The sequence below is a fragment of the Pseudomonas sp. Z4-20 genome (assembly GCF_051131955.1).
GTDB classification, from domain to species: domain Bacteria; phylum Pseudomonadota; class Gammaproteobacteria; order Pseudomonadales; family Pseudomonadaceae; genus Aquipseudomonas; species Aquipseudomonas marvdashtae.
On record NZ_CP071641.1, the window covers coordinates 2397169 to 2627854 of the forward strand.

Annotated in this window: 172 protein-coding genes and 5 pseudogenes (2 of these 177 running past the window's edge); 119 read left to right on the forward strand and 58 right to left on the reverse strand. The window is 60.7% G+C overall.

From position 1 onward, the window contains the following. The 4 genes and pseudogenes from J3P82_RS11160 to J3P82_RS11175 form a co-directional block, all read left to right on the forward strand. Nucleotides 1–3433 carry the 3' end of a filamentous hemagglutinin N-terminal domain-containing protein gene (locus J3P82_RS11160; protein WP_434563059.1) on the forward strand. It extends 9674 nt beyond the left edge of the window, so the window shows 3433 of its 13107 coding nt (coding positions 9675–13107); the start codon falls outside the window, past its left edge; it ends in the stop codon at nucleotides 3431–3433. Further along, nucleotides 3430–3741: a hypothetical protein gene (locus J3P82_RS11165; RefSeq protein WP_434563061.1), complete on the forward strand. Its 312-nt coding sequence runs from the start codon at nucleotides 3430–3432 to the stop codon at nucleotides 3739–3741. Before J3P82_RS11160 ends, J3P82_RS11165 begins: the two co-directional genes overlap by 4 nt. A gap of 1025 nt (nucleotides 3742–4766) precedes the next feature. Beyond that, nucleotides 4767–5012, forward strand: coding sequence for a hypothetical protein (locus J3P82_RS11170; RefSeq protein ID WP_434563063.1), 246 nt, complete (start codon nucleotides 4767–4769; stop codon nucleotides 5010–5012). A 461-nt stretch (nucleotides 5013–5473) separates the two neighbouring features. Further along, nucleotides 5474–5740, forward strand: a pseudogene (locus tag J3P82_RS11175) (Arm DNA-binding domain-containing protein); the annotation flags it as partial. A 145-nt stretch (nucleotides 5741–5885) separates the two neighbouring features. Here J3P82_RS11175 and J3P82_RS11180 read toward each other — a convergent pair. Beyond that, nucleotides 5886–9116, reverse strand: coding sequence for a DEAD/DEAH box helicase (locus J3P82_RS11180; RefSeq protein WP_434563065.1), 3231 nt, complete (start codon nucleotides 9114–9116; stop codon nucleotides 5886–5888). A gap of 50 nt (nucleotides 9117–9166) precedes the next feature. On the opposite strand from J3P82_RS11180, the gene J3P82_RS11185 reads away from it, so the two are divergent. From J3P82_RS11185 to J3P82_RS11215, 7 genes are all read left to right on the forward strand, one after another. Continuing rightward, a complete protein-coding gene (locus J3P82_RS11185) occupies nucleotides 9167–9427 on the forward strand; it encodes a hypothetical protein (protein ID WP_258637267.1) in 261 nt (86 codons plus the stop codon). A gap of 662 nt (nucleotides 9428–10089) precedes the next feature. Next, the gene (locus J3P82_RS11190; RefSeq protein WP_258637268.1) at nucleotides 10090–11508 is read left to right on the forward strand and encodes a TolC family outer membrane protein; all 1419 of its coding nucleotides are present in this window, start codon (nucleotides 10090–10092) and stop codon (nucleotides 11506–11508) included. 54 nt (nucleotides 11509–11562) lie between these two features. Further along, nucleotides 11563–13707: a type I secretion system permease/ATPase gene (locus J3P82_RS11195; RefSeq protein ID WP_434563067.1), complete on the forward strand. Its 2145-nt coding sequence runs from the start codon at nucleotides 11563–11565 to the stop codon at nucleotides 13705–13707. Nucleotides 13708–13712: 5 nt separating this feature from the next. Continuing rightward, nucleotides 13713–15137, forward strand: coding sequence for an HlyD family type I secretion periplasmic adaptor subunit (locus tag J3P82_RS11200; protein ID WP_258637271.1), 1425 nt, complete (start codon nucleotides 13713–13715; stop codon nucleotides 15135–15137). A 26-nt stretch (nucleotides 15138–15163) separates the two neighbouring features. Then, entirely contained in the window at nucleotides 15164–15550 is a 387-nt protein-coding gene (locus J3P82_RS11205) for a hypothetical protein (RefSeq protein ID WP_258637273.1), read from the forward strand. 46 nt (nucleotides 15551–15596) lie between these two features. Then, a complete protein-coding gene (locus J3P82_RS11210; RefSeq protein WP_258637275.1) occupies nucleotides 15597–16277 on the forward strand; it encodes a hypothetical protein in 681 nt (226 codons plus the stop codon). 13 nt (nucleotides 16278–16290) lie between these two features. Then, on the forward strand, nucleotides 16291–23667 hold the full coding sequence (locus J3P82_RS11215) for a S8 family serine peptidase (protein WP_309475921.1): 7377 nt from the start codon (nucleotides 16291–16293) through the stop codon (nucleotides 23665–23667). 688 nt (nucleotides 23668–24355) lie between these two features. Here the strand turns inward: J3P82_RS11215 and J3P82_RS11220 are convergent. Together J3P82_RS11220 and J3P82_RS11225 are read right to left on the reverse strand one after the other, a co-directional pair. Beyond that, nucleotides 24356–24967 carry a transferase gene (locus tag J3P82_RS11220; protein ID WP_434563069.1) on the reverse strand — a complete coding sequence of 204 codons (612 nt, stop codon included), beginning with the start codon at nucleotides 24965–24967 and terminating at the stop codon, nucleotides 24356–24358. Nucleotides 24968–25095: 128 nt separating this feature from the next. Next, nucleotides 25096–25998 carry a bestrophin family protein gene (locus tag J3P82_RS11225; protein ID WP_434563071.1) on the reverse strand — a complete coding sequence of 301 codons (903 nt, stop codon included), beginning with the start codon at nucleotides 25996–25998 and terminating at the stop codon, nucleotides 25096–25098. A gap of 265 nt (nucleotides 25999–26263) precedes the next feature. On the opposite strand from J3P82_RS11225, the gene J3P82_RS11230 reads away from it, so the two are divergent. The 4 genes from J3P82_RS11230 to J3P82_RS11245 all read left to right on the forward strand — a co-directional run bounded on the left by J3P82_RS11230 (nucleotide 26264) and on the right by J3P82_RS11245 (nucleotide 30561). Further along, nucleotides 26264–28252, forward strand: a complete 1989-nt coding sequence (locus J3P82_RS11230) for a M10 family metallopeptidase C-terminal domain-containing protein (protein ID WP_434563073.1) — start codon at nucleotides 26264–26266, stop codon at nucleotides 28250–28252. A 265-nt stretch (nucleotides 28253–28517) separates the two neighbouring features. Beyond that, entirely contained in the window at nucleotides 28518–28691 is a 174-nt protein-coding gene (locus tag J3P82_RS11235) for a hypothetical protein (RefSeq protein ID WP_434563075.1), read from the forward strand. Between the two features lie 64 nt (nucleotides 28692–28755). Then, nucleotides 28756–30000, forward strand: coding sequence for a serine hydrolase domain-containing protein (locus J3P82_RS11240; protein ID WP_434563077.1), 1245 nt, complete (start codon nucleotides 28756–28758; stop codon nucleotides 29998–30000). 48 nt (nucleotides 30001–30048) lie between these two features. Beyond that, complete coding sequence (locus tag J3P82_RS11245) at nucleotides 30049–30561, forward strand: MarR family winged helix-turn-helix transcriptional regulator (RefSeq protein WP_434563079.1); 513 nt, start codon at nucleotides 30049–30051, stop codon at nucleotides 30559–30561. A 41-nt stretch (nucleotides 30562–30602) separates the two neighbouring features. Here J3P82_RS11245 and J3P82_RS11250 read toward each other — a convergent pair whose 3' ends face one another. After that, nucleotides 30603–31121 (reverse strand): YkgB family protein, encoded by a 519-nt coding sequence (locus J3P82_RS11250; protein WP_434563081.1) that lies wholly within the window; start codon nucleotides 31119–31121, stop codon nucleotides 30603–30605. 220 nt (nucleotides 31122–31341) lie between these two features. On the opposite strand from J3P82_RS11250, the gene J3P82_RS11255 reads away from it, so the two are divergent. Next, nucleotides 31342–32337 carry an MBL fold metallo-hydrolase gene (locus J3P82_RS11255; RefSeq protein WP_434563083.1) on the forward strand — a complete coding sequence of 332 codons (996 nt, stop codon included), beginning with the start codon at nucleotides 31342–31344 and terminating at the stop codon, nucleotides 32335–32337. Here J3P82_RS11255 and J3P82_RS11260 read toward each other — a convergent pair. After that, nucleotides 32334–33296: an AraC family transcriptional regulator gene (locus J3P82_RS11260; RefSeq protein ID WP_434563085.1), complete on the reverse strand. Its 963-nt coding sequence runs from the start codon at nucleotides 33294–33296 to the stop codon at nucleotides 32334–32336. The two genes, J3P82_RS11255 and J3P82_RS11260, sit on opposite strands and share 4 nt — an antisense overlap. Nucleotides 33297–33396: 100 nt before the next feature. Here J3P82_RS11260 and J3P82_RS11265 point away from each other — a divergent pair, with 100 nt between their 5' ends. The 6 genes from J3P82_RS11265 (at nucleotide 33397) to J3P82_RS11290 (ending at nucleotide 40382) form a co-directional block, all read left to right on the forward strand. Further along, nucleotides 33397–34647 carry an MFS transporter gene (locus J3P82_RS11265; RefSeq protein ID WP_434563087.1) on the forward strand — a complete coding sequence of 417 codons (1251 nt, stop codon included), beginning with the start codon at nucleotides 33397–33399 and terminating at the stop codon, nucleotides 34645–34647. A gap of 49 nt (nucleotides 34648–34696) precedes the next feature. Then, nucleotides 34697–36022 (forward strand): MFS transporter, encoded by a 1326-nt coding sequence (locus J3P82_RS11270; protein ID WP_434563089.1) that lies wholly within the window; start codon nucleotides 34697–34699, stop codon nucleotides 36020–36022. 52 nt (nucleotides 36023–36074) lie between these two features. Beyond that, a complete protein-coding gene (locus tag J3P82_RS11275; protein ID WP_434563091.1) occupies nucleotides 36075–37727 on the forward strand; it encodes a N,N-dimethylformamidase beta subunit family domain-containing protein in 1653 nt (550 codons plus the stop codon). Nucleotides 37728–37839: 112 nt separating this feature from the next. Continuing rightward, nucleotides 37840–39480: a RopAA-2 gene (locus tag J3P82_RS11280; RefSeq protein ID WP_434563093.1), complete on the forward strand. Its 1641-nt coding sequence runs from the start codon at nucleotides 37840–37842 to the stop codon at nucleotides 39478–39480. A gap of 114 nt (nucleotides 39481–39594) precedes the next feature. Further along, a complete protein-coding gene (locus J3P82_RS11285; protein WP_434563094.1) occupies nucleotides 39595–39945 on the forward strand; it encodes a hypothetical protein in 351 nt (116 codons plus the stop codon). Nucleotides 39946–40082: 137 nt separating this feature from the next. Continuing rightward, the gene (locus J3P82_RS11290) at nucleotides 40083–40382 is read left to right on the forward strand and encodes a hypothetical protein (RefSeq protein WP_434563096.1); all 300 of its coding nucleotides are present in this window, start codon (nucleotides 40083–40085) and stop codon (nucleotides 40380–40382) included. 10 nt (nucleotides 40383–40392) lie between these two features. On the opposite strand, the gene J3P82_RS11295 is transcribed toward J3P82_RS11290, so the two are convergent. Further along, the gene (locus J3P82_RS11295) at nucleotides 40393–41169 is read right to left on the reverse strand and encodes an SDR family oxidoreductase (RefSeq protein WP_434563098.1); all 777 of its coding nucleotides are present in this window, start codon (nucleotides 41167–41169) and stop codon (nucleotides 40393–40395) included. A 116-nt stretch (nucleotides 41170–41285) separates the two neighbouring features. Here J3P82_RS11295 and J3P82_RS11300 point away from each other — a divergent pair, with 116 nt between their 5' ends. After that, entirely contained in the window at nucleotides 41286–42212 is a 927-nt protein-coding gene (locus tag J3P82_RS11300) for a LysR substrate-binding domain-containing protein (protein ID WP_434563787.1), read from the forward strand. A gap of 3 nt (nucleotides 42213–42215) precedes the next feature. Here J3P82_RS11300 and J3P82_RS11305 read toward each other — a convergent pair whose 3' ends face one another. Beyond that, nucleotides 42216–43847, reverse strand: a complete 1632-nt coding sequence (locus J3P82_RS11305) for a GMC family oxidoreductase (RefSeq protein WP_434563100.1) — start codon at nucleotides 43845–43847, stop codon at nucleotides 42216–42218. 91 nt (nucleotides 43848–43938) lie between these two features. Beyond that, nucleotides 43939–44700 (reverse strand): alpha/beta hydrolase, encoded by a 762-nt coding sequence (locus J3P82_RS11310; protein ID WP_434563102.1) that lies wholly within the window; start codon nucleotides 44698–44700, stop codon nucleotides 43939–43941. A 114-nt stretch (nucleotides 44701–44814) separates the two neighbouring features. Between J3P82_RS11310 and J3P82_RS11315 the strand changes: the two genes are divergently transcribed. Together J3P82_RS11315 and J3P82_RS11320 are read left to right on the forward strand one after the other, a co-directional pair. Then, nucleotides 44815–46248 (forward strand): HD domain-containing phosphohydrolase, encoded by a 1434-nt coding sequence (locus tag J3P82_RS11315; protein ID WP_434563104.1) that lies wholly within the window; start codon nucleotides 44815–44817, stop codon nucleotides 46246–46248. A gap of 100 nt (nucleotides 46249–46348) precedes the next feature. Continuing rightward, nucleotides 46349–47671, forward strand: a complete 1323-nt coding sequence (locus J3P82_RS11320; RefSeq protein ID WP_434563106.1) for an APC family permease — start codon at nucleotides 46349–46351, stop codon at nucleotides 47669–47671. On the opposite strand, the gene J3P82_RS11325 is transcribed toward J3P82_RS11320, so the two are convergent. From J3P82_RS11325 to J3P82_RS11335, 3 genes are all read right to left on the reverse strand, one after another. Continuing rightward, a complete protein-coding gene (locus J3P82_RS11325; RefSeq protein WP_434563108.1) occupies nucleotides 47668–48708 on the reverse strand; it encodes a DUF2955 domain-containing protein in 1041 nt (346 codons plus the stop codon). The genes J3P82_RS11320 and J3P82_RS11325 overlap by 4 nt on opposite strands. Next, nucleotides 48698–49819 (reverse strand): HlyD family secretion protein, encoded by a 1122-nt coding sequence (locus J3P82_RS11330; protein ID WP_434563109.1) that lies wholly within the window; start codon nucleotides 49817–49819, stop codon nucleotides 48698–48700. Before J3P82_RS11330 ends, J3P82_RS11325 begins: the two co-directional genes overlap by 11 nt. Nucleotides 49820–49889: 70 nt before the next feature. After that, nucleotides 49890–50414: a transporter suffix domain-containing protein gene (locus J3P82_RS11335; protein ID WP_434563111.1), complete on the reverse strand. Its 525-nt coding sequence runs from the start codon at nucleotides 50412–50414 to the stop codon at nucleotides 49890–49892. 221 nt (nucleotides 50415–50635) lie between these two features. Between J3P82_RS11335 and J3P82_RS11340 the strand changes: the two are divergent. The 4 pseudogenes from J3P82_RS11340 to J3P82_RS11355 form a co-directional block, all read left to right on the forward strand. Next, nucleotides 50636–50923, forward strand: a pseudogene (locus J3P82_RS11340) (ABC transporter substrate-binding protein); the annotation flags it as partial. A gap of 130 nt (nucleotides 50924–51053) precedes the next feature. Continuing rightward, a pseudogene (locus J3P82_RS11345) lies at nucleotides 51054–51395 on the forward strand (sensor histidine kinase); the annotation flags it as partial. After that, nucleotides 51387–51992, forward strand: a pseudogene (locus tag J3P82_RS11350) (ATP-binding response regulator); the annotation flags it as partial. The pseudogenes J3P82_RS11345 and J3P82_RS11350, both read left to right, overlap by 9 nt. 567 nt (nucleotides 51993–52559) lie before the next feature. Continuing rightward, nucleotides 52560–52853: pseudogene (locus J3P82_RS11355) on the forward strand (ATP-binding protein); the annotation flags it as partial. A gap of 142 nt (nucleotides 52854–52995) precedes the next feature. Here J3P82_RS11355 and J3P82_RS11360 read toward each other — a convergent pair. After that, the gene (locus J3P82_RS11360) at nucleotides 52996–56397 is read right to left on the reverse strand and encodes a type III effector HrpK domain-containing protein (RefSeq protein ID WP_434563113.1); all 3402 of its coding nucleotides are present in this window, start codon (nucleotides 56395–56397) and stop codon (nucleotides 52996–52998) included. A gap of 724 nt (nucleotides 56398–57121) precedes the next feature. On the opposite strand from J3P82_RS11360, the gene J3P82_RS11365 reads away from it, so the two are divergent. The 7 genes from J3P82_RS11365 to J3P82_RS11395 all read left to right on the forward strand — a co-directional run bounded on the left by J3P82_RS11365 (nucleotide 57122) and on the right by J3P82_RS11395 (nucleotide 62934). Further along, complete coding sequence (locus J3P82_RS11365) at nucleotides 57122–57286, forward strand: hypothetical protein (protein WP_162835389.1); 165 nt, start codon at nucleotides 57122–57124, stop codon at nucleotides 57284–57286. A 119-nt stretch (nucleotides 57287–57405) separates the two neighbouring features. After that, nucleotides 57406–58350, forward strand: a complete 945-nt coding sequence (locus J3P82_RS11370) for a SctD/MshK family protein (protein WP_434563115.1) — start codon at nucleotides 57406–57408, stop codon at nucleotides 58348–58350. After that, complete coding sequence (locus tag J3P82_RS11375; RefSeq protein WP_434563117.1) at nucleotides 58347–58706, forward strand: hypothetical protein; 360 nt, start codon at nucleotides 58347–58349, stop codon at nucleotides 58704–58706. The genes J3P82_RS11370 and J3P82_RS11375 overlap by 4 nt, the downstream gene beginning before the upstream one ends. Next, a complete protein-coding gene (locus J3P82_RS11380; protein ID WP_434563119.1) occupies nucleotides 58706–59056 on the forward strand; it encodes a tetratricopeptide repeat protein in 351 nt (116 codons plus the stop codon). The genes J3P82_RS11375 and J3P82_RS11380 overlap by 1 nt, the downstream gene beginning before the upstream one ends. Beyond that, the gene (gene sctV, locus J3P82_RS11385) at nucleotides 59056–61197 is read left to right on the forward strand and encodes a type III secretion system export apparatus subunit SctV (RefSeq protein WP_434563789.1); all 2142 of its coding nucleotides are present in this window, start codon (nucleotides 59056–59058) and stop codon (nucleotides 61195–61197) included. Before J3P82_RS11380 ends, sctV begins: the two co-directional genes overlap by 1 nt. Then, on the forward strand, nucleotides 61194–62513 hold the full coding sequence (locus J3P82_RS11390) for a type II and III secretion system protein family protein (RefSeq protein ID WP_434563120.1): 1320 nt from the start codon (nucleotides 61194–61196) through the stop codon (nucleotides 62511–62513). The genes sctV and J3P82_RS11390 overlap by 4 nt, the downstream gene beginning before the upstream one ends. A gap of 13 nt (nucleotides 62514–62526) precedes the next feature. Then, a complete protein-coding gene (locus tag J3P82_RS11395; protein ID WP_434563122.1) occupies nucleotides 62527–62934 on the forward strand; it encodes a hypothetical protein in 408 nt (135 codons plus the stop codon). An 11-nt stretch (nucleotides 62935–62945) separates the two neighbouring features. On the opposite strand, the gene J3P82_RS11400 is transcribed toward J3P82_RS11395, so the two are convergent. Further along, nucleotides 62946–63722, reverse strand: coding sequence for a tetratricopeptide repeat protein (locus J3P82_RS11400; RefSeq protein ID WP_434563124.1), 777 nt, complete (start codon nucleotides 63720–63722; stop codon nucleotides 62946–62948). Between the two features lie 175 nt (nucleotides 63723–63897). On the opposite strand from J3P82_RS11400, the gene J3P82_RS11405 reads away from it, so the two are divergent. Genes J3P82_RS11405 through J3P82_RS11465 form a run of 13 tightly spaced genes read left to right on the forward strand, consistent with a single transcriptional unit; the run spans nucleotide 63898 to nucleotide 72908 of the window. Continuing rightward, nucleotides 63898–64503: a type III secretion protein gene (locus tag J3P82_RS11405; RefSeq protein ID WP_434563126.1), complete on the forward strand. Its 606-nt coding sequence runs from the start codon at nucleotides 63898–63900 to the stop codon at nucleotides 64501–64503. A 53-nt stretch (nucleotides 64504–64556) separates the two neighbouring features. Further along, nucleotides 64557–64775 carry a hypothetical protein gene (locus J3P82_RS11410; RefSeq protein ID WP_434563128.1) on the forward strand — a complete coding sequence of 73 codons (219 nt, stop codon included), beginning with the start codon at nucleotides 64557–64559 and terminating at the stop codon, nucleotides 64773–64775. A gap of 9 nt (nucleotides 64776–64784) precedes the next feature. After that, nucleotides 64785–65225, forward strand: coding sequence for a hypothetical protein (locus J3P82_RS11415; RefSeq protein WP_434563130.1), 441 nt, complete (start codon nucleotides 64785–64787; stop codon nucleotides 65223–65225). A 3-nt stretch (nucleotides 65226–65228) separates the two neighbouring features. Next, complete coding sequence (gene sctJ, locus J3P82_RS11420; RefSeq protein ID WP_434563131.1) at nucleotides 65229–66011, forward strand: type III secretion system inner membrane ring lipoprotein SctJ; 783 nt, start codon at nucleotides 65229–65231, stop codon at nucleotides 66009–66011. Then, the gene (locus J3P82_RS11425) at nucleotides 66008–66643 is read left to right on the forward strand and encodes a type III secretion protein (protein WP_434563133.1); all 636 of its coding nucleotides are present in this window, start codon (nucleotides 66008–66010) and stop codon (nucleotides 66641–66643) included. Before sctJ ends, J3P82_RS11425 begins: the two co-directional genes overlap by 4 nt. Then, entirely contained in the window at nucleotides 66640–67233 is a 594-nt protein-coding gene (gene sctL / locus J3P82_RS11430; RefSeq protein ID WP_434563135.1) for a type III secretion system stator protein SctL, read from the forward strand. The genes J3P82_RS11425 and sctL overlap by 4 nt, the downstream gene beginning before the upstream one ends. Then, the gene (locus J3P82_RS11435) at nucleotides 67230–68558 is read left to right on the forward strand and encodes a FliI/YscN family ATPase (RefSeq protein ID WP_434563137.1); all 1329 of its coding nucleotides are present in this window, start codon (nucleotides 67230–67232) and stop codon (nucleotides 68556–68558) included. Before sctL ends, J3P82_RS11435 begins: the two co-directional genes overlap by 4 nt. A 13-nt stretch (nucleotides 68559–68571) precedes the next feature. Continuing rightward, nucleotides 68572–69045 carry a hypothetical protein gene (locus J3P82_RS11440; RefSeq protein ID WP_434563139.1) on the forward strand — a complete coding sequence of 158 codons (474 nt, stop codon included), beginning with the start codon at nucleotides 68572–68574 and terminating at the stop codon, nucleotides 69043–69045. Then, nucleotides 69042–70094 carry a type III secretion system cytoplasmic ring protein SctQ gene (gene sctQ, locus J3P82_RS11445; RefSeq protein ID WP_434563141.1) on the forward strand — a complete coding sequence of 351 codons (1053 nt, stop codon included), beginning with the start codon at nucleotides 69042–69044 and terminating at the stop codon, nucleotides 70092–70094. The genes J3P82_RS11440 and sctQ overlap by 4 nt, the downstream gene beginning before the upstream one ends. After that, nucleotides 70091–70744 carry a type III secretion system export apparatus subunit SctR gene (gene sctR / locus J3P82_RS11450; protein WP_186642427.1) on the forward strand — a complete coding sequence of 218 codons (654 nt, stop codon included), beginning with the start codon at nucleotides 70091–70093 and terminating at the stop codon, nucleotides 70742–70744. Before sctQ ends, sctR begins: the two co-directional genes overlap by 4 nt. Nucleotides 70745–70748: 4 nt before the next feature. Continuing rightward, nucleotides 70749–71018, forward strand: coding sequence for an EscS/YscS/HrcS family type III secretion system export apparatus protein (locus tag J3P82_RS11455; protein ID WP_048726514.1), 270 nt, complete (start codon nucleotides 70749–70751; stop codon nucleotides 71016–71018). Nucleotides 71019–71024: 6 nt separating this feature from the next. Beyond that, nucleotides 71025–71837, forward strand: coding sequence for a type III secretion system export apparatus subunit SctT (gene sctT, locus J3P82_RS11460; RefSeq protein WP_434563143.1), 813 nt, complete (start codon nucleotides 71025–71027; stop codon nucleotides 71835–71837). Between the two features lie 24 nt (nucleotides 71838–71861). After that, nucleotides 71862–72908 (forward strand): EscU/YscU/HrcU family type III secretion system export apparatus switch protein, encoded by a 1047-nt coding sequence (locus J3P82_RS11465; RefSeq protein ID WP_434563145.1) that lies wholly within the window; start codon nucleotides 71862–71864, stop codon nucleotides 72906–72908. A 4-nt stretch (nucleotides 72909–72912) separates the two neighbouring features. On the opposite strand, the gene J3P82_RS11470 is transcribed toward J3P82_RS11465, so the two are convergent. Then, on the reverse strand, nucleotides 72913–75684 hold the full coding sequence (locus tag J3P82_RS11470) for an ATP-binding protein (protein ID WP_434563147.1): 2772 nt from the start codon (nucleotides 75682–75684) through the stop codon (nucleotides 72913–72915). Between the two features lie 341 nt (nucleotides 75685–76025). Between J3P82_RS11470 and J3P82_RS11475 the strand changes: the two genes are divergently transcribed. Then, nucleotides 76026–77036: a chemotaxis protein CheB gene (locus J3P82_RS11475; RefSeq protein WP_434563149.1), complete on the forward strand. Its 1011-nt coding sequence runs from the start codon at nucleotides 76026–76028 to the stop codon at nucleotides 77034–77036. A gap of 17 nt (nucleotides 77037–77053) precedes the next feature. On the opposite strand, the gene J3P82_RS11480 is transcribed toward J3P82_RS11475, so the two are convergent. The 3 genes from J3P82_RS11480 to J3P82_RS11490 form a co-directional block, all read right to left on the reverse strand. After that, nucleotides 77054–78442, reverse strand: a complete 1389-nt coding sequence (locus tag J3P82_RS11480; protein ID WP_434563151.1) for a tripartite tricarboxylate transporter permease — start codon at nucleotides 78440–78442, stop codon at nucleotides 77054–77056. Further along, complete coding sequence (locus tag J3P82_RS11485) at nucleotides 78439–78912, reverse strand: hypothetical protein (RefSeq protein WP_434563153.1); 474 nt, start codon at nucleotides 78910–78912, stop codon at nucleotides 78439–78441. The genes J3P82_RS11480 and J3P82_RS11485 overlap by 4 nt, the downstream gene beginning before the upstream one ends. Nucleotides 78913–79000: 88 nt before the next feature. Further along, nucleotides 79001–80290 (reverse strand): hydroxymethylglutaryl-CoA reductase, degradative, encoded by a 1290-nt coding sequence (locus J3P82_RS11490; RefSeq protein WP_434563155.1) that lies wholly within the window; start codon nucleotides 80288–80290, stop codon nucleotides 79001–79003. Nucleotides 80291–80427: 137 nt separating this feature from the next. Between J3P82_RS11490 and J3P82_RS11495 the strand changes: the two genes are divergently transcribed. The 3 genes from J3P82_RS11495 (at nucleotide 80428) to J3P82_RS11505 (ending at nucleotide 83395) form a co-directional block, all read left to right on the forward strand. Further along, entirely contained in the window at nucleotides 80428–81804 is a 1377-nt protein-coding gene (locus tag J3P82_RS11495; RefSeq protein WP_434563157.1) for a PLP-dependent aminotransferase family protein, read from the forward strand. Nucleotides 81805–81989: 185 nt separating this feature from the next. After that, nucleotides 81990–82427 carry a DoxX family protein gene (locus J3P82_RS11500; protein WP_434563159.1) on the forward strand — a complete coding sequence of 146 codons (438 nt, stop codon included), beginning with the start codon at nucleotides 81990–81992 and terminating at the stop codon, nucleotides 82425–82427. Between the two features lie 44 nt (nucleotides 82428–82471). Next, on the forward strand, nucleotides 82472–83395 hold the full coding sequence (locus J3P82_RS11505) for an NADP-dependent oxidoreductase (RefSeq protein WP_434563161.1): 924 nt from the start codon (nucleotides 82472–82474) through the stop codon (nucleotides 83393–83395). A 45-nt stretch (nucleotides 83396–83440) separates the two neighbouring features. On the opposite strand, the gene J3P82_RS11510 is transcribed toward J3P82_RS11505, so the two are convergent. From J3P82_RS11510 to J3P82_RS11520, 3 genes are all read right to left on the reverse strand, one after another. Next, the gene (locus J3P82_RS11510) at nucleotides 83441–84373 is read right to left on the reverse strand and encodes a helix-turn-helix domain-containing protein (protein ID WP_434563163.1); all 933 of its coding nucleotides are present in this window, start codon (nucleotides 84371–84373) and stop codon (nucleotides 83441–83443) included. Then, entirely contained in the window at nucleotides 84360–85295 is a 936-nt protein-coding gene (locus tag J3P82_RS11515) for a LysR family transcriptional regulator (protein WP_434563165.1), read from the reverse strand. Before J3P82_RS11515 ends, J3P82_RS11510 begins: the two co-directional genes overlap by 14 nt. Before the next feature lie 106 nt (nucleotides 85296–85401). Continuing rightward, nucleotides 85402–86508 (reverse strand): NAD(P)/FAD-dependent oxidoreductase, encoded by a 1107-nt coding sequence (locus J3P82_RS11520; RefSeq protein ID WP_434563167.1) that lies wholly within the window; start codon nucleotides 86506–86508, stop codon nucleotides 85402–85404. Nucleotides 86509–86687: 179 nt separating this feature from the next. On the opposite strand from J3P82_RS11520, the gene J3P82_RS11525 reads away from it, so the two are divergent. Beyond that, nucleotides 86688–87113 (forward strand): VOC family protein, encoded by a 426-nt coding sequence (locus J3P82_RS11525; protein WP_434563169.1) that lies wholly within the window; start codon nucleotides 86688–86690, stop codon nucleotides 87111–87113. Between the two features lie 48 nt (nucleotides 87114–87161). On the opposite strand, the gene J3P82_RS11530 is transcribed toward J3P82_RS11525, so the two are convergent. From J3P82_RS11530 to J3P82_RS11550, 5 genes are all read right to left on the reverse strand, one after another. Then, complete coding sequence (locus J3P82_RS11530) at nucleotides 87162–88037, reverse strand: LysR family transcriptional regulator (protein ID WP_434563171.1); 876 nt, start codon at nucleotides 88035–88037, stop codon at nucleotides 87162–87164. Nucleotides 88038–88182: 145 nt separating this feature from the next. Continuing rightward, nucleotides 88183–88905, reverse strand: a complete 723-nt coding sequence (locus J3P82_RS11535; RefSeq protein ID WP_434563173.1) for an anti-sigma factor — start codon at nucleotides 88903–88905, stop codon at nucleotides 88183–88185. Beyond that, nucleotides 88902–89456, reverse strand: a complete 555-nt coding sequence (locus tag J3P82_RS11540) for a sigma-70 family RNA polymerase sigma factor (RefSeq protein ID WP_434563175.1) — start codon at nucleotides 89454–89456, stop codon at nucleotides 88902–88904. The genes J3P82_RS11535 and J3P82_RS11540 overlap by 4 nt, the downstream gene beginning before the upstream one ends. A gap of 110 nt (nucleotides 89457–89566) precedes the next feature. Next, nucleotides 89567–90109 carry a DUF3455 domain-containing protein gene (locus J3P82_RS11545; RefSeq protein ID WP_434563177.1) on the reverse strand — a complete coding sequence of 181 codons (543 nt, stop codon included), beginning with the start codon at nucleotides 90107–90109 and terminating at the stop codon, nucleotides 89567–89569. 183 nt (nucleotides 90110–90292) lie between these two features. Then, nucleotides 90293–91189 (reverse strand): alpha/beta fold hydrolase, encoded by an 897-nt coding sequence (locus tag J3P82_RS11550; protein WP_434563179.1) that lies wholly within the window; start codon nucleotides 91187–91189, stop codon nucleotides 90293–90295. A gap of 319 nt (nucleotides 91190–91508) precedes the next feature. On the opposite strand from J3P82_RS11550, the gene J3P82_RS11555 reads away from it, so the two are divergent. Together J3P82_RS11555 and aldA are read left to right on the forward strand one after the other, a co-directional pair. After that, the gene (locus tag J3P82_RS11555; protein WP_434563181.1) at nucleotides 91509–93686 is read left to right on the forward strand and encodes a PQQ-dependent dehydrogenase, methanol/ethanol family; all 2178 of its coding nucleotides are present in this window, start codon (nucleotides 91509–91511) and stop codon (nucleotides 93684–93686) included. A 63-nt stretch (nucleotides 93687–93749) separates the two neighbouring features. Next, on the forward strand, nucleotides 93750–95186 hold the full coding sequence (aldA, locus tag J3P82_RS11560; RefSeq protein WP_434563183.1) for an aldehyde dehydrogenase: 1437 nt from the start codon (nucleotides 93750–93752) through the stop codon (nucleotides 95184–95186). A 105-nt stretch (nucleotides 95187–95291) separates the two neighbouring features. Here the strand turns inward: aldA and J3P82_RS11565 are convergent, their stop codons facing one another. The 7 genes from J3P82_RS11565 to J3P82_RS11595 all read right to left on the reverse strand — a co-directional run bounded on the left by J3P82_RS11565 (nucleotide 95292) and on the right by J3P82_RS11595 (nucleotide 102754). Then, on the reverse strand, nucleotides 95292–96227 hold the full coding sequence (locus tag J3P82_RS11565; RefSeq protein WP_434557345.1) for an IS110 family transposase: 936 nt from the start codon (nucleotides 96225–96227) through the stop codon (nucleotides 95292–95294). A 358-nt stretch (nucleotides 96228–96585) separates the two neighbouring features. Continuing rightward, a complete protein-coding gene (locus tag J3P82_RS11570; RefSeq protein WP_434563185.1) occupies nucleotides 96586–98529 on the reverse strand; it encodes a sigma-54-dependent Fis family transcriptional regulator in 1944 nt (647 codons plus the stop codon). A 109-nt stretch (nucleotides 98530–98638) separates the two neighbouring features. Beyond that, nucleotides 98639–99340: a histidine ABC transporter permease HisM gene (gene hisM, locus J3P82_RS11575; protein ID WP_434563187.1), complete on the reverse strand. Its 702-nt coding sequence runs from the start codon at nucleotides 99338–99340 to the stop codon at nucleotides 98639–98641. Continuing rightward, on the reverse strand, nucleotides 99337–100026 hold the full coding sequence (locus J3P82_RS11580) for an ABC transporter permease (RefSeq protein WP_186631500.1): 690 nt from the start codon (nucleotides 100024–100026) through the stop codon (nucleotides 99337–99339). Before J3P82_RS11580 ends, hisM begins: the two co-directional genes overlap by 4 nt. Before the next feature lie 24 nt (nucleotides 100027–100050). Beyond that, nucleotides 100051–100821, reverse strand: coding sequence for an ABC transporter substrate-binding protein (locus tag J3P82_RS11585; protein ID WP_186631503.1), 771 nt, complete (start codon nucleotides 100819–100821; stop codon nucleotides 100051–100053). Between the two features lie 62 nt (nucleotides 100822–100883). After that, nucleotides 100884–101738 (reverse strand): PfkB family carbohydrate kinase, encoded by an 855-nt coding sequence (locus tag J3P82_RS11590; RefSeq protein ID WP_186631506.1) that lies wholly within the window; start codon nucleotides 101736–101738, stop codon nucleotides 100884–100886. A gap of 2 nt (nucleotides 101739–101740) precedes the next feature. Next, on the reverse strand, nucleotides 101741–102754 hold the full coding sequence (locus J3P82_RS11595; protein ID WP_434563188.1) for an SIS domain-containing protein: 1014 nt from the start codon (nucleotides 102752–102754) through the stop codon (nucleotides 101741–101743). 249 nt (nucleotides 102755–103003) lie between these two features. Between J3P82_RS11595 and J3P82_RS11600 the strand changes: the two genes are divergently transcribed. After that, nucleotides 103004–103798 (forward strand): GntR family transcriptional regulator, encoded by a 795-nt coding sequence (locus tag J3P82_RS11600; protein ID WP_434563190.1) that lies wholly within the window; start codon nucleotides 103004–103006, stop codon nucleotides 103796–103798. Between the two features lie 44 nt (nucleotides 103799–103842). Here J3P82_RS11600 and J3P82_RS11605 read toward each other — a convergent pair whose 3' ends face one another. After that, complete coding sequence (locus J3P82_RS11605) at nucleotides 103843–104730, reverse strand: LysR substrate-binding domain-containing protein (protein WP_186631515.1); 888 nt, start codon at nucleotides 104728–104730, stop codon at nucleotides 103843–103845. A 221-nt stretch (nucleotides 104731–104951) separates the two neighbouring features. Between J3P82_RS11605 and J3P82_RS11610 the strand changes: the two genes are divergently transcribed. The 9 genes from J3P82_RS11610 to J3P82_RS11650 all read left to right on the forward strand — a co-directional run bounded on the left by J3P82_RS11610 (nucleotide 104952) and on the right by J3P82_RS11650 (nucleotide 113221). Next, nucleotides 104952–106028 carry an ABC transporter substrate-binding protein gene (locus J3P82_RS11610; protein ID WP_434563192.1) on the forward strand — a complete coding sequence of 359 codons (1077 nt, stop codon included), beginning with the start codon at nucleotides 104952–104954 and terminating at the stop codon, nucleotides 106026–106028. Between the two features lie 67 nt (nucleotides 106029–106095). Then, entirely contained in the window at nucleotides 106096–107169 is a 1074-nt protein-coding gene (locus tag J3P82_RS11615; RefSeq protein WP_186642459.1) for an ABC transporter ATP-binding protein, read from the forward strand. Next, on the forward strand, nucleotides 107156–108028 hold the full coding sequence (locus J3P82_RS11620) for an ABC transporter permease (protein WP_186631524.1): 873 nt from the start codon (nucleotides 107156–107158) through the stop codon (nucleotides 108026–108028). Before J3P82_RS11615 ends, J3P82_RS11620 begins: the two co-directional genes overlap by 14 nt. Before the next feature lie 6 nt (nucleotides 108029–108034). After that, nucleotides 108035–108832 carry an ABC transporter permease gene (locus J3P82_RS11625; RefSeq protein ID WP_186631527.1) on the forward strand — a complete coding sequence of 266 codons (798 nt, stop codon included), beginning with the start codon at nucleotides 108035–108037 and terminating at the stop codon, nucleotides 108830–108832. Continuing rightward, nucleotides 108829–109971 (forward strand): NAD(P)/FAD-dependent oxidoreductase, encoded by a 1143-nt coding sequence (locus J3P82_RS11630; protein WP_186631530.1) that lies wholly within the window; start codon nucleotides 108829–108831, stop codon nucleotides 109969–109971. Before J3P82_RS11625 ends, J3P82_RS11630 begins: the two co-directional genes overlap by 4 nt. Then, nucleotides 109961–110314 (forward strand): (2Fe-2S)-binding protein, encoded by a 354-nt coding sequence (locus J3P82_RS11635; protein ID WP_186631533.1) that lies wholly within the window; start codon nucleotides 109961–109963, stop codon nucleotides 110312–110314. Before J3P82_RS11630 ends, J3P82_RS11635 begins: the two co-directional genes overlap by 11 nt. Next, nucleotides 110311–111687, forward strand: coding sequence for an FAD-dependent oxidoreductase (locus tag J3P82_RS11640; protein WP_434563194.1), 1377 nt, complete (start codon nucleotides 110311–110313; stop codon nucleotides 111685–111687). The genes J3P82_RS11635 and J3P82_RS11640 overlap by 4 nt, the downstream gene beginning before the upstream one ends. Then, on the forward strand, nucleotides 111680–112858 hold the full coding sequence (locus tag J3P82_RS11645) for an NAD(P)/FAD-dependent oxidoreductase (protein ID WP_434563196.1): 1179 nt from the start codon (nucleotides 111680–111682) through the stop codon (nucleotides 112856–112858). The genes J3P82_RS11640 and J3P82_RS11645 overlap by 8 nt, the downstream gene beginning before the upstream one ends. 9 nt (nucleotides 112859–112867) lie before the next feature. Continuing rightward, nucleotides 112868–113221 carry a RidA family protein gene (locus tag J3P82_RS11650; protein WP_186631541.1) on the forward strand — a complete coding sequence of 118 codons (354 nt, stop codon included), beginning with the start codon at nucleotides 112868–112870 and terminating at the stop codon, nucleotides 113219–113221. A gap of 19 nt (nucleotides 113222–113240) precedes the next feature. On the opposite strand, the gene J3P82_RS11655 is transcribed toward J3P82_RS11650, so the two are convergent. Beyond that, a complete protein-coding gene (locus J3P82_RS11655) occupies nucleotides 113241–114143 on the reverse strand; it encodes a LysR substrate-binding domain-containing protein (protein ID WP_186631544.1) in 903 nt (300 codons plus the stop codon). A 241-nt stretch (nucleotides 114144–114384) separates the two neighbouring features. Between J3P82_RS11655 and J3P82_RS11660 the strand changes: the two genes are divergently transcribed. Genes J3P82_RS11660 through J3P82_RS11685 form a run of 6 tightly spaced genes read left to right on the forward strand, consistent with a single transcriptional unit; the run spans nucleotide 114385 to nucleotide 119608 of the window. After that, on the forward strand, nucleotides 114385–115230 hold the full coding sequence (locus tag J3P82_RS11660; protein WP_186642465.1) for a transporter substrate-binding domain-containing protein: 846 nt from the start codon (nucleotides 114385–114387) through the stop codon (nucleotides 115228–115230). Between the two features lie 13 nt (nucleotides 115231–115243). Beyond that, nucleotides 115244–115906 carry an amino acid ABC transporter permease gene (locus tag J3P82_RS11665; RefSeq protein WP_186631550.1) on the forward strand — a complete coding sequence of 221 codons (663 nt, stop codon included), beginning with the start codon at nucleotides 115244–115246 and terminating at the stop codon, nucleotides 115904–115906. A gap of 7 nt (nucleotides 115907–115913) precedes the next feature. Continuing rightward, nucleotides 115914–116633 carry an amino acid ABC transporter permease gene (locus J3P82_RS11670; RefSeq protein ID WP_186608853.1) on the forward strand — a complete coding sequence of 240 codons (720 nt, stop codon included), beginning with the start codon at nucleotides 115914–115916 and terminating at the stop codon, nucleotides 116631–116633. Continuing rightward, complete coding sequence (gene argH, locus J3P82_RS11675) at nucleotides 116603–118105, forward strand: argininosuccinate lyase (RefSeq protein WP_434563198.1); 1503 nt, start codon at nucleotides 116603–116605, stop codon at nucleotides 118103–118105. Before J3P82_RS11670 ends, argH begins: the two co-directional genes overlap by 31 nt. Next, a complete protein-coding gene (locus tag J3P82_RS11680) occupies nucleotides 118102–118842 on the forward strand; it encodes an amino acid ABC transporter ATP-binding protein (protein WP_275970778.1) in 741 nt (246 codons plus the stop codon). The genes argH and J3P82_RS11680 overlap by 4 nt, the downstream gene beginning before the upstream one ends. A 19-nt stretch (nucleotides 118843–118861) precedes the next feature. Beyond that, on the forward strand, nucleotides 118862–119608 hold the full coding sequence (locus J3P82_RS11685) for an amino acid ABC transporter ATP-binding protein (protein ID WP_434563200.1): 747 nt from the start codon (nucleotides 118862–118864) through the stop codon (nucleotides 119606–119608). 105 nt (nucleotides 119609–119713) lie between these two features. Here the strand turns inward: J3P82_RS11685 and J3P82_RS11690 are convergent, their stop codons facing one another. After that, complete coding sequence (locus J3P82_RS11690; protein WP_434563202.1) at nucleotides 119714–120106, reverse strand: ester cyclase; 393 nt, start codon at nucleotides 120104–120106, stop codon at nucleotides 119714–119716. A 455-nt stretch (nucleotides 120107–120561) separates the two neighbouring features. Here J3P82_RS11690 and J3P82_RS11695 point away from each other — a divergent pair, with 455 nt between their 5' ends. The 4 genes from J3P82_RS11695 (at nucleotide 120562) to J3P82_RS11710 (ending at nucleotide 123578) form a co-directional block, all read left to right on the forward strand. Beyond that, a complete protein-coding gene (locus J3P82_RS11695) occupies nucleotides 120562–121563 on the forward strand; it encodes a substrate-binding domain-containing protein (protein WP_434563791.1) in 1002 nt (333 codons plus the stop codon). A 164-nt stretch (nucleotides 121564–121727) separates the two neighbouring features. Continuing rightward, the gene (locus tag J3P82_RS11700) at nucleotides 121728–122153 is read left to right on the forward strand and encodes a YciI family protein (RefSeq protein WP_434563204.1); all 426 of its coding nucleotides are present in this window, start codon (nucleotides 121728–121730) and stop codon (nucleotides 122151–122153) included. 23 nt (nucleotides 122154–122176) lie between these two features. Continuing rightward, entirely contained in the window at nucleotides 122177–122584 is a 408-nt protein-coding gene (locus tag J3P82_RS11705; RefSeq protein WP_434563206.1) for a VOC family protein, read from the forward strand. A gap of 91 nt (nucleotides 122585–122675) precedes the next feature. Continuing rightward, nucleotides 122676–123578, forward strand: coding sequence for a LysR substrate-binding domain-containing protein (locus J3P82_RS11710; RefSeq protein ID WP_434563793.1), 903 nt, complete (start codon nucleotides 122676–122678; stop codon nucleotides 123576–123578). 41 nt (nucleotides 123579–123619) lie between these two features. On the opposite strand, the gene J3P82_RS11715 is transcribed toward J3P82_RS11710, so the two are convergent. Continuing rightward, nucleotides 123620–125191 (reverse strand): TerC family protein, encoded by a 1572-nt coding sequence (locus J3P82_RS11715; protein WP_434563208.1) that lies wholly within the window; start codon nucleotides 125189–125191, stop codon nucleotides 123620–123622. A gap of 298 nt (nucleotides 125192–125489) precedes the next feature. Further along, nucleotides 125490–126359 (reverse strand): SDR family oxidoreductase, encoded by an 870-nt coding sequence (locus J3P82_RS11720; RefSeq protein ID WP_434563210.1) that lies wholly within the window; start codon nucleotides 126357–126359, stop codon nucleotides 125490–125492. 118 nt (nucleotides 126360–126477) lie between these two features. Here J3P82_RS11720 and J3P82_RS11725 point away from each other — a divergent pair, with 118 nt between their 5' ends. The 4 genes from J3P82_RS11725 to J3P82_RS11740 all read left to right on the forward strand — a co-directional run bounded on the left by J3P82_RS11725 (nucleotide 126478) and on the right by J3P82_RS11740 (nucleotide 131290). Then, complete coding sequence (locus tag J3P82_RS11725) at nucleotides 126478–127353, forward strand: LysR family transcriptional regulator (protein ID WP_434563212.1); 876 nt, start codon at nucleotides 126478–126480, stop codon at nucleotides 127351–127353. Between the two features lie 640 nt (nucleotides 127354–127993). Continuing rightward, nucleotides 127994–129535 carry an acyclic terpene utilization AtuA family protein gene (locus J3P82_RS11730; RefSeq protein ID WP_434563214.1) on the forward strand — a complete coding sequence of 514 codons (1542 nt, stop codon included), beginning with the start codon at nucleotides 127994–127996 and terminating at the stop codon, nucleotides 129533–129535. Next, nucleotides 129532–129840 carry a DUF4387 domain-containing protein gene (locus J3P82_RS11735; RefSeq protein ID WP_434563215.1) on the forward strand — a complete coding sequence of 103 codons (309 nt, stop codon included), beginning with the start codon at nucleotides 129532–129534 and terminating at the stop codon, nucleotides 129838–129840. The genes J3P82_RS11730 and J3P82_RS11735 overlap by 4 nt, the downstream gene beginning before the upstream one ends. A 76-nt stretch (nucleotides 129841–129916) precedes the next feature. After that, nucleotides 129917–131290 (forward strand): MmgE/PrpD family protein, encoded by a 1374-nt coding sequence (locus tag J3P82_RS11740; protein WP_434563217.1) that lies wholly within the window; start codon nucleotides 129917–129919, stop codon nucleotides 131288–131290. 24 nt (nucleotides 131291–131314) lie between these two features. Here the strand turns inward: J3P82_RS11740 and J3P82_RS11745 are convergent, their stop codons facing one another. Continuing rightward, nucleotides 131315–132520 carry a citrate synthase gene (locus J3P82_RS11745; protein WP_434563219.1) on the reverse strand — a complete coding sequence of 402 codons (1206 nt, stop codon included), beginning with the start codon at nucleotides 132518–132520 and terminating at the stop codon, nucleotides 131315–131317. A 269-nt stretch (nucleotides 132521–132789) separates the two neighbouring features. On the opposite strand from J3P82_RS11745, the gene J3P82_RS11750 reads away from it, so the two are divergent. The 6 genes from J3P82_RS11750 (at nucleotide 132790) to treS (ending at nucleotide 141042) form a co-directional block, all read left to right on the forward strand. Then, complete coding sequence (locus J3P82_RS11750; protein WP_434563795.1) at nucleotides 132790–134079, forward strand: CitMHS family transporter; 1290 nt, start codon at nucleotides 132790–132792, stop codon at nucleotides 134077–134079. A gap of 85 nt (nucleotides 134080–134164) precedes the next feature. After that, nucleotides 134165–135562, forward strand: coding sequence for an OprD family outer membrane porin (locus J3P82_RS11755; RefSeq protein ID WP_434563221.1), 1398 nt, complete (start codon nucleotides 134165–134167; stop codon nucleotides 135560–135562). 30 nt (nucleotides 135563–135592) lie between these two features. Further along, entirely contained in the window at nucleotides 135593–136600 is a 1008-nt protein-coding gene (locus tag J3P82_RS11760; RefSeq protein ID WP_434563223.1) for a phosphoglycerate dehydrogenase, read from the forward strand. Then, nucleotides 136597–137580, forward strand: coding sequence for an alpha/beta hydrolase fold domain-containing protein (locus J3P82_RS11765; protein WP_434563225.1), 984 nt, complete (start codon nucleotides 136597–136599; stop codon nucleotides 137578–137580). The genes J3P82_RS11760 and J3P82_RS11765 overlap by 4 nt, the downstream gene beginning before the upstream one ends. Then, nucleotides 137577–138845, forward strand: coding sequence for an alpha/beta fold hydrolase (locus J3P82_RS11770; protein ID WP_434563227.1), 1269 nt, complete (start codon nucleotides 137577–137579; stop codon nucleotides 138843–138845). The genes J3P82_RS11765 and J3P82_RS11770 overlap by 4 nt, the downstream gene beginning before the upstream one ends. 130 nt (nucleotides 138846–138975) lie before the next feature. Next, nucleotides 138976–141042 (forward strand): maltose alpha-D-glucosyltransferase, encoded by a 2067-nt coding sequence (treS, locus tag J3P82_RS11775; RefSeq protein WP_434563231.1) that lies wholly within the window; start codon nucleotides 138976–138978, stop codon nucleotides 141040–141042. A 17-nt stretch (nucleotides 141043–141059) separates the two neighbouring features. On the opposite strand, the gene J3P82_RS11780 is transcribed toward treS, so the two are convergent. From J3P82_RS11780 to J3P82_RS11795, 4 genes are all read right to left on the reverse strand, one after another. After that, on the reverse strand, nucleotides 141060–141590 hold the full coding sequence (locus J3P82_RS11780) for a cupin (protein ID WP_434563233.1): 531 nt from the start codon (nucleotides 141588–141590) through the stop codon (nucleotides 141060–141062). Between the two features lie 81 nt (nucleotides 141591–141671). Then, complete coding sequence (locus J3P82_RS11785) at nucleotides 141672–142406, reverse strand: substrate-binding periplasmic protein (RefSeq protein WP_434563235.1); 735 nt, start codon at nucleotides 142404–142406, stop codon at nucleotides 141672–141674. Nucleotides 142407–142430: 24 nt separating this feature from the next. Continuing rightward, entirely contained in the window at nucleotides 142431–143774 is a 1344-nt protein-coding gene (locus J3P82_RS11790; RefSeq protein WP_434563237.1) for a GGDEF domain-containing protein, read from the reverse strand. Between the two features lies 1 nt (nucleotide 143775). Further along, entirely contained in the window at nucleotides 143776–144543 is a 768-nt protein-coding gene (locus J3P82_RS11795) for a substrate-binding periplasmic protein (protein ID WP_434563239.1), read from the reverse strand. Nucleotides 144544–144775: 232 nt separating this feature from the next. Between J3P82_RS11795 and J3P82_RS11800 the strand changes: the two genes are divergently transcribed. Next, nucleotides 144776–146512 carry an OPT family oligopeptide transporter gene (locus J3P82_RS11800; RefSeq protein WP_434563241.1) on the forward strand — a complete coding sequence of 579 codons (1737 nt, stop codon included), beginning with the start codon at nucleotides 144776–144778 and terminating at the stop codon, nucleotides 146510–146512. A gap of 60 nt (nucleotides 146513–146572) precedes the next feature. Here the strand turns inward: J3P82_RS11800 and J3P82_RS11805 are convergent, their stop codons facing one another. Next, nucleotides 146573–148357 (reverse strand): IlvD/Edd family dehydratase, encoded by a 1785-nt coding sequence (locus J3P82_RS11805; protein ID WP_434563243.1) that lies wholly within the window; start codon nucleotides 148355–148357, stop codon nucleotides 146573–146575. Nucleotides 148358–148404: 47 nt separating this feature from the next. Next, the gene (locus tag J3P82_RS11810) at nucleotides 148405–149586 is read right to left on the reverse strand and encodes a fumarylacetoacetate hydrolase family protein (protein ID WP_434563245.1); all 1182 of its coding nucleotides are present in this window, start codon (nucleotides 149584–149586) and stop codon (nucleotides 148405–148407) included. Between the two features lie 113 nt (nucleotides 149587–149699). Between J3P82_RS11810 and J3P82_RS11815 the strand changes: the two genes are divergently transcribed. The 6 genes from J3P82_RS11815 to J3P82_RS11840 all read left to right on the forward strand — a co-directional run bounded on the left by J3P82_RS11815 (nucleotide 149700) and on the right by J3P82_RS11840 (nucleotide 155769). Beyond that, nucleotides 149700–150638 carry a LysR family transcriptional regulator gene (locus J3P82_RS11815; protein ID WP_434563247.1) on the forward strand — a complete coding sequence of 313 codons (939 nt, stop codon included), beginning with the start codon at nucleotides 149700–149702 and terminating at the stop codon, nucleotides 150636–150638. A gap of 190 nt (nucleotides 150639–150828) precedes the next feature. Continuing rightward, entirely contained in the window at nucleotides 150829–152211 is a 1383-nt protein-coding gene (locus tag J3P82_RS11820) for an MFS transporter (RefSeq protein ID WP_434563249.1), read from the forward strand. Further along, entirely contained in the window at nucleotides 152208–152948 is a 741-nt protein-coding gene (locus J3P82_RS11825; RefSeq protein ID WP_434563251.1) for an SDR family oxidoreductase, read from the forward strand. The genes J3P82_RS11820 and J3P82_RS11825 overlap by 4 nt, the downstream gene beginning before the upstream one ends. 31 nt (nucleotides 152949–152979) lie before the next feature. Continuing rightward, a complete protein-coding gene (locus J3P82_RS11830; protein ID WP_434563253.1) occupies nucleotides 152980–153828 on the forward strand; it encodes an ureidoglycolate lyase in 849 nt (282 codons plus the stop codon). A 152-nt stretch (nucleotides 153829–153980) separates the two neighbouring features. Continuing rightward, a complete protein-coding gene (locus J3P82_RS11835; RefSeq protein WP_434563255.1) occupies nucleotides 153981–154853 on the forward strand; it encodes a hypothetical protein in 873 nt (290 codons plus the stop codon). Next, nucleotides 154846–155769 (forward strand): hypothetical protein, encoded by a 924-nt coding sequence (locus J3P82_RS11840; RefSeq protein ID WP_434563257.1) that lies wholly within the window; start codon nucleotides 154846–154848, stop codon nucleotides 155767–155769. Before J3P82_RS11835 ends, J3P82_RS11840 begins: the two co-directional genes overlap by 8 nt. Nucleotides 155770–155839: 70 nt before the next feature. On the opposite strand, the gene J3P82_RS11845 is transcribed toward J3P82_RS11840, so the two are convergent. From J3P82_RS11845 to kdgR, 3 genes are read right to left on the reverse strand one after another with little or no spacing between them, the layout of a single operon-like run. Further along, a complete protein-coding gene (locus tag J3P82_RS11845) occupies nucleotides 155840–158935 on the reverse strand; it encodes a multidrug efflux RND transporter permease subunit (protein ID WP_434563259.1) in 3096 nt (1031 codons plus the stop codon). Nucleotides 158936–158938: 3 nt separating this feature from the next. Then, nucleotides 158939–160357 (reverse strand): efflux RND transporter periplasmic adaptor subunit, encoded by a 1419-nt coding sequence (locus J3P82_RS11850; protein WP_434563261.1) that lies wholly within the window; start codon nucleotides 160355–160357, stop codon nucleotides 158939–158941. Beyond that, the gene (gene kdgR, locus J3P82_RS11855) at nucleotides 160255–161040 is read right to left on the reverse strand and encodes a DNA-binding transcriptional regulator KdgR (protein ID WP_434563263.1); all 786 of its coding nucleotides are present in this window, start codon (nucleotides 161038–161040) and stop codon (nucleotides 160255–160257) included. The genes J3P82_RS11850 and kdgR overlap by 103 nt, the downstream gene beginning before the upstream one ends. A 152-nt stretch (nucleotides 161041–161192) precedes the next feature. Here kdgR and J3P82_RS11860 point away from each other — a divergent pair, with 152 nt between their 5' ends. The 6 genes from J3P82_RS11860 (at nucleotide 161193) to uxuA (ending at nucleotide 168525) form a co-directional block, all read left to right on the forward strand. Then, nucleotides 161193–162194, forward strand: coding sequence for a sugar kinase (locus tag J3P82_RS11860; protein ID WP_434563265.1), 1002 nt, complete (start codon nucleotides 161193–161195; stop codon nucleotides 162192–162194). Between the two features lie 4 nt (nucleotides 162195–162198). Further along, nucleotides 162199–163410, forward strand: coding sequence for a D-mannonate dehydratase ManD (manD, locus tag J3P82_RS11865; protein WP_434563267.1), 1212 nt, complete (start codon nucleotides 162199–162201; stop codon nucleotides 163408–163410). A 53-nt stretch (nucleotides 163411–163463) separates the two neighbouring features. After that, on the forward strand, nucleotides 163464–164495 hold the full coding sequence (locus J3P82_RS11870; RefSeq protein WP_434563269.1) for a Zn-dependent oxidoreductase: 1032 nt from the start codon (nucleotides 163464–163466) through the stop codon (nucleotides 164493–164495). A 77-nt stretch (nucleotides 164496–164572) separates the two neighbouring features. Next, nucleotides 164573–165862 carry an MFS transporter gene (locus tag J3P82_RS11875; protein WP_434563271.1) on the forward strand — a complete coding sequence of 430 codons (1290 nt, stop codon included), beginning with the start codon at nucleotides 164573–164575 and terminating at the stop codon, nucleotides 165860–165862. A gap of 13 nt (nucleotides 165863–165875) precedes the next feature. After that, nucleotides 165876–167333 (forward strand): mannitol dehydrogenase family protein, encoded by a 1458-nt coding sequence (locus J3P82_RS11880; RefSeq protein WP_434563273.1) that lies wholly within the window; start codon nucleotides 165876–165878, stop codon nucleotides 167331–167333. A 16-nt stretch (nucleotides 167334–167349) separates the two neighbouring features. After that, on the forward strand, nucleotides 167350–168525 hold the full coding sequence (uxuA, locus tag J3P82_RS11885) for a mannonate dehydratase (protein ID WP_434563275.1): 1176 nt from the start codon (nucleotides 167350–167352) through the stop codon (nucleotides 168523–168525). Between the two features lie 237 nt (nucleotides 168526–168762). Here uxuA and J3P82_RS11890 read toward each other — a convergent pair whose 3' ends face one another. The 3 genes from J3P82_RS11890 to J3P82_RS11900 all read right to left on the reverse strand — a co-directional run bounded on the left by J3P82_RS11890 (nucleotide 168763) and on the right by J3P82_RS11900 (nucleotide 171684). After that, entirely contained in the window at nucleotides 168763–169716 is a 954-nt protein-coding gene (locus J3P82_RS11890; RefSeq protein ID WP_434563277.1) for a sensor domain-containing diguanylate cyclase, read from the reverse strand. Between the two features lie 4 nt (nucleotides 169717–169720). After that, nucleotides 169721–170680: a response regulator gene (locus J3P82_RS11895; RefSeq protein WP_434563797.1), complete on the reverse strand. Its 960-nt coding sequence runs from the start codon at nucleotides 170678–170680 to the stop codon at nucleotides 169721–169723. A 191-nt stretch (nucleotides 170681–170871) separates the two neighbouring features. Beyond that, nucleotides 170872–171684 (reverse strand): helix-turn-helix transcriptional regulator, encoded by an 813-nt coding sequence (locus J3P82_RS11900; RefSeq protein ID WP_434563279.1) that lies wholly within the window; start codon nucleotides 171682–171684, stop codon nucleotides 170872–170874. A 105-nt stretch (nucleotides 171685–171789) separates the two neighbouring features. Between J3P82_RS11900 and J3P82_RS11905 the strand changes: the two genes are divergently transcribed. Beyond that, nucleotides 171790–172746, forward strand: coding sequence for a threonine dehydratase (locus J3P82_RS11905; protein ID WP_434563281.1), 957 nt, complete (start codon nucleotides 171790–171792; stop codon nucleotides 172744–172746). 65 nt (nucleotides 172747–172811) lie between these two features. Continuing rightward, nucleotides 172812–173432, forward strand: a complete 621-nt coding sequence (locus J3P82_RS11910) for a TetR/AcrR family transcriptional regulator (RefSeq protein WP_434563283.1) — start codon at nucleotides 172812–172814, stop codon at nucleotides 173430–173432. Between the two features lie 53 nt (nucleotides 173433–173485). Here J3P82_RS11910 and J3P82_RS11915 read toward each other — a convergent pair whose 3' ends face one another. Further along, nucleotides 173486–174961, reverse strand: a complete 1476-nt coding sequence (locus tag J3P82_RS11915; RefSeq protein WP_434563285.1) for an efflux transporter outer membrane subunit — start codon at nucleotides 174959–174961, stop codon at nucleotides 173486–173488. 220 nt (nucleotides 174962–175181) lie between these two features. On the opposite strand from J3P82_RS11915, the gene J3P82_RS11920 reads away from it, so the two are divergent. From J3P82_RS11920 to fabF, 3 genes are read left to right on the forward strand one after another with little or no spacing between them, the layout of a single operon-like run. Further along, complete coding sequence (locus J3P82_RS11920; RefSeq protein ID WP_434563287.1) at nucleotides 175182–176291, forward strand: efflux RND transporter periplasmic adaptor subunit; 1110 nt, start codon at nucleotides 175182–175184, stop codon at nucleotides 176289–176291. After that, on the forward strand, nucleotides 176288–179350 hold the full coding sequence (locus tag J3P82_RS11925) for an efflux RND transporter permease subunit (RefSeq protein WP_434563289.1): 3063 nt from the start codon (nucleotides 176288–176290) through the stop codon (nucleotides 179348–179350). Before J3P82_RS11920 ends, J3P82_RS11925 begins: the two co-directional genes overlap by 4 nt. After that, entirely contained in the window at nucleotides 179347–180633 is a 1287-nt protein-coding gene (gene fabF, locus J3P82_RS11930; protein WP_434563291.1) for a beta-ketoacyl-ACP synthase II, read from the forward strand. Before J3P82_RS11925 ends, fabF begins: the two co-directional genes overlap by 4 nt. A gap of 6 nt (nucleotides 180634–180639) precedes the next feature. On the opposite strand, the gene J3P82_RS11935 is transcribed toward fabF, so the two are convergent. Next, the gene (locus J3P82_RS11935; protein WP_434563293.1) at nucleotides 180640–181854 is read right to left on the reverse strand and encodes a multidrug effflux MFS transporter; all 1215 of its coding nucleotides are present in this window, start codon (nucleotides 181852–181854) and stop codon (nucleotides 180640–180642) included. Nucleotides 181855–182048: 194 nt separating this feature from the next. After that, nucleotides 182049–184262, reverse strand: a complete 2214-nt coding sequence (locus J3P82_RS11940) for a TonB-dependent siderophore receptor (RefSeq protein ID WP_434563295.1) — start codon at nucleotides 184260–184262, stop codon at nucleotides 182049–182051. Nucleotides 184263–184552: 290 nt separating this feature from the next. Between J3P82_RS11940 and J3P82_RS11945 the strand changes: the two genes are divergently transcribed. The 10 genes from J3P82_RS11945 to J3P82_RS11990 all read left to right on the forward strand — a co-directional run bounded on the left by J3P82_RS11945 (nucleotide 184553) and on the right by J3P82_RS11990 (nucleotide 218326). After that, nucleotides 184553–185356 carry an ABC transporter ATP-binding protein gene (locus J3P82_RS11945; RefSeq protein ID WP_434563297.1) on the forward strand — a complete coding sequence of 268 codons (804 nt, stop codon included), beginning with the start codon at nucleotides 184553–184555 and terminating at the stop codon, nucleotides 185354–185356. Then, nucleotides 185353–186336, forward strand: a complete 984-nt coding sequence (locus J3P82_RS11950; protein WP_434563299.1) for a FecCD family ABC transporter permease — start codon at nucleotides 185353–185355, stop codon at nucleotides 186334–186336. Before J3P82_RS11945 ends, J3P82_RS11950 begins: the two co-directional genes overlap by 4 nt. Then, nucleotides 186333–187382 (forward strand): FecCD family ABC transporter permease, encoded by a 1050-nt coding sequence (locus J3P82_RS11955; protein WP_186610585.1) that lies wholly within the window; start codon nucleotides 186333–186335, stop codon nucleotides 187380–187382. The genes J3P82_RS11950 and J3P82_RS11955 overlap by 4 nt, the downstream gene beginning before the upstream one ends. A gap of 42 nt (nucleotides 187383–187424) precedes the next feature. Further along, nucleotides 187425–188369, forward strand: a complete 945-nt coding sequence (locus J3P82_RS11960; RefSeq protein ID WP_434563301.1) for an ABC transporter substrate-binding protein — start codon at nucleotides 187425–187427, stop codon at nucleotides 188367–188369. Between the two features lie 158 nt (nucleotides 188370–188527). Further along, on the forward strand, nucleotides 188528–189481 hold the full coding sequence (locus tag J3P82_RS11965) for a TauD/TfdA family dioxygenase (RefSeq protein WP_434563799.1): 954 nt from the start codon (nucleotides 188528–188530) through the stop codon (nucleotides 189479–189481). Between the two features lie 66 nt (nucleotides 189482–189547). Next, complete coding sequence (locus J3P82_RS11970) at nucleotides 189548–194353, forward strand: condensation domain-containing protein (protein ID WP_434563303.1); 4806 nt, start codon at nucleotides 189548–189550, stop codon at nucleotides 194351–194353. 45 nt (nucleotides 194354–194398) lie between these two features. Continuing rightward, nucleotides 194399–203863 carry an amino acid adenylation domain-containing protein gene (locus tag J3P82_RS11975; protein WP_434563305.1) on the forward strand — a complete coding sequence of 3155 codons (9465 nt, stop codon included), beginning with the start codon at nucleotides 194399–194401 and terminating at the stop codon, nucleotides 203861–203863. Nucleotides 203864–203874: 11 nt separating this feature from the next. Beyond that, nucleotides 203875–212907 (forward strand): amino acid adenylation domain-containing protein, encoded by a 9033-nt coding sequence (locus J3P82_RS11980; protein WP_434563307.1) that lies wholly within the window; start codon nucleotides 203875–203877, stop codon nucleotides 212905–212907. Further along, nucleotides 212904–216686: a non-ribosomal peptide synthetase gene (locus J3P82_RS11985; RefSeq protein WP_434563309.1), complete on the forward strand. Its 3783-nt coding sequence runs from the start codon at nucleotides 212904–212906 to the stop codon at nucleotides 216684–216686. The genes J3P82_RS11980 and J3P82_RS11985 overlap by 4 nt, the downstream gene beginning before the upstream one ends. Continuing rightward, nucleotides 216683–218326: a cyclic peptide export ABC transporter gene (locus J3P82_RS11990; RefSeq protein WP_434563311.1), complete on the forward strand. Its 1644-nt coding sequence runs from the start codon at nucleotides 216683–216685 to the stop codon at nucleotides 218324–218326. Before J3P82_RS11985 ends, J3P82_RS11990 begins: the two co-directional genes overlap by 4 nt. Before the next feature lie 10 nt (nucleotides 218327–218336). Here J3P82_RS11990 and fhuF read toward each other — a convergent pair whose 3' ends face one another. Beyond that, on the reverse strand, nucleotides 218337–219074 hold the full coding sequence (gene fhuF, locus J3P82_RS11995; protein ID WP_434563313.1) for a siderophore-iron reductase FhuF: 738 nt from the start codon (nucleotides 219072–219074) through the stop codon (nucleotides 218337–218339). A gap of 199 nt (nucleotides 219075–219273) precedes the next feature. Between fhuF and J3P82_RS12000 the strand changes: the two genes are divergently transcribed. Both J3P82_RS12000 and J3P82_RS12005 read left to right on the forward strand, forming a co-directional pair. Next, nucleotides 219274–219489, forward strand: coding sequence for an MbtH family protein (locus tag J3P82_RS12000; protein ID WP_186610593.1), 216 nt, complete (start codon nucleotides 219274–219276; stop codon nucleotides 219487–219489). Nucleotides 219490–219524: 35 nt separating this feature from the next. Then, the gene (locus tag J3P82_RS12005; RefSeq protein WP_434563315.1) at nucleotides 219525–220955 is read left to right on the forward strand and encodes a diaminobutyrate--2-oxoglutarate transaminase; all 1431 of its coding nucleotides are present in this window, start codon (nucleotides 219525–219527) and stop codon (nucleotides 220953–220955) included. Nucleotides 220956–221057: 102 nt separating this feature from the next. On the opposite strand, the gene J3P82_RS12010 is transcribed toward J3P82_RS12005, so the two are convergent. Further along, on the reverse strand, nucleotides 221058–222371 hold the full coding sequence (locus J3P82_RS12010) for an SDR family oxidoreductase (protein WP_434563317.1): 1314 nt from the start codon (nucleotides 222369–222371) through the stop codon (nucleotides 221058–221060). A 150-nt stretch (nucleotides 222372–222521) separates the two neighbouring features. Between J3P82_RS12010 and treA the strand changes: the two genes are divergently transcribed. Both treA and J3P82_RS12020 read left to right on the forward strand, forming a co-directional pair. Next, nucleotides 222522–224126 (forward strand): alpha,alpha-trehalase TreA, encoded by a 1605-nt coding sequence (gene treA / locus J3P82_RS12015; protein ID WP_434563319.1) that lies wholly within the window; start codon nucleotides 222522–222524, stop codon nucleotides 224124–224126. Between the two features lie 61 nt (nucleotides 224127–224187). After that, nucleotides 224188–225138: a LysR substrate-binding domain-containing protein gene (locus tag J3P82_RS12020; protein WP_434563321.1), complete on the forward strand. Its 951-nt coding sequence runs from the start codon at nucleotides 224188–224190 to the stop codon at nucleotides 225136–225138. On the opposite strand, the gene J3P82_RS12025 is transcribed toward J3P82_RS12020, so the two are convergent. Continuing rightward, the gene (locus J3P82_RS12025) at nucleotides 225083–225532 is read right to left on the reverse strand and encodes an Lrp/AsnC family transcriptional regulator (RefSeq protein WP_434563322.1); all 450 of its coding nucleotides are present in this window, start codon (nucleotides 225530–225532) and stop codon (nucleotides 225083–225085) included. The genes J3P82_RS12020 and J3P82_RS12025 overlap by 56 nt on opposite strands. A 133-nt stretch (nucleotides 225533–225665) precedes the next feature. Here J3P82_RS12025 and J3P82_RS12030 point away from each other — a divergent pair, with 133 nt between their 5' ends. Next, nucleotides 225666–226559, forward strand: coding sequence for a DMT family transporter (locus tag J3P82_RS12030; protein ID WP_434563324.1), 894 nt, complete (start codon nucleotides 225666–225668; stop codon nucleotides 226557–226559). A 13-nt stretch (nucleotides 226560–226572) separates the two neighbouring features. Here J3P82_RS12030 and J3P82_RS12035 read toward each other — a convergent pair whose 3' ends face one another. Both J3P82_RS12035 and J3P82_RS12040 read right to left on the reverse strand, forming a co-directional pair. Then, nucleotides 226573–228198, reverse strand: coding sequence for an NADP-dependent glyceraldehyde-3-phosphate dehydrogenase (locus tag J3P82_RS12035; RefSeq protein ID WP_434563326.1), 1626 nt, complete (start codon nucleotides 228196–228198; stop codon nucleotides 226573–226575). 159 nt (nucleotides 228199–228357) lie between these two features. After that, nucleotides 228358–230686: the 3' portion of an autotransporter outer membrane beta-barrel domain-containing protein gene (locus J3P82_RS12040; protein WP_434563328.1), read on the reverse strand. The gene runs 92 nt beyond the window's last position; 2329 of the gene's 2421 nt are visible here — the last part of the coding sequence; the start codon falls outside the window, past its right edge — the gene reads right to left on this strand; the stop codon is at nucleotides 228358–228360.

Below are 230686 nucleotides of genomic sequence, written 5' to 3' on the forward strand. Positions count from 1 at the left end.
CGTGGGCGGATCGAACCTTGCGGGCCAACCTGCTGTAGTCGGCGTACTCCCTGCCTCTCAGCTGTCAACCACGGTCCCATCGACCGTTCTCGCACAAATGACCACGCCAGGTAGCCAGACGATTACCCGCGTCCAAGGTTTGCCGAGCAACGCCAACCAATCCAAGCCACAAAAATACCTTATCGAAACCAACCCGGTGCTGACAGAGCTCAAGCAGTTCATGAGCTCGGATTATTTGCTGGCGAACCTGGGCTACAACCCGGATGACAGCGCCAAACGCTTGGGGGACGGGTTGTATGAGCAACGACTGATCCAGCAGGCCGTCCTGGCTCGCACCGGTCAGCGTTACATCGACGGTCAGACGACAGACGAAGGCTTATTCAAATACCTGATGAACAACGCCGTAGCCAGCAAGGACGCGTTGAACCTGAGCCTGGGCGTCACGCTAACCGCCGAGCAGGTCGCGGCGCTGACCCATGACATCGTCTGGCTTGAGGAGCATGAGGTCAATGGCGAGAAGGTGCTGGTGCCAGTGCTCTACCTGGCGAACGCCAATCAGCGCTTGGCCGCAAATGGAGCCCTGATCCAGGGCAAGGATGTTTCGCTGATTGCCGGCAAGGACCTGACCAACTCAGGTACCTTGCGTGCGACCGAAAATCTGGCCGCTATTGCCGGCACCGATCTGGTCAACAGCGGTTTGATTCAGGCGGGCAATCGCCTCGACCTCTTGGCTGGTAACGACCTGGTAAACAAGGCGGGAGGGATTATCTCCGGGCGCGATGTCAGCCTCACCGCATTGAAGGGCGACGTCATCAATGAACGCAGCGTCCATACCTATGACTCTGAGGTAGGCCGCTGGGATCAGCATCGGGAGTTTCTCGACAGCGCGGGTCGGATCGAAGCTGCGAATGACCTGACAATCAAGGCAGGGCGCGATGTCGCCAACATCGGCAGTACCTTGCAAGCCGGTCGAGATATGTCTATCAGCGCCGGTCGGGATGTCATCATTACCTCAGCCACCGAGCACAACACCGAGGAAAAAGGCAAAAACGACACTAAGGAGCAAATCACTCAATTTGAGTCACGCCTCATCGCGGGGCGCGACATATCGATCGACACCGGTCGTGACCTTACCATCGTAGCCAGCCAGCTCGAGGCCAAGCGTGACATCGCTATGGCTGCGGTGGAAAACATCACCGTGAGTTCGGCGGCGGACGAAGCACACTCTTTCTACAAGACTAAAAAGGTCACTGATCAGAAAGATCATGTCAGTCAGGTGCAAAGCTCGATCTCTGCCGGTGAATATGTAGGTCTCACTGCAGGTAAGGACTTGGCGCTCATTTCGAGTCGAATTACGGCGGGGGATGAGGCGTATCTGGTGGCTGGTGGAGATTTGGGGTTACTGGCTGCGCAGGACAGTGACTACTCGCTTTATAGCCGGAAAAGTAAAAGCAGTTTAGGTACGCGCACCAAGCGAGACGAGATTACCAAGGTCGTCCATGTCGGTAGTGAAATCAGCACAGGCGGTGATCTCACCTTGATTAGCAAAGGCGATCAAAGCTACCAGGTGGCCAAGCTGGAAAGTGGAAATGATTTGCTATTGAAAAGTGGCGGTTCGGTGACCTTCGAAGGTGTGAAGGACTTGGATCAAGAGAGTCACGAAAAGAGCAGCACCAGCCTTGCTTGGAATTCAATGAAGGGCAAAGGGCACACCGACGAGACGCTACGCCAGAGTCAACTCACGGCGAAAGGCCAGGTGGTAATCGATGCAGTAGACGGGCTCAAGATCGATATCAAACATATCGACCAGAAATCAGTTACCCAAACCATCGACGCAATGGTTAAGGCCGACCCGCAATTAGCTTGGCTCAAGGAGGCTGAAAAGCGTGGGGATGTTGATTGGCGGAAAGTGAAAGAGGTACACGAATCCTTCAAATACAGCAACTCCAGCCTTGGGGCGGGGGCGATGCTCGTCATCGTTATCGTCGTCACGGTGCTGACGGCCGGCGCTGCCAGCGCGGCGGTGGGAACAGCGGCAAGCGCGACGGCGGGCTCCGGAACTGTAATGGCTGCAGCAACTACCGCAGAAGCGATAGCCGCAGGCGCCCAGGCAGTCGCAGCTGGCTGGGGCAACATAATGGTCTCGACAGCGCTTACTTCGGTGGCAAGCACTGGTGCGGTGAGTCTGTTTAATAATCAGGGAGATCTGGGAGGCACATTAAAGGATACGTTCAGCAACGACAGCCTAAAAAACGCAGCCATAGGCGGTTTAACTGCCGGGGCGATCAGTTACGTAGACAGCAATTGGTTTCAGGCGCCCAATGGTGCTACCAATGGTGGCTCAACGGTTACAAGCGCTGGTCCGATCCAAAACCCTGGCTATTCAAAAGACATGCTCAGTTGGGCCAATGCCCAACAAACGCTCCTTCGCAGCGGGACGCATGCTTTGATAAACAGCGGTGTTACGACTGCTATCAATGGGGGGAGCTTCGGGAAGAACCTTGGTGGCGCTCTCTTTGGGGAAGGGCTTGATCTAGCCGCTGCGGCGGGTAACAAAGGCATCGGGGATCTCGCAGCAAAACTGAAGGTAAGCCCGGGAAGCGCACAGGCAATGTTCCTTCATGCTGCATTGGGAGGGTTGATTTCTGTTGCCAGTGGGGAGAGTTTTACCAGTGGAGCCATCGCTGGCGGTGTAGCAGAAGGCTTGACTCCGGTGGCAAATGAGATCCTAGCCCAGCATGTGAGTGAATATTTCAATGCCAATGATCTGAGCGAGCAAGGAAGCCAGGCGAAGATTACCACCGCACAGATTATTGGATTACTCTCGGCAGCAATGGCGGGAGGTAACCCAGGTACAGGAAGCTTGATTGGCGGGGCTGGAGAGAAATATAACTCCCAAGGCCACTATGACGATGACGATTCAGATGGGGCAATGGCCAGTGATGCCTCCGGTGCGGCGGAGGAGCTGAAGGATGAACTGGATGTTTTCAACGATCACGCTTCGAATGGGGGAGTAGATCTTCTCAGCCCGATACCCGGAAATGGTCTGCCGATTGTTGGTGGAACAGGAGGGAGCGGTAGCGGTGCAAAAGGAACTCTTACACCTAAAGATTTTCCAGAGGTGGCTGGAAAAATCAGTCAAAAGCAGCTTAGACATATCGCAGGGAGACCTGAACTTGAAGCTAGAGGAGGGGGAGGATACTTGAATAGTGTTGATGATGCTCAACGAGTGCTAGATGCTTACCGTATAGGAAACGTCACGATTTTAGGTAAAAATGCTCAAGGGTTTCCCATTGTTAAATTTGAAGGTGTAACGGGGACAAATGTTAATGCTGGTGTTGGTATAGCCGGTCAGCCAACCAATATTTTTATCATCAAAGGTACAAAGAGTCCGAGTATCGTTCCAACTAACCCAAACTGGAGTAAAAAATGAATACTGCAGATGAGCTAAAAGCTTGGAATCATCAGGTTTTAATGCTGATCCAGGCAATGTTGGGGGCAGTCACTCCGAACTTTAGGATGGTGGTTTTGTCTCGCGAAGGTGAGGAGTGGGTGATAAGTTTTTATTTCGAGAAGGATGTGGGGGACGACATTGAAGAGGTAGAGGACATAATATGCCAATACACCGCCTATCAAGACTCTAATTTGAAATGCAGACGGGAGGTTATAATAAGCAGAGAAAAGCTACCTAGTCTATCGCAAGCTGATAGGGTTGTTTATCGTCGAAAGGAGTATTGTTAAATGACCTGGATTTCCTTCTATAGCTGACAGGGGCAACGAAAATTGATAATCAATCTACAAGCCTGATCCTATAGTGCATGGTTAAGCGCCAAAATTTGGACTGTTTCAATGCCCAATAGTAATCAAGCATATGTATGTCCGGTATGCGGATATCCTGATCTTAATGAGCCGGTGTATGACAGTTTTGGCTGTGCCTCGTACAATATTTGCCCATGCTGCGGGACGGAATTTGGATATGATGACTCGACAGTCGCTCATTCCGATTTGCGCGAAAAGTGGGTTTCTAAGGGGATGCAATGGTGGAGTAAGCATCAGCTCAAGCCTAATGATTGGGATCCGGCCAGGCAGCTAAAAAATAATTAGATGCTTTGTTTATTGGTGCAAAAGGAGAATGGAAGTGGGGAAAATTCAAGGGGATTCGGAATGGCCACTCCGTTTATAAGCAATAGTGTTGTTCTTCTATCTATCTCTTACTGTGCCAATACGCACGAGATCAACTACGTTTTTTTGGTTGATCGCATTGAGATAAGGCAGGGAGGAGAGTTGCATGAGGCTGCTGGTATAAAAGGCATTAAGTGTAGCGTTGAGTTGGAGCGGTTTTTATTGGCGCTAATGCCGTTTGATCGAAGCGTATCGAAAAAACTTTGTTGTATGTCTTGGGCTTGCGCCGAAGGTGAGAGAGTTGATCTTCCAGTCCCTCTGCTACTGTTGGGTTTTAAACCTTAGGTGTACCTTGGTGAGGTGTAATATTGTTTTTCGAACGACTTCTTATTGCCGATATTCGCGTGCTCAACTACATTGGGTGGTGGTATCGGAAAAAACCAATGAGTTAGTTGTAAGAAGCTTTTGGTATGAAAAGACTTAAGCGTAGGGCGAGTTGGATCAGTTTGTATTGGGCCTGCTGCCGGTTGATCGAGGTGTGTCGAAAAAAACAATCTATTATAGCTTGGGCATTACAGGGCAAAAAAATGACCATTGACCTTCCAACCCCTCTTGTAGCGTTGGATTAAGACGTAACGACTCTCATGAAAATGCCTCTCTACACTTTTCTACGGACCAAGCAGCTTCAGTTGACCGAAGATAGACGACAGATTGCGCTCAGCGCATCTATAGACGATGGCGGATACGTAGATGCGGAGGCCACGGAGCGGTTGTTCGATGCGATTAAAGCGAAGGGTGTGCCGGTCGCGAAAAGCGAAGGCCTGATAACGCCACCTGCTGCACCGGTGCCGATGATTATTCCTATCGTCATGCCCAAGTCATATCGGTGAAAAGGGCGGTTTCGCTGAGAAGGGGAGCGATGTTGAGTTAAGAAGGAGACCATTTGAGCGGAAATACTCAGCTGGATACCAATGGCTCTTTATTACCTTGTACGGGGTTCACTTTTTAGCTCTTGATACCTACCGGGAACAAGTCCAGAATTAAGTCTTTTCCTGCCTCGGCAAGAAGAGAAACCCCTTAAATTTCAATGAGTCGGACACCAGATACGAGTCTCGTTTCCCGCTCCAATTATTTTGCTATAGACTTCCATTGAAGTATGTAGAGATCAAAAAAAGAGGCTTAGGTCTCTTTTTTGGTTCCAGTAAAGTCTATTCTGTTACATTGGCATCCGCGATTTTTTAGTACACTTTTTAGTACATCAATTCGACGCTTGGTAAATCAGTTTTTAGAGCTGCTTGGCCCTCTGAAAACCGTACAACACTCCTTCATTCTTATGAGTGGAGTTAGTACGATGGTCCTTACCATTACGGCGGTCCGACACGCCAAGCCTCGCACCAAAAACTACACCCTTCCTGATTTTGATGGTCTTGCGCTTTTCGTGAATACGAGGGGCACCAAGAGCTGGCACTTCCGTTTTTCTTGGGCGGGCAAACAGCCTCGTATTTCGCTCGGTACTTATCCTGAAATAGGTCTACGCGATGCTCGCGTTCTGCGTGATATCGCCAGGGCGCTGGTCGCGAAGGGTATCGATCCCCGCGATCAGCGACGCCTTGAGCGCAATGCCAAGCTGTTGGCCCGGGAAAAGCACCTTATTAGGTCGATGTGATGCAGATCTTCAGTCCTAGGGAGCAGTGTTGTTTGGACGTAGAACCAGTGGCTTCTTGAATCGTCAGGCCGCCTCGAATACTGAAGGCGGCCTTTTGTCATGCGGATGTATCGGCAGTCATCTGGGGATGGGCGGGCAGCAGGTCCATGACGTTGCAGAAGAGATTACGCTGCCTCCAGTCATTGCGATCACCGATCACATACAGCCGACGCTTGGCTCGGGTGGCGGCGACGTTGAGGAGGTTGGGTTGAGAAACTACCCAATTGCGAGCACCGGCGTTTTCGCTGTTACCGCCCAAGACGAGGATGATGACTGCGGCTTCCTTGCCCTGCATGGTGTGGATGGTGCCTCGTACGATCTTCTCGGGGAGGCGGTCCTTGAGCTGGTTGCGCACGTCCTGAAAAGGTGTGATGACGGCGATACTTTCGGGTGGTACGCCGTCGGCATCTAGCAACGCGAGCAGATGTTCGAGGGCGTGCCCTTCGTTGTCGATCCAATTGCCGGAGGAGCGACCGCTCGCGTGCACCCAGCCGGTGGGTAGGCGGGCTGGCGTCTCCTTAGCTGGGGACGGGGCAATGGTGCCGTAGACCATTGCGCCATCGTAGGCGATGCGGTTGGCCAGGTCGAACATTGGCTTGTCGCAGCGCCGGTGCACCACCAGCGGCAGGCCGACCCAGCATTTTTGGCCTTGTGGGCCGGCCATGCGACCCCAAGGGGTGGCATGGTCGGCAAGGGTTTGGGCGGACTGACGGTTGGGCAGCCAGTGGGCGTCTACCTGATAGCGGGTGCGCATGTGCTCAAGCACGGCGTCGGAGACGGTGACGATGGGCTCCAATTGCAGCGGATCACCGACCAGTACGGCACGGCGCGCGCGCCATAGCGCGCCCACCGCAGCCTGCGGGGTGGCCTGGCCAGCTTCGTCCACCAGCAACCAGCCGATCTCGCCGCAACCGAGGCTACCGAAGGAGCGGGCGAACGAGGCAAAGGTGCTACTGAGCACCGGCACCACCATGAACAGCGATGCCCAGGCCGAGCGCATCACGGCTTGGGACACGCCACGATAACGGCTTCCAGTCAGCAGGCTGGTGATGAAGGCCAAGTTATTGCCCAGGCGCGAGGCTTCGATCTGGAAGAAGGCACGGTGTAGCTTGAGCGCTTCGATGAACACTTTTGACCGAGCCTGGCGCCAGCCTTCGAGGATCCAGGGTTCGAGCAGTTCGATGTCGCTGCCTCTGCCGAGCCGGCCTTGCGTGAGCCAAATCAGCAGGTGTTCGGCCTGGCCGGCCTGGGCAACGCTGCGAGCCTTGTCGATTTGCAGGGTGGCGTGGCGTATGGCTTCGTTAATCTCCTGTTCGTCCGTGGCCAATTGTCGATTGAGTTGGCTGAGCTGGGCGCTGAGTCGCTGCAGTTGGCGTTGGACGCTGTCGAAGGCCTCACGGGCCAGGGCATGGGCGCCGTCGAGCAGGCGTTGCCGGGCGGACCAAGTGCGATGAGCACCCCATAGGCTGAACAGGTTGACGAGCAGGGCGGGCTTTTGAACAAGGTGCGCTTCGAGGGCTTGGAGTTCACGCTGCAGTTGCTCACGGGCGGGCGTGAGCTGCCGGGTTTCAAGCGTGGTTTGTTCCTCGTCGAGGCTGTGGCGCTGCGTCAGACGGATCTGACGCTCCTGTTCCTTCTGCCTGATCCGCGCCTTGGCACTGATCACGGCCTGGATCCGTTCCAGGATGTCGCTGACCTGAGCACGCAGCGCCTGTTCGGCGTCCTTGGCGGCTTGGTACTGTTTGACGGCGGCGCGCCAGAGGGTAGCTTTTTCGGCGGGCGCGAGCAGCTTCATCTGCTGCGCCTGCTCGTTCAGCCACTCACGCATGCCTTTGGGCGCCGGCTCGTTGTCTGCTTCCGGGTTGTCGAGCATGGGCTCACCGGTGTAGAGGTCTTCGTCCGGGGTTTGGCTGTCGAGAGGTTCCAGGTCTAGAGGCGCAGGCTCGTTTTCTGACTTCGTCGCTTTAGAAGGACGTTTGCCATAGAAGAAGCGTTCGACAAACTGGGTGCGCTTGGATTTGCTGCCCAACGCTGCAGAGATCAGGCCCCAGGCAGGCTTGCCGCTGGTAAGCCCGGCGAGCTCGCTGAAATATTCGGCATTGGGCAACCAGGACGGGTCGATTTTGTCGCGCTGGGGTAACTCGAGAGTTACGTTCTCGACGGCACCGTTGTTGGAGGAGGCTACCACCATCTCGAAGCCGAACAGGCGCGGGTCAAGTTGATAAGCATAGCGCTCGCGTCCGCCATCGTTGGCAGATTCGCGGCCATTCTGGACGAAGGCCTCCGAGGCCCTGCTCAGCGAAGCCAACACATCGGCTCGCTGCGTCACCACGGCGGCGATCAGGTCGCGCAGCAGGGTTGTCTTCCCGGTGCCTGGCGGGCCGTTGACGCCCATCACGCCGGTGTCGTTGCCCAAAGTCTGCAGCAGACTGTTGACCGCCAGTTGCTGGGAGTGCACCAGGCCCAGGTGCCGTTCGGCAGGCCAGCAACCGACGGCGTAGCGCGAGGGGGCGAGGCGATCGATTAGCGCAAGGTCCGCGCGGGGCTGGTCGAGATGCAGCCGCTGGCTGGAGTCGTGCAGGCTCAGATAGCGGGCTAGCGGTTCACTGGTCTTGCCGTGGGCCAGGGCATCGGCCACGTCGGCCAAGTCGCTGAGCAGGAAACTGTTGAGCGGATCGTCTTCCTGTTCGGGCTTGTCCGGATTGATCGGCGCCGAGCGGAAGCGATGCATGCGCGGCTTGTCGCCGAACAACGCATCGAGCCCAAGGGTCTGGCGGATAAGCTCGGTCATGCTTGCCAGGTCGGCAGCCATGACCACGCCCCCAAGCAGGCTGTTGGCCTGTTCGCGAAGGAACTCCTGGGTTTCGTCGAAGCCTCGAGTCCAATCCTTATGGTTGATGGCGCAGCCGACAAACCACGCCTCGCTAGACAGCACCAGGCTGTCGATCACCATCATGCCCTGGCCGTTGAATTTCAATGCGAACAGGGCTGACTGTCGACGCTGCGGCTCCTTGTAGCCTTGGTCTGCGCCATAGAGCGCCTCCAACTGGCGGGATACATCCAGATTGTCGTAGATGTGTGCGTAGAGCGTGTGGCTCCATGCTCGTTTGTCGGGCAGGGGCCGCCTGCTCAGGGGGTTGGCTGGCATCCATGGCAGAATCTGGGCTGAGGCGGGGATGTCTTGGAAATAGGGCTGATAGTTGCTGTCGCGCTTCTTCAGCTTGGGAACCGCCTGAGGTTGCAGTAGCTCGACGGCGTGCCAATAGCGCACGATGTTTTGCGGATTCATTGACGTCCTTGAAGTGCTGGTTTGGATTCCTGATGGGAAGGATATCAGGCATGGAGCATCGCTTCCTCGTGCGGCGCGCGGAAGCGCTGCTGACCGTGGGCCAGACCGTCAATCTCATGTCTGATTCGGACAGTTACGATGGCTCGATCCAGACAAACGTTACTGCCCAATCTGCTTACCGCAACATCCGTCAGGCAAGTCGAATTTGTTTGGAGCACTCGCCGCTGGGACTCCGGTCACCACAGAAAGCGAGTTCGATTCAGAACTCGGTAGCGGGCAGATCACCCAGCGTATGGTCGCCCAAGGCGTGAGGCTCAGTTTGGCGATCATCACTGTCGAGCCTACACCTGAAGGCAGCGCTGAAATAAAGCTTTACACCCTTAAAGGTTGGAGTTCGATTGGGGTTAAGGCGCCTACGTTGGACAGGCTTCGTTCGTGGATCAAAGGCGATCAATCCTCGCTAAGCACCTTTACTTTTCACCGCCAATTTTGGGTTATGACTTGCAGATCGAAATCGGCCGGCAACGTTATCTGGAGGAGCGCTGTCACCTTCTCATCATGCTGACCAAGTCCCGGGAGGAGGCAAGGGATTTGGAGCGACCTAAAGAGAAGAGCGGGGACTATCGATTTGGAGGAAGGGTTAAGGCTGAGCCTTAGTGCCATCAGCTACCTCAGCTTTCGGCATCTCTTTGTGTCCATCGTGCTCGGTATACCCCCATCAAAACCCCAGAGCCGCTTCAATTGCCAGAGTCTCCCTGTAAGCTCGATTTATGAAGCTTGGCTGTTCCTTTTTCGGTCAGGTCGTTGCACTGCTCTCGCCCAGGCGGGCGGAGATGTGGGCAGGCAGGTCAAGTCAACAAAGAAACCTTTGATATTGTTGCACTAAACGTAAGCTCCATATATTTTGTGCGCCCTGGATTGGGACGGTGATCTTTTGTAGGACTACTGTCGGTGTCGTCAAAAGGATTTGTTTATGTACCGTACCCGAGGCGTGTTTCTTCTCGCCTGCTTGCTACCTTTCTTTTTGCAGGCTGCGCCCATGGAAGGGCGAGCTGACTTGATGGGCGTTTATCGCCAGGCTGTCTTGCATGATTCAGACCTTGCCGCCGCCCGCGCTGACTTTGCCGCCCGGCAGGAGTCGGTGCCGCAAGCCCGAGCCAATCTGTTACCCGTCATTACTGCTGGCACTACGGTGGAGTCCACTCGCTTAAATCGTGCCCAGCCTGAGCTGCTGCGTGAGCGCAGTGGAACTACTGTGCAGGCCAACCTTAAACAGCCAGTATTCAATGCAGCTTTTTGGTTTGAGCTCAAAGCAGCGGAGGCGAGTACCGCACAGGCGGCGCTGGAGCTGTCCGCCAAAGAGCAAGAGCTTATTCTCAAAACGGCTGAAGCCTATTTTGAAACACTGCGCGCGACCGACGAACAGGCGGCTTCTGTCGCGGAAGAGGTCGCGCTCAAGCAGCAGCTTGATCAAGCGCAAGCGCGACTAAAGGGTGGGCTGGCGAGTATTACGGATGTCCTGGATGCCGAGTCGGCTTACGACAACGCTTTTGCCAATCGCAAATTGGCCCGGCGAAAAGTAGACGATGCTTTTGAGCAGTTGATCCGCCTGACCAATATGAACTACGCGAGCATCGAGGGGATGCGGCATCAACTGCCAGTGTCTGCACCGGTGCCCAATGACACCCAATCTTGGGTCGACGCAGCGGTTGGACAAAACTTGACGCTATTGGCGAGCAACTATGCCGTGCGGGCAGCGGAGCAAAGCCTGAACCAGCGCAAAGCAGGACATGCGCCCACCGTGGACGCTGTCGCCTCGTATCGCCGCGGAGACAACGATAGCTTTGGCTACAGCAATCCCAGTGATTTTGGTCTGGATGGTTATCGCAGCCAAGTCGCTCAAAGCAGTGTAGCGCTGGAAATGACGCTTCCCATTTTCAGTGGTGGTCGCACCCATTCGCAGTCACGTGAGGCGTATGACCGGCTGACACAAAGCGAGGAACTGAGGGAAAGTCAGCGTCGAGAGGTCGTGCTCGATGCACGTAACTTTTTCCGTGCGGTCAACTCCGACATTGAGCAGATCAAAGCTCGCAAACAAACCATCATCTCCAGCCAGCGTTCGCTCAAAGCGTCTAAAGTCGGTGCCGATGTCGGAACGCGCAATACGGTCGATGTCCTCAATGCTCAGCGTCAGTTGTTCAAGGCGGTACGCGATTACAACAACGCGCGGTATGACTACATTCTCAATAATCTGCGATTGAAAGGGGTCGCAGGCACCTTGCGTGCTGAGGACCTCCTGGAACTGGCCGGTTACCTGAAAGCGGACTATGAGCCGCAACGTGATTTTCTTCCTCCCGAACTGATACAAGCCTCAGCGTCAGGTGGATCTTAGACGTCCATAACGTCATTCAACTCAGCTCATTAATGCCATTGCACGGAAGCGCTTATGCAACAACAAGGGACAGAGCCGGCTAACCAGACAGCCGTGCTTGATACGGGGCTGGCGTGTCTCGCCATGCTGGCGCGCTTTCATAACGTTGCGGTTTCTCCGGAACAGCTTTCCCACGAGTATGTCGAAGACGAACAGCTGTTCGCAAAGGCTGAGATACTTATGGCTGCCCGCCAATTGGACCTGAAGGCCAAGGCGGTTCGCACTACTTTCGAGCGGCTGGATAGAACACCATTGCCCGCCATCGCGTGTGCAAACGATGGCAGCTTTTTTATCATTGCCCGTCTTGATCAAAACAACATCCTGATTCACGATCCAAAATCCCAACGGCCGGAATTGATCAACTCGCAGCAACTTCGATCACGTTGGGGGGGCGAATTGGTGTTGTTACGCTCCCAATCCTCAGTGGCCGCTGAGCTATCCAAGTTCGACTTCACATGGTTTATCCCGGCCATCGTCAAGTATCGAAAACTGCTCGGCGAAGTGTTGCTAGTGTCTTTTGTCCTGCAGATATTTTCGTTGCTGACGCCCTTGTTCTTTCAGGTGGTGATGGACAAGGTGCTGGTTCATCACGGCCTTACGACGCTGGATGTGATCGCCATCGGCCTGTTGGGCATTATGCTGTTCGAGACGGTTTTGAGTGGATTGCGCAGCTACGTATTTGCCCACACCGCCAGTCGCATTGATGTCGAGCTGGGCTCGAAATTGTTTCGGCACTTGGTGACGCTGCCGCTTTCGTATTTCCAGGCGCGCAGGGTGGGGGATTCGGTCGCGCGGGTCCGTGAGCTTGAAAATATCCGCAGCTTCCTGACCGGCAACACTATTACGCTGGTGCTGGATGTCTTGTTTTCTGTGGTGTTTATCGCGGTGATGTTTTTCTACAGCGGCTGGCTGACCCTGGTGGTGCTGCTGTCCTTGCCTCTGTATATCGTGGTTTCGCTGCTGATCACCCCAATGTTACGCGCCCGGCTGAATGAAAGTTTTGTACGTGGCGCTGAAAACCAGGCGTTCCTGGTCGAGACGGTCAACGGTATCGACACGCTCAAATCCATGGCCGTTGAACCGCAGATAACGCGCAGATGGGATAACCAGTTGGCGGCCTATGTCAGCGCGAGTTTCAAGACGCAAACCCTGTCGACCATTGCCAACGAAAGTGTTTCTCTGATTGGCAAACTCGTCACCGTCGCAACGCTATGGCTGGGCGCGCGATTGGTGATCGACGGTCAACTTTCGGTGGGTCAGTTGATCGCATTCAATATGCTGGCGGGGCGTGTGGCGCAACCGATCATGCGCCTGGCTCAGTTGTGGACCAATTTCCAGCAGACCGGTGTTTCTGTCCAACGCCTTGGCGACATTCTCAACACGCGTACTGAATTGTCCCAGGCGACTAGGAGCGCGTTGCCGGCCCTCAAGGGCCGCGTCGAGTTTGACCAAGTGCACTTCCGCTATCGTCCGGACGGTTCAGAAGTCCTGCGCAGCGTCAGTCTAGTCATCGGGGCTGGAGAGGTTATCGGCGTCGTGGGGCGCTCCGGCTCGGGCAAAAGCACCCTTACGCGCCTGTTACAGCGTCTATATGTTCCGGAGCGAGGGCGTGTAATGGTGGACGGCATGGATTTGGCCCTCGCCGATGTCTCTTCGTTACGTCGACAGATCGGTGTGGTCCTTCAGGACAACATGCTGTTCAACCGTAGTGTCCGAGAAAATATCGCGTTGACTGATCCCGGTGCGCCGCTTGAGGCCGTTATGCAGGCCGCAAAAATGGCGGGTGCACACGATTTTATCCTGGAGCTGCCCGAAGGGTATGACACGGTCGTTGGGGAACATGGCGCTTCGTTGTCGGGCGGACAGCGTCAGCGCGTGGCGATCGCAAGGGCGCTGATCGGGAACCCCAGAATTCTGATATTCGACGAGGCCACCAGCGCATTGGACTATGAGTCGGAGCGCGTCATCCAACACAACATGCAGGCCATCTGCAAGGGACGAACCGTGATCATCATTGCACATCGGTTGTCCGCTGTTCGCGATGCCCATCGTATCGTGGTGATGGATCGCGGGCAGGTCGTCGAACAGGGCACTCACAGCGAACTCCTGACTCACCAAGCGGGGCACTACTCTCGCCTTCACCGTTTGCAGCAGGGATAGTGCCCATGAGCGAACCTTCAGCAACACATGAGCTGGTGCAGCGGTATCGGCTCGCCTGGCGCCGGGCCTGGCGCCAGCGTAAACAGCTTGATGCACCTTCGCGCCTGGCTCATGAGGTGCAGTTTTTGCCGGCCGCATTGGCCTTGCAGGACCAGCCCAGCCATCCGGCGCCGCGTTACATTCAATGGGTCATCATGTTCTTCGCGGTGCTGGCGTTGGCATGGGCCTGCCTTGGGGAAATCGAAGTCGTGGCGACGGCACGGGGAAAAGTTGTCGCCAGCGGCAAGAGCAAGACCATACAGCCGAGCGAAGTGGCGGTAGTCAAGGCAATACATGTTTATGACGGTCAGTCGGTCAAGGCCGGTGATGTTCTGGTGGAGTTGGATACTAGTGCGTCCGGTGCTGACGTAAAACGTTTTAGAAGCGACGTGCTGGCCGCGCAGGTTGATAGCGCGCGTGCCAGCGCCATGCTTGAGTCCATTCGTAGCGGCAAGGAGCCAGGATCCCTGGCGGGCTACATGCTGGAGGCCGAGCCGCAACAGGTCCTGGCAGCGCAACGCTGGCTGAATGGGCAATACCTGGAGATGCGCAGCTCCCTGGATCAAGTCGATGCCGAAGTCGAACAGCGTACTGCCGAGATTCAATCAGCCAATGCCATTGTCAGTTCTTTACAACAGTCAATTCCGATCACGCGGCGCCTGGCTGAAGACTACAAAATGTTGCTCGATCAGCAATACGTCCCACGCCACGCCTACCTGGAGAAGCAACAGGCGCTGCTGGACCAAAATCGCGATATGGCCGTGCAGCAGGCACGTGTGATCGAACTCAATGCCAGCCGCAAGGAAGCCGAACGGCGCCGTCAGAGCATCCTGGCTCAAACCCGTCGTGCGATGCTCGATCTGCAACAGCAATCCGAACAGAAAGCCGCATCGCTTACCCAAGAGCTGCGCAAAGCTGAACAGCGCGATCATTTGATGAGCCTCACCGCCCCCGTCGACGGTACGGTTCAGCAGTTGGCTATTCATACTGTCGGCGGGGTGGTCACGGCCGCACAGCCCCTAATGGTCGTGGTGCCGAGTGATCAGCCTGTCGAAGTCGAGGCCATGCTGGAAAACAAGGACGTTGGCTTCGTGCGCGCCGGACAAAGTGTGACAGTCAAGGTGGAAACCTTCACCTTCACTAAATATGGAACGGTCGAGGGTGAAGTCATCAGCGTGTCCAACGACGCGATTGAAGACGAAAAGTTGGGGCCGATCTACAGCAGCCGGGTCCGCCTGCTGACTGATTCTATTCAAGTCAGAGGCCAACGAGTGCCGTTGTCTCCTGGGATGGCTGTCACAGTAGAAATCAAGACCGATCGACGCAAAGTCATCGATTACTTCCTAAGTCCGCTGCAGCAGTACGCCGATGAAAGTCTACGAGAGCGGTAAAAACAAACGTCCACAAGGGAAACTCAATGAGCGAAATTAAAGCGTTCTTATACGGACTGTACGACGTCGTGATTTTTCCGTGTTGGATAGCATTGTTCATATGTTTGATAAAGATGAACAAGCGCTTCGCCGGCCCTCTGTTTGTCTGGGGTTGCAGCGTCCCTGTCACGCTTTATTGCTACATCGTTTACATCATGGATGGCGACCGGCCTTGGGTTCATTGGTCGGTGGTGGCGCTCGACTTTCTTGCGTTTTCCCAGTTGGGTTGGTTAGGGGCACTCCTGATGGTCGGCGGATATCTGGCCAAAAACGACGGCTTTAAAAAAGTGGCAGTCTGGACCTCGGCGATTTCCGTCGCAGCGCATGGCTTTTTTCTTATCGTTGGGCTGGTATGGAACGCGCTATCGGCATAGACGATAGGCATTCAGTGGTTGAACGTTCTATTTGCTGGAGTGTGATGTGCACGGGACGAAAAAAATATACTGGCTCACGGCGTTTTGCACGCTAGTGGCCGTACTGATGGGTTGCCGCTTCTGGCTGATTTCCGAGTCGCAAAAAGTGCATTGGGTTGTCGAACTCGTCGGCGGTGCAGAAAACCTGCGTGCGTCAGAGGCTTCCTTGTCGGAAAGCGATGCGCTTTACATAAAGTCGCTGTACCTGTCGCCAGATGAACAGATGTACAACCGCATCCGAGCGTTGAACCTTTGCCAGGACATGAACGACGCGTGCGTGACCACCAGTTTGACCGTCGCCAATTTTCTGATGATCAATACCGCTGATGTGCAGGCCGCGAGAAATACCGTTGAGCAGTATGCACGTTACAACGTTCTGCAAGCGCAGCCTTGCCCAGCCAAATATGAAACATCCGTGGTTATCAAGAATAACGAGTATCTCTCTACGTTGCCGATGGCGGATGCAAAGCGTTTTGCCGAACAGCAATTGGAAAAAATTGAAGCATCAGGCGGACTGGTTTTCTCGTTAAGAACCCCTGAGTGTCATCGTTATTTTGCAGCGCACCCATCGATGGCTAGAGGTTATCTGGCGCACATGGCGCTGCTGGTCAGGGCGGCTCAAGGAAAAAGGTCGGCGGCGTGGTTGTATTTGTTATCCCGTCCGGGCGTTTACGCAATCATCAAGTAAGAAGGAGCTTTAAATGGCACAAGGTGCACAGCAGGCAGCAAGTGGAGCGGCGCAAACGCTTCCAGAAGCACTGGATGAGTTGAGCAAGACTAAGGACCAGTTGAACAAAGCGCTGGAAGCGACGGGAGTTGCGGATAAGGTTTCACGCTACAACACCTTGGTCGACTTGACCACATCCATGGGGTTGATCGCCTACATATTCGATGACAAATACAACGGTTCCAGCACCGAAACGGATGTTCATATTCTGGAAGCCTTCAAGTTGCTGAAAATTCCAGGCATCACGGGGGTCCAGGACAAGACAGTGGATAAAGGCATCAGCGGCCTTCAATACGTTCTGGAATTTACCGGAGAGGGTAAAGACAATGACGTGGCGTTGGGCGGGCTTCTATATGCACTGGCCTTATTCAGTAAAAGCACCAAGGAGTCACGTGATCGCGAATATGGCCAGTCGCCCTCGCTGAACGCATGGTATGACGCGCTGGGTAACGTCACGAAGTTTATCGATGACACTGTTGCATCATTTGATTTCGACTCGTCCACGATTCCCGGATCGAATTTTTCCAGCCCAGCCGCGCGTTCAGCTGTAGAAAGCGCGATGGCCAGTCGTATGGACGAATTTTTCTTTGGCATTCCCGCCAGCGCGAGTGCCTTTGATCTGCATGTCAATAGTTCTGGTGAAATTATACGCAAGAGCGCGACAGATCATGACGTTGCCGCCGCGCAAGTCACCAACGGCCTAGTCACCAGTGGAGGCGGCTGGAACCTGAACTACGACCCCAACAAGCTCAACCTGAATCAATATCAGGGTAACTGGGTCAACAATACCTTTACCGCCGCCGCTACCCAGATACTGGCGGACGGTTACCGCCCAGGCAACGTCAATACCGCTAAGGATGTATTCGATTTCAGCTTGCGCAACGCCAGCCAAAGCCTGACCTACGGCAGCACCTTGGCGGCACTGTTGAACTCCGGTGACGCGCGTGCGCGTTTGACACTTCCGACCGATCCATTGCTGCTGGACTTGAACGGCGACGGTGTGCGCTTGACGGATTACCTGAGCGCGCCGGTGTTTTTCGACGCCGATAATGACGGGGGCAGCCTCGAAGAAACCGGCTGGGTTAACCCAGAGGACGGCATTGTAGTCCTTGATGCCAATGCCAACGGTAAGATCGATAACATCAGCGAGACCCTGTCCGAATACTTCGGCGGCAAGGCGGGCACCAACGGTGAAGCCGGACAGAAGCGCTTCGCCAACGGTTTTGCCGCATTGGCCAGCCTCGATAGCAATGCCGATGGTGTATTCGATGTACGGGACTCGTCCTGGTCAAGCGTGAAGGTCTGGGTCGATGGCAATCACGACGGTAAGAGCTGGAATGACATAAATGGCAACGGCTCACTCGACGCCGGCGAAGCAAGCGAACTCAAGTCCTTCAGCGACCTGGGGATCACCCGGATCAACCTGGATAACCAAGCTCAAAGTGGCGAAGTCAGGGATGGCAACGAAGTGCTGGCCCACGGCACTTTCGTGCAGAATGGCCTGACGAGGGAAGCCATTGCAGCCAACTTCCTGGCCAACCCCAACGGACATACGTTTACCTCTACCGCGGCCGGCACGGTCGTATCGACTCAGGGTTCGGGCCAAGTCGCGGCCGTCAAAGGGTATGTGTCGTCTTCGACCACGGGTGAAACCATCGACGTGGCGCAAAAAGGTGTCGCCAACGCGACAGGCGGGTTGGGCAACGATGTGCTCCAAGGCGATGCCCAGACCAACTGGCTGGCCGGCGGTCAGGGCAGCGATACCTTCTATGGCGGTGCAGGCGACGATGTGCTGCTGGTCGACGGCGATGATCTGTCGACTAACGTCCATGGTGGCGACGGCACTGATATTGTCCAAGTCATTGGCGAAAAGGGTGTCAGCCTCAACTTGGCTGACGCCAGCATAGAAATCGCTCAGGGCGGTCGTGGCGATGATGCATTCATTGGCGGCGGCAACAGCACCGTCTACATGCGTGGTGGTGATGGTGACGACGTGCTGGTTGGCGGTTCTGCCAACGATGCGCTCTCCGGCGAGAACGGCGATGACACTTTGTTTGGTGGTGCAGGCAACGATGTGTTGCGTGGTCATCGCGGCGCTGATCGGATTGACGGCGGGTCTGGGAATGACTTGATCGATGGCGGCCAGGACGATGACAATCTGAGCGGCGGAGTCGGTGACGACATTCTGTTAGGCGGTGCCGGTGATGATCGAATCGACGGTGGCGAGGGTACCGATGTCCTCGAGCTGTCCGGCGACTTCGCCGACTATCGGATTACCCGTGCTGCAGACGGCGTTTGGATCAGCGATACCGTTACAGGACGCGACGGGACCGACTTCCTGAAGAGCGTCGAGAAGGCCAGTTTCAAAAATCTCAAGCTGGTGGAGATTCCGACAGACACCAGCGCGGGCATGGAAAATCCTTTGTTGGTCAAGGATGTGCTGAGCCAGAATAAGGCCGGTGCCAGTTTTGATCGCACGCGGGCGCACCTGATCGGTCAAGAGCAATTGCTGCGCAACGACCTGGACTGGCAACACGACACCTTGCACATCACCGGCCTGTTCGATGTGGTGGGCGGGACTGCGAGCCTCACCCAGGCCGGCGATGTGCTTTTTACTCCTGATGCTACGTTTACCGGGATCATGGGCTTCAAGTACACCGTGGCCGATGCCAAAGGTAATGAGGCTAGCGACATTGTCGACATGGCCACGGGCGAAAGCGCGACTATGCGCGCCGCTGTCTACCTCAGGACGGCGGACCTGCCCAGTGATCCGTTGGTTACCGATCAATGGTATCTCTCCCAGGCGAACATCCTGCCGGTCTGGAAGGACTACACGGGCAGAGGCGTCAAGATCGCCCAGATCGAGACCAACAGTCCGTTTGGAACCACCAAGGAAGTGCTCGACTATCGTCATGCCGACTTGAAAGACAATATCGACGAAGACTGGTTGGCCAATGCAACGCCGGGACAACTGGCGGGAGAAGGCAGCGAGGGCAAGTTCAGCGAGCATGCCACATTGGTCGCGGGTGTGATGGTCGCCGCGCGCAACGGCGAGGGCAGTGTAGGGGTAGCATACGATGCCACCGTTGCCGGTTATTGGATCAATAAAGACGACTTCAGCAACATGTCACGCATGCGTGAATATGATGTGGTGAACCACAGCTGGGGCAGTGAGTCACACTTTGATTTGAGGTTCTCGCCGGCCACATTAGGGGAGATGCCCGCAGCGTACCGTGAGGCCATTGGGCTGGGGCGCGATGGCTTGGGCACCGTCATTGTGACCGCGGGTGGTAATGATCGTGACAAGGGTGGCAACACCAATTATTCCAATCCCAGCAACACCCGCAGCAGCATCGTGGTGGGCGCTATCAACGCCACCTCCGATCTGGGTGCGTTGCAGGCGGGGGGCAAGCCCTTCTCCAACCCTGGCGCCAGTATCCTGGTTAGCGCACCAGGCTCCAACGTAACGTCTACCTCGCGCTTGGTGCAGAACGATAACGGCTCCACGTTTGGTAGTGATAACGGAGTGTCCCAAGGCACCAGCTTTGCCGCACCTATCGTGTCGGGCATTGTCGCACTGATGCTCGAAGCCAACCCGGAGCTGGGCTACCGCGACGTACAGCAGATCCTTGCGCTGTCAGCACGCAAGGTGGCGGATGCGGGAACCGTCTGGCAGGACAATGGTAGCCAGAAATGGAACGGCGGTGGTATGCACGTCAGCCATGACTACGGTTACGGCGAGGTCGATGCCCGCGCTGCCGTGCGCCTGGCGGAAACCTGGCATACCCAGCAGGTACTGACCAATGAGTTCAGCCTGTACAAGCCTTTGGAGTCTGGCGTACTCAATCTGGCAATTACCGATGGCCAGCAAGCCGGGATAAGCCATTCGTTGACGCTGGGGAACGTGGCCATCTCGGCGGAACATGTTGAAATCAAAGTCAACCTCACCCACGACAATCCGGGTGACCTGATCCTCAAGCTCATCTCGCCATCGGGTACTGAATCGATCCTGATGAATCGTCCGGGCAAGGCGCCGGGTAGCGCTGCGAATGATCGTGGGGACGCTGATTTTTCCGGTGAAAAAACGTTGGACTATGTTTTCTCTACCGCGTTGTTGCGTGGTGAGGCCGTACAGGGTGAATGGACGCTGAAAGTCATAGACAGCGTGACCGGGGCGACCGGTACCCTAAACAGCTGGAGCATGAATGTGTGGGGGGCTATCGACACGCACGATGATCAATATGTCTATACGGACGAGTATGCGCAGTTGGGGGTATCCGGCACCCGTGGAACGCTCAACGACACCAATGGCGGTAAAGATACGATCAACGCAGCAGCGATAGGTCAGAAAAGCTATATCAACCTGTCGAAAGGCGAAGCGACTCTCGCCGGCACGCACCTGACCATTCAGAACCCCGAGCAGATCGAGAACGCCATCGGTGGTGAGTTTGCCGATGAACTTCATGGCAATAACGCCAGCAACATGTTGGTCGGCGGCAGTGGCGATGATGTGCTGTATGGCGGCGCCGGCCGCGATTTACTTTTGGGTGGGAAGGGGAACAATACCCTGGCAGGCGGGGCCGATCTCGATTATTTCGTGATCGAGCGCGCCAACGGTTCCATCCAGACCATCACTGATTTCATGGTTGGCACCGATAAACTGGTGCTGTCTGGCTTCTCTGACTTCGGTCACGGGCTGATCAATACCACTCAACAAGGCGCGGATGCGGTGATCAGCTTGTCTGGTGTGCAGTCTATTCGGCTGAAGAATGTCGACGCAGCGCAAGTGAACGCCGAAGATTTCTTGATCCTGGATACCGCAATGAGCTTGGCCGAACTCACCAAGTACGGCGCTTATGGCTTCGGCGTCAATAGTCGTGAAATACGTCTGGCTGACTCTGTCCAGGGTGAAGACTATTCCGCCCTCTCAGGTGGGCAGCGGGTGTTTGGCGGCACTGGCGCCGATATCATTCGTGGCGGCAGTGGTGCCGACGTGTTGGTTGGCGACAATACAACCGGCGGTACGCGAGGCTCCAACGATTTCATCGAAGGCGGTGCCGGTAATGATGTAGTTCGCGGCGGTGCGGGCAACGATGTACTGCGCGGAGGCTTGGGCCAGGACTATGTCAGCGGTGACGCGGGGGATGACGTCATCTATCTGGAAGGCGATCAGGGCAGTTTCGAGCTGGGCGGCTGGACCTCGCCTATCATCACTTGGGACGGAGCCCGACTGACCGGGGCTGCCGTCGCGGGCGGCGCTGGGAATGATCGTTTTGTCGTCGAAAAGACCTCAGGGCTTCCCATCGATCTGTTAGGTAATCTGATTGAGGATTTTGAGTTTTCCAATCCCAACGAAAAAATCGACCTTTCGCAGATTAATTCCGTGGGCTCGATGGCAGATCTTGCATTCAGCGAATTGACCGTAAACGGCCAACATTATTTGCGCGTGATGCTGGGGGGAACAGGTGCTTCGTTTATTACCCTCAAGGGCGTGACTTCGTCTCAACTGTCGCCTGGTAACTTTATTTTTGGCAGCGGTTCCGGTGGCACTTCCTCGGTTCCCGCTACAGGCGGCATCATTGCAGGCAAGGAGCTGCACATGACTGTCACGAACCCGACCCCATTGAAGCCGCTGATTGACCGCGAACTCACTGGCGAACTGGTCGCCGTACCACAACCGGTGCTGGGTGGCAGTGATACGGTACTTCCAGAGTTTGACCTCGGAATTATCTATTGGGCAAACGCCACCGGCGAACGCGTGGCGGGCACTTTGGGCACCGATACACTTTACGGAGGAGAGGGAAATGACGTCCTCAGGGGCGAGAACGACTTGAGTGACACGGCAGTTGGCAGTGCAGACAGGCTGTTTGGGGGAGCAGGCCACGATGTTGTTTACGGCGGCGCTGGTGATGACGTCTTGTGGGGCAACAATGGGATGGATTATCTCAACGGTGGTGCAGGAAACGACACGCTGTATATCGAAGGTGATCGGGGAGACAACTACACCGGTGAACTGGACTTCGAACTGCCACTAATCACCGTGGAGGGGGTTGTACTGACTGGGGCGGCTGTAGCTGGTGGCGCGGGTAGCGATCGATTCATCGTCGACGATTCCTCCACGGACGGGCTGGTGGGCGGCCTGATCGAAGACTTCGAAGTTACGAACCCCAGCGAAAAAATCGATTTGTCAGAGTTTAGTTCTTTACGCTCGTTTGCGGAGCTGAATTTCAGCGACCTGATGGTAAACGGACAGCAATACCTCCGGGTCTGGCTGGGCCCCGTGGGAGAAGATAATTCATACATCACTCTTAAAGGGGTCACAGCGGATCAGCTGAGCGCGGACAGTTTTATCTTCGCCGAACGCGCCTATAGCGACCCCTACATCTTTCGCGATGGCGACGGGACGCTGGTGGGCAACGCTGGCGGCAATACGCTTGCAGGATGGGATGGGAAAGGGATTCTGGAAGGACGCAGCGGAGACGATACCTATATCGTCGATGATGCAGGTGACATTGTCCGAGAGGTCAGTGGCGGAGGTTACGACCGCGTAGAGTCTTACATCAGCTACGTCTTGCCTGACGAAGTCGAGGAGCTGGTACTGGAATCCGGCACGAACGGCACGGGCAATGCATTGGCAAATCGACTGGTGGGCAACGCACTTGCCAATATCCTGGACGGTGGCGCTGGGTCCGATGTCATGGTCGGTGGAAAGGGTAACGACACCTACATCGTCGATGAGGGAGCGGACCGCATTGTGGAGCTGTCAGGTGAGGGTATCGACACGGTCAAGGCTTCTGTCTCCTTTACCTTGTCTCCCGATCTGGAAAATCTGATTCTCACGGGCACTGCCAACATCAACGCCACCGGTAACGCCGCGAATAATCAGCTAACGGGCAACGGGGGCAATAACCGCCTGGATGGCGGGATGGGCAATGACTGGCTGAGCGGCGGCGCGGGCAACGACCTTTACCAATTTGATCGCAACGGAGGCCAGGACGTCATTGATGACTTTGACTCTGCGGCGAATACCGATGTGCTGCAATTCGGTAGCGGAATTTCCGCTGATCAGCTGTGGTTTCGTAAAAACGGCATGGACCTAGAGGTTAGTATCATCGGCACGGCAGACAAGGTGACGATTTCCAAATGGTCATCCTCGGATCAGGCTGGTACGCAAAAGGCTCAGCATGTCGAACAGTTCCGAACCGCCGATGGCAAAGTCCTGCTGGACAATCAGGTCGACCAACTGGTCGGAGCAATGGCCGCGTTTGCACCACCGGCAGCGGGGCAAACGTCACTGCCGAACAATTACAAAGAGGCGTTGGATACTGTGATTGCCAGCAACTGGCAGTAACGGGAGGGGGGCCATATTCGGAGGTATGGCTCTCTTAAGCAATTTCGATGGCATCAATTAGCTGAGTACTCTCAGACTTGATCTGACAGTCACCGGATTTTCGGTCGTGGGCTGTCAGGTCAAATTTGTGGGACCTGAAACCGTCGGATACTGACTATTCGAATAGCTCTGCTATTTCGTGGCTATTGATACACCCCCGAAGATAAGTCCAGAATCAAGTCTTTTCCTGCTTCGGCAAGAAAAGAAACCCCTTAGATTTCAATGGGTCGGACGCCAGATGCGAATCTCGTTTCCCGCTCCAAGATTCAGAAAAAAGCCACTCAGATGAATGGCTTTTTTTGTGCCTTGGATTTCCTAATATCAATGGTTGTATGGCGATCGTCTGTGTTGTTTCTGCACTTACCCTACTGCTTGTGCCTCGAAAGAACACGCCGGCTTGAGGTTCGAGGTCTTCGCATTGGTCGCTTTCGTAGTATTGGACGAGTCTAGGCTTAGTGGATTTCCGCAGAACGGACGGATGCGCTAGAGACTAAAGTGTCGTTTTGATAGCTTCGTGGCCCGAATACCTATCCTTTAGGTACGTTCCGTTAGACGGGCAAGGAAGCACATGCGAGCACTACTGAAATACAGGACACGAGTCGGTACGTTTAGATGAACAGCTAGATCAGTTGGGGGAGGAGCGTTCAAATTAATCGGCGGCGAACTGGTCGATCAACCCAAGACGAGGAACATATGTTTTTGGCCGCAATAAAGCGCCTGGAGCGATCACTGCGTTTGCGCCAATCTTGCAGCCATCACCCACCAGCGCTCCGAATTTGCTGACTCCTGTCTCGATCACATAATCTTCATGGCGGATTTTTATATCAGCCCCGTTCAGTTCGTTACGATAATTTGCGATGATCGCACCGGCTTCAACATTTACAGACTCGCCAATCAATGAGTCACCAACGAAATTGAAGTGTGCAAGCTTACTGCCATCCAGCATGAAGGTGCTTTTCAGCTCACAGCTGGGGCCAACAATGCAGTTTCTCCCGAGATACACACCTCCACGAAGGTAAGCGCCCGCGGCTACGAAACAGCCCTCGCCGACGATCACTGCGCCCTTCAGTACGGCTCCTTGCTCAATGACGGCGGTTTCATGAACAGCAATATCGCCTTGACGCCGGTATCCCGCGCCAAGCGCTTCAAGCAATGCCAGGATCCGATTCTCGCAATCCTGAGTCACCGCCCAAGGGGCAGCAGAGCCCATGCCCAGCAATGGCCATTGCGCGATGTAATCGTCGACTTTTGGTGATTTCATAAAAGATCTTCCGAAAAAGTGAGCTTGGTTATGCCTGCCTTGCACCCATTGAGCGTTATCACGCAGATGTTGCGCCGGCGTTTTGATTCATTCGGGAGCCTTCACAAGCACTGCCGGTTCCCTATTGCTCAAGCGTGCTCTTTAAGCCCGCGCACATCACCCAAGGAATCGCGCTGCATCGACTGCAGGTTCTTTTCGATGGTTTCGCACAGCGCTTCCATCTGAATCTGATGTTCGCTGTGGCGAAACGGGCTCTGCAGATCGGTGCCGATGCGCTCGATTGCCAGCAGCATAAACCCAACCACGGTCGAAGCCAGCGGCGTGAACCAGCCCAGGGATTCCTCCAGTCCAACCGGCACAATCAGGCAGAACAGCGAGATAAACAGCCGTGGAAAATACACATAAGGGTAGGGCAGCGGCGTATTCGCGATCCGCTCCATGCCGCCCTGGCTGTTGGACAGGTCCACCAGCGTCGACTCAAGACGCGCCAGGCGAATACTGTCCAGATGCCCGGCCTGGTATTCCCGCGCGAGCAAAGTCGCCGAGCCGGTGAGGATATCGTTGGCAAAGTTATTGGTTGTGCCACTGCGGGCAAACTCTTCGGCCGGAATAAACGCCTGCACCTCTTCGGGGCAAGGCTGGCCTTGCAGATGTGCGGCGAGGCAATTCACATAAGCGACGTGGCGGCGCAACAGCGTCGACTTTACCGGATTCACCTCGCTGCCGGCATCGTCCAGCAGCGTCAGCACCTGACGGGCGAAGCTGCGTGAGTTGTTGATCATCGTCCCCCACAGCGTCCGCGCTTCCCACCAGCGGTTGTAAGCACTGCTGTTGCGGAAACTGATCAACACCACCAACGCCGAGCCGAGCAAGGTCAGCGGCATCAGCGGCAGGTTCAGCTTGGCGTTGAGAAATAGCATGAAGTCCACCGTGACGGCGATGTCCCAGAGCAACAACCAGAACAACGCCCAGCCCACATAGCCCATGGTCTTGACGATCAGACGGTAATTTTTGACGATGGCAGCTTTCAAACGGAACCTCGTGGCGAGCAGTTAGCTTAAACGCTTAAGCTCGGACGATGCTTGGGGGCAAAGGTTCGGTTGGCGCGGGGAGCATGACATTTTGGTCGATGTATGCGCAAAGGTCGAAATGTTGTTTGCCCACCTCAAAGGCATCCTGAAATTGGGTCGCCTGCGACTACGACTCTTAATGGAAGGGCACCAACATCAAGCCACAACGTCAATCAATGTGGACTAGAGTTATCCCGTCTAAAACATCCCGAAAGAGGACTGCGCAATGGAAGATTCGCTCCGCTCCCCCCAGGACTCGCCACTAAAGACGGGTCTGGTCACCGCAGGCTACACCGGTGTAGATGAGCCCGGTCGCATAGTGGCGGACGCTGATGGCTCTATCTGGTTCGCGGGGTACAGCTCATCCTATTCCTTCGATGATTATCATTGGACGGGCGACTACAGGGCTACCCTGAGCAAGTTCAATCCTGATGGCACTGTCGATACGAGCTTCAGTGACGATGGCAAAAGCTTTTTAGGCCCTTACGTCAGCTATTGGTATGGCGGTGCTGCCGAGTTTGGCGGCGGTGCAGCGGTGCAGTTAGGTGGAAAGTACCTTGTGATCGACTCAGGCTCCAAGGCAACGGTATCGCGATTTAATATCGACGGTGCCCTTGATAAAACCTTTGGCGAAGGTGGCAGGGTGGTTACCCCAGTGGGCGACGATGCGCAAAATGCAATCGCGGTGCTGGCAGACGGTAGCATCCTGGTAGGTTTTTCTGCTGTGGACGACGAAAATTACACGGAAATTTCGCGCCTTACGCCAGACGGTGAAATCGACCTGAGCTTTGGCGGCGACGGGCGCCTGGAGATTGCTGGCGTAGGAAATTATTCTCCCTTCGGATTGACGCTCCAGCAGGACGGCAAGGTTCTGTTGACTTCCACTCAAGGCATAGTCCGTGTGAACGCTGATGGAACATTGGACAGGGAATTTGATGCCGACGGCATCGCGTCCTATTCGAAGGGTTCCGCTTCAGGGGTCACCGTACAGGCCGACGGAAAGGTTCTCGTCCTCGGCAGTTTCGAGAATGGGGCGGGCATTTATCGCCTTAATCCCGACGGCAGTCTCGATACTACCTTCGGTGGCAGTGGGCAGCTGGCCGACGGTTTCGCCGCGCCGGGCGTCAGTGGAAGAGATGCCGTGGTGCTTGCTGACGGTCGAATCCTCGTTTCCGGGACAGTTTCCACCTCTGCTGATGGGACCAATCTTGGCATTATGCGGCTGAACCCGGATGGCAGCCTTGATACAACCTTTGGAAATCCTGACGACGGCTACAGGCACCTTACCGGCGGTACGGAGGATAATCTGTTAGTAGGTACCCACTCCTACAACGATGCAATTTCAGGTGGGGCCGGCAACGATCTGATCGATGGCCGTGGTGGCCGCGACCAGCTCACCGGGGGCGAGGGCGGTGACGTGTTCCGCTTCCAGTCGATGACCGACAGCTTCCGAACCGCTGATACTGCCTTTAGTGATCGAATCCGCGACTTCAATGCAGACGAGGATATGCTGGATCTTTCAGCGCTTGGTTTTACGGCGTTGGGTAATGGTCATGGGGGAACGCTGGCATTGAAGGTGAACGAGGAGGGCACGCGGACCTACCTGAAGAGCTACGATGCTGATCCCGACGGCCAGCGCTTCGAGCTTGTGTTTGATGGCGACCTCAGTCAACGGCTGGATGCAAACAACCTCCTCTTTACACCCGGCCTCTTGAGTGGAAGCGACGCCAACGATTCCCTCTTCGCGCACGGCTGGGCAGAAACGCTCATGGGATTGGCAGGGAACGATACGTTGACCGGCAGCCTGGGAAATACCTTGCTTGATGGCGGCGCGGGACGGGATTTTTTAACGGGGGGCGGTGGCATTGATACGTTCCACTTCGGTTCAGTGAGCGACAGTTACCGGACGGACGCGGTAACTTCTGCAGATCGCATTTTTGGCTTCGAACAAGGCGTCGATAGGATAGATGTCTCGGCCCTGGGCTTCGTCGGCCTTGGGAGCGGTCACAACGGCACTCTTCAAGCCAAGACAAACGCAGATAACACGCTTACCTATCTCAGAAGCCTGGACACCGATGAGTCAGGTGCCAGATTCGAGGTCACGCTGCAGGGTAGTTATCAGTTTCAGAGTGAGTCGTTCATTTTCGCTTCGACACACGCTGGCATTGAGGAAATACAGCTGTTGGGTATGTCACCGGACTACACCCTGGCTTGATTCGGTCAAGGGATGAGCAACCCTTCGAGGGTATGAAACTGCGACTGCTCAATGGCACTTATTCAATGCTGCTTTTGTAGGCCTGCTCGCGGGTTACGAGACGGTCAACCTCGCTCAGGGCGTTGTGGTTTTTCCTGGATGACCGCGTTCCTGTTTGTGCGCTTCATCCAATACAAGCAGCTTGATCGGGTACTTAACACCTACGTAGCGATGATTGATAGGCGGGTCGGTCTGGTGTCGCTATCATTTCGCAAGGATCAAAATCATGTCCCACCAACAGCCTGGAATTCGCTTCTCTGATGTCGAAACAGCTGTGCCTTCGACCCCAGGGCTTTATCAGATCATCGCTGACGACGGCGAGCTCCTGAAGGTCGGCATCAGCGGTGATCTTCGTAAGAGACTGATACAGCATCAGCTCGGGCGTAATTGCAATGAGTAGGCTATGGTTCAAGCGGGCGCGTGTCGTAACGTGCGTGAATAGCAAAACAAAATAAGGATAGGTTATGCACTCATCCGCTATTTTTGCTACGGCTGCGCCTGGTCGTACGCTGCTTCTCTCGCTCGGTCTGCTTGCTGCGGGTATCACCTCGGGCGCATGGGCTGAGGATTATCCCCACGCTCAGGAACCGATTGGCACCGTGGAGCAGATCTATGACGGCGCCATGCTCCCTGATCTGGCGGTCAGTACCTACCGCAACATCGACCGGCTCTTCCCCACCCACAGGATTAAAGCCGGCGATCACCCGTATGCGCTGCCGAAGTCAGACAAACAGTTGCCCAACGTTCGCTTCACTGTCGGGGACAAAAAGTACGACCTGTATGACTTCGTTGCACTGGACAGCATCACGGCGATGCTGGTGCTCAAGGACGGCGAGATCGTTTTCGAGACCTACCAGCGTGGCAACACCGAGAAAACCCGATGGATGTCGATGTCGATAGCCAAGTCCATCACCTCCACGCTGGCGGCTGCAGCGATCAAAGACGGCCTTATCAAGAGCCTTGATGCGCAAGTGGTGGATTACGTTCCCGAGCTCAAGGGCAGCGCCTACGAAGGCGTGACCGTGCGCAACGTGCTGATGATGTCTTCGGGCGTGAAGTGGAACGAGACCTACACCGATCCGGCGTCCGATCGTCGCGCGCTACTCAAAGCGCAGATAGCGCAGAAACCGCGTTCGGCCATGGCGTTGATGGCCAGTTTGCCGCGAGCGGCCGAGCCCGGCACGGCCAACACTTACAGCACTGGCGAAACGCAGGTACTCGGCGAGATCGTCCGTGGCGCTGTGAAGATGCCGCTGGCCGATTATCTATCGCAGAAGATCTGGCAGCCGTTCGGTATGGAGAGCGATGCCCGGTGGTGGCTCGATTCGCCTGACGGCGTGGAAATCGGTGGCAGCGGTATCAGCGCCACGCTGCGCGATTATGGACGCTTCGGGCTGTTTTTCATGAACGGCGGCAAGATCAATGGCACGTCGATTCTGCCCGAAGGCTGGGTCAAGGAGGCGACGCTGCCGACCACCCTCAAAGGCGGCAAGTCCCTGGACTATGGTTACATGTGGTGGACGGCGTGGACCGAGCCGTCGGTGAAAGACGGCGCCTATTCGGCGGTCGGTATCCAGGGCCAGAACATTTACGTCAACCCCGCCAATAACGTGGTGATTGTCACCTTCGGTGCCCAGCCCAAGCCGGTTGACAAAGAGCCGATCGACCCGATGGTATTCTTCGATGCCGTGGTAGCTGCGTTGAAGTAAATTCGCAAATTTCTTGCGTTCTATGCGCGATGCACACATATTTGCGCCATGAAAGATATCAAGCTCGAAAACATAGTTGGAGCGCTGTCGCTGGCGATTTCCGATTCTATTCATCAAGGCACTCAAGACGAGGCGCCTGAAGTCGGCCCGGCAGCTGCTGCTATTGCGTTGCTCAATCATGAACCCGGCCTGTCTATAGAGCGCTTGAGGCGAGCCTTGGGACTGTCTCATCCTGGGGCTGTGCGTCTGGTCGATAGGCTTGTCACGCAGGGCGTTGTGGAACGTAGGCAAGCAGAATCCGATCGTCGCTCCGTTGCGCTCCACCTTACTGCCGCAGGAAATACGAATTGTGCTGCGGTGTTAGCTGTACGCCATGAACGTATTGCTCGCGCTTTGGAGGTTCTTGACCCGGATGAGCGTGAAATCCTGGGTCGGATAACTGAAAAACTACTACGCAGTTTGGTGCGTGATCTTGATCAAGCCTATTGCGTTTGCAGGCTGTGCGACCCGGCGGCTTGCAAAGACTGTCCGGTTGCGGATGCGGTGGGTCAGGCTCATTGATTCCATTAGGGGCATGCTGTTTGTAATCGGCATAGCGCATTTTATTGACCCCCTTTCTTTTCGGATTGGACAAAGCGAGCACGCTGCAAGCCCTCTGTGAGAATCACCAGGCTCACGCCTAACAACGCAACGTCTTTTATCAGGAACGTGCCGAGGAAGTTCAACCATGGAAAACCTCCCGATCCAACCTCCCATATTGGCAATGCAAACATCGTGGAAACGGTCGTGAAGAAGGTCAGCGCTGCTAATAAGCCACCTGCGATAGCAGCCCGAGCCGACCAGGGTGAGGCGATGAGCAGCAGTGCAGTAAAAATCTCGACTACACCCAATAAGTACGAGGCTCCGGTTTCGCCAAACGCTGGGTAAAGCCAGGCAAGCCATGGGGTGCCGCTGATCAGGGGGACGAGTGCCTGCACCTCGATCTGCGTGAACTTGAGAAGGCCAATCATCAGCAGGGGAAGGACAACGCCGGATAGGGTAATGGTCCGGCTTAGCTTCCCGAGCTTCGAAATATTAGCAGTGGCGGTGGTCTGGCTGGTGACGCTCGTGATGTGCTGCATGACGTTCTCCGATGACTGATGTGTGCGTGAAGCATATATCAGCGATCGGGTTTTGTATGCTTCGTGCATATAATGTTTGGCTATGGGGACCACACTGTAGATCTTGTTGGCGCGTTATCCTTGGCGTTGTCGATGCTGTTTTGTCAGGTGTGCAGAACGAGGTACCTGAGCTACGTTTACCCCAGCGACACCAATGGTCGCACTAGAAAAGGCACGCATTATGCTCAACCGCACACGGTTTCATCTCGCGTCCATACTGACGGCCGTTCTGTTCACCGGAGCCAGCTACTCGCTGCCGTCCACCGCAGCGCAACCACCACAAATCTCGACCGTGGATGCTGCATCGACACATAAACCCGCGCTCGCCGGCGTCTATGCCTTCAACCTAGGCAAATTCCGCGTCATTGCCCTTAGCGACGGGACGCTGCCGCTGGATCTGCATCCACTGCTTAGAGGCCTCAGCGCCAAAGAGATAGACGCAATGCTGCGACATGGATTTGCTCGCAACCCGCTGGAGACGTCGATCAATGCCTACCTCATCGATACGGGCTCACACGTGGTGCTGGTCGATACCGGCGCTGGTGAATTGTTCGGTAGCGTCGGCGGCAAGCTGCCCGAAAGCCTGGCTGCCGCGGGTTACCAGCCGGCTCAGATCAGCGATGTCCTGATCACCCACATCCATACCGATCATACCGGCGGCCTGACACGCGGCGGCCAGATGATGTTTCCCAATGCGACCATCCACGTCGGCCAGGCAGACGTCGACTTCTTCCTGGATCGTGCCAACCTGGACAAGGGTTTGAAGCCGGCGTACCTGGAAGAAGCGTTGAAGACTGTTGGTCCCTATCAACGTGCAGGCAAGCTGAAGACATTCGCTGCCGAATCTGAAATCCTCCCAGGCATCACCGCCATCCCCACCCCGGGACATACACCGGGCCACAGCTTCTTTCGAGTAGTAAGCGAAGGCGAGAGCATCGATTTCTGGGGCGATATCATGCACGTCGGTCTCATCCAGTTCGCCCGCCCAGAGGTGACTATTACCTTCGACGTCAACCAGGACGCTGCCCGCGCCCAGCGGCTGGAGCAATTCGAAACAGCCGCGAGTGAACAACGGTTGTCAGCAGTCGCTCACTTGCCATTTCCGGGTATCGGTCACATCAGGCGCGAAGCCGGTAGATACGAGTGGGTACCCGCCCAGTATCGCAATCGCGACTAATACCGCAGGCCCGACTGACGACTCAATCCAGGCGTCTTGCCCGTGATGCGCTTGAATGCGCGACTGAAAGCAGCCTGAGAGGTATAGCCCAGGCGCTGCGCCACCTCCTCAATCGGCAGTCTTTCGAGCGTCAACCACTGGCTCGCAAGCCGCATCCGCAATTCGGTGACGTAGCGCAGCGGGGCCATCCCAATGGTCATCTGGAAACGGTCCGCGAAGACTGAGCGCGAGGTATTGCATTGCTCCGCCAGCTGCGCAACGGTCCAATCGTGTCCCGGTTGTTGATGGAGCGCGAGAAGGGCATTTGCCAAGCGTGGATCGCGCAATGCGGCGACCAGGCCAGAGGCATTACCGCAGGCGCACTCCACCCAGCCGCGAACGACCATGGCGGCCACCACGTCGGCCAGTCGCGCGAGGATGCCGGCGAAGCCGACACGTGCGGCGCTGACCTCGCGCTCCATGGTGGTCAGGATAGGCACCAGTCCGGGGTAACGCTGGCCGCCGGCATCAATCAACATCAGGCCCGGCATCAGGCTGCCCAGGCCATGGATACTGCTCAATTCAAACTCCATGCAACCACTGAACAAAAGGGTGGCAGGCGTGGGGCTGGCATCGGTTCCGGTATCCACCGCGCTGACGGTTTCACCGAGGGGGGCGCCGTCTAAACCGTCGATGTCCTGAACAGGCACGTCCGTATGGGAAAGCAATTGATGGGCCGCACCGTGGGAGATGAATACGGCGTTGCCGGCAGACAGCGCATACGTCGTCCCGTCCTCCATCCGCAGCACCGCATTGCCGACCGCCAGGAAGTGAAACCAGGCATGCCCAGGTTTGGCAGCGAAGCCCAGGCCGAAGGCTGGACCGGCTTGGATACGCCGGTACTCGACGCCACGCAGGCGCATGCCGCGCAACAGCTCATTGATGAGTTCCGAGGAGAGAGCAAACTGATCTGTTGGCATCGTTAGGTGTTTCAGTCAAAAAATCGAGGTTTTCGATCATAGATCATCCAGATCCTCGCGCCTAGACTGCGGGTCGCCATTCAGATTGGAGATCCGTGCAATGACTGACCTTGTGTGTAATGCCGTACCCGACAGCCGTCCCGGCGCCGGGCTGGATGTAGAGCCTGCAGCCCCCGCGTGGATGGCCGTATTCTCGTTGGCAATGGGCGTGTTCGGATTGCTGACCGCAGAGTACCTTCCGGCGAGCCTGTTGACGCCGATGGCTACCGATCTGGGTGTGTCCGAAGCGCTGGCTGGCCAGGCGGTCACGGTGACAGCAGTGGTGGCACTGTTCGCTGGCCTGTTGGTCCCAGGCCTGACCCGCAGTGTCGACCGTCGCTGGGTGCTGCTGGGTTTTTCCACGTTGATGATCGCGTCCAATCTTTTGGTCGCCGTTTCCTCCAGTTTCGCGGTGCTCTTGGTGATGCGTATCTTGCTCGGTATCGCCCTTGGTGGGTTCTGGAGCATGGCGGCAGCGGTGGCGATGCGCTTGGTGCCCGGTGCGTTATTGCCTCGAGCGCTCTCGATTATTTTCAGCGGCATTGCTATCGGGACGGTGGTTGCGGTTCCGCTGGGCAGCTACCTGGGCGGACTCTATGGCTGGCGCAGCGCATTCTTTGCAGCGGCGGCGGTAGGCGTGGTGACCCTGGCTTTCCAGTCGTTCACGCTGCCGCGCCTTGCGCCGCGCAGGCCGGCACGCCTGCGCACCGTACTTGAGGTGTTACAGCGCCCAGGCATTGCCATCGGGATGTTCGGTTGTGTGCTGGTGCACAGCGGCCACTTTGCGATGTTCACGTATATTCGGCCATTCCTCGAGGGCACCACCGGCATCGGCCCGCAAGTGTTGTCGCTGATGCTGCTGGGTTTTGGTGTGGCCAACTTTGTCGGCACGCTGCTGGCTGGGTGGCTGATTCCCCGTCATCCGCTGGCCACCCTGGTGTTGATGCCCGCGCTGGTGGGCGTTGCGGCACTGGCGTTGGTCCTGTTGCCGGCGTCGGTGCCAGGGCAGGCGGTTCTGCTGGCGGTCTGGGGCCTGGCCTTTGGTGGTGTGCCGGTGGCGTGGTCGAACTGGGTCGCCAGCGCAGTACCCGATCAGGCTGAAAGCGCCGGGGGCATGGTGGTGGCGTCTGTGCAGTCGGCCATCGCAACGGGCGCAGCCGCTGGCGGTGTGATGTTCAGCCTCGGGGGCAGTGCAGGTGTATTCGTAGCGGCGGCCGTGCTGATGCTGCTGGCCGCGTTGCTGATTGCGCTGTGTGTAAGGGTTCCTTCTGCCCCTGGCAGTGCCCAGGCCAGGCCGGCGCTGCACCTTTGATCCGCCTCCCAAAGCCGCCCCGATCCTGTCCGTAACCCGGAGATACAACATGAACAATGCGACGTCCCACCAAGGACGCCTGAGATCCTTGCGCGCGGCAGGTATAGGCAATGCGCTCGAGTGGTTCGACTGGACGCTGTACGCAACCTTTTCGGTGTACCTGGCACGCAACCTGTTCGACAAGGGCGATGCCCGCTCGGCGATGCTCGCGACCCTGGCCGTGTTTGCGGTGGGTTTTGTCGCTCGTCCCATCGGTGGATGGTTGTTTGGTCGGCTGAGCGACCGATTGGGGCGCCGGACCATCATGGTGACCACGATGTTGTTACTGGCGATCAGCAGCCTCGGCATCGCGATGATCCCTGACTACCAGAGCATTGGCCTGTATGCCTCGGTCGCGCTGTTGTTTTTCCGGCTTGTGCAAGGGCTCGCACATGGCGGCGAAACAGGCGTTTCATACACCTATGTCGCCGAGATCGCCCCAAGCAAACACCGTGGCCTATGGTCCAGTTCGGTCTACGTCGGGGTGACGCTCGGGGTGATGGCGGCGACGGCGGTGGCGGCGCTGCTCACCTGGCTGCTGGGTGCGCAGGCCATGGGTGACTACGGCTGGCGGATCGGCTTCGCCATCGGTGGACTGCTCGGCGTCTATGCGCTGTTTTTGCGCCGCGGTGCGCAGGAGTCTCACGTGTTCGTAGAGCAGCAGGGCCAGGCTCGACCGCCGCGCAAATTGTCCAGGGGCGAGATGCTGCGCGTCGCGCGCAACATCGTCATGCTCGCAGCGGCCGCCAATGTCACCTACTACGCGTGGGTCACGTTCGGCGCTTCGACGGCAATCGCCCAGGGCATGGACGCCACGGGTGCCTACGTGGCCAGCCTCTTCGCGCAAATCCTCTGTGTGTGCTGGCTGCCGATCTGTGGAATGTTGTCCGATCGTGTAGGTCGCAGGCCCATGGTCATCGCCTGGGGCCTGGGCGTGATCGTGCTGACCTATCCCATCTCGATCATGGTGACCACCGAACCCTATACGCTGTTCCTGGCCCAGGTCCTTGGGCTAGGCGCCTGGTCGTTGATCGCGGCGATTTTCCCCGCAGTGTTGTCCGAGCAGGTGCCAACCCAGGCGCGGGCGCAAGGCGTTGGGTTGGTGTCGTCGGTGTCGGTGGCGATCTTTGGCGGCACCGCACCCTATCTGCATAGCTATCTCGGCGGCGCCGACCTTGGCTATCTGTACATCTGCTACGTCATGGGGTTGGGCCTGGTCACCGTCCTGGCAGGTTTTCTTATCGATGAAACGGCGGGCATCGATCTTGCGCGCATCGAGGCGCCCGGCGTTCGAGTGGCTGCTGGCTCACGGTCGTCGTTGGCCTCTCAGGACTAGATCCGTTGGCTTGTTGATCCGCAGCATCAGCCGACCCAAGGAGTGCAATTCAATGAACTCAACAGACCTTGAAAAAACCACTGCACGCGGTGAACGACCGGGCGCCGGCGTGACGGTCAACCAGACTTCGGGGCCACGTCAGGCCGCGCGCGAGACCTGGGTCGAAGTCCCTTCCGAGTCGGGCTCGGCGGCTGCTTGGTGCTACTCGGATCGCCGATCCTACAGCCCGGGCGATTCGGTGTGCCTGTATCTGTCTTCGAACCGCCCGCAAGTCAGACTCAGGATCTACCGTGATGGAGCCATCGCTCGCACGTTGCATGAAACCGACAGCCTTGACGCTCGATTCCACCCGGTGCCCGAACGCGCCTATGAGCAGGGGTGCCAATGGCCGGTATTCTGGCATTGGTCAATCCCGGCTGATGCCGAGCCGGGTGGCTATGTAGTGGAAGTACGCGATAGCGCTGAAAGCGTGCTCGGGCATCACCTGTTCATCGTCAAGACGGCGCACAAGCGCGCCGATGCCTTGGTGCTTGTCGCCGCCACATCGACATGGGCCGCTTATAACGACTGGGGCGGCGCTAATCATTACTTCGGTCTCCACCCCGGCACGCCGCGCGGCCGTGCGCCGTTGCTGTCGGCACAACGCCCTTGGGCGCGGGGGCAAGTCTGGCTGCCCGAGGATGCGCCGCGTTCTGTCAACGCGACCCGGCAACGCAAGCCCGGGCCGGCGCGTTACGCATTCATTGAATGGGCATCCCTTAACGGCTACGCCAAGTACTACGCGCTGGCGGGGTGGGCCTCCTACGAAAGACCGTTTGTGGTTTGGGCCGAACAGCAAGGCTATACGGTCGACATCCTGACCCAGGACGATTTGCATCACGACCCGCATGCGCTTGAGGGCTATCGCTGCGCGGTCTTTGCAGGGCACGACGAGTACTGGACGCGGGAAATGCGCGATCACGTCGATTTCTTTGTCGAGGAGGGCGGCAAGGTCGCGCGCTTCGCTGGCAATTTCATGTGGCAGATCCGCTTGGAGGATGAGGGCCAACGGCAGGTCGCCTACAAGTACGATGCCGGAGCGCTAGATCCGGTCGCGGCTACCGACCCTCGTCGGCTAACCGGCGCCTGGGAAGATCCGCGAGTGGATCACCCCGGGGCGAGGACGTTTGGGGTCAATGCATTGCGGGGGATATATGGCGGCTTTGGAGGAATGGCACCGCGCAATCCTCGCGGGTATACAGTCTTCAGGCCTCGGCACTGGGCCTTCATGGGCACGGGCCTGGGGTACGCGGACATGTTCGGAGACGAGGCCAACATCTTTGGCTATGAGGTGGATGGCTTGGAGTACACGTTTGTTGACGGCCTCCCAGAACCGCTCGGCACAGACGGTGCGCCCTGCGGATTGCAAATCCTCGCCATGGGCTGGGCGACCAATGCCGAACACGGCCGATCCGAGGATGCCTATTCGTTCATGCTCGGCGATGGCGATGCCCGGTTTCGGGCTTCCATCCTGGCGCCCGACCTTAGCGAGGCCAGCATCGATCTGCATAGCCGCGGGGCGGGCATGGTGGTGCACTTCCATAAAGGTCGAGGTGAGGTCTTTACCGCCGCCACGTGCGAATGGGTACATGGGCTTATGCAGGCAGACATTTACACCGTGATGATCACCAAAAACGTGCTCGATCGTTTCTTGCGCAATCCGTAGGCCGTCAGTTGGAACGCTTTTTCCGGCACGGCCACTCAAGCGTAAGGATGTCGCCGCTCATACCGGAGTCATTTGCATTCTTCTATCTGCCGATCACTAAGAGAACAGTGCCATGGATACGCTTAATGTAGGTGCAAGCCGCGAGCTGGCTCGTGTACCTGATGAGATACAGCAGGAAACAACGCAACAGACCTCTCGCTCCTCGAGCCTCAGCTCCACAGGGGCAGCGATGAGAACGCGGCTTGAAAACCATTTCGAGGCTCACCTTGAAAGAGAGGCGGGCTCCGATCGACCCGCTGCCTCTGCTTCGAGCGCCCGCAACGCGGAGCTGAACGCCATTCGTGATGACCGCGCTCAACGATTAGAGGCAGGGGGCTATAACGTCCATGACATGGAGAAGGCGGAAAAAAACGCAGCCAGAGCCGACAGATTGTTTGCGTCAATAAAATCGGGGATGGGGGGGACGCCCTTTGCGGCGCTGACCGAGGCAGGTAATTTCGAACCGTCCATCCTCCAGGTAGCAGGCAAGCATGGCAATACAGTACGCCAAGCGGCTATAGAGAACGCTATGTCATGCTTGTATGCCGGTATGGCGGATGCTGCCGGTAACAAGACGATCGCGGGCCTCAAGCCGGGTTATTACCTTAAACCCGAGAGCGATACGCTGCACCCGGCGCTTCAAGCATCAGTGGCGCAAAAGCTGCTGGCGTTGGACAAAGGTCCATTGCGTAATGCTTTCGACGAAGCCAATAAGTGGCTTACCGGGTTTGCCGTACGTAATACCGCAATGTACGCATCAACGCTTGCCATGACGGCGGCTGGCAAAGAAGACCTGGATGCAATCCTGCAACCCGCCCTACGGCCGGTCACGGCTATCATCGTGGGTATCGCAATTGAGCATTACAACGTCAGCCGCGATCGCACGAACCATTTGGCTGACCCTGCAATGCTCTATGGTCGTCGGGATGCTGTACCGCAAGGGCAGCCTCATAAGCCTATTGATCAAGATACCGAATGGCTGGATGACTTCGAGACTTTAAAGGATCTCAATGCCACTGCCCTGGTCAAGATGGTCTCCGCGCGGCTGGGCGAAGGCGCGGCTACGGCTCTGAATGCGGTCATCAGCGGCGATGCCTTGAAAGAGATAGTGGATCCGGTCAGTGTGGTAGGAAATGGCCTGCTGATTGGCGGTTTTTCTGCAATGGGCGCGGCTACAACCGCCACAGCCAACCTGGCGAAGTCCAGCGAGCTGGGAAAAATGGCGGCTACCGCAGCCTCGGAGGCGGTAAAAAACGTATTGGGTACCGTGGCTTTCGGGTTGTGGGCAGCTGGCGCCTCGTTGGGTGGATCAGTGCCGAAAAAAGCCGTTGCTGCGGTCGATGCCCATGTACCAAAAGCAGTAGAAGGGACCGCAGATGCAACTGGCAGGCTGGCGGTCAAAGGAGGCGAGCTTGCAGTCAAGACCTCGCTCACCGGCGCCAGGTTCGCCAAGGAGACAGCTGTTTCAGCGACCCACCACACAAAAAGTGCAGCTCAAGCGACAGCGGATGGAGTCATGGGCGTCGCTAGCGGCATTGGCTCCGCCTGGGACAAAGGCATGGGAGCCCTGAGGCAACGCGCAGCGCCCACCGCCCAAAGCCAAGCCGCTCAGGGTCAGAACATCCCCATGCAGCCGCTCGCGGCCACGCAGGCGCAACCCTCGTCCTCAGCGCCCGCGCGTCCGCCTGCTCAGGATGATGGCGATATCGTGTAGCAGCCGTCCTCGTCGCTCAGTGTAGTCTTTGCGTAATGTCCAAGGATCGGACATTGGCAAGGCGTCTAAGGGCCACGGCGCCGTGATGCAGTGCAACTTGAGGAGAGGACGTCATTGAAAAGTACATGGCTGGCGACGATCGTTGCTTGCGTCATCAGTGTGAGCTTCTGGCTGGCGGCGTCATGGTCGGCGGGAGTGAAGGAGCCTTGGGACGCGCAATGTTATTGGGCTGTTCTATATCCTGCGTCCCTGGCGCTGACATTGACGCTGGGCCTGCTGTTTCAAAAACGCGGATGGCTGGCCGGTCCCATCGTAATGTTCGGGCAGATTCCATGCGTGATGATGACATCCGAAGCGGGGCCGCTACTGGCAGTCGGTATTTTGTATTGCGTCTTGCTTTCGATCCCGGCAGTGATGCTGTCTTGGGGCGCGCGCGCGATCTATCGGCGGTTCGCCGCTGGCTGATGCAGACCGACGCGGTGAGCACGCGGCGCGAAATTGTCGAGACGAACCCGCGCATCCCCTTGTCTCGATTCTGCTGGGGAACGACCCGCGGTGCTTGTAAGTCTACCTGTATCAGCTGATCAGTAAGGTACAGCGCAATGGATAAGACAATCACGGTGGATCAATTGGCCACCACTGACCTGAGATCATTCAACGAGATATGGCTCGACGGGACTCATACCCAGCTATGCCTATGGCGTGGCGCCCAAGTCTTCACCCACGAAATGATGAGCGAGGGCACCCACGATCAGAATGTTCGAAGCCTGTGCTTGCAGTGGGTCAACCTTGACGATCAGGTCGCCGTGGCCAGCATTGAGCTGCTCGCCCGCGAACGGCTGAAAGAGATCGGGAAGGAGGGCGAGTTTTATCCGGCTGAGGAAGCGGACACCCATCAATAGTCGCTGCCTCTTATGAAGCCGTTGGGATGGTGCCGCCATCAATGACAAATTCGCTGCCCGTGATGGAGGCCGCGCGAGGCGAAGCCAGGAAGGCAATGAGGTTCGCCACTTCCGCAGGTTTGGAGGGCCGGCCGAGTGGAATACCGCCTAACGCGTTCATGATCATCTGCTTGCCACCTTCATAGTCGGTACCGGCTTCTTTCGCCAGGCGCTCGGCCAAGGCGACCGACGCCTCGGTTTCAACCCAACCCGGCGAAACCCGGACAACACGTACACCTTTTGGCGAGACCTCTTTCGACAGGCTTTTGCTGTAAGTCGAAAGCGCAGCCTTGGCAGCCGCGTAAGCGGTCGTTGCTTCGGGCAGCGGCAGCCGGTTCTGAATGGAGGTCACGTGAATGATGACGCCCTCGTTTCGTTCGAGCATGCTTGGCAGCAAGGCACGATCGATACGTACGGCTGGAAGCAGGTTCAGATCGAGCTCGCGTTGCCAGTGGTCCTCCTCCAGTGCAGCAAAGCCACCACCCGGTGCCGACGAGCCACCCAGTACGTGGATGATGACGTCGACGTCTCCCAATATTCGCCTCGTCGCGGCCACCAATTTCTTACAACCCTCCCGGGTCGATAAATCAGCCGGAACGCAAAAGTCTGGAGGCATCTCGATGTTTGCCTGGCGAGCCGAGGTCAGGACTTTTGCGCCTTCGTCGAGCAGCAGCTCAACCACCGCTTTGCCGACGCCCTTGGTGCCGCCGGTAACCAGAATGCGCTTGCCTTTCAAATCAAGATTCATAGCGAAATCTCCTCTCTGATAATCAATTGATGACACCCGGTGATCTTGCCGCTCACGGGATAGTTTGCTCAACTGGCATAAACGTAATGGCTAATCCCGATAAACAGGACAATAAAATGCCGGATCTTCGTGTTGGACTTAACGAGTTGGAGGCGGTGACGGCCGTGGCGCGTCGGGCCTCGTTTCGACAAGCCGCTATCGACTTGAGTGTTTCGACGACTGCGTTGAGCAATACCATCGCCAAGGTGGAGTCGAACCTTGAAACGCGGCTGTTCAATCGCACGACACGCAGCGTGTCGCTCACCGAGGCCGGCAGGATGTACATGGAGCAAGTCGGGCCGGCGCTACAGGATGTTCGCGCGGCGCTCGAGGCGGTGCGCTCGCACAATGTCGGACCTTCGGGAATCTTGCGCATCAATGCATTTGCAAGTGCCGCTCGTACGACCCTGATGCCGCTGATTCTGGAATTTTCGCGGCGTTACCCGAAGGTGCACATCGATCTGGTTACCGAAGGGCGTCTGGTGGATATCGTTGCTGACGGCTTCGACCTCGGCGTGCGGTCTGCCAATCTGGTACCCAGCGACATGATTGTCGTCCCGCTGGGCCGACCACAACGGTACGCCATCGTGGGCTCGCCAGCGTACTTTGAGGTGCACGGCCAGCCTCGGACTCCAGCTGATCTACTCACTCATCAATGCTTACGGATCCGCCTACCCAACGGAGCCATTTATCCGTGGCATTTGGAACGCGACGGGGAGGTCATCAGGTTGGATGTGAACGGGCCATTCACGCTGGACGAGCCAGGCCTTGCCAAGGCGGTCGTTGGGGCAGCCGTGGCCCTGGGTTTTTTCATGGAACAGGACGTTCAAGTCGAAATCGAGAACGGAGAGTTTGAACGGGTGCTGGAGGATTGGACGCCAGCGCGAGACAACGTGTGTTTGTATTACCCGAACCGGCGCAACCCTTCGGCAGCGCTCAAGGCGTTTACCGACTTGGCCCGTGCCAATCTGGTTGGCAACGAGAGGCTTCGGCCGCCTGCATGAAGTTCATAGGTTGTAAGTGGCTCGTATAGCCTCCACGGCCCGCTCGCCGATCACCACGCACGGGGCCATCGTATTGCCGCTCGTGACATGCGGCATGATGGAGGCATCGGCAATGCGCAGGCCCTGGATGCCGTAGACGCGCAGTTGACCATCAACGACGGACATCGCGTCTTGGCCCATTTTTGCCGTACCGCATTGGTGCCAGTAAGTCACGGCAGCGTTGCGCGCGTAGTGTTCGAGCGATTGGGTGTTCAGTTTTCCAGGCAGGCTTTCATTTTTTACCAAGCCCTTGAAGGGGGCCTGCGCGCCCAGCTCCTGGACAAAACGGATGTTTTCCAGCGCGTTGCGCCGATCGGTGGGATGCGACAGCGTGTTGGGTTCAATGATGGGGGCATCCGTCACATCCGGGCCGCTGAGCGTGACCTGTCCGCGACTTTCCGGGTGGGCAAGGCCGGCGAACATTGTCCAGCCATGTGCAGGAACGCCGAGTAATGCGGTCTCTGCGCTGGGCACTGGAAACTCGACCTGGCAGTGGAACATGTCAGGGAGATGCAAAGTACTCTCGCTGCTCCAGTAGAGCGTTGCCTCCGAGCCGCCATAACCCACCGGTTGTGGCGTCATGTATTCGAAAATAACCGCAAAGGACACGTGATCTTGATGATTGGCGCCAACGCCGGGGAGATGCTGGACGACAGGAATGCCATGGCGCTGCAATTCTTGCTCCGGCCCCACTCCCGATTGCATCAGGACCTTAGGCGTGTTGATCGCCCCCAGGGAAAGAATGACTTCGTGAATGGCGTAAAAGCACTCGATCTGCCCATTGTGGATGGTTTCCACGCCGATGACGCGTTGCTCCTTCAATAGCATGCGGCTGACCAGCGTATCAGTCAGAACCGTGAGGTTGGGCTGGCCATAGCGCGGCGCAACGTAGGCGCGGTAGATGGAATTACGCCGGCCATCCTTGACGATGAGATCGTTCAGCGCCACACCTCCGCGGCTTTCCATCATGGCGCCGTTCGGGTTGTCAAAAACAGGTACACCCATTCCGGCAGCCGCACTGATCATGGCGTTCGCAATCGGTTGGGCGTTTCGTACAGGTGCGACATGCACCGGTCCGCCCTTGCCGCGACGGACTGAATCGCAGATGCCCCAATAGTCTTCCACGCGTTGATAAATCTTCAGGACCGATGCGTAGTTCCACGCAGGGTCACCACTGTGCGCTGCGAAATCTTCCCAGTCGTTTTTATGGCCGCGGGCCCACAACATGACATTGACGCTGGACCCGCCGCCCAATCCACGGCCCATATTCAGCGGGATTTTCCTGTCGTTGAGATGAGGGTTTGCGGCACCCACGAAGTTCCAATCGCGCTCGGTACCAAGGTTCAGGGGCCAGTTCCCCGGCTCCAGCACGTGGGGGTGGTCATCGCTGCCTCCGGCCTCGATGAGCAATACCTCGACCTCGGGATTCTCGGCCAGCCGTCCGGCCACGACGGAACCGGCGGTCCCCGCTCCACAGACGATAAAATCGAAAGGGCGCTTTTTCAGCTCGCAATTCATAGGCATGGATGGGTTTCCTTGGACGGTGTGGTATTGCATCGCCGATGCGATGACTGCTGCGGGGGGAGCGCGTTGCATCCCAGCTTCCGGCCAACCTGTCCTGAAACCGGTGGCAATCCATTGGGCACGGCAGCTCTTCCTTCGATCTCAGCGCAGAAGGGGCCTGGAACTATTGGCTCTTCAGAACCGCCTGGATGATGACTTTTGCGACATCTGCCGGGCGGGATTGTTGTGGCACGTGGCTGGCTTCGATTTCGGTGACCTTGGCACCGATCTTCTTGGCAAAAGCGCGTTGCAGATCAGGCTGGATCATCCGGTCCGCCTTGGCCACAACGTACCAGGTTGGCTTGCCTTTCCAGGCGGCGGCGCTGGTTTTGTCATCGAAAGCCGAGGCTCGGATCGGTCCTTGCGTCGCCGCCATTACCGCGGTTTGCTCTGGGGAAAGATCCTGGGCAAAACCGGTGGCCATGCCCTCGGCGGTCATGTACAGGAAACCATTTTTGTCGGCGGCGATGTCTTTCACGCCGGACGGGGCAGGGTAGTCCTTGCCGAGGTCTTTGCTGGCTTGACCGGCATCCGGAGCGAACGCGGCGACGTACACCAGGCTGCGTACTTTCTTGTCGGCGCCAGCCTCGCTGATGACGGTACCGCCCCAGGAGTGGCCGACCAATACGACGTCGTTCTCCTGGTTGTTCAGCACACGCTGTGTGGCGGCGACATCGTCCGCCAGCGAGGTCAACGGATTTTGTACTACGGTGACCTTGATGCCTTCCGCCTGCAGCAGCGGGACGACCTTGCCCCAATCGGATCCGTCGGCGAAAGCGCCATGGACGATGACGACAGAAGGTTGCTGTGCCGCGGCATGGACCGCGCCGCCGAACAATGAACAGGTCATGGCGAGTGAGAGGGCAAGGGCCTTGGGTTTGAACATGATGCGATCTCCTGTATGGGGTGAGCGCAGTTTCAGCGATACTCGGCGGCTGAGGTATCGGTCATTTATCCGAGGCCATCAACAATGTTCAATCGGATGCCCTGAGGAAACGACATGTCGGCAGGTGACTGTATCGAATTGGAAGACGCCATCCTGGCGTTGTCCATGGTGGGCGACCTGAGCATGGGGCAGCCTTTCGATCAGTCCCGCCGCACCGCCCGATTGGTGCAAATGCTCGCGCAAGCGTGCAATGGCGCTGGCGAGCACACCGAGATCGGACGCCAGGTGGCCTTGTTGCGCTGGTCAGGGTGCACCGCCAATGCGCAGGGCTTTACCCAACTGCTGGGCGATGATGTCGAGGGCCGCAACGCGATGCTGACGCATACCCTCAGCGCGGCGGGCCAGCGAGCGATGCGCAGGTCCACGCCGCTGGCGCAGATTCATTGCGAGGTCTCCGGTGACATCGCGCATACATTGGGCTTGAGGACTGAAGTCGAACACGGGCTGCGTCATGTGTTTGAGCAATACGACGGCGAAGGAAGGCCGTCTGGCCTGCGTCATCCACGGGTGCCGGAGGTGGTTTATCAAGTGTTGCTCGCCGGTGATTTGGAAATCCTGTCCCGCAGTCACGGTCTGGAAGTGGCATTGCAGTGGATTTCCAGCAAGCGTGATCGACGCTATCCAGCAGCGCTCGCTGCCGAAATGCTGCGACACGCCGAAGATTGGCTCGCTCAATTGCGCACGCCACAGGTGGCTGCTTCGCGGCAAACCGCACCATCGGTGCCATTGACCCTTATCGGCGATGTGATCGATCTCAAGTTGCCCTGGTTGTCGGGGTATTCGCGACGTTCTTCGGAGCTGGTCCAAGAGGCCGCCAGGCTTTCGGGGCTGCCAGAGGCATCAGTAGACGACCTCGGCCAAGCGGCGCTGATCCATGGGCTTGGCCGCGCAGCGGTGCCCAATCGAGTCTGGAATACTCCGGGTGCGTTATTGGAAGGCGATCTTGAGCAGGTGCGGTTGGTGCCTTACTGGACGTCGCGAGCCTGTAGCCAGATATCGGCGTTGACCGTGTCGGGCCAGATAGCGGCCCACGCCTACGAGCGACTGGATGGCAGTGGTTACTTTCGCAGTCTTAACGGTGACGCGCTGCAAAGCGAACATCGCTTGCTGGCCGCCGCCCTGGCTTGGCAAGCGTTGCTGAGCGAGCGACCGTGGCGGCCGTCCTTGAGTCAGGACGATGCCGCCCGCTTGTTGCTGGACGAGGCGGACCAGGGACGCTTTGACCGACGAGCCTGCCAGGCGGTCATCGCGGCGGCGCGCGGGGACACGATGATGGCTGCCTGCAGGCCAAGCGGTGGCCTGCTTTCCGAGCGTGAAACCGAAATTCTACGGTGCATCAGCACGGGAGGAAGCAACAAGGAAGTGGCGCGTCAATTGGGCATCAGTCCGAGCACGGTCCGCACCCATGTGGAAAACGTGTTCCGTAAACTTCAATGTACCACCCGTGCCGCGGCGACCCTCAAAGCCCTGACGCTAGGGTTGATTTAAGTGAACTTTTACCCTGCGGATTTTTCCACTGCTCAGACGTTGTGCGAAGGCATGGCGCTCGGATGTCTATGCGAAATAACATCACTCGGCAGAGCCTTCAATGAAAGCAGATACGTCACCCTCCAAGACCTCTTTGCGTCGCGCTGTCACGGGGCCGATGCTGTTTCTGTTCATACTTGGCGATGTGCTGGGCGCTGGCGTGTACGCGCTGGCGGGTACCATCGCCGGAGAGGTCGGCGGCGCGATCTGGGTGCCGTTGTTGATCGCGTTGTTCTTCGCAATGTTGACGGCAGGTTCGTATGCCGAACTGGTCTCGAAGTACCCTCACGCAGGCGCAGCGTCGGTGTTTGCCGAAAAGGCTTTCAAGTCACCGCTGATATCTTTCCTGATCGGTTTTTGCATGCTCGCCGCGGCGGTTACAAGTGCTGCGGGTCTCTCACTGGCCTTCGCTGGGGATTACCTTGCGGCGTTCATTGAAGTATCGCCCCACGTTGCGGCTCTGATCTTCTTGTGGGTGATTGCGCTTTTGAATGCGCGAGGAATCAAGGAATCCCTCGGGGCGAATCTGGTAATGACCGTGATCGAGCTGTCAGGGTTGATGTTGGTGATCATTGCGGCGGGTTATTTTTTCAGCTCTGGCGAAGCCGAATTGGGGAGGACGCTGGAATTCAAGCCTGGGGTCAGTCCGATGCTCGCCGTGTTGGGAGCTGCGCTGCTCGCATTCTATTCGTTCGTGGGTTTTGAGACGTCCGCCAATCTTGCGGAAGAGATCAAGGATGTTCGCAAGGTATACCCTCGTGCCTTGTTCGCCGCGCTGATGACAGCCGGCGTCGTTTACATGGCCGTTGGGGTCGCGGCCTCTTCGGTATTGCCGACGGAGAAACTGCTCGCCACCTCAGCCCCGTTACTCGAGGTGGTTCGGGCCTCCGGGCTTGACATCTCGCCTCGAATATTTGCGTTTATCGCTCTCATTGCAGTGGCCAATGGGGCGCTGCTCACCATGATCATGGCCAGTCGACTCACTTATGGAATGGCCAATCTCGGGCTATTGCCTGAATTTCTGGGAAGGGTGCTGCCGCATAGGCGCACTCCGTGGGCGGCTATTATCGCAACGACGCTCGTCGCTATCGCACTGACGCTTACGGGGACTTTGGCGACGTTGGCGCAAACCGTGGTTCTGCTTTTATTGTTCGTTTTCCTCAGCACCAACATCGCCGTGTTGGTGTTACGCAAGGACAAGGTTGCGCAGGAGCATTTTCGGATTTCCACCTGGGTACCCTTGCTGGCTATCGTGTCTTGTCTCGTATTGCTGAGTCAGCAAGACCTGGGCACTTGGCTACGAGGCGCGGCACTTATCCTGGTGGGTATGCTGCTGTATATCTTTGCTCGAATGACCGCGCCTGTTGTCGTAAAACCGAACTAGCCGGGAAGGCGTTGCAGTGCGCGCGTGCTTGGCCACAGCAGCGCGGCCAGGCCGATGGCATAGACCACCGCAAACAGCACGTAGGCGATACGGGTGGAAAACAGCTGGGGCGTTTCTGTTGGTAATGGCGATACACCGAGCCCGAACAGAATAAGGAAGGTGATCAGCCCACCGCCGAATATCTTGCCAGTGGCGTTGCCGATGGCGGCTTTGCCGGCAAACAGCAGGCTTACCAGCAACAGGATCAGCGCCACCAGCCACAGGGTCGGGCGAAGTTCAAACAGCGTGAAGGCCACGGACGCCGCCACCCCGCCCAGCAAGTTGACCAACACCAGGCCGAGGGCGGTGCGGCTGCTCATGCCCAGGGAGAACTGGCTAAGCAACGAGGCCACCGTGATGGGTACGACTATCGCCGTGGCCAGCCGGGGATCGCTCAGGCACAGCGCAACCATCGCCAGCAAGATCGCCGCGCTGGCCAAGGCCTGGCGAATCACCAGCGTCAGCTCGCGCGGCTGGGCGATTGCCTGGTCGGCATATTCACCTGCAGGGTCAGGCAGCAGCGCATGGGCGCCCCAGGTCAGCAGCAAACCCAGGCCGACCGCCTTGACCAGTACAAGCACAATGGACTCGCCCAGATCGCTCTGGGCGATATCGAGCATTGGCACCACAATGGCGATCACCAGCATCAGCGCCGGTCCCGCGCCGCCAGGTTGTCGGCCTTGCGCGGTAAAACAGGCGAGATAAAACAGCCAAAGCAGCGGCAGCAGTACCCACGGCCGCTCACCGAACATACCGGTCATGCACACCAGCAGCGCGCCGGTCAGCATACTTACCAGCAACGTCATCAACCCTTGGGACAGCGCTGGCGCGCGGCGGCTGGCCAAGAGAAACTGGATGGCGAACAAGGGCGCGAGAAACGGCAAGATATCGCCCATGACCAGACCCGTGCACAAGCCCACGGTCACTGCCAGGGCGACACGCAATCCCTGGCGCTTGATCCGCAGCACCTCCAGCGTCGCTTGCCCATCAATTGACATAATTCAGCCAGGCGCCCAGGCGTGTCATGAAGGCCCCCAGCGCGTTAGTGATGGGATTGTCATCGGTATAGATCACCACGGTCACTTGCGAACCGTAACGCGGGCCGATCGGGTGCGGTTCCTCCACTATCAGGCGTACCGGAAAACGCTGCGGGTCACGCACCCAACCACTCTGGTTGCGCACCGAGGGCAGGGCCGAGTTGCTGCTACCTTGTTGCGCGACACCCCAGCCGACGCTTTCGACGCGGCCCTTGAACACGCGGCCCGGCAATACATCGAAGACCAGCTCCGCCGGATCGTCGGCCTGCACATGTTCCAGGCTGTTTTCCTTGAAGGCGGCAGACACCCATACCGTGCCTCTGTCGATGAAGGTCAGAGCCGGTTGGCCGGCGCTGACGACCTGGCCCACGGCGAGCTGGAGATGGGTGATCACGCCATCGGCGGGTGCGATGACCTCGGTACGCACCAAGTCGAGTCGGGCCTTTTCCAGCGAGGCCAGGGCTTGCTTGAATTGCGGGTTGTCGTTGCCTTTGGGCCCGAGTTGCTGGCGGGCCCGTTCCAGGTCGGCCTGGGCTTTGCTCACGGCCGCCTCGGCGGAGCCCAACGAGGCTTTCGCTTCATCCTGGCGGGCGGCGGCGAACACCCCACGCTCGACCAGTTGATTCACCCGTCGGGCTTGCTCGCGTATGTTGTCGCGCTGCGCTCGCGCCGACACCAACTGCGCCTGGGCGGCATCCACCGAGGCGGTGCTGGCGCCCACTGCCTGGCCGCTTTCCTCCAGCCGCGCTTCAGCCTCGCTGACGACCAGCCTGTAGGGTTGCGGGTCGATGCGAAACAGCACTTGGCCGGCCTTCACCCGGGCATTGTCGAGCACCGCTATTTCCGTCACACGGCCACCCACTTCGGCAGCCATTTCCACCACATAGGCTTGCACCACGGCTTGCGACGTCGAGGGCGTGCGGCGCTCCATGAAAATGGCGAGGGTGAACAGCACGGCGATCAACACCGCAACGCCCAGCGCAATGCGCCGTAGCGGATTGGCTGGCGGAGGCTTTTCAGGAAGCGCTTCAGTTTGTAACTCAGGCTCGACGGAACTGGGCGAGTCGGGCATATCGGTACCTGCAAGTCGTGGTCATTGAAGAAAACTGATAGAGCGCCGGGGCGGCGATCCCGAGGTTGCCTCAGATCGCGTCGGCGGTGGTGACCCGTGCGGAGCGGATAAACAGCGCGCGCAGTTTCTCCCAGAAATTGCCCCCCAGGACGAAGAAGCTGCCCACCAACATTGCATCAGCAAGCAGTTGCAACGCCCAGCTATTAGGACGTAGACCGGGTGCTAAGGCATCGACATAAGGTTCAAGAAAAGAACACACCAACGGCAGGCAGAACATCACCAGGCCAATACGGTGGCGGGTGACGCTGACCTCCTGCTCGACGCTGGGCACAAGGCCCGACACATAGCCGAACACCTTCTGCTTGAGCTCTTGAAAACCTGCCTTGCCCATCACCGCGATAGCCAGCAGCAACAGCACTTTGTTGATGATGAACAGCGCGCCGGTGATCGCCGCGATGGTGGAGCGGGGTACATCCGCAGCCGCTGCCAGCGGCACCAACAACCACAACGCGAGCATCAGGCAAAGAATGGCGATGCCCGCCTTGAAGCGCCATTTCGCGGAATTTGACGTTGCCGGGGGCTGTGCCGTGGCCATGCTGCGTTACCTTCTTCGAATTTTTATTGGTTAGGGTCTGGAGCGAAGCAAAGCTTAGCAGCTGGACGGCTAATGCGTGACTAGCGGCACCCTGCATGATGGGAGTCTGTAAGGCGCCGCTGAGAGCAATCAGCCCGCTCGCCCATTACTTCGTCCAGGCCCCGGGCGAAGCGGGCACCTTGAGACTATGCTCACGGCCACTGCAGGCACGTGAGAATGGCATGAACACTAAGTCGGTCAACATCTTGTGGGGCATCGCCGGCTGCTTGACCGGACTGGCGATCGTCGCTGCCAATCCAGCCCAAGCCGCCGGCGACGGCATCGCCCGCGGCCCTACCGCGAGCCATAGCATTGCCTTCAGCAATTCCTACACGGGCAGCGACTTTCGCAAAGTGATGGTGCGCAACTGGCAGGAGATTGCGGCCCAGGCGCAAAAGGATGGCTTGATCCGCGAGGCTCCGGTGGTCAGCGCCAATAATTCGGCGGCAAGTCGAACGCGCCCAACGCAATGCGCTGCGCCTGATGAATCGGGTGAACGACATCCTCGACTTCTCCAAGGCCGAAGCCGGCAAGTTTGAGTTGTGTCCTACCCCGGTTGATTTGAACAAGGCGGTAGGGGTGCTGGCCGAGGACGCCGCGATGGTCGCCGAGGGCAAAGGCTGCGCCTTGACCTGCAGCATCGATCCCGCGCTCGGCACGGTGTTCCTGGATCCCCGGCACTTCGAGAAGATTCTGCTCAACCTGGTGAGCAATGCGATCAAGTTCACGCCCGCCGGCGGCACCGTGCACCTGGCAGTGACGCCACTTGATGGCGAGCGATTTGAACTCGCGGTGCAGGACTCGGGCATTGGTATCGCGCCGGACAAACTGCCGCTGCTGTTCCAGCGTTTTTCCCAGATCGACAATTCCGCCACGCGTCACTACAGCGGCACAGGCATCGGTCTCGCCCTGGTCAAGGATCTGGTCGAACTGATGGGGGGCGAAGTCGGCGTCAACAGCGAGCCCGGACGGGGTTCGTGCTTCTTTGTCCGGCTTGCGCTGGGGGTTGAGCAAAACATCCTGCCGGCCGAAGCCAACCATAGGCACGAGCGATCGTCACCGGGCATGACCAGCACGATAGAGCAGCGCCACCTGCGTTTTGACGATGGACGCCAGGGCAGTCGCAACGACCGCGCTTCAACGCAAGGCGCGGACCACGAGCAGCACCCGGAACACGCCTTGCGATCCAGAGTGCTGGTGGTGGACGACAGCCCGGAAATGCTCAGCTATCTCAGTGAGCTTCTGCAAAACGATTACATCGTCGCCACCGCAACGGATGGAGAGCAGGCCTGGGCGCTCCTGCAGCTTCGACCCGTCGATGTGATCGTCTCGGATGTGATGATGCCCAAGCTCGACGGCTTCGGCCTGACCGCCAGAATCAAAGCCAGCGCCGGTTTTGCCCATTTGCCGGTGATCCTGGTGACCGCCCGCGGCGGTAGCGATGCCTGCATTTGCGGGCTGGAAAGCGGCGCCGACGACTATATCGCCAAACCCTTTTCGCCGCTGGAGCTCAAGGCTCGCGTACGCGCGGCACTGCGCATGAGCCAGGTGCAAAGCGAACTGCAGGCAAAATCCCGCCAGGCGGGCATGGCCGAAATCGCCACCACGGTGCTGCACAACGTCGGCAACGTTCTCAACAGCGTGAACGTCTCGGCAGAACTGGTCAGCAGCCTGATGCGCACCTCCAAAGCCCAGGGGCTGGGCAAGGTGGCCCAACTGATGAACGAACACATCCATGACCTGAGCGACTTCCTCACCAAAGACCACAAAGGAAAGATGCTGCCTGACTACCTGCGCAAGCTGGCGGAGGTGGTGACGGCAGAGCAACAGGGCATCATCGAAGAGCTCGGACAGCTCACCAAGGGCATTGACCACATCAAAACCATTGTCGCTGCCCAGCAGTCCTATGCCGTCGCGGTCAGTATCGTCGAGACCGTGCCGGTCGCAGCGTTGATCGATGATGCCTTGCGCATGAGCGCCGGATCCATGGAGCGCCAGGGGGTGGCGGTGGTCAAGGAAATTGCCGACTTGCCCCTGCTGTCGTTGGACCGGCACCGGATGTTGCTGATTCTGGTGAACTTGATCCGTAATGCCAAACAGGCGTTGGGCGGTGTGATCGATCGCAGCCCGTGCATCACGTTCAGCGCCGCTCTCATCGACGGGCCAATGTTGCGTATCACGGTGGCCGACAACGGCAACGGGATTGCGCCTGAGCACCTGGCGCGGATCTTTTCCCATGGTTTCACTACGCGCAAGGACAGTCACGGTTTCGGCCTGCACAGCTGCGGGCTCGCCGCGCAGGAAATGGGTGGCAGCTTGAGCGTGCACAGCGATGGGGCTGGACAGGGCGCGACCTTTACCCTCGATGTGCCTCTTGATGTTCCGCTGGATAAGTCATGAGCACCGAAGTGGCAGGTTTCTACTGTGTTGACCGGTCTGGTTTGCGCCCGTCAGCCGGATCAGTCAAGGGTAAGGGTGGAATAGACAGCGCAGGCGGCAACGCGAGGCATGTTGCGCTGCCGCCCCCGGTAGTCGATCGATGTCAGGACATCGATTCTTCGCCGCCCGGCCAATCTTTCGTCGGGATGTCGCTGATCGTGCCTTCTTTGACACCGTCGATGCCGTAGCGCTCGATCGAGCCGCCGAGCACTTGGGCGAAGTCATCAGCCTTGGCCTGCTGCTGGCCCTCCCTGACCAATCCGGGGATCAGCGCGGCGAGCACGGCGACGCCCCCGGCAAGGACACCCAGGACCCCGGCTGCACCGGCAATACCGGACATGTAGGGGATCAGCCGTGGCAGGCTGGCGCTGAGCAACCCAAGGCCGCCCTCTACGGCTGACGCCGCACCGGCCAAGGCGCCCAGCGCGCTGGCCGTGATGCCGAAACCACCGGTCAGCTTGTCGCCGCGGCGAATCGCCTGCACGCCGTCGAAGATCCCGTAGGCACCCATCGCCATACCTGCCAGCCCACCCAGGCCTTTTGCGCTGTCCTCGAACCTGGTGGCAATGATCTTGGCGTTCTTGCCGTCCTTGACGTTGTCCTTGAGCTGCTGGAGCAAATCGCTGGGGAGCTTGCCGGTCCGCATATCGTCGATCGACTGTTCTCCGTTCTTGATCGCGGTATCCAGGTACTCCTTGTAAGCCTTGGTGCCGCCTTCGGTGAGCACGGTGGCGGTCATGACTGAGCCGGTGGCAATATCGACCATGTTCCTTTCGGTCAGCTTGCCTGCGCCCTGTACGCCACGGGAGATAGTCACGCCAGCCAGGAACAGGCCGCTGACTCCGTGCAGGACGCCGCTGCTGTACGCGCCTTTGCCATCGCCGCTGGGGTCGAATTTGGTCAGCGCGTTCATGCTGTCCAGTGACTTGATGCCCTGGCGGAACATGTCCCAGTTGCCGCGAAAACCCGCGAGGATTTGATCGGTCGTGGTCATGGTGCCGTCTTTGTTCATCAGCAGTTCGGGTGATTCCCGACGTATTTCATCAATCAGCTTGCGCACTTTTCCTTCGTCGAGCTCTGCGCCGCCATCCTTGCCATAGGCCGCTTTCAGGTCATCGAAGGTTGCTCCTTTGAAGGCGTTTTCCTGAACGATGCTGGAGAAATTATCGTTCAGCTGCTTGTCGAGCGTGCCGGTGAATTCCGGGTCCAGCGCGCCGTTGTAGAGCGCCACTTCCATGCTGAAAGCACCGGCAGCCGCTTCCGGCGTTTCGGTCTTGAGCAGCTCGCGCAGACGATCGCCCGAGGCCAGCGAGTCTTTGTAGTAGGCCTTGAATTCTTCACTGTGGGAGGACTTGCCTACGCCTGCCTGGATCTCGTCGGCCTTGTCGATGCCCAACATCGTCTGGAGGCTGCGCGCAGTGGCATAGAAGTCCGCCAGTGCCTTGGGTTGATCAACCTTGCCGTCCTTGGTAGCGGCGTCCCAGGCTTTGTCCAGCGCCTTGCCGGATTTGATCTGGTCCTCGTAGGTTTTGGTCGCCGCTGCCTTGAGCTCCGGGCTGTCATCAAACAGCTCTTTCATGGCTTTATCGCCGCGGGTCTGGAGAAACTCAGCCGTAGGCTTGTCCTTCTGGAGGATGGCGATGTGGTCGTTGATGTCCTGCAGCACCTTGTCCGGTTCCCAGAACGCGCCGGAGCCGTTGGCAATGGCTACCTTGCCGTAGTCGTCGCCCCACATCCCAGCGGTGGCGCCGTCGATCACCAGTTTTTGCGCATTCTGCAGGTCCATCAGCACGGCGGCTTTTTGCTCTGCCGTGTATTTTTCGGGGTGCTTGAAGACATCTGGGCCCAGCTTGCTGGTGTCGACATTGTCGGTCACGTTGCCCGATACCACGCTCGACAGCATGCTAGTCAGCCCAGGGGCATCAGCCGGGGCGGTGTTCTTCAGCCAGGCTTGGATGTCGGCCTTGCTGACCTTGCCGTCGGCGCTATTGGCCAGCGGATTGCCGGCGGTGTCGAGCATTTTGAACGCGCCCGGCTGGGACCAGAACTCCAGCGCTTCTTTCTCCTTGGCGCTGAGCTGGGGGTTGGCGTCCTTGTAGTCGCTGATGTTCTGTTCGGTCAATGTGCCGTCCGCGCCGGTCTTGCCGCGAATCGAGTCGTACTTTTGCTCAAGGATGGCGGCGTACTGGGCGATTTGTTTGGAGCCTTCGTCGGCGTCGGGTTTGGCCTTGAGAAAATCCTTGAAGCTGGCGATATCTTCGCTGGCCTGGGCCTTGGGCAGTGACTCGAAGCCGAATTTGCCGAAGTCCTGCAAGCGTCCTGCCTCGGTGCCGTGCCTGGCTTCGCCGCTTTTGGTAAAGCCGTCGACACTGCTGTTGGCAACGTCGCCGCCGCTGAGCACCTTGCCGCTCTCATCGTAGCCTACGACGCGGTCAAGCACCTGGCTGGCCCGGAACGCGGCGTCAGGGTCATTCTCGAAGTCGCCGACACGTTCCTTGAGGGCATCTTTTACGCCGCTCTGGTTACCGAGGTTCTTAAGCAGGGGATTGGCGTCGATGATATCGCTGGCAGAGCGCTTGTCGCCCTCCGGAAGCTCCCAGACGATGCCGGCTTTTTCACCTGCCTCGCGAGCCTTGGGATCGCTGCCAACGTTGGCGGCAGTTTCAAGTTTGCCGTTGAGGCTGTCGAAGCCGCCCTTGCCGAAATCCTGCAGGCGACCGGCTTCAGTGCCGTGTTTGGCCTCGCCGCTTTTGGTGAAGCCATCGATGCTGTCGTTGTTGACATCCTTGCCCGCCAGGCGTTCGCCACTTTCGTCAAAACGTACAACGTGGTCCAGCACCTGCTTGGCGCGATAGGCGGCGTCCGGGTCATTCTCGAAGTCGCCGACCTGCTCCTTGAGCATGTCCTTGACGCCACTTTGGTTGCCAAGGTTCTTCAACAAAGGGCTGTCGTTGATGATCTCCTGCGCGGAGCGTTGGTCATTCTCCGGCCTTTCCCATTGGATGCCCCGTGCATCGGCCTTTTCACGCACGGCCGGGTCATCGCCAACCGTGTCGACGTTTTTCAGCTTACCCTCGAGGTTCTCGAAACCGTATTTGCCGAAGTCCTGCAGGCGCCCGGCTTCGGTACCGTGCTTGGCTTCGCCGCTCTTGGTGAAGCCGTCCACTCTGCCATTGTTGACGTCTTTGCCGGCCACGCGGCTGCCGCCTTCGTCCAACTGCTCAATGTGTTCGAGCACCTGTGTCGCGCGATAGGCCGCATCGCGGTCGGTTTCGAAATCCCCTACGCGCTCCTTGAGCTTGTCTTTCACGCCGCTCTGGTTGCCCAGGTTCTTCAGCAATGGACTGCCATCGATGATCTCCTGTGTGGAGCGATGATCGTTTTCAGACAGTTGCCACTCGATACCGGCTTCCTTGGCCTTGGCGCGCTGAACCGAGTCGCCCCACTGGGCTTCGGATTGTTTTGGTACTGGGTGTTTTTTCAAATCCGTCACGGTGAGAGACATCGTCAGGCTCCTGTATTGATGAGTATCAAGGCAGTCACTTGTTCAGAACAGGGGACTGCGTAAATGCAAACTGGCCGGCCATGGCCCCGCGATGCAATGGCCAATGAATACGGCTGTTTATTATTTGTTCACTGTATTAAATATCAGCGAAGCACGATCAATAGTGTGACGTAGCACACATATTAATTCTGAGCCTTGGCAGGCGCGTTACAGTGTCCCAATCATTTGATAACGCCGACAAAGTTACGCCGCTTAGCGCCGAGCTGAACGCCAGTGAGACCGGGACATTATCAGAACGATGTGCAAAGGAGGGCGGGCACACGCAGGTTTCACAACATTTCACAACCTTTGCAACCCTGAAGGATCGCTCTATCTAGAGGGTTATGGGGGAAAACACAGCCATTGGTATTGAAGAGCCAGTACTAAGCGGAAACGACCGCCAATAAATATAAAGTTCCAATGTGTAGCAAGGAAATATTTTGAAATATGTTGTGCAGATGTTTTTCGGTGAAGGCTAAATGATATTGCGCAGCGGTCTGATAGTTATGGGGGCGAGGTTTCACAAGTTTTCACAGCCTCGATTAGTTTCACCTGCGTAGTATCGATTCGTGCAGGGCGGTGAGCTGAAGTTTAATTGTAATAAAGCTTCCTTACTGTGATGCCTGAAGTACGAATACGCCGCTTTGCGGCTGAAGACATCCCATCTAAAGCAAGGAGATCCAACATGAGTGAAGTCCCTCCAGCAAGCTCCGGCGGCGGCGCAGATGCAGCAATCGCGAAAATGGAAGCCACGTTCAACATGGCTATCGAGAAGTCGGCAAAGATCACCGAGCTGACCACAGCCAAAAAAGCTGAGCTCGATGCGACCAAGCAACGTCCGCAGAACTGACGTCGCTGCGCGGGCAGCCGCAAGGCTGCTCGCCTACCTGGCCCTTACGCTGCATTTCACTCTACGTTTTTCGGTGTCTGACTCGCCCTTGCCTGCGCGCACCACTCGGGTAACCCGATATGACAGCCCTGATTTCCCTGACCCCCGCGCCTGGTTCATCCGCTGCGGGAAAGAGCGCTCCACTGCTCAGCATCACCCACGGCCTGCATCAAGGGGTAACGCTCTCCCTCGACAAAGCCGCCTACATTATTGGCAGTGCCGGTAGCGCTGATCTGTTGCTCAGTGACGCCGGCATTGCTGAGCGACACATGGCCCTGCGTTTCGCTAACGGCCAAGTGGCGGTCGAAGCCCTTGGCGGCGACGTCATCGTCATTGGGAGTGATGCCCAGGCGCTCAGGATTCCCATCGGCAGCGGCCACCGCACGCGTTTTCCTCTGGCTGTGCGCATCGGCGATGCTCGCCTGACCCTGAACGATGCCGGCGATCTATCCAAACCCGTGGACCCCGTCATGCGCGCCTCGCGACGTGCGCCGCAATGGATCATCGCGTTGCTGTTGATGTTCTTATGCCTCGGCGCGTTTGCCTTTCGTGGTCAACCCGTTTCATCCCTGGAGCCGCCGACGCGTAGCCATCTGAGTGCGCCCGTCGAGGCAAAACAGCCGAACACCGCAACGGCAGCGCAAGCCGCGACCTGGCTTGAGCAACAACTGGCGGCAGCCCGTCTGAACCAGATAAAAGTCAGCCAATCCGATGGCCAGCTCGACGTGCAGGGCCGCTACGATCCGGCACAGAAAAGCCAGTGGATGCGCGTGCAACAAGCCTATGACGGTCGCTTTGGCCAGCAAGTGGTGCTGCATTCCGATGTCGCTCCTCGCGCCGAGGTCGCCACGCCACGGGTACGTTTCCAGGCAGTCTGGTTCGGCACTAACCCTTATGTCGTCAATGAGAGTGGCAAGCGCTTGTACCCAGGCGCCGCCCTGGCCGATGACTGGACGTTGGAGCGCATCGAAAACGACCAAGTGATTCTCGCCCGGGGCGAAGAACGGTTCACCTTCACCCTATGAAAATCGACCCGCGTCCACTGCTGCCGACCACCACCGGGAAAACCCCCGCGACCGACCCTGTCCAACCGGCGAACCTGCGTCAGGGCGCGCGTTTCGAAACGGTCCTGAGCAAGCGTGAAGTCCTGGCGCGTCGCTCATTGCGCGGCGATGTCGAGCAGTCTTCAAGTGTCGACGGTATCGCTGCACAGCTGTTCGGCAGCACCCGTTCCCTGGAGATTCTCGAATACGTCCTGCACAACGTCCTGCCGGGCCTGGACGCAGAGACGCAGGTGAAGACCCTGGCCCATGAACTGATCAGCGAGGAAATCGACATGCGCCGCAGCCTGGAGCAACAGCGCGCCGAGGTGCAGGCCTGATGCGCCACGAAATGCTCAGCCGCCAAGAGCAGGATGCCGTCGAGTTGCTCAAGGGCATGGGCGAGCTCTATCGCCGTGGCGGCCAGCCGCAAAAAGGCTTGGTGATGCTGCTGGTCGCGGCACATCTAGCGCCGGCCGATCCGATGCTGCTGCGGGGGCTGGCGATGGCCTTCACCGACAGCGCCCAGCCGGCCCGCGCATTGAATGCGTTGGACCGGTTGGTGGCGGCCGAAGGCGAATCGCCGGGCGCGTTGTTGCTACGCAGCCGCGCGTTGTGGGGCGCCGCGCGCAAGGAAGAGGCGCGCCAGTGCTTCAAGCGCTATCTGACCGCCCGCAGGGCCGCTCGATGATGCGGGTCATGAACCACCTGAATGCCCTGGCACGCGTCGCCGCCACGCGCAGCGATGTGATCATTGTTGCGTTCATGCTGATGGCCATCGTGATGATGATCATCCCGCTGCCCACTTGGCTGGTCGACGCGCTGATCGGCATGAACATTGCGCTGAGCATCCTGATCCTGATCGTCGCGTTTTATATTTCGCACTCGGTGGAGTTCTCCGCGCTGCCACCACTGATCCTGCTCAGCACGCTGTTTCGCCTGTCCTTGTCAATCACCACCACGCGCTTGATTCTGCTGGATGGCAACGCAGGTCACATCGTCAAGGCCTTCGGCGATTTTGTCATCGCAGGCCAGGTGGTGGTGGGCCTGGTGGTGTTCTTGATCATCACAGTTGCGCAGTTCGTGGTGATCACCAAAGGCGCCGAGCGCGTGGCCGAGGTCGCGGCGCGCTTTACTTTGGACGCGATGCCGGGCAAGCAGATGAGCATCGATAACGATCTGCGTAACGGCGACATCGATCAGCCCGAAGCCCGTCGCCGTCGCTCGCGACTTGAGCGCGAAAGCCAGATGTTCGGCGCCATGGACGGCGCAATGAAATTCGTCAAAGGCGATGCGATCGCCGGGCTGGTGATTCTCTCGGTCAACCTACTGGGCGGCATGCTGATCGGCATGCTCGAGCGGGGTATGTCATTCGGCGACGCGGCGCACACCTACTCGCTGTTGACGGTGGGCGACGGGCTGATCGCGCAGATTCCGGCGCTGCTGATTTCAGTGGCGGCGGGGACGGTGGTCACCCGCGTCAACAGTGACAACGCCCAAGGCAATCTCGGCACGGAAATTCTCCAGCAACTGGGCGCCAGTCACATGGCGCTGGGGTTGACGGCGTTGATCCTGCTGGGCGTTGCGTTGCTGCCAGGTTTCCCCGCGCTGGTGTTCATCGGCCTGGCAGCGGTGCTTGGGGGCGCGGCATTCGTCATGTATCGCCGTGGCCGGGTGGTCGAGGTGCCTGCCGTTGAAACTGTCAGCGAAGCGGCTGACGATCAAGCACCCGTGCCCGAACCCTCCCAGGTGCTCGGCAAGCCGCTGGATAGCCGGCTGTTGCTCAGCATGGGCTCGGCGTTGGGCCTGGCGGCGCCGGAGTTGCCGCTGGGCCAGCGACTTGAAGCCTTGTGTCATGACATCCGCGCTGACCTGGGGATCGAAGTGCCCGTGCCGGAGCTGTATGTCGATCCGTCGATGCCGGCCAACCGCGTTGTCATTGAGCTCGAGGGCGTGCCGGTCAACGAAGGCGACTTGCCCCCCGACTGCCTGTTGCTCAAGGACGACCCGGTGCATGCGCACTTGCTCGACATTGCGCTGCTGGAACACGATTCGCCCCTCAGCCGTCGGCCGGCGCATTGGATAGAACGGCATCATCGGGACAGCCTGCAAGAGGCCGGCATCGGTTTCATGCTGCCTGACGAGGTGCTGCGTGCCATGGTCGAGCGCACGGTGCGCCGTTACGCCGCGGATTTTCTCGGCATCCAGGAGACCCGAGCGATCCTCGAGCGCATGGAAGGCCTGTACAGCGAGTTGGTCAAGGAAGTGCTGCGCATCGTGCCGTTGCAACGCATCGCCGAGGCCCTGCGCTTGCTGGTCGCTGAAGGTGTCTCGATCCGCAATCAGCGCGCGTTGCTCGAGGCCATGGTCGAATGGGGCGCGCGGCACACCGATGCACCGGATCTGGCCGAACAACTGCGCGCCGCGCTGGCACGCCAGATCAGCCACCAGTTCGCCGACCGCAACCGGGTCATCAGCGCCTTCGTGCTCACCCCGGGCCTGGAAGAACAATTGCGCGCGAGCACGCGGCGTCTGGAGAACCCTGGCGACTCATGGCCCGAACACACCAACCGCGCGTTGCTGACACAAATGCGTCACGCCTGTGAGCGCTTGCCTGAAGAAGGCCAGGCGGTATTGCTGGTGCATCCCGAGTTGCGGCGTGGCATGCGTCGCCTGGTGGTGCGCGGCGAGCTGGAACTGGCGGTCCTGTCGTTTCGCGAGCTGGCCGGCGAGTACAACCTGCAAGCGCTTGGCACCGTCAGCCTGAATGAAATTACGCATCGACGCCCAGCCAGCGGCGTCCCGATTACTCCGATGGCGAGCGCCTCATGACGTGTTTTGTGCAGTTTCGTGGCTTCTGGATAGCCGCCGTTGCAGCGTTGACGCTGCCCGTGATCGCCTGCGCGCAGACCATCGCTGAAGGCAGTACTGGCAACCTCGACCTGGCGTCCGGCGAAGGGCGCATCTTGAACTTCACGGCACCGGTTGACTCGGTGCTCGTCGCAGACCCCGGCATTGCCGATTTGCAGGTGGTGTCGCCCGGGTTGATCTACGTGTTTGGCAAAGCCCCCGGGCAGACCAGCCTGATCGCCTTGAGCCCCGATGGCGAGCAACTGGCGGCGTTGAGCCTGTCCGTCAGCAGCGGTACCCAGGCCATCAGTCGCCCGTTGAAGGCGCTGCATCCCGGCAGCAGCGCGCAGATCTCGGCAACCGGTAATCGAGTCGTGGCCAAAGGCAGCGTCAAGAGCGTGGGCGAGGCCACTGACTTGAACGCGCTGCTGAGTACCGAAGGCCAGGATTTCAAGAGCGCAATCAACGGTGCGTCATACGAGGGCTCGGCGCAGGTCAACATCCGCGTGCGGTTTGCCGAGGTGTCGCGCTCGGAACTGCTGCGCTACGGCGTCAACTGGAACGCATTGTTCAACAACGGCACGTTCTCCTTCGGCCTGCTCACGGGCGGGGCGCTGGCGGCAGAGGCGGCCAGCGGTGGCTCCAACGTGATTAGCGCCGGGCTGGCGTCGGGCAATGTGAATATCGACGCGATGCTTGAGGCGCTGCAGAGCAACGGCATCCTCGAGATCCTTGCCGAGCCGAACATCACGGCCATGACCGGCCAGACCGCGAGTTTCCTGGCCGGGGGTGAAGTCGCCGTGCCGGTGCCGGTAAACCGCGATCTGGTCGGCATCGAATACAAGCAATACGGCGTGTCGCTGCTGTTCAGCCCGACGGTCTTGCCCAACGACAGAATTGCCCTGCAGGTGCGTCCTGAAGTGAGCAGTCTGATGGCCTCCAGTACGGTCAGGGTGGGCGGTTATCAAGTGCCGTCGTTCAGGGTGCGGCGCGCCGATACGCGGGTTGAGGTCGGCAGCGGCCAGACCTTCGCGATCGCCGGGCTGTTCCAGCGCGAAAGCAGCCAGGACGTCGAGAAAGTCCCCATGCTTGGCGACATGCCGATCCTCGGCAATCTGTTTCGCTCCAAGCGCTTTCAGCGCAATGAAACCGAACTGGTGATTCTGATCACGCCGTATCTGGTGCAACCGGTGCGTGGGCGAACCCTTGCCACGCCACTCGACGCTCGACCTGCGGACACCACCACGGCATCGGCGGGGCCGCGCAACGGCGGGATGTTCGGCTTCTACATGAATTGAACAGGGAGCAACCATGAATCGTGTACTGCTGCTGATAGGCCTGGCGTTGACGCTGCTGGCGGGTTGCAAGACCCAGCTGACACCCGCGAGCTACTCGCCGGATTACCAGGCGCTGACCCGCGCCGACGGCCGGGTCGAACTGGTGCCGGTGGAGTGCTTGAAGCCTTCGGTCGAGGATCAATCGGGCAACGATGAAGAAGCGCACGTGCCGTTATTGCCACCCGGCTGCGCCAACAACCTTACGCTTTTGCAGATGGTCGAGCAGCGTTCGGATCTGTTCCAGGGCAGGGCGACCGGTCCGACCATGGCCGCGCCCGTGGGGCGTGCGGCGCAGGTCTACATTGACGGTTATGACCGCGAGGAGCTGCGCCGGCGCCAATCCGAGCAGCAGGCAAGGGCCGACAAGCAGGAGCGCCAATGACTGTCCTTCGCCTACTGAGTATCGACCAGCCCCAACTCGCGCGCCTGGGCTTGCGGGTCTTTTATGGCCTTGATACGGCGCGCTTCAACCAACAGGTCGTTGCGCTCTTCGTTGGAAATGTCGTCCAGGGTGCGGATGTCATTTTCGCGGCCGGCGAGCACGCTGATCAGCAGCGCGTTGCGTTGGTGACGGGGCAGGGCGCGTGCGGACTCGACGACGCTATGGATAGTGTCCAGCGCCCGTTGCGATTTGCCGCCCAGGGCGTAGGCCAGGGCGAGGTTGCAACGGGTGTCGAGGTCGTTGGAAGCCATCGTGAGGCTCTGGCTGAACGCCGCCTGGGCCGCGTCGGGCTGGCCCCGCAGAATCTGCGCGATGCCCAGCCGGTTGAACGCTTCGGGTTGATCGGGTTGCGCACTGGCCTGGGTCAGCACCGTCACCGCACGGTCCAGTTTACCTTGGCGCAGTTGTGCGCTGCCCAGGCCGAGCAAGGCGGCTGCGCTGTCTGGTTGGCGTTCCAGCGCTTGTTGATAGGCGCGCTCGGCGCCTCGCGCATCACCGTTGGCCAGTCGTGCTTCGCCCAGTTTGAGCCAGGCCTCGATTTGCGCCTGCGGCAGCTGCGTGGCCTTTTCATAAAGCCCGGCGGCGGTCACGGTGTCGCCGCGTTGTTGCAGGTCGGCTGCCAGCCCCATAAAGCGTTCGTAACTGCCGTCGGCGGCGGGCGGGGTGCTGCAGGATGCGAGCGTGACGCTGCCAAGCAAGATCAACGTGGGGGCAAAGCGACTGGGCATGGGAAAGACTCTTGGTTCGAGGACGGCGGGGCAATGGCTCGATCAGCGGCGGGGGCCGACCAACCGAAACGGCTCACCCGGCGCGCGCTTCATTTTATCGAGTTGAAGCGCAATAGCGAACGTTATGTGCGCGGTGTTTCCCGTTCCACCGCCGGCAGATGTGGGGGACGCCGTCATGGGTAATCCTTCATTCAAAAACTGGTTTTTCTGGGCACTGACGGCGGTTCTGGCCTCGACCGGCGTACGCGCCGCAGACGCGCCGACCGGCGATGCGCCGCAGTGGTTCGCCGAGCCGTATGCCTACGTGCTGGTCGAGCAGGATGTGCGCGCCGCGCTGGAGGAGTTCGGCCACAACCTGGGGCTCATCGTGGTCATGTCGGACAAGGTTCGTGGCAAGTCTCGCAGCAAGGTTCGCGGCGAGTCAGCGGGGGATTTCCTGACGCAGCTGTGCAACGTCAACGGCCTGAGCTGGTACTTCGACGGCAACATTCTGTACCTGAGCGCCGACGCTGAAAACGCCACGCGCCTGTTCAAGGCCCAGGGGCACGACCTTGAGCAGCTTGAAGATTACCTGGGCAGCCTGGACGTCTACGGCAAGCAGCTGTCGTCCCGTGCAGGCCCCGATGGCGATGAGCTGTTCGTCTCGGGACCACCGGCGTACCTGGGCATGGTCCAGCAGCATGTCGACCACCAGCAACGCCACGTCATTGCCCCCGTCGCGCGGGAGCGCGGTGTGCGCGTATTTCGTGGGGGCGTGGTGACCCTGGAAGCCAGCCACTGAAACCCGAAAAGCAAAAACAGCAAGCCCATAACCCACTGGTAAGGAGCAATACGATGTCAGTCAGCCCTGTCGACAGCACCACCCATGTTCCCCCGACGCCGGAAGCGCAGTTCAATGCCGCAGTGGACAAATCCAAGGCAGAAATGAGCGATGACGAACTCACCGAAGCCCTGATCACCCAAGCCGTTACCGTCGCCGGGCAGTTCATCATCATGCCCAAGGCCCAGGAAATGCTGAACGAAGCCCAGTCGTCCGAAGACGACGAAGAGTAGGCCGCCGCCATGACCGCAAGTCTTGCAGCACCCGCCACGGCGGCATTGCCGCCGTCAGGCGTACAAACCTCGCAGAACCTCTTCGAACACATGGCCGGAAATGCCAAGGGCATGCCCCAAGGCGCTAGCCCGCATCAGATCGGCGAAGGCTTGATGGAGCGCCTGAACGGATTCATCGACCGCTCGCGCAGTTTCTCCGAACGGGCCGATGCGCTCACCAATGGCTCACCGCCCGGCGCTGCCTCGGGGCCGGGTAATACACCAGCGGTGGCGTCGGCACAAAACCACGCCAACAGCGGGCAGCCGCCGAAAAAGGTCGGCGAACAACAGGTCGATCAGATCGTCCATTCGCTGGGCAAGATGTTCGACTATTCCATCGAGACGCAAATGGTGGTGCGCGGTGCAACGCAGATATCCGGCTCCGCCAACACGCTTTTGAAAGGTCAATAAGCCATGTCCCATCGCTGCCGTGCCCTGCGTTTGACGATCGTCGTTGCCTTTGCTGGATTGTTGCAGGCCTGCGATATCGACCTGTACACCAACCTGGGCGAGCGCGAGGCCAATGCCATGGTTGCCGTCCTGTTGCGCGACGGCGTTCCGGCCTCGCGCAAGGTGCAGGAAAACGGCCAACTGACGGTGGTGGTGGACGAAAAACGTTTCGCCCAAGCCATGGCGTTGCTCGATGAAGCAGGGTTGCCGGGCCAGTCGTTTTCCAACCTGGGCCAGGTCTTCAAGAGCAATGGCCTGGTGTCATCGCCGGTCCAAGAGCGGGCGCAAATGGTCTACGCCTTGAGCGAAGAACTGTCCCACAGCGTGTCGGAAATCGACGGCATCATCTCCTCTCGGGTGCACGTCGTGTTGCCGGACAACGACTTGCTCAAGCGCGTGATATCGCCTTCCTCGGCATCCGTGCTGGTGCGCTATGACCCGGCCACCGATATCAATCAATTGATCCCGCAGATCAAGACGCTGGTCGCCAACGGGATCTCCGGCCTGAGCTACGAAGGCGTTTCGGTGACGGCCATCAAGGCCGCTGCCGCCGGCCAACGCAGCGGTGCCCAGCCGCGCCTGGCGACCTTCCTGGGCATGTGGATGCTGGAAGACAATCTGCCCCGGGCGCGGCTGATCTTCGGTTTGCTGCTGCTCTGCACCCTGGGGCTTGCCGGCGTTATCGGTTGGCAGCACTGGCAGCGGCGCGGCGCCCAGTCGGTGTACGTGCTGGAAGACGCGCAATGACAGCAGCTCCAAGCCCCCAGCAGCAAGCCTGGCAAACCTTGCTCGAGCAACCGCTGAGCTTCGTCAATACGCGCCATCTGCGTGAGTGCTGGTCGCAGCCGCTAACCGCTCAACAGCAGGCGGCGCTGTACACCATGCCGCGTTTCCAGGCGCGGCTGCTCCAGCAGTTGATGGGCCATTTCCGCCTGCCGGCGCTGGCGCTTGTGCCGCCGCCGGACGAACAGGATCTTGCGGTGCTGTTGCTCTCTCCCGAAGCGTTCAAGCGCTTGCCGCGTCTGTGCGGCGCGATCTGGCACGCGCAGACGTTGAGCCGCGAAATTCGCAGCGAACGGGTCAACTTATTGCGCGATGCGCTGGGCAGCGAGGTGTTTGCGCTGGCCCTCGCCCATCGCTCGCTGGCGGGCGCTGCGGACCTGTTGCGCGAACCTGCCGAGTTGCTCGACGCCATTGACCACGATGGCGCCCGTTGTCTGACGGCCTGGCTGCAGCGCCAGCCGGCCGGGTTGCGTGACTGGCTCCGGTTGCGTCTGGAGTTGACGCAGGTCGACGACTCGCCTGCTACAGGCGACGCAAACATCGTGCGCCGCGCCGCCGCAGCATTTGGTCCGCCAGACGGAGAGGTGGCCGGATGAGCGAACTACCTACCCGTCCAGCAGCGCGAATTCTTCGTGCCGAGCAGGCCGACCTGTGGGTCGACGGCTATGCCTTTGTCCAGGCCGCGAAGGAAGAGGCGCAGAACCTGCGCAACGACAGCGCGCGTTGGCTGGAACAGGCTCGCGAGGCGGGCTTCGAAAGCGCTCGCCAACAGGGCGCCGAGGAAATTGGTGCGTTGCTGGTCGAGACGTCGTTGAAGGTCGATACCTGGTTGTCTGGGCTGGAAGCGTCCATGGCCGACCTGGCCCTGGGCATCGTGCGTGAAGTGCTCGACGACATGGACGATGCTGAGCGAATTGTGCGTTGCGCCCGCAAGGCACTGAACGCGTTTCGCCAGGATCAATCCTTGAGCCTGTTGGTACCTCGTCGGGACGTCGAGGCGGTACGTCATCGCCTGAACTCGGAGCTGGATAGCCTGCCACTGATCACGGTCGAAGCCGACGATCAATTGGCGCCCGGCCAGGCGCGGCTGAGCAGTCCTGTCGGTTCTGTGGAACTGGGGCTGGAGGCGCAACTGAATAACCTGCGCCGCTACCTGCTGCCGTTTGCAGAAGGTCAGCAGTCGTGAGCGTTGAAGTGGCGGCGATTATTCCACGCCTGGCCGAACGCCTCGGCGAAGCGCGGCCGCGGCCCATGAAAGGCACAGTGCGCAGCATTCGCGGCGTGCTCTTGCGGGCCAGTGTCGCCGGCGTGCGCATCGGCGAGCTGTGCCAATTGTGCGATCCGAGCAGCGGTCGCCGCCTGGCGGCGGAAGTCATCGGGTTTGAGCAGGACGAAGCCATTCTGTCGCCCATCGGTTCGATGGAAGGCCTGTCGACCCGCACCGAAATCATTGCCACCGGCGAGACGCTGGGGGTCAGCGTCGGCGACGCGCAGTTGGGCCGGGTGATCAGCCCGATGGGTGATTATCTGGACGGCGACGGGGTCCTGCCCCTGGGAATCATGCGGCATTACCCACTGCATGCCGAACCGCCGCCGCCGTTTTCCCGACAACTGATTGTCAAACCCATGTCCCTCGGCGTGCGCTCAATCGATGGTTTGCTGACCCTGGCCCAAGGGCAGCGCATGGGCATCTTCGGCGAGCCGGGCGTAGGCAAGTCTTCGCTCCTGGCGAGCATTGTGCGCCACACCGACGCGGACGTGATCGTCATCGGCCTGATCGGCGAGCGGGGCCGGGAGGTGCGCGAGCTGTTGGATGTGCAACTGGATGCCCAGGCACGCGCACGCACCGTGGCGGTGGTCGCGACCTCTGACCGGCCCGCCGCTGAGCGGGTGCGCGCGGCATACGTCGCCACGGCGCTGGCGGAATATCACCGCGATCAGGGCCGCGATGTGTTGCTGCTGATGGACAGCCTGACCCGGTTTGCCCGTGCGCAACGGGAAATCGGCTTGGCTGTGGGCGAACCGCCGACCCGGCGCGGGTATCCGCCGTCATTTTTCTCCGCGTTACCACGTCTGTTGGAGCGTGCAGGGCCTGGCCCGGTCGGCAGCATCACCGCGCTGTACACCGTGCTCACCGAAGGCGACGTATCGATGGACCCCGTCGCGGAAGAGGCGCGCTCGATTCTCGACGGGCACATTGTGCTCAGCGCTGAACTGGCCCAGCGCAATCACTTCCCCGCGGTGGACGTGTTGCGCAGCCGCAGCCGCTTGATGGACCAGGTTTGCAGCGATGAGCAGCGTCACCTGGCCATGCGCATCCGCGAACTGATGGCGCGACGCAATGAAATCGAAATGCTTATCCGCGTCGGTGAATACGCCACCGGCAGCGACCCGCTGGCCGACGAGGCCATCGCACGGCATGCCGCCATCGAAGCGTTCATGCGCCAGGGCGCGGCTGAACCGAGCAGTGCCGAACAGACGCTCAGCCACATGCGCAAGGTTTTGGCATGAATCCGGAGGCTTTATGAAGACCAATGATTTACGCAGCTTGCAGGCCTTGCGTCAGCTGCGCGAGCAGCGTGCCGCCAGCCAGTTGGCCGCTCAGCAGCAACGGTGCAGCGACACGCATCATGCCCTCGATGACGCCAGGGACAAATTGCACTTGCATCGCGAATCGCTTGCTCGCGAGGCTGAGCGCATCTACGGGTCTTTCAGTGACGGGCTGTCGATCAATGCCTGGCACGCGGCCCAGGAACATCTGAACGAGCTGGCGGATAGTCGGCATCAGTTGGAAGAATCGGTTGAGCGGACTGCGCAGTTGCTCGAGGTACAGGAGCAGGAGCGCGAAATGTTTCGCGCTGCCCGCATGGCGCGGCAGCGTCAGGCCGATGCCTGCGACTCGCTGCTTGAGGGGCGTCTGCAAAGCGAGCGTCGCGCCGGGGAGTCTCGGGACGATGCCGAGGATATTCCTGCTGCGGCGCCTGGGGGGCCGGCATGACCTGCCGCGAGCGCGAGTGCTGGGCGCCGGAGCCCGGCACCGATACAGCGCTGAGCGGATTGCCCATCTACGATCCGCAATGGCTGACGTTGCACAATCGCCTGCATCGCCCCCGCGCACCCTGGCAAGGGCACTGCGCCGACCAGCCGGTCAGCGTGCTGTTGGCCGGTGTCACCGCGCCGGTCGAGCCATTGCTCGACATCCATTTATCGCTGGGTGATCACCCGCTTGTGTTGCAACTGCCGACTCCGGCGTTGGAGCTGCTCGGGTTGGCGGATTACCCGCTGGAGCATTTGCAGCGGTTGCCCGGCGCGCTGCTGCTGGAATTGGCTTTGCTCAGCCTGATCGAACCGCTGGAGCAACTGACCGGCCAGTCATTGCGGGTTATGGATCCAGAGGACGTGGCTGACTCGCCGCCTGTGCTGAGCCTGATGCTGCAGGTGGAGGTTGCCCAGCATTCACCGTGGGCGGTGCCGCTGCATATGAGCGCTCACGCCGCCCGCCTGATCGCCGAACTGTTGGATCAGTACGCCGCCCCCGCCACCCAACCATTGGCTGCGCTGTATTTGCCGCTGGCGGTGGAGGGGGGCGAGGCCTGGCTGAGCGTGGCCGAGCTGCGCAGCCTGCGGCCGGGTGATGTGCTGATGCTGGAGGACTGGCCCGAGGCGCAGGTTCGGCTGGTGCTCGGCGCTCATCGGCAAGCTCGCGCTGAACGCGATGGCGAGACCTTGAAGCTGCTTGAAAAACTGACTGCCGTTAACTTCTTGAAGGAACATCCCATGTCTGTAACAACCGTCGGGTCCGATTTGGACACTGCGCTTGACACCACGCTGGACGACCTGCCGCTCAAACTGGTGTGTCAGGTCGGCAGCGTGGACCTGTCGCTGGCGCAATTGCGTGAGTTGGGCGCGGGAAGCCTGGTGCAGCTGGCGCCGCAGATGCATGCCGGCGTCGACCTTATGGTCAACGGCCGACGCGTCGGCCAGGGCCAACTCGTGAAGATTGGCGACGGTCTGGGCGTGCGTCTTCTGAGCTTCTGCACGCCATGAATGGCTACCAGCCCAACCTGATCGAAATCATTCTGGTCGTTGCCACCATCGGCCTTATTCCGCTGGCCGTGGTGACCCTGACGGGTTTCATGAAGATATCCGTGGTGCTGTTTCTGATTCGCAACGCCCTGGGTGTGCAGCAGACGCCGCCGAACCTGGTGCTGTATGGCATCGCCCTGATCCTTTCGGTGTATGTGACGACGCCGTTGATTGGTGACATGTATCGCCAAGTGGAAGGGCGAAACTTGAATATGGAAAACGTCGAGCAACTGCGCGAGCTCGGTGATGCACTCAGGCCGCCGTTGCAGGCACATCTGTCGCGGTTCGCCAACGAAAGCGAGCGCGGTTTTTTCGTGCAGGCCACCGAAACGATCTGGTCGCCTGAAGCCCGCGCAGACCTGCGCGACGATGATCTGGTGGTATTGGTGCCAGCCTTCGTCAGCTCTGAGCTGACGCGCGCGTTCGAGATCGGCTTCCTGCTGTACATCCCGTTCCTGGTGGTGGATCTGCTGGTCGCCAACGTCTTGATGGCGATGGGCATGTCGATGGTTTCACCGACGCTCATATCGATACCGCTGAAGATTTTTCTCTTTGTTGCCTTGAGCGGCTGGTCGCGCTTGATGCATGGCCTGATTCTTAGTTACGGGTGAAATCATGGGGCAGGATGTTTTTCTTTCGTTGATGAACAAGGCGTTGATGACCGTGCTGTTGCTGTCAGCACCCGCGCTTGGTATCGCCATCGTTGTCGGCCTCGGCGTGGGGTTGCTGCAAGCGCTGACGCAAATCCAGGACCAGACCTTGCCGCAAGTGGTGAAGCTGGTTGCCGTGCTGCTGGTGATCGTGTTCGTCGGGCCGCTGTTGGCCAGCCAGGTCGCCGAGCTTGGCAGTGAAGTGTTGGATAACTTCCCGTTGTGGACGCGCTGAGCCTAAATGGATGCCAACGTCGCCAACGCCTTCCTCGAGGTTGCGTACCCGGTCATCAGCTCGGCGGCACTGGCGGCCAGCCGTGCCATGGGCGTGGTGCTCATTACCCCGGCGTTCAATCGCCTCGGCCTGACCGGCATGATCCGCGGCTGCGTCGCGGTGGCGATCGCCATTCCGATGTTCGTGCCGGTATTCGGCGCTTTCACGGCGTTACCCGAGCACGGCAGTTTTTTTCTCGCGGGCTTGATGGTCAAGGAGATGCTGATCGGCGTGCTTATCGGGCTGTTATTCGGCATTCCGTTCTGGGCGGCCGAGGTGGCGGGGGAGCTGGTCGACCTGCAGCGCGGCTCGACCATGGCGCAACTGGTCGACCCGTTGTCGTCCGGCGAGTCCAGCGTCATGGCGACGCTTTTGACGGTGATGCTGATTACGCTGTTCTTCATGTCCGGCGGCTTCATCATGTTGGTCGACGGCTATTACCACAGTTACCAGTTGTGGCCGGTAACGGCGTTTACCCCGTTGTTCGCCAGCTCGGCGCTGATGGCCGTGCTGTCGATTCTCGACCAGGTGATGCGCGTCGGTGTGCTGATGGTTTCGCCGCTGATCATCTGCTTGCTGGTAACCGACCTGATGCTCGCGTATCTGTCGCGGATGGCGCCAAGCCTGCATATTTTCGACATGTCGCTGCCGGTAAAGAACCTCTTTTTTACAGTGTTGATGGTGATCTACATCGGCTTCCTGATTCCGGTGATGCTCGACCAGTTGGGCGAATTTCGCGGTACCGTGGAGTTCCTCAAAACCCTCGCAGGTTCGTTATGAGCCGTTGTTCATCGCGGGCCTTGCATGGGCGATAGCAGCGAAGAAAAATCCCAGCCGGCCACGGACAAGAAACTGCGTGATGCAAGGCAGAAGGGGCAGGTCGCCAAAAGCCAGGACCTGGTGTCCGGGATGGTCATCCTGTTCTGCACACTCTGCATATCGATCCTGTTGCCGCGAGCGCAGGCTCAAGTAGCGGCGTTGCTGGACATGGTTGCGCTGCTGTACATCGAGCCGTTTCACGCCGTCTGGCCTCGGGTGCTGGACAGCGCCGAGCAGCTGGTGCTGACGATCACGTTGCCGGTGGTTTCGGTGACGGTAGGCGTGGTCATCGTCACTAACATCGTTTCAATGCGCGGCGTTGTATTTTCGGTGGAGCCGATCAAGCCGGATTTCAAGCGCATCAACCCGGCTGAAGGCTTCAAGCGTATTTTTTCGATGCGCAGTTTCGTGGAATTCCTCAAGGGGCTGGTGAAGCTGGTCATGCTCGCCTTGGCATTTTACGTGGTCGGCCGGCATGCCTTGCAGGCGCTGATGGAATCATCGCGTTGCGGTGCCGGATGTATCGAATCGACGTTTTACCTGGTGCTCAAGCCCTTGATGCTGACCGTGCTGGCCGCGTTTCTGCTGGTCGGTTGCGTCGATGTGCTGATGCAGCGCTGGTTGTTTGGCCGCGACATGAAAATGACCCGCAGCGAGCAGAAACGCGAGCGCAAGGATGTCGACGGCGACCCGCTGATCAAGAGCGAACGTCAGCGCCAGCGTCGGGAAATGCAGGCATTGGCGACCAAATTGGGGCTGGGTCGTGCCTCGCTGATGATCGGCACCGGCGGCGGCTGGGTTGTCGGTGTGCGTTATGTCCGTGGCGAGACGCCCGTTCCCGTTGTGGTGTGCCGCGCCGAGCCGCAGGACTCGTCGGCCATGCTGGCGGAAGCGGCGACCTTGGGTATCGCCCACGGCTTGAACGCCAAGCTGGCCGCTGATATTGCCAAGCGTGCGGTGCCCGGTGAACCGGTGCCTGACTCTACCTTCCAGGCCGTGGCCGACCTGCTGGTGGCGGCGCGGTTGATTTGAAAGTTCAACCGGCGTTGCAGACGCGCGTCTTCAAACGGTCAAGGTCCGCGGCAATGCGCGTCGACCAGAAATGCGCATCCTGGTTGTCAGCCTCGTTCCACGCATCCTGCAGCACGCGATGTGACAGCGGGTGGCCTTGCTTGAGCAGAAGCTGCGCCTTGATGCGCAGCAGTTCCGGAATAAACCAGCGCTCCTCGCGGCTTCGCGCGGTTTGCAGGGTTTCATCGATAATCGCCAGGCTGCGGTGCTCCAACCCGAGCATGGCCAACCCCAAGGCGTATTCGCTGCGAAGCAGGCTATAAAGTGGGCTGCCTCCCTGGTCCTGCAACTGTGCCAGGACTTCGCCCAGGCGCGGCACGCCTTCTTCCGCAGAGCCCTGGCGGATTAGCAATATGTGCTCGAAACACCGGCTGAACTGGCGCCACAAATAAAGATCATGAGCTTCCAGGCTGTCTTGCAGCACCGACAGGTAGTCGCGCGCCTTTCGCTCATTCCCCACTAATAAAACAGTCGGAATCGCGCCGACACACAACGTGTACCACAGCGTGGCTGGATGATTGAGGCTGATGGCCTGGCTGACGCTTTTTTCCAGGGTCGACAGCGCCGCCGCGACATCCCCTTGCAGCAAATGGATCTTCGCCTTCAGCGACCGCGCGGCGATACGTTGGTCGAAATGCAGGTCGATCAAGTGGGTGTTCGTCGAGAGTGGGGCGCTCAGGGCTTCGACCACCGAGCGCCGTGCATCTTCAAGCCGACCCATGTGGAACTGCGCATTGGCACGCATGCGCAGGCCGAGCAACTGACGCTCGCTGTGGGCCGCGCCTTGGCTTGACGCCACATACCGATCGGCCAGCTCAAGTGCGGCAATGTATTGATTCGCGCAGCTTCTATCGTGCCACAGGCCCCACAGCGCACGCAGTTGATGCTCGGTGTCATTGAGCATCCGCGCGTCTTCGCTGACTTGCTGCCATGCCTTGCGGATTTCGGCACCGCCACCAAAGGTAAGCATCATGACGCTGGCCGAGGCGGTCAATAGCAGCATGCGTTGGCGTTGCTGGATTGGCGCACCGTCGTAGATGGGCTGCAGGCCGCGGTTGACCCAGTCGTAGTATTCAGCGCTGAGTGAAAGGCGCAACCAGAGCGGCAAGCTGGCCAGCGTCAGCTCCACCGCCAATCCGTAGTCGCCTCGCGATGAATACGCCCAGTTAAGCGCAGCGCGAACGCTGTCGACTTGTGTCCCATACCGAGCGAGCCAGGCCTGTGGGGTGGTGGTGACGAGGTCTTGTACAGACGCATTCAACTCATCCAGCGTCCAGTTAGCGTGACACCGTGCAATGGTGTCGGTTTCATCCTGCGCCGCGAGTTTCTCTGCGGCATAGAGGCGGGTGGTTTCCAGCAGCCGGTAGCGTCTGGCCGAGCCTTGCCCGCAGGAGATCACCAGCGACTTGTCCACCAGGTTTTCCATCAGTTGCGCCGGGTCCTGGTTATCGACGGCAATCACGGCCTCTACCGCGCGCAAGGTGAACACGCCGGTGAACACCGACAGTCGGCGAAGCATGGCTTGTTCAGCGGCGCAGAGCATCGCGTGGGTCCAGTCCAGCGCGGCCCCCAGGGTGCGATGCCTGGGGAGCGCGGTACGCTGACCGGTCATTTGCAAGCGAAAGCTGCCGTCAAGCATCTTCACCAGAGGCTCGATACCGAATGCTCGTACCCGTGCGGCGGCGATCTCGATAGCCAGTGCATTGCCGTCGAGTTTGCGGCAGATAGCGGCAGCGGCAGGGACGTCCTGCTGCGTGAAGACGTAACCCAGATCGTGCGCTGCGATGCGCTCCACCAGCAGCGCGATGGCGGGGTAGCCCAGCGCTTGCACCGTGTCCAGGCGGGCATCCGGCGTTGGAAACGGCAGGGCGGCCAGGTCATGCACGAACTCGCCTTCGGCGCGCAGCGGCTCGCGGCTCGTGGCCAGCACCGAGCATTGCCGGGCACCGCGCTGGATCGTTTCGATGGACTTGGCGATTTCTTCGAGGACGTGCTCGCAGTTGTCCAGAATGAGCAATGCCTGGCTGGTGGCGAGGCTACTGGCGACCACGGTTGACGGGTCGGCGGCCGTGCAGTCGATCCCCAAGGCTGCGGCGATGACGACGTGCACCAACTGACCGCGACTGACCGGGGCGAGATCGATAAAACTGACGCCTTGCGGATATCGCTGCCGCATCCGGTTCGCCAAGGCCAGGGCAACCGTGGTCTTGCCAATGCCTGCATGGCCGGTGATGGTCACGAAGCGGCGCTGCTCGAGCTGTTTTTCCAGCGTGTCCAGCAGTTCTTCTCGGCCGAATATCCGCTTTATTGGGTCTTGTAGTTCAGCGTTTGCAGGCTTGTCGGGCTGCCTGGCGGAGTTCGGTAGCGTGGTTATCGGCGCGGCGAAACGATAGCCGCGACCCGGCACGGTGGCGATGTAGCCGAGGTCGCCATTGGCGGCGAAGGTGCGACGTAAAGTCAGGATCTGCGCCCGCAGATTACATTCCTCGACCACCACCCTGGGCCAGACGAGGGTGAGCAATTGGGCTTTCTCCATCAACTCACCGGCACGCGTGGCCATGGTGATCAACAGGAGCAGTGCGCGGCTGCCAAGCGGGACGGGCTCGCCGTTTCTCAACAGCAAATGATGCTGTGGGATCAGGACGTATGCGCCGAAACAGATCGCGTTGTCAGGTACAGGAATGTTCTGGCTGATGTCGCAAAGGGTTTTTTCCGGGCCGGGACGGTCGAGATTCATCGTATACCTATCAGACTGACGTCTTAACAGCGCAGGGTGAGTGCGCCTTTCCATGTTCAGTAGGTCACTGGCAGCATCCGGGAGAATCATGACTGTTTTGGTATCGGCTGAAACATCGGCAGTTGTGGGCGTTGCCGAAATCCCGGATCTCAATACCTTGGAAATTGAGGGTGAGATTTTCCGAACCTTCGGTTGCTCAAACGTATCAGAAGAAGCAGGACAGGCGCTGAATGTAATCCCTGGACACCTGAGGCCGAGGAAAATCTCCCCAGGAAAATCTCAGGATAAGCCTCGGTGTTGAAGCGTGAACATGCGACCAGGTCGCTCGTCAGGAAGTCTCCATGGCGCAACAAAGCCGTAATGACAACATCATCGTAATTGGCGCTTCCAGCGGTGGACTCGCGGCGTTACGCGAACTGCTTGCCCATCTTCCGAGCGACTTGCGCGCTGCGATCTTCATTACGATGCACATAGGCGATCGACAAAGTCTGCTGCCACACCTTCTGGCGGGGGCAAGTTCCATGGGCATTGATTTTGCGATGTCCGAAGAACCGATAGAGAGCGGTCGTATCTACGTCGCGCCGCCGGACAGGCATCTGCTGATCAAACGGGGAACGTTGCAGTTGGCCCTCAGCGCCAAGGAAAACCATTCCCGCCCGGCGATTGATCCGATGTTTCGCTCCGCTGCCATCAGCTACGGGCATAGGACAATCGGTGTCGTGCTGACCGGTGAGCTCGATGACGGTGTCGTCGGCCTTCAGGCGATCAAGGCCTACGGCGGCATGGCATTCGTTCAAGATCCGCAGACAGCCGAAGCCCCCTCCATGCCGATGAATGCGCTTCGGCATGTTGAGGTGGACGGATGCTTGCCGCTCGATGAACTGGGAAAGACCCTGGGGCAGACCATCCAGCAGTGGGTAACCGAAGCTGACTCGCCTTGGGAGCCGAGGCGTATCGAGCCTTTTGCCACGGAAAACGACCTCACTGAGGATCTGAGTTCAGGCGGCGCCTATGCCTTGGAGGCGGTAGGTGAGAAGGCTGGGATATCGTGCCCTGAATGCGGAGGCGCGCTGTGGGAGCTGGGGTCCACACCGCTGCGTTTCCGTTGCCACACCGGCCACAGCTATACCTATACCGTATTGTCCAAAGCCCAGAATGAAACGGTGGAAGAAGCGCTCTGGGTCGCGATTCGAGCGTTGCATGAAAAGCAGTTGCTGTTGGGCCGACTGATTCAAAACAGTAAGGATTCCGGACGAAGCGCCGCCGTGCAGGAGTATGAACTGAGCAACGAAGGTCTCGAGAGCCATAAGGCGACGCTTCGAGCATTGCTGGCGAAGCTACGCCCCATTTGAGCCATGTTTGCCGGCAGTCAGGCGCGCATCAGGGCAACGAGTGCAGGGACAGTGAGTACGGCGGTGTAATAGCCCATGAACTGCACGCCGATGTTGAACCCCAGGAAGCGTGAAAGAAATCCGCCCAGCAGCCCGATGGTAATGATGACCAGCAACCCCAAGAGGCCACCTTCCCAGATACCAATCACCAGGATCAGGCCAACGAACGTCGAGATCACCGCTTCGTGGCTGATTTTGCGCGACACGTAGGAGGCCGCTCTGTGCGCGTAATTCATGGTGAACGGGTAAGCAATCAGGATGGCAACGACGACTGCCAACATGCCGTATCCCAGGAACTCCCAAGTGCTCAGCAGTGAGTGCAAGTTGTGCACCTGACCGGTCGCTGTGTCGACGCTAAAGCGCGGGGGCGCATTGAAGAGTGGCGCTGCCGGGCCCGCTGCAACAGGGCTCAGAGGCAGACCAAAAGCGATCAGCGGGATCAATGCTTCAGCGATGTAGGTCGATTCGGTGACCCCGTTTCGCGCGGTTATGACGGTGGTCATGCGGTGGTAGACGTGCTTGACCCTGGAACCGACCACTTCGCCCATGATGACGGTCATGGCAACCGGGCTGAACACGAAGGTGGCGCTGGAGACCACGGCTGTGACGGCGGTCCACAGGCTTTGTTTGCGGTCCAACACCCTGAGCGGATTTGGAAAAAAACCGCCCCAGCTTTTTACGTCGGGCGATAGGGAAAAAGTGCGCACCTCTTGGCGTCGCATGGTCGCTCGCTCGGCAGGTGCGAGCATGCAGAACAGCGCGGCGATCAGCGGACCGATGGCAATGCCGAGGAAGTAACTGACACTGAGCTTGACCCCATACTGCCCGGTGACGCTTTGCAGGCCGACGATCACCATGACGAAGGGGATCAGCGTCAACACAGCCGCCAGGCGGCCTTTGGAGAACCATGCAATGGCAATCGCCGCCGCCAGGAACACCCAAGGTGCCGCGCGCTTGATCATGTCACCGAACGGCGCGAGCATCACGGCGAACAGCACGGCCATCGGCACAGCGATCAACGCAGCAATGACCGCTCCCGAGATCATCTTGCGCAGCGCAATGTGGGGCACGCCCAGGTTGCGCAGGAAGTTGGCTTCGCGCATCAGTGGCGTTGCCATGGTGTCGCCCGGAATACCCAACAGGGCCGTCGGTACGGCGTGGGTCATGTGTTTGGCCACGGCGCCTGCCAGGAAGAATGTCAGCACCCCTGCGGCAGGCACGCCCAGCAGAACGACCAGTAACGTCAGCGGGGCGAGCGTAGTGGTTTCATCGCTACCTGAAATGAGTCCGATCCCGGCGAACACAATGGCGCCCAGGATACCCATGCCCAACGCTATCAGGACCTGATCCAGCAACGGTTCGATCATGACCGACCCCCATTGATGCTCACCGTGCTGACAGTGGCTGCGGGGGCATCGAAGCTTTCCGAGGAGGCCTGAAGACCTTTCTCGTAGTCAGCGAACAGATCATAAAGATCCAACTCGCGTAGCTCCGCCAGCGTGGCGGGTGGCAGGTCGCTCAGGCGGCCAAGGGGGCCGTATTCATTCTGCAACTCGAGCAGGATCTTCGAGCGCCATGCCGGATCTGCCACAATCTCTACGACATGACGCTTGGGTTTGAACAGCGCGGCACTGATGGCTCCGCCTGCCAGACAACCGACAATCCCCACCAGCATCGCGTACGCGCGGGCCATCTGCGCGGACGCTACCCAGCCGACAAGCAGGTGCTGCGCCAAGAAGAAAGCACCCAGGCTGACGACTGCGCCGATGCCCATGGAGTACAGCAGGTGGCGACCGTCTACCGTGTCGCCCCATACTTCAAACAATTCGGCTTTCATAAAGGTTCTCCCATCGCCCCTGCGGGCTTTTATTGTTATGAACGTGAAGAGAGATGTGACTTGGTTCGTTTCTACGAGACGGTCCTGATCATGACTGTGCACGCATTTGCTTGAGCAGTTCAGCCGCTTTGTCTGAGCGCACGTCACCAGCCTCGACCATTTGCTTGACTAGCCAGTTGATCTCTTCACCTCTGGCGCCAGCGGAAAGGGCAATGTTGCGCGCGTGCAACGCCATGTGACCGCGTTGGATTCCTTCAGTCGACAGTGCGCGCAGCGCGCCCAGGTTTTGTGCCAGGCCGACGGCCACAGCGATTTCGGCGAGTTCCTGCGCGGTCTTCACACCGAGGATGCGCAGCGACAATTGTGCCAGTGGGTGAGTCTTGGTGGCACCGCCGACCAGGCCGACAGGCATGGGCATTTCCAGGGTGCCGACGAGATGCCCTTTGGCATCTTTTTCCCAGGTGGTCAGCGAACCGTAATGGCCGTTGCGGCAGGCATAGGCGTGTGCACCCGCTTCGACCGCGCGCCAGTCGTTGCCCGTGGCGACGATCAGCGGGTCGATGCCGTTCATGATCCCCTTGTTGTGAGTGGCTGCCCGATAAGGATCGACGACGGCGAAGTTGTAGGCATCGAGAATCCCTTCGATAACGTCCTCGCCTTTGAAGGCTGTAGTTGCAAGCAGCCCAGGCGCAATGCGGATCTGGGCTCGGGCAAGACGCAGGTCGGCCAGGTTGGACAAAATCCGCAGTCGAACCGTGCCGCCGGTTATTGCTTCCATCAGCGGGGCTACCGCTTCAGCCATTGTGTTCACGGTATTGGCACCCATGGCGTCGCGCACGTCGACGATGAGGTGGGCAACCAGCATCGGCCCACGAGGGCTCTGGGCGAAGGTGTGCACTTCGATGTCGCGGCAACCACCGCCCAGCGTGTTCAGCAGTTGGTCCTTGCGGTTCGCCAGTTCGATGATTTCGTCTTTGCGGCGCAAGAGACTCAGGCGGGCATTGAACGGATCTTCGATGTCGACAATCTGTACCTGGGCGCGCATCAGCGGCAGGGAGCTGGACGTCTGGAAACCACCGGCCTCGCGCGCCAGCTTGGCCATGAATGAGGCAGCCGCGACGACCGAAGGCTCCTCGACCACCAGCGGCACGATGACGTCGCGACCATTGATCTGGAAGTTGCTCGCGACGGCGTAGGGTAATTCGAATTTGCCGATGACGTTCTCGATCATGCCGTCGGCTATTTCCAGGGGCAGGGCGCCGGCATCGCGTAGCAGGGCAATATCGGCTTCTGGCAGCTCGAGCAGCTCTTGCAAGTGACCCAGGCGTTCGGCGGGCGACATGCTGCGGAACATGGGGAGGCGGGAGTCGATACTCATATGGCGAGTCCTGATGCAGTTATTGTTGTTGAATGGTTGTCACCCTATGCGCATGTGTCTTGGCGAAAAAGGTACAGTTTGGACAGACAGTACCTAAGCTGTACCCTCTGCGATTCATTCACTCAGGATTCCTTTCGATGTCACGGCTGACACTTGCCCAGCAACTGGCGGCGTCATTGGTCGAGCAAATCGGCAATGGCACCTACCGAGTCGGTGACCGCTTGCCATCACTGCGCGAATGCATGCGCTTGTTTGGCCATTCGAAAAATACCGTGATCAACGCTTATGAATCGCTGGCCTCGCAAGGGCTTGTCGAAGCGCGCCATGGGCAGGGCTTCTTCGTCAAACAAGGCGCACCGAGCAACAACGAACCCGAAGAGCCACTGCCGTTCACCCGGGCGATGGACACCATCTGGCTCATGCGCCAGCAATTTGTCCGTGAGCCCAGCCAATCGCCACTCGGCGAGGGTTTTCCGCCCGTCGAGTGGCTGATGGATTTGCGGCTGGACAAGTTCACCCGGCAGATCATGCGCATCGGGGTCACGACACTTTTTCGCTACGGGAATCGGCTAGGGAATGCCGCTCTTCGCCAACACCTGGTGCAAAAACTCGCGACCTATTCAATTGCCGCCAGCCCACGCCAGATCGTCACCACCCATGGGGCGAACCACGCATTGGATCTGATCATTCGCCGTTTTGTTGCCCCGGGGGATTACGTGTTGGTCGAGGATCCCGGTTATTACCCGCTGTTCGGCAAGTTGCAATTGCAAGGAGCGCTGATGCTGTCCGTCCCAAGATTGGCGGATGGGCCGGACATGGAGGTGCTGGAACAGCATCTGCTGGTGCATAAGCCAAAATTGTTTTTCATGCAGTCGGTCGGGCACAACCCGACGGGTTCCGACATCTCACCCGGCAAAGCCCATCGGTTGGTTCAGTTGGCGCAAGCGCACAACTTCATCCTGGTTGACGACGACGCGTTGGCGGATTTCAAACCGGCATCGGCCATCAAGGTGTCTGCGCTGGACCAGTTGAGCCGATCCCTGTACGTGGGCAGCTTTTCCAAATCGGTTTCTGCGGCATTAAGGGTTGGGTTTATCGCCGGCAGTAAGGATGTCATCGACGAACTGGGTGACCTGAAAATGCTGCTGCATACCAGCACATCGGAGCTTTGTGAGCGAACCGTGGATGCGATTCTGATGGAGGGGCATTTCCTGCGACATCTGATTCGTCTGCAAGAACGGCTGAAGACTGCAACCACGCAAGGGTTGCAGATTCTGGACGAAATAGGCGCCGAGGTATTTGTTCGTCCTGAGCAAAGCCTGTATCTATGGGTCAGGTTTGCTCACATTGACGATGCCAGGGAACTGACGCGACAACTGCTTCCAAAGGGTTTCATGATCGCCCCTGGACACATTTTTTCACCGGAGCAATCGCGTATCAACCCATGGACGAGGTTGAATGTTGCGTACCTGAATGATCCGTTATTCAAAGCTGTCTTGGGCTTTCGGCCATAGGCAGTCCCCGGTCTTTCGCCTCGTCAAATCCAGGTCCGAGACCTTGCGCAAGAACTGAGTGCAGCTTTTCGATTTTATCGAACATTATCTTCGAAATTAGACGTCTATTTAGACAAGTGGCGTCCGGGCACAATTCTCCTCATTGCGGCTCACCACGGTGGTGAGTCCTTCCAGAGGAAACAGCCATGACTCAATCCATCGCACACGCCAATACCGCTCTCAACGCTGCATCCGCCAGCACCGTCGTTGCCTCGGCCTCGTTCGCGGGCCGGGTGCTGTTGAGTGCGATCTTCCTGCTGTCAGGCATCAGCAAGATCAGCGCGCCGGCGGCGATGATCGGTTATATCGAATCGGTAGGGTTGCCGTTCCCGACTTTGGCGCTGGGGCTTGCCGTCCTCGTAGAAGTCGCTGGCGGCCTTGCGCTGATCCTGGGTTACCGCACACGACTGGTTGCTGCCGCGCTCGCTGTGTTCAGCATTGGCACCGCGCTGGTGTTCCACAGCCAATTGGGCGATCAGAACCAGTTCATCCACTTCTTCAAGAACATCGCGATGGCCGGCGGCTTGCTTCAGGTCGTCGCTTTCGGTGCCGGCCGTTTCAGCCTGGACGCGCGTCGCGGCTGATCGTCGCGGCCCAGACAGTTCCCAACTTGATTTCGAGGTGAAAGATGAAAGCGATACGCGTAGCGCAATACGGGCAACCAGAAGGTTTGACGTTCGAGCAGATGCCATCTCCGGTCCCGGGCAAGAATGAAGTGCTGATCGAAGTGGCAGCCAGCGGGGTGAACCCGGTCGATTGGAAGGTGCTTTCTGGCGCGATGAAAGCGTTCATCCCGCTCCAATTGCCCTATACGCCGGGTGTCGAAGTGGCCGGTCGCGTCGCGGCGTTGGGCGAGGGTGTCACCGCGTTCTCGGTCGGCGACGAGGTGTTCGGCTTCATCAACATCGTTGGCGGTTATGCGACTGAGGCAGTGGCCAGCGTCGATCGTCTGGCGCGTCGGCCGAGCCGGTTGCCGGCGCTGCAGGCGGGCGGTGTACCGGCGGTGGCGCTGACGGCTTGGCAAGCATTGCATGAGCATGCCCGGATCAGGCCCGGCCAGCGCGTGCTGATTCATGCCGCAGCGGGCGGGGTCGGCAGCCTCGCGGTGCAGATGGCACGGATAGCCGGCGCCACCGTCATAGCCACGGCTTCGGCGCGCAATCACGAGTATCTGCGCAAGCTGGGTGCCGCTGAGGTGATTGACTACAACCAGGTGCGTTTCGAGACGGTGGTCGATCCGGTCGACGTGGTGCTCGATCTGGTTGGTGGCGACACCCAGGCACGGTCATGGGCGGTGTTAAAACCCGGTGGTGTATTGGTGTCGCCAGTGAGCCCACCCGATGCCGGAAACGCCCAGGTTGCTGGCGCCCTCGGTAAACATTTCGCGACGCGTTCCGATGGCGCGCAGTTGGAGCACATCGCGGCGTTGTTCGAGTCTGGAGAGTTGGAGATTGAAGTGCAGGTGTTGCCTTTGTCCCAGGCCGAAGAAGCGCTGCGCAGGAGCTTGTCAGGGCACACTCGAGGCAAATGGGTACTCGACGCCAGTCGATAAGACAGCATCGAACCGGGCGCTCTGGCTTCTCGCCGGGGCGCCCGGTCATGCCTGGCGATAGGCGCTGGGCGTGACGCCCACTTCACGGCGGAACACCTGGGAAAAATGGCTTGGGCTCGAATAACCGACTTCAAGGCCTATATCGATGATGCTGCGGTCCGTCTCGAGCAGCAGGTGCCGAGCGCGGCTCATGCGCAGGCGGATAAAGTACTGCGAAGGCGACAGGCCCGTGGCGCGCTTGAACATTCGGCTGAAGTGGTACTCGCTCAGGCCAGCGATCTCGGCCAAATACGCAAGGCTGAAGTCGTTATCCAAGTGGTGATTCATCGCGTCGATGACCCGGCGCAGCTTGTACGCCTGGAGCGCGTTGCTGCGCCGGTTTCCATTGTGCCCATGGAGATAGCGGCGTACCAGGTGAACAGCCAGCGCCTGGGCCAAGCCGTGGGCAAACAATGGACTGGGCTGGCGCTCGTCGATGAGCTCGCCGCGCAGTTGATCCATCATGAAGCTCACCCGCTCATCCCGGTCGCCGGAAATATCGAGGAAAGTGACGGGGCCAGCCTGCTCACCCAGGACTTCGCGCGCGGCCTGATCGATCAATGACAAACCGAGGTACAGGTGCATGACCGTGAAGGTGTCGCAGCCTTGTGTTTGCCAGCGCATTTCGTAAGGTTCGTCGGTATTGGTGAGATAAAAATCACCGGCGCGGACGTCGACGGCTTCCCATTCACCCCCCAACGGTCGCTCCTCGACCCGGGCGGCGCCCGCTAGAACCAATACCAGCAGAGGTTCGGCCACGGCGGGTACCAGTATTGGCTCGGTAATCGAGTGGTGACTGAACAACTGCACCAGCACGTCCTGAACCTGCGGATGCGGCGGCATTACCTGCGGCTGGCCGGGCATGTAATGCCGCATCGATTCGGCCGTGACGCGGTGATGGTCGTGAAGGGGCGGTGTATCCGGTTCAGTCTTGCGCATCCCATGCTCCGTCGGCAACGCCCTGCGCCGCCTGTGCCTTGAATCGCTCGATCAGCCAGTTGGCCGCGGGTCCTGGCGGGGTGTCGGTGCGGTAGATGATATCGAAGGTGTAGTCGCCGCCGGTGCAGTCTGGCAATTGGAGCTGCACCAGTCGTCCACTGGCCAGGTCTTCATGCACTCGATCGATCGGCATGTTGCCCCAGCCAATCCCTTCGCGCAGCAACATGTGCTTGGCCCCCAGATCCGCCAGGCGCCACGTGCGCGTGCCGACGACAGCGAACTCCTGGTCCTGGGTCAGGCTGGAGCGATCAGTGAGGACCAACTGCACGTGGGCGCGACCGGCACCCGGCGAATTGGGCGCCGATGCCGCCAGCGGATGGTCGGGAGCCGCGACCGGGATCAGCGCCACGCTGCCCGCGCCGATGCGCTCGATCCCGTCAATGCTGTTGGTCAGTGGGCCGCTCACACCCAGCGTCGCTCCGCGATCGAGCACCCGTTGCGCCACGGCGCCGAGGGCTTCCATGTGCAGGTGCAACGATACGGTCGGGAATTGCTCGCGAAAGGCCTTGAGCGCGTCGACCACACGTTCGCCGGGCAACATGACATCGAGCACCAGATGCACCTCGGCTTCCAGGCCGTGCAGTAGCCCGCGGACCTTGGCCCGCAAACCGTCTATTCCATTGTAGATAGTGCGCGCTTCAGCCAGGACGGTGCGTCCGGCGTCGGTCAACTGCGGTTTGCGGGTGGTCTTGCGGTCGAACAGGGAGACGCCCAGCTGCATTTCCAGGTTGGCAATCGAGTAACTCACCACCGATGTGGCGCGATGCAGTTTACGCGCCGCGCCGGCGAAACTGCCGACATCGACCACGGTGAGAAACACTCGTAGCTGATCGAGGGTAGGGGTGCCCGGGTCCGAAATCATCACTCATCTCTTTAACGTTTCGACGCATATTATCCGCGTTCCGCTGATAAGCCAGCGCAGGAACGCTGTCCGCCGCCTGATCCTGCTGTGTTCTTGTAGCGCCGCTCTAACGCTCAATCAGCTCACGTACATGCTTGGCAATGGCCAGGCACGACGTCAGTCCGGGGGACTCGATGCCGAACAAGTTGATCAGCCCCGCAACGCCATGCTCGTGCGGACTGCTGATCAGGAAATCGCAGGCAGGCTCGCCAGGCGCCGAGATCTTCGGGCGAATCCCGCTATAGCCAGGTTGCAGGCTGCCGTCCGGCAAGCCCGGCCAGTAATCGCGAATGGCTGGATAGAAGCCGTCTGCGCGAGCCGGATCGACCTGATAATCCTCGGTTTCGATCCATTCGGTGTCCGGGCCGAAGCGTGCCTGCCCGCCCAGATCGATAGTCATGTGCACCCCGAGGCCATCGGCTTCCGGTGCCGGGTAGATCAGGTGCGTGAAGGGCACAGGCTTTGACACGCTGAAGTAACTGCCCTTGCACAAGTAGTCACGTGGCACCGCGTCGGGCGCCAATCCAGCGATGCGCCGGGCTAATGCCGGGGCCTGCAGGCCCGCCGCATTGATCAGTCGGCGACAGGCGAGCGCCATGGGGGCCTCCCCACCGACGTCAAGGAGAAAACCATCGGCGGTCACTTTCGCAGCGAGCAATGGGGCATGGAACGCGATGCTGGTGCCGGCTGCCTCGCAATCCCCTTGCAGCGCCAGCATCAGCGCATGGGAATCAACGATGCCAGTCGAAGGTGAGTACAACGCAGCAATGCATTCAAGGGCCGGTTCCAGAGCGGTGGCCTGATGACGGTCCAGCAGGCGCAGATCATCTACACCGTTTTCACTCCCTCGCTGGAGCAATACCTGGAGCTGGCCTACTTGCGCGGCAGTGTTTGCGACGATCAGTTTTCCCGTTCGACGCGTATTGACTCCGTGGCCGTCGCAATAGGCGTAGAGCGCATGCCTGCCCTGGACGCAGAGTCGGGCTTTCAAACTCCCGGGGGGGTAATAGATCCCCGCATGGATGACCTCCGAGTTACGCGAGCTTGTGCCAATACCGATGGCTCCCGCGGCTTCGATCACCAGCACTTCGTTGCCGGCCCGGGCCATTTCGCGCGCGACAGCAAGCCCCACCACGCCCGCACCCACCACCACGCAATCGATATCGACACTCACGTCACAGCTCCTATGAATGCTCACGCACTTGAGTACAAATAAAAATTGTGCTTTTGAAAAATTTATATTGATTTTTTCTAGAGTGGTGCGGCTTTAGCATAAATCACCTACAAGAAAAGTTGGGCAACGCGTGCGATGCCCAATCTCACAAAACCATGAATAGCTGTATCGGAGCCCTGATGAGTCTTTCTCCTTTCCACCTCGCAATCCCGGTTTATGACCTCGCTGCAGCCCGCACCTTCTACGGAGAAGTCTTTGGCCTTTGCGAAGGGCGCTCCAGCAGCCAATGGGTCGATTTCGATTTCTATGGCCATCAATTGGTGATCCACCAACACCCGAAGACCGCTTCTCAAGAGAGTGTCCACAGTAACCCGGTGGATGGTCACGACGTACCGGTTCCGCATTTCGGGATTGTTCTCGAGTGGGCGCAATGGGAGGCCCTGGCTGAGCGTCTCAGGTCCTTTGGCACCGAGTTTGTGATTGAGCCCTACATTCGTTTCAAGGGGCAGGTCGGCGAACAAGCGACCATGTTCTTGTTCGACCCCTGCGGTAACGCGCTTGAGTTCAAGGCGTTCAAGGATATGAGTCAGCTCTTCGCGAAATAATACTGTCGATAGCGGGCTGCGCTTATCGTCTGGTTGCCGGGGGAGGCGTCAAGGTTTCTTCAGAGCCTGCTCGGTAATCAGTTGGACCAGCGCTTTTACCGGTTCGGTGAGGCTGCGGCGGGCACGATGTACCAGGCCGATATCGCGGTGGAACGTGCGCTGTTTCAGGTCAATGGCGCGGACCTCTGCCGGCCATTCCTGAAGGGTGGCGGTTTCGGGCACCAGGGCCACGCCGACGCCGTTGGCCACCAGCTTGACGATCGCATCCAGCTCGTCGAGCTCGCACACTTCATGCAATACAAGGTGGGTTTGTCGCAGGAAGCGGTCTACCTGCCGGCCGCCGAAAGAAGATCGGTCGTAACGAATGAATGGCTGGGTTGACACCAACTCCGACCAGTCGTCGCCCGGCATATCGGCCGGGACGATGAGGCGATAGGGTTCACGTGTCAACGTTGTCCAGCGCAAGTCACTTTGAAGCGAGAAGGGCGGGCGGATGATCGCTGCCATGTCGATTTCACCGGCATCCACCTGATTGACCAGATCCATGGAAAGGCCCGGAATGACACGTGTCCTGCACTGCGCAAACTGCTGATGAAAGTGAGCAAGCGCTTGCGGTAGGAATGAGCGTTGCACAGAGGCAATCGCGCCAATCGTTACCAGGACGCTGGTGGGCAGCCCGACGTTTGTCGTGCCCAAATGTTGGAACTGACGCACCAGGTCCTGCCCTTGCAGCAGCACCTGTTGCCCCATTCGGTTGAGCTGGGCGGACCGTCCTGTGCGGTCAAACAGCTCGACGCCGAGCTCTGCCTCAAGGCGTTGCATTTGCGCACTGACAGCGGCCTGGGTAAGCCCTATCTTGCTGCCGGCCGCGGCGAAGGTTCCCTCTCTCGCCACCGCAATGAATGTTTTCAGTTCTTTGATCATGCTCAAAGATTAATGATGTTGTCGTGGCAAATACATCTGTTTTTTTGTTGTCAGGAGGCTTGCAAGGTGAGTCAGCCGAAGCATCCCACGCTTGATCGCCGCCAGGCCGTCAGGCAAGCCGTCGATGCCGGCACCCAACAGACCATCAAAGCACCTTCACGGCGCGGCCGATGTATTGCACCGGTCCTGTAGGTTTCCCCGTGGGCGAGCCATTGGCACTTTCCAGCGTCAGTTCGAACAGTTGATGGGGTTCCAACGGCGGTAGCTTATCGAGCGGGACCGACAGCGTTTGTCCAGGCTGGACCAGGCCCAGGGATACCGGTGCCTGCCAGTCGTCCGCTTTCGTCCAGAATTGCAGCGCCTTATCGCTGGGGACGTGGGCCACTGCCAGCGGTATCAGCTGGATTTTCCTGGAGTCGGTCGCCTGGATGACCCAGCCTGGCGCCTGGTCTTGCGGCGCTACCAGCACCACGAGGTAACTGGTTGGGTTCACTGCAGTCGTGCGTGTCAGCAACAGCGTTCCGAGCAGCAGTGTCGCAACGATGCCGGCCCCGGCGAGCCCGCGCCATAACGGCAGAAAATTCCACCAGGACGTGGACCGTGCGGCAGCCGGCGCGCGCTGGTCATGATTGTTCAGGCTGTTCTGGATGCGCCTCCAGACACGCGGCTCAGGTGTTTGCGGTTCCGCCTGCTCGGTCAAGGCAACCAGACGCTGCTCCCAGGCATCGACGGCCGTGCGCAAGGCGGGTTCGTGCGCCAGGCGCTGTCGAACCTGCTCGCGCTGTTCGGCCGGCAACGTTCCCAGGACATATTCGCTCGCCAGTTCTTCGATGTTTTCGGGGGTATCACCCTCGGCACTCGTCGTCATCCCATGCACTCCCGCAATGCCACCAGGCTACGTTTGATCCACGCCTTGACGGTTCCCAGCGGTGCGCCCACTTTCTGCGATATTTCGGAATGAGAATAACCGTCCACGTACGCATGAAGGATGCAGTTGCGCCGGGCCGGCTCCAGTTGTTCGAGGCAGGTATAAATACGACCTGATCGGGCCTGGTAATCGAAGGTGTCGCTGTCCGGCCCTTCGACGGACGCCAGAGCGTCCAAGGCCATTTCGCTGTGCTCGTCGATCTGGATTTCCTTGGCGTTATCGCGCACCACATTGAGCGCCAGATGCCGGGTGATGCTGAATATCCAGCCACGGGCCGAGCCTCTGCGCGGATCGAAACTGGAGGCGCGGGTCCATATCTTGATAAAGACGTCATGGACGATGTCTTCCGCCAACGCGTTATGGCGCACGATTCGCTGGGCAACGCCCATCACGCGTGCGCTTTCCTGGTCGTACAGGACGCGCAGCGCCTTCTGGTCGCCTTGGGCGCATGCCGCAAGGCAGGCTTCATAGTCAAAGTAGGGTTCGGGCAAGGACACGTTTCCAGCCATTGGCAGCGACATGACCCCAAGCCCGCAGGCCAGGGGGTTTCATGGGAGTAGAGTAGCCGACTTTGCCCTGAGCAGTGGCCGTCGATCGTGGTCTATTGGGCAGCCCAGAATATATAGTCAGCCTGATACTTCACCACTTCGCGCTTGCCTTTGTTGGCGCTGGAGCATTCAGTCATCGGCGCTACGCCACCCTTGACGGCCAGCCGTTGGATGTAACTGACCCCGCTCATTGCGCCTTCGCCTTCGGCGGGGTTGGCCTTGACCAGCTGCAAGGGGAGGTCTTTGGGGCCGGCCGATGCTACTGCCAATTGTGTGCCGGTGATTTTGGAACCGTCGTTGGCTTGCCAGGTGGCGGGGGGGCCGAAATAAGTACCGATCGCCTTGCCGCTTCGATCGTTCAGTAGTGCTTTAGGGCCGATAAAAAACCATTCTGTCTGCCCTGCGGCATTGGCCTTGTCACGGCATTCGTAAGTGATTTCGCCGACTCCCGCGGTTTCGAGCGCGATCTTATGCCCGGCCGGAACCTTGATATTTTCGGGCAAGCCCGCTTGCGCGTAAGCCGCAGGCATCGCGACGAACAAGCAGCCGGCAGTCAGTGCGGTGCTGACAATGCAGAACAATCGTTTAGCGTTCATACAAGCTTCTCCAGAGGATTTGATCAGCGCAGCGGCTTCAATGGCTGCTACATGTACTACCCTCTGGAAAGCGGATTGGATGCACCTGGTTGAGAAAAAAAGCTAATCGCTGGATCCGCTATGTCCTGTTGATGTTAATCGGGTCCTTGAGCGCCTGCCCGCAACCCGTTTGACCGCAGGAACTTACCTGACGCCGGGGACCGATGGGAGCAGGAATTCAAGCGCCTCGTCAACCAACAGCCCTGGCACCTGCTCTGCAATGTAATGCCCTGACGGCAACGCTTTTCCTCGCACGTCAGTCGCTACTTTTCGCCATTCGCCGAGCGGATCGAAGCAATGGCCGACGGCGCCGTCAGCCCCCCATAACGCAAGCAATGGCGTTGAGAGTTTCTTCCCGGCTTGCAGATCGCTCTTGTCATGCTCCAAATCGATACTGGCACTGGCCCGGTAATCTTCACACACACCCTGCGCGGCGCCAGGAAGTGCCAGGCATCGCAAGTATTCAGCGAACGCTGCGTCGGTAAAAGGCGCCATACCAGCGCTGCGAGCGCCCATGACGCTACGCAGGTACAGCTCTGGATCAGTCTCGATGAGGGTCTCGGGAAATGGCGCGGGGCGAATCAGGAAGAACCAGTGCCAATAGGCTCGGGCGAAAGCTTCATTGGTCTGTTCGTACATCGCCAGCGTCGGAGCGATATCCAGGGTGATCAACCGCTTCACTGCATCGGGATGGTCCATCGCCATGCGAAAGGCCACCCGTGCACCTCTGTCGTGAGCCATTACGTCGAACTTTACGAATCCCAGTTCGCGCATGAGACCCAACCCGTCCAGGGCCATCTGCCGTTTGGAGTAGGTGAAGTGCTCGGCGTCGCTTGCCGGTTTGTCGCTATCGCCATAGCCACGAAGATCCGCCGCGACCACGGTGAAATATTTCGCCAGGGGCTCGGCGACCTTGTGCCACATAACGTGAGTCTGCGGGTGCCCGTGAAGCAGTAGCAAGCCATGGCCGCTTCCACCCTTGCGGTAGTTGACGGTTATACCGTTGACTTGGCATCGGCCCGATTCAAATGAGGCAAACATCGCTTGGCGCTCCTTCTGATTGTTGCGCCTATTTTAGAGCGAGCGATCCTTCCTGCCAGGGCGCAGCGTGTGAGCGCTTTCTTCACGAATCGTGTGCAACCTCCATGGCCTCGGCATAACCGCGCGGTGGTGTGGCAGGCGTGGCACAGCTGTCGCGGCAAATGCGACAACTGTCGCATGTCGACGCAACCCGTAACCCGGCTTGAAAGCCCGGTAAAACGGGGTCTGCACCGATTCTTCAAACGGTGGCATGGGGGTTGCTCCTCTCCTGGTGCGCAGCGCAATGGCTTCGCTACTAATAAGAATCAGGAGTTCCCCCATGACACAGATTGGCCTCGCCGTGCCTACTGCTTCTCGGAGCGCGCCCCTTCGTGTTCCGCTCAAGACGCTATTTGTCGTGCTGGCGCTTACCCTCGATGCCGCGCCGGGCTGGGCCCAGGACATGCCAGCGAATGTCGACGGCAAGCGCATCATCGCCGCCGATCAGGAGCCCGGTAACTGGATGAGCACCGGTCGCACCTACGACGAACAGCGCTACAGCCCCCTGAAGAAAATCAGCGACCGGAACGTCGGCCAGCTGGGGCTCGCCTGGAGCTACAAGCTCGATCTGGATCGGGGCGTCGAGGCCACGCCCATCGTGGTCGATGGTGTGATGTACACCACCGGTCCGTTCTCCGTGGTCTACGCACTGGATGCGCGCGACGGCAAACTGATCTGGAAGTACGACCCCAAGTCCGACCGCAACCGCGCCGGCGAGGCGTGCTGCGATGCGGTCAACCGTGGCGTCGCGGTCTGGAAGGGCAAGGTCTACGTGGGTGTGCTCGATGGTCGCCTGGAGGCCATTGATGCCAAGACCGGCCAGCGCGCCTGGTCGGTGGACACCCGGGCCGATCACACGCGCAGCTACACCATCACCGGTGCCCCTCGCGTGGTCAACGGCAAAGTGGTGATCGGCAACGGTGGTGCCGAGTTTGGCGTACGCGGTTATGTCACCGCCTACGACGCCGAAACCGGCAAGCAGGCCTGGCGTTTCTTCACGGTGCCGGGTGACCCCAAGCTGCCGCCGGAAGACAAGGCGATGGCCATCGCCGCCAAGACCTGGCATGGCGATGCCTACGTTGCCCAAGGCGGTGGCGGCACGGCCTGGGACTCCTTCGCGTTCGATCCGGATCTGAATCTGCTGTACATCGGCGTGGGCAATGGCTCGTTGTGGGACCCGAAATGGCGCAGCCAGGCCAAGGGCGACAACCTGTTCCTGTCCTCGATCGTCGCCGTCAACGCCGACACCGGCGAGTACGCCTGGCATTACCAGACCACGCCGGGAGACGCCTGGGACTACACCGCCACCCAGCACATGATCCTGGCGGAACTGCCGATCAACGGCAAACCGCGTAAGGTCCTGATGCAGGCGCCGAAGAATGGGTTCTTCTACGTGATCGACCGCGCCACGGGCGAGCTGCTGTCGGCCAAGGGCATCGTGCCGCAAAGCTGGACCAAGGGCATGGACATGAAGACCGGGCGGCCGATCGTCGATGACGAGAACGCCGCGTACTGGAAGGACGGCAAGCGCAAGTTGGTCACGCCCGCGTTCTGGGGCGCCCACGACTGGCAGCCGATGTCCTACAACCCGAACACCGGCCTGGTGTACATCCCGGCGCACATCATGTCCGCCTATTACGAACACATCCCCGAAGCGCCCAAGCGCAACCCGTTCAAGAGCATGTACCAACTGGGCCTGCGCACCGGGATGATGCCCGAGGACGCCGATGGGTTGCTGGAAATGGCCAAGGGCTGGTCGGGCAAACTCATCGCCTGGGACCCGGTCAAGCAGCAACCGGCCTGGGAAGTGCCCTACGTGACGATTTTCAACGGCGGCACCTTAAGCACCGCCGGCAACCTGGTGTTCGAGGGCAGCGCCGATGGCCGGGTGATCGCCTATGCCGCCGATACCGGCAAGAAACTCTGGGAGCAGCCAGCGGCCAGTGGCGTCATGGCCGCGCCGATGACCTACAGCGTGGACGGTGAGCAATACGTCACCTTCATGGCCGGTTGGGGCGGTGCCTTCTCGACGTTCGCCGGTGCCTTGTCCTTGCGCGCCGGGGTCCGGCCGTTTTCCCAGGTGTTGACCTACAAACTGGGCGGCACCGCCAAGCTCAACGAGCCGGCACCGCTTGCCGACACCCCGCAACCGCCGCCATTGACCGGTGACACCGCCGCGGTTGACGCCGGCGGCAAACTTTATGACGGCTATTGCTCGCAGTGCCACGGCATCCATGCGGTCAGCGGCGGCGTGTTGCCGGACCTGCGCAAGCTGACGCCGGAAAAACACCAGATGTTCCTCGGCATTCTCTTCGGTGGCCGAGTGCCCGACGGCATGCCGTCCTTTGCCGACGCCTTCACGCCGGAACAGGTGGAGCAGATCCATCAATACCTGATCAAGCGCGCCCACGACCTGCAGCAGGAAGGCGGCGTCTGGAAAACCTTCAGCGCCAAATGAACGCCCGCGACGCAGGGGGGCCGCCTCTGCATCGTTTTCGACACTGTCCGCGAGAGCAAGCACATGACCGAGATCATCGATTACCAGCACTTCATCGCCAACGCCTTCGTTCCCGGCGACCCCAGCATCGAAGTGCGCAACCCGGCCAACGACCGACTGTTGGCGCGGGCGCCCGAAGCCAGCGGCGAGCACGTTGAAGCGGCTATTGCCGCGGCGCGCAAGGCGCAGAAAAGCTGGGCGGCCCGACCGGCCATCGAACGCGCCGGCTACCTGCGCAAGATCGCCAGCAAAGTGCGCGACAACGCCGAACGACTCGCCCACATCATCACCGCCGAGCAAGGCAAAGTGCTGGGGCTGGCGCGGGTGGAGGTCAACTTCACCGCCGATTACCTGGACTACATGGCCGAATGGGCACGCCGTCTCGAAGGTGAGGTGCTGACCAGCGACCGCGTCGGCGAAAGTATCTTCCTGCTGCGCAAACCCCTGGGTGTGGTGGCCGGTATCTTGCCGTGGAACTTTCCGTTCTTCCTGATCGCTCGTAAAATGGCGCCGGCCTTGGTGACCGGCAACACTATCGTGATCAAGCCCAGTGAAGAAACCCCGATCAATTGCTTCGAGTTCGCCCGCCTGGTGGCCGAGACCGACCTGCCGGCCGGGGTGTTCAACGTGGTCAGCGGCACGGGGGCGACAGTGGGGCATCAACTGACCAGCCATGCCGGCATCGATCTGATCAGCTTTACCGGCAGCGTCGGCACCGGTTCGCGGATCATGGCCGCGGCGGCGCCGAACATCACCAAGCTCAATCTGGAACTGGGGGGCAAGGCGCCGGCTATCGTGCTCGCGGACGCCGACCTGGAACTGGCGGTCAAGGCCGTCACCGCGTCGCGGGTGATCAACACCGGGCAAGTCTGCAACTGTGCCGAGCGGGTGTACGTCGAACGCAAGGTCGCCGATCAGTTCATCGAGCAGATTGCCGCGTCGATGGCCGCGACCCGGTACGGCGACCCGCTGGCCGAAGACGATCTGGACATGGGGCCGCTGATCAATCAGGCCGCGCTGGACAAGGTCGCGCAGATGGTCAAGACCGCCACGGGGCAGGGCGCCGAAGTGGTGACTGGCGGCGCCGTGGCCGACAAGGGCCAGGGTTTCCATTACCAGCCAACCGTTCTGGCCGGCTGTGGCAGCGACATGGCGATCATGCGCCAGGAAATCTTCGGGCCGGTGTTGCCAATCCAGATCGTCGATGACCTGGACGAAGCCATCGCCCTGGCCAACGACAGCGAATACGGCCTGACTTCATCGATCTACACCCGCAGCCTGGGCGCGGCCATGCGCGCCAGTCATGAACTGGATTTTGGCGAAACCTACATCAATCGCGAGAACTTCGAAGCGATGCAGGGCTTCCATGCGGGGACGCGCAAGTCCGGTATTGGTGGCGCGGACGGCAAGCACGGTTTGTATGAATACACCCACACCCACGTGGTCTACATACAAATCTGATCCATGGCCTGGGCCTAAAAAAATGCCGGCGCCCCGCCTGATGCTGTCCGAGGGAAACGGCCATCCCGTGGCGAGGGAGCCAACTGTCTTTAACTTCTCCTCCGACTAACGGCTGGCAGGTTGGTCTTGCCATGGTTTTCCATCCCGAACCATGGCATTCAGCCTGATCAACAACACACGCATACACGCAACCAACGCTACCTTTGAGCATTTTCCCGCTGCCCGAAGGCGGGCATAACGGTTTTTGAAATCATCGTTGTGGCGGACCATAACCAAAGTGCTCATGTACACCGCTCGACGTAGCCTTGATCTCCCTCCATAGATGCGCCTAACACCTCGCTTGGCCCCGCTGTCGTTGTTATAGGGGGCTACACCAGCCAACGCTGCGACCTGTCCACGGCTCAGGTCTCCCAATTCTGGCAGGTAGCAGAACAAGCTGCTGATGGTCACCGGGCCAACCCCTTTGATCGAGCGCAAACGCTCCATTAGTTCGGCATCGATTTGCCGGCTTTGCGCGGCTATACGCTTATCCGCGGCGGCGATCATCTCTTTGAGTTTGGCATTGAGTTCCCTATAAGCATCCAACACGTCTGCCTCTTGCGCTTGTTGAATACGGCGCCGGTTATCGTCCCGTTGCTGGATGAAGACATCACGCTGATTAACCAACTCGGTAAGCTTGTCGCGGGCCTCATCGGGGAAAATGAAGTTTTTTTCCTCCAAGGCCGAAGCAAACGTCGCCAGCATTCGCGCGTCAATGGGATCGGTTTTAGCGCGCTTGCCCATAGCCTGCGCAAACTGGCGAGCGCGAACCGGGTTGATTCGCTGAACCTTAAAACCGGTCTTGGCTAGCAGCCGCACCGACAGCTTTTCATAGCCGCCTGTCGCTTCAACTAGAACACGCACAACCTGTCTCTCAGCAAGCCAGCCAGCCAGTTTGGCGAGCCCTTCGGCGGTGTTAGGCACACTCAGTTCGCCTGCCTGGGGAAATAGCGCGATTTGCAAAGTGGCTTTGGACACATCAATTCCGGCGTAGGCAGTCATGAGTAAAACCTCTAGGCTTAGGGGCGAGAGGTCACTCTGGTCTGGCTCACGCTTGTTGTTCGAGGTCGGACTCAGTCAACTGTTCGAGCTTGGAACCAGAGTGAAAAGAGTGGATGGCAGCTTGGCTCCCTCACGTGCTCAAAAGGCACCGCTGCTCATCAGCTGCCATTCACCCCTCTCATCTCTGACATTACCTCAGTTAAAGACACAAGCTTGCTCCCGCTGGGTTGCGAAGCGACCCCAAACCTGGCGAAACGCGGAGCATCAGATGCACCGCAGCCGCTGGTTTACGACTGCTTCGCAGCCGAGCGGGAGCAAGCTCCCTCGCCACGGGGCTGTCGAAAGCCTTCGAGTAGCATCAGGGCTGATCGTTAGGCGCGATGACGCCGTGCTTTTTCATCTTGCGGTACAGCGTCGAACGCGAAACGCCGAGCTCGGTGGCGGTGGCGCTGATGTTCCAGCGTTGTCGGCGCAAGGTGCTCAGCAGGTGACGGGCCTCTTCGCCCCCGAGTTGTTCACCCAGGTTGCTGGTCAATGGTCGGGCGCTGCCGGGCAGTGGCAGCCTCTGTGGTGCCAGCAATTCGCAAGGCAGGCAGTCCAGATCGATCACGCCGTCTTCTGCCAGGGCCACCGCGTAACGCAGGCTGTTGAGCAACTGGCGGATGTTGCCGGGCCATGGGTAATCGAACAGGCATCGGCGGGCATCGGCGTCCAGTCGCAAGCCGCGGGCGCCGGTCTGGGCTGCGAGCAGGGTGTCGATCAGCTCGGCTCGGTCGCTGCGCTCGCGCAAGGCCGGTAGCGCGAGGTTCATGCCGGCGAGACGATAAAACAAATCTTCGCGAAAGCGCTTCTCGCCGATCATGTTGTGCAGATCCTGATGGGTGGCCGAGATCACCTGGACATCCAGCGTCACCGGCGCCTCGGCCCCCAGTGGTGAGATCTCGCGCTCCGCCAGCACGCGTAGCAAGCGGGTTTGCAGGTGGGCAGGCATGTCGCCGATCTCATCGAGAAAAAGGGTGCCGCCGTTTGCCAGTTCCAGCTTGCCTTTCATGCCTTTCCGGTTGGCGCCCGTGAAGCTGCCGGCGCGATAGCCGAACAGTTCGCTCTCGATCAACGTCTCCGGGATAGCCGCGCAGTTCAACGCAACGAAAGGCCCGGCGCGACGAATGCTGGCATGGTGAATTGCACGGGCAAAGGCCTCCTTGCCGGTGCCGGTCTCGCCGGTGATCAGGATCGCAATGCCCTTGTCGATCACCTTGCGCAGGCGCCGCACGTTCTGTTGCAACCGGGCATCGCTACCTGCGAGTTGCTGCAGGTCCGGGTGAGCCTGGAGGGCGGGGCGAGCGACAGGCAGCGGGCGGTGCTGTTCGCAGGGGATGCGCAGGCCGACGTCCAGCAAGGCCTCATCACGCAGGCCACGCAAGCGCACCCCCTGGGCGCCACCCTTGGTCAGCTGGAGCAGTTCGTCCACCGTGGTTGGGAGCAGGCTGTCGATGCGAGCGCCGAGCAATCTGGGATTGTCGGCCAAATCCCAGGCGACAAACGCGGCACGGTTGGCCCCGATGATGCGACCGCTTTCATCCAGGGCGAGCAGTTGCTCGTTGGCCAGGTCGGCGATTTCATCGATGGGTTTGAGGGACAGGGTCAGGCGGTCGCGGTAGCTCTGGCGAAAATGCGCGTTCTCGATCAGGCGTGCGTACATGATCACCAGTTGCAGCGTGAGGTACTGGCTTTCCCGAGGACCTTCGTTGTTCATGCAGGTCGCATTCAGGCAACCGCGCAACAAGCCTTGAGCGTCGAAGATCGGCGCCACCGAGCAGCTCAGGCGGAAGTTGGACGCCAGGAAGTGCTCTTCCCGGTGAATGATCAGCGGTTGCGCCGCCGCCAGGGTCGTGCCGATGCCGTTGGTGCCGACCTCCGACTCGTCCCACCGCGCGCCCACCACCAGCCCGGAGCGGGTGTAGGCGTCGTGCTGGCTGGGCAGCCGGGAATCGAGGGTGATGCCGTGTTCGTCGCTCAGCAGCACGGCAAAGCCGGCGGGCACCACGCGCCGGGCCAGGCCGTTCACACCCTGGCTGGCGATGGAAAGATATTGCTGATGCTGTTCCTGGTGACGACGGATGTCCTCGGCGCCAAGGATATTCTTGCGGCTCGCCGCGCCCGGATCCAGCCGGTGCTGCACGACGCTGCGGTACCAGGACTGTGCAATGACCCCATCGGGCCTGAGGCCGCGCCCGGAAAAATGGTCGTTGACGAACGCCGCGAGTTCGCTGGGGATCGTCTGCGTGTCATGCAGGGTCATGAAAGGCTCCATCAGCGGTGAAGCCCAAGAGGCTTCACTGGGATCTTGTTATTAGCTATCTACCATAGACGCTGAAGCGTGAATTTTCAGCCTCCCAGGTTTTACCCGCTTAACGCTGATACGCCAACAACCGCCGCTCTGCCAATCGGAACACCGCCACCAGCGCACACGCCAGCAGCATGTAAAGCAGGGCGGCGATGCCATAGGCCTGGAAGGTCTTGAAGGTGGCCGCGTTGACATCCGCGGCGATTTTAAGGATGTCGGGAACCGTCGCGGTAAAGGCGATGGCCGTGGCATGCAGGACAAAGATCACTTCGTTGCTATAGGCCGGGAGTGCCCGGCGCAGCATGCTCGGTACCAGCACCAGAATGAACAGTTGGCGGCGGGTCATGCCCAGCGCAAGGGCGGCTTCGATCTCGCCGCGTGGTGTCGTGCGTAGCACGCCGGCGAGGATTTCGATGGTATAGGCGCAGGTGTTCAGGGCCAGGGCCAGGATCACGCAATGCATGCCGTCACGAAAGAACCACCACAGGCTCGGTGATTCCCTGATGAGGCTCAGGCTCGCCAGGCCGCTGTAGATGATCAGCAGTTGCACGAACAACGGGGTGCCGCGAAACACCAGGGTGTAGAGCTGGATCGCCAGGGCCAGCCAGCGGTTGCCGTAGGTGCGAATCAGCGCCAACGGAATGGCCACGAGCAAGCCGCTAACGGCGGACGTCACCAACAGCCAGAGCGTGACGGACAGGCCGCTCCAGCGATAACCGTCCGACCAGAGGAAGCTCGGTCCGAACTCTTTCAGAATCTCGATCATGACACCCTCCGCTGCGGCTCAAGGCTGTAGCGTCGTTCCAGATGTTTGAGCACCAGGTTGGAAAGGATCGCGAAGGCGAAAAATATCACCGCAACCACCAGATAGAAGAACATCTGTCTCGACGTCGCATTGCCCGCCTGTTTGGCCACCTGAACCATGTCGTTGAGGCCCAGCAGTGATATCAGGCCGGCACTTTTCAACAGCACTTGCCAGATATTGCCAATGCCGGGCAATGCGAACCGCATCATCTGCGGCAGGCGGATACGCCGCAGCACTTGCCAATGGCTCATGCCATAGGCGCGGGCTGCTTCGAGTTGGCCGAACGGAATCGCCTGGAAGGCGCCGCGAAAGGTTTCGGCGCAGTAGGCTCCGTAGATGAACCCCAACGTGCCGATCGCGGTGCCATAAGGGTTCAACTGGAACGATTCGCCGCCAAACGCTTCCGCCATCTGGTTGAGTCCGATCTGCGCGCTGTAGTAGATCAGCAGCATCAGCACCAGGTCAGGGACACTGCGCACCAGCGTGGTATAGACCGTGGCCACCAGTCGTAAAGGTGCCAGTGGCGAGAGTTTCGCCAAGGCGCCGAGCAGGCCCAGGACCAAGGCAACACAGGCAGCCCACGTGGCCACCTGCACGGTCAGCCACGCGCCCTGGAAAATCAGATAGCCGTATCCCTCGAGAAACATGCTGTCAGGCTCCACTCGAGTGGTTCACTTCGGTGAGATATCGAAGTCGAAGTACTTCCTGGCGATGCGTTCATAGGTGCCGTTCTGGTGGATCCGTTCGAGCGCCTGGTTGATTTCGCCGGCCAGGGCGGTGTCGCTTTTGCGCATGCCGATCCCGGTGCCCGGGCCGAAGATCTCCGGTGACTTGACCACCTCGCCGGCATAACCGAAACCCTTGCCCATGGGCTTCTTCAATAAGCCTTCGGCCACCGCGATGGCGTCGTCGAATGCCGCATCCAGCCGACCGTTGATCAAGTCCGAGTAGGTCAAGTCACTGCTCTGATAAGGCACAACTTCCACGCCCTTGGCGCCCCACATCCGCTTGGCATAGACTTCGAAGACACTGCCCTGCTGCACGCCGATGCGCTTGCCACGCAGGGATTCGGCTGTCGGCTGCAACGGGCTGCCTTCAGGGGCGACCAGGCGTGCCGGGGTGTCATAGAGGGTGTTGGAAAAGGCAATTTCAGCTTTGCGTTCTTCGGTGATCGACAGGGCCGAGAGTATCCCGTCGAACTTCTTGCCCTTGAGGGCCGAAACCATGCCGTCGAAGGCGTTTTCCACCCACACGCAACGCCGTTTCAACTCGACGCAGAGGCTTTCGCCCAACTCGATATCGAATCCGGTCAGCGTGCCGTCCGGTCGCTTGGACTCGAACGGCGGGTAGGTGGGATCGACCCCGAAACGTAGCTCTTCGCTGGCGGCCCAGGTCATCAATGGACTGGCCAGGAGCATCAAACCGATCAGACATCTTTTCATCGACAGGGTATCCACGACAGGTGGGTGGAGCCGTCCCGGGCATTGGCCCGCGGCAGCAGGGTTCAGCCTTGAAGGTTCAAGGCGCGTTTGAGTTGTTGGACGCGCTCGGCGTCGACGGCTTGACCATGGCCAAAGCCGCCGTTCCAGCCACACACCTGTCCGGCGTAACCGACACCCTCTGACAGGCAGTCGGCGAGGCACTGGCGTGCCTGCCAGGCCAGCAGGAACGCGGCGATAAAACCGTCGCCGGCGCCCATGCTGTCGACGAACGTGCAGGGCAGCGCAGGTTGTTCGTACGTCCCTCGGGCGTCGACCGCGATGGCGCCTTGAGCCCCCCGCGTGATGACCACTACCGCCGGGCCCATGGCCCGCAGTGAGTTCGCCAACTCGACGGCTTGTTTTGAGGAGTGCTCGGCCGCCGAGAAAAAAGCGATGTCGACGTGCTGGATCAGCGCCTGCCAGTCGAACTCGACCCAGTTGTCCGAGAAGTCGAAGGACAGGCAACCACTGGCCTGGCGAACCTGGGCCAATTGATCTTGCAGGCCGCTGTAGAGGCTGCTGTGGGCCAGCCCAAACGTCCCGATATAGGCCAGGTCGTCGGCATCGAGCCGCAGTTGGCGACACACGCCAGGGTCGCTGCCGAGAAACACCCGCTCGCCATCGATACTGTCGACACACGCCCAGCCATTGTTTCCCGCCAGCATTCGGCAACGGGACGCATCGACGCCTTCCTGTTGCAGGCAGTCGAGCAGGTACTGGCCTTGCCGGTCATCGCCAACGCGGCCCAGGTAGGCACTGCGAACACCCAGCCGGGCGGCCATTACCGACACGTTGAGTGCATTGCCACCGGGGTATTCGATGTTCCGGTCCAAGTACACGTCCATGGTGTTGTCGCCGACCGCGATCAGGCTGGCCATGCTCAGTACTCCGTTTTCCACATGTAGCGGCGCGTCGACAGCGGCTGCTCGTGCCAGACCGCGAGATGAGCGGCGATGCGTTCCACGGCGATGCCGACGATGTAGGGCGCGACAATCGCGCGGATTTCGGGATCGATGCCCTCCATCGGGAAGTCCTTGGCGTCATAGACCATGACCCGTTCGGTGTAGCGCTGGCAGAACCGCACCACGCGTTCCATCTGCGCCCGGCTGGGGTCTTCACCCACCAACAGGAGCAGCGGCGTGGTCGCGTCGATGGCTTCGAACGGGCCATGGAAAAACTCCGCGGCCTCCACCGGCAGGCAGTGCAGCCACTGGCTTTCCATCACCACGCAAACGCCAAATACATAGGCCGTGGTGAACATCGGGCCCGAGGCGAGGAAATACATCACGCGATCATCTTTATACAGGCGTGCCTCCTCGGTGGCGCGCCGGTCGTTATTGACCGCAGCCTCGGCGAGGGCTCGCGGCAGTGCCTTGAGCGAGCGAGTGAGTTTGTCCAACAATGGCCAGCCTTCGCGCTTGGCGAGGATCCCGCCGACCAGCGCCTGGAGGATCATGAAACAACCGAAATACGCCTCATCGGTACGCCCCAGCAGGAAGCAATGTTGGACCGCCTGGGCCAGCGGCAGCTCGGCGGTTTGCGTCACGCCTACGGTGAGGCAGGGCTTGTCCTGCAGGAAACGGGCGGCGGCGATGGTTTCCTGGGTCGTGCCGGATTTGGAGGCAAGGACCACCAAGGTGCGTTCATCCAGGCGCGGCGGATTGATATCGATGAAGTCGGCCGGAAAATAACGCCGCACTTCCAGTGTCTGGCTGTAGCGCTCAAGCCAGTACTGCAAGCCGAGCATGATGCGGTTGGGGGCGCCGCAACTGACGAAGTAGATGCGGTCGATTCGCGTGGCCAGCTCTTGGCCGAACTGCTGGGCGTCGTCGACGATTTGCACGGATAGCTGCAAGGAAGAGATGAAGGCTTCCTGGTTGAACTGGATCGCCATGTGAGCTCCTGGGGCTTTGTTACGGTGAATCATGTGCTGTTCATGGTCACCATTTAGACCAAAAGCTATACCACGAAAAATACCATTACAAGGCTTTTCCTCCATGGTCTAATGAGCGCGCGGAGCGGTGCTGAACGCCTGCTCAGGGCCGTTATTTCGCTGGCATCTTAAGGTTGGCGGGTTTGCGACGGTTTTCCGCTGGGTGTCGTTGCAATGCCGTGGCTGAAAAAATAATCCAGGATGTAGACCATGAAAGTAGCTCCTCCGAAGTCCTCCGATGTGGCGCATCTGGCGCCCGAACGCAAGCAGGTGGCCTGGCAGGCCGTCCAAGCACTGCTGGAAATGCTCGAGCGCCCGGAGTTCGGGCCGACTGAGCGGATCCCGGCGGAACGGGACCTGGCCGAGCACTTGGGCATCAGCCGGATGACGCTGCGAAAGGCCTTGCAGACGCTGATCGACCGTGGGGTCCTGGAGCGTCGGGGCAACCGTGGCACCTTCGTGACCGCGCCCGGTGTCGAGCGACCACTCAATACCGTCGCGCGCAAAGGCATCGCCGAAGTCGTCGAGCAGGCGGGGGCGCGGCCCGGGAGTAAATTGCTCTACTTCGAGCAAACCCAGGCCAGCGCGCGCGTGGCGAAACTGCTGAAGATCCAGGAAGGCGACCCGTTGCTGACCATCAGGCGTCTGCGCACCGTGGATCAAAAGCCATTCTGCATCGAGACCAGCTACATCCCGGCCGCCCGTGTGCCGGAACTGGTGGCGGGCGACCTGATTGAGGGGGCGTCGCTGTACGCGTTGCTGCTATCGCGCTACCAGATCGAAATCGAAAGCGACGAGGGCACGCTGAGCATCGCCACGATGAACGATCAGGAGGCGCGCTTGCTCGACGTCGAGCCTGGGACGGCTGCGCTGGTCTATCGGGGCGTGATATTCGATCGCCAAGGGCGGCCGGTGGAATACCTGGTGTCGGTCAACCATCCCCAGCGGGTGGTGTTCAAGTTGGCCGACAGTCGGGTCAATAGCGACTTGCTGGTGGAAGGATAGCAGCGGCGATGTCCCAGATTCGCCATATCTGGGTGGCAGCCGCATCAATCACCATCCCGGTAATAGGCCTTCAACGTATCGACGAATTCCTCGGCCAGGCGTGTCCTGGTTTGTGCGGCGGGCCAGATTACGTAGGTCGGAAAAAGGATATCCGGGATGAACGGTCTGATCACGATTTGCCGGTGCAGATAGTCCTTGGCAACCAGCGGATGGGCGAGGGTGATGCCCATGCCGAGCGCTACCATTTCACAGTTGATCGCACTGTATTGCGCTTCGACCGCCATCACCCGCTCGACGCCGGCCTGTTCGAATAACCCGTCCACCTGTGCGCGCGTTCCGTCGCCGTGGCAGAGCGAAACAAAGGGTTGCCCTTCGAGATCCTCGAAGGTGATCTGCGCTCGTTCAGCCAGCGGATGCGCGCCAGGCAACACGCACACGGCTGCTCGCTCGGCGAGCAACTCGACGTGCTGGCTGTTGACATCGCCGGGATGGACCACGATGCCGATGTCGCAGAACTGCGATTTCACCCATTGCTCCACCGTCGGCGAAGAGTTCACGTGCAGTGACACCGTGAGTTCCGGCCGAGTGCTGGTGAAGTGCTTGATGACCGCCGGAAGCAAGCTCAGGCCAGTCGATGGTACGGCCGCCACGCGCAAGCGCCCGGTGCCCAGGTTGCGAATGTTCTTCGCCGAATGCTTGAGGCTGTCGAGGCCGACATAGGCACGTTCCACTTCATGAAAGAACGCCTGGCCTTCCTGCGTTGGGATCAGCCGTACGCCCGCGCGCTTGAACAGCGTCAACCCGGTGCTCAGTTCCAACTGGGCGATCAACCGGCTGACGTTGGGCTGCGAGGTATACAACACCTCGGCCGCCGCGGTCATCGAGCCCAGTCGCATGACGCTGCGGAATGCTTCGATTTGCCTGAGATTCACACCTGCCTCCCCATATCAAATATGAATAACTCGCCCGCATATTCTGATTTGACCCTATGGATGGTGCATCCAATACTCCAGACCAGCAACCCATAGCGCACATGAAGATGCGCCTTCGGCGTGATGGATTCGCCGAACATGCAGCGTGCTGCATGGCTTCGATTGACGCCGAAGCGACTGACGCATTGTTCGATCTGCCCCACGCACTTCGGAGATAGTCTGTGAATAGCCATAACTCGCCTTCAGCCACATCACCGTTTCGCCCTCTGAGCCGCCTCGCCGCCGCTGTCACCTTGGCCCTCGCCGGGTTGGGCAGCGGCGCCGCTTTCGCCGAACCGACGCTTTATCTCGCCGGTGTAGGCGGCTCCACCGAGCAGATGTACAAGACCAAGGTCATCCCCGCGTTCGAAAAGCAGCACAACGTCAAGGTGGTCTACGTCGCCGGCAATTCCACCGAAACCCTGGCTAAATTGCAGGCCCAGAAAGGACGCCAGCAGATCAACGTGGCGATGATGGACGACGGGCCGATGTACCAGGCGCTGCAAATGGGGCTCTGCGCAAAGCTCAGCGACGCGCCGATCTACAAAGACCTGTATCCGTTGGCGCGAATCAGCCCCGAGGCGACTGGGATCGGGGTGGTCGCCACAGGCATTGGCTACAACGAGGAGGCGTTCAAGCAGCGTGGCTGGACCCCGCCGGACTCCTGGGAAGACCTGACCAATCCGCGCTACAAACAGTTGCTGGGCATGCCGCCGGTGACCAACACCTATGGCTTGCACACATTGGTGCAGATGGCCCGGTTGCGCGGCGGCGGCGAAAAGAACATCGACCCTGGCTTCAAGGCCCTGAAGGACGAGATCGGCCCCAACGTCCTGGCCTGGGTGTCGGCGCCGGGTGAAATGGACGGCATGATGCAGAACGGCGACGTGGTCATGGCGGTGTATGGCAGTGGCCGTGCGGTGGCGTTGCAGGGCACCGGTTTTCCGCTCAAGTTCATCTACCCGAAAGAGGGCGGTATCGCCTTGCAGGTCGCCGCCTGCGGCATCACGCCCAACGCCCAGCCCGAGCTGTCGCAGCAATTCATCCAGTACGTCCTGTCTCCCCAGGTGCAAGAAATCCAGGCCCGGGAAAATGGCTTCGCGCCGGTCAACCAGACCGTCACCCTTGAGCCGGAGATTGCCGCACGGATGCCTTATGGGCCGGAGAAGGTCAATGCGCTGATCCAGGTCGATTGGGACACGATCAACCAGCAGCGCAGCGAATGGACGACACGTTGGAATCGCACGGTCGAACGCTAGCAGCCACTGGCTCGGATCCTTCTCGTAACCATTCTGGAGGCGCAGGCCCGGCCTGCGTGGCACGCCAATGGCATTTCTCACGCTCGAAGGCATCGTCAAGACGTACGGCAGTTTCAAAGCCATCGACGGCTTGGACCTGGAGGTCCGGCACGGTGAGTTCATCGCTTTGCTCGGACCCTCCGGGTGCGGCAAGACCACCACGCTGCAATCCATTGCCGGCTTCGTTCAGCCCACGCAAGGGCGGATCGTCCTCGACGGGCGCGACATTACCCACGTGCGGCCCGAGCAACGGGGGCTGGGCATCGTTTTCCAAAGCTACGCATTGTTTCCGCACATGACTGTTGCGCAGAACATCAGTTTCGGCCTGGAAATGCGCGGCGTAGCCAAGGCCGAACGCAGCCAGCGCGTGGACGAGGCGCTGGCGCTGGTGCGCCTTGACGGCCTGGGCGAGCGTTACCCCAAGGCACTCTCCGGAGGGCAACGCCAGCGGGTGGCAATTGCCCGCGCCCTGGCCATCCGCCCGAACCTGCTGTTGCTCGACGAACCGATGTCCAACCTCGACGCCAAGCTGCGCGAAGAGATGCACATCGAACTGCGGGCGATCCAGCGCGACCTGGGTATCACCACCATCCTGGTGACTCACGACCAGGTCGAAGCCATGACCATGAGCGACCGCATCGCGGTGATGCAAAAGGGTCGGATCGTGCAGATCGACACCCCGTATGAAGCATACGAGCGCCCCCATTCACCCTTCGCCTCGGCGTTCCTGGGCAAGACCAACGCCTTCGCCGGTGCCGTGCAAACCCGTAACGAGCGGTGTTGCCACGTGCAGGTCAAGGACACGCTGTTGCATGTGCCCCATGAAGACCGGACGCTGGGCAATGAAGTCAATGTCTACATCCGCCCGGAGAAGATTCGCCTGGCGCAGGCCGGCCACGGGCGTCTGAACGGGCGTATCCGCTTGCGCGTGTTCCTTGGCAATCTTTGGCTGATCGCGGTGGAAACCCACTTGGGCATGGTCCACATGACCCAGCCGAACCTCGGCACTCCGCCGCCTGACGAAGGCCATGAAGTTGGCCTGGATTGGTCCGACGACGATCTGCGCCTGTTGGACCGGGAGGTTGCCCATGGCCAGGTATGATGCCGAACATGTCGGTGCCGCGCCCTGGTTGCTCAGCGGCCCGGCGTTGCTGGTATTCGTCGCGTTGCTGCTGGTGCCTTTGCTCCTGACGGCGGTGTTGTCGCTCAACCTGTTCAGCGACACCGAGGGGGTGTTGCCGACCTACAGCCTCGGCAACTACCTCGAGGTATTCAAGGACGGTTACTTCCACGACATCTTCCTGCGCACGGGCGGCCTGGCGCTGGCCGTCACCGTGTTGTGCGTGCTGCTCGGCGTACCGGAGACCATCATCATTGCGCGCATGGCGCCGCGCTGGCGCTCGTTGTTCCTGCTGGTGGTGCTCGGGCCGCTGTTGATTTCGGTGGTGGTGCGAACGCTCGGCTGGGCGATCCTGCTGGGCAACAACGGGTTGATCAACGATGCCTTGCAGGCGCTGGGGATTACCGACCAACCGGTGAAAATGCTCTTCACCCAACTCGGTGTGATCATCGCGCTGACCCATGTGCTGGTGCCGTTCATGGTGATCGCCGTGTGGGCCACCTTGCAGCGCCTGGACCTGCAAGTGGAGTGGGCCGGATTGTCCCTGGGCGCATCGCGCCTGACGGTGTTTCGCCGGATCATCCTGCCGCAGATCATGCCCGGCATTCTTTCCGGTTCGATCATTGTCTTCGCCCTGGCGGCGTCCGCCTTCGCCACGCCGGCGATCATCGGCGGGCGACGCCTGAAGGTCGTGGCGACCGCGGCCTATGACGAATTCCTCGGCACCCTCAACTGGCCCCTCGGCGCCGCCATCGCAATGCTCCTGCTGGTTGCCAACCTGATCATCATCCTGGGTTGCAGCAAGTTGGCCGAGCGCCGCTTCAAGCAAGTCTTCGAGTAACCGGCCATGCACAAGAACGGATTTTTCTCACTGCTGTTCCATCTGTTGTTCATCACCTTCATCGTCGCTCCGCTGGTGGTCGTGATGGCAATCGCCTTTACCGACAAGGGCTACCTGTCGTTGCCCACCGACGGCTTGTCGTTGCGCTGGTTCCGGGCGCTGCTTGAAAACCAGGAAATGCTTGATGCCTTCTTCCTGTCACTCAAGCTGGGCCTGGTGTCGGCCACCGCTGCGACGCTGCTGGCGGTCCCCGCGGCGTTGGCAATCAGTCGCTACGAGTTTGCCGGACGCAGCACACTGACCGGCTTCCTGCTCTCGCCATTGATGATTCCGTCCGTGGTGCTGGGCATTGCGTTCCTGCGGTTTTTCTCGATGGCGCAGATTGGCGGCTCGTTCTGGGCGCTGAGCATCACCCATGTCATCGTGGTGTTGCCCTATGCCTTGCGGCTGACGCTGGCTTCGACCATCGGTCTTGAGCGCGACATCGAACAGGCGGCGTTGTCGCTCGGGGCGCGGCGCTGGACCGCTTTTTATCGAGTGGTGTTGCCGCGTATCCGTACGGGGGTGATCGGTGGCTGGATGTTGGCGTTCATCCAGAGCTTCGATGAGTTGACCATGACGGTATTCGTCGCCACACCGGGCACCACCACCTTGCCGGTGGCCATGTACAACCAGATCTCCCAGACCATCGACCCTCTGATCACGGCGGTTTCCACGGTCCTGATCATCGGCACGTTGTTGTTGATGCTGGTGCTCGATCGCATGGTCGGGCTGGATCGGGTATTGATCGGGGAAAGCAAATGAGCCAGGACAGGCACGACGTTGTGCAGTCGGACGTGATCGTCGTCGGCGGCGGACTGGTGGGAATGGCGGTGGCCTACGGCTTGGCGCGCGAGGGTGCCGAAGTTCAGGTGCTCGATCAGGGCGATGATGCATTTCGTGCGTCACGGGGCAATTTTGGCCTGGTCTGGGTCCAGGGCAAAGGCCATGACCTGACGGATTATTCACGCTGGACGCGCTCCTCGGCCACGCGCTGGCCGGCGTTTGCCCAAGCGTTGCTGGCCGACAGCGGCATCGATGTCCAGCTCAAGCAACCAGGCGGCTTCCATATGTGCTTCAACGACGAAGAACTGTTGGAGCGCCAGTCGCGCCTGCAGACCTTGCAGGATGCGTTGGGTGAATACCCTTTCGAAATGCTCGATGCCGCCGAGGTAAAAGCGCGCCTGCCATTGATCGGTCCTGCGGTGATCGGCGCCAGCTATACGCCCCAGGACGGCCACGTCAATCCGTTGAAATTGCTTCGCGCCCTGCATGCCTCGGCGCAGGCCAAGGGTGCCCGATTGCAGGGTGGCGTGCAGGTCGAGCGCATTGATTATGCCCCCGGTGAGTTTCGTGTGAGGGCCGGGCGCCGCAGCTTCGTCGCGCCCAGGATTGTCCTCGCGGCCGGGTTGGGCAACGCGACGTTGGGGCCTCAGGTGGGCCTGCACGCACCGGTGGCGCCCAATCGCGGGCAAGTGCTGATCAGCGAGCGGGTCCGGCCGTTCCTGCCATACCCGACGCTTAACGTGCGCCAGACCGATGAGGGCACCGTACAGCTGGGCGACTCCATGGAGGAGGTGGGCTTCGACGACAGCACCTCCACCGAGGTGCTGGCCGCTATTGCCCGGCGCGGTGTCTCGACCTTCCCCTTGTTGCGCGACGTTCGGCTGGTCCGGGCCTGGGGGGCCTTGCGAGTGATGAGCCCGGACGGGTTCCCCGTCTACCAGCAGTCGAGCGTGCATCCGGGGGCGTTCGTCGTCACCTGCCACAGCGGCGTCACCCTGGCCGCCGCTCACGCCCTGCGTATCGCGCCGTGGATCATGGGTGGGGCCCGGCCGGCGGAGCTGGCGGTGTTCAGCGGCGATCGTTTTCTAACTGACAAGGTATTTTCACATGCGCACTGATCCGCTCTTTCAACCGATTGTCAGCGAAGGCAGGCCGACGCGGACAGTGAGCCTGACCTTCAACGACCAATCGCTGAGCGTACCGGCCGGTACCAGCGTTGCCGCCGCCTTGCTGATGAGCGGCATCAGCCGATTTCGCGCCACGCCGGTGAGTGAGTCGCCCCGGGCGCCGTATTGCATGATGGGCGTGTGCTTCGAATGCCTGGTGGACATCGACGGCGTGCCCAACCGCCAAAGTTGTTTGGTGGAAGTGGCCGAGGGCATGCGCGTGCGCTCCCAGGAGGGCGCGCGGGACCTGGCCTATCAGCCAATGGATATCCAGGCCGTGGAGCAACCGTCATGAATCATGAAACCGTTGATGTGGTGGTGATTGGCGCCGGACCTGCCGGCATGGCGGCGGCGAGCCGGATGGCCGAGCTGGGTTTGCACGTGGTGCTGCTGGATGAGCAGGGGAGTCCGGGTGGGCAGATCTACCGGGGCATCAGCCTGGCGCCTTTGTCGCGACGGGACCTGTTGGGAGCCGATTATGCGCAGGGCAACGAATGGGTCCAGGCCTTGGCCGCTTCGAGCGTGCGTTATGAAAAAGCCGCATCGGTGTGGCAGGTGACGCGGGATCGCCAGGTCAGTTATCTGCGTGAAGGGCGCCTGTATACGCTGGACGCCAAAGTCGTGCTGTTGGCAACCGGCGCCATGGAGCGGCCGTTTCCGATTCCCGGTTGGACCTTGCCCGGTGTGATGAGCGCCGGTGCGGCGCAGATACTCTTGAAAAGTTCGGGCCTGGCACCGAGCGAACCGGTGGTATTGGCCGGCTGTGGTCCGCTGTTGTACCTGCTCGGCTGGCAGTACCTGCGCGCCGGTGTGACGATCAAGGCCTTGGTTGACACCACGCGCGCCGAAGATTACTGGCGCGCCCGTCGTCACCTGTTCTCGGCCCTGCGAGCCTGGCCTTACCTGCGCAAAGGATTGGACCTGATGCGCAGCCTGCGTGCCGCCAACATCCCTCACTACAGCGGCGCCGAACACTTGGCGATTGAAGGCGACGAGGCGGCGCAAGCCCTGACATTCAGTGTGTCCGGCAAGACGCACCGCGTCGCCACGCGCTGCGTATTGCTGCATCAAGGCGTGGTGCCGAATATTCAGTTCAGCCAGGCGTTGCGCGCCCGCCACGAATGGGACTCGCAACAGCTGTGCTTCACCCCAGTCAGCGATCCATGGGGGGAATTGGATGTGCCGGGGGTCTACATTGCCGGGGACGGCGCGGGTATTGGCGGGGCGCAGGCGGCGGCGTTGCAGGGGCAACTGACGGCGCTGGGGATTGCCGCGCAGCTCAAGGCGATCAGCGGCTCCGATCGCGATGAACAGGCGCGCCGTTTGCGCCTGCAACTGGACGCCAACCTGCGGATCCGGCCTTTTCTCGACGCGCTGTATCAGCCCAAGGAGCACAACCGGATTCCCGCCGACGGGGTAATGGTTTGCCGCTGCGAGGAAGTGACGGCGGGTGAACTGCGCGCCTTCGTCGCCCTGGGTTGCGCGGGTCCTAATCAGGCCAAGGCGTTTGGTCGTTGCGGCATGGGGCCTTGCCAGGGGCGCATGTGCGGCCTGACCGTGACCGAAGTGATCGCCAAGGCTCGCGGCGTTTCGGCGGCCGAGGTGGGGTACTACCGGATTCGGCCGCCGATCAAGCCGATCACCCTGGGGGAACTGGCCGGTGAGTAAGGCAAGCGAACGCGGGGCGGACGTGCTGATCATCGGCGGCGGCATCCATGGCCTGAGCACGGCGTTGTTCCTCGCACAGGCTGGCGTCCAGGTGACCGTGCTGGAAGCGCAGTATTGCGGTCGCCACGCCTCGGGCGTCAACGCCGGCGGAGTACGTACCCTGGGACGCCACGCGGCGGAGATTCCATTGGCGTTGGCCTCGCGAGACCTTTGGCACAACCTTGAAAGCACCTTGGGCGATGACGGCGGTTTTGTCCCCAGCGGCCAGCTCAAATTGGCGGAAAACGCGGCAGAGCTGCTCGAGTGCCGGCACCGGGTCGAGCACCTCCAGGCGTTGGGTTTCGCCCATGAAGTGTTGATCGATCAGCATCAGGTGTTCGAGAAAGTGCCGAGCATTTCAAGGCATGTGACCGGCGGCATCTGGGTCGAGGACGATGGCTACGCGGTGCCTTACAGGACCGTCACCGCGTTTCGCCTGGCTGCGCAGAAGCGCGGGGTACGGATCCACGAGAACACCCCGGCGCAACGGATCGAACAGGCCGGCGCCCGATGGCAGGTACGCACCGAAATTGGCTGTTTTAGCGCCGGGCACCTGGTGGTGACGGCAGGCGCCTGGGCCGCCGAGCTGGCGGCACAAGTTGGCGAGCCGGTTCCGGCGCATCCCGAAGGCCTGATGTTGATGGTCACCCATCGGGTCGCGCCGTTCTGTGTCCCGGTGCTGGGCGCCACGACGAGGGCCTTGTCGTTCAAGCAATTCGCCAACGGCACGGTGGTGATTGGTGGCAAGCTGATCGGGTCACTGGATTTTCTCTCGCGCCATGGCGAGGTCGACATGGCGCGCTTGGGCAGCAGCGCACGGACTGTCACCGACTTGTTCCCGCATTTGCAACACCTGGGCGTCAATCGCGTCTGGGCCGGTGTCGAAGCCTTTACCGCCGATGACCTGCCGGTGATCGGCGCCAGTCGCAAGGCCAGCAACCTCAGTTACTCATTCGGCTTTTGTGGCAGCGGCTTTCAGATGGGCCCTGGCACCGGCCAACGCCTGGCCCAACTGATCCTGGGCGAACACTCGGACATCTCCCTGGAACCCTTCGCCATCGATCGTTTCGACGTTGCCGCAAAAGCGGCAGCTTCAGCTATCCAACCCACCTCAACCCTGTCGCAACACTAAGGAGTTCACATGCTGGATATCACCCGGATTGAAACCAATCAACGCATGAGCCGTGTCGTTCAATGCAATGGCCTGACCTTTCTCGGCGGCCAGACGGCCACTGACCGGACCCAGGACATCAAGGGCCAGACCGCCCAGGTATTAGCGAAAATCGACAGCTACCTGGCCCAGGCCGGCCTGGACAAGACCCGCATTCTCAGCGCCCAGGTCTGGCTGTCGGACATCCAGGCCAATTTCGCCGGTATGAACGAGGTGTGGGACGCCTGGGCCCCGGAAGGTCATGCACCGGCGCGCGCCACCGTGGAATCGCGTCTCGCGGCCCCGGACCTGTTGGTGGAGATCACCGTTATCGCCGCCAGTTGATTGCCAGCGGCGTCATTGCTCACTGCCAGTCTTTCGCGACGTCGGTGAGCATTTCATGAATCAATAGCCCGAACCGTTGCGTGAGCAGGCTCTGCGGCCTGTCTGCCGGCAGCAGCAGATAGGTCGAGAAGCGTATCTGCGGGCGGAACGGGCGTGTTTCGATGCCGGTGTGCAGGTACTCCAGCGCCACGATCGGGCTGACGATACTCACGCCCAAGCCCAGTCCCACCAGTGAGCAAGCGGTGGCTGCATAAGGTGTTTCCAGGCTCAGCTTGCGGTGGCTCCGGTCCTCGGGAAACGCCCGGTCGACCCGGGCGCGAGAGCCGTCATTTTGCGACAGCGAAATGAACTCCTCACCTTTGAGATCCTCCGGCCCGATGCACGTCAGCGCGCCGAGTCGGTGGCCCTTGGGAAACACGCAAACCCCTGGCACGTCGCAAATTGCCTTGGTCGTCACCCCTGGCATGTCCTCGCCGACGTACGACGCCAGCCCCAAGTCGCAGAACTGCGAGGCCGTCCAATGACCGACCATCGGTGAGTCGTTGGTATGCAGCGATATAGCGACGTCAGGGTTCTCCTGGCGAAAGCGCTGGATCACCCGCGGCAGCACCGTCAGCGACAGTGAAGGGACTGCGGCGATGCGCAAGCGCCCCGTGCCGGCGCGCCGGATGTTCTGTGCCGACTTTTCAAGGCTGTGCAGGCCGATGAACGCTCGTTCGACATCGGCGAACAGCGCGGCCCCCTCATCGGTCGGCAGCAAGCGTCCGGCGACCCGTTCGAACAGCTTGAAACCGGCGTTGCGCTCCAGCTGGGCGATCAATCGGCTGATGTTCGGCTGAGAGGTATGCAGGGACTCGGCTGCGGCGGTCATCGAGCCACTCAACATGACCGCGCGAAAGGCTTCGACTTGTTTGAAGTTCATGGCGTCCCATATCAATTCGGTATGAATGACTAATGAATTGTCATTTGTTTGCATGAGCTACAGGCTTTATAAATTCATTACATCGACGTGAACGCCAAGGCGGGAACGGCGATGCGGTTCGAGCATACGGCAGTCATAAGCATAAAAAAACGCCGCTCTTTATCTCATTTCTGCCCTTGTATTTCATGGTGTCGTCCAGCCTCTGCGCCGTTCGATACCGATATGTAAACCAGGAGGCATCATGTCGTTTTCATTCAAGATTCTTGGCAGTGCGCTGACGTTTTCGTGCCTGGCGCTGGGTGGTCTGGCCCAGGTCCACGCGGCCGAGCTGCCTGCGGTTCCCGATGAGATCAAGGAGGCCGGCCAGCTGCGTGCCGGCGTGCGCTGCGATCAACCACCCTACGGCTTCCAGGACGGAGGCGGCCAGTTCGCTGGCGTCGAAGTGGAGATGGCTCGGCAGATCGCATTGTGGTCGCTGGGTTCGAAAGACAAAGTGTCGTTCACCTGTGTCACGGCGGAAAACCGTGTTCCGCAATTGCTTGGGCGCAAAGTCGATTTCCTGATTGCGACCCTCGGCGTCACCCCTGAACGCCTGCGGGTGATCGACTTCACCACGCCGTATCGGTGGGGCGCCAGCGACGTGGTGGTGAAGAAGGACAGTCCGATCAGGAAGATCTCCGACCTCAAGGGCAAGACCCTGGCCACCCTAAAGGGCTCGGTGCAGGCCAAGTGGTTCGAGGACCATATGCCCGAGGTCAAGACCTTGCGCATGAACAGCGCCGCCGATGCGCTGCAGACCTTCCGCCAGGGCCGGGCCGATGCCTACACCCACGATGCCGCGACGCTCGTGGTGGTGGCCGACAACGACAAGGACGCGCGGCTGCTCAACGAGCCGTTCCAGATCTCCGATGCCGCAATCGGCGTGCGCAAGAACGACGAGGCCTGGCGCGATTACCTCAGCGCCGCCATCGCGCGCATGCACGAGGAAAAGCTGTTCCGTGGCTGGATCCAGCAGTTCGTGCCACAGGGTATCCAGGGCTACTACATAAGCGTCTTCGAGCAGCCCAAGCCTGCCGAAGCCCTTTGAGCGGACGTCAGCCATGGATTTCGATTTCAACTACCTGCTGGCCCAGTGGCCGGCGCTGCTCGACGGCGTGCAGATGACGTTGCGGGTGTCGGTGCTCGCCATCGTTTGCTCGTTGCTCATCGGTGTACTGGGCGGCGCGGCGCGGGTAATGAAGGTGCCGGTGCTGGCGCAGGTCGTGGCGTTGTATGTGGAGCTGATCCGCAATACGCCGATCCTGGTGCAGCTGTTCTTCATATTCTACGGGCTACCGGCGATTGGCATGGGCCTGTCGCTGTTCTGGTCGGGGGTGTTGTGCCTGTCGCTCTGGGCAGGGGCCTATCAGATCGAGAATGTGCGGGGCGGGCTGGCAACCGTGGAGCAGGGCATGCGTGAAGCCAGCGTTGCCCTGAGCCTCAAGCCGGCGCATTACTTCTGCCTGGTGGCCTTGCCCATCGCCTTTCGGACCAGTCTGCCGGCGATGTTGAACACCGCCATTTCACTCCTGAAGAACTCCTCCTACCTGCAGGCCATCGGCCTCGCCGAACTGACATTTGTCGCGGTGGATCGCATCGCCACGGATTTTCGTGCGATCGAAATGTTCAGCGCCATCTGCGTGATCTACCTGGCGCTGGTGGGAATCCTGGCACTGTTGACGGGACGGCTCTCGGCCCGCTTGCAACGACCTTTCCAACACTGAGGCCGGCATGAATTTTCTGATCGAAAACTGGGCCTTCGTTTGCAAGGGCCTGTGGATGACCGTGCGCCTGGCGCTGGTGGTGTTGCTGTTCACCACACTGATTTCCATTGTTCTCGGCGTGTTGGCGACCCTCAAGAGCCGGCTGTTGCGATGGACGATCCACGCTTACGTCGAGCTGTTTCGCTCGATCCCGCTGATCGTCAATGTGTTCTTCATCTTTTTTGGCGCGCCGATGCTGGGCCTGGACCTGAGCCCGTTCGCTGCGGTGACCACCGGCCTGACTCTGTGGGGCAGTGCCAATGGGATAGAGATCGTGCGCGGTGGCCTGGAGTCGGTGGCTCGCCATCAATGGAAAAGCGCCTGGGCGCTGGGCCTGCGGCCCTGGCAAATCTACTTGCACGTGATCGCGCCACAGTCGATGCGCGCCATTCTGCCGGCGTACACCGGTCTGCTGACCATGCTGGTACAAGCTACGTCCCTGGGCGCGCTAGTGGGTGTCGGCGAGTTTCTCAAAGTCGGCCAGATCATCATCGAGCGCGACACCGTCATGACCGGCGTCAGCCCCGCGTTCACGGTCTACGGCCTGGTGCTGCTGGTGTATTTCGTCATCTGTTCACTGCTGAGCTGGCTCAGCCGTTATCTCGAACGTCGGCTGGGTCGCCCAGTGACGCGTGCCACTCCTAAAGAGGTTTCAACATGCAAGCATCCAAAGTCAGCCGGCGCCTGAAGGAAGCCACCGCGCCGGAAGTCAACGAGTACATCTACCGGCCGCGCCTGCAGGGCTTCGCCGAGGGGTTCGACCTGCTGGGCAACATCAACAAGGCCCATATCGTGATGCTTGCCGAGCAGGGTCTGATCCGGGACGAGCATGCCGCCGTGTTGGCCAGGGGCATTCTCGAAATGGAGGCGGCCGGACCTGGCGAGGTGACGCTCGACCCGTCCCGTGAGGATGCCTACTTCAACTACGAGGCGCACCTGATCGGGCGGATCGGCACCGACATCGGCGGTCGCCTGCACACGGGCCGCAGCCGCAACGACATCCTCGCCACGCTTGACCGGCTGCGCTGCCGTGAAGTGCTGATGGACTTGATCGATGCCTTGCTGGAAGTCCGGCAGACCGCCGTCAACAATGCCGAAGTGTTCGCCGATGTGGTGATGCCGGGCTATACCCACCTGCAACCGGCGCAACCGATTACCTACGGCTATTACCTGTCGGCGGTGGAGCAGGCGTTGAACCGCGATTGCAAGCGCCTGGTCCAGACCCTGGAATCGATGAACCAGAGCCCGCTGGGCGCGGCGGCCTTCGCCGGGACCCCGTTCAACATCGACCGGGGGCGTACCGCCGAACTGTTGGGTTTCGACGGTTACCTGGACAATGCCCTGGACGCCGTCGGCTCGCGGGATTTCATTCTCGAAAGCCTGTCGCACCTGAGCCTGCTGGCGGTGTTCTGGAGCCGCGTGGCGCAGGACTATTTTGTCTGGAGCACCCACGAATTCAGCCTGATCGATTTTCCCGACAGCGTGGCGGCGACGTCGAGCATCATGCCGCAGAAGAAAAACCCCACGGTGCTGGAATACCTCAAGGGCCGCAGCGGGCATATCGTCGGCCTGCTGATGGGGGCGAGCATCAGCATCAAGGGCAGCAACTTCTCTCACACCGGCGACGGCAACCGCGAGGGCACCCGTGGCTTTTGGGAGGCCGCCGAAGAAAGCCTGCGCTGCTTGAAACTGCTGGATCTGGTGTTGCGCACCGCGACGCCGAACATCGAGCTGGCCGTGCGCCGGGCGGGCGAGGACTTTTCGACCGCCACCGGCCTGGCCGACCTGATCGTGCAGGAGGCCGACCTGTCGTTCCGTGAGGCCCATCATGTGGTGGGCGCGGTGGTGCGCAGGGCCATGGATGCAGGCCTGTTGGCGCACCAGATCGACACCGCCATGGTCGACGCCTGCGCCTTGGAGCAACTGGGGCATGCGCTGAACCTGCCGGCGCAGAAAGTGCGCGATTGCCTCGACCCGACCGCCAACGTACAGGCGCGGACTTCCGCGGGCGGCCCATCGATGGCGTCACTCAAGCCGAGTCTGCTTCGCGCCAACGCCCGCATCGCCACGGAGCGTCACGCCAACCAGGCCCGGCGTGATCGCCTGGCGGCGGCCCATGAGCGTTTGCAAGCGGCGACCCGGGCGCAGGCGGGGTTATGAAAACGATGCTGACGGTACGCGGGCTGCACAAACGGTTCGGTGAGCACGAGGTGGTCAAGGGTGTGGACCTGGACGTCGCTGAAGGCGAAGTGGTGGTGATCATTGGCCCCAGCGGCTCAGGAAAATCCACGTTCATTCGTTGCCTCAACAGCCTCGAAGCGCCCTCGGCAGGCACCGTGGTCATTGGCAACGGCGAGTCGATCAAGGCCGGTGACCGCAAGGCGCTGGCGAAGCTGCGGGAGGAGGTGGGCATGGTGTTCCAGGACTACACCCTGTTCCCGCATATGTCGGTGATGGCGAACATGATCCTCGCGCCGGTCAAGCTCAAGCGAGCATCGAAAGCCCAGGCCCAAAGCGATGCGCTGGCGCTGTTGGACCGCGTCGGGCTACGGCATAAAGCTGAAGGATATCCCTCCGAGCTTTCGGGCGGCCAGCAGCAGCGGGTAGCGATTGTCCGCGCCTTGGCCATGAAGCCCAAATTGCTGCTGTTCGATGAACCCACCTCGGCGCTGGACCCGGAAACCGTGGGCGACGTGCTGAACGTGATGAAGGGGTTGGCCGCTGAAGGCATGACCATGATCGTCGTGACCCACGAAATGGGTTTCGCCCGGGAAGTGGCGGACCGGGTGGTGTTCTTCGACGGTGGGCGGATTGTCGAGATGGGGCCGCCCGCGCAAATGTTTACCGCACCCAAGGAAGCGCGGACGCGGCAGTTCCTGCAAGCGGTCCTTCACTAGAACAACGGGGGAGTTTGTGATGAATGAAGTGATCGGAAGCATGATCCGCATGGAGGGCGTGCACAAATGGTACGGCCAGTTCCAGGTGTTGAAAGACATCAACCTGAACGTCAGCCAGGGCGAGCGGATCGTGCTGTGCGGCCCGTCGGGCTCCGGCAAATCAACGACCATTCGTTGCCTGAATCGCCTTGAAGCGCACCAGCAAGGCAAGATCGTCGTGGACGGCAGCGAGCTGACCTCGGACCTGAAACAGATCGAGACCATCCGCCGTGAAGTCGGCATGGTGTTCCAGCACTTCAACCTGTTCCCGCACCTGACCATCCTGCAGAACTGCACCCTGGCGCCAATGTGGGTGCGCAAGATGCCCAAGCGCGAGGCCGAGGAAATCGCCATGCATTACCTGGAGCGCGTACGCATTCCAGAGCAGGCGCACAAGTACCCGGGCCAGCTCTCCGGCGGTCAGCAACAGCGCGTGGCCATCGCCCGTGCCCTGTGCATGAAGCCGAAAATCATGCTGTTCGACGAACCGACTTCGGCACTCGACCCGGAGATGGTGAAAGAGGTGCTGGATACCATGATCGGCCTGGCCGAAGACGGCATGACCATGCTCTGCGTGACCCACGAAATGGGCTTCGCTCGCACCGTGGCCAACCGCGTTATCTTCATGGACAAGGGTGAAATCGTCGAACAGGCCGCGCCGAACGACTTCTTCGACAACCCGCAAAACGACCGCACCAAGTTGTTCCTGAGCCAGATCCTGCATTGATCGAGGTTGCGCCGCAGGCCAAGGGCGGAGGTTAGGAAACGGCTTCCTTGACGGGGCGAGTGGGTACGCCCCGATAGAACGACAAAATGGCGAGCAGGGCATCCGCTACGTTGATGGGAGCTGAGCTTCGATCGCTTGTTTGTCGACAATCGACCAGACCTCGCGGATCCTGCCGTCCTCGAATGCATAGAAAACGTTTTCCGTGAAGGCGATCCGCGCGCCGTTGACCGCAAGACCCAGGAACTCGCCAGCCGGCGTGCAATTGAACATCAGGCGAGCCGCCAACTTGGGTGGGTCGATCACCAGTAATTCACTTTCAAAGCGCAAGTCGGGAATGTCTCGATAGTCCGATTCCAGCATGCTTCGATAGCCATGCAATCCTAATCGTCTCGCGTTGTGGACCACCTCCGGGTGCACAAAAAGGCCCAGGTTCTTCCAATCCTGTGCATTCAGGCAGGCGATGTAGTCGGTATAGATATCTGCAAGATTCGAGGTCATGGGAACTGATTCTCCGCTACGTGTCTGTTCCAAGAGCATAGCCATGCGTCGGCAGGTTCACTGAGCGCGCCCCTCGGCATTTTTACCAATGTCCATGCTGTGCAAGGGAGGAAGAGTCATCGCGTCTCTCGTGAGAACCGGGGCAGGAAGGATGTTACAAACTTAGTATTCCCTTTCGGGTTGATGACAGCAGAAGCGACTATCCTTGCGGACACTGAAGGTAAACGTTGCATCCATAAAAAAAAAGAGACGCCATGTCAGATTATGATCGCGCCAGCGCCCCCTACCCAGGCATCACACGCGGTGATCGAACCTGTTTGATCAGGTCTCGGTTGCTCCGGATAGTTTCAATGACGCTTCTCGGTGTTTTTACAGCAATGCCCAGCTACGGCCAGGACCTGCCAACCTCGGCGGGTGAGGAAAATTCTGCGGTGACCGTGGCTCAAGCGCAGGACATGGTAGCCAAGGCCACCCTCGGCGCCGTTCCCTGGAGCGGTCCTGAAACCGGCCCGCGCGCCCAGCGCGGCAAGAGCATCGCCATCGTCGCGGAAGATATGCGCAACGGTGGTATCGTCGGTGTCGCCCAGGGTGCTCGCGAGGCAGCCAAGGCGATGGGCTGGACGCTGAGGGTTTTCGATGGCGCTGGAACACCGGCCGGGCGCGCCAAGGCCTTTTCCGATGCCCTGGCGGCGAACCCCGACGGCCTCATCCTGTGCGGTGCCGATGCCCTCGAAAACAAGGCGGCGCTGGGCGTCTTCGCAGCAAAGGGCGTGCCGGTGGTGGGTTGGCACGCCGGGGAGCGTCCCGGGCCGATTGACGGTACGCCGATGGCCATGAACGTCACGACCGACCCGCTCGAAGTGGCTCGCATCACGGCCATGGCGGCGGTGGCGCAGTCAAACGGCAAGGCCGGCGTGGTCATCCTGACCGATTCCAGATACAGCATCGCCATGGCGAAAGCCAGGGCCATGGAGAAGGTCATTCGGGCCTGTCGGGAATGCGCGATGCTGGAGGTGCGCGATGTCGCGATTTCCGAGAGCCGCGAGAAAATGCCGGCGATCACCAAGGAACTGCTTCAGCGCCATGGCAAGCGCTGGACCCACGCGCTGGCCATCAACGATATCTATTTCGATTACTCGGTTGCCGCCTTGAGCAGCGCCGCGATACCCCGGGACGGCATCAGCCTGCTGTCCGCCGGTGACGGCAGCGCGTCGGCGTTCCTGCGCATACAGGAAAAAAATTACCAGACGGTCACCGTGGCCGAACCGCTCAACCTGCATGGCTGGCAGGTGATCGATGAGTTGAACCGGTTGTTGGCAGGTCAGCCGGTGAGCGGCTTCGTCGCACCGGTTCACTTGGTCAATGCCGACAATATCGCGTTCGACGGCGGGACGAAGCTCCTGTATGACCCGGCCAATGGTTATCGAGACATCTATCGATTCCAATGGAATCGCTGAGACCTGGACGTTGCTCACGGAAGAGGGGACTTGCCGTCTCCTTTGCCTTCAAGGCCTGTCTAAAATAATTTCACCCACCTGTCGATTCCGGCCGTTGCCATTCGACTAGTCCGTAGAGCCGCCACACGGGCGGCTTGATCCATCCATTCTCAGGAGGTTCGAGCATGCGATTTATGGTGATCGTCAAGGCCAGTCCGGAATCGGAAGCTGGAGAAATGCCCAGTGAAGAACTGCTGGCGGCCATGGGCGCCTACAACGAAGAACTGGTCAAGGCCGGGGTGATGCTCGCGGGCGAAGGCCTGCATCCCAGTGCCGAAGGCGTGCGTGTGCAATTTTCCGGCAACGACCGGACCGTCGTCGATGGGCCCTTTGCTGAAACCAAGGAGCTGGTCGCCGGCTTCTGGATCTTCAAGGTCCAGTCATTGCAGGAGGCCATCGACTGGGTCAAGCGCTGCCCCAATCCGATGGTCGGCGACAGTGAAATCGAAATCCGCCAGATCTTCGAACTTGAAGAGTTCGGCGAGACCTTTACCCCCGAGTTGCGCGAGCAGGAAGAACGCTTGCGGGCGCAGATGTCCGGTCAATCATGAAATCGGAAACAGGAGATCCCACCATGAGAATCATCCCTTACCTGACCTTCAACGGCCAATGCAAGGAAGCCTTTGCGTTGTACGAGGATGTGCTTGGCGGCGAGCTGTTTTCCATGTCCTTTGCCGAGGCGCCGGAAGACGTCGGCATGCCCAAGGACCCGGACCTGATCATGCACACTTGCCTGACCGTGGGCCATTTCAGCCTGATGGCCTCCGACTGTCCGCCGGGCCAGCCGTATGGCAAACCGCAAGGCGTGTCGGTTTCCCTCAATGTCGACAGCGCTGACGAGGCCGAGCGGCTCTTCAACGGCTTGAGTGCCGGTGGCAGTGTGCAGATGCCCTTGGCGAAGACGTTCTGGGCGGAGCGCTTTGCCATGTTCGAAGACCGTTTCGGGATTGCCTGGATGGTCAATTACGAGGGGAAGCAATAAACAGGAATCCTGCATCGGGCTGTGCAATAGCCATGTTTCCCATTACGCTGAAAACCCCGTACCCGGAAAAGCACCCAGCAGCGTGAAGAAAATCATTCGAGTCGATGACCTCCAGGTGTTCGTGACCACCACGGACGCCGGGAGCTTTTCGGCGGCGGCGCGGTTGTTGGACATCTCTCCGGCATTGGCCAGCGTCGCGGTGCAGCGGCTGGAGGCGAGCCTGGGGGTGAGGCTGTTCGTGCGCTCTACTCGGCGGCTGCGTTTGTCGGACGACGGTGTGCGTTACCTGACCCATGCCCGGCAAGCGCTGGAGGCGCTGGGGAATGGCGAGTTGGCCCTGGCACAGGGGCGCGACGAAATTGCCGGGACGCTACGGCTTTCCATGCCTTCGGATATCGGGCGCAACCTGCTGCTGCCGTGGCTGGATGAATTCCAACAATTGCATCCCAACGTGCTCTTGCAATTGCGTGTCAGCGACCAGGTGGCCGATCTGTTCACCGAGCACCTGGACGCGAGCATTCGCTATGGCCAATTGGCTGACTCAAGCCTCGTGTCCCTGGCGCTGGCGCCTTCCAACCGCAGGACGGTGTGCGCATCCCCCGGCTACATTGCACGCCATGGCCTGCCGAAGACCCCTGCGGAGTTAAGCCGGCACAATTGTCTTCGTTACGTGATGGGGGAACAGACTTTCGAGCGCTGGAGTTTCCAGACGCCCGAAGGGATGGAAACGGTCCAGGTCATGGGCGATCGCATCAGCGACGATGCCGATATCGTCAGGCGTTGGGCGGTGTCGGGGCTGGGGATCGTCTACAAGTCCAAGCTCGATGTCGTGGACGATATCCGCAGCGGCCGCCTGGTGGAAGTTTTCCCGACGGACTACGGCCAGCCTGCGCCGCTCCAACTGGTCTGCGCTCATCGAACCTCGTTAACGCCTGCGCTCCAGGTGTTGAGGTCTTTCCTGGCCGCGCGCCTGGAGCGTTATATCAGCGGATGAGCGGGACGCGAGGCCCCGCACTTGTGGGGCAGCCCCGACAATCAATCATGCGCGAATCCAGCGGGCTCCTCGACACGTAACAACACCCGGGTCACCCGGCGCTCTTCAACTTCCACGACGGTCATGCGCCAGCCTTGCCAGCTGAGGGTGTCGCCAATGATCGGCAGGCGATCCAGCAGGCTCATCACCAACCCGGCGAGCGTCTGGTAATCCTCCGTCGCCTCGACCTGGAAGCCGATATGCTCGCGAACCTGACTGAGATTCAGGGCACCGCTGACGAGAAAGCCGCCTTCCTGAGGGACGATGTTCGGCCCTTCGATTTCGCTGGCGTCCGGTAATTCGCCGGCAATGGACTCGAGGATGTCGGTCATGGTGAGCAGGCCCACGAAGTCGCCGAACTCGTTCACCACGAACGCGATGTGAGTCGACTCCTTGCGCATTTGCTCCAACGCGTTGAGGATCGTGAAGCTGTCGAGCAGGTTGATGGCTTTACGCGCCATGGCTTCCAGGTTCGGCGGGTTGCCCGCCAGTATTTCCTTGAGAAGTTCTTTCTTGTGGACGAAGCCCAGGGGCTCATCCACGCGTCCTTCCCGAATCAACGGCAAGCGCGAATACGAAGAGTGCATCAGCGCCGTACGGATCTGTTCCGAGGTGTCCGTCAGGTCAAGATGGTCGATTTGCGCACGAGGCGTCATCACCTGGCGTATCGGGCGCTCTGCCAATTGCAGCACGCCACTGATCATGACCCGTTCGCGTCGATGGAAAACCTGTTCGTGTTCACCGTCGGCCAGCATGTCGGCGATCTCTTCGCCCACTTCATCGGCACCCAACTGTTTTCCGCCCAGCAGGCGCAGTACCGCATGGGCGGTACGCTCACGCATCGGCCGCAGGCCTTGCAGGCTTTTCTTGCGACGCGAGCGCGCCAATTGGTTGAACAGTTCGATCAGGATCGAGAAGCCAATCGCCGCATACAAATAGCCTTTGGGAATGTGAAAGCCCAGGCCCTCGGCGGTGAGGCTGAAGCCGATCATCATCAGGAAGCCCAGGCAGAGCATGATGACGGTGGGGTGGCCGTTGACGAATTTCGTCAGCGGCTTGCTCGCGACGATCATCAAGCCGATGGAGAAAATCACCGCGATCATCATGACCGACAGGTGCTCCACCATGCCCACGGCGGTAATCACCGCATCCAGGGAGAAGACCGCGTCCAACACCACGATCTGCGCAACGATGGGCCAGAACATCGCATAGGCGGCATTACCGGCGCGTTGCGTCACGTGGCCCTCAAGCCGCTCGTGCAATTCCATGGTCGCCTTGAACAACAGGAACACACCGCCGAACAGCATGATCAAGTCCCGACCCGAGAACGTCTTGTCGAACAGTTCGAACAGCGGGTTGGTCAGGGTCACCATCCAAGAGATGCTGGCCAGCAGGCCAAGACGCATCAGCAGCGCGAGGGACAGGCCGATGACGCGGGCACGGTCACGCTGCTCGGGCGGGAGTTTGTCAGCCAGGATGGCGATGAATACGAGGTTATCGATGCCGAGCACCAGCTCCAGCACAATCAAGGTCAGCAGGCCGAGCCATGCCGTGGGGTCAACGATCCATTCCATGGGTTATGCGTTCCCTCGCACGATCAGTACAAGGGGAGAAGGCTGCGACCGGAAGGTGCCCGGCGCTGGGGGGCGGAAAACAGTGTCATGGGAAATGCGACTGGGAGGTTCCTGAAGCGTGTTCATACAGACCTGGAAATAATTTGGGGAAGAAATCCTACAACGGTTTCCAACACTTCATACGAGACGATTTATTACAGGATCTGACGGAGCGACAGCCTGAAGCGCTCGTCCAGGCAGTCCTCCGTCATTGGGGAAGCCCATAGCGTTCCCCTTTTTACGATGCATTGCCGAGCATTCAAGCTTGGCCAGCGGCCTCGCGGACGAAATCATCGTAGGTGCGTAGAGGGCGTCCCAGAATGGCTTGCAACCGTTCGACCGTCCCGTCTTCGGCCTGCATGCCGAATGTCTGGATGCCGGCCATCATCAGGCGCATGTCGTACGCCAGCCAGCTGGGGCCGAACGATGCCATCTGTCCTTCGAATGCGGCCACGTCGTCACCGCCATAAGCGACTTCGCGACTCAGTGCCAAGCTCCAGGCCTGTGCCACGGCTGCACTGGTCAATGCTTGCGGGCCGACCAGTTCCAGCGTGACACGGTCCAGGGCAGTGGGGGCCCGGTCGCGTCGCAGCAACTCGGCGACGGCGATATCGGCGATGTCGCGCGCATCGATCATCGAGACGCCCTTCGAGCCGATCGGCATCGGGTAGACGCCGTAGTCACGGATGGTCTGCTGGACCATGAGCTCGTTCTGCATGAAGTACGCCGGGCGCAGGATAGTTGCCGGAACGCCGTGACTTTCGATCATCCGCTCGACCGTATGCTTGCCGGTGAAGTGCGGTACGTTGGTGAACTTGTCGGCATGGATCACCGACAGGTAGACGATGCGCTCGATACCGGCTTCGCGCGCCAGGTTCAGCGTGATCAGTGCCTGTGTCACTTCATCGGGCGTGACGGCGTTCAGCAGGAACAACGTACGCACCGATGAAAGCGCGGCACGCATCGAAGGTACGTCGGTCAGGTCTGCGATGACTTCGGTGACGCCTGCCGGGAAGTCGCGCTTGCCGGCCTGGCGCACCAGGGCTTTTACCTCGGCGCCCGCTTCGGCGAGCCGCGCAGTGATGAGTGAACCGATGGTGCCCGTGGCGCCGGTGATCAAGATGCTCATATGTATCTCCTGTCGTGGGATAAAGGGAATGCGTTTCCCGATGACAAGACGATAGGCTGTTGCAGGTGTAAAGCGAAGACGCCAATATGTAGACACATCGTCCCAAAAATGGAACACCATGAACCTGAACGCGCTGATCGATTTCGCCTTGGTGGCCACCAATGAAGGGCTTGGAAAGGCCAGCCGAGCGAGCGGCAGGTCGAAAGCTACCTTGTCGCGGCGCATTGCCGACTTGGAGGAGCAGCTGGGTGTCCGGCTGATCGAGCGCAGCGCCCGTGGCCTGAAGCTCACCGAGGCTGGGCAGATGCTGATTGCCCGAACCGAAGGCCCGTTGGGCGAGGTGATCGAGGCCATGGCGGCGGCGCAGGAAGGGCTGTCCACGCCGCGCGGACGCTTGCGAGTGGCTGCCCCGGTGTTGTTTTCGCAACTGGCGATGGGGCGTATTGGGGCTGAGTTCTGTGCGGCCTACCCGCAGGTTTCGCTTGATGTCGTGGCGGAGGATCGGTTGGTCGACCTGGTCGAGGAACAGTACGATGTGGCCATCCGGATCAACCCGAGCCCGGACAGCAGTCTGGTCGGAAGGTGTTTCGCCAAGGACCGGTTGGTGGTCGTGGCCGCGCCAGGAATCGCCAAGCCGACACCCGGTGCGGTCAGGCCGGTTCCCAGTATCGTGTTCTCGAACTTCCAACCGACCCACTGGAATCTCGATGACGGGCGCTTGATCCTGGAGCCTGTCCCCAAGCTATGGTTTTCCTCGTTCCTGATGATTCGCGACGCGGCTATCGCCGGGGGCGGGGCGGCACTCATTCCGCAATCCATCGCCGGACGTCAACTTGCACGTGGCGAGTTGGTTCAATGGGGGACGGTATCGGGGGTTGAAGCGCAGCTCTGGGTATTGCACACGTCCAGGCGCCTGGCGGCACCGAAAGTTCGCGCATTCGTCGATTTCATGTGCGCCAGGTATCTGGACATGTCATTGGTGCTGGAAGGATAAAAGACCGCACGCCAACTTAGGGTAACGGCTGTTCCTTGGTAGAGACGACCGCTTCGTAACTTCCTGCGGGCGATACTTCGTTTGTGACCCACAACCGCTCACTGCGGCATTTATACTTAACGCCTTTGCGCGGCACCATTTCCCTGGCTGTGTCGACGCACATTTCCCTGGAGGAGTAGGTGGCTCCGGTTTTTCGCTCTTCCACACATCCTTCCATGCCACTACAGATCGTCATGACAAGAAAATAGACAGTCATCATCCTAATGTTGCTCCATCGAGCGATGCGGTTAGTTACGTCCTGTGTCAGCGCCGATGAGCGCCTGAACGCACAGTGATACCCGGCGGATGATGAGCTTCTCCCCGAATCTGGAGCAACGGGACGCCAGTGCCACCTGTCGGAAAAATGGCGCATTATTTAAAAGTTTTTATGGGTGCCATTTTTGTGACGGTTTGTTGGCGCCACGAAGGCTGCCATGAAGCGTTTTCTATACCCCTGCGAAGCGGTGTTCAGTTGGCATATTCAGTCGGTGAAACGGAGGTTTTATTTAAAGTAACTCAGCGTTCCTAACGCGAAGGAACGGGCCTTGGCGCATATGTTTAGACGTCCATAGTTGCAGATGGAGAACGTCGGAAGTTATCAATGAACCTCGCAAAGTTGCAGCGAAAGGGTGTTTGCGGACGGGGCTATATGGACAAAATCTGTCCACTTGTCAACGTAGTTTCAGCCCCTATTATTGGCGCACTGAGTCGCCAAGAAGAGGGTGTTATGGGGCAGTTATTTGAAGGTTGCATAAAAGTCATCGTTCCCTGTGGTTCTTTGGGGGCGGGCGTTCGCGAAGAAGAAATTGCTTATGGGCTCGCGGCGGGGGCGCAAGTCATCGCTACGGACGCCGGCTCAACCGATAGCGGTGCGGCTTATCTTGCACTTGGTAAATCCAAGAACAACCGAGGCGCGGTCAAGCGCGACCTGACAATCTTGATGAAAGCCCAGGCGCACTCCGGCGTGCCGATAATTGTCGGCACCGCAGGGCAGGCAGGCGGTGATCTCAACTTGGATTGGACGCGAGATATTGCCCTTGAAATTGCTGCAGAGTTGGGCGTTTCGCCAAAAATTGCGCTCATCTATTGCGAGCAAGACAAACAGACCGTTAAAAAACTGAACGCTGAAGGCCGTATCAAGCCGCTGCCGCCTCATGGAAGTCTGGAAGACGCGACGGTAGACAGTTGTGAACACATTGTCGCGGCGCTTGGGGTGGAACCCTTTCTCGCGGCCCTCGATGCTGGCGCGGACATAATCCTGGCGGGTCGTTCCACCGATACTGCGGTCATCGGCTGCTATCCCATCTGGAAGGGCGCACCTTGGGGGCCTTCCTGGCACGCCGGCAAAATCGGTGAATGCGGCGTGCAATGCGCCGTCAACCCGACGCTTGGGTCGGGCATCCTGCTAAGTGTCGATGCGAACGGCTTCGAAGTCGAACCCTTGAGCCAAGACAATCAGTGCACCCCCCATAGCGTATCGGCCCACATGCTCTACGAGAACAGCGATCCGTTCCGGTTGATCGAGCCAGGCGGCATCTTGAATGTTGCCCAGGCGCGTTATACCGGGCTGAATGGCCGCGCCGTTCGAGTGGAGGGCTCGCGCTGGGAAGAAATGCCCTACACCATGAAGTTGGAAGGTGCCTCGGCTGGTTTATATCAAACGATCATGCTGGTGGGCATCCAGGATCCCGATATGCTCAATGATATCGATGGTTTCCACGATCGTTTGCTCGAAGCCCTCTATAAAAGAACGCGCCAGTCCATACCGGCCGAGGAGTTGGGCGAGTTTCATATTTCCCTGCGGATGTACGGATGGAACGGCGTCACGGGTGCAGCGCCTGCGGTTGGGACATTGCCCCCGCCTGAAGTGGGTATGTTGTTTGTCGCCACTGCCGCGACCCAGGAAATGGCCAATACAATTGCTCAAGCCTGTAATCCGTATTTTTTCCATTACCCCAGTGTCATGGGCAAGGAACTGCCTTCCTATGGGTTCGCCTTTACACCGGCCGATATACCTCGCGGGCAGATATTCGAGTTCAAGTTGAATCACGTCGTGCAACTTGAAGATCCATTGGAATTGGTTCGTCTGAAATGGATTGATCTATCAGATAAGTCGACGGCTATACAGGAGCTTGCACAGTGATCAAGTTGCGTGATGTCTGTCGGCATGTCCGATCCAAACAAGCGGGGCCGTTCTGGATTACGTTCGATATCTTTTTCAATGGGCGCGAGAACTTTGAGCGTTATTCCGATTGCGCCGCACTTTCCCCCGCGCAATTTGCAAGGCTCTACGGCACCGACCCCGAACGGGTCAAGCGCATTGCCGTGCCCGACCTGGAAATGGTCAAGATCTCTTATCCGCGGGCAACGCCGCAGGGGGGCATGGTCGAGCGCGACATGCATGCCGGCCAGCAATACGTCCGCCTGCTCGACGTGATGGTCGATTAAAACTTCCTACGCCAAGTGGCGCCTTGATTTGTTCGCCTCACGGACGAGGCCTGACCCACCCATACCTGAGGTAACCATGACGGACTCGACCGTTGCTACGCGGCTGGCGCAATACGCCCACGAATTCAGGAAGCAAAGGCTGCCCGCAAAAATCATCCACCTGGTACGCCAGCGCTTTATCGATAGCCTGGCCTGCGTGCTGGGCGCCTACGGGGCTGACCCGGTAACGGCTGCCGTGTATTACGCCGCCGCCAACACCGCGAAATCCTCGAGCGTCTTCGGCACGGATCTAAAAACCACGCCGGAAATCGCCGCCTTCGCCAACGGCCTGATGGTCCGCTTCCTTGACTATAACGACGGCTACATGGGCAAGGAACCGGGCCACCCCAGTGACAACATTCCCGCCTGCCTCGCCGTGGCCCAGGCCGAGGGGGCAACGGGTGCCGAACTGGTTTCGGCGATTGTCCTGGCCTACGAGATCCAGATGCGGTTGCAGGATGCGGCCAGCTTGAACAAGCGTGGCTGGGATCACGTCAATTACATCAACGTCGCGATGGCGGTGGCGGCTTCGAACCTGATGAAACTCGACGTGGTCCAGACTGAGCAAGCGATCAATATTGCCCTGAGCGGGCATCTGGCGATGCGCCAGGTGCGCAGTGGGTCGTTGTCAGACTGGAAGGGTTGCTCTGCAGCCAATGCCGCACGCAACGCCATTTTTGCCGCCCAACTGGCGCGCCATGGCATGACGGGGCCGTCGCCGGTCTTTGAAGGTGAGATGGGCTTCTTCAAGCAGGTTTCGGGGCCATTCGAGCTGGATACCGACCATTTTGGTACGCCTGACAATGGCGATTACGCCATTTGCCGCTCCCTCACCAAGACATTTCCCACCAATGGCGAGCTGCATACGGCGGTCTGGGCTGCGCTTGATCTACGCAAACGGATCGACGGGGTGGACGAGATTGCCGCCATTACCATCGAAACCTCGGAATTCAACCGCCGGGTGCTGGCCGATACGCCGGAGAAATGGTTGCCCAAAACCAGGGAAACGGCGGACCACAGCTTGCCTTACAACGTCGCCCGGGCATTGCTCGATGGCGACATCACGATAGGCTCGTATTCTGCTGAAAAAATTGCCGACCCGGCGGCGATTGCCTTGATGGACAAAATTGTCGTCGCTGAGGATCCGGCGCTGACTGCACTGTTCCCACGGCACCTGGCCAATCGTATCAGCGTGACCCTGGTGTCAGGCGAGCAAGTGGTGAGTGAGATGATCACCGGGCCCGGATCCGTCGAAACCCCGATGAGCGATCGTGATTTCGAGCGAAAATTCGTACGCATGGCAGCGCCGCATATCGACGCAACGGCCCAGGCCCGGGTACTGGGGTTCGTTACCCGGCTTGAAGAACAAGACGAGTTCGAATCGCTGTTCGCGGCGATGGCGGTCTCGTAACGGGATTGGCGCTCCCAAGGGGGCTCAACGGCGCCCGATTTTGGTCGCCGTCGGCAAGGTCCCCGTATACCGCGCGCGAGGTCGAGCGTCGTGGTGTTGGTTGTATTGCTCGCTGGCGTGGGCTATCCAACCGATCGAACGCCCGACGCCCGCCAGGGAGATTTCCTGTCCACGCAATCCCAGTTTCCGGCCAATGAAGCTCACCATGAGAATGAACTCCGGCGGATAGGCAACGAGTTCCGAGGCCACTGAAAAGGCTTTCTGCAGCTTGGCAAACTCGCTGTCGCCATCAAACACCGCGGTCAGCGCTGCCAGTAGATTGCTGGCGCGTGGGTCGTTGATTGAATGGACATTGGCGCCGAACCCGACGATATGCCCCTCCTGGCTGTAGCGCTGCAGAATGGGTTGGGCAGGGTCTGGGGCCGTGCAGATTTCCTCGATCATCCTGCTGGCGGCTTCATTTCTTCCGTAGGCGACCTTATGACCCCTGGCCGCTGCAAGCCCGGCGATCACCGCGTAGTAAGGCGTAGCGCCGGTCGTGGCGGCGACGCGGACGCTGTGGGTGGCGTGGTCCAGTTCATGATCGATGCTGAGAATCAGCAGGCGCCGGATCAGCTCGGCATAGGCAGGCGGGGCGCCGCAGGCCTCGGTGATGAATTCATGCAAGGGTTGCGTGCTCGGTTCGGTCGCACCCACGACCAATGCGGCAAACCATCTCACGACGTCGGCGCCCGTGCGGGCGTAACTGTCAGTGGAAAGGTCGAACGCCTTCGGGTTTTCTCGCTGCACCAGGGGGAACAGCGCGATGGCTTTCTCTTGTGCGGACATCTGCTCATAGATCTTCAACAGCTTGGCAGCATCCTTAGGCGCACGAGGCAATGACGTGCCGAACGCCGAAGGCACTTGCCAGATCAATTCGGCGACGTCTTCAACCGTTGCGTGATCAGCCAGTTCGAGGACGTCGTGTCCCCGATAGAACAGCCCATCATCGGTGATCAGCGTAATCGCACTGTCCGACGGCGACGAGCGTTTCGCAGCCTGTTTCTCGCCCGCCGGGACTTTTACCAAACGCTGAATGTCCTCGGCCCAGTAACGGCGTTTGGGCGAACCGGCAATCTTGATCGAGCGGATGTTCTTGCGGCTGACATAGGCGTAGAGCGTTGGAAGGCTGACCCCAAGCAGGGCCGCGGCTTCCTCTGCCGAGAGGTAAAGGTTTTCTTGATCTGGCATGACGAATCCGATCAGGTTGATTAGGTTTTATACATGTTTATTAAATATAACGAGATTTCATCAATGTCTATCGGCGCGTCAATTTTTTCCGATCAGGGCAAAAATTGTGCGCAGGGTTCACGATTGATCAGGCGCCAAACAGCTGGATGTTGACGAAAAAAATCAAGATTTACAGCCATTCCACCCCTATGTAGATTTCGGCTGCGCAAGAGCTGTTCACATTGATTTTCGATGACATCGATAACAATAAAAACGAGAAGGTGACACGCATGGCTTGGTTAGGTTTCGCAATGGTCGTCACGTTTATGGCATTGATCATAAGCAAGCGACTTTCTGCCGTGACGGCACTCATCCTCGTTCCAGTTGCTTTTGGACTGGCCAGTGGGGCAGGGCCGGAATTGGGTGGCATGGTGATGAACGGCGTGAAACAGGTCGCGCCCACCGCACTGATGTTGATGTTTGCAATCTTGTACTTCGCAATCATGTTCGACGCCGGGCTGTTTGAACCCGTCGTGCGAAAAATCCTCCGCTACGTAGGCAATGATCCGCTTCGCGTGGTGCTGGGCACCGCGCTGCTGGCCACGGTTATTTCTTTCGACGGGGATGGCGCAACGACGGTGTTGATCGTAACGACGGCGTTCCTGCCGCTTTACCTTCGCCTCGGCATGAACCCGCTGATTCTCGCGCTGATGCTTCTGTTGACCAATACCGTGGTCAACCTTATTCCCTGGGGAGGGCCGGTGGCGCGAGCCGCCAGTGCGCTTCATCTTGATGTCGCTGAGCTGTTCCTGGGCTTGGTGCCAGCCATGTTGGCGGGACTGGCCTATGCGTTCGTCGTCGCCTTCTGGATCGGCCGCAAAGAGCGGCGGCGTTTGGGTTGGACGCCCGCGTCCAACGTCGCCACAGAGGCCGACCCCGCATTACCCATCCTGCAAACCGAAACGCACAAGCCTAAGCTTTTCTGGATCAACCTCGCGTTGACCGCGGGGCTCATGTACGCCATGGCGACAGGCCTGGCGCCTTTGCCGATGTTGATGATGGTCGGTTTTTCCTTGGCGCTGCTGATCAACTATCCGCGCCTGGCGGAGCAGAAGGCCAGAGTCGCGGCTCACTCGGAAAGTGTCCTGATGGTCATCGCCCTGATATTCGCGTCAGGTGCATTCACCGGAATCTTGTCAGGCACCGGCATGGTCGATGGCATGTCCGAGAAGATCGTGCATTTGATCCCGGAAAGCGGCGGCCAATATTTCAGCATCATCACCGCGCTTGTCGCCTTGCCGCTTAATTTCCTGTTATCCAACGACGCGTTTTTCTTCGGGATCTTGCCCGTGCTCGGGGCCGCCGGCGCCGAATACGGCATCGACCCCATGCACATCGCTCGCGCATCGGTACTGGGTCAGCCGGTGCATGCATTGAGTCCATTGGTCGCGGCGGTTTATTTGATCAGCGCAATCATTAAGCGCGACATGGGTGACATGCAACGCTATTGCCTGCTCTGGGCCATAGGCAGCAGCCTTGTGCTGATTGTTACGGCTGTTATTACCCGGGCAATTATCTGATTCATTGATTCGCTACGCCAAAGTTTAACGGACGCCCTGTTCGCGTCTGCTCACGTCAAAATAAAAATAATAGATGAGGTGGTCGATGAAATCGATTAACGCCGTCGCGATGACGTTCCTGTCAACATTGTTTATGTCTGATCTTTGTCTGTCGGCGACGATCAGTCATCCGGACAGGTTTCAGCATGAGGGAAAGTTGAATGCCTATCTTCGCTCGATGTATATCAATACGCGGATATCCAATGACTTGATCGAGGACCGTTTTGGTGGTTTTCCGGATGGCTCGGAGCTGGGTGGGACAGGGGTCGGCGCAATACTGGACTATAACTCCGGTTATTGGGCCGGGGTCGTAGGGTTTGACGCCTCGTTGTATGGCGTGGCGATGATTGATTCAAAAGACAATGGCCGAAACTTGTTTGACGATACCGACGGTACCAACGGCGGTTTCGCAAAAGTTGGGCAGAGTTACTTCAAGTTGCGTTATGAAGGCAACGGTTGGGATGCCGACACTCAAGTCGGCCGGGGCCGGTTCGATGCGGGGACATTGGTCACGCTCGATACTCGAATCGTTCCCGGTTCCTACCAGGGTGGCCGCGCCCATTTGAATTTTACCGAGATGGGGATCGGTCCGCTGCCCGGTACGCTAGGGTTTGAAACCGCCTACATCAACCGCACATCCCCTCGGGACAGGGAAGAATTCGAACACCTGCTGAGCCAGACAGGCGAGGAAATAAAGGATCTTTATACCTATGGCGTCAAGTACGACTTGAAGGCCATCGAGCTTGGTTTCGACCAAGGTGTGTCGCGAGACTTCAATAAGAACACGCGTTATGGGCTGACGCTCAAAGCGCCGCTTGGCGATAAAGCCGGCATCGTGTTCGACACTCAATATTATGAATTCGAAAAAGCCGGGCCGATCTGGGAGCGTGATTGGCAATCTGGCCAGGCCGCCTATGACGATGACGCGACGTGGCTGAACATCAATGTTGGTTTGTTGCTCGACACACTTCGCCTGGGTGTTTCATTTTCCGAGACGCACGCGCAGTTGAGCAACGGGCAACTGGGTTACGCCTACTTCGACCACGGCGACAACGTCGACGGCAGGATGGACGCGTGGACACGCTCGGGTAATGATTTCAATAACGATGGCGAACGAACCTGGCAACTGGGCGCTGAATATGACTTGAGCGGACATTCGTTATGGGGTGCTCCATTGGACGGTTTCAAAGTCATGGCTATCTACAAGCAAGGTGAGTTTGACGCCACCGATCCCTTTAGCGGCCGGCGCACGGACGTGACCGAGCGGCAGAATGAATACCGTCTCTATTACCGCTTCGATGAAAAGGAATACGCGGGACTTTCGGTGGGCTTGATTTATATCGACTATCGAATTGACCAAGACTTCGTCGCCCTTATCTCCGCGCAAGCCGACAACGTCGTCAGCGGCTCCGAGGCCCGCGTGTATCTGGATTACGCGTTTTGATCATTGGATACCTGCATCGGGAGGCCCGAGATGTTTGAACCTCGCCATAAAGTAGTGGTGACACAACGATTCTTCGACGCCATGGCCGGCGACTTCCTCAAGAACCATGGCTGTGAGGTGGTCGTCGCGGAACTGGCTCCGGGGCAAGCCGATGGTGACTTGAGTGAACGCCAGCTGACGGACCTCCTGTCGGACGCCGATGGCTGGATCGTCGGGCACGCGAACATCACGTCCAGCCTGTTGGCTTCGCTCCCACGCTTGCAGGTCATCGCCCGTCGCGGCGTGGGCTACGAACGGGTCGATACGGCAGCGGTGGCAGCGGCGGGGAAGGTGGCGACCATCGCTATCGGCGGCAACGACGCGAGCGTCGCCGACCACACCGTCGCGCTGATGCTCGCCGTGTGTCGTCAACTCAAGCAGTGCCAACTGGGGTTGGCCGCCAACGACTGGTCGATTCCTCTTGGGGGCGATTTGTTCCGTAAAACCGTGGGCGTCATCGGGTTGGGCCGGATTGGCCGGGGCGTGCTGCAGCGCTTGTCCGGCTTTGAAGTCAAGCCGCTGATTTATTCCCCTCGCCCGGGTAGCGCCCAAGCCGGCGGTTGCTTTGTCGACTTGGAAACACTGCTCAAGGAAAGCGACTTCATTACCCTGCATGCACCGCTCAATCCACAAACCCAGGGGCTGATCGATGGCCGTGCGTTGGCACTGATGAAGCGCGGCGCAGTGCTGATCAACACCGCGCGCGGCGGATTGGTGCGCGATGCGGATCTACTCGATGCCCTGCGGGAAAAGCGCCTGGCAGGGGCGGGACTCGATGTTTTCGAAAGCGAGTCGGACCCCAGGCTTTCCTCGGTCACTGAACAACTGATCCAGCTCCCGAACGTCATCGTCACACCCCACGCCGGGGCGTCCACGGTCGAGGGGCTCAACCGGACCAACCTGATTGCCGCCCAATGCGTTGCAGCCGTCCTGGAAGGCCGCAGCCCGCCCAGCCATTGCGTCATCGCTGACGGACGTCGCTGCGAAGGTCAGGCATGAGTCGCGCTGGAAACCCGCCGGTGGACGCACGGCCGCCGGTTCATCCGGATTTGCTCGCGGTGGCCACGGCGCTGCATGAACAAGGGTTGCTGCCGGTCGTTCAGGGGGATGTGCAAAGCGTCCGTGCTCAACTGGAACGGATCAATGCCTGGGCGGCACGCCGCAGCGTGCCGCTGTCCTACGAACGCACCTTGGGGTTCGCCGTCGATGGCCGGACGGTGCCCTGCAAGCTCTATTGGCCGGAAGGCGATGAGACGCCTTGCTTGATGTTCTACTGCCATGGCGGTGGATTCCGCCACGGGTCGCTCGCCGGCTGGGACGCGCCGCTGCGCCAGTTGGTGCGCGACAGCGGCCTGGCGGTGCTGTCCATCGACTACGCGTTGTCGCCGGAGTATCGCTTTCCGGTCGCATTCAACGAAGTGCTGGCGATCGTCAGCCGGGTCATCAAGCTGGGGACGATCACCGATTGCCCGGTACGCGGTTATGCCTTGGGCGGAGATTCGGCAGGCGCCAACCTCGCCCTGGGCGCTGCCATCGCGCTGCGTGATACGGGAATCGATGCGCTGCGGCAGTTGTTGCTGTTCTACGGCAGCTACTCGCGGGACATGACCTCCGATTCCTGGCTGCGGCTAGGCGGATACGCTGGCCAGAACCTCTCGGTCGAGACGATGAGTGCCTATTGGGCGAGCTACCTGGCCAGTGATGAAGATGACTGGCGCGTGCAGCCGATCATCGCCGACTTGGCGGGCCTTCCGCCGGTGCGGTTGGTGGTTGGCGAACTGGACCCGTTGCTGGATGAAAATCGCGAACTCGCGAGCCGACTGAAAAGCGCGGGCGTGGCGACGAGCCTGCGAGTGCTCGCAAACATGACCCACGGGTTTGTCCGGTTCAACGAGGTGGCCCCCGTTGCGCGCAACGTCATTGCTGCGCAGGGCAGCGCCTTGCGCAAGGCTCTTTCCGGTCAGGCGAACGTTTCATGAATATTTTCCGAATCGCGTCCCTCACACGCCTCTGCATCGGTGCATTCGTTGGCGTGACGGCCAATGTCATGGCGGCCGGTACGCTGCCGGTCGGCCCTGCGGCAGGCGATATGACGCTGTCGCCGTTCTATCGCTGGGCGGGGCCGATGCCCGGATTGCCCGGTGCGGTGCTGCGAAGCGAGACCCTGCCGGTGCAGCCGCAGATGCCCGCCGCCGCTCAGGCGTTGCGCCTGCTCTACAGCTCCACCGACTCACGCTGGGACTCCGGCCTCGTTCCGGTCAGCGGGGCGTTGTACCTGCCGGCGGGCAAGCCTCCCGCCGACGGCTGGCCGCTACTGGCCTGGGCCCACGGTACGCTGGGGATCGCCGATGTTTGCGCACCGTCCTGGGCGGGATGGCGCGAGCGTGATTCGGCCTACATCAACCGCTGGCTGGCCCACGGGTTCGCTGTTGTCGCCACCGACTACCAAGGCCTGGGAGGGCCGGGGCCGCATCCCTATACGTTCTGGCAAGCCGAGGGGCGCTCGGTGCTGGACTCGATCCGCGCCGCCCGGGCAATCAGGCCAGGGCTCATCGCCAAGCGCGTGATCGTCGCCGGACAATCCCAGGGCGCAGGGGCGGCGCTGGGCGCGGCGATCCTCGCTGGCAGCTATGCACCGGAACTCCCCATCTTCGGTGCGGTGCTTACCGCCGCGAACAGTACGTTCCCCCAAGGGCCGATTACGCTGGCGCCACGCCAGTCCAATACGCTGTTCCTCGCGTTGGCGTCCGGCGCCCTGGGCGACGACGGCCCACGGATAGAGGACATCCTGACGGACGATGGCCTGGAACTGCTAAGGGTCGCCCGGCAGGGTTGTACCCGGGACATCGCCGCCAAATCCAAGGAATTGCAGATCGGTTCATTTGCCGAGCTTCTGACCATCGCTCCCGAAGCGTTGACTGCGTTGCGCACCCCGATGACTGATATGCCCCAGGCGTCGGTTGCTTTCCCATTGTTCATTGCCTCGGGCCAGGCAGATCGAACCATCACGCCGGAACGGCAGTACGCAGTCGCGGCGGCCTTGTGCGCCGCCGATAACGACGTCACCTGGCGCACCTATGAAGGCCTGGGCCATGACGGCGTGCTTCATGGCTCGTTGAAGGATGCCTTTGCCTTTGTCGAGGCCTGGCTCGGCGGGGCAGGCCATGGCTCCAATTGCTCCACCCTGCAAAGGCCCGGTCCGCCGGGTGCGAGAAATCCGGACGCGCCGTTCAACGGTGATTGAGCGAGCAAGGCGTTTGGTAGATGGACACATGAGTGCAACGAATGTCGGTCCAAAGCCTCATATGACTAATAAGCGCCGCCCCTGAGCCCAGGGGCGGTGCGACTTTTTCATCACGACAGGCGATTTTTTTATGACGATGGCTGAGAAAAATCATGTCGACTGGCTGGTCGAACAATCGATGCTTCACGCTGCGAGACAGCGAGCCAAGCTTTACTCGGGGCAAGGTCGCTTGTGGCAGCAACCCTTCGCCCATACCCGTCCTCGCGATGCGTCTGCACTTTCGTCGGTGTGGTTTACCGCGTATCCGGCCTCCATCGTCACCCGTGAAAATGGCACGGTGCTCGAGGCGCTGGGAGACGAAACCTTGTGGCACGCGTTGTCGAAAATCGGTATCCAGGGCATTCACAACGGGCCGTTGAAAAGGTCTGGCGGGCTTCAGGGCACCGAGTTCACGCCAACCATCGATGGCAACTTTGACCGCATCAGCTTCGACATCGACCCTGCCCTGGGTACCGATGCGCAGCTCCAAGCGTTGACCCGCATGGCCGCCGCGCATAACGCGGTGGTCATCGATGACGTCATCCCGTCCCATACCGGCAAGGGCGCGGATTTTCGCCTGGCGGAGATGGCCTATGAAGACTATCCAGGGCTCTACCACATGGTCGAGATCCGTGAGGAGGACTGGCCGCTGCTGCCCGAAGTCGGGGAGGGGCGCGATGCGCAGAACCTCACCGCGCAGCAAGTGGACGCCCTTCGGGACAAGCACTACATCGTCGGCCAGTTGCAACGGGTGATCTTCTTCGAACCCGGCGTCAAGGAAACCGATTGGAGCGCGACACCGGTCGTCATGGGTGTCGATGGCAAGCCGCGGCGCTGGGTCTATCTGCATTACTTCAAGGAAGGGCAGCCGTCGTTGAACTGGCTTGACCCGACATTCGCCGCGCAGCAGATGATCATCGGCGACGCGCTGCACGCCGTAGATGTCATGGGGGCGAAGATCCTCCGTCTGGATGCCAATGGGTTCCTCGGCGTGGAGCGCAAGCTCGATGGTACTGCCTGGTCTGAAAGCCATCCGCTGTCGATTACTGGCAACCAATTGCTCGGCGGTGCGATTCGCAAGGCAGGTGGTTTCAGTTTCCAGGAGCTGAACCTGACCTTGGACGACATCGCTGCCATGTCCCACGGCGGGGCAGACCTGTCCTACGACTTCATCACCCGCCCGGCCTACCAGCATGCGTTGCTGATGGGCGACACGGAATTCCTGCGCTTGATGCTGCGCCAGATGCACGCCTTCGGCATCGACCCGGGATCGCTGATCCATGCGTTGCAGAATCATGACGAACTGACCCTGGAGCTGGTGCATTTCTGGACGCTGCACGCCCACGACACTTACCTCTATCAAGGCCAGACCTTTCCCGGCAGCATCTTGCGCGAGCACATCCGCGAACAGATGTACGAACGCCTGTCCGGCGAGCATGCGCCGTACAACCTCAAATTCGTTACCAATGGCGTCTCCTGCACGACAGCCAGCATCATCACCGCCGCCTTGGGCATTCGTGATCTCGATGCGATCACGGCGGCCGATATCCAGCAGATTCGCCAGGTCCACATCCTGCTGGTGATGTTCAACGCCATGCAGCCGGGCGTGTTCGCCTTGTCGGGTTGGGATCTGGTGGGCGCATTGCCGTTGCCGGCGGAACAGGTCGAGCACCTGATGCGCGACGGCGACACGCGCTGGATTCATCGCGGTGCCTACGACCTGGCGGACCTCAACCCGCAAGCACCGTTGTCGGCCGGTGAGATGCCCCGCCCGAGAACCTTGTACGGCAGCCTGCCGAGCCAATTGAAGGATCCAGATTCCTTCGCTTCGCAACTGCGCCGGATCCTCGCCGCGCGCCGCGCCTACGACATCGCCGCCAGCCGCCAGATACTCATACCGGACGTCGAGCATCCGGGGCTGTTGATCATGGTCCATGAACTGCCCGCCGGCAAAGGCACGCAAATCACCGCGCTCAACTTCGGCTCGACGGCCATCACCGAAACCCTGCACCTGCCCGGTATCGCACCGGGGCCGGTGGTGGACATCATTAACGAGCGGGTCGAAGGGGACCTTACGCCCGAGGGTGAATTCACTATTACGCTGGATGCGTTCGAAGGGTTGGCGCTGCGGGTGGTGAGCAGTTCGCCGATGATCTAGCCGGGCCCGGCAGAGGATCAGCGGGGCTTGGTCCAATATTGGCGGACGGCCCCTTGTGGTCCCTGCACCGGATCCTGATCAGGAAACGGTAGCGCGTCGATGTTTGCCAGCTGAGCCTCGCTCGGCGCTTCGCGGCAGATGTCGGCCTGCTGGCCCGGTGGATACGCTCCGACGACCAGGAAGTCTTGGCTGGAACCCAGGTTGCAGTGCCCGGTACCGGCGGGTAGCAGCAACACATCGCCGGCCTGAACGTCGATTACTTGACCATCGGGACCGCCGATCATCAGTCGCGCCTGGCCGCTGGCAACGCCCAGGACTTCGTGGCCTTCGGTGTGGTAATGGTGGAAATCGTAGATTCCGTAGCGCCATTGCGGCGGCCAGCCGTTGCTTCGAAAGGTCTCTTCGAGATGGGCAGCCAGATCGCCTGTCTCGGCAGCCACCGCCTCAACGTAGATGATCACCGGAAGGCGCGGGTTGTTGGGCACCCAATCGTTGCGTTCCAGCATCAAGGTCTGGATGGAATCCGATACCGCGTTCAGTGTGCTCATCGAAACGTCTCCCTGCACGCTCTAATGGGCTAGACGTTATTGACGATACAAGAGTTCAACGCCGCTGACCGGTGCCGCCGCTCAACGCTTCTCCTTCATGATCCGCTCGACTTCGCCCGAGGCCTTGAGCGCTTCGAACGCGCGCTGGGCCCTGGCGACAGTCTCGTCCGGCGTGCTCAGGCTGAAAGCCAGATAGACCCTGTGGGGCTGTTCCTCAAGGGCATAGACTTCCTCCAGCAGATTGAAATCCATCTGGGCATCCTGGCTCATCAGGCGTGCGGTGTTCTCCGGCATCGGCACCAATTGAACCTGGCGGTTCAACAATTTCTGAAAGTTGTCGTGGTTGTTCGCCGACACGACCAGCCGGCTGAACCCACGTTCTTGCAGATAGATCTGCTTGGCGTCATTGCGTATCACGCCGATGCTGTACTGCTTGGCCTCTTCAAGGTTGCGGACAGTGATGGGGTCGGCGTCGCGCAGTTTGTAGAGGCGGCTGGTGGAACGATGGATTTCACCGACCCACTTGAACAGCTGTTCACGGGCAGGGGTGCGATCCAGTGGGAAAATCAGCACGTTGGGTTCTCGCAACGCCATCTCGTAGGCCCGCGCCCAGGGATACAGCGCCATGCGAAAGTCGCTGAGGTTGGCCTGTTTCAGCGTGTCGGACGCGATATGGATACCGGGGCCGACCAGTTTGTCATCGCGCAGATAAGCGTATAGCGAGTCCTCGGTTACGACTTCGATGGTTTCGGCCTGGCCGTTGAGGCTGATCAAGGCCAGGAGTACGCAGGAGCAGAGCATCAGAGAGTGGCGCATACAGACCTCGACGTTGACGATGATTCAGAGGGAAACGCGATTGCGTCCCTGGTGCTTGGCTCGATACAACGCCTGGTCTGCGCGCTGCATCAGTTGGTCGAAATGATCCATGGCCTCGGGGTCCAGTTCGGCGACGCCGATGCTCAGCGTGACAAACGGCGAGACCGACGAGCCGCTGTGGGGCAGTTCCCGCTCGGCCAGGGCGATGCGCAGCCGTTGGGCCGCGTCGCAGGCCTGTTGTGCATTGATGTTGGGCAGTAAGACGACGAATTCCTCGCCACCGACGCGCGCGACCAATTCGCCGGAGCGCCCGAACACATCACGCAGGGTTTCGGCAATCTGCTGCAAGCACTGGTCGCCGTTCATGTGGCCGTAGGTGTCGTTGTAGATCTTGAAAAAATCGACGTCGCACATGAGCACGGCCAACGGCGTGTGGTGGCGGACCGCGCGGCGAAATTCGATTTCCTTCAGTTCGTCGAAATGGCGACGATTGGCCAGCCCCGTCAGGGCATCGTGACGCGACAGGGCTTCGAGGGCCTGGTTGGCCGCCCGCAGTTCCGCCGTGCGCGCCTCGACCAGTTCAACCAACTGATCGCGGCTGGCGGCGATTGCCAGTTCGTCCGAACGCTGGCGCTCCAGGTGGGCGTGGAGATTGTCCTGCAACTCGTTGACCTGGGATTCGAGCAGGCTCAGTTCGTCCTGGCGGTCCACTGAGCGTTGCAACTTGAGGTGATGCTTGAGCGTTTGCGGCGCGAGCTCGCCCAAATGCCGGGCAATATGCACCACGTGGATCGTCACCAAGCGGTTGAACATGGTCATGACTAGTCCGGCGAGCAGCATCGATTGGATGATCTGAGTGATGACGATGCTGCGTGCTTCACCCCACAGGCGCTTCCAGAGCAATTGGTTATCGCCTTCAATGGTCAGCTCGCCGACTTTTTCATGCGCTCCGAGATAGGGTTGAGCGATAAGCTGGCGGTGCAGCACCGGGGCCGCGCCCGCATTGCCGGTGGTGTAGCGATTGCGTTCGATGGTTTCTGGCGAACGGCCGGGCCGCAGGACATTGAGCACCACGCGTCCGACCGGCGCGGCATTCGCGACACTGTTGAGTTGCTTGTCCAGGGATTCGCTGTCCATTTCCCAAATGGCATGGGCCAAGGTGTCCTGGAACACCTGGTCGATCAGGCCAAGCTCGGAATTCATTTCCGCCAGGTTGCTTTCCCAGGCCAGCCAGGTGCGCCACGTCACCATCGCCAGGGTAAAAAACAGGCAGAACAACAAGGTCGCCAGCACCAGGCGCCGTCCCAGGGAGCTGAGTACCTTGGTCGGTGATCGGTGAGAGGAGCCCGGTCCGAAGTTGCTGTCCATCTCATAACCACTTGCGCGCAATGGCGTCGTAGACGCCGTTGCGACGAATGGTCTCCAGGCCGACGCGGAATTTCTCGACAGTCTGCTTGGGCGTGTTGCGGCTGAACGCCATGCTCAAGCCGCCGGCGCTGAGCTCGGGCAGCGGCAGCGATTTGATCAGTACTTTTTCCGGATCTTCGCCATTCTGGCGAGTCAGGTACAAGGCGTTGAGTTCGTTTGAAATCCACAACGCCACATGATCGACCTTGAGCTTGCGGTAGTTATGTTCGTATTTGCTGCTGGACTGCAATTCCTCGCCGATGCGAAAACCCTTCGAGACGAGATACTGCTCTCCCACGTCTTGGTTGACGGTCGCGATCTGGTGACCATGGGCATCGGCCAGGGTATTGAGTTTCACTGGTCGCTCAGCCAGTGAGTAGATATACCACTGGGTCGGCGCGATGGCGCCGATCCATTGGAAAAGCGACTCGCGCGCGGGGGTGCGGACGATCGAATAGATCAACACGTTGCTTTCATTGAGCGCCAGTTCGTAGGCACGCGCCCAGGGCATGGGCTGGATCGAAGCCTCGACGCCGACTTCCTTGAGCACGGCCTCGACCACCTCGGTGCTCATGCCCGTCACTCGACCGTTCTGGGTCATGTTATAGGGCGGCAACTCCTCCGTCACAATGCGCAACGGCGGCTCAGCTGCGATGGCCGATGCCGATCCACCTGCAACCAGGAGCACCAGGGCAACCATCATCAATAAACGGTTAAGCTGCAGAACCATTGATCATTACCCTATGCAACCAGCAGAGCCTGGCGAGGCCGGAGGGCCGCCGTCACAAGGGTTATCGGCCAGGCGGGAGACTGCTTGAGCGGGCCTTCAAACGCAGGGGGCGGACCGCTCTATCACGTGGCCGCCAGAACGTATCGCTGGTGAACCTTACGTCGATACAGCACTCACTTGTCAGGTGGCTGCCTTGGCTCAGCCAACTGTCTTTTGCCGATAAGGAATTCGCATGGATCACACCTCGACCTCGCACGTCCGTCCCGTAGAGCGCGAATTCAGTCCGCGCGCGGTCATCACGGGAATCGTGCTTGGCATCCTCCTGACGCCTTCCAATGTCTACGCGGGATTGAAGATTGGCTGGTCGTTCAACATGTCGATCATCGCTCTGCTGGTCGGCTATGGCATCTGGCAGGGTTTGGCCAAGCACTCGGCGTCGGGGCTGCCCTGGACGCTGCATGAAAGCAACATCAACCAGACCGTAGCGTCGGCTGCGGCGTCGATCATTTCCGGTGGGCTGGTGGCGCCCATTCCGGCGTATACCTTGCTGACCGGCCAGCAACTGGACGCGGTGCCGATGATTGCCTGGGTCTTCTCGGTGAGCTTCCTGGGCATCTGGATCGCCTGGTACCTGCGGCCCTCGCTGCTCAACGACAAGGCGCTGAGGTTTCCCGAAGGCATGGCGACCTTGGAAACCCTCCTGCACATCTATAACCATGGTCATGAAGCGGCAACGCGCTTGAAGGTGCTGCTGGGGGCGGCGCTGCTGTCCGGCGTCGCCAAGTGGGTCGACACCTTTATGTGGGCCATCGCGCGTTGGTCGCCGAGCGCCCAATTGGAGCGCCTGACGTTTACCGCCGATCCTTCGCTGTTGCTGGTGGGGTTCGGCGGCATCATCGGCATTCGCGTCGGCTTGACGCTGCTGCTCGGCGCGTTGCTGGCATGGGGCGGGCTGGCGCCCTGGTTGCTGGACAATGGCTTGGTGCAGTTGCCGTCCGGCAGCAGCGGCCCGCAGTTCGCCGTGCTGGTGGAATGGTTGCTGTGGCCGGGCGTGAGCCTGATGGTTTGCGCGACGCTGGCGTCCCTGGCGATTCGCTTGTGGGCGTTGCACACTTGCACCAAGGCCAACGGCGGCGCGACCTGGGTGATTCCCAAGGCCGGGCCGGCGGTCGGTTTCCTGTCGGCGATCATCTTGGTGGTGAGCCTGCAAGCGCTGCTGTTCGGTATCAATCCGTGGATGGCGCTGCTGACCATTCCCTTGGCGATCTGCCTGGCAGCGGTGGCCGCCCGTGTGGTCGGCGCCACGGGTATTCCGCCGATCGGCGCCATCGGTCAATTGTCCCAGTTGAGCTTCGGCATCGTTGCGCCAGGGCAGGTGCCGATCAACCTGATGAGCGCCAATACCGCCGGCGGTTCGGCGGGGCAATGCACGGACTTGATGAATGATTTCAAGGTCGGCCGGGCGATTGGTGCCACGCCACGCAAGCAATTGATGGCCCAGACCCTGGGAATCTTCATCGGCAGCATCGTCGGCGTGCTGGCCTACCTCGCGTTGATTCCTGACCCGCAGACCATGCTGCTCACCGAAGAGTGGCCGGCCCCGGCGGTCGCCACTTGGAAAGCCGTGGCGCAAACCCTGACCCTTGGCCTGGACTCATTGTCAGTCAGCATCCGCTGGGCGATCTTCATCGGCGGTGTCGTCGGTCTGCTGCTGGGCATCCTCGACAGCTTGTTGCCGGCGCATCGCGCCCGCTACCTGCCCAGTACGGCGGCATTGGGCCTGGCATTTGTCCTGCCAGCCTCGGTGTCGCTGATGATGGCCCTCGGCGCCGTGCTCACTTGGTTGGTGAGCCGCGGCTGGCCGAGCCTCACCGAACGCTTCGCCATCACCGCGGCGGCGGGGTTGATTGCCGGGGAAAGCATTACCGGGGTTGGCGCTTCGTTGTGGGAGATGGTTGGGAACCTGTGAAGGACCCCGTGGCGAGGGAGCTTGCTCCCTCGCCACGAAAAGGTTTGGTGGTGCAGCGAGTCAATGAGAGTGCCGCGGCTCACCGCTGCGGGCAATCACCCTAAGGTGCAACGTGGCCGGCTCCAGGCACCCTCCCGTGGAAAGCTGCCCGACCAGCTGCCGGTACAGTTCCTGCCAAGGCGTTTGCGACGGCGGGATACTCGGGGTCCACTCGCTTCGGCGCCGTTCCATCTCGGCGTCGTCGACCAGCAGGTTCACGGTGCGGGTGTTCAGGTTCACTTGCAGCCGGTCGTTGGTCTGCAGCAGCGCCAGGCCACCGCCCACGGCAGCTTCCGGGGACATGTTGAGGATCGACGGGCTCGCTGATGTGCCGCTCTGACGACCATCGCCGAGGCAGGGCAGGGAGTCGATGCCTTGTTTGATCAGTGCCGCCGGCGGGGCCATGTTTACCACCTCGGCGCTGCCTGGATAGCCGACGGTGCCGACACCGCGAATCACCAGGATGCAGCGCTCATCGATGTCCAGCGCCGGGTCGTCGATGCGCGCGTGGTAGTCCTCCGGTCCTTCGAAGACGATGGCCCGGGCTTCGAAGCTGTTCTCGGCGCCGGGTTCGGACAGGTAGGTCTTGCGAAAGGCTTCGCCCACCACCGACATCTTCATGATCGCACTGTCGAAAAAATTGCCGCTGAGCACGATGAAACCGGCACGGTGCTTGAGCGGCGTGTCGAAGGGGTAGATGACGTCGGTGTTGCTGGTCAGGCTGCTGCCGACGATTTCGCCGATGGTCCTGCCGCTGACCGTGGCGCAGTCTTCGTGCAGGCGCCCGGCTTTTTTCAGCTCATGCATGACCGCCGGCACACCGCCGGCGCGGTGGAAGCCTTCGCCCAGGTACTTGCCGGCGGGCATGCAGTTGACCAGCAGCGGCACGTCTTCGCCGATCCGTTGCCAGTCATCCAGGCTCAGCTCGACGCCCATGTGCCGGGCGATGGCGATCAGGTGTGGCGGGCAGTTGCTCGACGCCCCCAATGCCGAGGCGACGGCGATGGCGTTCTCGAAGGCCTCGCGGGTCATGATTTGCGAAGGGCGCACGTCCTGGCGGACCAGTTCGCAGATGCGCTTGCCGGTGGCATAGGCCATTTGACCGCGCTCGCGATAGGGCGCCGGAATGCTCGCACAGCCGGGCAGTGACATGCCTAGCGCCTCAGCCAGGGCGTTCATCGACAGCGCGGTGCCCATGGTGTTGCAGTGACCCACCGACGGCGATGCCGCGGTGGTCATTTCCATGAAACCTTCGTAGTCGATCTCGCCGGCGGCCATCAGGTTGCGCGCATGCCACAGCACCGTGCCGGAGCCGATCAGTTCGCCCTTGTGGTGGCCGTCGAGCATCGGCCCACCGGACAGGACAATCGCTGGCAGGTCGGTGGTCGCCGCCGCCATCAGGCACGCCGGGGTGGTCTTGTCGCAACCGGTGGTCAGCACCACGCCATCCAACGGATAACCGTGGAGGATTTCCACCAGTCCCAAATAGGCCAGGTTACGGTCCAGCGCTGCGGTAGGCCGGCGCGACTGTTCAGCGATCGGGTGCACCGGGAATTCCATGGGGATGCCGCCGGCGTCACGAATGCCGGCCTTGACCCGTTGCGCCAGTTCCAGGTGATGGCGGTTGCAGGGTGTCAAGTCGCTGCCGGTCTGGGCGATGCCAATGATCGGCCGTCCCGATTGCAGCTCTTCGCGGGTCATGCCGTAGTTCATGTAGCGCTCGACGTACAGGGCGGTCATGTCGGCGTGGGCCGGGTCATTGAACCATTGCTCGCTGCGCAGGCGGCGTTTTGGCGTGTCACTCATGATTCATTTCTCTCTTGTAATTGGTTGAATCGACGATCTGTCGTTGCTCAGCGACCCAGCAGCCCTCGCGCGGCGAGATTGCGCAGCAAGGCGCCGATGCCGAAGGTCCAGGGTGTGGCGTCACAGCTGTGGGTCACTTGGTTATGCAGGCTGCCGAGCAAGGGGCTGCTGATGCTGACCCGGTCACCCAGTTTGTGGGTAAAGCCGCTGCCGGGCTGATCCCGGTCCTCGGTGGGGGCAAACAGAGTACCCAGAAACAGCAGGAAGCCATCCGGATAATGGTGGTTGGCGTTGAGTGTCTGGCCTGCAAGGTCCTGCGGGTCACGGCTGATTTGATTCATCGAACTGGAACCCTGCAGGCGGTAGCCGTCTTCGCCTTGTACCCGCAGATCGACTTCGCAGGCGCGCACATCGTCGAGGCTGAAGCGTTCGTCGAACAGCCGAATGAACGGCCCGATGGCGCATGATGCGTTGTTGTCCTTGGCCTTGCTCAGCAACAGCGCACTGCGGCCTTCAATGTCGCGCAGATTAACGTCGTTGCCGAGTGTGGCGCCGTGGATCTGGCCACGGCTGTTCACCGCCAGCACGACCTCGGGCTCAGGATTGTTCCATTGCGAGGCCGGGTGAATGCCGATCTGGCTGCCACTGCCGACGGCGGCCAGGACCGGCGCCTTGGTGAAGATTTCCGCGTCCGGCCCGATGCCGACCTCCAGGTACTGCGACCACATGCCCTGTTCAATGAGGTACGCCTTCAGACGCATGGCTTGTTCGGAGCCCGGCACGATCGAGCGCAAGTTATCGCCGATCACGCTGTGCACCGTGGCGCGCACGGCTTCGGCCCGGGCCGCGTCACCGCCGGCCTGTTCCTCGATCACCCGCTCGATCATGCTCGCGGCGAAGGTCACGCCGGCGGCCTTGATCACCTGTAGGTCCAGCGGCGGCAGCAAGAAGGGTTTGGACAGATCGGCATGCAGGCCGGTGTTGGCCAGCAGCGCTTCGACGCTGGCGATGAAGCTGCCCGGCGTTTCTCTCACCGCTGCCAATGGCGAGGAGCTTTCCAACAAGTCGCTCAAGGTCGCGAAATGCTCCGACAAGTCGAACACCCCGTCGCTGCGCAGCACGATGGGCGAAGGCCCGGCAACGGCGCCAGGCACCCAGGCACGACCAATCAGGGTGCCGGCGACGCCGTCGACCGGCAGGGTGTTCTCGGGAGTAAGCATGAGCGACATGGGCAAGCTTCCTGGTTCATAAAGCATTCACGCTAGGGCGCGCTGCCGATGAACTCCAATGAGATATATTCAATATCTGATAACGTCCGGTTATTACTCGTTGAGGAGCACCCATGTCCGACTTGTCCTTCTCCAGCTTCTGCGGCTGGCTTAAATTCCGCCATCTGCTGCTGATCGACACCTTGGGGCGTACCTGCAACATGCATCTCGCCGCCCAGCAAATGAATCTCAGCCAGCCGGCGGTGAGCAAGATGCTCAAGGAAATCGAAAGCCTGCTCGGCTTCGCCCTGTTCGAACGCCGCCCCCGAAGCATGCCGCCCACCGCCCTCGGCGAGCACGTACTGCGTTATGCGCAAATCGCGTTGAACGACGCGCGTTCGTTTGTCGAGCAGATCAGCAGCCTGCGCGAAGGCGGTCATGGCTACCTCAAGGTCGGCGGCATCTTTGCCGCGACAGCGGTGGCGTTGCCCGAGGCGATCCTGAAGATCAAGCAGCGCTGGCCTTTGCTGTCCATCGAAGTGGTGGAGCAGACCAGCAACCATCTGATGGAAATGCTTGAAGAGAAAAAGCTCGACCTGGCAGTGGCGCGCTTTACCGATCAAAGCCAGCAGCAGCGCTACGATTTCCAGCCCCTGGCCCCGGAACCGTTCTGCATCGTGGTGAACAACCGCCACCCGCTGGCGGACGCCGGGCCAACATCCTTGCAGCAACTGGTGGACCAGCCGTGGATCCTCTATCCGGTCGGTACGCCGATCCGCGCGCGCATGGAGCTGGCGTTCGCCGAGGCAGGAGTGGGCATGCCGCGCAACACCATCGACACCATCTCCATGCAGACCTTTCTCCAAGTCCTGAAACGTGGACCGATGATCGGCATGTTGCCCAATGCCATGGTCGATCCGCTGCTCGAGAGCGGCCAACTCAAGACCCTCGACACGCCGCTGCACCTGGTGCCGCAGGACTACGGCATCCTCACGCGAAAGAACGAGCCGCTGATAGGCGCCGCGCTGGAGTTCGCCGAGATCCTCAAGGACAACGCCCGCCTGGGCGGTTGAATCCCTGTGGCGAGGGAGCTTGCTCCCGCTGGGCTACGAAGTAGACCCCTGGATTCCGATAACAACGGGTTATCAACTAATCCAAAAATGCCATTGGGAATGAATCGCTCCCCGACAGTAGAGTCCTCGTTCAATCGCCGGATGATTCGCTCATTCGACGTGACCCAATAAAAACAATCAGGGGTTACTCATGCAAACCATCTCCGAGCATTTGCCCGCACAGGCTCCCGCCGGCGGCCTGGATTTCGAAGACCGGACCTACCGCAAGGTGATCTGGCGGATCCTGCCCGTGTTGCTGTTGTGCTACATGGCGGCATACCTCGATCGGGTGAACATCGGCTTCGCCAAGCTCGACATGCTCGCCGAGTTGCAATTCAGCAACACCGTGTACGCCTTGGGCGCCAGTATGTTCTTCTGGGGCTACTTCCTCTTCGAAGTCCCCAGCAACCTGCTGTTGCATCGCTTTGGCGCGCGGTTCTGGATTGCGCGAATCATGCTCAGTTGGGCAGTGATTTCCATGGCCGTGGCCTACACCGTGCCACTGGCGGGTTTTTTCCACGTTGAATCGAGCACGATGTTTTATGTGCTGCGCTTCCTCCTGGGGATCTGCGAGGCGGGCTTCTTTCCTGGCGTGATTCTCTACCTCAACTACTGGTTCCCGACCCATCGCCAGAGCCGCGTGATGTCCGGATTCCTGCTGGCGTTGCCGGTCAGCCTAACGCTGGGCGGGATACTGTCCGGCTGGCTGATGAACAGCATGCAAGGCGTGCACGGCATGTCCGGCTGGCAGTGGATGCTGATCATCGAGGGTATTCCTTCGATCATCATGGCCTTCGTGGTGATCGTCTGCCTGGCCGACAACATCGACAAAGCCAAGTGGCTTTCGGCGGCGGAAAAGGCCTTGCTCAAGGCCAATCTGCAAACCGATAACCAAGGCAAGGCCACGCGCCTGGGCGAAGTCTTCTTCAACCCCCGGGTGTGGTTGCTGGTGCTGATCCTGCTGACCTTCAACACCGGTTTCTACGGCCTGGCCTTCTGGATGCCGTCGATCATCAAGAGCACCGGCATCACCAACAGCCTGCACATCGGTTTTCTGACCGCCATTCCTTACTCGGTGGCAATCGTGGCGATGCTGCTCAACGCACGCCACTCCAACCGCACCGGCGAGCGGCGCCTGCACGCGGCCATTCCGGCCTTCATCGGCGGCGTTGGGCTGATCCTCAGTGCTTTCTTCGCCGATAACCTGGTGTTGTCGATCCTCTTTCTCAGCGTCTCCGCCTCGGGGATCCTCAGCCTGATGCCGATTTTCTGGACCCTGCCGGGCACCGTGCTGTCGGGCGTCGCGGCGGCCGCCGGGATCGGCATGATCAACGCCATCGGCAACCTCTCGGGCTTCACCGGATCGATGATCACCGCCGTGGCGGAAACCCTCACCGGCAACATCAACAACGGCACTTATGTACTAGCCTTGTGTCTTTTGGTCAGCGGCGGGCTGATCCTGGCGATCCCAGCCTCGATGCTTGGCAGGACACCCAAGACCGCGCCCACCGCCGCGCAACTGGAGACAGCATGAGCCTGCAAAACAAGCGTGTGCTAGTGACGGCGGCGGGGCAAGGCATCGGCCTGGCCAGCGCTATAGCCTTCGCCCAGGCCGGTGCCGAGGTGTTTGCCAGTGACATCGACATCCGCGCACTCGCAGGCATCGAAGGGGTCACGGCGCTCACGCTGGACGTTACGTCGGCCAGCGCCATCGACGCCGCCCGCGACCAGATCGGTGGCCTGGACGTGCTGTTCAACTGCGCCGGCTACGTGCACAGCGGCAACATTCTCGACTGCGACGAAGCGGCCTGGGCGCGCTCGATGGACCTCAATGTCACGGCCATGTACCGCATGATCCGCGCGTTCCTGCCAGGCATGCTGGCGCGAGGCGGCGGATCGATCATCAACATGTCGTCGGTGGCCTCCAGCATCAAGGGCGTGCCCAATCGTTTCGCCTATGGCACCAGCAAGGCAGCGGTGGTGGGACTGACCAAGTCCGTCGCCATCGACTTCGTCAGCCAGGGCATCCGCTGTAACGCGATCTGCCCCGGCACGGTGGACTCGCCTTCGCTGCGCCAGCGTATCGCCGACCAGGCCGCCCGGCAGGGGGTCGATGAAGCACAGGTCTATCGGCAGTTTCTCGACCGCCAGCCCATGGGCCGTATCGGCGCTACCCAGGAGATCGCGCAACTGGCAGTGTACCTGGGCAGCGATGCGTCCGCCTACACTACGGGGGCCGTGCACATCATCGACGGCGGCATGAGCCTCTGAACCCCGGCTTTCACTTGAACAGGAGCACTCCATGAAACTGTTGCGTTACGGCGAAAAAGGCTCGGAAAAACCCGGGCTGCTGGATGATGACAATCAGATCCGTGACCTGTCGGGCCACGTGCCGGACATCGCCGGCCAGGCCCTGGCTCCTGAAAGCCTGGCAAGACTCGCCGCCATCGACCCGCGCAGCCTGCCGGTCGTAGGCGGTCAACCGCGGATAGGCGCCTGCGTCGGGCAGGTTGGCAAGTTCATCTGCATCGGCCTGAACTACGCCGACCATGCCGCCGAATCGAACATGGAGGTGCCGAAAGAGCCGATCATCTTCAACAAGTGGACCAGTGCCATTTGCGGGCCGAACGACGACGTCCAGATTCCCCGTGGCTCGCTCAAGACCGACTGGGAAGTCGAGCTTGGCGTGGTCATCGGCAAGGGCGGGCGCTACATCGACGAGGCGAACGCCATGGAGCATGTCGCCGGTTACTGCGTCATCAACGACGTGTCGGAGCGCGAGTGGCAGTTGGAGCGCGGCGGCACCTGGGACAAAGGCAAAGGCTTCGACACCTTCGGCCCCTTGGGTCCGTGGCTTGTGACCCGCGACGAAATCGCCGATCCGCATGCGCTGGACCTGTGGCTGGAAGTCGACGGCCATCGCTATCAGAACGGCAACACCCGAACGCTGATCTTCAGCGTGCCGCAACTGATCGCCTACCTGAGCCGGTGCATGAGCCTGCAACCCGGCGACGTCATTTCGACCGGGACGCCGCCGGGCGTGGGCCTGGGCATTAAGCCCAACCCGGTGTTCCTGCGTCCGGGGCAGACCATGCGCTTGGGCATTGAAGGCCTGGGCGAACAGCGTCAGGTCACGGTGCAGGCGGACTGATACAGGGATTCGCAGCTGCTATCGCGGGCGTGCTCGCGACAGCGGTGGTTCAGTGACCGGGATTCAGGAAGCGCGTTATGTCTTGGGGGACTGTCCACGCCCCGAAAAATCCTCGAAGATGCGCGACTGATTTCCACGGAATGACGCCATCCATGAGCGAAGACGCCGTCGCGCGGTTCACCCGCTTCCATACCCCTAATCCAGGCCTCGCCCCACGGGAGCAGGCGCCGATGCTTGCGCAGGAACTGGCCTGGGCGCGTGAACGTGCCTTGATGCACCGCTTCAGCTGGTTTGTGGTGCTGGTGCCGCCGTTGAGCATGGGCCTGGTGCTGCCGGGCTTGGTGTTCTTATCTACCCTGGCCCTTGTCCAAAAGTTATTCGCCCCGGACATGGATATCGACCGGATCGTCGGTGACTCCTTGGGCTGGCTGGCGCTGGCGACACTGCTCTTCGTGGCGGGCTGGGCACTGTCCAATTACCTGCGCGACTCGCGCGACCCGACCCACCATTATTGGCAATCGATGCCCGATCACGGGCTGGTCGAGCTCGAACGCCATACGTTGGTATCGGGCCTCAGTCTCTGGGCCAACGACTTTGACCCGGATTGCAACAGCCTCATGCTCTGGAAGAACGACAAACTGGTGCGCGTGCAAAGCTCGGGCGTGTCGCAGTGGGTCCTGGCCATGACCGAGGCCGGCCACTGGCTGGTGCTCAAGGACGAGTTTCCCGGTGACTTCTGCTATGGACGAGTGGGGCAGATGGCCACGCCGGACAAGCAGATGCAACCCCGGCAGCAACTGGCGATCGCCTTCGCGCCCGGTACCCAGTTAGCGCTTGGTCAGCGTTTCGAGGGCGCGCCTTTGCCAATGACGCAGACGTCTTATTGGATGTCTGCCGATGAGATCAAGCGCCTCGCGGAGGTCGCCCATCACTGGGTCTTTTTCCCGCCGGACCGTTACGCCGTGGTCAACGCCCGCGACGCCGGTTGGGTGCAGCGACTAGTGGACAGGGCCCTTCATGAGTGACGAACTCTACAAGCAAAAGCTCCGTTTCCAGACGCCTGATCCAGGCTTCGGCCCTCGCGAGCAATCTCCGATGCTCCCACAGGAGGCGGCCTGGGCGCGCGAGCGTGCATTCATGCACCGCTTCAGCTGGGTCATGGTGCTGGCGGCGCCGGTGAGCATTGGCCTCATGCTGCCGAGCTTGGCGTTCGTGATTGTCCTGGGTCTTGTCGAGAAATGGTTCGTCCCGGGCCTGGACATCGACCGGATCATCGTCGGATCCTGGGGCTGGCAGGTGTTGGCAACTGTGCTTTTCGTGGCGGGCTGGGCATTGTCCAATTACCGGCGCGACTCACGCGACCCGATCAAGCGCTACTGGCAATCGATGCAGGATCGAGGGGTGGTCGAGCTTGAGCGCCATACGCTGATTTCGGGTATCAGCCTGTGGGCCAACGACGTTGACCCTGATTGCAGCAGCGTCATGCAATGGAAGAACGACACGCTGGTGCGCGAGCAAGCCTCTGGCGTGTCGCAGTGGATCCTGGCCATGACCACGGCCGGCCACTGGCTGGTTCTCAGGGAGGAGTTTCCCGGCGCCTTCCGCCATGGACCGGTAGGGCGAATGCCTGCGCCCGACGAGCGGATGAAACCCCGGCAACAATTGGCGATCACCTTTGTCCCCGGGACCCAGGTGACGCTGGGCGAGCGCTTTGACGGTGCGCCTTTGCCGCTGACGGACTCTTCGTACTGGATGTCCGCCGATGAGTTCTCGCGCCTCGCCGAGGCATCCCATCGCTGGACTTGTCTGCCGCCGGACCGTTACGCCGTGGTCAATGACCGGGACGCCGATTGGGTACAGCGACTGGTGGCCACGGCACTAGGCGGTATCGGGCCACAGCCTGGGCGACCCGCCGTCATGGCTGAGCGTCCACCAACGTGACGCGGTGATCTCGGGGCGCGAGCGCACCGCCCGCCGGGAAGCCTTCAAGGGCAAGTAGGCCAGCAGCGCCTCAATCGCCTTTGCGACACCTGACCCGCTTCATCACCACCACGAAAAACACCGGGACGAATACTATCGCCAACGTGGCGCTGATCATCCCGCCGATCACACCGGTGCCAATCGCCTGCTGGCTCGCCGAACTGGCGCCCGTGGCGATTGCCAGTGGGACCACGCCGAGGATGAACGCCAGCGAGGTCATGATGATCGGCCGCAGGCGCAGGCGTGCGGCCTGGAGCGTGGCGTCGATCAGGTCATGCCCATCGTCGTACAGGCTCTTGGCGAACTCGATGATCAGGATCGCGTTTTTTGCGGACAGGCCGATGATGGTGATCAGGCCGATCTTGAAGAACACATCGTTGGGCATACCGCGCAACGACACGGCCAGGACCGCACCGAGCACACCTAGCGGTACCACCAGCAGCACCGAGGTCGGAATCGACCAACTCTCGTACAGCGCCGCCAGGCACAGGAACACCACCAGCAGCGACAGGCCCAGCAGGATTGGCGCCTGGCTGCCGGACAAGCGTTCCTGCAATGACAAACCGGTCCATTCCTGGCCCAGGCCCGTCGGCCCCTGCGCCACCAGCCGTTCGATTTCGGCCATCGCTTGTCCGGTGCTGTAGCCGGGGGCCGGCTCGCCGGAAATGCTCACCGCCGGATAGCCGTTGTAGCGGGTCAATTGCGCCGGTCCCTGGGTCCAGCGGGCCTGGACGAACGCCGACAACGGGACCATTTTCCCGCTGCTGTTGCGCACGTGGATCTTCAACAGATCCTCGACCTGGCTGCGTTGGTCGCCCTCGGCCTGGACCACCACGCGCTGCATGCGTCCCTGGTTCGGAAAGTCGTTGATGTAGGCCGAACCCACCGCCGTGGACAACACGGCGCCGACATCCGCGAAGGAAATGCCCAAGGCATTCGCCTGTTTGCGGTCGACTTCCAACTGCACCTGCGGCGCCTCCGCCAGGGCGCTTTCACGCACGTTCATCAGTATCGGGCTTTTTTCGGCGGCGGCGAGCAACTCGCTGCGGGCCTGCATCAAGGTGGCATGGCCGAGGCCGCCGCGGTCCTGCAGACGGAACTCGAAACCGCTCGAAGTGCCCAGGCCGTCCACCGGCGGTGGCAACACCGAAAAAGCCATGGCGTCCTTGATCTGGCCGAAAGCCTGGTTGGCGCGGTCGGCGATGGACGCCGCCGAATCCTCGGTGCTGCGCTGCGACCAATCCTTCAGCGTGGTGAACGCCAGGGCCGCGTTCTGTCCACTGCCGGAGAAGCTGAAGCCGAGGATGACGGTGCTGTCGCCAACCCCAGGCTCGCCGGCATTATGCGCCTCGATCTGCTCCACCACCTGCACCGTCCGATTCTTGCTGGCGCCCGGCGGCAGTTGGATGTCGGTGATGGTGTAGCCCTGGTCTTCCACCGGCAGGAACGAGGAGGGCAGGCGACTGAACAGCAGGCCCATGCCCACCAGCAACACGCCGTAGATCAGCAGATAGCGGCCGCTGCGTTTCAGTGCATAGGCCACCCAACCTTGATAGCGATCGCCGAAGCGGTCGAAGCCACGGTTGAACCAACCGAAGAAACCGCCTTTGGCGTGCTGCTCGCCTAGGGCGACGGGCTTGAGCAAGGTCGCGCAAAGCGCCGGGGTCAAGGTCAGGGCGAGGAAGGCCGAGAACAGGATCGACGTCGCCATCGACAGCGAGAACTGCTGGTAGATCACCCCCACCGAGCCCTGCATGAACGCCATTGGAATGAACACCGCCACCAGCACCAGGGTGATGCCGATGATCGCCCCGGTGATCTGGCCCATGGCCTTGCGCGTCGCTTCCTTGGGCGACAGACCTTCCTGGGCCATGATCCGCTCGACGTTTTCCACCACCACGATGGCATCGTCCACCAGGATGCCGATGGCCAGTACCATGCCGAACATCGTCAGCACGTTGATCGAGAACCCCAGCGCAAGCATTGTCGCAAAGGTGCCCATCAGCGCCACCGGCACCACCAATGTCGGAATCAAGGTGTAGCGGATGTTCTGCAGGAACAGGAACATCACCGCGAACACCAGCAGCATCGCCTCGCCGAGCGTATAGATCACTTTGGTGATCGAGACTTTGACGAACGGTGAGGTGTCGTAGGGAATCTTGTATTCGACGCCGGCCGGGAAGTAGCGCGACAGTTCGTCCATCTTGTTGCGCACCAGGGTCGCGGTGTTCAGCGCGTTTGCGCCTGGTGACAGCTGTACCGCCACCGCAGTGGACGGCTTGCCGTTCAGGCGCGTGGAAAACTGGTATTCCTGGCTGCCGATTTCCACCCGCGCGACATCGGCGATGCGCACCGTCGAGCCGTCGGGGTTGGCCTTGAGCACAATGTCGGCAAACTCCTGCGGGGTAGAAAGCTGGCCCTTGACCATGATGGTCGCGGTGATTTCCTGAGTGCTGCGGCTCGGCAGATCGCCGAGGCTGCCGGCCGAGACCTGGGCGTTCTGCGCCACGATGGCGGCGTTGACGTCGGCCGGGGTCAGGTTGAAACCCAGCAGTTTCTGCGGATCGATCCAGATGCGCATGGCCCGTTCGGCGCCGTACAGCTGGGCCTTGCCGACACCGTCGAGGCGTTTGATCTCGTTCATCACGTTGCGCGCCAGGTAGTCGCTGAGCGCCACGTCGTCGAGCTTGCCGTCGCTGGAGGTGAGGGTGATCAGCAGCAGGAAACCGGCGGACACCTTGTCCACCTGCAAGCCCTGCTGGGTGACCGCCTGCGGCAGGCGCGACTCCACCGCCTTGAGGCGGTTCTGCACGTCGACCTGGGCCAGTTCCGGGTTCGTCCCCGGTTGAAAGGTCGCGGTAATCGTCGCGCTGCCGAGGCTGCTCTGGGATTCGAAATACAACAGGTTGTCGGCGCCGTTGAGTTCCTCCTCGATCAGGCTGACCACGCTTTCATCCACCGTTTGCGCCGAAGCGCCCGGGTACACCGCGTAGATCTCGATTTGCGGCGGAGCCACGACCGGGTACTGCGCCACCGGCAATTGCGGAATGGCCAAGACCCCAGCCAGCAGGATAAACAACGCGACGACCCAGGCGAACACCGGACGGTCGATAAAAAACTGCGGCATGGCTTAGTGTCCTGCCTGTGGCCCGGGAACCTGGGCGAGGGGGAGAGGGGAGTCGTCGACTTGGACCTGTTCACCGGGGCGGGCGTGCTGCAGGCCTTCGACGACGATGCGATCGCCCGGTTTTAAACCTTGCGTGACGATCCAGCGGTCGTTCTGCGCGGCGCCCAGTTGGACCGGTTGCTGGCTGACCTTCTGCTCTGCGTCGAGCAGCAACACCTGGGCGACGCCGGCGCTGTCGCGCAGGATCGCCCGTTGCGGCACGGTGATCCCCTGGCTATCGACCGCCTGTTCCAGGCGCACGCGAATGAAACTGCCGGGCAGCAGGTCCAGGTCCGGGTTGGGAAACTCGCTGCGCAGGGTAATCTGGCCGGTGCTTGGGTCGACGCTGAGGTCGGTGAACAGCAGCTTGCCCGGCAGCGGATAGAGGCTGCCGTCGTCCTCGATCAAGGTGGCCTTGGCTTCGCCCTGACCGACTGCTTGCAGGTTCCCGGCGCGAAAGGCCCGGCGCAGGTCGTTGAGTTCGCGGGTCGACTGGGTGAGGTCGACGTGGATCGGGTCCAGTTGCTGGATCAACGCCAACGGCGTGCTTTCGTTCTGTCCCACCAGCGCGCCTTCGGTGACCAGGGCCCGGCCGATGCGCCCGGAAATCGGCGCGGTCACGGTGGCGTACCCGAGGTTCAGCTTCGCCCGTTCAACGGCCGCCTTGTTGGCGGCGACGTCGGCTGCGGTCTGGCGTACGTTGGCCCGGGCGTTATCGTAGTCCTGGCCGCTGATGGCTTTGTCGTCAACCAACTGGGCGTAGCGCTGCTCTTGTAGACGGGCCTGGAACGCATTGGCCTCGGCCTTGCGCAACGCCGCCTCGGCACTGTCGAGGTCGGCCTTGAACGGCGCCGGATCGATGCGAAACAGCACCTGGCCTTGTTTGACATCGCTGCCTTCGCGAAACACTCGCTGCAAGATCACGCCAGCCACCCGCGCCCGGACTTCGGCGACCCGTGGCGCGGTGATCCGGCCGCTCAGTTCGTTGCTGATCGACAGCGGCCGGGGCTGGACGGTTTCGATGCGCACGCTGGCCAGTGGCGCGGATTCTTCCGGAGTCGAGGCGCTGTCACAGCCGCTCAGCAACGCCCCGACCAACAGGCCCAGTGTGACGACAGGAATCTTGGACATGGTGCTTCCCCAATATTGAACCCGGCATGGTAGGGGGCCGGGGCAATGGCAGGGGTGAAGCTTTGTAAGGGGCTGTGAATTTGTGTAATGGCTGTCCTTGAACGTCGACCTGTGGTTAGCAGCCACCCATCCCGTGGCGACGGCCTTTGCTATTGCTGCGCATGCCAGCCCAACTGACTGGAAATCTGTTGGCTGGCATGCATCAGCTGCTTGACGTAATCCTGCTTCAATTCTTCCCTGAAGCGAAAACACGGGAATGAAACGCTCATCCCGCCGATCACGTGGCCAAAACGGTCGCGGATCGGTGCCGCCAGGCAACGCATGTTGTCTTCGAACTCTTCGTGATCCTCGGCATAGCCTTGCTGGCGAACGGTGTCCAGTTCCTGCAGGTACGCCTCGACGGTGGTCAAGGTATTGGCTGTGCGCCGCTCGAAACTTTCCTGTTCAAGGTGCGCCAGCAACTCGTCCTCTTCGAGCCAGGCCATCAGCACTTTACCAATGCCCGTGCAGTACAACGGCGCCCGGCGGCCGATGCGCGAGTACATGCGCAGGTTGTACTTGGAGTCGATCTTGTGGACGTAGACGATGCTGCCTTCGTCAAGAATCCCCAGGTGGACGGTCTCGCCCGTCAACTCGTTGATCCTGCGCATCCCGGGCTCCGCTTCCCGGACGATGTCCAGGTGGGGCAGGGCTTGGGCACCCAGTTCAAATAGCCGGACGCTGAGACGATAGCGATCTTCGGCATCCTGCACCACATACCCACGCGCCTTCAGCGACTGCAGGAAGCGGTAGACCGTGGCCTTGGACATGTCCAGTTTGGTGGCGATTTCCGAGACGCCGCTTTCTTCCGGATGTTCGGCCAGCGCTTCGAGCACGGCCATGGTCCGGCCGACCGCCGACACCAGATCGTTGTTTGGGATGACGCTGTTGTCCATGAAGGCTCCAACGTGAAAGTAAAACCCAAGGATATACGCAAGAAGAACAAAACGCTGTTTCATTTTTGCTTGACGAGGCGAGAAAACTGACTAGACTCGGGCCTTGAGATAAAAATGAAACGCCGTTTTAAAAACAACAAAGGCGCGTGCTGATGGATGTAACGCTTAACCACGACCCGCAAAGCCGTTTCGCCCGTCCGTTGAAAGTGGCGCTGCTGGGTGAGTGCATGATCGAGATGCGCGGTGAGCCGGGTGCGGCAATCACGCAAACGTTCGGTGGCGATACGCTCAACTCCGCAGTCTATTTGGCACGGTTGAGCCCACGGACCACCATCAGCGTGGATTACCTGACGGCGGTCGGCAGTGACGCGTTCAGCGACGCCATGCGCCAGTCCTGGCTGGACGAAGGTGTCGGTGACGGCCATGTCCGGGTGATCGAAGACGCGCTGCCAGGGCTGTATTTCATCCAGACCGATCCACAGGGCGAGCGGCGTTTTCTCTATTGGCGTGGGGAATCGGCGGCGCGGCGCATGTTCGACGGCCCCGAGGCCCAGGCCATGCTCGATGCGCTGGCCGATTACGACCACGTCTACCTGAGTGGCATCAGCCTGGCGATCCTCATGCCAGAAGGGCGCGCACGCCTGATCCAGGCCTTGCAGGCGGCTCGCCGAGCCGGCACGCGCGTCGTCTTCGACAACAACTACCGCCCCCATCTATGGCCCGATCCAGAAACGGCTCGGCAGGCCCACCGCGACCTGTTGCGCCTGACCGACCTGGCCCTGATCACTTGGGAAGACGATGTCCTTCTATTCGGTTATCGCGACGTGGATGCCTTGTTCATGGATTACGCCCAAGCGGGTGTCGGCGAAGTTGTCCTCAAGCGTGGCGCCGCCAGCTGCCTGATCCAATGCCCCGCCGGGCGCTTCGAAGTGCCCGCGCAAACCGTCGCCCGTGTCGTCGACACCACGGCGGCCGGTGATTCGTTCAGTGCTGCTTACCTGGCCTGCCGCCTGCGTGGCGGCGATCCCGAGCAGGCTGCCCGTTGGGGCCATCGCCTGGCGGCCCAAGTCGTCCAATACCGAGGTGCGCTGATTCCCCAGGCGGCCATGCCGACCATGGGCGCGTCCTCACTTCCTTCTGTTGCACAGGTCTGACTTTATGAAAATCGTTGAAGCGCGCGTCATCGTTACCTGCCCGGGCCGCAACCTGGTCACCCTGAAAATCGTTACGGATGAAGGTATCTACGGCATTGGCGACGCCACGTTGAATGGCCGCGAACTGGCGGTGGTCGCTTACCTGGAGGAGCACGTCCTGCCTGCGCTGATCGGCCGCGACGCCCACCGCATCGAGGACATCTGGCAGTACCTGTATCGCGGCGCGTATTGGCGCCGCGGGCCGGTGACCATGACCGCCATCGCCGCTGTCGACGTCGCACTCTGGGACATCAAGGCCAAGGCGGCGAACATGCCCTTGTACCAATTGCTCGGTGGCAAGAGCCGTGAGCGGGTGATGGTCTACGGGCACGCCACCGGCAAGGACATCGAAGGCTGCCTGGACGAAGTCGCCCGTCACGTCGAGCTCGGCTATAAAGCCGTGCGGGTGCAATGCGGCGTGCCCGGCATTGCCACCACCTACGGCGTCGCCAAGCGCAGCGGCGAGCGCTATGAGCCGGCTGACAGTGACTTGCCCGCCGAACACGTCTGGGACACCGCCAAATACCTTAACTACGTGCCCAAGCTGTTCGCCGCGGTGCGCGAACGCTTTGGCGACGACCTGCACATTCTCCACGACGTCCACCATCGCCTGACGCCCATCGAAGCCGGGCGCCTGGGCAAGGCGGTGGAACCGTACAACCTGTTCTGGCTAGAAGACTGCACGCCGGCGGAAAACCAGCAGAGTTTCCGCCTGATCCGCCAACACACCACCACGCCGCTGGCCGTCGGCGAGGTGTTCAACTCCATTCATGACTGCCGAGAGTTGATCCAGGAACAGTTGATCGACTACATCCGCACGACGCTGGTGCATGCCGGCGGCATTACCCACGTGCGGCGCATTGCCGATTTCGCCGCGTTGTTCCAGGTGCGCACAGGCTTTCATGGCGCCACTGACCTGTCGCCGGTGTGCATGGGCGCGGCGTTGCATTTCGATACGTGGGTGCCGAATTTCGGCATCCAGGAACACATGCCTCACGAAGAACGCATCGATGAAGTCTTCCCCCACGCCTATCGCTTCGAGGACGGCCATTTCACGCCGGGCGAAACACCTGGGCATGGCGTCGACATCGATGAAGACCTTGCCCGCCGATACCCCTACAAGCGCGCCAGCCTGCCGGTCAATCGTCTTGAAGACGGCACGCTCTGGCATTGGTGAAACGGTTCCAACCATTTGAGGACACGGGGCGAAGGCCCCGTCAGGAGTGACCGATGAAAGCGTTCCAGGTAAGAGCACCCTTCGAGTTCGGGCTGGCCCAGGTCGACCGACCCGAGGTCGCCCGTGGCGAGGTCCAGGTCGATGTCGCTTATGCCGGCATCTGTGGTTCGGACATGCACATTATTCATGGGCAGAACGCGTTCGTGCGTTTCCCCCGCGTCACCGGCCATGAATTCTCCGGAGTGATCCGGCAGGTCGGTGAAGGTGTCGAGCACCTTCAAGTCGGCGATCGGGTGTGCATCGATCCGGTGATCAGTTGCGGTACCTGCTATCCCTGCCGCATTGGCCGGCCCAATGTCTGCACTCGGCTGCAAGTGATCGGCGTACACCGTGACGGCGGCTTCAGCGAGCAGGTCTGCGTGCCAGCCGAGAACGCCCACCGCTTGCCCGATTCGATGTCCCTGAGCCACGGCGCCCTGGTCGAGCCTTACTCCATTGCGTTGAACGTACTCGACCGCATGCAGCCCCATCCGGGCGACAGCGTGTTGATCTACGGCGCTGGGGTGATCGGCCTGACCCTGGTGCAAATGGCGCGGGCGCTGGGATTGACCGACATCACCGTCACCGACGTGATCGACAGCCGCCTGGAAACCGCGCGGGCATTGGGCGCCAGCCGGACCCTCAACGGCCAAGAAGTCGACGTCGAGGCCACGATGCGTGAATTGACCCAGGGTGAAGGCGTGCCGTTGATTGTCGATGCCGCCTGCATTCCGGCGCTGATGCCGCAGATGGTGCGCCTGGCCTCGCCGGCCGGACGCATCGGATTGCTGGGCTTCAATGCCACGCCCAGCGATCTTGTGCAGCTGGAAATGATCAAGAAGGAACTGACCTTGGTCGGCTCGCGCCTCAACAACCGCAAGTTTCCCCAGGTGATCGAACTGATCGCCAGCGGCAAGTTGCAGGTCCAGGACCTGATCAGTCATCGCGTCAGCTTCGACGAGATGCCCGGCGCCATCGATCTGATCGAGAAGCACCCCGAGCAAACCCGAAAAGTGCTGGTGGAGCTGACGAACGCCCATCAGTGAGCCGTCTGTACCGCCGTTTCATCGTGCCTGTCATAGGCATCCTCACCGAATAAACACAACAAGCGGGAGGTTCCACCATGTTTGGTCAAGGACGTAGCTTAATCATCATCATGCTGTTCCTGGCCGGGGTGATCAATTACCTCGACCGGTCGGCATTGTCTGTGGCGGCGCCTTTCATCCAGAAGGACTACGGTCTGAGTACGGGTGAGATGGGCATGATCTTCAGCAGCTTCTTCGTCGGTTATGCCGCCTTCAACTTCATTGGTGGCTGGGCCGCCGACCGTTACGGCGCCAAGACCACGTTGTTGCTGGCCATGGTCTTGTGGTCGTTGTTCAGCGGTCTCACGGTGCTGACGGTGGGCTTTGCTTCGCTGGTGCTCATCCGGATCCTGTTCGGCATGGGCGAAGGCCCGCTGAGCGTCACCACCAGCAAAATGGTCAACAACTGGTACACCCCCAAGCGTAGGGCTCGTGCCCTGGGTGCCTCGATGTCCGGCACGCCGCTGGGCGGGGCGATTTCCGGCCCGGTGGTGGGCTTTATCGCGGTCACCTACGGTTGGAAAGTATCGTTCATCATCATTATGTTGGTCGGCCTGATCTGGGCGGCGATCTGGTACAAGTTCGTCAAGGAGAAGCCTGAAGGCGAGGGCGCCGAGGACATTCTGCGGGCCGAGGGACAGAGTGAGCTGGCGTCGCAACCGGTGTTCCCGCTGCGGTTCTACCTCAAGCAGCCGACGGTGCTGTTCACCTCCCTGGCATTCTTTTCCTATAACTACACGCTGTTCTTCTTCCTGACCTGGTTCCCCAGCTACCTGACCATGGCCCATGGCCTGAACGTGAAGGACATGAGCATCGCCACGGTCATCCCTTGGCTGCTGGGTTTCCTGGGGCTGGCCCTGGGCGGGTTCATTTCCGACTTCGTGTTCAAGAAGACCGGGCGGATCATGTTCTCGCGCAAGGTAGTGTTGGTGACCTGTCTGCTGGCCTGCGCCGGGTGCATCGGCGTCGCCGGGGTGGTGAAGACCTTGTACCCGGCCGTTATCCTGGTGGCCTTGGCGGTATTTTTCCTCTATCTCACCGGGGCGATCTACTGGGCGATCATCCAAGACACCGTGCCTGCGGCGCGGGTAGGCGGGGTCAGCGGCTTCATGCATTTCCTGGCCAATACCTCGGGCATCATCGGGCCGACCCTGACCGGGTTCATCGTGCAATTTACCGGCTCGTTTACCAGTGCTTTCCTGCTGGCGGGCTTGCTGACGATCATCGGTGCGCTGTGCGTGGCGCGTTACGTCAAGCCGCTGGCAGTGGCGGGTGTCGCACCGCAGGCCGATGCCGGCCAGCCACGCCCAGCGCTGAATCATCCCTGAAAGGAGGACGCCCATGTCGCTCATCCAACGGATCTCCGCCACGGGCCAGCCCAGTGAAATCGGGATCGTGCACCTGGGCCTGGGAGCCTTTCACCGGGCTCATCAGGCGGTGTACCTGCAGCGCCATCTCAATCGCCACGGCACGAGCGAATGGGGGCTGTGCAGTGCCAATATTCGCTCCAACCGCACCTTGGTCGAGCAGTTGCGCGACCAGCAAGGCCGCTACCACGTGGCCGAGTACCCTGACAGCGAGCAAGTGGTGCTGCGGGAAATCAACGTACTGCGCGAAGCCCTGTACGCCGGTGCGGGCGCCAATGAACTGGAGCAGTTGCTGCAGCGCATGGCCGCGGCGCAAACGCGGATCGTCACGCTTACAGTCACCGAAAAAGGCTACTGCTTGAGTCCGTCCACCGGGCAATTGCGCAGCGAAGATCCATTGATCGCCCATGACATCGAGCACCCACTCGCGCCGCGTTCGGCTCCCGGCATTGTCCTGGAGGCGTTGCGTCGCCGTCGCGCCGCTGGCGTCCCAGCCTTCACCGTGTTGTGCTGCGACAACATGCCCGACAATGGCCAGCGCACCCGCCAGGCGGTCGGCGCGTTGGCGGCGCTGCAAGATCAAGCGTTGGCGCAATGGGTCGAGCAAGAAGTCGCGTTCCCCAGCTGCATGGTCGACCGCATCGTGCCGGCGATGGATGACGAGTCTTTCCGTCGGCTGGAGCAACAACTGGACTGCGACGACCGCGCGGCGGTGGTCTGCGAAAGTTTCAGCCAATGGGTGATCGAAGACAATTTCCCCCTCGGCCGTCCGGACTGGGAAGTCGAAGGCGTGCAAATGGTCGCCGACGTGCGTCCGTTCGAAACGATGAAGCTGCGCATGCTCAATGGCAGCCATTCGTTGTTGGCCTACGTGGGGCTGCTGGCGGGCCATGAATCGGTCTTCGACGCTGTCAGCGATGGGCGGTTGGCGCGCTTGATCGGACGCTACATGGCCGAGGAAGCCGCGCCGACCCTGGAGATGCCCGCAGGCATCGATCTTTCGGTGTATGCCAACGACTTGCTGGCGCGTTTTGCCAACGACAGCCTGCAACATCGCCTGCGCCAGATCGCCATGGACGGTTCGCAGAAACTGCCGCAACGCTGGTTGCTCGGCGCGCAGCAGTTGCTCGACCAGGGGCGCGGCATCGACTGCACTGCGCTGGGCCTCGCGGCGTGGATTCACTACTGCACGCAGCCGTTGCCCGGTCGTGCGGCGCACGTGGTCGACGATCCCTTGAGCGCGACCTTTGCCGATCTTGCCGGACGATTCGCCGGCGCAGCGCGGGTGGACGCTTTTCTTGCCCTGGACGAAGTCTTCCCGCCAACGTTGGTGGATCGCCCGGCGTTTCGTGAGGCCGTACACCGCGCCTACAGCGCCTTGGCCCGAGACGGCGTCGACAGCCTGTTACACAGCTTTGCCACACCCAACTGACAAAAAGGAAAACAACATGGAACAGACATGGCGTTGGTTTGGCCCCAAAGACCCGATTTCCCTGGCGGACGTTCGCCAGACCGGTGCGACCGGCATCGTCACCGCATTGCACGAAATTCCTAACGGTCAAGTGTGGCCGGTGGAGGCTATCGCGGCGCGCAAGCAGATGATCGAAGCGGCCGGCTTGAGCTGGTCAGTGGTAGAAAGCATTCCGGTGCACGAAGACATCAAGCGTGGCTGTGGGCGGCGTGACGAGTACATCGCCAACTACCAGCAAAGCGTGCGCAACCTGGCGAGCTGCGGCATCGATATCGTCTGCTACAACTTCATGCCGGTGTTGGACTGGACCCGTACCGACCTTTTCCATGAGCTGGCGGATGGCGGCTGGGCATTGCGTTTCGATCAGACCGCGTTCGCCGCCTTCGATCTGTTCATCCTCCAGCGCCCGGGTGCGCAGGCCGAGTACAGCACCGAGGATATTCAGCAGGCCAAGGCGTACTCCGAGCAACTGACGCCAACTGAGCGCGAAACCTTGATCAACACCCTGATCGCGGGTTTGCCCGGCGCCGAGGAACATTACAGCCTGGATAACTTCCGGGACTTGCTGCGCACCTATGCCGACATCGACGAGGCCAAGTTGCGTGAACACCTTGAGTATTTCCTGCGGGCGGTGATCCCGATCGCGCAGGAGGTGGGCGTGCGCATGGCGATCCACCCGGACGATCCACCCCGGTCACTGCTCGGCTTGCCGCGTATCCTCTCCACTGCCGCAGACGCCCAGTGGCTGCTGGACGCCGCGCCAAGCCCGGCCAACGGCCTGACGTTCTGCACCGGTTCCTATGGCGTGCGCGAAGACAACGACCTGGTGGCGATGGCCAAGCAGTTTGCGCCATACATCTACTTCACCCACCTGCGCTCGACCCGCCGGGAAGCCGACCCGCGCAGCTTCCACGAAGCCCATCACCTGGATGGCGACGTCGACATGGTGGGAGTCATCAGTGCCTTGGTGGCTGAAGAGCGCCGCCGCGAGCGCGAAGGCGGTCCACGCTTGCCGCTGCGCCCGGACCACGGCCATCAACTGCTCGACGACCAACAACGCAAAAGCAACCCCGGCTATTCATTGATCGGCCGCCTCAAAGGCCTGGCGGAAATCCGCGGCGTAGAACTGGCCGTGCGCCGACAGTTGGGTTAGCCAGGAATAATTAGTCGGGGACAGGGCTAACACCCGTGGCGAGGGAGCTTGCTCCCGCTGGGCTGCGCAGCAGCCCCCAACCAGACGCCTCGGTGCATCAGGCAGATTGCATTCAAACTGATAGGGGTCGCTGCGCAACCCAGCGGGAGCAAGCTCCCTCGCCACAAAAGCCCCTCGGTTCTTGTTTTCCGAGTGTTTGCCAGATTGGACTGACCAGTGTCGAGAAGTGGGCGTTGTCTAGCCGAAGACCGTCACGCGATTGCGTCCGGTCTTCTTCGACGTATACAGCGCCTGGTCGGCCCGGGCGATCAGCTCGGCGTGGTCATTCGAGGGTTCGCTCAGGTCGGCGACCCCCAGGCTGATGGTGAAACGGATGTCCTGGCCGTTGTATTGCACCAGCAGCTCCTCGACGGCTTTGCGCAGGCGCTCGGCGAAAACCCGCGCGCCCTCCTTGTCGGTGTCTGAAAGCACGACGCCGAACTCTTCACCGCCATAACGCCCGGCCACGTCGGACTCACGCACATGCTCATGTAGCAGCCTTGCGACGTTCTCGATGACCTTGTCGCCCGCCTGGTGGCCATAGGTGTCGTTGACCCGCTTGAAGTGGTCGATATCGAGCATCACCAGGCTCAACGCATTGCCGTAGCGCTGATGCCGGGCATAGGCGGATTTCAGGCTGCCTTCCCAATGACCGCGGTTGTACAGGCCCGTCAGGCGATCGGTGCTGGAGAGCAGTTGCAGTTGTGCGTTGGCGGCCTGGATCTGGTGCCGGTTGGTGGCGACGTCAGTGACGTCATAGATCACAAGGCAGATATGGTTGATGCGGTTGTCGGGCGAGCGCAGTGGCAATAACGTGGTGTTCTGGTACATGAACTCTTCCTGGCCGGTGATCGGCTGGTAGCTCTTGAACCGCATCAGGTAAGGGCGCTGCTCCCAGACCGTGAACGCGGGCGTACCGAGGGTCGCGACGCTCTCCACTTTACGGGTGAACCATTGGCGATCGATCTCAGGGAACAGATCGAAGAAGTTTTGATTCTGAGCGTCCTTGGGCTGAACCCCGGAACGGTTTTCCATGAAGGTGTTCCAGACTTGCACGCGATACTCGCGGTCGAGCACCACCACCCCGACGTCGATACTCTGAACGATGGCCAGCAACCAGTGGAATTCGTTCAGATCAATGGATTCGGTCATGGGCTCAGTTCATCAGGTAGGCGAGTTTGTGGTTCAACCGTTCGATGGAGTCTTCCGTGAACAGCAGCAACAGGTCGAAGCGAATATTCTGCCCTTCCAGGCTGTAGCTGATTTCCACCGCCAGGGTCTTCTTCCAGTGTGTGCGGTTGGCGCGGATCAGTTCCTCGATGGCCGCATGTTGCCCGAGGATCTGCGGATGGCCTTGGGAGAACACCACGTCTATCTGCTCGGCGATGCTGCTCAGGCAAGCACCGATCAGGATGCTGGAAAGGTCCACCAGCATTTCAAGGTCTGAATAGTCGGCGCTCTCGCGGTGCATCAATTGCCCAATGTCGGCAATCTCGGAGTCGTGGAAGATCAGCAGGGCTTCGCCGGCGATGCCGCCGCCGATAAACCCCTGGCAGATGGCAGTGAGCTGCTGGGAGCTGCCGACGTCATTCAACGCCATGTGCAACTCGCCGACTTCGAGGATGTTCACGTTCGGCACCGGCAGTTGCACGAAGACGCCCAGCACCTGGGCGATCAGGGCCGCGGCCTGACCGATGGCGACGTTGACGGTCTCGCGAAATGCATCCTGAAAACTGATGGCCGCGTCCGGTGCCGCTCGACTCTGCGGCGGCGCCTTGCCGGGCTGGGTCAGTAGCCCCACTCGGGTAAGCGTCTGGCGCAGCTGGTTTTCATCGAACGGTTTTTTCAGGAACGCCAGCGCACCCAATTCAAGCACGCGGCGCACCGCCTCATCCTGCACGTCACCGGAAATCACGATCACCTGCGCGTTCAACCCTTCGGCCCGCAAGGCGCTCAAGACCTGGTAGCCGTCCATCTCCGGCATGGTCAGGTCGAGCAACACGACCTGCCCCAGGCCTTGGCGGATGGCTTCCATCGCTTGGCGACCGTTGGCGGCCTCGGTGATCGACACCGGCCAATCTGACGGCAGCGCACGCAATACTTGCTTGCGCGCCATGGTGGAGTCGTCACACACGACCAAGGGAATCAGCGGCACTGGAAAGTCCAAGGCGGTTCAATGGCGGGGGAGGTGTTTCGTACATCGTTCATAGGCAGCAACGGCCCTCTGATTGTCGAACGGGGAGTTACGAACGGGGTATCAGGCATAACGCCCTGTCTTTTTAAAACTGGACCATTAAGTCAAGGGCGTCAAATGCACTTCGTCATTTGGCGCAGCTGCGCCGGACTCACACCAAGGCGTTGCTTGAACGTCGTCGTCATGTGCGCCTGTGAGCTGAAGCCGCAGGCGAGGGCGATTTGCGTCAGTGTAGTCGATGTGTCGCTTATCAACGCCCGGGCCTTGGCCAGGCGTCGATCGATCAGGTAGCCATGGGGGCTTTGGCCCGTGGCGTGCTTGAAGGCCCGCATGAAGTAGCCTTCGGACAGTCCCAGCAATTGCGCCATGGCCGGCACGCCCAGCGGTTGGTCGAGGCCCGCATCGATGAACTCATTCAGCAGGCGCATCCGGCTGTCGGTCATCGAACCTTGGCGCATTGCTGGCGAGTGTTTGTCCGGTGCCGAGCATTGCGCCAACGCCAGGGCCCAAGCCTCCCAATCGTCGTCGATCGAGCCGTGCAGCAGCGCGCGCCGCATGCGTTGGGCGAGGGCGATGGCGCGTGGGTCGAGGCGATTGTTGAAGGCGCGATCTCCCGCCAACGCCTGCCCGTCGGTACGCATCACGCGCAGGTACTCGCCGCCCTGGGATGACTCCGAATAGACGTCACACTGGGCCGGGACGAACGCCAAGCCATTGGGCATGGCGATGAAAGGCTGTATCCGGTCGCTGCCGATGGCGTGCACGCCTCGCTGGCTGTCGAAGGCGAAGCCAATCGCCGCCTGGGTCGCGACGTAGCGGGTGGCATAGGCGCAGCCGGGAAGCAATTCGATTGCCCAAGGGCCGACCTCGATACGACGGGTCGATTCAGTCGGGCGCGGCAACGGCGTGCGGTTTCGGTGGCTCATAGTGCTCATAGTAGTGAAGCAGCGCCGCAAAAGTCAGGTCAGTTTTTTGAAAGCCCTGGTTCGGTGTCCCTGGCTAGACTCGGCGAAACCTCAGGAGGTCCACCTATGTACGCACTGACTCATGACGACATTGAACAAGCCGCCCGCCAGGTCTACCAGGTCATGCCCGCCACGGCCCAGTACGCCTGGCCCTTGCTGGCGCAACGGCTGGGTTGCACGGTCTGGGTCAAGCATGAAAACCATACCCCCACGGGCGCTTTCAAGGTGCGTGGCGGTATCACCTTCATGCATTGGCTCAAGCGTGAACACCCGGAGGTGAACGGTATCGTCACCGCCACCCGGGGCAACCATGGCCAGAGCCTGGCGCTGGCAGCCAGCGCGGCGGGGCTGAAGGCGTTGATCGTGGTGCCGCAAGGCAACTCGGTGGAGAAAAACAATGCCATGCGCGGTTTCGGTGGCGAGGTGATCGAATATGGCCGCGATTTCGATGAGGCTCGTGAAGAAGCGGCACGTCTGGCGCAGGCACAGGGCCTGTATCTCGTGCCGCCATTTCACACCGAGTTGGTCAAAGGCGTCGCCACCTATGCCCTTGAACTGTTCGAGGCAGTGGCAGACCTGGACACCGTCTACGTGCCCATTGGCTGCGGCTCGGGCATCTGCGCGGTGATCGCCGCACGTGACGCCTTGGGCCTGAACACCCAGGTGGTGGGCGTGGTGTCCACCGAGGCTACGGCGGCGAAACGATCGTTCGAGGCGGGCACGATCTACGAAACCGCCTCTGCCGACACCTTCGCAGATGGCCTCGCCGTGCGCAAACCGATTCCCGAGGCTTTCGCCATCTATCACGCCGGGGCGGCACGGATCGTAGCGGTCAGCGATCAGGAGATTGCCGAGGCGATGCGGGTCTATTACACCGATACCCATAACCTGGCCGAGGGGGCCGGCGCTGCGGCTTTGGCGGCACTTATCCAGGAGCGTGGGTTGATGAAGGGCAGGAAGGTCGGGGTGATCCTGTCGGGAGGCAATGTCGACAGGTCGGTGTATGCCGAGCTGATTGGATAATGAGTGACTGTATTACGATCGGGTCATGCGTTGTCAACCCGCTTTCGGATGCGTAAGCTGCCCCCATGAACCAGCCATCAGTTACCTCGCCCGGCGCTCGCGGCCCAGTCGATCACGACATTCGAGATCAGATCGTCGCGGCGGCCAATGAACATTTCAGCCAGTACGGCTACGCAAAGACTACGGTTTCCGACCTGGCCAAGGCCATCGGCTTTTCCAAGGCGTACATCTATAAATTCTTCGATTCCAAACAGGCGATCGGCGAAGCCATCTGCGCCAACTGCCTGTCCACTATCGTTGCGGCCGTCGAACAGGCCATCAATGAAGAGGGCCTTTCAGCAACGGAGCGTTTTCGTCGGCTGGTCAAGACCGTGGTTGCCACTGGGGTGGACCTGTTTTTCAACGACCGCAAACTCTATGACATCGCGGCGTTTTCGGCCTCGGAGCACTGGCCCAGTTCGCAGGTCTACAACGCGCAGATCAAAAGCTTCGTGCTGCAGATTGTCCGCGAAGGGCGCGAGCTCGGCGAGTTCGAGCGCAAGACGCCGCTGGACGAAACCGTAGACGCCATTCACCTGGCCCTGCGGCCATTCGTCAATCCGTTGCTGCTGCAATACAACCTCGATTTCGTCGAGCAAGCCCCCACACTCACCTCCAATCTCATCCTGCGCAGCCTGATGCCCTGAGCGTTGGCTGAAGGCCGCTCACGTCGTGAAAAAGTGACCGTTCTGGAAAACGATCACCTTGTCGCTACGGGTCGCTCTTCAGTCGGTTGCCAGCCACCACCCAGCGCCCGAAATGCCGCGACCGCCGCCCGTGCCGACTCCGTTCGCGCCTGGGCATGGGCATCGGAGGTGCGCAGCAGCGTGTCGTCGGCGTTGAGCACATCGATCAGGCTGGCGGTGCCTTTCTGATAGGCAACGGAGGATGACTGCCGGGCCTGGGTCAATGCCGTTTCGCCCTGGGCGAGGGTGGTCGCCTGGGTTTGCCGATTGACCAAGGCGCTGAAGGCATTTTCGACTTCTTCGGTGGCGCGCAATACGGACTGGCGATAAGCGGCCAGCGCTTCGGCCTCCTGGCCTTTTGCCTGATCGATCTGAGCGTTGATTCGGCCGAAATCGAAAAGCCTCCAGCGCAGGCCCAACACACCCGCCGACTGGCTGGCGCCGCTGCTGAAAAGATTGCCACCGGACACTGCCGTGGCGCTGCCGAGCAAGGCGCTGAGGGAGAACTTCGGATAGTACTCGGCGACGGCCTCGCCGATGCGCGCGTTGGAAGCCGCGAGGCGCCGCTCCGCGACCATCAGGTCAGGCCTGCGCCGCAGCAGGTCGGCCGGTGTTCCCGTTGCCGTTAGCTGTGGGGCAAGAGGAATATCCCGTGGTGCAGCCAATTGCGGGCGATGGGTGCCTGGCGGCGTGCCGAGCAGGACATCGACTGCGTTCATGGCCGCATCGAGCCCAATCTGCAATATCGGAACCGTAGCCTGCACTTGCGCCAATTGCCCTTCGGTCTGCTGGACCTGATAGCTGGCGGCAAGGCCCTTGCTGTAGAGCAGCTGGACTTTTTCCAGCAGGTCTTGCTGCGTTCTGACTTGGCGGTTTGCGATGTCCAATCGGGCCTGCAATCCGCGCACGGTCATGTAGGTGTCGGCAATTTGTGCGGCAACGGCGAGTCGCGTGGCGGCGACGTCCGCCTCGGACGCCTGGTAATCGGCCAATGCCGCTTCGCGTCCGCGTCGCAGGCCGCCGAAGGCGTCAATCTCCCAACTGGCGCCGAGGTTGAGTTCGTAGGAACTTCCGTACCGGTCGTAACCGGGTGTTGAGTCCAACACTTGGCCGAGCGGCGTTTCCACCGACTGATAAGCGCGCGCGGCTTGGCCGCTGATGTTCCCCGACGGTAGCAAAGCGGCATTGGCGGCGCCGAGGCCCGCCCGTGCCTGCGTGAGTCGCGCCGAGGCCTGTGCCAGGTCCAGGTTCTGTTCAAGAGCCTGGACGACCAGTCCGTTGAGCGTGGGATCACCAAAGCCTTCCCACCAGGCGGTCCAGTTGGCCTGTGTGCTCGCGGAGCTCTGTTCGACCGGAGACTGTTCGACCGAAGACTGGCCCAGGTACCGACTCGAAAGCGGGGCCTCGGGACGCTGATAGTCCGGGCCGACCGCGCAACCCGCCATCAAGCTGGCGCTCATCAAAAGGGCAATGGGACGCAAGGGTGGCATTGAGGTTCCTTGGGCTGAAATCGGTGTGACCATATTACGATAAGGTCACATCCTGTCAATCCGGTTTCTCTTAGCCTGTGGGAAGGGTCGTTCGATTGCCTAGAGCCATTAGGTGAAAGTGAGTGAAAGGACTCGGTACGAGAAGGTTGTGACGATTGACATAAATGGTCACCAGGCTGAGAATGCGACTCCCATCCTGTCCGTTCAAGTAAGGGACCCTATGTTCCGGTACCGATCCGTCACCCTTGCCGCTTGCTTGTTGCCACTCGTCCTGACGGCGTGTGGCGAGTCATCCACCGCGAAGGATCCGCGCACGCTTGCGCCGTTGGTGAGGGTGGCTGAAGTCCAAGGCTCGTCCGTGACTTCTCGTACGTTTTCCGGTGTCGTCACGGCGAGGGTTCAGAGCGACTTGGGTTTCCGCGTGTCGGGCAAGGTGCTCGAGCGTCTGGTCGATACCGGCCAGAGGGTTAAAAAGGGACAGCCGCTCATGCGCCTGGACCCGATCGACTTGGGGTTGCAGGCGCGGGCGCAACAGGAGGCTGTCGCCGCCGCTCGGGCCAGGGCCAAGCAGACCGCTGATGACGAGGCGCGCTACCGCGATCTGGTCGCCGCCGGCGCTATTTCCGCTTCGGGCTACGACCAGATCAAGGCCGCCGCCGATACCGCCAAGGCGCAGCTCAGCGCCGCGCAAGCGCAGTCCGACGTGGCCCGCAATGCCTCCGGCTACGCCGTGCTGCTTGCTGACGCGGACGGCGTCGTGATGGAAACGCTCGCCGAGCCCGGGCAAGTCGTCATTCCTGGGCAAATTGTGGTCCGGCTCGCGCGGGCCGGGCAGCGCGAGGCCGTCGTGCAGTTGCCCGAGACCCTGCGGCCGGCTGCTGGCTCCACCGCCCAAGCGACGCTTTATGGCAACGCCAAGCAGGTGGTGAGCGCCAAGCTGAGGCTGCTGTCGGATTCGGCCGATCGGGTGACACGTACCTTCGAGGCACGGTATGTGCTGGAGGGCGCGCTGGCTGATGCGCCGCTGGGTTCGACGGTGACGCTTCAGATCGACGAGGGCGCTCAAACAGGGCATGCGCTGCAAGTGCCGATTGCCGCCGTTCTCGACTCGGGCAAAGGCACCGGTGTGTGGGTCATTACCGCAGAGCCGGCGAAAGTTGCCTGGCGTCCCGTCCAGGTCCTCGCCTTGAGCGACGATGCCGCGCAAGTCTCGGGCGACTTGAAAACGGGCGAGCGGATCGTCGCGCTGGGCGCCCATCTGTTGCGTGAAGGAGAAGCGGTAAGGCTGGCTGGGCCGGGCGATGTGAACGTCGCGAGGAATCGCCCATGAGCTTCAACCTTTCGGCGCTCGCCGTCCGCGAGCGCTCCATTACCGTGTTCTTGCTGTTGCTGATCGCTGTCGCGGGCGTCCTGGCCTTCTTCGAGCTTGGGCGCGCCGAAGATCCACCGTTCACGGTCAAGCAACTGACGGTGATTACCGCATGGCCGGGCGCGACGGCCCAGGAGATGCAGGATCAGGTCGCCGAGCCGTTGGAAAAACGCCTGCAAGAACTGAAGTGGTACGACCGCACGGAAACCTATACCCGCCCGGGGCTGGCGTTCACGATGGTATCGCTGGTCGATCGCACGCCACCGTCGCAGGTGCAGGAAGAGTTTTATCAGGCGCGCAAGAAGCTCGCCGACGAAGCTATCAAACTACCGGCCGGTGTCATCGGGCCGATGGTCAACGATGAGTTTTCCGATGTGACCTTTGCCTTGTTTGCCCTCAAAGCCAAGGGCGAACCGCAGCGACTGCTGGTCCGCGACGCCGAGGCGTTGCGCCAACGGCTGCTGCATGTTCCGGGCGTGAAGAAGGTCAACATCATCGGCGAGCAGCCCGAACGGATCTTCGTGTCTTTTTCCCATGATCGGCTGGCGACGCTGGGCGTATCCCCCCAAGAGATTTTCGCCGCCCTGAACAGCCAGAACATGCTCACGCCCGCCGGCTCGATCGAAACCGCCGGGCCACAGGTCTTCCTGCGCCTGGAGGGTGCCTTCGACAAGCTGCAGAAAATTCGTGATACGTCCATTTCAGTCCTGGGACGCTCGCTGAAGCTTTCGGACGTGGCGACCGTTGAGCGCGGCTATGAAGACCCGGCCACGTTCCTGGTGCGCAACGGCGGCGAAGAGGCGCTGTTGTTGGGTGTGATCATGCGCGAGGGCTGGAATGGCCTGGATCTGGGCAAAGCGCTGGACGCGGAGACGAACTCGATCAACGAGGGCATGCCGCTGGGCATGACGCTGAGCAAGGTCACCGACCAGTCGGTGAACATCGACTCGGCCGTCGGTGAGTTCATGGTCAAGTTTTTCGTCGCGCTGTTGGTGGTGATGATCGTGTGTTTTGTCAGCATGGGCTGGCGCGTCGGTGTGGTCGTCGCGGCGGCGGTACCGCTGACGCTGGCCGTGGTGTTCGTGGTCATGGCCGCCACCGGCAAGAACTTCGACCGCATTACCCTCGGTTCGCTGATCCTCGCGCTCGGGCTGCTGGTGGACGATGCGATCATCGCTATCGAAATGATGGTGGTGAAAATGGAGGAGGGCTACGACCGGATCAAAGCCTCGGCCTATGCCTGGAGTCATACGGCTGCGCCGATGCTGTCCGGCACGCTGGTGACCGCCATCGGCTTTATGCCCAACGGCTTTGCGCAATCGACCGCTGGCGAATACACCAGCAACATGTTCTGGATCGTTGGCATTGCCCTGATCGCTTCCTGGGTGGTCGCGGTGGCGTTCACGCCGTACCTGGGCGTGAAACTGTTGCCGGACATCAAACAGGTCGAAGGTGGCCACGCGGCCATTTACAACACCCGCCATTACAACCGCTTTCGTCGGGTACTGACGCGGGTCATTGCGCGCAAATGGTGGGTGGCCGGTACCGTGATCGCGACATTCGTGGTGGCGATCCTCGGCATGAGCCTGGTGAAGAAGCAGTTCTTCCCCACCTCGGATCGGCCAGAGGTGCTGGTGGAAGTGCAGATGCCCTATGGCACGTCCATCGAGCAGACCAGCGCCACCGTCGCCAAGGTCGAAGCCTGGCTACAAAAGCAGGACGAGGCCAAGATCATTACCGCCTATATCGGCCAAGGCGCACCGCGCTTCTACCTGGCGATGGCGCCGGAACTGCCCGATCCGTCTTTCGCCAAGATCGTCGTGCTGACGGACAGCCAGCAATCGCGCGAAGCCCTCAAGTTCCGTCTCCGTGAAGCGGTCGCCGAAGGGCTTGCACCGGAGGCGCGTGTGAGGGTGACCCAACTGGTGTTCGGCCCGTATTCGCCGTTTCCGGTGGCCTATCGCGTGATGGGGCCTGACCCGGCAAAACTGCGCGAGATCGCCAGCCAGGTCCAGGACGTCATGCAGGCGAGCCCGCTGATGCGGACCGTCAACACCGACTGGGGGCCGCGGGTGCCCACCTTGCATTTCAACCTGGATCAGGACCGCTTGCAGGCCTTGGGACTGACCTCCAACGCGGTCGGGCAGCAGCTGCAATTCCTCCTCGCAGGGGTGCCGATCACGGCGGTCCGCGAAGGCATTCGATCGGTGCAGGTGGTCGGTCGCGCCGCCGGTGACATTCGTCTGGATCCCGCCAAGATAGAAGGCTTCACCCTGGTGGGCGCGACGGGACAGCGGATTCCGCTGTCCCAGGTCGGCGAGGTGGATGTGCGCATGGAGGACCCGATCCTGCGCCGTCGTGATCGCACACCCACCATGACCGTGCGCGGCGATATCGACGAAGGCCTGCAACCGCCGGACGTTTCCAGTGCTATTTTCAAGCAACTGCAACCGGTCATCGACAGGCTGCCCAGCGGCTACCGGATCGAGCAAGCGGGGGCCATCGAAGAATCGGGCAAGGCCGGCAAAGCCATCGTCCCGTTGGTTCCAATCATGGTCGCGATGACGCTGCTGATCATCATCCTGCAAGTCCGTTCGGTCTCGGCGATGATCATGGTGTTCCTCACCGCACCGCTGGGTTTGATCGGCGTGGTGCCGACGCTGCTGATTTTCAACCAGCCGTTTGGTATCAACGCGCTGGTCGGCCTGATCGCCCTGTCGGGCATTCTGATGCGCAATACGTTGATCCTGATCGGGCAGATCCATCAAAACGCCAAGGAAGGCCTCGATCCGTTCCACGCGGTGATCGAGGCCACGGTGCAACGGGCCCGTCCGGTGCTGCTCACGGCGCTGGCGGCAATCCTCGCGTTCATTCCGCTGACCCATTCGGTGTTCTGGGGGACGCTGGCCTACACACTGATCGGCGGCACGTTCGTCGGCACCATCATGACGCTGGTGTTCCTGCCGGCGATGTATTCCATCTGGTTCAAGATCCGTCCTGAGACGAAGAGGGCTTCATGAAAAATCGCCAAGATCAAACACGCATCGTCGTCACTGGCGTCGGTATGGTCGGCCCCCTGGGTTGTGCCGTGGAAGAGGTGTGGAAGCGCTTGTTGGCCGGGTATTCCGGGATTCGCAACCTGTCCGATGACGTCGTCGAAGGAACCGGCGTTGCCGTTGGCGGGCAGGTGCCTTCCCTCGAAGAGGATGGGATTGCCGGCTACGACCCGGAACGCCTCATCGCGCCCAAGGACCGCAAGAAGATGGATCGCTTCATCGAGTTCGCCCTGGTGGCCGCTCACGAAGCCCTCGAACAAGCGGACTGGCATCCCGTCGATGCCATCGATCAAGAGCGGACCGCGACGATCATTTCCTCGGGCGTGGGTGGGTTCGCCACGATTGCCGAGGCCGTGCGCACCACGGACAGTCGTGGCCCGCGCCGGTTGTCGCCGTTCACCGCGCCGGCTTTCCTGGCCAATATGGCGGCCGGGCAGGTGTCGATCCGGCATGGTTTCAAGGGGCCGCTTGGCGCGCCTGTCACGGCTTGCGCTGCTGGTGTGCAGGCCGTTGGTGACGCCGCCAGGCTCATTCGAAGTGGCGAGGCGGACATCGCCATCTGCGGCGGCACCGAAGCGGCGATAGACCGTGTGACCTTGGGTTGTTTCGCAGCGGCCCGCGCGCTGTCGACGGGGTTCGCCGAGCGCCCGCAAGAAGCTTCGCGGCCCTTCGACCGCGAGCGTGACGGCTTCGTCATGGCCGAAGGCGCCGGGCTGCTGGTGATCGAATCGCTGGAACACGCCCTGGCCCGTGGCGCCAAGCCGCTGGCGGAGCTGGTGGGTTATGGCACCAGCGCCGATGCCTATCATTTGACGGCCGGGCCGGAGGATGGCAACGGTGCACGGCGCGCCATGGAGCAGGCGCTGCGCCAGGCTGGGGTCAGCCCCGCCGAAGTGCAGCACATCAACGCCCACGCGACGTCGACCCAGGTCGGCGATGCCGGTGAACTGGCGGCGATTCGCGCGGTATTTGGCACCGGCTCGGGCGTGGCGATCACGTCCACCAAGTCCGCCACTGGACATCTCCTCGGAGCAGCGGGAGGCATCGAAGCGATCTTCACCGTCCTCGCGCTGCGCGATCAGGTCGTGCCGCCGACGCTGAACCTGATTCATCCCGATGAGGCGGCCGGCGGGCTCGATCTGGTCGGTTTGAAAGCTCGGAAAATGCCGATCACCCATGCGCTGTCGAACGGGTTCGGCTTTGGTGGCGTCAACGCCAGCGTGCTGTTTCGGCGCTGGGAAGACTGATACCGATCAGCGCCGCAGGACGAACAGGAGCAGCGCGACCAGGCACGTCAGCGCCTGGATCGCGCCCAGCGTCGTGACGGGTGAAAAGCTCAGCACAGAGGCCAGCCAGGTTGTCAGCGCAGCCGCGCCCATGGAGAGAAACCCCAGCAGCGCGGAGGCCATCCCGGCCTCCTTGCCAAACGGCCCCATGGTGATGGCCGTGCCCAGCGGATTAGCCAGCCCCATACCCCAAAGAAACGTGACCATCGCCACCGCATACCAGCCAAGGCCAGGATCGGCGGAGCCGACCAGTAGCAAGCCGCCGCCGACCATGGCGCAGGCAATGCCCAGCAAGGCGATGGTTCGCGGACCGTGGCGGTGCGCCAGGCGTGGTGCCGCCATACCGGCGGCGAATACGACGAACACCGTTGAAGCGAAATACAAGCCAGCCTGCACCGACGTCAGGCCGATGCCTTTCATCAGGATCGCGGGAGCAGCGGCGAAGGAGGCGAACAAGCCGCTCAGCAGCAGGCTCATCGACAGGGCCGGCAGAATGAAGCGCGTGTCCATCATCAACCTGGCATAGGCACGCAGCACGCTGCCGGTGGAATACGGCGCCCGGCGGTCGGCGGGATGGGTTTCTCCAAGGTCACGCACATAGAAAAAAGCCAGTACCACGGCGGCCAATCCGACGAGAATGAAGATGGCGCGCCATCCGAGTGTGACCGACAGTACGCTGCCGGCCAATGGCGAAAAACCTGGCGCTGCGGCGGTGGCGACCATCGTCAGCGACAGGGCGCGCGCCAATGTTTCGCCTTCGAACAGGTCGCGTGCAATAGCGCGCGACAACACCGAGGCTGCGCAAACGCCCAATGCCTGGACGACGCGTCCAGCGATCAGCAGATCGAGGGACGTGGCGAAGCCTGCAATGACGGTGCCGGCCACGAACACGGCAAGTCCACCCAGCACCAGTCTCTTGCGCCCATAGCGGTCGGCCAACGGACCGACCAGCAATTGGGCGAACGCAAAGGTTACGAAGAAGCTGGAGAGGGTCAGGCCGAGTTCGCGGGCGGTCACGCCGAGTTCTTCGCCGATGACCGGGAACGCCGGGAGGATGATATTGGTGGAGAGCATGCCGATCGCCGCGAGGCCTGCGAGCAGCGCCACGATTCGGCCGGTCAGGGGTTGGCTTGATGCATGTGCCGGCGCCCCTGCGACTGCTGTAGCACTTCCAGTTTCCATGGGACATCCCTCTTGGCCGGTTTTTACGAAGCTTATGATGATCGTAATATGACGATCGTAATCCCATGAGTCAAGTCAAAAGAGTCTTCAGAGCGATCGGTGCGGTAGGGGAGTTCGAGGGGGCGCAGAGAGGCGTTCGTACAGTATGAAATGGCTCGGTCGCCGCTTGTCAGCGCCGACCGAGCCGGGGGAGGTTACCAGCGGAAGTTTACCGAGGTCACCAATTCGCGTTCGTCGCCATAGCGGCAAACGGCTGCCTCACAATAGACGTATTTTTTATTCGTCACGTTGTTGGCGTTGAGGGCGATGTCCCAGTTTTTATCGATCTGGTAGCTCGCCATTGCATCGAAGAGCGTATAGGCGGGGATCTGGGAATCGATAAGCGAGGCCTGGGTAGTTCCTTTGTAGCGTGCCCCACCGCCCACCTTCAGTTGGGGGACGCCGAACAGGGCAAAATTGTAGTCCGCCCACAAGGCGGCCTGATGGTAAGGCGTGTCCTCGCTGCGCTGGCCGACTTCGCTTTGGACCTGGCTCTTGGTGATGCGGGCATCGGTGTAGGCGTATGACGCGATGACCGTCAGTTGAGGCGTGACGTCTGCCTTGGCCTCCAATTCCAGGCCACGGGAGCGCTGCTCACCAATCTGCTGGGGATTGCCGCCAGCTTGGTCGCGTTTCACGACATTTTCCTGCGTCAGCTCGTAAACCGCTGCACTAAGCAGCATGTTGCTGCCAGGGGGTTGGTAGCGGATGCCGATTTCGTATTGCTTGCCTTCGGTAGGCGCGAAGGTCCTGTCCGTTGCTTCAGCCACTGCGACCGGGAAGAACGATTCGCTGTAGCTGATATAAGGGGCCAGGCCGTTATCTGCCTGGTAAACCAGGCCGGCGCGCCAGGTGGTGGCTTCGTCGCCCTGGCTCAGCTTCAGGCCGTCCCTGAATGCTTCCTGATCCTGGTCTGCCCAGTCGTGGCGACCGCCGAGCAGTAGCAGCCAGTGATCATCGAACTTGATCTGATCTTGCAGGTAGATGCCTTTCTGGAACGTGTCGATCTGCGAACCACGGTCGCGGTTTCGGCTCTTGTCCACAACAACCGGCTGACCGTAGTTGTAGTCACCGATGTTGATAGGTGTCGAGTTGGCCCGGAAGTTGTGCGAGTCGTACGACGCGTCGTAGGTATCAGCGCCCACCAGGAAAGTGTTTTCAATACCTGCGATGTTCCAACGCGTCTCGATATTCGTGTCGCTGGCTAACGCACGGGAGCGCTCACGCCGGTCACTGTACTGGCGGCGCAGGACGCCGGTATTGACCGCTCCGTTGATAGCAGCCGGGCTGGTCTGGGCCTGCATGTATTTCCACTTCACATCCGCTTCGTAGTAACGCATTTTGTTACTGATGCGGGTGTGTTCATCAAACCGGTGTTCGAACTCGTAGCCGACGGCGGACATCTCGCCATTCATGTCGTCGTAGTCGGGCTCGCCGATGAAGTCGTGGCGACCGATGGTGAACGGGCCGTCGCCCACACCCTTGACCAATTGATAGGGCAGCGGGGCGGAGAAGCGCGTGTCACTTTTCTGGTAGAACGAGAGCAGGGTCAGCGACGTGTCATCGTTGGGGCGCCAGGTCAGGGCCGGAGCGATGTAGAGCTTGTCGTCGTTGATGTAGTCCTGCTGGGTGTCGCTGTCGCGCTTGAGCATGGTCAAGCGGTAGCTGAGGACCTCGCTGTCGCCGAGCGGGCCGCTGAAGTCGGCGGTCAGTTGCTTGCGATCATGGTTGCCGTATTGCAGCCCCAGTTCATGCAGCGGGGTTTCGGTTGGACGCTTGCTGACGCCGTTGACGAAGCCGCCGGGCGAGAGTTGGCCATACAGCACCGAGGCCGCGCCACGGATGACTTCCACGCGTTCCAGGCCATAGGGTTCCTGGACGCCATCATAGGAGTTGTATTGCAGGCGCATGCCGTCGCGCAGCGAGCCGCCGGTGGCGGACTCGACGTCGAAGCCACGAACGCGGAACCGGTCCGACGTGCGGTTGAAGCTGCTTGGCTGGCTGGTGAAACCCGGCGTATAGCTCAAGGCGTCAGCCATGGTGTCCGATTTGCGATCGCGCATTTCATCGGCAGTGACCACGGACAGCGATTGCGGCGTTTCAGTGATGGCCGCGTTGGTCTTGGTGGCGCTGCCATTGCGCAGGGCGACCTTGCCGGCGAGAGGCGCCGTCGGGTTTTCAACGGCGGCGGCATTGATATTGATTTCGCCGAGTTGAAGAGGACCTTTGCCGGACGCCTCTTCTTGAGCAGCGATCGCCTGCGCTGAAAAAATACTCCCCAAAGCCAATGCCAAAGTGCTCAGGTGAAACGCTGGATGACGCGAGGCGTAGCGTTTTTCGGTGCCAACTGTTGTTTTTCTTTCGAGCATCGAGGAAGTCCTTGGGGTTGTTTTTCAGCTTCGCAAGCCTGTTGTCCTGGTCCAGCGGCATCAGGCAGACGAGCAAGGTTAGTGTCTACTGGCCATAATCTGACTGTGAATGATAAGGGTTTGCATTAATATTGTCAGGCTTGTAGGGAAATTATTTTCGTTTCGACATATTCTGTGCCCCACTTTTTTGCCCCGGCCGGTTTCCAACGTGGTGTCATTGCAAAAAATGACCCAGGGGCAATGCGCGCTGGACGATTCGATTAGGCCCTCTTGGGCATGGAGGGACGATCATGCTGAAGGCCACAGACGTGCGGCTGAGCTATGGCGAGCAACAGATTCTCAACGGTGTCAGCCTGGAAATTCCCGAAGGCTGCTTCACCGCGTTGATCGGGGCCAACGGATGCGGCAAGACCACGCTGTTGAATGTACTGGCGCATATGCTGCGACCGAGCGCCGGTGACGTGCATCTGTCCGGGAAAACCCTGGGGCAGTATTCGCGCCGGGCACTGGCGCAACGAATGGCGCTGTTACCGCAGCGCACCACATCACCCGCCGGCATGACCGCACGAGAACTGGTGATGCAGGGGCGCTTTCCCTGGCAGAGCTGGTGGCGCCAATGGTCCGAGCAGGATCAACTGGCGATTGACCGCGCCATCGACCTGGCGGGCATCGGCCCTTTGCTTGACCGTTCCTTGGCAACCCTGTCGGGCGGGCAATTGCAACGCTGCTGGATTGCCATGACCTTGGCCCAGGACACCCCAGTCATCCTGCTGGATGAGCCCACCACCTTTCTCGATATCGCCCACCAGATCACACTGCTTGAATTGCTGGAGGACCTGCGTGAGCAAGGCAAGACCATCGTGGCTGTGCTGCATGATCTGAACCAGGCTGCACGTTACGCCGATCACCTGGTGATGATGCGTGAAGGGCGGTTACTGGCCCAAGGGTCGCCCGCCGAGGTTTTCACCCAGGAGAATCTCAAGGCGGTCTTCGACCTGGATGCGCACATCATTACCGACCCTTATTCCGGCGATCCGTTATGTGTGCCGCAAACCAACCGCAGTCGTCCATTGGCCGTGCGGGAGGCCATGTGAGACACGGTCTGCGTTTGCCGGTGTGGCTGGGCCTGTTGATCGCCATTGCGCTGGCCGCGCTGCTGCATCTGGCCGTGGGCGCAAAGAGCATTCCCTGGAGTGACACCTGGCAGGCCTTGGTGGCCTATGCACCGGGCAACGCCGACCAGAGTGTCATTCGCGGCAGCCGCCTGCCGCGTTTGCTGGTCGCCATGCTGGTAGGTGCCAGCCTTGGATTGGCCGGCGTAATCATGCAGGCGGTGGGTGACAACCCGTTGGCTGACCCTGGAATTCTTGGCATCAACAGCGGTGCGGCATTGTTCGTGGTGTTCGGCTTGCTGGTTTTGCCGGGCCACGACCTGTCGATGATCCCGCTGTTTGCTTTCAGTGGCGCCCTGGTGGCAGCCATTGGCGTTCTGTTGCTGGCGGGAAGGGGGCACAATCCGATTCGACTGACCCTGTCCGGCGCAATGATTGCGGCGTTGTTCAGCGCCATCACGTCTATCTTGTTGTTGCTCGACCAACAGGGGCTCGACAGCCTGCGTCGTTGGCTCACCGGCTCCATCGGTGTAACCGGAGGCTCGATGCAAGCGTGGGTCTGGCCTTACGCCGTGTTGGGCATGTTTTTGTGCCTGGTCAACGTCCGTGCGCTGAATGCCCATCGGCTGGGGCCGCAAGCCGCGGCCGGCATGGGCGTCAACTTGCTGAAAATGCGCTTGTTCGGCCTGGCCTCCGTGGTGTTGCTATCGGGATCCGCCGTGGCCCTGGCGGGGCCCATCGGTTTTGTCGGATTGGTGGTGCCTCACGCTGCGCGCTTGTTGTTTGGCGATGACTATCGTCGCTTGTTGCTAGCCGCGCCGCTGCTTGGCGCGCTCCTGCTGATTCTGGCGGACATCGCCGCCAGGACCGTGGTGCGTCCTTTCGAGCTCAATACCGGCATCGTCACCGCGTTGATCGGCGGGCCAGTTTTCGTCCTGCTGGTATTGAGGAAAGTCCAATGACGCGCTTGGGATTGGCCCTGCCCAGGATGCTGCCGTTGTTGCCTTGGGTAGCTCGACCGATCGACTTGATCTCGGTGCTGGCGCTGCTGGTTGCCTTGGTGGCCTTGTCGTTGTATGCGTTGACGGTCGGCAGTTATTCCTTGGATGTTGCCCAGGCTTGGCAAGCGCTTGTGTCGCCCGATGAGGTCAATTCGACGACACGCAACCTGCTGTGGGAGCTGAGGTTGCCCCGTGTTGCGCTGGCAATCCTCGCGGGCATGGCCATGTCGCTTGCCGGCCTGTTGATGCAGTCGTTGACGCGCAATCCCCTGGCGGCACCGGGCCTGGTCGGCGTGGAGTCCGGCGCCAGCGTCACGATGTTGCTGATCATCGTGCTCTGGCCCACGCTGCTGCCGCTGGAGCTTTACCCATTGGCGGCACTGGCAGGCGGGTTGGCCGTGGCGTTCTTCGTCGCGCTGCTGTCGTGGCGCCAGGGCATCTCACCGTTGCGCTTGATTCTTGTCGGCGTCGGGTTGACCGCCATGCTCAGCGCGGTCGCCGACCTGCTGATCACCTACGGCAACATCGATCAGGTCGAGTCCGCCCTGATGTGGTTGGGCGGCAGTTTGCACCGGGCCGGCTGGACGCAGGTTCATAGCCTCGGTATCTGGTTGTTGCTGGCAGGCGCTCCATTGCTGTTTTTTCACCGTCAGTTGAACCTGCTGCAGTTGGGTGAAAAGGTCGCGCTCAGCCGAGGGCTGAACGTCACCGGCGTGATGATTTTCCTGTTGCTGTGTAGCGTGATGCTGACGGCGGCAGCCGTGGCGAATGTCGGCACCATGACCTTTGTCGGCTTGGTAGCCCCTCATCTGGCGCGGCAACTGGCGGGCGATCGCCACGGCGCCCTGATGCCTTTGTCGGCCTTGATGGGCGCGCTGCTGGTGTTGGCGGGCGATACGCTGGGCAGGGGCGTTTTTCCACCCTTGCAATTACCGGCGGGGCTGGTTGTCGCAATCATCGGCGCGCCTTATTTGATCGTGCTGCTGGCGCGACAACGCAGTCGCTGAAACACAGCGATGTTCATATTGAAGTTATCTGGAGGCAAGTGCGTGCGGTTGAAAGGAATGTTCCCAAGGTTGCTCGGCATGCTATGCGTGCCGCTGGCATTGCTGTCCATGGACGCTGGCGCGGCTGAAACCAAAGTGTTCGAAAACAGTTTCGGTCGGGTCGAGGTGCCTGTTGAACCTCACTGCATCGTGTCCTTGCATGATTTCAGCCTGACCACCCAACTGTTGGAGCTGGGCATCAAGCCTTGCGGCTCGACAGGGCGCAAGAAGCTTTTTTCAGACGTGCTGTTTCGCGGCGCGCAGGAGCGCTTCGATGTGACGGGCATCCAATACATCGGCTCACACCAGTCCCCCGACCTGGAAGCCATTGCCGCCTTGAAGCCTGACCTGATCGTGGGCCTTTCGTATCACGCCGACCTCAAGGAAAAGCTCAGCAAAATCGCCCCGGTGGTGCTGTTGCCCTCCCGGGAAAGCGATATCAAGACGTATGCCAAGGAACTCGCGGAACTGGTCGGCAAGCAACAGCGCTATGAGGAGATGCTGCGCGAATACCAATGGGTGGTCAGCGAGTTCAAGAAGCGCGTCAAGGACCCTTCGCGTATTACGGTCACGACGCTTGAAGTCTATACCGACGGGTTCCAGCTGATCGGCCGTGGCGGGATGGATGACGTCATCGCTGATTTCGGCCTGGGTCGTGTCGCCGCGTATCGCGAGGCGCGCCAGAATGTGCCCTACAGCCTGGAGCGAATCGGTGACTTCGACAGTGATTTCATTATCGACACTTATGAGCAAATGCTCGATTCGGAAGCCAGCACGGCAGCCTTCCGTCAGTCACCTCAATGGCGGAATCTGTTTGCCGTGAAGAACCGCCAGTTCCTGTACCTGAACCGCAGTCGCTATGCCGATACGATGCAGGGATTATTGGGCTCCGCCTATTTGTTGATGTCTCATATCGCCGAGCGGGAGAGTGTGCTGCAGGACAAGTGAAATGTATCAGCCGTCATACAAATGTCATTAATGACAATGATTCTCTATTGCGGTTGTTACTCGTTTGTATTAGTTTGTGCTCTCGAAAAAAACACGCTCATCGGAATGGCGAGGGATTACTAATGGAAACTGGTTTGGCGCGTGCACAGGTTCAATCCATGGAAGGCGTACCGGGCAACGAACAGACCTTGCCGTTCATCCTTGAAGCGCCCGCCGCCGGTGCGGTCTGGCAGGACAGCCGAGCGCAGATCCTGCAGGCAGTCGAGGCCCAGTTGCCACGTGTGGGCGGGATTCTGTTTCGCGGTTTTGCATTCAATGGGGAGGCGGATTTCGAAGCGTTCGCCCGCAGTTTCGGTCATGAACTCCTGACCTATGACTACGCCTCCACACCGCGCACCAAACTCAATAACCGGGTATACACCTCCACCGAATATCCGGCCCACCAGATTATCCCGCTGCATAACGAACAGTCCTATTCCCTCAATTGGCCGATGAAAATCTGGTTCCACTGCGTACAGGCTTCTCCTGTGGGCGGTGAAACCCCAATAGCCGATAGCCGCATGGTCTACCAGCAACTCGACCCGGCTATCCGCCAGCGTTTCGCCGAGAAGCGCCTGATGTACGTGCGCAACTACGGCAACGGCCTCGACTTGCCCTGGCAACAGGCGTTCAGCACCGAAGACCGCTCGCAGGTCGAACATTTCTGTCGTGCCAACCAGATCCAGTTCCAATGGAAGGACGATGGCGAGCTGTCCACGCGCCAGGTCTGCCAGGCCGTGGCCCAGCACCCGATCACAGGAGAGTGGGTCTGGTTCAACCAGGCGCATCTGTTTCATATCTCCAATCTCGCGGCACCTGTGCGCGAGACCCTGATTTCCATCGTGGGCGAAGAGGGCGTCCCGCGTAACGTTTTCTACGGGGACGGTTCACCGATCGAGCTGGAGGCCCTTGACCATGTCCGCGAAGTATTGCAGCGCTGCCAGGTGAGTTTCCCCTGGCAGGCGGGCGATGTGCTGATGCTCGACAACATGCTCGTTGCCCACGGTCGCTCGACATTCCAAGGCGCGCGCAAAGTTGTCGTCGCCATGGCGGAACCTGCTTCGGCGGGTTGATCCCCTCTCTTTCAGAGCCGTTGCAACAGACGGCTGATTTCGAACAAGCAAAATGAAGGACAACTCATGCTCGATCGCCTGATGCATCGCTGCTGGCTGCGTGGAATTCGCCTGTCGGAAGCTGAAGGTCAACTGATCATCACGCCGGGGCCGCAGGGCGCTCTGACGGATGAACTTGAAATCGAGCTCCGTTCGCGAGAGCACGAGGTGTTGCAATGGCTCGCCCGGCATCCCGATTATTTTGATGCGCGGCCACTGACCGACAATGAGCAGGCGCTCTGGTTTCTACAGCGACTGGAGCCCGACAGTTGTGCCTATAACCTTGCTTACGCAGGACGAATCAAGGCGCAGTTCGTAACGGAGGACTTGCCCCGGCGCCTACAAGACGCCTGGGCCACGATTCAGCGGCGTTACCCTGTGTTGAGCATGGCCTACGGCGAACGCAGCGGCGACCTGGTGCAGTGGAGTCGTGGTGAAAATATCCAGCCGTTGGAGTGGGTTGCCTTGCAGGCGGCGGACACCGACACCTTGCAGCAACGCATTGCCGAACTGGCCGACCGGCCTTTCAATCTCCAGGCCGGGGAAGTCTGCCGAGGTGTGGTGCTGAGCAACGCCCGGGATGGTCATACCGAGCTCACGCTGGTGTTGGTGATCCATCACATCGCCGCCGATCCGGCCACGTTCTATATCGTGCTCAATGAGCTGTTCGCACAGGTCGATGATCAGCCGTTGCCGGCGATCAACCCTGATGCCTATCGCGACTACAACAGTGAGCTGCATGTGCGCAGCGAGGCGACTGAAGTTGCGGAGCTGGCTTGGTGGCAGGCGCAACTGAGCGAAGCCCCGACGCTGGATTTGCCGACGGATTTCGCCTTTGGCGGTGACCGGTCATTCGAAGGAATGGAGCTGCCGGTTCGCTTCGATCTCGCCACCACGGCGAGAATCCGGGCCCTCGCCCGAGAGTGGGGCGTAACGCCGTACGTCTGGTGGTTCTCGCTGTTTCAACAGTTTCTCGGGGTGTTGTCCGGGCAAGACGATTTTGTTCTGGGTACGGCCGGCGGTCTGCGCTTGCGACGCGAACACCTCAGTTTGCCGGGCTATCTGGTCAACTCGCTGCCGGTTCGCTGTCGCTTGCAGGCAGATCTTTCAAGTCGTGACTGGGCCCGAGAGGTGGACGCCACCGTCAAGCAGGCCCTCGCGCACCGACACTACCCGTTCTCGCGCCTGGTCAAGCAGTTGAACTTCGAGCGTCAGGCGGGCAAGGCGCCGCTGTTCCAGCACATGTTCACGCTCAACAGGGCACGTGCCGCGCCTTTTCATCAGTACCTCGATCGCCTGCTGTCGGAACAGCGTGGAGCGGCCCATGAACTGAACATGGTCGTGGTGGATGAGGAGGAGGGTTTCCTCTGTCGGTGGCGTTACAGCAAAGCCTTGTACCGCCACGAAACAGTCCAGCGTTATTGCGATCAGTTCGTTGCGTTGGTCCACGCGGTCATCGAACAGCCGGACGAGCCGTTTGCCCAGCTCGATTGGCTGCCGCCCGCGCAACAATCAATCCTTCACGGCGCGGACATGCCAGTTCCGTTCAGCAACGCCTGGCAGGCGTTCGTGCAACAGTGCAAGTCCGAGTCAATCGCCCTTCAGGACGAGCAAGGCACTCTCAGCTATGCCGAACTGGGCCGGGCAGTAGTGGCCCGTGGCGAGCGCTTGCAAGCGGGCGCAGACCTGGAGAATGCACGCATCGCCTTGTGCCTGCCCCGCAGCCGCGAATTGGTAATGCACATGCTCGCGGCCTGGCAGTGCGGCGCCACCTACCTGGCCGTCGATCCGCAGTGGCCGCAGTCGCGTTTGCAGGATATCTGCGAGGATGCCGCGCCCAAGATCTGGATCGGCGAGGGCCTGCGTCCCGACTGGCTGCCGGATGCGGTGCTCTGGCTGTCGTTGCCAGATGCCGAGCTGTCGAGCGAATCGCCGATGCGCGCGTCGATTGATGCTGACCTGCCGGCCTACATCGTCTACACCTCCGGTTCCACGGGCCGGCCGAAGGGCGTGGCGGTCAGTCAGGGCAACCTGATTCATTACGTGACGGGGTGTCTTGAGCGCCTGCACCTGCCCGCCGATGCCAGCCTGGCAAGCCTTGCCAGTTGTGCCACTGACCTTGGGCATACGGCCTTGTTCGGTGCTTTGCTCAGCGGCCGCCGCTTGCGGCTCCTGGCCGAGGAACTGGCGTTCGATGCCGAGGAGCTGACGGCTGTGCTTGAACGCGAGCCCGTGGATTTGCTGAAAATCGTACCGTCGCACCTCAACGCCTTGCTGGTCGCCAACGATCCGCAACGCTTGTTGCCGCGCCAATGCCTGGTAACCGGCGGCGAGGCCCTGGGTCATGAGCTGGTGTCGCGCTTGCGCGCATTGAGGCCGGAGTTGCGTATCGTCAACCACTACGGTCCCAGTGAAACCACCGTCGGGGTGTTGACCCATGAGGTCGATATGGATGGCGCGGCACCGCTGGGTCGACCGCTGTCTAATGTCCAGGTCAGCGTGCGTTCGCCCGACGGCCGTTTGTTGCCGATCGGCGTGAGTGGCGAGCTCTGCGTGCAGGGCAAGACGGTTGCGCTGGGGTATCTCAGCGCCAGCGATGCAGACCGCGCCCGCTTCGGTGAGCATGGCTATCGCACCGGCGACCGGGTACGGCTCAATCATCAAGGGCGGGTGGAGTTTCTCGGCCGGCTCGATGAGCAGGTCAAGATCCGCGGCTACCGGGTCGAGCCGGCGGAAGTCGCGGCACGGCTGCGGGCAATGCCGCATGTGAGCGACGTCCAGGTGCTGAACAGCCCGTCGCGGCTGACGGGCAACCGCCTGGTGGCGTTCCTGGTCGCGCCGTCGAGCGCGTTGCCTGATATCCAAGCCACCCTGCAAGCGCAACTGCCGGACTATATGCAGCCTGCCCAGTGGCATTGCCTCGATGGGTTTGCCCTGTTGCCCAACGGCAAGGTCGATCGCAAGGCATTGCTGCAGTTGGCCGAGCAAGCGCCGGCCACCGCGCAGGCGACGGTTCCAACCGAGGAGTTCTTGGACGCGGTCGAAAGCGCGTTGCTCGATATCTGGCGCGGGCTGCTCGGCAATCCCGACCTGGGGCCCGATGACAATTTCTTTGCCCAGGGCGGCGACTCGATCCTTGGCCTGCAGATCATTGCCCTGGCGCGCCAGCAAAATATCCTGATGACGCCCAAGCAGCTGTTCGCCGAACAGACCGTGCGGGCCTTGGCCCGAGTGGTGCAGACGCCGCAGCGCAGCCTCGAACAACGTCTGCTCGATATCGCTCGCGAAATCCTCAATAACCCTGGACTGCGTGTCGATGACAACTTCTTCAGCGTCGGGGGCGACTCCATCCTGAGCCTGCAGATCATCGCCCGGGCCAAGCAGCAGGGGCTGCAACTCAAGCCCAAGCAGATTTTCGAGTTCCCGACGGTGCGCGGCTGGGCCGGGCAAGTGGTTGATTCAGGCGCGGCGAAGGAGGGTGCCAAGCCCTCCGCCATCGAACCCACCACGGCATTTGCCCTGACGCCGATCCAGCAATGGTTCTTCGCTCAGGAGCAAAGCGAGCCCGGATACTGGAACCAGTCCTTGCTGTTGGCGCTGGACGAACCGTTGGAGCTGGACCGGTTTGCCCACGCGGTGGGCACGCTGTTGCAGCGTCATGCCAGCTTGCGCCTGACATTTGAGGCGTCGCCGCAGGGTTGGCAACAACGCTACCAGGCATTTTCCCAATCCCAGGTCGACGTGTTGTTCCACGTCGAGGAGCAACCGTTGAGCGAAGCGCTATTGCAGCGCTGGCAGCACGGCTTCGATCTGGCCAAGGCGCCACTGATTCGCTGGGTGTATTTCTCCCAGAGCCGCGAGCTGCTGTGCACGGCGCATCATTTGCTGGTGGATGCGGTGTCCTGGCAGGTTCTGTTGGAGGAACTGGAAAGCCTCTACCTGCAATCGAACGTGGCATTGCCTACCGTCTCGGCGGGTTTCCATGTGTGGAGCGAGGCCTTGCAGCAACATCGCCGCGAGCCCGCCGTACAGGCCCAGGTTGATTACTGGCATGAGCAGTTGGCCGCCGAAGGCTCGGTTCCCGAACAACCCAATGTGTACGGCGAAAGTCGCACGCTGGCCACGCAATTGTCGCTGGAGCAGACCCAGTTACTACTGGGCGATTGTCACGCGGCCTACGGCACCCAGGTCCAGGACCTGCTGTTAGCGGCATTGGCCGGTGTCATCGGTCAGTGGCAGGGAGGCGAACGCGTCACCCTTGAGCTGGAAAGTCATGGCCGCAGCGGCTGGGAGCTGGGCCCCGAGTTGTCCCGTTCAATCGGTTGGCACACCAGCCGCTATCCGCTTGCCGTCGATACTTCCTGGGATCTCGAGCCCTCGATCATCGCGGCCAAGGAAGCCCTGCGCCGTGTCCCCGAACAAGGCATTGGCTATGGTCTGTTGCGCCAGGAACCGGCCCACGGCCTGGGTGCGGCTTCACTCTTGACGTTCAATTACCTGGGACGGGTCGACCAATGGATCGGCGCTTCGCGGCTTTGGCGTCTGTCGCGACCGGTGTGCCCTGGCATGCGCGCCGACAGCACCCGCCGCACGCATTGGCTGGATGTGACGGCGTTGGTAAACGAAGGCCAGTTGCATGTGGAGTGGCGTTATGCGCCGCAGGTCCATGATCAGGCATTAGTGGGTGAATTGGCGCGGCAGTTCCAGCAGCGACTCATAGCCCTGTTGGAGCATTGCCAAGCGCCCTCGGTGGGGCGAGCCACGGCTTCGGATTTCGCCGACTCCGGCTTGTCCGACGATGAATTCCTCGGGCTGCTCGAACAACTTGAGTAGTGAACCCCTGCGTCCCCAAACATTACAGGTTCGGATACCGTCAGCATGAACGACAAGGTCAAAGCTCTTTCGCGCAATATCGAAGCTATTTACCCGCTGGCTCCCATGCAGCAAGGACTGCTGTTTCACAGCTTGATGCACCCGGGCAAGGGCATGTATCTGCTGCAATACCGGCATGTGATGGTCATGCCGAACCTGGACCTCGCTGCGTTTCGCCAGGCTTGGGCACAAGTGGTGGAACGCCATGAGCTGTTGCGCACTTCTTTCGTCTGGAAGCAGCAGAAGCGTCCGATGCAAGTGGTGCACAAGCAGGTCGAATTGCCGATCACCTATGAGGATTGGTCGCACCTGAGCGAAGGTGAGCAGCAGGGTCGCCTGGATCAGTTGCTCAGCGAGGAGCGTGCCGAAGGGCTGGATTTCACCAAGGCGCCACTGATGCGGGTCCGGTTGTACAAACTGGCGCCCGACACCTACCAGTTCGTGCGCAGTTACCACCACATCCTGATGGATGCCTGGTGCTTCTCGATCATCATGATGGATTTCCTCAACGGCTACCGTGCCGCCCAGGAAGGTCGTCGATTGAATCTGCCGGCCCCGCGTCCTTATCGCGATTTCATCCGGTGGCTCGAAACCCAGAAGCCGGAAGATCATCAGGCTTTCTGGCAACAACGTCTGGCGGGTTTCGACACGCCAAACGAGTTCGGCTTCGGCCATGTCGGCCGCATCCAGGGCGCCAGTGAACCGGTCGAGGACTGTGTCGAGTTTCTGCAGCCTGAGCAGACCTTGGCGCTGCAAAACGTCGCGGCGCAGCACGGCCTGACCCTCAACACGCTGGTGCAGGGTGCCTGGGCGCTGTTGCTGGCGCGTTATAGCGGTGATCGCGATTTGGTGTTCGGCATTACGGTTGCTGGCCGCCCGGTTCATCTGCAAGGCATGGAAAGCATCGTCGGCCTGTTCATCAACAGCCTGCCGCTGCGCTGGAGCTGGCGCCCGGATGACGCACTGGGGCCGTGGCTCAAAGCCTTGCAGACCGAGAACCTGAGCCTGCGCGAACACGAAAGTGTTTCCCTGGCCGACATCCAGCGTTGGAGCGATGTGCAGCGCCAGGACCTGTTCCAGAGCCTGTTCGTGTTCGAGAACGCGCCCATCGCCGCCGACCTGCGCCAGGGGCAGCTGGACTACCTGATCAGCGACATGGCCAACCGCACCCACACCAATTACCCGATCACCGTGGTCATCGTGCCGAGTGAACGCTTGCACTTGCAGCTGACTTACCAGACCGACTGGTTCCTGCGTGAAGAAATCGAGCAGATGCTGCGGCATTTCCGCACGCTGCTGTTGAACATGGGCGATGCCCTGGATGCGAACGCCGGGACGCCGTTGCATCGACTGGCAATGCTGGATGAACGTGAAGTCGCTCACCAGCACGAGGTCTGGGCCGGTGGTGGGCTGGTAGCCGATGAGCAACTGCTGCAACCGTTGTTCATCGAGCGCTTCCAACAGCAGGTCCGCCAGAGTCCAGGGCGCGTCGCCATTGTCCACGGCGAGCAAAGCCTGACTTTCGATCAGTTGAACCGCGCCGCCAACCGGCTGGCCCGGCACCTGCGTGTGCAAGGCGTCAATCGCGACGATCTGATCGCCGTATTCGACGAGCGTGGGTTGGACCTGGTGGTGATGATCGTCGCCACGCTCAAGGCCGGTGCCGGTTGGCTGCCGCTCGATCCGCGCAACCCGGCCCAGCGCCTGGCCCAGGTGCTGCGCCAGAGCCGTACGCCGTTGCTGGTGCACAGTGCGGAACAAGGCGAACTGGCCTTGCAGGCATTGGATCTGCTCGAGCAGCGACCCCAGTCCGTGCGCTATGACCCATCGGTACTGGCCGGCTACAGCGACGACGATCTGAACATCGCGGTGCACGACAACTCGTTGGCCTATTGCATCTTCACCTCCGGTTCCACCGGTACGCCAAAGGGCGCCATGGTGGCCCAGGCGGGCATGCTCAATAACATCCTCGGCAAGCTACCGGGGCTGGGGCTCGATGCGGATGACGTGATTGCCCAGACCGCGCCGCAATGCTTCGATATTTCAGTCTGGCAAACCCTCGCCGGACTGGTGCTGGGCGCGCGTACCGTGATTCTCGGCGACTGCGTCGTGCAAGACCCCGAGGCGCTGGCCTCGGCTATCGGACGGCACGGCATCAGCATCCTCGAGGCGGTGCCGTCATTGATGCAGAGCCTGCTCGACGCCGGGCTGGAGACATCGCCTCTGCGCTGGGTGCTCGCCACGGGCGAGGCCTTGCCGCCGGCCTTGGCGCGGCGCTGGTTCGAGCGCTACCCGGCGATTCCGTTGATGAACGCCTATGGGCCCGCCGAGTGCTCGGATGACGTCGCCTTCCACCCATTGCTGGAACGCCTGCCGGATGAGCGCATCAACGTACCGATCGGGCGCGCCACGCTGAACAACCGCTTGTACCTGCTCAATGCCGATTTGCAACCGATACCCGTCGGTGCCGTCGGCGAGATATTCGTCGCCGGTGTTGGCGTCGGGCGTGGCTACATGGCCGACCCTGCGCGCACGGCGGCGGTCTTCCTGCCGGATCCGATCGCCAATGACGGTTCGCGCCTGTATCGCACCGGCGACCTGGCGCGCTTCCTGCCCAACGGCGACCTGGAATACGTTGGGCGCACCGACCATCAAGTCAAGATCCGTGGCCATCGTATTGAACTGGACGAGATCGAAGCCTGCCTGACCCGTTATCCCGGCGTGCGGGAAGCCGTGGTGGTGGCCCGTGACGACCAGCAACGCGCCAAGGTGCTGGTGGCCTATGCGGTGGCAGATACCGCTTGCAGCGTCGAGGTGTTGCGCGAGCACGTGCTCGGCAATCTCCCGGCGTACATGATCCCGAGCGCATTCGTGTTCCTGGAGCGTTTCCCGCTCAACGGCAACGGCAAGATCGACCGCAAATCCTTGCCCGCACCGGATTTCGCCGCGCAAAGCCAGGCTCGTTATGTTGCGCCCAGCAGCGAATTGCAAGGCCAGTTGGTGGAAGCCTGGCAAAGCGTGCTCGGGCTCGAACAGGTGGGCGTCGAGGACAACTTTTTCGAGCTTGGCGGCCATTCCTTGTTGGCGACCCAGTTGATCGGCCTGATCGGCAAACTCAGTGGCAAGGATTTGCCGTTGCGCGTGGTCTTCGAGCGTCCGACCATCGCCGCCATGGCGGATTGGCTGGAAAACCAGACCGGTGCGCTAAAACCTTCGCCAACCCTGCTGCCGCGTCCGCAAAAGCTACCGCTTTCGTATGCCCAACAACGGCTCTGGTTCTTGCAGCAACTCGATCCGCATAGCCCGGCGTACAACCTGGCTGGCGCTGTGCGCCTGACCGGCGAGCTGCATGTCGCTGATCTGCATGCGGCCTTGCAAGCGGTAGTCGACCAGCACGAGGTACTGCGCAGCGGGTTTATCAGCGAGGCCCAAGGGCCGAGCCAAGTGATCCTGGCGCAGACCGAGCTTGATTTGCCGGTGATCGATGTGGCGAGCGAAGAGGCGCTGCACGATCGGCTGCGTCAGGATGCAATGACACCGTTTGCTCTGGAAGCGGCGCCGTTGCTGCGTGCTCGGCTGTATCGCCTGGCGCCGCAGGTGTTTGTCCTGTCGTTGAACTGCCATCACATCGTTGCCGATGGCTGGTCCCTGCAACTGATCATCGACGGTTTGTGCGAGCAGTACCGCAACCGCCGCCAAGGCCTGTCGACTCAACGGCTCGCCCCGGCGATGCAATACGCCGACTACGCCGTCTGGCAGCGTCAATGGATGGGCAGCAAGGCGTGCGCGCAGGAGCTAGCCTACTGGCGCGAGCAACTGGCCGGCGAACTGCCGGTGCTCGACCTGGCGGCCGACTTCGCCCGGCCTGCCCAGGCCAGCCAGGCCGGAGGGCGTGTCGAGCGACGCTTGCCCGAAGCGCTGGCGGCCCGCCTGAAGGCCTTCAGCGCTCGCCACGGTTGGAGCAATTTCATCCCGATGCTCACCGCGTTCCAGTTGCTGTTGCGTAGTCGCAGCGGCGAAGACGACATTCTGGTCGGTGTTCCAGCGGCCAATCGGCACCATGCGACGTTGCAGCCTCTGGTGGGTTGCTTCGTCAACACGTTGGTGTACCGCAAGAAACTTTCCGGCGAGCGCAGCCTGCTGCAACTGATGAGCGAGTTGCAGGCGCTGTCCGTGTCGGTCCAGTCCCATCAGGATTTGCCGTTCGATTACCTGATCGAACAACTCGGCGTGGTTCGGCAGGTGAGCTACAACCCGCTGTTCCAAGTCATGTTCAACTACTTCCCGGGCAATGCCCTGGAGCGTTTCGACCTCACCGACCTGATTGCCGAGCCGCTGGACAATCGCCCGGACAGCGCCTTGTGCGACCTGCACCTGGACGTGCGCGACAGCGAACACGGCATCAGCGTGAGCCTGCAATACAGCAGTGATCTGTTCCGCGAGCAGACCGTGCAAGCGATGGTCGAGCAATACCTGGCATTTCTCGACGCGTTGATCGAGCAGTCCGCCCAGCCGCTGGGTGAACTCGCCTGGCAGCCTGCGGAACGGGCTCTTGGCCGAATCGAAGGTCCCACGGTGGGCGGCCATCAAGACATCCTTGAGGCCTTTGCGCTTCAGGTCGCTCGCCAGCCTGAGGCGATAGCCGTTGTGGCAGGCGATCAGCAACTGACGTATGCCGAACTGGATCAGGCCGCCGAACGGCTGGCCGCGACATTGCAGGCCCAAGGTGTGGGCGTTGAAGACCGCATCGCCTTGAGCTTGCCTCGCGACGCGCGCCTGCCCATGGCCATGTTGGCGGTGCTCAAGGCCGGCGCTGCGTATGTGCCGTTGGCCGAAGACACGCCACCGGAGCGTGGCCGCTACATTCTTCAAGCGGCCCGGCCCACCTTGTGCCTGGGCACGGCGGCGAGTCTCGCGGACTTGGCGCAGTGGAACAGCGACCTGCCGTTGCTCGACATTGATGCCAGCGCTGCAACCGACACCTTCAATGCAGTGACCTGCGTCGCCGGTCAGCTCGCCTACGTGCTGTACACCTCTGGTTCCACCGGCCAGCCCAAAGGCGTGGCGATCAACCGTGGCAACCTGATGAACCTGATGTTGGCCGTCGAGCAGGTCTTGCCGATGACGGCACGGGACCGGGTCCTGGCCTTGACCACGGCGACCTTCGACATTGCCATCGTCGAGTTACTCCTGCCCCTGGCCCATGGCGCCAGTATCCTGCTGGCCGATCGCGAACAGGCGCGAGACCCGCAGGCCATCGATCAACTGTTGCTGTCCGGGCAACCCACCGTCATGCAGGCCACGCCGGCCACCTGGCGGATGCTGGTGGCGCACACTTCGCGCAGTTGGCAAGGCGTGCGCGCCATCTCCGGTGGCGAGGCCCTGCCGTGCGCATTGGCCGAAGCCATCGAGGGCAGGGGAGCCTATGTCATCAATGGTTATGGGCCGACGGAAGCAACTGTTTACAGCACCTTCGAAGTACGCAGCGGTAACGAAGCCGGCGTCGAGGTGCCGATCGGGCAACCGGTGGCCAATACCGCCGCGTACGTTCTCGATGCCGACCTGCAACCGGTGGCCGCTGGCGTTCCCGGTGAGCTGTACCTGGCCGGGGCCAACCTGGGCCGAGGTTATTTCGCCGCTGCGCGCCTGACCGCCGCCGCGTTCTTGCCGGATCCTTTTGTGGCTGGTGCGCGCATGTACCGTACCGGCGACCGGGTCAGGCGTAACAGCAATGGCAGCCTCGATTACCTGGGACGCCTGGATTTCCAGGTCAAGCTGCGCGGTTTCCGTATCGAGTTGGGCGAGATCGAGGCGCTGTTGTCCCGTATTTCCGGGGTTCGCGAGGCCGCTATCGTGCTGTTGGGCAGCGGTGAGTCGGCGCGCCTGGTGGGTTATTACGCAGGCGATGCGCTGGATGATGCGCTGCTGCGTGACACCCTTGGCGCCCAGTTGCCGGACTACATGCTGCCCAGTCAGTTTGTGCGTCTCGACACGCTGCCGTTGAGCCCGAGCGGCAAGGTTGACCGCAAGGCCCTGCCGGCACCGCAACAGCGTGACGGCCAGCATGGCGCGCTGTCGGGTGAGTGGGAGCTGACCCTGGCCGGGCTCTGGAAAGAGCTGCTGGGATGTGCCGATGTTGGCGCCGACGATAACTTCTTTGCCTTGGGCGGACACTCGCTCCTGGCGGCGCGACTGGTCGCACGGATCGCCGAACAGCATGGCCGGCGCCTGCCATTGCGCACTGTGTTCGAGCAACCGGTCCTGCGTGACCTGGCCGCTACGCTGGCCCAGGCAAGTACCGAGGCTGACGGCATTTTGCGTCCTTTCGAAGAACCCTTGGCACCGTTGCATTTCACTCAGCAACGCTTGTGGTTCCTCGATCGTTTGCAGGGCGATACCCAGGCCTATCACTTATCGCTGGCACTGCGCCTGGATGGCATCCTGCAACCCACGTTACTGGAACAGGCATTGACGCAGTTGGTGGCTCGCCAACATAGCCTGCGCACGGTCTTCAGCGAAACAGCCGAGGGCGCGCGCCAGCGTGTCGAGGATCCCGGTACGATGCCGCTGAGCGTCGAGCCGCTGGAAGTCGACGAACGCTCGACCGCTTTCACGCAGAAACTGAGCGAGGAGGCGCTACGCCCATTCGACCTCACCGCGCCGCCGCTGTGGCGGGTGCGGGTATACCTGGGCGAGGGGCAAAGCGTCCTGCAAGTGACCTTGCACCACATCATCGCCGATGCACGCTCGCTGGAGATCCTCTTCAACGAACTGCAACTGATCTACCAAGCTTTGCTGGAAGGACGCGATGCGTGCCTGCCAGCGTTGCCGCTGCAATTTTCCGACATCGCGGCCAGCTGGCAAAGTCCGCAGGGGCATACACGGATCGAGTCGCAGCTTGATTATTGGCGCCGGACCCTGGCGGGCGAGCCTCCGGTACTGAACCTGCCGACCGACATGCCTCGGCCCGCCGAGCAGGGCTACAGCGGGCAGCGCCTGCGTTTCAACCTGCCGGCAACGCTGGTCAAGCGCCTGCGCGATACGGCGCAACGTCATGGCTTGACCGCTTTCGCACCGCTGCTGGCCGCATGGAAAACCCTCTTGGCCAGGCACTCGGGACAGCGTGAGATCTGGATCGGCTTGCCGGTCGCCCACCGTCATCAGGCCCACACGGATAACCTGATCGGTTACTTCGCCACCACCCAGGTCCTGCGCAGCCAGATCGACCCACAACAGTCGGTCCAGCACTTCTGGCAGCAATTGCAAGCCACTCACCTGTCGGCGCAACAGCATGCCGACGTGCCGTTCGAGCGCTTGGTGGAAGCGTTGCAAGTGCGTCGTGACCTCAGCCACACGCCGCTCTTCCAGGCGTTGTTCAACCTGATCCAGCGGGATGCCAACGCCTTGTCCGAACAGCGTTTCGCCGGGTTGCCGGCACAGCGCTTGAACGTCGAAAGCGACAGCGCCCTGGTGGACATCGGCCTGCACATCGAGCAGATGGGCGAGGACTGGCCATGCGTGTTGGAATACAACACCGACCTGTTCCTGGCACGCACCGCCCAGCGTTACGCCGATGAGTTCCTCTACCTGCTCGAAGGCATGCTGGAACAACCCGAGGCGCGCCTCTGGGACATCGACCTGGCCAATGCCGATCACGCGCTCGAAGAGCGGCCATGGAATCGGCCTGCGCAGTCCTTGGCTCCGGCAGTGGACGTGATTGCCCGCTTCGAACGGCAAGCCGTCCTGACGCCGCAGGCGCTGGCGGTCGATTGCCAGGACCAGCAACTGAACTATGCGCAACTGCACGCCATCAGCAATCGCCTGGCCCACTGGCTACGGGCGCAAGGCGTCCGCACCGACGATCTGGTTGCCGTTTGCCTGAGTCGCGGTCCTTGGTTGCTGCCCACCTTGCTGGCGATCCACAAGGCCGGCGCGGCGTACCTGCCGCTGGATCCGCAACACCCGGGCGAGCGCCTGCGCTTCATCATCGATCATGCGCGTCCGGCCCTGGTGCTCAGCGAAAGCCTGTGCGCCGAGGCCCTGGGCGACGTCGATCACGTCCTGCTCGACCGGTTGCAGCTGGACACTTGCAGCGACGCCAACCTGGCGGTGGCGGTCGACCCGCAACAGCGTGCGTATGTGATCTACACCTCGGGCTCGACCGGCACACCGAAAGGCGTGCAGGTCACCCGTGGAAACCTGAGCAACTTGCTGGCCGGTCTCGATCGCGTGCTGCCGCTCGGCGCCAAGGATGTCTGGCTTGCCAGCACCACGTACGCCTTCGATATGTGCAAGCCGGAGCTGTTCCTGCCGCTGGTCAATGGCGCAGCCATCCTGCTGGCGCGCCGCGAGCAGGTGGTCGATGGGCATCAACTGTTCGCGCTGCTGCGCCGGGCCACGGTGTTCCAGGCGACTCCCGCCGGTTGGCAAATCCTGCTGGAAACCGGGCAGGCCGATTGGCCGCCGTTGCGTGGCCTGATCGGTGGCGAGGCGGTTCCCGGTGAACTGGTCAACGAATTGAGTGGCCGGGGCGTAGTGTTGATCAACGCCTACGGCCCAACGGAAACCACCGTCTGGTCGACCACCCAGGCGTTGCGAGACGTACCGTCCGGTGTCGCCGATATCGGCGCGCCCTTGCTCAATACCCGTTGCTATGTGCTTGACGACATGCTCCGCCCGGTTCCGTTGGGTGCCACCGGTGAACTGTACATCGCTGGTTCCGGGGTTACCCGTGGCTATCAGCGCGCGCCCGCCACCACGGCGGCGGCCTACTTGCCAGACCCTTACGCTGGCGAGCCCGGCAGCCGCATGTACCGCACCGGCGACCTGGTACGCCGACGCAACGATGGGCGACTGGCCTACGTCGGTCGGGGCGACTTCCAGGTCAAGGTGCGCGGGTTCCGCATCGAACCGGGTGAAATCGAGTCGCTGCTGCGCCGTTACCCAGGTGTGGAAGAAGCGGTGGTGATGATCGATTCGCGCAGCCAGAGCCTGTTCGCCTGGCTGCAAGTGCCGAGCCCGATAGATCAGCCGGCGCTGCGCCGGTACCTGGAAGGCGTGCTGCCGGGCTACATGATCCCGGCAGGCTTCATCGAGCAGCCACGTTTTGCCCTCAACGCCAACGGCAAGATCGACCGCAAGGCGCTGCCGGCGCCGCAACCCGTGGCGATCGAAGGCGTGGCGCCGCGCAACGACCTGGAGCGCCAACTGGCGGACATCTGGCAAAACTTGCTGGCGCTGCCGCAAGTCGGCGTGTTCAACAGCTTTTTCGAGCTGGGCGGGCATTCGCTGTTGGCCATGCGTTTGATGACCCAGGTCGAGAGTCGCTTCGGCATCAAGCTCGAACTGCGCAGCCTGTTCCAGAATCCGACGATCGCCGCGCTTGCCGAGCAGATCGAAAAACCCCAGGGGCCCTCGACCGACGAAGCCCTGGACGAAATGCAGCGCCTGTTATCAGAGATGGAAGAGTAAGGATGAGTACGATGACGCAACAAGCTTTCCTGGAGATTGCGCAGCGGCTGGCATCCTTGCCCGCAGACAAAAAAAAGCTCTTTCGCCAGCGCCTGGCGGAGAAGGGCATCGACAGCTGGCGCCTGCCGATCGTCCCCACCGTACTCGGCGAGGGCGAGCATACGCCGCTGGCGCAGGCTCAGCGGCGCTTCCTGTCGGCTGAAGCCCTGAGCAGTCGAGCCCTTTACAATCTGTGCTCGGTGCTGCGTTTTGACGGACGCCTGGACGGCGAGCGTTTGCAACAGGCGATGCAGCAAGTTGTCGATCGCCACCAGACGCTGCGCACTCGCTACACCACGGAGGCGGACGGACAGTTGCGGCCTCATTGCGTGCCACAGCACGTGCCTTTGCCTTCTGTCGAGCGGTTGACAATGGCTGCGTCCGAGCATGAGCGATGGTGCGCCGATGAGTACGCCCGCCAACTCGCCGAACCCTTTGACCTGGCGCAGTCGACCCCTTGGCGCTGGCAAGCGTTCAGCGATGCCCAGGAGCAATCCACCTGGCTGTTTTTCACTATCCACCACGTCGCTTATGACGCCTGGTCCGCCCAACAACTCACCCTTGAACTGGCCGAGGTCTATCGGGCGCTCGCCTCGAACGAGCCGACCGTGCTGCCGGAACTGAGCATTCAGTACGCCGATTACGCCGCGTGGGAACGCGAGTGGCTGGACAGCGAAAGCTGCCGGGAACAGATCGCTTTCTGGCGCGAGCAACTGGTGGATGCACCGGCACCGCTGGCATTGCCACTGGACCGGCCGCGCCCCGCGGCCCCGCAACGTCGCCATAGCGGCGCGGTCTTGGCCCGGGAACTCTCGCCGCAACTGACAGCGGCGGTCGAGACGGCGATTCGCAACCAAGGGGTGACGCTGTATATCTACGGCTTGACGGCCTTCAGCTGCCTGCTCTCGCGCTACAGCGGCGAGACTGACCTGTGCCTGGGCACTTCGGCGGCCCAACGTGATCGGCCGGAACTGGCGCCGTTGATTGGCCCGTTGCTCAATACCCTGGTGATCCGCCAGCGCCTGCAAGACAACCCGGACTTTGGCAGCGCTTTGCTGCGCACCCGTGACACCGTCGCGGCCGCGTTCGACCACCAACAGTTACCCTTCGAAAATATGCTTGAAAGTCTTGAGCGTCCGCGTTCGAGCCCGCTGTTCCAAGTGATGTTCGTCCAGGTTGATTTGCCCGAAAGTCGCACCCTGGCCTTGCCCGGTGTCGCGGTCGAGGTGCTTGACCCGCCGCAACGTCATGCGCGCTTCGACTTGACGCTGCGCATCGTACGTACTGCAGACGCGCGGCTGCGCTGTGAGCTGGAGTACAGCGACGAGTTATTCGACGCGTCCACAATTGATCAGATGCAGGACGATCTGCTGGCGATTCTCCAAGATGCTTCGCAGCACCCGCAGCGGCGCCTGTCGGATCTGCAACTGGTTTCTCGACCCAGCGAATTGCGAGGACCAGCCCTGGATGGGACTCCGTTGCCGTTGGACCAGCAAGTACTGCACTGGGCTACGCATACGCCGACCGCCGAAGCTTTATGCGGCCTGGAGCAGACCATCGATTACGCTACGCTCGGCGTGGCCACTCGATCATTGGCCAAGCGCCTGGCCGGGCAGGGTATTGGCCCAGGGCAAGTGGTCGGGCTGTGCATGCCGCGCTGCGCTGAACAGTTGCTGGCAACGCTGGCCTGTTGGCAGCGCGGCGCGATTTGCCTGTTCCTGGACCCGGCGCAACCGGCCCAGCGACTCGCGCAGCTATTGCAAGACAGCGGCGCGAGCCTGTGGGTGACCTTGGCGCAAGCGCCTGAAACAGGTGTTGGCATCCCGCGCTTGGTGGTAAGCGCGGCCCAATGGTCGGTCGATGTGGGTGTCGGCGAGGCCGAAAGCCTCAGCCAGCCGCAGTTGCCTGCCTACCTGATCTACACCTCGGGCTCGACCGGCCAACCCAAAGGTGTGCTGGTCACCCATGCCAACCTCGCGCATTACGCCAGTGCAATTGGCCAGCGCTTGCAGGCCAGGCCGGGCAGCCGTTGGGCGACGTTGGCGACGGTCGCCGCGGATCTGGGGTTGACGTCCGTTTTCGCCGCACTCGCGGCTGGCGACCCGCTGGTCCTGCCGCCAGCGTCGTTGACCTTCGATCCGCCCGGCTGGGCTGACTTTCTCGATCAGTATCCGGTGGATTGCCTGAAGATCGCGCCTTCACATTTGCGCGGCTTGCTGGCCTTGGATGACGCCCGGCGCGTATTGCCAAGGGAAATATTGATCCTCGGTGGCGAGGGTTTCGATCAGGCCTTGTTCGCCAAGGTGCACGAGTTGGCGCCGCAGTTGCGCATCTTCAATCACTATGGCCCGTCGGAAACCACCGTCGGCGTGATCTGCGGGGAAATCGACACGTGCGATGCGCTCGAATCGAGTCAGTATTTGCCGTTGGGTCAACCGCTGTCCGACTGTGAGTTGCGTATTGTCGATGGCAATGACAGGTCCGTACCGGTCGGTGTCGTCGGTGAGCTGTTGATCGGTGGTCCCCAGGTCGCACAAGGCTACCTGGGTCAGCCTGAGTTGACCGCGCGTGTGTTCGGTTGCACTGCCCAGGGACAGCGCTTTTATCGCAGCGGTGACCGGGTTCGCCTGGATCGTAGCGGGCAGTTGGTATTTCTGGGACGCCAGGACGATCAGGTGAAGATTCGGGGGTTCCGTGTCGAGCCGGGCGAGGTCAGCGCCTGGCTCAACGCCCAGCCTCAGGTGCGTGAAAGTGCGGTGCTCGCCTGCGAGGTGAAAGGGCGCACGCAATTGGTGGCGTATTTCACCCCCGGGATCAGCCCTTCGATGACCAGCGAAGCCTTGGCGATGCTGCAAGCCGAGGCCAAGCGCCAACTGCCGGAACACATGGTGCCTGCCCATTGGGTGGTGCTGGACACCTTGCCGCTGACCGCCAATGGCAAGCTCGACCGGCGTGCATTGCCCGAGCCGGCGACGGATGAGCCGACCGGTGAAGCCGCCGAGCAGCCGAGCGGCGCGACCGAACAGCGTCTGGCGCAACTGTGGTGCCAGATTCTTGGTTGCACTCAAGTCGGACGCGGGGACGATTTTTTCGCCCTCGGCGCAGACTCGATTCTCAGCTTGCAATTGATCGGCCTGGCTTCCAGGGAAGGGCTCAAGCTGCAACCGCGCGATGTCTTGCAGTATCCGACACTGGCGGCCATGGCGCTGTGCATCGACTGCCGCGCCGAGCCCGCCTTGCTTGTGGTTCTGACGGCCTTCCGCGAGCTGCTGGGCCAACCCGCGCTGGGAGCGGATGCGGATTTTTTTGCCATGGGCGGCGATTCGATTCTCAGCCTGCAATTGATCGCGCGCTTGCGTCAGGCCAATCTGCGTCTGATGCCTCGACAATTGTTGGAGAACCCCACCCCTCGGCAGTTGGCCAAGGCGCTGACGCCGGTCGTGGCGCCTGTCGTCGCAGCGGTCGAGCCGAGTGAGGTGGCGAAGCAACCACAGCCGCTGTCCCACGCCCAGCAACGGGTGTGGTTCATGCAGCAGCTCGATCCGGCTGAAACCGCCTACAACGTCACCCAGTTGCTGGCCTTGCGCGGCGATCTGGATGTGCCGCGTCTGCAACGTGCCTGTCAGGCACTGGTCGCCCGGCATGATGCGTTGCGTTGCCGCTTCTTCGAAGAGCAAGGGCAAGTCTGGCAGCGCCTGGACGATACGCCCGCGGCGATCTTCAATGTCCACGACATCGGCGGTCTGACCGGGGCGGAGCAGGAGGCGGCTATCGCCAACGCGGCCAGGCGGGTGTTCGACCTCACGCAGGGGCCCTTGCTGGCCATCGATGTGTTTTGTGTCGCACCCGGTGACTACCGCCTGCTGTTCAATGTGCATCACATTGCCGTGGACGGTTGGTCCATGGGACTGCTGGTCGAGGATCTGACGTCGCTCTATCAGGACCGGACGCTGCCTTCGACAAGCGCTCTGCTGCCGTTGATCAACGCGCAGCGGCAACAGCTGGGAGGGGACCACGGCAAGACGCTGTTGGCTTATTGGCGGAAACGCCTGGAAGGCTTGGGCAACGAGCCTCTGGAACTGCCCGGACAACCCACTCGGCCGGAGGTGCAGGCATACACCGGAGCGCGGGACGAGTTCGTTTTGCCCGGTACGCTGAGTGCTGCTGTGGAGGCGCGGGCGAGGGCGTTGGGCGTCACACCGTTCGTGGTGTATTTCGCTGCGTATCAATTGCTGCTCTGGCGTCATGGCGGACGCAGTGACTTCGCCGTCGGCGTTCCAGTGGCCGGACGCGAGTCGGCAGAGAGCCAGGCGCTGGTCGGCCTGTTCGTCAACACGCTGGCGCACCGGGTACAGATCGATGCTCGCCAGAGCCTGCAATCGTTCGTCCAGGCCTTGAACGGCAGACTGAGCGAGGACCTGGCCCATCAAGCGCTGCCGTTCGAGCGGTTGCTGGACGTCCTGGATGTCGAGCGCAGTCTGGATCGCACGCCTGTGTTCCAGACGATGTTCAACTATCAGGTCGATCATCAGGATTCCCGCAGCCTGAAGCTGCCTGGCATCAATGCGCAGGCGTTGGCATTGCCGGGCGGGGTAGTGAGCGCCAAATTTGACTTGACCTTCAACCTGTTCACCCGGGGGCGCGGCGCCGAGGCCAGTGCCCACTTGATCGTCGAATACGCGACGGCGTTGTTGCCTTTGGACACCGTCCAGCGGTTGGTGGAGGATTACGAGGCGTTACTTGCCAGCCTGACGGGTCTCGATCTTCACGCTCGTTTGCTGGAAATCCCGTTGCGTTGCGTTGCGACCGTGGCGACCGCGGGCAAGGTCATGGGCCTGCACGACGAAGCGGATTTCGTAACGCGTTTTGAAGGGCAGGCCGCTGTGCATCCCGAGCGCATCGCCGTGTATTGCGCCAGTCGCCAATTGACTTACGCCGCGCTGGATGCCCAAGCCAACCGCCTGGCTCGCTGGCTGCTAGCCCAGGGTGTCGGGCCTGAATCACTGGTCGCTTTTTGCTTGCCCCGGGATGAACGACTACTAGTGTGCATGCTGGGTATCCAGAAGGCCGGCGCCGCTTACCTGCCCCTCGACACGGCCCATCCGCCTGCTCGCCAGGCGCAGATTCTCAACCGAGCGCAGCCGCACTTGCTGCTCTGCGATTCGCTCGCGACCGATTGGCCTGCCCAGGTGCGCGGGTGCGTGTGGGCGGACCTGCCGCTGGCGCAATTCGCGGCACAGGCTCCGGGGTTGCCGAGAAACCTTGGGCAGTTGGCCTACACCCTCTACACCTCGGGCTCGACCGGCCAACCGAAGGGCGTGCAGATCAGTCGCGGCAACTTCGCCAACTTCCTCCTGGCCATGGAGCAGGCGCTGCCATTGGCAAACGTGCAGCGTTACCTGGCCTTGACCACGGTTACCTTCGACATTTGTGGCCTGGAACTGTGCCTGCCGCTGGTGCGTGGCGGCGCGGTCGTCCTCGCCGACGATGAAGAACGCCAGGATCCGCTGCTGCTCGCGCGCTTGATCGAGCAAAGCAACGTCGACCTGATCCAGGCCACGCCGGCTACCTGGGCGATGTTGCTGCAAGGCAATCGCCAGGTGCTCAAGGGGCGCGTTGCCCTGGCCGGTGGCGAGGCGCTGTCGGCCGAATTGGCGAACGAGCTGAAGCAGTGCGTGGCGCAACTGATCAACGTCTATGGCCCGACCGAGACCACGGTATGGTCGACCCTGGCGCCGATCGATGCGCTGCAATTGCCGGTGGCGCCGATTGGCCGACCGCTGCTCAACACGCGCTGCCATGTCCTCGACGAACACCTGTGCGAAGTGCCTCCAGGCTGCGTGGGTGAACTCTATATCGCCGGCGACGGTCTGGCCCGGGGTTACGCCGGGCAGCCGGGGCTGACCGCCGAGCGCTTCATTGCCGATCCATTCGGTGGCCATGGCAGTCGTTTGTACCGCACCGGCGATCTGGCGCGCTGGCAACCCGACGGGCAGCTGTATTACCTCGGGCGTACCGATGACCAGATCAAGTTGCGTGGGTATCGCATCGAACTGGGAGAAATCGAGGCCGTCCTGCTTAGCCATCCCAACGTTCTGCAAGCGGTCGTGGCCGTGCAAGGCGAGCATCTGACGGCTTTCTGGGTTGCGGAGGCTGAAAACGCACCTGGCGAGGCGGCTGTGCGCGACTATTTGCAGACACGTCTGCCGATCTACATGTTGCCGACGCACCTGCAAGCGCTGGAGCGGCTGCCGCTCAACACTAATGGCAAGGTCGATCGCAAGCAATTGCCACGCCTGCAAGCGGTGACTGACAGTGCACCAGCGACCGAGCGCGCATTGTCGGCCAGCGAGGCCCTGCTGACGCAGATCTGGATTTCGGTGCTGGACGTACGACACGTGCCGGTCGATGGCCATTTCTTCCAGCTGGGCGGGCATTCGCTGATGGCCGCGCAGGTGCGTGGGCGCTTGCGTGAGCAGGGCTTTGACGTGCCACTGCGCTGGCTGTTCGAAACGCCGGTGCTGGCGCAACTGGCGGAGCGAATCGAGGGGGTTGCGGGTCAGCGGGATCTGGAATCGCTGACGATTCCAGCGGTTGATCAGCGACTCGACCAGCCATTGTCTTCGGCGCAACAACGGGTCTGGTTGATGCAGCAGCTGGATCTGGCCGACAGCAGTTTCAACATGAGCAGCAATGTTCGTTTGCGTGGGCAACTCGACGCCCAGGCCCTGGAACGTTCGCTGCAGCGGTTGGTGAATCGCCATGCGATCCTGCGCACCACCTATCATCAGCGCGGCGGCGAGCTACGCCAGCGGATCCACCCGAAATTGGCGGTGGCCTTGCAAAGCCTGGCATCGAGTGAGCCCCAGTGGCCAGGCGATGCCCGGAACATGGCGCTGCGACCATTCGATCTCGGCAGTGAGGCGCCGCTGCGAGTGGTCCTGTACCGGATTGGCGAACAGGATCATGTGCTGCAGATGGTCATGCATCACATTGCTTCCGATGGCTGGTCCGGCGCGGTGTTGGTCGATGAGCTGATCGAAGGCTACGAGACTTACAGCAGGGGCGTGCTACCGACCCAGCAAGCGTTGCCGATCCAATATGTCGACTATGCCGTATGGCAAGGTTCGGCCGCGGTCCAGTTGCGTCAGCGCGTAGGCCTGGATTTCTGGCGTCGGACCCTGGCGGGCGTTCCCGCGCAGGTTCCATTGCCATTCGATTTTCCGCGTCCGGAGCGTGACAGCGGTGCCGGGGCAGCCGTGGATTTCCAACTGTCCGTCGCCACGGTTGGCCGGCTGAAGACCTTCGCCAAGGACAGCGGGACTTCGCCGTTCATGTTGCTGCTGACGTGCTATGCCGCCGTGCTGCAACGCGAGACGCAAGGCCGCGACCTCGTCATCGGCACGGACGTGGCGAACCGCGACCATCCGGCCACCGAGTCGCTGATCGGCTTCTTTGTCAATTTGCTGGCCTTGCGTATTCGCCTGCAACCGGAGTTGAGCTTCCGTGAGCAGGCGCTGCAAGTCCGGGAAGTCTGCCTGCAAGCGTTCGCCTGGCAGGACACGCCGTTCGAACAGGTCGTGGAGTGCCTCGAGCTGCCGCGCGTCGCCAATGTCCATCCGCTGTTGCAGACCTTGTTCGTGCTCGACAACACACCACGTCAGCGGCGCCAGCTGGGCGATCTGCAGGTCGAACCGCTGGCCGGCGAGCAACACCATTCCAAGTTCGACATGGCCTTGTTCGCCAGCGAAGACGGCGAGTCGATCAGCTTGCGCTGGGTCTATCGCACCAGCCTGTTCCGTCAAGCCACCGTCGAGCGTTTGCGCGAGGCCTTCGAGTCGCTGCTGGAGATGGCCCTCGGCGCGCCGGACAACCCCATCGATACCTTGATTCCGACTGTAAAGGGAGCTGCCGCAATGTCCACGGACAACCCGCTGCAACGCAAAATGAGCAAATTGGGCAAGATGCGCCAGGGCGGATCGGCGGCGGCCCGTGAGCCCATCGAGGCCCGGCCGCTGCGAGAGGACTCGACGTTTCCTTTGCTGGTCTCGCTGCGTGACCGTGAGTTGGACCCGGCCATCTGGGCCGAAGCCAACCGCGACAAGGTCGAACACTGGCTGCGCGAGCATGGCGGGATCCTGTTCCGTGGCTTCGATCTGCCAACACCGGCCGATTTCGAGGCATTCTGCCAGGCGCTGTGTCCGCAGCTGTATGGACAGTACGGCGACCTGCCGAAGAAAGAGGGCGGCAAGAACATCTACAAGTCCACGCCGTACCCCAAGGACCGGATGATCCTGTTTCATAACGAAAGCGCGCATCAGCACCGCTGGCCCCGCCGCCAGTGGTTCTACTGCGAGACACCCGCGACGTCCGGTGGCGCGACGCCGATCGTCGACAGCCGCCAGGTCTACCGCGAACTGCCGGCGTGGTTGCAAGCAAACCTGCGGCGCAAACAGCTGATGTACGTGCGCAATTTCAGCACCAGCCTTGACGTCAGTTGGCAGCATTTCTTCCAGACCGAAAATCGGGACGAGGTCGAGCGGATCTGCCGTGAGAGCAACATTGAATTCCAGTGGCGCGGCGCCAACGACCTGCACACCCGCCAGGTTTGCCCGGCGGTGATCTTGCATCCATTGACGGGCGAACAGAGCTTCTTCAACCAGATCCAGCTGTACCACCCGGCGTTTCTCGATGCCGATATCCGCGAGCAGTTCCTGCGTGATGGCGAGGCGGCTATGCCCAGGCAGGTGTTCTACGGTGACGGCTCGGAACTCGAGCCGGCGGCCATCGAAGCCATCAATGCTGCCTATGACCGCTGTGCCGTGCGTTTCGACTGGCAGCAGGGCGATGTGGTCATGCTCGATAACATGCTGGCGGCGCACGCCCGTGATCCGTTCGAGGGCGAGCGCAGGATTGTCGTGGCCATGGGCGAGATCTACGCTCGCCACCAGGTAATGGCTGCCCCGGCGCAGACCGAAGAGAATTCCGCAGAGTTGACCCCATGATGGATCTTGGACTTACGCTTTCACCTCAACAGAAGCAACTGGCCCAGGCCAATCCGCAAGCCTGGCGCTGGGTGCGCATGCGATTGGCAGGGGTACCCGAAGGCATCGTCGAGCAACGGCTGCGCGACGGCTTGGCGCAGCATCAGGCATTGCGCCTGCGCTACGAGCGTCCGCTGGGTGCCACGGGGTTGCGCCAACGGGTTATCGAGCCTCATTCGCTGCAGCTGGACTGGCGCCATGGACGGGTATGCGACGGCCATGCTGCGCAAGGGTGGCTTGAGGAGGCGCAGCGTCGTTGCCACGCGGAAAAACCCGACATCCTGGCCTGGCTGCTCGATGATCACCTGCTGTTGGCGGTCCCGGTCTACTCGTTGGACGAGCGCAGCCTAATCGGCTTGCAGCAGCACTTGCTGGGTTGCGCCGCAGCGCTTGACGACGAGCCCATGCAGTACGCTGACTACGCCGAGTGGATCAATGGCCTGCAATTGGATGAAGACGCTGAGCAGGGCGCGCAGTTCTGGCGCAACCTGGCCTTGCAGGATGTCCCTGGCATGCGCCTGGTCGAACGCTACGGCGTCGCCAGCGGCAGTCACGCGGTTGTCCGCGGGGAACTGCCGCAGACCCTGCCCGCACTGCTGATGGAATTGGCTGATCGTGAAGGCGTGGCGGTGGAGCAACTGGTCTTGGCTGCCTGGGGATCGTTGCTCGGCAGGCTCAACGGACAGCAGCAGGGCCAACTCGGTCTGCAGCACGATCCCCGGGACAACTATGAGGAGTTGTCCGGTGCCTATGGGGTGTTCGAGCAGACCTTGCCGATGGTGGTGCAGATGTCCGAGCACAGCACCCTGATCAATCTGGCCCGGCAATTGGCCCGGCAACTGGAGAGCGCCGTCGACTGGCAGGAATACGTCGGCCAGGCGCAGCTGTTGCCGGAGTGGCGTGCCAGTTTCCAGACCGGGCTGCGTGTCTTGCAGGTGCCACGACTGGATGCGTTGCAGTGGTTGTCTTTCGACACACCGGTCGAATTGCAACTGCAATTGACCCTTGATGTCCATGGCAACGGCGCGTTGGCGCTGGCCTACGATCAGGGTCTGTATCGCGAAGGGCAGGTGCAGGCGCTGCTCCAGCGTCTTATCCATTGGCTCGGCCAACTGATGCAGCATCCCAACGGGCTCATTGACAGCCTTGACGCACGCCTGCCTGAAGAGTTGCTGGCGTCGTCGGCGCGTTCGGCCCTTGAACCGGATCTCGACATCGTTGCGACCTTGCGCCAGCACGCCCGGGCACACCCGGATCGACCGGCGCTGCGTTATGCCGAGCAGATATTTTCCTACGCTGAACTGGATGCCCTGAGTGATCGTGTCGCCGGCAGCCTGGGTCAGGCAGGCGTGGGCCGCGAGCAGGTGGTTGGGCTCTACCTGCCGCGTGGTGCGCAGATGCTGATTGCGATGCTCGCCTGTTTCAAGGCAGGTGCCGCCTATCTGCCGTTGGATCCTCAACAACCACCGCTGCGTCTGGCCGGCATACTCGACGATGCCCAACCGGCGTTGTTGTTGCACCTGGATGACTTGCCACCGCAAACGTCGGTGCAGACCCTGTGCTGGTCGCAGGCGAGCAACGGATCGGCGTTCGATGCGCCGGTCTCCGGCACGGCGCAAGACTTGGCCTACGTGCTCTATACCTCGGGAACCAGCGGCAAACCCAAAGGTGTGCAGATCGAACAGGGGCAATTGCGTCACTACGCCACCCAAGTAACCCGCGCCCTGCAGTTGCCCGAGGGCGGGCATTACGGGTTGGTGTCTTCGTTGCTAGCGGACCTGGGCAATACCGTGCTGTTCCCGGCCTGGCTGCAGGGCGGTTGCGTGCATGTACTCGCACAGTCGACGGTGACCGACGCACAGGCCTTTGCCGAAGAGCTTCGGCGTTACCCGTTGGACGTGCTGAAAATCGTCCCGTCGCACCTCGAAGCCTTGATGGGCGAGCAGGCTGCCGATGTGCTTCCACGTCAAGTCCTGGTGTTGGGCGGCGAGCCGATTGGCGAGGCGCTGCTGACACGTGTGGCACAGGCCGAATCGACCTGCCGTCTTTACAACCACTACGGTCCGACGGAGACCACCGTCGGTGTGTTGTGGCGGGCAATCGATCTGGAGCAAGGCGTGAGCGGTTGCGCGTTGAGCCAGGTGCTGGGTGATAACCGCGTTCATTTGCTCGACGAGCAGCAACGGCCGGTGCCATCCGGTCAGGCTGGTGAGCTATGCATCAGTGGCGCCAGCGTCGGCAGGGGTTATGTAGGCGATGTCGGCGGCGGTGCCTTCGGTGTCGATCCTGCCAGCGGCAAACGCCTGTACCGTACCGGCGACCTGGCCTTGCGCCAGGCCGACGGGGCTTTGCGCATTTTGGGGCGCAACGATCAGCAGGTGAAAATCCGCGGGTTCCGCCTTGAGTTGGCGGAGGTCGAGCAAGCGATGCTGGCTCAGCCTGGCGTCTTGCAGGCCGCTGTGCTGTTGGACGGTGAAGGTGATCACGGGCGGTTGCTGGCCTTTGTGGTTAGCGATGACGCCCACTGGCAAGGAACGGATCAACTGCGCGCCTGCCTGGCTCGCCAGTTGCCGGACTACATGCTGCCCAGCGGTATCTTTGCCTTGAAGGCCATGCCGCTGAACAGCAACGGCAAGCTCGACCGCAAGAGCCTGCTCGAACGCGCCCGGCAACGCTTGCAGCATACCCGCGTGGCGCCAGTTGGCGAGCTGGAGACAGCCGTCCTCGGCATCTGGTGCGATGTGCTGGGCGTTGACGACCTCGGCGTGACCGACAACTTCTTCAACGTCGGCGGACATTCGCTGGCGGCGATCAAAGTGGTGTCGCTGATCCGCGAACAACTGGGCCTCAACCTGCCGACCAACCTGCTGTTCGAACGGCATACGGTGCGCGATCTTGTCCGAGGCCTGGGCGAGGTCGGTGGCGGTCCGTGGAAAGTCCTGAACGATGCCGATCCGCATGCGCCGGCCTTGTTGCTGGTGCATGGCGCGCAAGGGCATCTGCAGGCGTACCAACCGCTGGTCGATAACCTGCGCGGCGAAGTCGCGGTGTTTGGCCTAGCCGCCGTTGAAGACGGCTGGACCCACGGGAATATGGACGCGCTGTTGCGGCAATACGTGGCGAGTATCCCGGCGCAGCTCAAGCAGCGCCCGTTAGTGTTGTTGGGTTGGAGCCTGGCCGCACGCCTGGCCTTGCTGCTGGTGCCGCATCTGCAAGCCAGTGGCTTTAGCGTCGAAGGGCTGGTGGTGCTCGATCACGATGCTCAGCGTAGCCTGGCCGGCGAGGGCGATGAAGCCGGGCAGTTGATCGCCGATTTCGCTTTTTATTGCCGCAGCCACGCGCAGCCGCTCGGCGAGTCGCTAAGGGAGCGGTTGACGGGCCTGTTGGCCGGCCTTGACTATGCCGAGGGTGTCGCCCGGTTGCTCGATGATGAGCAGGTGCGCGCTCACTTGCAGTGGGAGGCAGCCGACGCAGAATTACTGGCGTTGATGGCGCAATATCGCGCGATCAAGACCCGCTTGTACGAGCAGGCCTTGCCGACCGTCGATGTGCCGGTCTGGCTCTGGCGCGGTAATGCCCATGGGGATTTACGAGCGCAGTGGCAACGCCATGCTCGCCAACCTGTCAGCCAGTGGACATTGGACGTGGGGCATCATGAGATGCTCGGCGACCCGCGATTGGTCGAACACCTGCTGCCTTTACTGTTGCAAACCTCTGCCAAGGTGGTGCCGGTCCCATGATGTTATTGAAAGAACTGCTGCATAACGCGCGATGGCGCATTTTCCTCGCGGTGCTGAGCAGTGCCTTGAGCGCGGCCACCAGTATTGGCCTGATCGGCTACATCAACCGCTGCCTGGAGCAAGGCCTGGACGACCTCGGTCGCGGCGTGCTGCTGTTCGGTGGCCTGCTGGTCCTGTTGTTCATCAGCGGTGTCACCTCCCAGTGGTTGCTGGTGCAGATCGGCCATCGCCTGGTGTATCAACTGCGCCTGCGGCTGGTGGGCAAGGTGCTGGGCACCGCGCTGGAACGCATCGAGCGGCTCGGCAGTCCGCGTATCTACAACGCCCTGACCAAGGACGTGACCACTGTCGCCACGGCGTTCAAGCAGTTGCCGATTTCCTTGTACAACGGCTTGCTGCTATTGGCGGGGTTGGTCTACATGGCCTGGTTGAGCCTGCCATTCTTTTTCCTGACGCTGGCAGTGATCGCCGCAGGCGTAGGTCTCGATGTGTTGTTGGGGCGCAAGGTCAAGACCTTGATGCAGGCCGTCCGGCAGCAGGACGACCAGTTGGCCGAGCAGTTCGAAGCCACGATCCAGGGGCGCTGCGAATTGGGCCTGAGCCGGGAGCGCCGGCACTTGCTCTATCAACACAAGCTCGAACCCATCGCGCGCGCTTCGCTGGACGCATCGGTACGCGCCGATACCCTGTGGGCGGTGAACCTCAACTGGACGACACTGCTGGTGTTCATGTTGATCGGCACACTGTTTTTCCTCGGCCAGGGGTTGGGGTTGCTCAACCAGCAGGTGGTGGTCGGCTACGTGTTGGCGATCATGTTCCTGCGCACGCCGATCTCGATGATCCTCGACGCCATTCCCGCGGTCATCCGTGGTCATGTCGCCTTGCAGGCCATCGACGCCCTGGCATTGGGCGAGACGGTGGAGTTCAAGACCCCCGCACAAGCGGCGCAACCTTTCCGCGAACTGCGCCTTTCGGACGTGCGCTACCGCTATGCCGGCAAGAACGACGAGTTTGCGTTTGAGCTGGGCCCGATCGACCTGACGATTCGCCGCGGCGAACTGATTTTCATCGTGGGGGGCAACGGCAGCGGCAAATCGACCCTGGCCAAGCTGCTGACCGGGCTCTACGTGCCAGCATCCGGAGAGGTTTCACTCAATGGTGTAGCGCTTGATGCCAGCACCAGTGAATGGCACCGGGAACATTTCGCCGCCATCTTTGCCGACTTCTACTTGTTCGCTGACGTGCTGGGCGAGGCGGGTGACCATGAAGGGCTTGAGGCTCGAGTGGATCATTATCTTGAGCGCCTCGGATTGGCCCACAAGGTCGAATTTGCCGCCGGAAGGTTGTCGACCACGGCCTTGTCCCAGGGCCAACGCAAACGCCTGGCCTTGCTGTTGCTGATGATGGAAGGTCGTGAAGTGTTCCTGCTCGACGAATGGGCGGCGGACCAGGATCCGGTCTTTCGCCATGTGTTCTACAACGAGCTGTTGCCCGAGCTGAAAGCGGCCGGCAAGACCGTGATCGCCATCACCCACGACGATCGCTATTTCGACGTGGCGGACCGGGTCTATCGGCTCGATTACGGCCACCTCGTCGATTACGACCGGGCCACGGAGAACCCTTTTCAGTTGGTCAAATGATGGGCGGCACTCAGCCGTGCTGGTCCTGCCGCTTGGATTCATCGAGCGGGCAACTGCTGCAATAGCCGACACCGGGAAGACGGTAGCGAATGCAGCAGATGCGCCTCAGGCGCTGCGGTTCGTCCTCGCCGATGTCTTGGTACCGCACGGGCGCGAACAGAGGGTTGCGCCGGCCGTCGGGACGTAGCCGGGCAGTGAGGATTTCCCTGGCCGGCAGGGTGCTGAAGGCATCAGCCAGGGGGTGCAGTTCGATCCGCGTGGTGACGAATTCAAAGGTGTTGGCGGCGTTGCTCCAGAACAACCGGGGCGATGCCCGGCTGACACTGGCAAGGATCTCGATGACGGGTTCCAGATGGCATTCGACGAGCGTATGGAACCGCTCGAAGGCCGTGCACTGGAGGAGTATCTGACCATCGTCGCGCAAATGCAGGGCTTGCGGCCTGGCGTCATCGCCGAGTTTCAGGCCGACATCAGCCAGGGCGAGCGGCAGGTCCCGTTGCTGGAGCAGGTTGGCGGCCATCACTGGCGCCAGGAAAGTACTGAAATACCACTTGGACCACAGCGACACCAAGGCCAGACGCTCATCGGTCTTGTAGCGTGCCAGCAGATCGTCGACGAATGCACTGAACGTCTCGTGCTGGAAGAACACGGCGGCCTGCAGATCGGCGCGTGGATGGCTGCGCAGTTGCAGTTTCCCTTCAAAGGCAGCGAGCGGCCCGGTGAACAGCGGAGCAAGGCTGGGAATCATTGACTCATCCGTGACCGCGAATTGAGAGAGGTTATCGTTCAGAGGGGCGAAGTATAAACAGCGCACAACCGTCTTGCGACTGCTCGTCGACATTGAAATATGCGAGCAACGTAAGATTTTTAAAATATTAATGAGAATCGCTACCATTAGTATTGTATCGTAGCGACCTTTCCCCGCCATGCCAATCAAGGAGCAAGCAATGAGTTTGGATAGCCCGGATACGCGGTTTCTGGTTGTAGTCAATGAAGAAGAGCAGTACTCGATATGGCCGGACTACCGCAGCGTCCCCGACGGCTGGCGCACCGTGGACATGCAGGGCAGCAAGGAAGAGTGCCTGGCTTATATCGAGAAAGTCTGGACTGACATGCGCCCGCTAAGCCTGCGTCAAGCCATGCAGGTACAAGGACAGGGCTGATCGCCCACAACCGAGTGGTTACTCAGGGAGTCAAAATGGAAAGTGTCCAGCCCCGTTCATCCTCCAGCGCAACCTTCACGCTGGAGCAGTTCCGCCAACAAGCGCCGCGTGAACTGAACACCAACCCGTATCTGCAACGCCAAGCGGCCCGGGAGTCGAATGCTCGTTCCTACCCGCGGCGCATTCCGTTGGCCTTGCAAGAAGCCCATGGTCTATATGTGCGTGATACCCAAGGCCAATTGTTCATGGACTGCCTCGCTGGCGCGGGGACATTGGCGCTGGGTCATAACCATCCGGTGGCCATCGCGGCCATGCGTCAGACACTTGATTCCGGCTTGCCCTTGCACACCCTGGACTTGACGACACCGGTCAAGGATCGTTTCGTCGAGGACCTGTTCAACGCATTGCCGGAAAATTTTGCTCGTCACGCGCGCATCCAGTTTTGCGGACCGACCGGTGCCGACGGCATCGAGGCGGCCTTGAAGCTGGCGAGAATCGCCACCGGCCGCAAGCCGATCCTGACGTTCTCCGGCGGCTACCATGGCATGACCTTGGGCACATTGAGCCTGATGGGCAACCTGGGGCCGAAACAGGCGCTGGGCTCGCTGATGGCCGACGTGCAGTTCCTGCCGTATCCCTATGACTACCGCTGTCCATTCGGTATCGGCGGTGAAGCAGGTGTCGATGCTGGCCTGCATTTTATCGAACAGCTGTTGAGTGACCCGGAGTCCGGTGTGTTGCCGCCCGCGGCGGTAGTCGTGGAAGTCGTGCAAGGCGAGGGCGGGGTGATTCCGGCACCGGTACGCTGGCTCCAGGGCTTGCGTCAATTGACCCGCAAGCATGGCGTCGCACTGATCATCGATGAAGTGCAGACCGGCCTGGGGCGTACCGGCAAACTGTTTGCCTTCCAGCATGCCGACATTGAGCCGGACATTCTTGTACTTTCCAAAGCCATCGGCGGCGGGCTGCCACTGGCGGTGATGGTGTATCGCGAAGAGCTGGACACCTGGAAACCCGGTGCCCATGCCGGCACGTTCCGTGGCAATCAGATGGCGATGGCCGCGGGAGCCGCGACGTTGCGCCATATCATCAGCGAAGACCTGCCAGGGCATGCCGAGCTCATGGGCCAACGCCTGATGGAACAGCTGCGACAGCTGCAGGGCGGTTACCCTTGTCTGGGCCAAGTACGCGGCCGTGGGCTCATGGTGGGCGTGGAAATCGTCGGTGACACGCCGAGCGAGAGTCGTGTGCCCCCGGCGGATTCGGCATTGGCCCAGGCCATCCAGCGTCAATGCCTGCGCCTGGGTGTCATCCTCGAACTTGGCGGGCGGCATGGGGCCGTCGTGCGGTTCCTGCCACCGTTGATCATCCAGGCCGCTGAAATCGATATGCTGGTCGAGCTGTTCCAGGCGGCTTTGAACAATGCCCTGGCAGAGACCAAGGGAAGGGCGTTGCACATCGCCTGAGTTGCAGTTCGCCCAGGTCTTTCTGCAAGATCATGGCGAGGGAATGAACCCTCGCCATGGCCCGTTTCCAGCGCTTCAACTGACAGCAGGCGAAACGGTCCGTTACCCCCGACCACGCTCCCGGCCCAACGCCACCAGACAACCGCCAATCAACAGCGCCGCGCCCGCCACCAGCAAGGGGGTCGGCCGTCGTGCGGGTTGGCGCCAGCCGCCCTCGATACGCCGCTGGCCGCTGGGTGGGGCGAACAGGTTGCCCGTAGACGAAGCTAACGGCGGGCTGCGGTCCAGGCTCCGGCGCGTCAGCCAGCCGGAGAGCTGCGGGAAGCCGGGCAGCAGGAAATGCGCCGCTCTGGCGAGTATCGCCGCGCTGCCGACGGTGGTGCTGGGCTTGGGATTGAGCGCGCAGTTGACCATCGCGTCGGCGACCCGCTGCGGATCATAGACCGGAGGCGGTGGCTTGAGAGCATGGCCGGTGAAGTTGGCGCCGTCGCGAAAGCCAGGTGTATCGATGACAGCAGGATAAATATCGCAAACGTGGATATCGGGGTGTTCGCCCAATTCACCGCGCAAAGCTTCGGACAAACCCCGCAACCCGTACTTGCTGGCTGAGTAGGCAGCGGCATACGGCTGTGCGACCCAACTGCCCAACGACAGTGTATTGATCAGGATGCCGCGCTTTTGCGCCTTGAAATAGGGCCAGGCAACGTAGGCGCCACGCAGGTAGCCGAGCAAGTCGGTCTGCAGCACCTGTTCATGCACATCGAGCGGCGTCTGCTCGAAACTGCCTACCGCGCCTACGCCGGCGTTGTTGATCCAGATGTCGATGCGACCGTCACCGAACGTGGCGGCCTCGGCCGCCAAGGCCTGCATCTGCTCGCTGCGGGTGACGTCGGTGCACACCGCCAACGCAGCGGCGCCTTGTGCCTGGCATTCATCGACCACCTCGCCGAGTGCGGCACGGTCGCGTGCCGCCAGGACCAGGCGCGCACCTTGCCGGGCAAACGCCTGGGCGGCTGCGCGGCCGATCCCGCTGGACGCTCCGGTGATGACCACCAGTTTTTCCGCGAGGGGGGATGTCTTGGATCCCTGAGCGGAATCGGCGCGATCCATGGATCGTTGGGAGGGCCGATCGGTCTCGGCGTGGATGGGCGCCAGTTTCAAACGCACACCGTCGGCCATGATTAACGTCAGGTCTTCAATGGTGCCGGCGACCCTGTCGGGGTACACCGGTTCACCCTCGGGATCGAGTTGGTCATAGAGAAAATTCTGACCCTCCAGCCAGCCCACCGCCATGTTCAGTTCAGGGCCCAGGTAGTACTTTCCATCGAGAAAAAAGCCAGGGAAATGCGGCGCTCGCTCGACGCTTTCGATGGTATAGCGCTCGCCAGTCCGCATGCCGGTTGCCGGGGAAATCATGATCAACACCTCCGCTCTGTTGGTTCTGCGATAGAGAGGACGGGCAAACCGGGGTTCCATTGAAGTGAGGAAAGGCGTTTTAAGTGAACTGAGGCTCATCCTTTTCTGTCAGTTATTTCTGAAGGAACTGACAACATCATGGAGCTTCAGATGCGTCCTGTTTATCTCGCCAGCCTGTCCTTTACCGCGCTGCTATGCGTAGCGTGTTCAAGCCAATCGCCTGCGACATGGAGCTATGAGGATGCTCGAAGTCGCGCCAACGTGCCGCCTGACCAGGCGTATCCCGAGTTGTTCGAAGCGGTGCAAGGTAAACAGTTGTTTACGGACCAGAAGCATTTTGTCGATGCACTGCCCAAACGCGACCCTTCGCAGATCCGCGCCGATTACCTGGCCCGTCGCGACAGCGCCGACTTCGACCTCAACGAGTTCGTGAAAGACAACTTCATCGAATCCGGACAAGCGCAAAGCCCGGCGCCGCAACCCGGGGCGCCGATCAGAGAGCATATCGACAACCTCTGGCCCGTGCTCAGCCGAACCTATCCCCAAGTCCCCCGATACAGCAGCCTGCTGCCGTTGCCGCAGCCCTATGTGGTCCCGGGTGGACGTTTCCGTGAGATGTATTACTGGGACTCGTATTTCACCATGCTGGGGCTGGAGCAAAGCGGTGAGAAGACGCAGATTCGCCAGATGACTGACAATTTCGCCTACATGATCGACACCTATGGCCACATCCCCAATGGTAACCGCACCTACTACCTGAGCCGGTCACAGCCGCCGTTCTTCGCCTACATGGTGGAACTGCAAGCGCATATCGAAGGCGATCAGGCCTACGGGCGCTACCTTCCTCAATTGCAGAGGGAATACGCCTATTGGATGGCCGGCGCGCAAACGCTCAAGGCCGGTGAGGCCGGGAAACACGTGGTCAAGCTCGCCGATGGCAGCGTGCTCAATCGGTATTGGGACGCCAGCGCGACGCCTCGGCAGGAGTCCTGGTTGCAGGACCTCAAGACCGCCGAACAGGTGCCGGACAGGCCCCGGCAGGAAGTCTGGCGCGACCTGCGCGCCGGCGCGGAGAGCGGCTGGGATTTCAGTTCCCGCTGGCTGGACGACGACAAGACCCTGGCCACAATCCGAACTACCTCTATTGCCCCGGTGGACTTGAATAGCCTGATGTATCACTTGGAACGCACCATCGCCAAAGCCTGTGAAACCCTCCACAACTCGCCGTGTACCCAAGCCTATGGCCAGCGCGCTGCCCAGCGTCAACGGGCAATCGAAACGCATCTATGGAACGCCGAAGGCGGTTACTACGTGGACTACGATTGGCAGCGGAACCGGCAGCGTCCGGCGCTCACCGCTGCGACGCTTTTCCCGCTCTACACCGGCCTGGCCTCCGCCGAGCGTGCCAACCGTACGGCCGATGCGGTGCGCGAAGGCTTGTTGCGTCCGGGCGGCATTGCCACCACCCAGGTCAACAACGGTCAGCAGTGGGACGAACCCAATGGCTGGGCGCCGTTGCAGTGGGTGGCAGTCGAAGGGCTTGAACGATATGGGCAAACCGAGCTGGCCAGGCAGATTGGCAATCGCTTCTTGCAGCAGGTCCAAGCGCTTTATGGCAAAGAGGACAAGCTGGTCGAGAAATACAACCTCTCCGGGCAAGGCGACGGTGGCGGAGGCGGTGAATATGAATTGCAGGACGGCTTCGGCTGGACCAATGGAGTGACGTTGAAGTTGTTGCAAAAATACGGCGGTTGATCCAGATGGGTTCAATGCTATTCTTCGCGAAATCTGGGAAGAATAGCGTTGCCATGGGTATATGAACACGCATCGTGATCAATTTCCGCTGCCGGAGGATTTGAAAGTCTTTCTGACGGTCATTCGTAAGAACGGCTTTGCAAGCGCGGCGCAAGCGTTGGGTTTTTCACCGGCTTATATCAGCAAGCGCATCTCTGTCCTTGAAGCGACCCTGTCTACCAAGTTGCTGCACCGCACGACACGGCGTATCGCATTGACCGACGACGGTGAACGTGTACGGGTATGGGCCGAAAAGCTCCTGGGTGATTTCGATGAGTTTGTTGGCGATATCGCCCAGGCACGTCATCAACCCACTGGGTCATTGCACATTTGCAGCAGCTTTGGTTTTGGCCGCAATCACGTGGCCCCGGCCATTGGCAAACTGTCGCAGACCTATCCCAGGCTCGATATCCGCCTGGACGTGTTTGACCGTGTCGTCGATCTCGTCGGCGAGGGGTTCGACCTGGAAATTCGCGTGGGCGATGACCTGCCGGGTCAACACCTTGGCCGCAAGTTGGCGAGTAATCGGCGGGTGCTTTGCGCAAGCCCCGATTACCTGGAACGACGGGGCGAGCCGCGTTCGCTGGACGACCTCAACGCGCATGATTGCCTGGTGCTCAAGGAGCGCAACAACGCCTTCGGCATGTGGACACTGACTAAAAGTGGCCAAGAGGAAACGGTGCGCGTCGGCGGCCCGTTGTCGTCCAACAGCGGTGAAATCGTTTTGGAGTGGGCCTTGAGCGGCGGCGGCATCCTGTTGCGCTCGATGTGGGACGTCAGGTCCATGCTGGACCAGGGGCGTCTGGTCCAGGTGCTGCCCGAGTATTCGCAAAGCGCGAATGTCTGGGCGGTGTATCCGACCCGACTTAGTCAGTCGGCCAAGCTGCGGGTGTGTGTCGAATTTCTCGAAGATTGTTTTAGGGATTTGTCGGTGCCATGGGCGGCAAACGCCGCTTCACCGGCGTCTTCTTGACAATGGCCGTATTGGTCTCGGCATGAATATTGAGCTGGTCCAACAACACATCCAAGTGCTCCATCGAACGCACATGCAGACGAGCGATGAAACAATCCTCACCCGTCACCTTGTCGCATTCAGTAAATTCGCCGATGGCCTGTATTTGTCGTTCCACTGCCTGCAATTGCCCCGGTAACGGGCGGATGCGCACGATAGCCTGGAGCTGATAGCCAAAGCTTTTCGGGTCGACCTCAACCGTATAACCCTTGAGCACGCCGCGCTCTTCGAGTCGGCGCAGGCGCTCGGCGACGCTGGGTGAGGACAGGCCGCTGAGGTTTGCCAAGGCCTTGAGCGAGCGCCGGGAGTCTTCCATCAGGGCGCTGATGAGGATCTGGTCGATATCGTCAGTCATTTCTGCTCCGTTAGGCAAAAGTCGCAAGTGGCCTTGATAAAAAAGGTCGAAACGCAGTTTAGCCTTTTTCAAGCCATGGAGAAGCAGCCCGGCGGCTCGGCATACTGTGCGCACTGACTGGAGGAGCCTGAAGATGGACAAGACCTTACGCCGCGGTTCGCTCGAAATGACCGCCGCCATGCTGATTTCCGGAACCATAGGCTGGTTCGTGCTGGTCTCCGGCGTGCCCGTGCTGGACGTGGTGTTCTGGCGCTGCGTATTTGGCGCCGGCACGTTGCTGCTGATTTGCGCCGGTTTTGGTTTCTTGCGCCGGGATCTGCTGACACGTACGACTTTCCTGCTCGCGGTGCTCAGCGGCGCAGCGATCGTGGGGAACTGGGTGTTGTTATTCGCTTCGTATTCCCATGCTTCGATTGCCATCGGTACGGCCGTGTATAACGTCCAGCCGTTCATGTTGGTGGGGTTGGCGGCGCTGTTTCTGGGCGAGAAGATCACCGCGCAAAAAATGTTCTGGCTGGCGGTTTCGTTTCTCGGAATGTTGGCCATCGTCAGTGCCCACGGTGAGCAAGGGCAGGGGGGCGGAAACTATCTGGTGGGTATCGCCCTGGCATTGGGCGCGGCCTTTCTGTATGCCGTTGCGGCGTTGATTATCAAGCGCCTGACCGGCACGCCGCCCCATCTGATCGCGTTGATCCAGGTCAGCACCGGGATATTGCTGCTGGCGCCATGGGCGAATTTCTCGGCCTTGCCACGGCAACCCGAGGCTTGGGCCAGCCTGTTGACCCTTGGCATGATTCACACTGGCGTGATGTATGTGCTGTTGTACAGCGCGATCCAGCGCTTGCCGACGGCGGTGACGGGCGCACTGTCCTTCATCTACCCGATCGCAGCGATCTTCGTCGACTGGTTTGCCTTCGGCCATCGCCTCGAACCGCTGCAATGGCTGGGTGTGGCGGCGATTCTGCTGGCGGCTGCCGGCATGCAGCAGGGCTGGAGCATCAAGTGGCGCCGTCCAGCCCTGCCGTAACCGGCCAAAGGTGTCAGAAGATGTAGTCGGTGGTCAGGAAATTTGAATCGCGTTCCCGGATGATGTCGCTGATCAGAGCCTTGTTACTCTCTTGGAATTTGGTTGCCACCAGCGTGCGGATCGAGAAGGTGCGCAATGCATCGTGCACCGACAGCGTGCCCTCGGCCGAGTTTTTCCGGCCATTGAACGGGAAGGTGTCCGGGCCGCGTTGGCACTGGGCGTTGATGTTGATGCGCCCGACCTGGTTGGCGAACGTGTCCACCAGCTTGCCGATTTCGGCCGGATTGGTGCCGAAAATGCTCAGTTGCTGGCCGAAGTCGGACTCGAGTACGTAATCGACCACGGTGTTGAGGTCGCGGTACGGCACGATGGGCACGACCGGGCCGAACTGCTCTTCATGGTAGACGCGCATTGCGGTATTCACGGGATAGAGCACGGCCGGATAGAAAAACGAAGCCCTGGATTCAGCACCGTGTGCGTTCATGATGCCCGCACCCTTGGCGATTGCGTCGGCCACCAGCGAATGCAGGTAATCGACCTTGCCGGCCTCGGGCAAAGGCGTCAGCGCCACGCCGTCTTCCCAAGGCATACCAGGTTTCAACGCGGCGAGCTTGGCGTTGAATTTCTCGATGAACGCCGGGGCGACGTCCTCATGGACAAACAAAATCTTCAGTGCCGTGCAGCGCTGGCCGTTGAATGACAACGAACCGGTCAGGGCTTCGCTGACGGCGTTGTCGAGATCGACGTCGCGCAGCACCAGGCCGGGGTTCTTCGCGTCCAGCCCCAGTGCGGCACGCAGGCGGTGCGGGCGCGGATGGAGTTTCTTCAGGTCGCTGGCGGCCTTGTTGGTGCCAATGAAGGCGAAGATGTCGATTTTACCGCTGGCCATCAGCGCGCTGACCGTCTCCCGGCCGCTGCCGTAGATGACGTTGATCACGCCCGCCGGAAAGCTGTCGCGAAAGGCTTCCAACAGTGGGCGTATCAGCAGCACGCCAAGCTTGGCCGGCTTGAACACCACGGTATTGCCCATGATCAGCGCGGGAATCAGCGTGGTGAAGGTTTCATTCAGCGGATAATTGTAGGGGCCCATGCACAGGGCCACGCCCAAGGGGACGCGGCGAATCTGCCCGAGCGTATCCTGTTCCAATTCGAAACGGCTGGAGCGCCGGTCAAGCTCCTTGAGGGCATTGATGGTGTCGACGATGTAGTCGCAGGTGCGGTCGAATTCTTTCTGGGAATCCTTGAGGTTCTTGCCGATCTCCCACATCAGCAGCTTGACCACCGCCTCGCGCTGTTCGCGCATGCGCGCCAGGAAGGTTTCGACATGGCGGATGCGTTCGGCGACACGCATCGTCGGCCACTGGCCCTGGCCGCGATTATAGGCCCGGACAGCCGCGTCGAGGGCGGTCAGCGCGGTTTCGGCATCGAGTAATGGCGTGCTGCCGAGAATCACTTGTTCATCGCCATGCGGACCTGCCAGGTACACCGGGCTGCGCACTGTGGCCAGCGGACCTTGCCAGGCTCTCAGGACACCATCGACCAGGTATTCACGTTGCTCGACCTGCCCATCGAGACGGTAGGCCGGCGGAATTTCAGCGGCGCTTGGGAATAGGGTGGCGAGGAGGTTGGCTGTGGTCATGTCGTTACTCCATCAATGAAATGAGCCAGGGGCTGCAGCTTCAGGCGTATATCGCTTTTAGCGTTATACGCCTTAATGGAGGTGTTTTTTAAGTGGTAGGGGCCGATGGTCCTGCCATTCGTTTGGACGTGGGCCCCTCTATCGAAAGATCGCCAGGATTCACCAACTGATTCGCAGGCCAATATTGCCGGCCATGCCGCGTTGCTGGTTGCTGTCGAGGTTATTGCTGTAGTCCACGCCGGCGTAGGCACTGACCGTAGGCGCCAGGCTGACGATAACGCCCGCGCCCAGATCGGCGGTGGAAGCGCGTTGTTCGGTCTCGATCCGTTGCGTGTCGTCGAATGTCACCGTATCGGTGCCGGAGAAGGTGTGCCAGAGATTGGCCCGCAGATAAGGCTCCACCGGCATACCGCTGACTTGGTAGCGACCCTTGAGCCGCGCGCCCAGGCGACCGGTCCAAGCACTGTCGGAATCGAATTCGACCTTCGAGATACCGTCGTCCTGGGTGTCCAGGGATATTTTCTGATGAATGATCTGCGCCTGGGGTTCGAGCACCCAATCGCGCCCCACGGCAAACGGATAGCCGGCCTCCGCCGACAGGGTCAGGGCGTGCCCACGATTGTCGATCTTGACGCCGCGATCGGAGCGGCTGTCGCCATTCAATCGCGTGCCCATGACTACCGCATCGACATACCCGCCGGAAGGATCGATCAGGGTCCAATACAGCCCATAGCTGTCGCCGTCGAGTTCGATCTTGCCGGCGCGCCGACCTTCGAAACCCAGATTGAAACCGTCGACGTTGCCGTTCAATTCGGTATGGCCGACAAAGAACCCGATACGCTGGGTCTGGCCGCCAGAGGTCGGCGCAGCGTATAGGTCGTGGCCTACCTGGAAACCTTTGATTGAACCGTCGAACCGCGGCGCAACCGTCCCGGCCCAGGTCTGGTCGAGGTCCTTGCCGTAGGCTCGGCCCCAGCCCGCGCCGAACGCCCCGGTTTCGGTCAACAGGCGTTGGTCGCCCTGGCGATCATGAAACGTGCCCAGGGCCATCAGGGTCAGTTGTGCCGCGGCGGGGGGCAACACTGACCAGGTGGGGACTTCCGGGCGATACAGTGGAATCGGCGCGGCGCCCGGCACGGCGACTGGCAGGGCCGGTAACGTTGGGCTGGGCGCTGCGATCGGACCTGCCACGACAGTCGAGCGCAGATACCAGGTGTCGGCATTGCCGGACACGCCGCCCTTGAACAGACGGTAATCGAACGCACCGGCCGAGACCGATTGCGCCAATGAAAAGGCATTGCTGTCGCTGACGGCTCCCCCTTGGGCCTGGACCAGCTCGATGCCGTCCTGGGTGGTCAGGCCGCCTGCGCCTCCCAGGTTGGTGACGCTGATAGCGGTGGTGCCCGTGAGCGTGCCGCCACTGACCACCAGCTTGTCGCTGGCGGCGCCATCTGCCCCCACGGCGGTTTGCAGGCGCAATTGCCCGCCATTACCCACATAATTACCTTGCACCGTGAGGGTGTCATCGGTGCGGGTGTTGCCATCGGCGAGGTCAATCACCCCGGAGTTGTTGAGTGTGGTCATCTGGCCAGCGGTAAACGGTGCAATGACGCCCTGAGTCGAGGTCAGTACGCTGCTGCCGTCAATCTCAAGCACCCCCGTTCCGGTGGTGCTGTCGCCTAGCACCAGTGTACCGGCCAAGTCCAGGCGTGAGCCTTGGGCAAGCTTGATCGTTTCCCATAACGTGTAACGGGCACCGGTGCCGGACGTGCTGCCCTGAAATGCCAGTACGTCTTGGCCCAAGCCGCCGTCGACACGGGGTGTAGGGGCAAGCCCCGCTTCGGTGAGTGTGCTCAACTGTGCGGTGTCATTGCCGTCGCCCATCAAGACAGCTGAGCGAATTTCACCGCCGCTCCATACAAACGTGTCGTTGCCGGTACTGGTACGCACTTCGCCGCCGATGCTTCCGCCGCTGACGGTCACGCTGTCATCACCACCGCTGACACTGACGTTCCCGCCGATGTTGCCGGCAGATAGCGTGATTGTGTCCTTGCCGAAACCAGTGACCAGATTGCCCTGGATCGTCCCGCCCGTCATTGTGAAAACATTATCGTCGAGCTTCATGTCGACCCGGCCAATGGTGCCGCCGCTCATTTGAGCGATGTCGCCGTCCTCGAACGCTCCGACGATGTTGCCTCCGGTCATTGTGAAGCGATCAAGGCCGTCGCCTTGTGAGAGGGACTCGATTTCGCCACCCGTCATCACAAACACGTCGGCTTCCGAACCTTGCTCGACGTTTCCGTCGATCACGCCGTTGGCATTGATCCTGATGGTGTCGTTTCCAGCGTCGAAGATGACGTCTCCTTGAATGACGCCGGTGCCTTCGACTGTCAGCGTGTTATCGCCCGACAGGTCCGTGAGCCCGACGGCACTGGTGCTGCTGTCGCACACGTAGGTGTCATCACCTGCCGTGGGTGTCAGCGTGCAA

Bases quoted from the DNA above. Each gene is read 5' to 3' on its own strand.
- J3P82_RS11165 (WP_434563061.1), top strand. From the start codon at position 3,430: ATGAATACTGCAGATGAGCTAAAAGCTTGGAATCATCAGGTTTTAATG.
- J3P82_RS11170 (WP_434563063.1), top strand. From the start codon at position 4,767: ATGAAAATGCCTCTCTACACTTTTCTACGGACCAAGCAGCTTCAGTTG.
- J3P82_RS11180 (WP_434563065.1), bottom strand. From the start codon at position 9,116: ATGAATCCGCAAAACATCGTGCGCTATTGGCACGCCGTCGAGCTACTG.
- J3P82_RS11185 (WP_258637267.1), top strand. From the start codon at position 9,167: ATGGAGCATCGCTTCCTCGTGCGGCGCGCGGAAGCGCTGCTGACCGTG.
- J3P82_RS11190 (WP_258637268.1), top strand. From the start codon at position 10,090: ATGTACCGTACCCGAGGCGTGTTTCTTCTCGCCTGCTTGCTACCTTTC.
- J3P82_RS11195 (WP_434563067.1), top strand. From the start codon at position 11,563: ATGCAACAACAAGGGACAGAGCCGGCTAACCAGACAGCCGTGCTTGAT.
- J3P82_RS11200 (WP_258637271.1), top strand. From the start codon at position 13,713: ATGAGCGAACCTTCAGCAACACATGAGCTGGTGCAGCGGTATCGGCTC.
- J3P82_RS11205 (WP_258637273.1), top strand. From the start codon at position 15,164: ATGAGCGAAATTAAAGCGTTCTTATACGGACTGTACGACGTCGTGATT.
- J3P82_RS11215 (WP_309475921.1), top strand. From the start codon at position 16,291: ATGGCACAAGGTGCACAGCAGGCAGCAAGTGGAGCGGCGCAAACGCTT.
- J3P82_RS11220 (WP_434563069.1), bottom strand. From the start codon at position 24,967: ATGAAATCACCAAAAGTCGACGATTACATCGCGCAATGGCCATTGCTG.
- J3P82_RS11230 (WP_434563073.1), top strand. From the start codon at position 26,264: ATGGAAGATTCGCTCCGCTCCCCCCAGGACTCGCCACTAAAGACGGGT.
- J3P82_RS11235 (WP_434563075.1), top strand. From the start codon at position 28,518: ATGTCCCACCAACAGCCTGGAATTCGCTTCTCTGATGTCGAAACAGCT.
- J3P82_RS11240 (WP_434563077.1), top strand. From the start codon at position 28,756: ATGCACTCATCCGCTATTTTTGCTACGGCTGCGCCTGGTCGTACGCTG.
- J3P82_RS11245 (WP_434563079.1), top strand. From the start codon at position 30,049: ATGAAAGATATCAAGCTCGAAAACATAGTTGGAGCGCTGTCGCTGGCG.
- J3P82_RS11250 (WP_434563081.1), bottom strand. From the start codon at position 31,121: ATGCAGCACATCACGAGCGTCACCAGCCAGACCACCGCCACTGCTAAT.
- J3P82_RS11255 (WP_434563083.1), top strand. From the start codon at position 31,342: ATGCTCAACCGCACACGGTTTCATCTCGCGTCCATACTGACGGCCGTT.
- J3P82_RS11260 (WP_434563085.1), bottom strand. From the start codon at position 33,296: ATGCCAACAGATCAGTTTGCTCTCTCCTCGGAACTCATCAATGAGCTG.
- J3P82_RS11265 (WP_434563087.1), top strand. From the start codon at position 33,397: ATGACTGACCTTGTGTGTAATGCCGTACCCGACAGCCGTCCCGGCGCC.
- J3P82_RS11270 (WP_434563089.1), top strand. From the start codon at position 34,697: ATGAACAATGCGACGTCCCACCAAGGACGCCTGAGATCCTTGCGCGCG.
- J3P82_RS11275 (WP_434563091.1), top strand. From the start codon at position 36,075: ATGAACTCAACAGACCTTGAAAAAACCACTGCACGCGGTGAACGACCG.
- J3P82_RS11280 (WP_434563093.1), top strand. From the start codon at position 37,840: ATGGATACGCTTAATGTAGGTGCAAGCCGCGAGCTGGCTCGTGTACCT.
- J3P82_RS11290 (WP_434563096.1), top strand. From the start codon at position 40,083: ATGGATAAGACAATCACGGTGGATCAATTGGCCACCACTGACCTGAGA.
- J3P82_RS11295 (WP_434563098.1), bottom strand. From the start codon at position 41,169: ATGAATCTTGATTTGAAAGGCAAGCGCATTCTGGTTACCGGCGGCACC.
- J3P82_RS11300 (WP_434563787.1), top strand. From the start codon at position 41,286: ATGCCGGATCTTCGTGTTGGACTTAACGAGTTGGAGGCGGTGACGGCC.
- J3P82_RS11305 (WP_434563100.1), bottom strand. From the start codon at position 43,847: ATGCAACGCGCTCCCCCCGCAGCAGTCATCGCATCGGCGATGCAATAC.
- J3P82_RS11310 (WP_434563102.1), bottom strand. From the start codon at position 44,700: ATGTTCAAACCCAAGGCCCTTGCCCTCTCACTCGCCATGACCTGTTCA.
- J3P82_RS11315 (WP_434563104.1), top strand. From the start codon at position 44,815: ATGTCGGCAGGTGACTGTATCGAATTGGAAGACGCCATCCTGGCGTTG.
- J3P82_RS11320 (WP_434563106.1), top strand. From the start codon at position 46,349: ATGAAAGCAGATACGTCACCCTCCAAGACCTCTTTGCGTCGCGCTGTC.
- J3P82_RS11325 (WP_434563108.1), bottom strand. From the start codon at position 48,708: ATGTCAATTGATGGGCAAGCGACGCTGGAGGTGCTGCGGATCAAGCGC.
- J3P82_RS11330 (WP_434563109.1), bottom strand. From the start codon at position 49,819: ATGCCCGACTCGCCCAGTTCCGTCGAGCCTGAGTTACAAACTGAAGCG.
- J3P82_RS11335 (WP_434563111.1), bottom strand. From the start codon at position 50,414: ATGGCCACGGCACAGCCCCCGGCAACGTCAAATTCCGCGAAATGGCGC.
- J3P82_RS11360 (WP_434563113.1), bottom strand. From the start codon at position 56,397: ATGTCTCTCACCGTGACGGATTTGAAAAAACACCCAGTACCAAAACAA.
- J3P82_RS11365 (WP_162835389.1), top strand. From the start codon at position 57,122: ATGAGTGAAGTCCCTCCAGCAAGCTCCGGCGGCGGCGCAGATGCAGCA.
- J3P82_RS11370 (WP_434563115.1), top strand. From the start codon at position 57,406: ATGACAGCCCTGATTTCCCTGACCCCCGCGCCTGGTTCATCCGCTGCG.
- J3P82_RS11375 (WP_434563117.1), top strand. From the start codon at position 58,347: ATGAAAATCGACCCGCGTCCACTGCTGCCGACCACCACCGGGAAAACC.
- J3P82_RS11380 (WP_434563119.1), top strand. From the start codon at position 58,706: ATGCGCCACGAAATGCTCAGCCGCCAAGAGCAGGATGCCGTCGAGTTG.
- sctV (WP_434563789.1), top strand. From the start codon at position 59,056: ATGCGGGTCATGAACCACCTGAATGCCCTGGCACGCGTCGCCGCCACG.
- J3P82_RS11390 (WP_434563120.1), top strand. From the start codon at position 61,194: ATGACGTGTTTTGTGCAGTTTCGTGGCTTCTGGATAGCCGCCGTTGCA.
- J3P82_RS11395 (WP_434563122.1), top strand. From the start codon at position 62,527: ATGAATCGTGTACTGCTGCTGATAGGCCTGGCGTTGACGCTGCTGGCG.
- J3P82_RS11400 (WP_434563124.1), bottom strand. From the start codon at position 63,722: ATGCCCAGTCGCTTTGCCCCCACGTTGATCTTGCTTGGCAGCGTCACG.
- J3P82_RS11405 (WP_434563126.1), top strand. From the start codon at position 63,898: ATGGGTAATCCTTCATTCAAAAACTGGTTTTTCTGGGCACTGACGGCG.
- J3P82_RS11410 (WP_434563128.1), top strand. From the start codon at position 64,557: ATGTCAGTCAGCCCTGTCGACAGCACCACCCATGTTCCCCCGACGCCG.
- J3P82_RS11415 (WP_434563130.1), top strand. From the start codon at position 64,785: ATGACCGCAAGTCTTGCAGCACCCGCCACGGCGGCATTGCCGCCGTCA.
- sctJ (WP_434563131.1), top strand. From the start codon at position 65,229: ATGTCCCATCGCTGCCGTGCCCTGCGTTTGACGATCGTCGTTGCCTTT.
- J3P82_RS11425 (WP_434563133.1), top strand. From the start codon at position 66,008: ATGACAGCAGCTCCAAGCCCCCAGCAGCAAGCCTGGCAAACCTTGCTC.
- sctL (WP_434563135.1), top strand. From the start codon at position 66,640: ATGAGCGAACTACCTACCCGTCCAGCAGCGCGAATTCTTCGTGCCGAG.
- J3P82_RS11440 (WP_434563139.1), top strand. From the start codon at position 68,572: ATGAAGACCAATGATTTACGCAGCTTGCAGGCCTTGCGTCAGCTGCGC.
- sctQ (WP_434563141.1), top strand. From the start codon at position 69,042: ATGACCTGCCGCGAGCGCGAGTGCTGGGCGCCGGAGCCCGGCACCGAT.
- sctR (WP_186642427.1), top strand. From the start codon at position 70,091: ATGAATGGCTACCAGCCCAACCTGATCGAAATCATTCTGGTCGTTGCC.
- J3P82_RS11455 (WP_048726514.1), top strand. From the start codon at position 70,749: ATGGGGCAGGATGTTTTTCTTTCGTTGATGAACAAGGCGTTGATGACC.
- sctT (WP_434563143.1), top strand. From the start codon at position 71,025: ATGGATGCCAACGTCGCCAACGCCTTCCTCGAGGTTGCGTACCCGGTC.
- J3P82_RS11465 (WP_434563145.1), top strand. From the start codon at position 71,862: ATGGGCGATAGCAGCGAAGAAAAATCCCAGCCGGCCACGGACAAGAAA.
- J3P82_RS11470 (WP_434563147.1), bottom strand. From the start codon at position 75,684: ATGAATCTCGACCGTCCCGGCCCGGAAAAAACCCTTTGCGACATCAGC.
- J3P82_RS11475 (WP_434563149.1), top strand. From the start codon at position 76,026: ATGGCGCAACAAAGCCGTAATGACAACATCATCGTAATTGGCGCTTCC.
- J3P82_RS11480 (WP_434563151.1), bottom strand. From the start codon at position 78,442: ATGATCGAACCGTTGCTGGATCAGGTCCTGATAGCGTTGGGCATGGGT.
- J3P82_RS11485 (WP_434563153.1), bottom strand. From the start codon at position 78,912: ATGAAAGCCGAATTGTTTGAAGTATGGGGCGACACGGTAGACGGTCGC.
- J3P82_RS11490 (WP_434563155.1), bottom strand. From the start codon at position 80,290: ATGAGTATCGACTCCCGCCTCCCCATGTTCCGCAGCATGTCGCCCGCC.
- J3P82_RS11495 (WP_434563157.1), top strand. From the start codon at position 80,428: ATGTCACGGCTGACACTTGCCCAGCAACTGGCGGCGTCATTGGTCGAG.
- J3P82_RS11500 (WP_434563159.1), top strand. From the start codon at position 81,990: ATGACTCAATCCATCGCACACGCCAATACCGCTCTCAACGCTGCATCC.
- J3P82_RS11505 (WP_434563161.1), top strand. From the start codon at position 82,472: ATGAAAGCGATACGCGTAGCGCAATACGGGCAACCAGAAGGTTTGACG.
- J3P82_RS11510 (WP_434563163.1), bottom strand. From the start codon at position 84,373: ATGCGCAAGACTGAACCGGATACACCGCCCCTTCACGACCATCACCGC.
- J3P82_RS11515 (WP_434563165.1), bottom strand. From the start codon at position 85,295: ATGATTTCGGACCCGGGCACCCCTACCCTCGATCAGCTACGAGTGTTT.
- J3P82_RS11525 (WP_434563169.1), top strand. From the start codon at position 86,688: ATGAGTCTTTCTCCTTTCCACCTCGCAATCCCGGTTTATGACCTCGCT.
- J3P82_RS11530 (WP_434563171.1), bottom strand. From the start codon at position 88,037: ATGATCAAAGAACTGAAAACATTCATTGCGGTGGCGAGAGAGGGAACC.
- J3P82_RS11535 (WP_434563173.1), bottom strand. From the start codon at position 88,905: ATGACGACGAGTGCCGAGGGTGATACCCCCGAAAACATCGAAGAACTG.
- J3P82_RS11545 (WP_434563177.1), bottom strand. From the start codon at position 90,109: ATGAACGCTAAACGATTGTTCTGCATTGTCAGCACCGCACTGACTGCC.
- J3P82_RS11550 (WP_434563179.1), bottom strand. From the start codon at position 91,189: ATGTTTGCCTCATTTGAATCGGGCCGATGCCAAGTCAACGGTATAACC.
- J3P82_RS11555 (WP_434563181.1), top strand. From the start codon at position 91,509: ATGACACAGATTGGCCTCGCCGTGCCTACTGCTTCTCGGAGCGCGCCC.
- aldA (WP_434563183.1), top strand. From the start codon at position 93,750: ATGACCGAGATCATCGATTACCAGCACTTCATCGCCAACGCCTTCGTT.
- J3P82_RS11565 (WP_434557345.1), bottom strand. From the start codon at position 96,227: ATGACTGCCTACGCCGGAATTGATGTGTCCAAAGCCACTTTGCAAATC.
- J3P82_RS11570 (WP_434563185.1), bottom strand. From the start codon at position 98,529: ATGACCCTGCATGACACGCAGACGATCCCCAGCGAACTCGCGGCGTTC.
- hisM (WP_434563187.1), bottom strand. From the start codon at position 99,340: ATGATCGAGATTCTGAAAGAGTTCGGACCGAGCTTCCTCTGGTCGGAC.
- J3P82_RS11580 (WP_186631500.1), bottom strand. From the start codon at position 100,026: ATGTTTCTCGAGGGATACGGCTATCTGATTTTCCAGGGCGCGTGGCTG.
- J3P82_RS11585 (WP_186631503.1), bottom strand. From the start codon at position 100,821: ATGAAAAGATGTCTGATCGGTTTGATGCTCCTGGCCAGTCCATTGATG.
- J3P82_RS11590 (WP_186631506.1), bottom strand. From the start codon at position 101,738: ATGGCCAGCCTGATCGCGGTCGGCGACAACACCATGGACGTGTACTTG.
- J3P82_RS11595 (WP_434563188.1), bottom strand. From the start codon at position 102,754: ATGGCGATCCAGTTCAACCAGGAAGCCTTCATCTCTTCCTTGCAGCTA.
- J3P82_RS11600 (WP_434563190.1), top strand. From the start codon at position 103,004: ATGAAAGTAGCTCCTCCGAAGTCCTCCGATGTGGCGCATCTGGCGCCC.
- J3P82_RS11615 (WP_186642459.1), top strand. From the start codon at position 106,096: ATGGCATTTCTCACGCTCGAAGGCATCGTCAAGACGTACGGCAGTTTC.
- J3P82_RS11620 (WP_186631524.1), top strand. From the start codon at position 107,156: ATGGCCAGGTATGATGCCGAACATGTCGGTGCCGCGCCCTGGTTGCTC.
- J3P82_RS11625 (WP_186631527.1), top strand. From the start codon at position 108,035: ATGCACAAGAACGGATTTTTCTCACTGCTGTTCCATCTGTTGTTCATC.
- J3P82_RS11630 (WP_186631530.1), top strand. From the start codon at position 108,829: ATGAGCCAGGACAGGCACGACGTTGTGCAGTCGGACGTGATCGTCGTC.
- J3P82_RS11635 (WP_186631533.1), top strand. From the start codon at position 109,961: ATGCGCACTGATCCGCTCTTTCAACCGATTGTCAGCGAAGGCAGGCCG.
- J3P82_RS11640 (WP_434563194.1), top strand. From the start codon at position 110,311: ATGAATCATGAAACCGTTGATGTGGTGGTGATTGGCGCCGGACCTGCC.
- J3P82_RS11650 (WP_186631541.1), top strand. From the start codon at position 112,868: ATGCTGGATATCACCCGGATTGAAACCAATCAACGCATGAGCCGTGTC.
- J3P82_RS11655 (WP_186631544.1), bottom strand. From the start codon at position 114,143: ATGAACTTCAAACAAGTCGAAGCCTTTCGCGCGGTCATGTTGAGTGGC.
- J3P82_RS11660 (WP_186642465.1), top strand. From the start codon at position 114,385: ATGTCGTTTTCATTCAAGATTCTTGGCAGTGCGCTGACGTTTTCGTGC.
- J3P82_RS11665 (WP_186631550.1), top strand. From the start codon at position 115,244: ATGGATTTCGATTTCAACTACCTGCTGGCCCAGTGGCCGGCGCTGCTC.
- J3P82_RS11670 (WP_186608853.1), top strand. From the start codon at position 115,914: ATGAATTTTCTGATCGAAAACTGGGCCTTCGTTTGCAAGGGCCTGTGG.
- argH (WP_434563198.1), top strand. From the start codon at position 116,603: ATGCAAGCATCCAAAGTCAGCCGGCGCCTGAAGGAAGCCACCGCGCCG.
- J3P82_RS11680 (WP_275970778.1), top strand. From the start codon at position 118,102: ATGAAAACGATGCTGACGGTACGCGGGCTGCACAAACGGTTCGGTGAG.
- J3P82_RS11685 (WP_434563200.1), top strand. From the start codon at position 118,862: ATGAATGAAGTGATCGGAAGCATGATCCGCATGGAGGGCGTGCACAAA.
- J3P82_RS11690 (WP_434563202.1), bottom strand. From the start codon at position 120,106: ATGACCTCGAATCTTGCAGATATCTATACCGACTACATCGCCTGCCTG.
- J3P82_RS11695 (WP_434563791.1), top strand. From the start codon at position 120,562: ATGGTAGCCAAGGCCACCCTCGGCGCCGTTCCCTGGAGCGGTCCTGAA.
- J3P82_RS11700 (WP_434563204.1), top strand. From the start codon at position 121,728: ATGCGATTTATGGTGATCGTCAAGGCCAGTCCGGAATCGGAAGCTGGA.
- J3P82_RS11705 (WP_434563206.1), top strand. From the start codon at position 122,177: ATGAGAATCATCCCTTACCTGACCTTCAACGGCCAATGCAAGGAAGCC.
- J3P82_RS11715 (WP_434563208.1), bottom strand. From the start codon at position 125,191: ATGGAATGGATCGTTGACCCCACGGCATGGCTCGGCCTGCTGACCTTG.
- J3P82_RS11720 (WP_434563210.1), bottom strand. From the start codon at position 126,359: ATGAGCATCTTGATCACCGGCGCCACGGGCACCATCGGTTCACTCATC.
- J3P82_RS11725 (WP_434563212.1), top strand. From the start codon at position 126,478: ATGAACCTGAACGCGCTGATCGATTTCGCCTTGGTGGCCACCAATGAA.
- J3P82_RS11730 (WP_434563214.1), top strand. From the start codon at position 127,994: ATGAACCTCGCAAAGTTGCAGCGAAAGGGTGTTTGCGGACGGGGCTAT.
- J3P82_RS11740 (WP_434563217.1), top strand. From the start codon at position 129,917: ATGACGGACTCGACCGTTGCTACGCGGCTGGCGCAATACGCCCACGAA.
- J3P82_RS11745 (WP_434563219.1), bottom strand. From the start codon at position 132,520: ATGCCAGATCAAGAAAACCTTTACCTCTCGGCAGAGGAAGCCGCGGCC.
- J3P82_RS11750 (WP_434563795.1), top strand. From the start codon at position 132,790: ATGGCTTGGTTAGGTTTCGCAATGGTCGTCACGTTTATGGCATTGATC.
- J3P82_RS11755 (WP_434563221.1), top strand. From the start codon at position 134,165: ATGAAATCGATTAACGCCGTCGCGATGACGTTCCTGTCAACATTGTTT.
- J3P82_RS11760 (WP_434563223.1), top strand. From the start codon at position 135,593: ATGTTTGAACCTCGCCATAAAGTAGTGGTGACACAACGATTCTTCGAC.
- J3P82_RS11765 (WP_434563225.1), top strand. From the start codon at position 136,597: ATGAGTCGCGCTGGAAACCCGCCGGTGGACGCACGGCCGCCGGTTCAT.
- J3P82_RS11770 (WP_434563227.1), top strand. From the start codon at position 137,577: ATGAATATTTTCCGAATCGCGTCCCTCACACGCCTCTGCATCGGTGCA.
- treS (WP_434563231.1), top strand. From the start codon at position 138,976: ATGACGATGGCTGAGAAAAATCATGTCGACTGGCTGGTCGAACAATCG.
- J3P82_RS11780 (WP_434563233.1), bottom strand. From the start codon at position 141,590: ATGAGCACACTGAACGCGGTATCGGATTCCATCCAGACCTTGATGCTG.
- J3P82_RS11785 (WP_434563235.1), bottom strand. From the start codon at position 142,406: ATGCGCCACTCTCTGATGCTCTGCTCCTGCGTACTCCTGGCCTTGATC.
- J3P82_RS11790 (WP_434563237.1), bottom strand. From the start codon at position 143,774: ATGGACAGCAACTTCGGACCGGGCTCCTCTCACCGATCACCGACCAAG.
- J3P82_RS11795 (WP_434563239.1), bottom strand. From the start codon at position 144,543: ATGGTTCTGCAGCTTAACCGTTTATTGATGATGGTTGCCCTGGTGCTC.
- J3P82_RS11800 (WP_434563241.1), top strand. From the start codon at position 144,776: ATGGATCACACCTCGACCTCGCACGTCCGTCCCGTAGAGCGCGAATTC.
- J3P82_RS11805 (WP_434563243.1), bottom strand. From the start codon at position 148,357: ATGAGTGACACGCCAAAACGCCGCCTGCGCAGCGAGCAATGGTTCAAT.
- J3P82_RS11810 (WP_434563245.1), bottom strand. From the start codon at position 149,586: ATGTCGCTCATGCTTACTCCCGAGAACACCCTGCCGGTCGACGGCGTC.
- J3P82_RS11815 (WP_434563247.1), top strand. From the start codon at position 149,700: ATGTCCGACTTGTCCTTCTCCAGCTTCTGCGGCTGGCTTAAATTCCGC.
- J3P82_RS11820 (WP_434563249.1), top strand. From the start codon at position 150,829: ATGCAAACCATCTCCGAGCATTTGCCCGCACAGGCTCCCGCCGGCGGC.
- J3P82_RS11825 (WP_434563251.1), top strand. From the start codon at position 152,208: ATGAGCCTGCAAAACAAGCGTGTGCTAGTGACGGCGGCGGGGCAAGGC.
- J3P82_RS11830 (WP_434563253.1), top strand. From the start codon at position 152,980: ATGAAACTGTTGCGTTACGGCGAAAAAGGCTCGGAAAAACCCGGGCTG.
- J3P82_RS11835 (WP_434563255.1), top strand. From the start codon at position 153,981: ATGAGCGAAGACGCCGTCGCGCGGTTCACCCGCTTCCATACCCCTAAT.
- J3P82_RS11840 (WP_434563257.1), top strand. From the start codon at position 154,846: ATGAGTGACGAACTCTACAAGCAAAAGCTCCGTTTCCAGACGCCTGAT.
- J3P82_RS11845 (WP_434563259.1), bottom strand. From the start codon at position 158,935: ATGCCGCAGTTTTTTATCGACCGTCCGGTGTTCGCCTGGGTCGTCGCG.
- kdgR (WP_434563263.1), bottom strand. From the start codon at position 161,040: ATGGACAACAGCGTCATCCCAAACAACGATCTGGTGTCGGCGGTCGGC.
- J3P82_RS11860 (WP_434563265.1), top strand. From the start codon at position 161,193: ATGGATGTAACGCTTAACCACGACCCGCAAAGCCGTTTCGCCCGTCCG.
- manD (WP_434563267.1), top strand. From the start codon at position 162,199: ATGAAAATCGTTGAAGCGCGCGTCATCGTTACCTGCCCGGGCCGCAAC.
- J3P82_RS11870 (WP_434563269.1), top strand. From the start codon at position 163,464: ATGAAAGCGTTCCAGGTAAGAGCACCCTTCGAGTTCGGGCTGGCCCAG.
- J3P82_RS11875 (WP_434563271.1), top strand. From the start codon at position 164,573: ATGTTTGGTCAAGGACGTAGCTTAATCATCATCATGCTGTTCCTGGCC.
- J3P82_RS11880 (WP_434563273.1), top strand. From the start codon at position 165,876: ATGTCGCTCATCCAACGGATCTCCGCCACGGGCCAGCCCAGTGAAATC.
- uxuA (WP_434563275.1), top strand. From the start codon at position 167,350: ATGGAACAGACATGGCGTTGGTTTGGCCCCAAAGACCCGATTTCCCTG.
- J3P82_RS11890 (WP_434563277.1), bottom strand. From the start codon at position 169,716: ATGACCGAATCCATTGATCTGAACGAATTCCACTGGTTGCTGGCCATC.
- J3P82_RS11895 (WP_434563797.1), bottom strand. From the start codon at position 170,680: ATGGCGCGCAAGCAAGTATTGCGTGCGCTGCCGTCAGATTGGCCGGTG.
- J3P82_RS11900 (WP_434563279.1), bottom strand. From the start codon at position 171,684: ATGAGCCACCGAAACCGCACGCCGTTGCCGCGCCCGACTGAATCGACC.
- J3P82_RS11905 (WP_434563281.1), top strand. From the start codon at position 171,790: ATGTACGCACTGACTCATGACGACATTGAACAAGCCGCCCGCCAGGTC.
- J3P82_RS11910 (WP_434563283.1), top strand. From the start codon at position 172,812: ATGAACCAGCCATCAGTTACCTCGCCCGGCGCTCGCGGCCCAGTCGAT.
- J3P82_RS11915 (WP_434563285.1), bottom strand. From the start codon at position 174,961: ATGCCACCCTTGCGTCCCATTGCCCTTTTGATGAGCGCCAGCTTGATG.
- J3P82_RS11920 (WP_434563287.1), top strand. From the start codon at position 175,182: ATGTTCCGGTACCGATCCGTCACCCTTGCCGCTTGCTTGTTGCCACTC.
- J3P82_RS11925 (WP_434563289.1), top strand. From the start codon at position 176,288: ATGAGCTTCAACCTTTCGGCGCTCGCCGTCCGCGAGCGCTCCATTACC.
- fabF (WP_434563291.1), top strand. From the start codon at position 179,347: ATGAAAAATCGCCAAGATCAAACACGCATCGTCGTCACTGGCGTCGGT.
- J3P82_RS11935 (WP_434563293.1), bottom strand. From the start codon at position 181,854: ATGGAAACTGGAAGTGCTACAGCAGTCGCAGGGGCGCCGGCACATGCA.
- J3P82_RS11940 (WP_434563295.1), bottom strand. From the start codon at position 184,262: ATGCTCGAAAGAAAAACAACAGTTGGCACCGAAAAACGCTACGCCTCG.
- J3P82_RS11945 (WP_434563297.1), top strand. From the start codon at position 184,553: ATGCTGAAGGCCACAGACGTGCGGCTGAGCTATGGCGAGCAACAGATT.
- J3P82_RS11955 (WP_186610585.1), top strand. From the start codon at position 186,333: ATGACGCGCTTGGGATTGGCCCTGCCCAGGATGCTGCCGTTGTTGCCT.
- J3P82_RS11965 (WP_434563799.1), top strand. From the start codon at position 188,528: ATGGAAGGCGTACCGGGCAACGAACAGACCTTGCCGTTCATCCTTGAA.
- J3P82_RS11970 (WP_434563303.1), top strand. From the start codon at position 189,548: ATGCTCGATCGCCTGATGCATCGCTGCTGGCTGCGTGGAATTCGCCTG.
- J3P82_RS11975 (WP_434563305.1), top strand. From the start codon at position 194,399: ATGAACGACAAGGTCAAAGCTCTTTCGCGCAATATCGAAGCTATTTAC.
- J3P82_RS11980 (WP_434563307.1), top strand. From the start codon at position 203,875: ATGACGCAACAAGCTTTCCTGGAGATTGCGCAGCGGCTGGCATCCTTG.
- J3P82_RS11985 (WP_434563309.1), top strand. From the start codon at position 212,904: ATGATGGATCTTGGACTTACGCTTTCACCTCAACAGAAGCAACTGGCC.
- J3P82_RS11990 (WP_434563311.1), top strand. From the start codon at position 216,683: ATGATGTTATTGAAAGAACTGCTGCATAACGCGCGATGGCGCATTTTC.
- fhuF (WP_434563313.1), bottom strand. From the start codon at position 219,074: ATGATTCCCAGCCTTGCTCCGCTGTTCACCGGGCCGCTCGCTGCCTTT.
- J3P82_RS12000 (WP_186610593.1), top strand. From the start codon at position 219,274: ATGAGTTTGGATAGCCCGGATACGCGGTTTCTGGTTGTAGTCAATGAA.
- J3P82_RS12005 (WP_434563315.1), top strand. From the start codon at position 219,525: ATGGAAAGTGTCCAGCCCCGTTCATCCTCCAGCGCAACCTTCACGCTG.
- J3P82_RS12010 (WP_434563317.1), bottom strand. From the start codon at position 222,371: ATGATTTCCCCGGCAACCGGCATGCGGACTGGCGAGCGCTATACCATC.
- treA (WP_434563319.1), top strand. From the start codon at position 222,522: ATGCGTCCTGTTTATCTCGCCAGCCTGTCCTTTACCGCGCTGCTATGC.
- J3P82_RS12020 (WP_434563321.1), top strand. From the start codon at position 224,188: ATGAACACGCATCGTGATCAATTTCCGCTGCCGGAGGATTTGAAAGTC.
- J3P82_RS12025 (WP_434563322.1), bottom strand. From the start codon at position 225,532: ATGACTGACGATATCGACCAGATCCTCATCAGCGCCCTGATGGAAGAC.
- J3P82_RS12030 (WP_434563324.1), top strand. From the start codon at position 225,666: ATGGACAAGACCTTACGCCGCGGTTCGCTCGAAATGACCGCCGCCATG.
- J3P82_RS12035 (WP_434563326.1), bottom strand. From the start codon at position 228,198: ATGACCACAGCCAACCTCCTCGCCACCCTATTCCCAAGCGCCGCTGAA.